Genomic DNA, 220,982 nt, shown 5'->3' with positions numbered 1-220,982 from the left:
CCGGAATCCTGCTTGCTCGGCCACTGCGACTGATGACCACCGGAATCCTGCTTCTTCGACCAGTCCCACCACGGCTTTTGGGGCTTACAGTCGCCAAATATGGGCGGCTGCCCACCACTTGGGTCCCACCACGGGCATGGCGTCGGCAGGTGTCGGCAAAGGCCCCAATAGGGGGCACCATTTGGATGGTCGGTCGGACAGTCCGGAAGGATGTGGTAGCACGTCCCCGCCGGCTCGCCCTTGCACGGATACACAAAACCGGGTGCACCTGTTGGCGTTGATGCATCAACACGGGTAGTGCTTGCCGAGGCAGTGCCGCTCGCTACTACACATCCGCCCATTGTGAGTGGGACAGAAGCGACTACCGTCACGAGCAGTCGCGTGCTTCTTCTCTGCTGCATGATGCTTCCTCAGGTCGTCAGATACGCGGCCGCCCGAACTGCTAAGCCGCTGAGAACCTAACCGGTGCCGTACCGCTCTGAGGACGCCCACCTATCGCGAGGTAAGGGTGTCAAACTCCCGCATTCAATGCTCCGCCAACTGAGAACTCAGGTCAATCGCAGAGCACCCGTGTAAACCCATTTCGCGCGGCACCATCACCGTGGTGGTCATCGTGTTCGTCCCGGCGGCCCTGCTCGCCGAGGAGTCCTATCCCCGCACACCGACTTACGGGCTAACCCGAACCAGCTGGCCGGGCTTGCCCCGGTACGGCGGCCTCCACGCTGCTGGCTATGGGCCAGGCTGGAGGCCTTCCCCTTGTCGGGAGACACCCATGGAACACCTGCACTCGGACCTTGACGTCCAGCCGGGAACCGTCACGCTGTGTGTGGTCGACGGTGACATGTGGCACCACCTGCCCGTGGACCGCCTCTTGTGGGACGGTGCCGGAGACGACCAGCGGGAGCAGTTCCGCAGCATCGCCCGGCGGAAGTGCCGCACCGCTGGCCTCCCGGTGGAGGTCGTCCGGAGCAGCGGCCAGGACCAGCTCACCGGCCCATAGTGCGCGCGCGCCCTCCTCCGCCGATGCTGCGCCCGTAGCGGGACGCTGCCGCGCTGCTCCGCCCCGTGGCATTGGTCGGCGACCGGACGGTCGAGGAGGCAAGCGACTCCGCCCAGAACGACATGGCCACGGCGTCGCCCCTGTCCGGAGACCGGCCGAGGCGGGCCACCAGGTCCTCCTTCTTCTCCAGCTGGATCCGCGGCGGGACACCGGTGGTGATGGACCACGTGGGCGCGGTGAGGTCGGAGATCAGAAGGTCGTCCGGCGGCAGCATCAACTCCGGGTCAAACGCCGGGTCGAGGAGCTCTCGCACCCGCCAGTACGCGGCGGTCCGTACGTTCGTGAAGCCGAACTCCTTCTCCCGGGACCGGGCCTTCGTCTTCGCTGCGCCCGTGTACGCCAGCACCGGCACACGGAGCTCACGGAGCCGGTCGACGACTCCACTGCCGACGCCGATGGAGTCGACCACCGGGACTAGGCCGTCAGCACCATCCACGCCGAGGGCAGCCTGGACACGGGCGGTCGTCTGCATCGTGTCCTCAAGGTCGTGTGTCTCCAGTTCACTGATGAGCGGCCCGTGGCGGTGAGCGAGGACAGTGGAGTCGCTGCCGGTACGGGCGACGTCGACACCGATGATCCGCCGGCCTTCGACCGGTGGGCGGCCCGCATCATTCCAGCCGTGCCAGCGGTCGACGGCGGCCTCCACCCAGGACAGCGGAATAGCGCTGTCCTCGTCGGACGCGTGGAATTCGCCGAGCACACGGTTATGGAATAGGGCGGAGTCGGCGCCCCACTGGCGGCGTCGCTGCTCCGCCCAGTCCGGCGAGATCCGTCCCGCGGTCATCGCTTCGGTGAGGGTGACGTGGCGGGTGTGCCAGTCCTCCAGGCCGGGGGAACGGCGGTGGATGTCGTAGAACCGGCCGGCGGGTGGGCCGGGGGTGGATACGGCGAGCGCGAACGCTTCGGGGAGCCCTTCGGGCCGGCCGCCGGAGAACGCTCCTTCGATCGCGTCCCACGTCGCGTTGGGCACGACCTTCGCTTCGTCGATGAGGTAGAGCAGGCTGTCGGCGTGGGCGCCCTCGATGAGTTCGGAGCGGTTCGACGCAACGGCGGACGCGGCACCGTGGTACAGCTTCAAGTTCAAGGTGAGGAGCTCGGTCAGCTCGCTGAATGGCTCACGGCCCAGCACCTCCCACTGGATCCGCCGCGCCCACTTATGGATCTCTGGCCAGAGGTACGTCACCAGGGCGCGCCACGCCGACGCCGTCGTTACGACTTTCCAGTCGACTCCTGCAGCCTCCCGGGTCGTTGCGAACCACAACACAGTGATCGCGGACATACAGGACTTACCCAACCCATGTGGACCACGGACCGCGACCCGTCGCTTCGTCGGCAACGCCCCCACCGCGTCCCGCTGGTACGCAGTCAGACCCTCTCCCTCCGGCCACGCGATCACATCCCGCGCCCACGCCACCGGATCACGGTAGAACCGGTCAGCCTTCGCCTGCTGCTCCGTCAGCGCATCCAGCCGATCCGCGGCCCGACCGAACACGCTCACCCCGCGTGCTCCCGCAGATGCTGAGCTGCCGCCCGCTGCGCCACCACCAGCTGCTCGCCGGTGACACCGGCCGCGGTGAGTCCGGCAACGACCGCCCCGGTCACCACCTCGGCCTGCCGTTCGGTGACCCGGGCGACTCGCTCCTCGATGTTCAGGCGGGCGATCGAGGACAGCACACTGGAGGCCCGGTCCATCGCGCGCTCGTACAGGGCGATCTCTGCACGGAGCTGCTCGGCTCCGTTCGACCCGGCATAGCGGATGTTCTCAAGACGGTTGACGAGCTCCGCGGTTGCGGACTGCCAGGCGAGGGTTTGGCCGGCGAGTTCAAGGAGTGCATGGAGCGGGTCGGTGACAGGGGCCACGTCAAGCTCGGCGAGCACGGCCCGGGTATTGGCCTCAAGACGGTCACGATCAGCTCGGGCGGCCTGGGCGGTAGTACTCCCGCCGTGGAGCTTGCAATGTCCGATTCCAACGTGGTCGGTGCCCCAGCCAGCAGGGCGAGTGCAGGTGCCGTCGCCCTGCCGCTTGCGTGCATCGCAGTAGCGACTGTCATGACCCTCTTCAGAAAGGGTGACTGTCATGACCCTCCTCCCTTGCGGCCGTTGGTTCGTGCGGGCTGTACCTGAGAGTACGGGCATCTTCGGATGGCTGGCGTGGGCGCCGGATTGTGTCTGGGCGGTGCCGGTCTGTGTGTCCGGCCGTACTGTCGCGCGGCATGGACAACGCTGGCGCGGACGGTGACGGGGAAGCGGCGGGACATCACCTTAGGGTCGAGGGCGAACACGAGCCCGCGCGGGCTGATCGCTCACCCGGCGGTTGGCAGCGCGCTTTGGCCGCACTTCCTCACTGGCTGCGGTATCGCTCTGCCAGCCGAAGCTGCACCTCGGAGTGCCGGAAATGGTACGCCCCGCCCGTGTTCCGCAGGATGCCAATCCGGTGCATGTCCCGCAGAAAGCGGTCCAACCGCAACGGCAGTCTTGTGCGGAGAACGGCTTCCGCGTGTGCAGAGCGGAAGGCGAACCATTCTGCTCCGACCCCCGCTACCGCCAGCGCGTACGTACATGCCAGGCCGGTCAAGAGCGGCCCGACCCGCCACTCCGTCACGTGATCGAGCGGTTGCGGCCCGTACAACCACACGGCGATGGCCCCGGCAGCCAGCAGAGTGCAGATGCTCAGTAGTACTCCTCGTTCCAGCCACAACCAGTTCCGGATGCCGCGGGGCACGAAAATGACAGGACGCGGAAGCATGTACGCGATCCCGCATACCAGCAGAGTCACAAAGGCGCCAATTCCGACGACTTCTCCAAGGTGCTCACTCGAGACAGGTATTCGCGCTGCGTCAGCACCCAGCAGCCACTCCATGTCTAGACCGGAGCTTTTGAGGAGCGGAGAGAGGGAGATCAAAAGGAAGGGCGCCAGAGCCACAAACGCCCAGGCTGGGTGGGGCGATGGCATGTTCCTCCAATGCGCACGTGCGTGGTACCCGAGGCCAGCAAGGACCTCGGACAAAATCACTGCCCCTACGAGGCAGAGCGTGATGCAGAGGGGGTAGTTGATCGACAGCATGGCCTGCACCTGCTGCTGGGCTGCGTGGTTCTGGCTTTCCGGAGAAGGAGGCATCGCGGGGGAGCCATCGGGATAGATTGCCACTGCCCCAAGCCCCCGTGGGATCACCTCCAGCCAGGGTGTCATCCCCAGAAAGGCCGCCAGTATTGGCAGATACACGCAAATGCGCAGCACCAGGGGCGATGCGGCATTGGCTACGAGAGCGCCGCTGAGAGAGTATGCGCGGCGTGGCTGGGTGTGAATGTGTGCCAGCCACTGCAGATAGCGCTCAGCGGAAGCGTGGTTGGCGCTGATGCGGTCACCGACGCTGTCTCGGGCTTCATGTTGCGCCCTACTGTCTGTGGACCGTTGACCCATGAGGGCTGGCACATAGGCGTCGATGAGGTGGTTACGAATCGCGATTGTGTCAGGGAGGTGGAGGAGCTCATCTGGTTGGCCTCCGTTGCGATACGCCGCCCTGGCCAGGTGGAGCATCAGCGGGGTGTTCAGGGCGCGGCTAACGGGGTGATCTCGATTCGTGAGCACGAGTTGAATCGGTCGCCACATGCGAACCCATTCGGGCGAGTCTCGGGTCTCGTCGGCGAGCCAGGCTGCAGCATTAGTGAAGGGCACCGACGCGGCCTCGACCACTTCGGCGTTACGGATGACGCCGGTGGAAACGCGCTCGCTACGGGCCAGGGCACGGGTTGCTCGCACGTACTCTTTTCTGCGGCAACAGATGATGAGCGGTAAACGGTCGTCGAACTTGTCCTTGAGTGCGGAGAGCGCGGCACGACGCTCGGGGGCCCGGACCTCGTCGAGCCCATCGAACACTGGAAGGATGCGGCCGGTTTTGATCAACTGTTCGGCCGCGTTGGCACCGTACGAAGTGATCCCTCGTATCTCAGGGCATCGCTGATGGATGAACCAAACCATCCATCGCTCCAGGGAGTTACTACCACGGCCCTTCCGTTGACGTTGCAGTGGGCCGTTCCATGCGGCTGGTGACCATTCAGCAAGCGGGAAGATCACGGGCAGCGGGAGATCCGTTTCGCTTGATGCACTTCGGCGGCGTTCGATAACGGATTCTGCGATCTTCAAGGCGAGGGCGCTCTTGCCTGCTCCGGCGATGCCGAGAATCACCAGCCGGCGCGTCGACCCCAGCAAGGCATCGACGAGCGGCTCCGGATCCTCGCTGCTTCCCCTGAGCCCGCTTGTCGACCTCAGGGGTAGATGAATCAGACTTGGATCGGAGGGGCGTGACCAAGGCACGTCAGCCATCTCCTTTTCGTGAAGCCCTAGTTGTTGCAACCACATGCTCGGCGCACTGGAGACAGCTTGAGTCAGCGCGTGCAGTGCGGCGGCCGTCTGTTCGGCGTTCGAACTCTTCTGACGGATGAATAGCTGGGCCAGTGTCGGACCTGCCACAACTGCGAAGAGCGCCAGCGGCGCCGCGAGCCATCCCGTCTGTTCCAGGCCTCGCTGCATCCAGAAGACGACGACGAACAACGCAGCGATGATCGCTACAAGTTGGGCCCAGAGCTTCCTCGGCACCGTGTCCCTCCCCCGTACGCTCCGCAAACCGTCACCACATTATTCGGATGCATGCCGATGTCAGTCCAGAGTGGCGCGCTGTGGGCATGGGTGAGGCCCTGTCGCGCGGGGTTGCGTGGCGGGGCCTCACCGTAGTCGCCCTCACGATGTCCCCGGGCGGTCTCGGCTACGCGGCCTTGGCTCCGGTCAGGCGCTGGCGTGCTACCTCTGCGTATTGCGCGGACTGTTCGATGCCGATGAAGTGCCGACCTTCTGCGAGGGCGGCGACTCCGGTGGTCCCGGAGCCTGTGAATGGGTCGAGCACGGTGCCGCCTGCGGGTGCGATACGAACGAGTTGCTGCATGACCGTGGTGGGCTTTTGTGTGATGTGGTGCCTCTGCTTGCCGCGCGACTGTGAGCCTTCAAGCATGCCGGGGAGGTAGATCGTCGGTGCGTGCCGGAGCGGTTCTCCGCGGGTTCCCCAGAGGACGTATTCGCACTCTCGGCGGAACCCGTTCTTCACCGGTCTGGAGATCGGCTTGCGCCACGGGATGATGCCGCGCCAGGTCCACCCGGCGGCTTGGAGGGCGTCGGTGGTGGCGGGGAGTTGTGCCCAGTCGGTGAAGGTGAGGAGGCTGCCGCCGGGGCGGGTGAGGCGGTAGGCGCCGGCAAGGATCAGGCCGAGCCAGTGGGTGTATCCGCGCTGGTCTCTTGTGTCGCCGTCGAAGTCGGCGAGGACGTGCTGCGCGTCGCCGGAGACGTATTTGTCGCGGGCGCCCTGGCTTTTGCGTTCGGCGTTTGTGCGGCCGCCGGAGTTGTATGGCGGGTCGCATATGACGGCGTCGACGAGGGCGTTGAGGGTGGGGAGGGTGAGGGCGTCGCCGTGGTGGACGGTCCAGGTTGGCATGGGTCTGCTTTCGTGCGGTCGCATGCGCGGGTGCGAGCGAGTCGGTACACGGCCTACAGGCAGAGGCTCGCCCCCGGTATACCCATTTGTACGAGTTTCAATTGGCATGCCCGGAACCTGGTATCGGATTAGTGGGGCGGCCACGGCGAGACAGCGGCCGACGGGCTACACGTGGAAGCCGGCTTCGAGGAGGTCCGCGTTCGTCAGGTTTCTCCCACACACCCGCCCGGCGTTCGGCACACTGTGGGTATGTCGGTGTCGTACATGATTCGAGGCCGGACCGAGGCCGAATGCGAGGCCGCCCTGGAGCGGCTGTGCCAGCTGCTGGGTGCGGTGCCGACGATCCGTCCGACCGACAGGCTCAGCTCTTCGGGGTGGATTGCCCGAGCCGCGTCACCTCACAGGGCGGAAGAGGCTCTGCCCTCCAGTCAGTCGGGCAGAGCCTCGGTCCAGCGCGCAGCAGCCAGAAGCGCGGATAGATGACGTCCACGGTACGGGCCGGGACTGACAACTGGGTTACGGCCGCCACGCGTCGCGGTAGTCGGGGTGGTCGGCATAGGGCAGGGCGAGCAGGCGCACCGTGAGGCAGGGGCCTTCCGGTACGTCTTCGCGACGTTGGTAGTGCGAGTGCTTGGGGACACAGAGGCCGCAGACCGGGGTCTCGCTGTACTCCTCGCCGCCGCTCTCCAACCACCCGATCTCGCGGTGCACGATGCCGTGCAGCTCGACAGCGCGCCGCTTGGCTTCCACCTCGCGCAGGACGCGGGCCGGATCATGGCGAACCACGTGATCGACGAGTCCGGGCTTGAGCGGCCCGGTATGGCCGTAGAACAGCATGTGTCCGTTGAACGTCCGCGCTGTGTCGTGGCCGTCGGCGACCCACTGTCCATTCCACGGGGCGCTCCGGTCCTCTACCGATCGCGCCGTCTGCTCGTCTTCGTTGAGGCGGTCGCGGAGGAACTGTAGGAGGTCGTCCATGGGCTCATTCTCTCGTGGTTGAGGCCCCTGCCCGAGCGCAAGCGGGCAGGGGCCCCGGTCTCCGAGTAGCGCAGCAGCCAGCAGCGCGTATGGGATGCCGTCCACGGTACGGGCCGGGACCGACAATCAGTGTCAGCGCTTCTCCTTACCTTCGGCTTCCTGGAGCCACTTGGGTCGCTGGTCGGGGACGCTCGCGCCGACCGGGGGCGGGGTCTGGTCGGGGATGTGGCTGCCGGGTGTGGGCGCCGGGTAGGGAAGCGGGGCGGTCTCGGACTTGTTCTTGTTCCTGCCGAACATGGTTGTCTCCTCGTATGTCTCAGGCGGTCAGTCGTTGTCGGGGGTTTCGGTGACGGTCAGGTCCGGGTGGTACTTCCGGATCCGGCCGATGCGCTCCTCAGCGAAATCCGGTGCGTTGGTGCTGAACTCGTCGAGGAACGTGCCGTCGGCCTCCTCGACGCGGTAGCGGGTGAGGTTCATGCAGGGTGCCTTTCTGTCAGGGCTTCGGTGATGCGGATTGCGCGCCGAGCCGGACCCAGCGGGCCACACCCTCGTAGGCGTCCAAGGCCCGCGAGTCGTACGGGCCAAACTCTGTTTGCAGGGATTTCCCGAGGGCCTGGTAGAGGCGGGCGGCGCGGCGGGCGTCTCCGTCCCGGCCGGCCTGCTCGGCGAGGTCCATCTGCTGCCGAACTGTGTGCTCGTCCATGGATGTCTCCTCAGGCGCCGGTCTTGACATGCACGTGGGTGCGGACGGGGTTGGTCTTGTCGTCGGTGTAGGCGATGACGAGCCCCTCCCGGTGGACCACGTCGGGGGCGTTGTTGTTGTCGTTGTTGGCGCCCTGACCTGCAACAACAACACCGTCAGAAGGGGGTCCAGGGGTAGGAGGAGGGGCGGGGAATTTGTCGGCGCGGACGCCGGTTGAGGAGCCCCGGCCCCGCATCCTCACTGCAGCGACCGGCACGGCAAGCTGGTCGAGGGCCGCGCGGACCGCGTCTGCGGTGGTTCCCAAGTCCTCGGCGAGTACAGCGATGTGGGCGTGCGGTGTACCGACTCGGGAGAGGGCCTCGTGGAGGTCCTGGTGGGACGGGAGCGGCGGCTCATCGACCGAGGGCACTGCTGCTCCTGCGGGCTCGGGCGCATCGGACCTGGTCCCACCCTCGGCCGCTGCTTCTTCCTTCTCCTCGTCGTCTTCGCCCTCTGGTTCTGCTGGGGCCTCGGCGTAGAGGGACGCGAGGAGCCACAGGCCAGCGGCCGGGGCCAGCACCCACGGGGCCGCGACGACGCCCCGCCAGGCACCGTACGCACCTCCCAGGATGACGGCTCCCCTGAGCCACACCCCGTACTGCGCAGGCGCCCCCTCCAGGTCGTCGCGGTGGCCGGCGCTGCACCAGGCGGCTACTCCCCTGCCGCAGCGCTGGCAGAGCCAGACGCTCCCCTGCCCGATCTGCGAGCCCAGTTCCCGCACCGATTCCCGCAGTTCGCGCAGTGCTTCCCGCAGTTCCGTCTCCTCGACGGCGGGTTGCGTCTTCTCCCCCGTCTCTTGGTCCTGCTCCGGCTCGGTCACCGGGGCTTCGTCGATGGCTGACTTGCCGCGCTTCTTGAACAAGTTGATGGTCACAGGGCACCGCCCAAGGCGTTCTTTCCGCTCAAGCCGAGCGAGTTGACCAGGTCCGGCAATCCGTCGAGGGCTCCGGCGACTCCGGCCGTGGCGCACAGGATGAACCCGGCGATCATGGTGCCGATCAGGCGCCCCTTATCCTCCTTGCTCGCGGCCTTGTACGAGGCGACCAAGGCGAGGAAGACGAGGAACACGACGACGGCGCCTTCCTCCGTGAGTTGGCCCATCGATCCGGACGCGATCGCGCTTCCTGCTCCTGTGCCGGTGGTGCCGCTGATGACCTTGTCGCCGCCGGTGTTGGCGGCCTGACGGGTGCATCCGGCGAGCCACCCGGCGAGGCCGCCAGCACAAATGGTGCCGAGCGCTCCAGTGATGAAGCCCTGGATAGTCGGGATGAGGTCCTTCAGCGCCCGGCCGCCGGTCCACCATTTCCGCAGGTTGAGGAACAGGATCGCGAACGCGACGGTGCATCCGGCGAGCGTGGCGCCGGTAGTAGCGGTGTTCATGATGCGTGGACTCCGGTGATCCAGGTGACAGGGTCGTAGAGGTGGATGGCGCCGGCCATTCCGACGACAGAAACGGCGAGGACGAGGAGACGTCGGATGGTGCCGCCGTGGTAGTAGATGCGCAGCAGGGCCCAGGAAAGTGGGGTGAGCGCGAGCGCGTACCCGGCTTGCTGCCCCCACTCGGCGCGCATCCCAGATACGGCAGATGCCCAGGTGGTGGCGATGCTGTACCCGACGCCGGGGATCGGTAGCAGGGCGAGGGTGAGCGCGCCGGCCGCCTGCCATGGCCGCCCGAACTGGCCCAGCCACGCGGTCAGGCGCTGCCACCGGGTGGGCTCGTGCTCGGGAGGCTGCAGGGTGACGAGCACCTCGATCGGGCCCTGCGGCACGGGCACCACGATCGCTGGCATGGGTGGCGGAGGCGGTGGGGGTGGCGGAACTGCGGGCGCTGGCGTGGGGGCGGCTGTGCGCCATGGCGGGAGATCCGTCGTCCCAGGGGGTGCCTGGGGCATGGGTCGGGCGGTGGGGATGCCGTGGTCGGCCGGGATGATGCGGGTCGGGGTGACGACGCGGCGCTCCTCGGCGGGGACCTGGTCGGCGCTCATGCGGATACTCCCCACCGGCGGATCGCGTGGATCATGCGGTCGCGGGCCTGGATTTCGTCGGGGCCGGGCGTGGTCGGGTCTCCGCCGTGGATGACGGTGAGGGTGGGGCGGTGCGCCCATGTGTACCCGTCGGGCAGCGCGTTGCCGAGCGTCTGCCGGATGCTGCCGACGGGCGCCGGGCGGGGTGCGCGCGGGTCGGCCGGCCGGGGCCGGGGTGAGTGGTACGTCGTGGTCATCGGACGGTCCTTCGGGTGTGGTGGCTTGCTGTTACGGGGTGTTACCGGTGACCTTGGCGTGGACTTCTTTGTAGAGGGCGCGGATGTCATCGGTCTTCAGGCCGTAGCCCTTGTCCCGCCATGCCTTCTCGAAGGCGTTCTGCGAGGGGGCCGGCCCTGTTCCGCGAAGGTCGAAGTAGAGGTCGAACGCGAGGGTGCGTCGCCCCTCGTCGCCCCCGTCGGGCCCCTTGTTCGCCTGCGCCTCGCTCGGGTTCGCCTCGGGCGCGCCTTCACCGCGTCCCGAGGTGCGCCCCGGTGCGCCCTCGCTGGTCAGAGTGCTGGCGCCGTCGGGTGCTGTCTCCGGTGCGCCCTGGGGTGCGGTGGAGGGGCGCAGGGAGCGGAGGTTGTATTGCTCGGCCCGGTCGGGGAGGTTCTTGAAGGCCCGCATGCGGTCGATGCGGGTCGTCATGCGGAGCTCGACTCCGAACTCGTCGAGGGTGTCGTTCAGGCCGTGGAAGGAGGCGTCACCCGCACGCATCAGGGCCTTTTCATAGGCGCGCTTACCCATGAACCGGGGCCTACCGAGGGTGACGAGGCTGACGAGCCGGTCCTGTGCATTCCGCCGGCTGATGGACTCGGCGTCCGCGCCGCGGGAGCCGATCCCGAGCTTGGATTCCAGGCGCTTGAGGCGGTCGCGCCAGGCACGGGCGAGTAGCCCGTCAGGCCTGATCTCGACCGTGCCCAACTTCGCTTCGAGGCCGAGGAGCTTGTGGAGGCCGTAGGCGAGCATGACCGGGCCGACGATGCGGACAGCCGCCGTGCCGATGTCCTCGCCTTCAGACCGGACGACCTCGACGGCGCCGATCGCCTGCGCGAAGACGAGCAGGTACGCCGCGCGGGCCGTTCCCTTGTCCTCGAATGCCCACGAGTACACGGTCAAGCCGAGGACGATCGCCTCAAGCGCGAGGCCGATCGTCAGGGTCCACGGGTGCACCATGTGAAGGCGCGTCTCGGCGAACCGCATTGACGTATTCGCCGACAGGCCGAAGCCGAAGACGACGACGAGCGCCATCCCGGCGAATCCGATGGTGCTACGACGCTTCTTGGTGTCGCGGGGCTTCCGGTGGCCGGTTCGGGCTCGGAGGGTTGGGGCGATGCGGTAGCCGAAGACGAGGGTGGCGAGGGAGAGCAGGGCGGCCCATGCCTGCACGGGCACTTGTTCGGCCACGGTCTGCACGTGGGAAAGCATGGGCGGGCCCTTCATCGGTGGGTGTTCCAGGCGTAGGTGGCGAGGGCGCCGGTGATGAGGGCCGGGGTGTACTGGCCGGTGGCGGCGCCGAGGATGGTGAGGGTGGTGAAGCCCCAGCGGGCGAGCGGGGTGTGGAAGTGGCGGCGCATGCGGGGCTCCGGAGCCGGGCCCACTGTGTGCGGGCCCGGCGGTAGAAGGTGGTCAGGCGACGGTCTTCGGCATGGCCCGGCAGGTCTCGGCGTGGGCCTGCGCCCATACGCGGGCCGCGGGGAGCACCTTGTCGATGCGCTGCTGCTTCTCTTCGGGGCTGTCGGAGTACCGGGTTTCGGGATCGGTCCGGTCGCTCTCGCCGCATCCGGTGCAGGTGGCGACGAGCCACCCGTCGGCGTATGTGAAGTCGACGGTTGCGCCGCCGACGGTGAGGTAGCGGGCGATGGTGCTCTCGGGCCAGGGCTCGGTGACGGCATGGGTGTTCTGCATGAGGGTCTCCTGGAGAGTGAGATGAGGGGCCGGGCCGTAGGGGTCCCGGCCGGTCAGGTGGTCAGCTGCTGGCGGCTTCGTTGCCATGGCTTCGGACTTCGGCGAGCTGGTTGCGGGCCTCGGCCTCACGTGCCGGTGCAGCTGCGTAGTCGGCGGCGGCCTGGCGCTGGAGTTCGGCGACCCGGGCGGCTTCGTCCTTGTCCATCAGCACGCCTCCATCAGGCCGCCGTTGGCGGTGTCGAGGAGGAGCTGCGCGTACGCGCGGCAGGTGCTGTACGGCGGCACGGCCGGGGCTTCGCCGAGAACTGCGTCAACTTCGTCCTGCCGGTGCCCGGTGATCTCTCCGGCGAGCCGGATGCGGGCGGCTTCGGTCATCTGGTTGCAGCTGAGGGTCAGCGCCTGGGCCATGGCGGTCAGGTGCTGGCGGGTGGTGGCTTCCATCAGGCGGCCACCCCCGACGCCGGGCGCAGGCGCGGACCCGGGACCGGCCGGCGCGGGATCACCGGCTCGTTGTCGGCGTCGGTCCATTCGTAGTCGCCGCCGTTGGCCCAGGCGGTCTTTCGGATGCGGAGCGCGTACGCGCCGCGGGTGATTCCGCCGGACGGGAAGGGCAGGGCGCGGAGGACCGGGCGGACGGCGGCGGCGTTGCTGCCGACGGCGGTCAGGGCGACGGTCATGCGGGCGGCCTCCGTCATCCGGTCGGTCGGCCTGTGGCGGGAGAGGTGCTCGGCAACCGCGGTGATCTGCCGGGCAACCGCCGGACGTACGGCAAGGGCGTAGGAGGCGTTCATCGGGCACCCCCGGCAGGGCTGATCCGGCCGGAGATACCGGCAGGCGTGGCGGTCGTCGTGATGGTCCGGGCGCCGTCACGGGTGGGCCGGATGGTCCCGGCCGCGACGAGCTGCTTCTCGGACTGCGTCTTGGGTGTGGTCGACATCAGGCGGCCACTCCCATCGAGAACTGGGTGAGCTGCGCGGCGGCGGCCTTGTACTCCGCTTTGCGCGGCCGGTACATGCTGACCAGTACGGCGACTTGCGCCCGGGTGTAGCGGAACACCGGGTGCGTGCGACGGGCCCGGCCACCGGCCGCGGTACGGCGGGTCGTCGTGACCTTCGCGGGCTGAACACCGATCCGCTTCGCAACGGAATGGAGCGAGGAGGAGCACCCGGCGGCGGTGGCCGGAGCAACCCCGGCAGCGATCAGGTGCGTGGTGATGGAGCGGGGCCGGCGGCGGCACGAAGCGGCGAGCCGGTTCGCCGTGGCCCTGGCACGGATCACAGCGCGACGGGCACGCCCCGCTGCGCGGCGGGTACGGCGGGTGGGAAGATGCTGCACGGTCAGTCTCCTGTCAGTAGCAGGTGCCTGGCTGGCCCCGGCCATATGGAGGTGCGAACTCCGGCCGGGGCCTTCTTGCTGTGACGGAAGGAGGCGGATCCTCCGAGCCGTTGTGTAGGACCCTACACACGTGTAGGGTCCTACACAAGACGGCATGGATGATCCGCCTCCCGAACCCCGGAGAGGAACGGACATGAAAGACCGGGCAAAGGAGGTGCAGCGCGTGCTCGATGCCATCGATGTGCTCGCGGAGGGCGAGCCCCCTGCGGTGCGAGCGAAGCAACTAACTGAGTTGCTTAGGTCAGTCGGCGAGAAGGTCCGGCGTGAGCGTCGACAGGCGGTGCTGGAAATGCAGGCCGGCGGAATGACCTACCGGCAGATCGCTCAGGCGTCAGGAATCAGCTTCGCCCGTGTTCGGCAAATCATCGCGGATGACCCCGACGCACCCGGGCGCGCCGACGAATCGCCGAAGGAATGAGTACGGCCGAGCGGTGTAGGAGCCGCCCGGCCGCGAGAACCAGCGGGATCGCAGCCCGCTGATCAAGAACCCCATCCGTTTCAAAGAGGAGAGTTCGTCATGAACCGTACCGCTGACCTGCCCTTGGTCACCACTCGCGAGCCGGTCACTGAGGCGCGTGTCACGTTCCGTTCGCGCACCGATCCCCTGGCGGGTATGGATCAGCTGATCCGTGAGAGGACTGCTGATCTGGTCAGTCTGATTGCCGATCGGCGGAGTTTGGCGGATGTGCTCTTCCCGGGGAGGACGCCGTTGGATGAGCCGGAGGAGGAGCAGTTGTCGCATGCTGCGTTCTCCCTGGCCGCGGCGGCGATGGAGATCGCGATCGGTAATTCTCCGGACCCGGCGTCGACGCTGCGCGGGTTTCGGTCGGCTGTGGCTCTGCATGCCGCTGAGGTGGGTGTCCGTTGATGCGTGCGGTCAAGTGGGAGTCCTGCGTGCTGGATGAGGCTGGCGTCGTCCAGCTGGTTGCCGCGCTCCCGGTTTTCGATGAGCGGTTGCGCTCTCTGCGGGCGCAGCTGACTGGGGCTTCCCAGTCCTGATCGTCCTTATGTAGCCGTCGGCGGGCTCCGGCGGGATGTTCCGGGGCCTGCCCTTTCTTCACGGACTCTCGATGCGTCGTACTACCGGCGCGGCTTCGCGCTGCGCTGATTCGCCATGCCCGAAACCGGCATGGGCCCCTCATCCTCGTCTCCTGCAGGAGGCTTCTACCACGACGTCTCGGCGGGCTGAGCCGCGGGCGTGGCTGCGTGCTGTGGCGTGGCTGGTCGGTACCGGGCTGCACCCGCGCGCGGGTAAGACGACGTTGACCGTGGCCCAGGACCTGGCCGGCCGCATGGACTTCACGGAGGGGACTGTTCTGTACGACCTGGTGGGGACCGCTGGCCGGTGCGGGGTCTCGGCTGCGACGGTGAAGCGGCATGTGCGGTATCTCCGCGAGCTCGGGGCGCTGGCGTGGGTTCGGCACGGGTCCCGGCGGAACCTGTGCCTGCCCGGACGTCTGTACGCGGGTACGGCGACGATCTATGCCGCGACGATTCCCGCGGTGTTCGACGAGGCGATGGGGCACCGGATCGCTGGGGCTGGGTATGCGGCCCGGGTCGTCGGCGTGACGGACGAGGGACGGGCGCGTGCGGTGGAGGCCGCCCGGTCGAAGGTTCGCCCTGTGGATAACCGCCTTGTGGATAACCGCAGTTCAGGGGGTCGTGCACCCCATTCTCTTGGTCGTTACCACCGATCACCTGAAGCTGAGGTTGAGAGTGGTAGTAAAGACACCTCGCGCGAGCGCGCGACGTCCTCGAAGGCGTCAACTCCCAAGATCGAGAGCAGCGGTGGCGGCCGGACCAGCCGGAGCACTAGAAGCAAGAGCGGCTCGTCGGCCCGGAGTCCCCTGCAGGTGGCCCGGGATATCGCGATCGCCCGGCAGGTCCGGCCGCTCGTCGGGTGGACCCAGCGCGAGGGGCTGCGCCGACTGGCGTACGCGCTCCGCCCGCTGATCGACCGCGGCCTCGAGGCGCACGACATCGCCGCCGAGCTCCAGGGCATGGCTCTGGGATGGCGGCCTGCCCGGCCGGCCGCTTTCATCACCGCTGCCCTCGAGGCGGAGACTCGCGCGGACACGGCCCGCGCCGCGGCCCAGCACGAGGCCGTCGCCTCCGTGCCGAATGTGGCGTGGCAGCAGTGGCTCCAGACCCGGGAGACCCCGGGAGAGGCCGTGCGGACCGATGACGACCGCAGGCATGCCCGGTTGTACGGCTGGGACCGGTGGCAGGAGATCGCCGCGCACTACGATGAGGACCCGGACGACGCGCTGGATCTGTACGGCACGAGGCTGTGCTCGTACGCCGTCGGTCGCGCCGCTCGTGAGTCGGCCTTTACATGATCGGCACGGACGGTCCGGCTACGGCCGGGCGGGGGGCGTCTCCGTCACGCTGCTTCGTACCGATGGGCCTGGCCACCGCGCCACTCGACCCAGTAAGGGTCGTCGAGGCAATGCTCGGCGTCGTAGATCCCGGCCCGTCGGAGGAATTCGATCAGGTCGCGGTCGTCGTGGGCGAGACCGGCGATCTCACCGTTGATAGTGACCGCCCGGCCGCCGGTGGCCGGTGCCGGGCGGTGCACGACTATCGGAGCGCTCATGCCTCCAACCTGCACCAGGCTGCTACTCGCAGCATCCCGAGTTTGGTACCCGGCCGACAGTAGGCGCAGGTCCGAATGCCCTCGGTGTGTTCATGCGTCGAGGGTGGCAACCAGTCCGTTGCCATACGCCCATATGGTCCATGGGGCGTTTTGGGTAGAACCTCGCAACCTGGTTAGCTGCTGCTGCCGTCCGACTTGCACCTCGGTGACCACCTAGTCGCAGCTGGACGGCACTCTGCCCCCTTCTCGGGGAAGGGGGCGGATCACCTGTGCCGGATCATCGCCGCTCATGAACTACGCCACTGTTCCGGCTGCGGCTTGGGCAGGGTGCGCTTTCGTGCGTCCGTGATCAGTCGAGCGGAGTGGACTGGTGTGCCGCAGCGATGGCGTCGATCCGGGCCGCGAGATCGAAGTCTGCCTCGGTCAGCTTGTAGTCAGCGTCGTGCGTCGTGACGGCGATGCGCAGGTGGTCGATTCTGAGGTCGATGTCTGCGTGGTGGCCGATGCGGCGTTCCCGGTCAGCGATGTGCACGATCAACGCGACACCTGCGTGGTACCGGACGTCTACTCGGCGCGTGATCTCGTTGCCTTCGCGGGTCCATTCCGGCAGTGCGGCCAGCCGCTCCGCGATCTCCTCGTCCGTCAGCGGTACCAGTCCCTCAGCCACGCTCAGTTCCCCTCGGTCACGGGCTCCAGGATCTCAGCGAGATCCCGGCCGACCGGGGCATCTTGCCACGGCCGCATTGCCCGCTCCAGGGTGACCAACTCCCGCCGCATTCTGGCCGAGCGGGTCTCTACCGCGATCGTGGCCACGGTCCGGGCGATCTCCACCGCCTGATCCGGTTCCCGCGCTGCGGCGGCTGCTGTCGCCTGGCGTGCCATGTACACCCCGCGGTCGCGGCGGGCGGTCTCCGGGACGATGGCGAGGACTTGCGACCAGAGGGCGCCAGCCTCTGCTCCGAGGCCGAGCCGCCCGTAGCAGGTGGCTCGCTGTACTTCGAGGTAGCCAGGGGTTCGTCGGCAGGCGTTGCCCCATGGCAGGTCGTCGTCGACACGAGGCAACAGCCGGTCGGCCTGGTCGATGAGCTGGTCGACCAGGTCGCGGTCGCCGGTGAGGCTGGCGCCGTGGGCCTGCTGCTGCATGGCCATGATGCGCACCTTGGGGACGAGCTGGTCGGCGTCGTCGAGCGCGGCCTCGCAGAGGTCGACGACTGCGTGTCCATCGCCGAGGTCTGTGCGCACCTGGGCCTGGTTGACGAGCGAGTAGCCGATGAGGTGCGGGTCGCGGGACCGCATCGCGATTTCCTGCGTGACGCCCCTCCAGAACGCTGCACCGTCCATGTCCCCGGCGTCCTGGTACAGCCAGCCGACGAGCGCGGCGTAGGCCGCACCGACGCGAAGTAGTCCACGGCGAGTTTCGCCCTTCGCGGAGCGAACCAGCTTGTCAATCAGCTGGTACTGCGCGGACACGGTGCCGATCAGGTCGTGCGGGCCGAGGAACATGTCAGCTCGGTAGTGCCCTTCCAACTGCTGCTGGAAGTAGTCGATCAGGGCAGGGTCGACGTGCTGTGGCGCGACCGGCCCGGCAACGAGCGCGGCGGCGGTAACGGAGACGAAAGCTCGGCGCACCTGATCCTCTTCGTGGTGCTCGGGCCGGATCCAGCCCGGCGGGGTCGTGAAGCCGAGGTCTTCCGGCCATCGGCCGAGCGCGTCGTGAATGACGATCGCGGTCTCCTCGGCCGGCCATCCGGGTCGGTCGCCTTCCCAGCGCCGCCAGGTGCGGGAGGAGACGGTGAACTGGCGGTCGTCGAGGAGTTGTTGCCCGTGCTCTGTGATGGCCGTGGCAGCGGCTTCGATGGTTCGCCACCCCTTGCGTAAGCGGGCGGCCCGCAGCGCGTCGTTGCGGCCCATGTGTCCAGTCTGAGGTGTCATCGTTCGCGCTTCCGGCCATGGCCGCTACGTGGCCACGCATGGCCATCCGGCGACCTATTCGCTGCTCAACGTGCACACACATCATCAGGGTGTGAACGCGGGCGGTACAGCGATCTAGCTGGATGCCCCTCAATCGATGTAGGCCGGGAGCCGAGCCGCATGACAACCAAGGTGTTCGACCTTCCGCCCGTGGCGTCGCTGTCCGAGGCGCAGCAGCGCGGCGCGAACTGCTGCTTCTGTGCCGCGCCCCTCTCGAACGCGGCGGCTCATGACCTCAGGCCGCGCCCGGTGGACGCGCACGGCACGTCTTGCCGCTGGTTTCCCCGTTGCTGCCCCACGTGCTGGAAGGGCCAGAAGTGACCTCCCTGAGGAACCCCTCGCCGGACGCCGCGTATAAGACGCTGCTCGGCCACACCTTGACCTGTGCGGCCTGCAGGGCTGGGTCGGCCTGCCCCACGGTGGTACAGCTCGGCCGGGCTTGGCGGGAGGCCCGCCGATGAAGACGGAATCGACGGACATCAGCACTGCTACTGGGACATGGAGCCGAAGACCGCCGCGCGGTGCACCCTCCCGCAAGGGCACAAGGGCGACCACTACACGCCCTACGCCCGCCCGTCGTGGGACCGGCCGGGCACCTCGTGGCTGAACCGATGACTCCCGCTCGCAGCTGACGATCGCGCCGACCAGCTGCGGGCGGGCCCTACTCACTCGCAACGTGCAGGTCAGAGCAATTGTCAGTGGCACCGCCTACAGTCAGCTGTGACTTGGCACCAGCATGTAGTGGAGGGTGGTGGTTCTCGTGCAGTCCGAGGTGCTTCGGGCGTTCCGGTTCACGTTGGACCCGACCTCTGCTCAGGAAGAGGTGCTGCTCCGTCATGCAGGTGCGGCTCGTTGGGCGTTCAACCACGCACTTGGCATGAAGGTGGCCGCGCATCAGCAGTGGCGACACCAGGTCCAGGCTCTCGTGGACGCGGGGGTCACGGAGGCGGAGGCCCGTAAGCGGGTCCGGGTGCCGGTGCCGACGAAGCCGTCGGTCCAGAAGCATCTGAACCGGATCAAGGGTGACTCCCGTGCCCCGGACCTGCCCGAGGGGGCCCTCGGGCCCGCACGGCCATGTCCGTGGTGGCACGAGGTCAACACCTACGCGTTCCAGTCAGCGTTCATCGACGCCGACCGGGCGTGGGGGAACTGGTTGGACTCGCTGCGCGGGAAACGTGCCGGCCGCCGGGTGGGGTATCCGCGATTCAAGAAGAAAGGCCGGTCCCGGGACTCGTTCCGCCTGCACCACGACGTGAAGAGGCCCTCCATCCGGCTCGCCGGGTACCGGCGCCTGCGCCTGCCCACGGTCGGTGAAGTACGGATCCACGACTCTGGGAAACGACTCGCGCGGCTCGTGGAGCGGGACCGGGCGGTCGTGCAGTCGGTGACCGTGTCGCGGGCTGGGCATCGTTGGTACGCGTCTGTGCTCTGCAAGGTCACCGCCGACCTGCCCGACAAGCCGACCCACCGTCAGCAGGCTCGCGGCACAGTGGGCGTTGACCTCGGCGTGAAACACCTCGCTGCCCTCTCTCAGCCCCTCACCCCTGACGACCCCGCAACCCTGTTCCTCACCAACCCCCGCCACGTGCGCCGTGCTGAGAAGCGACTGGCCAAAGCCCAGCGGGCACTGTCACGGACGCAGAAGGGCTCCGCACGCCGGGCCAAGGCACGCCACCGCGTCGCCCGCCTCCACCACGAAGTCGCCGTACGCCGCGACACCACACTCCACGCCGTCACGAAACAGCTCACGACCCGGTTCGCCGTCGTCGCAATCGAAGACCTCAACGTCGCGGGCATGACCAGCACCGCCCGCGGCACCACAGCGGCACCCGGGAAGAAGGTGAGGCAGAAGGCCGGCCTCAACCGGTCCATCCTGGACGCCGCCCCCGGCGAGCTGCGCCGCCAGCTCACCTATAAGACTTCCTGGTACGGCTCCCAGCTCGCGGTCCTGGACCGCTGGTGGCCGTCCAGCAAGACCTGCTCGGCCTGCTCATGGCAAAACCCACGCCTGACGCTGGCCGACAGGACGTTCCACTGCGACGCATGCGGACTGCGGATCGACCGCGATACCAACGCCGCCCGCAACATCGCAGCCAACGCCGTCCTCAGCGGCACTCAACCAGCAGGAACGGTCGCCCCCGGTAGCGGGGAGACCCAAAACGCCCGCGGAGCATCTGTCAGCCTTCCCAGCCCTCGGGACGGGAAGCAGGACGCGAAGAAACGGGAAGACGCCAGGCCCGCCAGCCCGGCGCCACCTCGGCGGAGCAATCCACCGACGTCCCCCAACCCGCGCCAAGAACAAGTAAAGCTGTTCTGAAAGCCCAGGTCACGAAGGGTTCGCCCCGGGCGCGCGAGGGACGACCGCCCGTTGTCGTCAGTGCAGTAGTGGTTCACGCGTTCGCCCCGGGCGCGCGAGGGACGACCGTCCTGCGGTACGCACAGGCCCGCGAGGCTGCTTGGCACCACGCCGTGCCCTACGACCACGCCCAGGGGTAACTTCGGCAGACCTGGCTGCCGCTTGGTGAACGCATCGTGTCCCGCCTCTCCGAAGACACCCGCGTCATCGCCATGACCGGCACGGACCGACGGCGGAGCGCTGCGTGATCCCCCGTCGCCCGCGGTCGGCGTGCTGTTCACCGAGGTGGCGCCACTGACCTCATTGCGCGCAACGAGACAGCCTGGGCCAAGATCTGCAATCTGTCGCAATCGCCGCACGAGCGCCGGCTATCCGTCGCATCCTGGTCGTCCACCCAGCGCAGATGGAGGGCGACATGACGCTCAAGTTCATCGGCACCACATCGGAGCACGGCAACTGCCCGACCCTGTACGAGGTTGTGGAGACCGGCGACATCCTCGTCCAGGGCGAGAGGGAAACCGATCCGGAACACCTGGCCCAGCTTCGTGATGTCAAGGACAGTGAGACGTTCGTCGTCGTCCCCCGTGAGCTGCTGACCCGCTTCGCACCCAAGGAGTGACGTGCCTGCTCTCGTCCCCTTCGAGGAGATCGTGCATCTCTTCGACGAATTCGAACACACCGCGTGGCGACTGGAGACCCAGCGCGGCTACGCCACCGACCGCGTCAGCCCGAATTGGGCCCGTTTCCAGCGCGGTGAACGGCTGGGTTACGACCCTGCCAGCCCGTGGCATGTGAGCGTTCGTGAGAAGATTCAGCAGGGAAAGGTGTTCGGGCGGGTCCGCCTGGTCGACTACCCACCCACCGAGGGGCAACGGTTCCTTCTGGCGAGCGGCCTGGGCAACGTCGAGGCCGGCGAGGACATCCGCAACCTGTACCGGGTCGACGCTGAGCGTCTCGGGCTGCCGGACTTTGACTTCTGGCTGTTCGACTCGCGGATCCTCGCGAGGTTCCACATCGACGACCAGGGTGTGACGGTGGGCGTCGAGGTCATCGACGACGCGCCTACGGTGCTCCTGGCGTGCCAGGCCCGGGATGCTGCCTGGCATCACGCGATCCCTACAGGGGAGTTCCAGGCGCAGGTACCGTCGACTGCGTGAGTACGGACTTCCAGGCCGGACGTGTCGCTCTCGGTGCGCGGCTGCGTGAGCTGCGCACCGAGGCTGGTCTGAATGGCAAGGGGATTGCCGAGCGGCTTGGTTGGCAACGCTCGAAGGTGTCCCGGCTGGAGACGGGTAAGCAGACCGCCACGGTCGATGACCTCGAAGCTTGGGCGGCCGCGACTGGAGCCGGCACGGAGGCCGCAGACCTGAAAAGTCGCCTCAGGGGGCTGGAGTCGCAGCAACGTTCCTGGCGCAGGCAACTGTCCACCGGGCACCGGGGTGTCCAGGAGAAGTACGTTGCCGAGTACCGCGCGACATCCACCGTCAGAGGCTACGAAGCCACCGTCATCCCAGGACTCTTCCAAACACCGGACTACGCGCGCCACCTGCTGCTCCACAACGCCGATCTGATGGGCAGCCCACGCGATACCGACGCTGCGGTGAGCGCCCGGATGAAGCGGCAGGAGGTCCTGTACGAGTCCGGGCGCAGCTTCAATGTGCTCGTCTGGGAGGGGGCCCTCCATGCCGTGGTCTGTCCCAAGGATGTGATGGCGGCGCAGCTCGATCGTCTGGCCGGGCTGATCGGTCTGAGCACGGTGTCGCTCGGAATCCTCCCGCTCGGTGCGTCGCTCAGCCTCACGCCCAAGCATGGATTCTGGATCTTCGATGACCGCCGGGTCGTCGTCGAGATCATCAGTACCGAACTCCAGCTGGAGTCAGACGACGACGTGGCCCTGTACCGAAAGGTCTGGGACCGGCTCAACGGGGCAGCCGTCTACGGTCCCCGTGCGCATCGCCTGATCGGCCGGGCGAGGGCGTCCCTGGACCTCATGTAAGCAACCGGATCCAATCCGCCGACCAGCGTGCGCAATCCGGCGCAATCGACGGGCGCGGTTGCTGTCACTGTCTCTACGGTGCTGGTCATGGCTCCACGGACACGCAATCCGGGCTCGGAGTGGCTGGCTCTCTCCGCTCCGGATCCGGTGCAGATTCATCGGGAATGGGCGCAGGACCAGCTTGCCCAGCTTCCGTCAGGACGGCTGTGGCTGGCCGTCGAGGCCGACCTCATGCGGTCTGTCGCTGCGATGCAGCGGATAGGGCCGGACCGGCTCGGCCCTGTGCTTGTCTACCCGTCAGCCGACCTGGCATGGTGGCTCGTCCCCTGCGGGGCCGAGGAACTGCTGGCTGACCTCGGACGGCTCACTGTCCAGCCCGAGGGGTGGATGCTGAAGAGCCCGCCGGCCGAGCGGTACATCGACGGCCGGGGGTGGCTGGAGAAACCCGATGGCTCCGGTGACCTCACGGACCCGGCTGCGCTGGGGGCCGCGTTCGGTCCTGGTGGCGGTCTCCGGCTGCCGGCAGGGGCGTTCTGTTGACCGCGCCCATGGCGGAGTTGCCGCCCGTCGAATCACTGTCCGACGCGCAGCAACGTGGCGCGAACTGCGTCTGGTGTGCCGCGCCTCTGTCCAACGCGGCGGCGCACGACCTCAGGCCGCGCCCCGTCGATGCCCACGGCACCTCTTGCCGCTGGTTTCCCCGTTGCTGCCCCACGTGCTGGAAAGGCCGCCAGTGACCTCCCTGAAGAACCCTCCGCCGGACGCCGCGTATAAGACGCTCCTCGGCCACACCCTGATCTGCGCGGCCTGCCGAACCGGGAGACACTGCCCCACGGTGGTACAGCTCGGCCGGGCCTGGCGGGAGGCCCGCCGGTGAGAGACGAGTCGACGGACTCCATCCCCTGCTACTGCTGGGACGTAGACCCGCAGACGCATGCCCGGTGTACGCGGGAGCCAGGGCACCAGGGTGACCACTACACCCCGTACACCCGCCCGTCGTGGGACCGGCCTGGGACTACGTGGCGCAACTGACTCCCGCCCGCGGCTGCCATCACGCCGATCGGCCGCGGGCGGGACCCGGCTCCAGGTCCCCGAACGGGTGGCCTCAGCGGGTCAGCACAGCACGTCCCCAGTGACCGAACCACCCTGACCAGGACCCCATACAGGAGGACCACGTGGTGTATCGGCCGCCGTCATGCCCCCACTGCCCGACCACCCTGCGCTCTGGCGAGAAAAGCCAGGCCGGGGTATCACACGCGCATCGCGTAGACGTTGCGGTATCCCACGTACTCGCCGAGGCCCCACATCCATCTATTCCGGCCGTCGTAGCTGAGGTCTTCTGGTCCGCGGGGTACCCGCCACTTCTCTACGGCCTTCCCCTCGCCGTTCTGCCGGAGTGGTGCGGCGCCGAAGGCCCCCGGCTTCTTACCTCTACTGACGGAGAGGTACATGGTGTTGTCGACGGTGACCGCTCCCTGGATGCCGAAACCGTTGGGCAGGCCGCTTCCCCGGTGAATCTTGTAGACGTCTGCCGATCTGGCGGTCGTGCCGGTGTCCAGCAGGAGGGATCCGCTGTTGTAGGCGAAGCTCCACCGGCCGATGATCTGCGGCTTGTCGTCCTTCTTCCACCCGCTCACGATGAGGGTGGTCCGCCGGAACGGTGATGCGAGGGAGGTGCGGTCCACAGACACCTGGGAGAATCTGAGCTGGGTCCGGGTGTATTTGTTCGCACGGTAGGTGCGGCTCAGGGGCATCGAGTACGGGGCTTGCGGGTCGCCAGTCCGGAAGATGTCGTCGGTGTTGAACACCAGGAGCGCCTTTTGCTCGCTGTCCGTGACGTAGAGCCGGTTCCCGTACCACGCCAGGCCGCCCGCGTGCAGACCCTCGATCGGTTCCGCGGTGTAGGCACCACCGCCGACCCGCTTGGCTTTCACCAACTTGATGTAGTGGTATCGCGGGTTGCTTTCGTTGCGGTCGATTAGGGCTACGCGCGCGCCCTTGTCATTGTCTTTGTTGTACCAGGAGACCATCATGCGCGTACCGTCCAGGCCGGTCGCGTCGTAGTAGGTCGTGACGCCCTGGGGCCACCAGCCTCTGGACTTGATGTTGGCGTCGGGGTCGTTCGGGGACCAGCCATAGGCGCGGACGGGGTGGGGCGTTTTGGACGGCCAGCCGGGAACCTCGTCCACCGGCACCTGTTGAAACGCCCAACTGCCGGTCACTGGCAGGGGGATGAACCTCGCGTCGTACCGCCTGTTGCCGTGCTGGCGGATGAGCCAGCGGATGCCCGCTACGTAGGCGGCGGTCTCTTCCGGCTTGTATGTCAGGTAGAGCGGGGGCTGTGCCGAAGCGGCCGTTGCCGTCTCCGGCAGAAGTAACCCGCCTGCCGTGGCGATGGCCGGCGCCGCCGCCATGCCCCGCAGGATCGTTCTGCGTGTGGTGTCCATGGCGCCGTACCCTAAGCCGGAATGTGGGGTTTCCCTCTGCGTGGTGCGGTGGAATTTCCGGACATTCTCCGGGCCGTGTCGCATCCGGCTGTGGTCGTGGGGCCGGGAGCCTGGTCGCCGGGAGCGCGGTGCGGCCCCGGCGGTGAAGTGCCCGCGAAGGGCTGGGCCGGGTGTTGTGCGAGTGGCGGTCCGTTCCCGGCGGGGTCGCTCGGTGCGCCCTCCGGGCCCGCGCTGCGGAGCTGGCTGTGAGAGCGCCCCACTTCGGACGAGGTGGGGCGCTTTACTGTCCGCGCTCAGTGTGCCGACGGGTCCACGGCGGCCGGGGTCAGTGGATGATCCAGTTGATCACCATCAGGATCAGGACCCCGGTGCCGAGGAGCATCCCGGCCTGACGGAACCACTCGGATTCCATCGCCTCCCGGAATCCCTTGGAGCGAAGCCCGCGGATGATCGCCCGGGCCGTGACGTCCAGGCCAGCCCAGGCCGCTTCGCTCAGGTGGTTGAGGGGGCCGGGGTTTTCGATGATCTGGTCATCTGGCGTCGCACCCTTGTGGGTTCGGCGGTGTCGCTTCTGGTCGGCCTTGGCTGCCCAGGCGTCGTCGTGGGTGTCCCAGGTGAGGCGGCAGGCGTCGCAGCGGTAGGTGTATCGCACGGGCCGGACCGTAGCGCCCGCGGTGGGGCGCCCGTCGGCGAATATGGCAGGTTGTCCAGGAAGTGACCACGGTGCGTATGTCGCGGAGCCAGATCTCTCAGTTCCGGCCCGCTTTTGCGTGGGCGTCGATACCGTGCGGGATTCACGCCATACACACCAGTACGCGAGGTTCACCATGAAGCGCACACAGATCCGTCATGTCCTGGTCGCGGTCGCCGCCGGCGCGGTCGTCCTGACCGGCTGCTCCGGAGGTGAGGAACCTGGTGCCGGGAAGGGTTCGGCGTCGCAGGCCGCCGAGAAGCCGGCGGACAAGCCGACGACAGCGGAGGCGGGGACGGCGGCGAAGGACGTCCGGATCGTGAAGGCGGGCGTCGAGGACCACCAGACGTGGGGGCCCAAGGCCTACGTCGTCCACTACTCGGCCACGAACAGCGGCGCCGAGGCCGCCGACCTCTACGCCGAGCTGGAGTTCCTGGACAAGGACGGGGATCACCTGGGGCAGACGGGCATCACCGTGGACAAGCTGGGGCCGGGCAAGACGGCCACGGGGAACACCGCTCCACTGGACGCGGAGATCCGCAACGGAAAGATCAAGGACATTCGGTCCGTACGGGTATCCCAGGTGGACCGGACCGCAAGCGCGCAGCAGCAGTAGCAGCCCGGGGTTATCCACAGGTCGAGTGGAGTGAGGGCGGCAGTGCGTACGGTTAAGGCCCGTCGAACCCAGGGAGTGCTGATGCACGTTGCGCTGGAGTGGCTGGCCGTCGAGGCCCTGGCCGAACTGCCCGACGACCAGGCTCGGGGCGAGGTCCAGGGTGTGATCGACGAAGTCGCGCGGGACCGGTCATCGTGGCCGGCCGCGGGTGGCGAGGAGGCGGTCGACGTATTCGGTTCCCGTTGCTGGGTGACGGTGGCCGCGTTCGCGGACGGGCTTGAGGTGCGGGATGTCGGATGGTGCGGGCCAGGAGCCGGGGCAACCGCCGTAGCCTGAGCATCGCCGCTGGTTCTGGGCCGGGCCACCGAAGAGTGGAAGGACCGAACCATGAGCGGAACTGCCGGGCTGGTCATCGCGATCGGAAGCGTGTGTGTCGTCGCGCTCGCTGCGGTGATCGCGAAGGCGCGGGTGGAGATCGCACGGATCGATGCCCGGTCCGGGCAGCGCGGCGGGGACGTTCGCCGCTGACCATCCCGGGGCACTGTCTCCTGGCCCCCTGCCGTTGCGACGGCGGGGGGCCTCCTGCTGTCCAGCAGCGTCCAAAAACGTCCAAAAGCATCCGGACACGTCCAGCCGTGCTCAGCGGGGCGCTGAACGGACCGTGTCCGGGTGCGTCCGAACAAGGGGCGATGGAGGGTGGTGGCATGGCTGCCCTGCGCGTGATCGTGTCCCCGCCGAGCCCGACGGGCGGGCGCCGGGTACGGGTGGACGGACAGATCCTGGGGCTGGCGTACGGCCTGGGGGACCTGGTCGAGTTCCTGCGCCGGGCCGGCCTGGAGGGGCTGGACGAGGAGGACGTCGCACGGTCCGAGCTGGTCGAGTGGCGCGGCGGTGGGCCGGACGTGTGGAGCGCGCCGGCGCCGTGAGGCTGCGGGCATGGGGACGCCCCGCCCCATGGGCTCAAAGGGGCGGGCGGTAGGGGCGCTGTCCCACGGGCGTGGAGCGCCGCGGCTACCCGTGATCAGGTGGGGCGGGGCAGGTCGAAGGCGCGGCCGATCGCGGCCCCGACGGCGTCCGCCCTGGTAGGCGACGTGTCCGCCGCTTCTCCTGTCCGTGTGTCCGGGGTGTCCGGGCAGGTCCGCGCCCCGAGTCCGCCAGGCGTTCGGGGTGGCAGGGCGCAGCCGGTGCTGGTCTCGCCGGTGCTGTCCGGCTGGTCGGTCGCCTCGGCCGAGATTGGCCACTGGACACCATCCCCGCCCCGGTGGATCCGGCCCCGATGACGCTGGCGCAGAACGCACAGACTGGTCCGCCGACCGTCCTCCTGCGTGCCGCGCGCAGCGCAGATCCTTACCGGCCCCTCTCGCTCCTTGGCGGTGTAGACAAGGCCGTCGGCCCAGCAGGCCCAGTGAGTCAGGGAGTCGGCCAGGCGCCGGGCCTGATCAGGATTGATGAGTACCGCAGGCGTTTCGGCGGGGAGGTCCTCGAGGGCGAGGCGGAGCCACGGCCACGGTAGGCCGTCCTCGTCCTGGTCGTCGTGTCCGTCGCGGGTGATGTGTGAGGGGATCTCGGCGAGCGTGACGCTCCCGCCGCGCGGGTCAGTGTTGGCCGGCGGGATGTGCGAGCCGCGGTAGATCCACGGCGCGCCTTCGGGGTCCTGGCCGGAGATGCCGGGCAGGGTGCTGTAGATGCTCACTGGGGCCTCGGGAAGGTGGGGCCCGGCCGGTGTGGCCGGGCCCGGGTGGGTGGGTGGGGGTCGCCGGGCTCGCAGACGATGGGTGTCAGCGGACGATGCCGACTCGCCTGAGCGTGTCCTCGGACCAGGGCCCGGCTGCGGCCGGGTGCGAAAGCGTCAGCAGCTACGCGCGGGCTGGGTGCGGCGTTTGAGGGTGCGCCGGTAGTCCTGGAACCGGGCCTTGGCGATCACCGAGCGGTCGGCGCTGCGGAGCACGATGCCCTCAGGATGGCCGCCCGCGCCCTCGTCCAGGGCCACGCGGGTCGTCGGCAGGTGATCGACGAGGAACGTCTGCATCTCAGCAATACCAGTCGGCACGTCACCCGCGTCCACAGTGGCCAGCCGCGGGACCAAGTCGATGTCTTCGGCCTTGGCGAACTGGGTCAGTTCGTACTCGGAGAGGAACCGTTGCCCGCCGTCCTCGCGCCAGCCGGAGATCTGGGCGCGCGGCCACTCCAGGACATCGAGTGGGACGTCGGCCGTGTCGAACAGGCGGTACCCGACGGTGCGGTTACTGGTGTATTCGCGGCTGGCCGCGGTGACCTTGCCGCCGTACACCTCCAGGTACAGGACCCGGATACCGCTGGTAGGCGGGGTAACGCGGTCGGCGAGGGGACGCAGGGCGTCGGCAATACCGAGGGCAGGGTTCCCGATCAAATCGCCGCGGGCGTAGAGGAGTTCCTCGCGGCTGCCGAGGATGTAGTCACCGCCTGGGAAGCTGACGATCCGGCCGTTGGTACCGTCGACCTTTTCGGTGAGGTACACGTCGCCGTTGAAGGCGGCGGCAGCTTCCTCGATGAGGCCACCGTTCTTCGGGTCGAGTGCGTGGTAGGTGGGGATTGACGGGTACTTTGTCGCCGTGTTGAGGGCGGCGAGGTCGATGGTGCGGATCACGTTGTGCTGTCCTTCCTGATTCAGGTGGGTGTCCCGGCGTCCGGCGCAGCCTGCGGCGAGCAGCAGTGACACGTTTACCTCACTGGCTGTCATCGGGTGTCCCCCGGGGCTTCGCTGAACAGGCCCTGCGCCGCGTTACAGCCGTCCAGGTGCTTATCGAAGCTCGCCCGGGCGCTCACCTCGTCCTCCATGAAGAACGGCGTCTGGTAGTCGCAGGCGGGGCAGTGCCATGTCCAGTGCGTGTGGGATTCGCTGTACACGCCCTGGCGGTGAAGGGCACCGCTCTCGTTGGCGTGCTCGACCAGGGCGCGACCCAAGGAGTGCGCCGCGTCCCAGTCGTCCTTGTAGTAGGCGTAGGGCTCCCATTCGCCGCCGAAGAACCGCCACCCGAGCGCAGCGGGCCCCTCGCCTCCCGGGTCCGCATTTACGACATCGCAGCGGAACCTCCACTCGGCCTGGGGGAAATCGCGGTCGGTGTAGATGTGGCCAGGCCTGTAGAAATCTGTGGCGCTCACGCGGCACCACGGTCCGTGGTGTAGCGCTGCGCGTCGCGGTTGTAGGTCAGGAGCTCGTAACGTAGGCCGACGCCGTCTTCGCGGTCGAGAGGCTGGAGGGCCGGGCTCCCGCAGCAGCCGCATCCCAAGATGGAGAGCCGGTACTTAGTCGTGAGCGTGGCGAGTTCGGCGAGAAACGCGTCCACGTTCTCCTGGGCGTTGGGGTCGGTCTGGTCGGTCATCAGGTACTCGTTGTGGTCCATCTGGAAGGTCCTCCGTGAAGGCGGTGGGGCGGGCCGCCCCTACTTGGTGCGGCCCGGGGCGAGGCCGTGTCCGCCCTGGTCGGCCGGGTGCGGGCTGGCGATGTGGTCGTGCAGTTCGCGGCGGCGTACAGGTCCGGTTACCTCGGCTCCTAGCGCTGCTTCGGCATCGTCGTCGGGTTCTTCGTGCCATGTGCCGAAGGGGCCAGGGAGTCCGGGACGCACGCCGAGCTGTGCGGCGCCCCCTTTCATTCGGTGCAGGTCAGGAATCATTGGCTCTCCTCGGGCTCATCGGTGGCGTAATGGAACACATCGGGGTGGCCGCGGGGCCGGGTGTCGGGTTCATCGCCGGCCTCGACGTGGCCAAGGCGGCACTGGTGGTCGCCGTCATGCCCGGTGGGGAGGTCGCATGCGTGCGAAGTCCAGCACCAGGGGCACGTGCCGTTCATGGGTGCTCCTGACGCTCCTCGAGGGCAACGAGGATGTCGTTGAGTACGCGCATGGTCTGGGGCATGAGGGTGTGCTGGCGCCATCGGTGGAGCGCGTCTCGCACGCGGGTGGCGGTGGCTTCTGCCTGGTCGGTGCGGCCCTGGTGGTGAATGAGCCATTCCCCGAGGCGGGGCGCGAGGTCCGGGCCGATCTCGTCGGCCGTGAAGTACCCGTCCTCGAGGAGCACTTCGCGAACGTGCTGCAGTCGCATCTCGGCGTTCTCGGTGCGCTGGCGCAGCTCGGCAATCTCCTGCTCGCCGCAGCCGATCGCCCGGATCGCTGCGTGCAGCCGGGCGCGCAGCTCGTCATCGGAATCGGAGCCTGCGGCGGACTCGTCGGTGATGTACCGCCAGCGGCCGCCATGGTTGTCGGCGTGGCTGCCGGAATGGCCGGGGCGAAGAACGCACTCGGCGGGCGCCGTGTCGAAGATCGGCGAAGAGAGGGCGCCGCAGTACTCCGCTGGCGCACCGGGGACGCAGCATCCTCCTGCTCCGCAGTGGTCACAGGTGCGGCTCTCGGGCCTGCCGTCGCCCTCGTCGTAGCGGTGCTCTCCGGTAGGGCTGTTCGGGCAGGCGCCCGGCCGGCCGGACCATTGCATGCCGCGGACGTCCTGGTGGATGTGGCCGCGGTGGCCAGGCCGGAGGACGCACGGGCCGACGGGTGGGTGGTCGGTGTGGGTGGAGTACTCGGCGCAGATGGTGGTGCTGGTCACGGGGTTCTCCGTTCGCGGCGGTTGGGGTTCGCCGTGGCCGCCCCGTACGGTGCGGGGCGGCCGGGCGGGTCAGGTGGTGGGCTGCTCGTCCATGTGGCATGGGCTGTCGGCGCGGTGAACGACGCGCGGGTCGGTGGACTCTCCGCAGCGGCAGGTGGGCTGCTGCTCGTCGAGGGCGGGTTCGTCCGCCCCTGCCGAGTGGCTGGCCTGCGGCTTCGTGCTCTGGTGGACGAGGGGTGTCGTCTCGGCCGGTTTCTCGTCCAGTGCCTTGCGGAGTTCGTAGGCGGCGCCTCCGTAGGTGCGGAGGATGGCCCAGCGGGTGGCGAGCTTCCGCACGCGGGCGACGGCGGCCTCTGCCTGCTCGGCGCGGGCGGAGAGGGCGTCGATCTCGCGGCGGTGCGCCTGCTTCGATTCCTCTCCGTAGAGCCACGTGGCAAGCACACTGGCGTACGCGCGGCGTACTTCCTGTGCTGGCTGGTCGACGATCTCGACCTCGTCCTCGTACTCGGTACCGTTGGCGAGCATCTCGAACAGCCCCTCCGCCGGCCGGTCCGGGATCACCATGGGCTTCCTCCTCGTCAGTTGATGGCGGGCTGCTGCTTGTCGAGGGCAGCCACCGCGCGGACGGCGGCCCGGAAGCGGCGGGCTTTGGCCACGGCCTCGTCGCTCCAGCCGTGCCGCTGCTGCTGCTCGGCCATGGCTGCTCCGTCGTCGCACGTCTCGTCGTGGTCGTGCTGCTCTTCGCAGTCCCAGCCGACGAAGACGGCCCACAGCCAGGCATCTACGCGGTACTCGCCCCAATCGCGGCTACTGGTGGCAATGAGGTGGTCAAGGCCGTCGAGCATCGGTGCAAGGGCCTGCACGCGGGCGAGGGCGGCCTCGGCAGTGCGGCGCCGGTCTGCCTGGTCTTGGGCGTTGTGCTCGGCGGTGGCGCGGAGGATTTCGGCGCGGCCGTGATCCCGCTCGGCCTGCTCGGCGCGGCGCTTCCATCCGTTGCGGCTGATTCGGCATACGCGGGAGTGGCTGGCTTCGCGCTGGGCGCGTAGGCGGGCGCTGTGCCATGCGGCGTGGAACCGGGCGGCGTCATGCTCGGCCTGCTCGGCGCGGGCCTCGGCGCGTTCCAGCTCGGGCACGATGGCGGCGACGTGCCGTTTGTTGCCCGCGGCGACGTGCTCCAGCGTGGTGATGCGGGCGATGAGTTGCTTGATGTGTTCGCGCTGGTGCTCGGCCACGGTGTCGAGCGAGAGCAGGCTCGGGGTGGCCTCGGTGAGATCGCGCATCCGCTGGTACTTCTCGTCGGTGGTGTGGCCGTCCCAGCCGCGGCAGATCCGGTTTGTGGGCTGGACGTGGGTGAAGAGGTCGATGTCGCGCTCGGCGATGTGCCAGGTCATTTGGCCGGCGGGCGTCTCGATGGTGACGACTGCCCACTTCGGGGCGGCCGGGTCGGTGTGGCCGATATGGGAGGGGTGGAGGGCTGCGAGGAGTGCGACGAGGTGGGCGCGCTCGCGGGAGGTGGCGTCGAGCTGGTCGTACAGAGCGTCGAGGTCGGTGTCGGTGAGGTCGTCGAGGCGGATGCGGTCGCTCATCGGGTCGACTCCTCGCACTCGTGCTCGGTGTCCAGGACGAGGCCGTTGTCCTCGTCCCACCAGCCGTCTCCGGACGCTCCGCAGGCGCCGCACTCCCACCGTCCAGCCAGGCTGATGCCGGCGTATCCGTTCGCGCTCATCGGCCCGGCTCCTCGGCGAGGCTGTGGCCGGGGCACCAGATGTGCGGGAGGTCGGCCCACTCGTGGGCGTCGTGGTAGTCGTCGTGGCCGCACTGGCGCGGTCCAGCGAACTCGGGCTCCTCGGTCACGGCGGGGGCGGGCTCGACGGTGTACGTGGTCGTCGCCCTGACGAGACGGGTCTCCGTGTCCCTGTTTGCAAGGTCGCGGACCATGAAGTCGGCACCCTCCCGGCTGTAGGTGCCGAGGTAGTACCAGGTGGTGTCGTCGTCGATCTTGTACTCGACGGTCCATGCGGTGGTCGCCGGGTGCGCCACGGTCTCGGGCTGCATATCGGCCACGGTCGCCCTGGTCTCCGTCGTGGTGCCGAGGATCTGCCGGGCCACCGCGAGGGCGTGCACCACATGTGTGGGGTGCGTCGGACCCGGGGCGTAGTAGCCGGCTGTGGTCTCCAGCCAGTCGGCGAGGGCGAGGCCAATCCCGGGGTGCAGGACGGCGATGTAGTCCGCGAGTTCAACGGTTTCCGTTTTGGCGACGTCGTACATGCCAGGGCTGCGGCCCTGCGTGACGTCGGTTCCGTCTGCGTGAAAGGGCTGGTACCGGGCTTCGGGTGCGCTGACAGCAGCGGCAAGGACGCGCAGCTTCTCGGCAGCGGCGCGAAGGACGTCGGCGGGTGTGGTGGTCATCGGGTGGGCTCCTCGGGCGTGGCAGGGGCAGCTGGGGTCTCGGTGACGTCTCGCCAACCGGTGACGTTGGTGTGGCCCGTCGGCACCCACCCTGTGGTCGGCTGCTCAGTGCATGCCCATCCGTAGGCGACGGGGCCGTCTCCGGTGAGGCTGTTGGGGCGGTTGGGGTTTTCGGTGGAGACGAGCGAGACGCGGAAGTAGAGGTCCCGGTCCCCGACGAAGCGCAGGTAGGTGTGGCCCGGCTGGAAGAAGCTCGCGGGACCAGCGGTGTCGTGCGCCTTGGGGGCGGCCTCATCGGACGGGTTGGCGGGTGCGGTGGTCACGGGGTCCTCCTGGTGGTGGGTACGGTGGGCGCGCGGCGCGTCATGGGGTGCGGCGGTCGATGTCCGACACCCACGCGGCACAGACGGCGGCGACCTGGAGCAGCTCGGCGCGGAGCTGGGCCGGGTCGGACTCGGCGAGTGCTTCGTAGACCTCCTCCAGGAGAATCCCGGTCCAGTCCAGGCGGCGATCGGTGTCACGTGGGTCGAGCTCGCCGTCGTTGATGGCTTTGTAGTTGTCCGCCCACTCAGCGAACATCTCGCGGGCCTCGCACTGGGCGGACGCGTCACCGGACATGTCGGGGTGGTGCTGGTCGCCGAACTTCTTGAGCTGCGCCTGGCGCTCCTGGTCGATCTCCTCGGCGAACCGCTTGACACCGGGGGTGGCGAAGAGGGCGGGGTACATGTCGTGCTCCTGCGTGTGGGTAGCGGTGTGTGGTGTGCTAGTGGCGGACGGCCCTGGTATCAGCGGGGCCGTCCAGCTGTGCGTCACGGGGCCGTGTTGGCGGTGGTAGGCCATGCTTGGCGGCATCCGTTGCTGCGGCACCGGATGTGGTTGGGCACCTGCTCGGGAATCCAGGTCAGGCCGTCGTCGAGGACGGACCGGCCGCAACGGGACGCCGTGCCCTCGCGGATGGGGCGTCCGGCCATGTGGACGACCTTGTGGCTATGAACGTCGGGGCGGTTGTACCAAGACGCGTCACGGCCTGCTGCCCACGGGACGTCGTCGGCGGGTGTGGTCATGTCGTGCTCCTGTGGGTGGCGGGAGGCGCATCAGGCGGCAGGGTGAGTAAGGCGGTAGACCTCGGTGGCGGTGCGGCCGTTGACGACGATGTGCGGGGCTGCTTCGCGGGCGAGCCGGAGTGCGGTGTCCAGGTCGAAGCGGTGGGCGGTCACCCAGTCGTCGCCGCGGTCATAGGGCTTGACCCCCTGGTCCCAGGTGCCGTCGGCTCCGAGGCAGGACCCGTGCCGGGTAACAGCCCACTGGCCGACGCCGCGGTATTCGACTGTGATGGCGAAGACGTGCCGGTTGATGTCGTCCTCGGGAAGGATCGACACCGCGTATTCGGTGGCCTCGCAGGTGGCAACGGGGACGCTGGCTGGACGTGGCCGAGGGCTTCGCGGATCTCCCGCATCGTCATCGCCGGGCGGTCGGACTCGGTCATCGGGTTCTCCAGGTGAGTTCGAGTTCGTGTTGCATGGGCGGGAGGGGGATTTCGGTCTGGCCGGGGTGGATGTCGGGTGTGGCGTGCGCGACGACCGCCCGAGGTGCTGTGTGCCCGCGTGTGCGGCGTTCACAGACGGGTCCGATGCGGAGGGCCGCCCACCGCTCCGAACGCAGTGGGCGCCCGCATACCCGGCACGACGGGGTCATGTGGCCTCGTCGAGGTCGGGGCGGATCTCGTAGCCGGAGCTGAGGAGGTACTCGCCGATCCGGTCGACGAGACCCTCGGGTGTTTGCTGCTCGGTGGGGGTGGTGGTGCGGTAGTCGTCGGTGGCGGCGGTCATCACGGCGACCGCGGCCGGCGGGATCGGCATCATGCGGTGGTCCTGGCGGCGTCGGGGATGCTCTCCTCGTCAGCGAGACGCTCAAGTGCGCGCCGGGACGCTTCGCGGATCCGCTCTTCCTCGGCGGCCCGCTGCGCAATGGTCAGCTGCGGTTCACCGGATACGGCGCGGGTGCGGGCGGTGTGCGGCTTGGCAAGCGGCTTGCCGAGCGGGTGCTTGTTGGTGGCTTTGCCAGTGCTGCAGGGGAAGCCGATCTCGGCGCCGCACATCGGGCACTCGACCCCGAGCGGGCCAGCTCGGCGCACGGTGTCCGCTAGGGGCTCCTCGTCGGAGTCCAGGACAGTTCGGTTGCCTTCCCAGCCGCGGTCCTCCAACTCCCGCATGAAGCCGGCAGATGGTCCGCCTTCGAGGGCCAGCCGCCCAGTGGGGGCAGCGACTCGGCCGGACGCAATGGCCTGCACCTGACCGCGGTACCGGGCCAAGTACTCGCCGACGGTCTCGTCGCCGATCGGCTGGTACTGGAAGTTCTCCAACCGCTGGCTACGGATCTTCGACCGGAGGGTGCGGACGTGATGCGGCAGGATCCACAGACGCTGGTCGGGGTCCTTGGGCGGGGTGCTGTAGTACGCGGCGACCGCGGCCTTGGCGTCCTGGTCGAGCGGCACGTCGTGGAGGGCGGCAGCCCAGGCTGTGGCAGCGGCAGCGGACGGCTTGCGGTTATCGAAGGCGGCGCAGTGACCGAGCAGCATGGACGCTTCCTTCTCGTTCATGCGGGCTCCTTCGAGTCGAATTGGGCGGCAAGGGCCATCCATCCGTCGACGGTCGCGTCGGTGCCGGAGAGGGCCTGTCCGGAGGGCAGTTGGACGACGTTGCTCGCGTACCGCTGCTGGCGGTCGGCGGCCTTCTTCGCGTCGTCCCTGATCCACTTCTGCCAAGCGTCGGGCCACGACTTGCGGCGGGCGCCCGTGGATCGGTAGTGGCTGACGAACTGGGCGGTGGCGTGCTCGATGTCGAAGCCGGGGAAGGTCGCGGCCACCCAGCGACGCATCGTGTCGGTGACCGAGAAGCCATCGACGTCGATCGGGGCGAGGCCGACAGGCCGTTCGGCCGGAGCAACGGCACCGCGGGTACTTCGCGGATCGCCTTCGCCCCCACACCCCCTCGCTCCCTTGCTCCCTAGCTCCCTAGCTCCCTTGCTCCCTAGCTCAGGGACGAAATGCTCCGGAGCGTCTCCGGAATCGCTCCGGAATGCTTCAGAAGAGTCAGGCCCATTGCCCTGACCAGCACCTTCGCCAACCGTGAGGGCGTGCTGACCGTCAGCCGCCTCGTCTGCCTCGACATCCCAGATGGAGGAGTCGGCGAGGTCGTCGGAAGACTCTCCGGAAGGGGCCTGGGGAGTCTCTGGGGGCGTTGCGGGGATCTTCTGGAGAGCTTCGCGAGACTTTCGCGAGCGGCTCCGGAGGCGCTGCGGGTTCACCTCGCGCCAACGCTTGAAGTCGTCGGGCTCGTCGTCCGGGCACGGCGGGATCTTCGACCGGGTCGGGTGCGAGGGCTTCTGGTGCTCACGCCAGTTTGGAGCGTGCAGGTAGCGGCGACCGTCGACCTCGTAGCGGCACAGCGGGCCGGCCTCGGCGATGGTCTCCAGCCAGCCGTCTACGACCTCGGGAGTGACGTCACGGTCGCGGGGGAAGCAGTCGGAGGCGATGAGGAGTTCGTCGTCGACGCCGCGGCCGTAGTCATCGAAGTAGCCCCAAAGAAGGATGAAGAAGTACCGGACCTCGCGCGGCCACAGGGACACCGTGATGGAGGTACGGAGTTCGGGCTTGATCGAACGGATGCGGGCCATCAGTTCTTACCGCCCACGGGAAGGGCTGCAGCTTCGAACACGGAGAGGTGCCGCGTGAGGCAGGTGGTCACGTCCGGGTCCTGGTAACTGCCGGCCGCGGATGCCGCCTCGTAGACGTCGGCCAGATAGAACTCGCCGTCCATACCGATGCGCTTGAGGCTTGCGAAGAACCTGGAGGCTTCACCCTCAGTCGGCTCAGCCATGCCAGAGGCCGTATAGGCAACGCGCCACAGTTCGGAAGCTCGCGAATGCCAGCCACTGATCCCTGTCAGTTCGAGTTCTTCGTCGCTCAGGCCGTGGTAGATCCGAGCCGACTTGTGCGAACCGGCGTAACTAGCCGCTTGCACGATACGAGTCACGTAGACATCGGCGTCGAGAAGCTTCTCGATCTGCTCCTTGACCCACTCTTGCTGCTCGTCGGTAGGGCCACCGACGAACTTGCCGCCCCAGGGCTCGTTGCCGGGGACCCAGGTAGTAGGCCATGCGGAGCGCCATGCGCGGGAAGCCGCGTCGTGGTCCATGTCGCGCAGCGCGACAGCAATGTTGCTGGTCCCGAAGTAGGTGGCGTACTGGGCAGCCTGGATGATTCGCTCGGGGTCCAAATCGGAAAGTTCGCCAAGGCTTCGGCGGAACTCGTCTTCCTGTTCCGTGGTTGGCGGCTTCTCGTTCTCGACCAGGCCGCAGCGCCAGACGGTAAGCGCGGCCTCGATCACCGACTTGCGGCTGTCGAGAGGCACCGGCATTGGGCTTGCGCCAACGATTCGCCGGGCTTCCTCCTGCATGGCGGTGACCTTGTTCCAGGCGATGCCGCAGCAGTACTTGAACTTGTTGCTGTTGAGGACTTTGTCGTAGCCCATGGCTGTGTCGACGATGTCGCCCCATACCCAGGAGGGCAGTCCCGCGACTCGGAAGCGTTCGACGCTGGGCTTCCAGTCGCTGGGAAGCTCGATGGGCTTTCCTTCGCTGGCCTCCCACCGGTCCCATTCCGCGCGGAAAGCTGCGCGGTATTCGAGCTTGGGCTTCTCCTGCTCGAGCATGTTGGCCGCGGCCTGCTTCATGGCGTCGGCCCATCGCAGTGCGTCGTCGCTGACGCCGGCCACAACCGCGGCATCGACGGTCGCCGAGCTCTTGCCGCTGTTGCAGGGTTCGCAGCTCGTGACGAGGTTGTTGGGGGTGTCGGTGCCGCCAAGCGCGACCGGGGTGACGTGGTCGACGCAGAGCGGCGCGTCGGGGGCGGTCGCTCCGCAGTACCTGCAGGTGTGGTTGTCCCTGCGGAGGATCTCGTAGCGGAGGCGCTTGGAGACGGCCATTCGGGAATCCTTCGGGTTGTGAGCGTGCAAGATGCCCGTAAACCGGGGTGGCTCGTGTAGCTACACGATATAGGCTTGTGTAGCTACACGGCAAGCTGATTCGATCAGAGGCTTGTAGCTACATCCACTCGCCGTAGATGTGGCGCGTGTAGCTACCCTCCGCTACGGTGGTTGCATGTCCGCGAACCTTGAGAAGTCGGCGCACACGCCCCCACGCCAGATGCGCATCCCCGACGACGAGTGGTTGCCGTTCGAAGCGGCCGTCAAGAGCCAGGGGAAGACGCGCGCTGCCATCGTTCGCGAGTTCATGCGCTGGTACATGCGCCGGCCGGGCGCGCCCGCGGTGAAGCGGCCGGACGCTGGCCCGTGGTCTGAGGTGAGTGAGTAGCTCACGTCCCCTCCCTTCCTACGCCCCGCCATGTGCGGGGCTTTGTGCTGTGCGGGTGGTGGTGGCCCGGGGCGCGGCGGCCCCGGACCGGGGTGGGCTACTTGGGCTCGGGGTACGGCTCCGGACGGGCGCCGCCGGCCTTGTAGGTCAGGAGCTGGAGCTCACGCCCCTCGCGGTACGCGTTCCACGCTTTGATGACGAGGGCGGTCATGTGCTCCTCGCGGAAGCGCGCCTTGTCCGTCATCGCGTTCTCCGCGGCGCGGCGCAGGGCGTAGATCGGGTCTCCGATCATCAGGCCGGCGCCGTCGGTGAGGCGTGCGAAGAAGAACGCGCAGTCGCCCTGGTCGATCTGCACGAACAGCCAGTGGCAGAGACCTGCGGTGCTGGCGGACAGGCGGTTGGCGTTCCTGGCACGTGACCCGATTTCCGCGGACCGCCGAATCTCGGGGTGCTCTTCGAGCAGGCTGAGGAGTTGCCGGTGGGTGGGCCGAGCGCCTCGCATGCTCTTGCGTGCCCCCTCCTGCCACATGTGGACGCGCACGAGCACGGCGGCGAGGGGGACGTAGTGGGATTCGCCGCGCAGCTTGAGGACGTCACCCAGGGACCGCTTGGCGCCGGTGTCCATGGTTTCCTGCGTGGTGTCTGGCAGGTTGGAAACAACGAGCATGCGGATGGTCATCCCCGACTCGGCGATGGCGCTGAGGCGGTGCTGCCCATCGAGGAGTGCTTTGCCGGTGATGAGCGGGTTGTCGAGGAGGACGATGTCCCCCTTGGAGAACTTGATGCTCTGCCCGTCCTCGACCCAGTTCCCGTCTCGCATGTCGGTGGCGTAGCTGGTGACGACGCGCTCGCGGAGGTTGCGGTTGCGGGTGTTCTGCGCCAGCCACTCCTTGGCTAGGGCCGGGGTGATGTCGACGACGTTGTACAGCGGGCCGTCGAGGGGCGTGCTGGGTACGATGGGGTTCGTCATTACTGCTCCTGGTTGAGGGAGTTGGCGATGTCGCGCAGGGCGTCGCTGATCTTGTGGAGGCTCGCCGCCCACCAGCGGCGGGCCTCTTCGGTTGTCTGGGCTGCGGGCAGGTTCATGGCCTGCACGAGCTGAGTGGCGTGGTCCAGGGCGCCGAGGAGTTCGGGGACCTGGTGGTGGGTGGTGTCCCGGTTTTTGGGGAACCGGTCGTCTTCGGTGAGCCGGGCGAGCTTTTCGGCGGCGCGGGTGAGGTCGCGGCCTGCGTCCGCGAACGCTTCGGGGAGTGGCCGGCGCTTCGGCTTCGCGGGTGGGGTGACCATGCGCTCGAAGTCGGGCTCGGCGGGCTGGACCCAGATGTTCGGCTCGGGCTCCGGGCGGGCCACGGCGTATGTCTTGCCGTCCGTGCCCTGGATCTCAGGTGATCCAGATGGATCGCCTGAGCTGGCGACCTCCCGCTGGACCGTTCCGTACCCAATGCCTGTGGCTGCGGCGATGGCCCTGACGCTCAGCCCGGACTCGCGCAGGGACGCGACGACTTCCTGCCGCTCCTCACGGGGGAGACGGAGGCGGGTGGTACCGAACTCCTCGGTGCAGTAGACGTCCCATGTGCTGTAGCCGAGGACGGCCCAGGTGCGGGAGGTGTACGCCTCCTGGATCAGGAGCCACGTGCCTTCGACGGCGATCTTGATGCGGTCGGTGAGGGCGCGGGCCTGATCGTGGCTCGGTAGTTCGATGTCCTGCATCAGCGTTGTCCGTTCTGGGAGGCGGTGGCCGACGAGGTATTGGCGACGCGCCGTTTCTGCCGGTCGGTGTTGTTCGCCAGGCGGCAGGCGTCATCGACGGGCTCGCCGAGGCGGAGGTGCCGGTCGTACGCGCCGCGGGTGCCGCACGGGGCGAGACGCCGGCCGCCGCGCTTGGCCTTCGGCTTGGCGCGGGCCTTCTGGTCGGCAGACCAGCGCTGTCCCGGGGTCAGCGCGGCGCGGATGCCGTGGCGGCTGTCCTTGCCCTTCCCGGCTTCTTCGCTTGCGGCCGCCGTCCGGCAGGCGTCGAGGACGGGGCAGGTGCGGCAGAGGCTGATCGCGGTGCGGCGGTCGTCTTTCTGCCACTCGTCGGCGTACCAGAGGTCGCTGCCTACGTAAGGCGGTTGGGCGCACGTGCCCTTGGCGGCCCATTCCGCTGGCCGGTGAAGAGTGTCGGGTGCGTAGCTCATGCCGCACCCCCGAAGATCCCGGCCATCTGCTTCTTCAGCTGGTCGCGCATGGGCTGGTCTTCGACGTGGGCGGGGGCCACGCAGCCGGAGTAGCCGCAGCCGGGCTGGACGCGCCCGACAGGGGTGCGGCCGTGCTGCATGACGAATGCGACTCGGCCGGCGGTGTAGCCCCGCTTCAGCCAGCGGAAGAACGGGGTGCCGTCGTTGGTCCGGTAGCCGGTCCATTCGAGGTGGCCGCCGTCGACGGGGCGGGTGCGTTGGCGGAACAGGTCCTGCGGGCTGCTGGCCGCCTTGATGCCGGTCTTGTGTCGGGCGAGGCCGAGCCCCTTGCGCGAGGCTGCGACGGCCTTGTTGTCGACGTGGAGGCGTCGGGCGATCTCGCGGTCGGAGTGCCCGGCTCGGAGCATGTCGGCGACGTCGGTACGGATCTCCATCACACCGTCTCCTTCTGCTTCCGGTGGGCTTTGCGGACGCGGAAGACGGTGCGGTCGGAGATTCCGAGCTGCGCGGCGATCTCTCCGGGCGCCAGGCCGCGATCGGTCATGCGGATGATCTGTTCGTCGCGGTCGGCTGCTGGCGGTTCACCGCCTTCGCGGGCGCGCTGCCGCACGGACTTGCCTCCCCAGGCGCCATAGCGGTACTTGGCCGTCAGGTCCCCTTCGAACGCGGACACGTAGTCGGCGCACTCGGGCTGTACGGGGCAGGTGCTGCAGATACGGAGGGCTTTTCGGCTGGTGTGCCGGGGCCCCTCGGAGAAGAAGAGGCTGGGGTCGACCTGGGCGCAGAGCGCCTGATCCATCCACTCGTACTTCACTGGTCCCCCTTCGTGGTGCCGCACCAGGTGCAGGCCCAGGACCGCGGGGCGGCGGCCGGGAGGTGGCGGGTGGTCATGTGGCCGCAGGCCGGGTCGTCGCAGACCAGCCACCGGGTGCCCGGGGCGAGTTCGGCGCGGCTGACTTCGGCGGTGCAGCGCCCGCAGTTCTGGCAGGTCATCACCCCGTTGTCGACGGTGTGGGTGGTGAGCCGGTCCCAGTCGCGGCACGGGCATGCCGCGGCACGGGTGACGAGCGGTGAGGCGGGGGCCGAGCGGTGCCGGCCGACGGGCGCGACGAGGCGTCGCGCAGCGCTCAGCAGGCTCATACCGACCCCCTGCGCTGGTACGGGATGAGCGGCCAGTCGGTCCGAACCGCGGTCGCCTCGTGCTCACGGCCCGGAGTGCGGGCGAGGTACGCCACGTACGAGGTGGCCTGCTGCTGGGCCCATTGCTGCTGGACGGCGTGCAGCTGGTCGAGGGCGGTGCCCCGCAGCTGCGGCCACTTCTCGGCGAGCGCCGTGGCGACGCGGCAGGCGGCGAGCGCGTCCGCGTCGGAGGTGTGCGCGGCGTCGAGGCGGAGCCCGTAGTGTGCGCAAAGGTCGGTGAGGGTGCGGCGGCCACGTCGGTACGGGTCGACGGCCTTGTCCATCAGGCGGGGGTCGATGACGCGGAGCTCGTCGCCGACGAGGTCGGTGAGGGGCGTGACGCCGTACCGGCGGGCCTCGCGGTCCAGCACAGTCAGGTCGAACGGCGCGTTCATGATTACGACCGGAAGCCCGGCGTCGACGGCATCGACGAGGGCGTGCACGATGTCCTCGACCACCTCGGCGGCAGGGCGCCCATCGGCGCGGGCTCTTTCGGTCGTGATGCCGTGTACCGCGGCGGCCTCGGTGGGGATGTCAACGCCCGGGTTGGCGATCCAAGTCCTGGGCCAGACTGGAATGCCTCCGCCACACCCGACGACGCAGGCTTCCACGATGCGGTCGGTCTCGACGTCGACGCCAGTCGTCTCCAGGTCGAAGCCAGCGAGGCGTCCGGTGTGCCAGCTCATGCTCGGACCGCCGATCCGGGCTGAGCGGTAGCCGGCCACGTACCCGACTGCTCGATGTCCGGTGCCGCGGCCGGGGCAGTGATCTCCTCGACCGTCACGCGCGGCGCGGGGAACTCTTCGTCGGCAGTGACCTCGCCACGCTGGATCGACTGGTAGATGACCTGGAGTTGGCCGAGGTCGATGTCGGTCCACTTCGAGGACGGCCGGCCGAGCTTGGTCTCGATCTGGTCGGCGGTGATGCCGATGCCGTCGAACGCGGCGACGCAGTCGGCGATGCGCTGCGCACGGGGAACGTCACCGTTGCCGTTGGTGAGGGTCTTGGTGCAGGCGGACTTGGCCTGCTCGATGTACCAGACAGGCAGGACCGTAAAGATCATCTCGCGCAGGCGGCGAGCCCCGTTGTTCGCGTTGTTCTCGTAGACGTCACGGAAATCGGCGAGCTTCTCGGCTTTCCCCTTCGACCACCGAGCGTGAGGCACGATGAACGTGGTTGACGACCGCTCGTTGGACTCCATGTCCCACGCCCACGCCTGCATCTCTGACTCGCCGTACTCCTCGTCACGGCGCAGCTCGGCGACACCGAACTGGATGTTGCCCCAGCAGCGGGCCAACTCCTTGGCGAGCTGGATCGTCTCGCCTGAAACGTTCGAGGTGCCGCGAGGGAAGCGGAAGAACGCCCGCTGCGCCAACTCCTGCTGGGAGCACGCCGTTCGCATCTTCGCGATGGCCAGTGCCTCGTCGCGGGGGAACTGGCGGGCCACCAACACGGCCGCCTGGACCTCGGCCACCGCGCGGGACTGCTCCACGGCGGTGCCCTGCCCGACCCGGGACGGGGCCGCGGCCGGGGTCATACGCTCGATCTGCTGGTAGCTCACAGGTATTCCTCTTCGTCGCGTCGCTCGGCCCAGACGGGGAGCGAGAGGTAGGTGATGTCGTCGGAGTAGCCGGGCCAGTAGCCGGTCTCTGTGCAGCGGGCGAACACGTCGATTGCGCGGCGGTTCTTCGCGGCGCCGATGCGGCGGGCGGCGGCGTCCAGCTCGATGACGGTGACGAGGTACGGGGCGGTCTTCTCCTGGCAGACGAAGACCATGGCCGGGTCCTCGGCCAGGCCGGCCGCGCGGGCGGCGGCCCGGTACCAGTCGTCTTGGCAGTGGTAGCCGTACTCGTCGACCGCCCGCGCCAGCGCCGACGGCTCAGCACTTCGGCAGGTCTTGTAGTCGGGGATGATCAGCCGCCCGGACCGGGGGTGCGGCAACCAGTCGAAGCGGGCGCGGCGGGTGATGCCGGTCGGGCCGTCCGTCCAGAACATCGACACTTCCGGCCGGCCGGACTCCGGCGCGAACAGGACGCTTGCGACCGGGTGTCGGCGGATCGCGTCGGCCATTGCCTGCACCTGGTCGTACTCGGCTGGCTTCAGCGGTACACCGCCAGCGGCGCGGACATCGGCGACCACAGCTTTGACCGCAGCGGTCCGCCACTCGGAGGCGTCGATCCGCACAAGGTTGGGGCCCTCGCCGAGGACTAGCTTGTGCGCGGCATTGCCCACGTCGAACGCCTTCTTCGGCAGCTGTGGGTGGTCCTGCTCATACCGGAACAGGGCCGGGCATGACGGCGGCAGCAACTTCCGAGCGCCGCTGGAGGACAGCGACCCGCGGTCGCCGTGGTAAGCCTCCATCGGCAGGTTGGGGTAGATGCCGGGCTCGATCCCGAGGCCGGCGGCCGGGGCCGAAGCCCCGGCCAGCACGGTGGTGGTCATCAGGCGTCCGCCTCCGGGTCGTACTCGGCGGCGACTTCGATGCGGGTGACGGTGTAGTCGGTCGGCTGCTCGTCGTCCTCCGGCCCGATGACGAGCTCGTACGGGTCGTTCGGCTCGGACTCGTCACCGAGCCAGTCGAAGACCTTGCCGTCGAACTCAGGGGAGTTGTTCAGGGCGTCGGTTTCGCAGTGGATCCGGGCGGCGTCCTGGTTGGTGTACGTGCCGAGCGGCGTCATGCCCCACGCGGCCCGGTAGACGTACGCAACCGCGGGCTCGGTCTCCAGCTGCGGGGCGCACACGGCCGGGGCGGTCTGTGCGGCCACGAGAGCGAGCGTGGCGTGCACCTGCGCCTCGGCGAGGATGCGGTCAGCCTCGCAGTGTCCTTCGTCGTTCGGGCGCAGGACGGTGCTGGCCTCGGCGATGAGCTGTTCGGCTGCGGTGTAGTGCTCGGGTCCGGTCATGCGGTCACTCCGGTGGTGTGGAGGAGGGCGGCCAGCAGCAGCCCGGCGGTGGGGAAGGCGAGGATGAGGAGGCAGGACGCTCCGGCGGCGGGGCCGTGGTCGTACGACGCACGGTCCTGTACCTCCCGCGCGGACCGGCCAACGTCGGAGCGCCGCGACCGGACCATTCCGGACCGGTCATAGCGGGTCCAGGTCCCGCCGAACGTGGACGGGCGGTCGCTCATGACGCCACCGCCTGCATGCCCGGGGTGGCCTGGAACTCGCGGCGGTAGCGCCACTGGAGCGTCCTCGCATGTGCGTTCTCACGCCACTCGATCGGGCCGTGGCACTTCCGGAACGGGTCGTGGAACCACTCGCGCCGCATTGCCAGCTCGCCGCATCCGGGGCACTGAATCTGAGGCCCGAACGGAGAGCAGCGGATCACGTCGCTGCGCTGCCACCGGTCGACGCGGCGGATCTCGAAGCCGCCGTCGATCGCCTGCTCGCCGTCCAGGTCGGGGTAGTCGCCGTTGTCCCAGACCTGAAGTGCCTCGTCCTCGGTCGCGCCCGGCGCCTTGATGACGTAGACGCTGGTGACCTCGACGACGATCGGCCACTGCATCTCGTCCAGGTCCCACGCACCATGCTTGCGGGCGGCCCGCTCGATCAGATCGGCGACGTCGGTGTCCGGCTCGGCCGGCACGGGGCGGGGGTACTTCTGCCCGAAGTACTCGTGGTGTCCCGCGTGTCCCAGCTGAAGCTGGCAGTCACGGGAGGAGTACGTCTCGCCGTCGTTGTACAGCTGCTCTTCGCACTTCATCGGGCGCCTCCGTGGGCGTGGTTGAGGCGGAACACCCTGCGGCCGGGGTCGGTGTCGTCGAGGACGAGGAGGCCCTGACGCGCGAGGACTGCGAGGTCCTGCCGTGCGGTCCGCCGGAATGGGGCGTCATAGGACCGGTCCCGGTACAGGTCCTGCACTCGGTGCGTCGTCCACTCGCCCTGGTGGTCCCGAACTGCGCGGCGCAGCAGGGCGCGACGGTCAGCGGCGCTCACAGGGCACCTCCCTGCCGGTTCTGCTGGAGGGTGTGCCGGGCGTCCTCAAGCCGGGCCAACTGGGCGGCGCCGACGGCCTTGTCGGCCATGCGACGGAGGAGGTCGGCGGCCCAGTGCGTGCCGGGAGTGGTGGCCCAGAACACGCGGTCGTTCTCGGCAACGATGACGGCGGCGGCCTCGGTCAGCACCTCGGCGTCGCGGGCGGCGATCAGCCGCTCAGCCTCCGCCCGGTCCTCGCCAGCTGCCCGCAGCACGGCGTACAACTCATTGCGGGCGTTCATGAGGCACCACCCCATGGGGTGTTCGGGTGCGAGCACGGGTTGCCGTCGTGCCCGCCGTGACAGCCCTGGCGGCAGGCCGCGCAGTCCGGGCACCACTTCTCAGGCACGTCACCGCACGCGTCGCAGGCGCCGGGAAGCAGCGGGGAGTCGTGCGCATCCTCGGCCGGAGTGGTATCGACGGTGTAGGGGGTCGACAAGTAGTCGGCCACCACCCGCTCGTACGAGTCCTCCTCGCGCGGGCACCCAGTCCGGTGCTCCGGGATACGGGCTCCGGCCTCGTCAGCCGGGGCTGCGCAGCTCGGGCACTCCAAGGTGGGGCAGCCTTCGGCGTGCCGGTTGAACCGCTTCGGGCAACCACACGGACGGCACGGGTCCTCGTCGTCGTGGGTGAGCACCCAGCGGCGGGCCTTCAGGTCCCACTCGATGTGCTCGTCGCTGAACGGGGCGCTGATGTGCCCGTCCGGTTCGACGTGGAAGATCACGTCCGCGTCCACCAGGGCATTCAGCCCGGCCACAGCCCGCTCCCACGGAGACAGGGCCTCCGGCGGTGCCTGCCCGGTCACCAGCTCCTCGACCCGGGCCCGCAGCACGTCACGCTCCCGAGCCACCGTCCGCGTCTCGTGCTCAGCCAGAAGCCGAGCCCGACCGGACCGCTCGACCCGGGCCTCGGCGTTCAGCAGCCGCCGCAGGACCGGAGCCATCCGCTCGCCCATGTAGGACGAGAGGTTCATGCAGTACAGGTCTTCCCACTTGGGGTGGTCGTGGTCGCGGACGTTCGCAACCGACTCAGCAACCGACACGAGCAGTCCGTCCATCGCGGGCTTTACGTCGCCGAGTTGCTTGGCAATCGCCTCACGCTGCTCCGGCGTCATCGGGGCGCTCATGCCGCACCCGCCTCACGCTGCGACGGGACCGGGCGCGGAGCCACAGCCCGGCGCAGAGCCTCGGCAAGCCGCAGCACCTGCCCGCCGTACACCGGCACGCTGCCGCCGTCGACCAGCTCGTCGAGCAGGTCTTGCACAGCCTCGTCACGCTCGTGCGTGGCGTGCGAGTTGGCGCCCTGGTGCCGGGCGGACCGGCCCAAATCGGCGATGTTCTGGAGGTCGTCGAGGAGGGACGGGCCATCCTCGACGGCGGCCTCCGCCACGGCGAGCACGAAGGTGCTCAGGTAGTGCGTCATGTCGAGGGCGACGCCGGACGGGGTGGCGTCGACGGAGATCCGGAACGGCCCGGTGACGGGCGTACGGTCGTCAGGCGTCGCGCTCATGCCGCCACCGCCATCGTGCACGCCGAAACCGAGCAGATCGCCTTCACCTGGATCCGCACATCCCGCCACGTCACATACAGCGACGCGCTGTACATAAGGCCGGCAGACCCGATGAACTCCAGCTCGCGGATCGTGCCGCCCAACACCTCGGCGTACGCGGCAACGACCGGCCGCATGTCCACGCCAGCGTCCACGATGGCGCCCATCAGCGGGGCACCGCCCTCCGGCAACGTCCAGTCGAGCATCGGCAGATGCGGGTTCTCCGACAGCAGCTGGACCAGTGCCGTCGCGGCACCCAACTGCGGACTAGGCTTGTTGTTCACGGTGTTCCACTCCTTCAAGCGGTGGGTGGGATATCGAGGGGTCGCCAGACCGGGCATGGTCTGAGCGGCCCCGCTTTCATGAGCAGGTCAGGCGGCGGCAGGGACGGGCGCCGACGCGGTGCTGATGCCGAGGTACTCCTCGACGGCCCGGACGTTGAAGCGGATCGTGCGACGCGAACTCCCGGACTGCGCAAGGTCGATCACGCACAGCCGGACGAAATCCGGGTCGGTTTCCATCCGGTCGCGAACCCAGAAGTCGCTGACCTGCAGCCAGCCCTTGAGGTCTGCCTTGGTCATCAGCGGTGTGGGGATACCGGACTGCTCCACAGCCCCTCCCTTCAGTTGATGTGGATAGTTTTACGACGAATGTGGAAACTGTCGGCACGAGAGAGTCAGACGGGGGCGTTCATGAACAGTTCCTCAACAGGTTTGCCCAGCGCCTTCGCCGCCAGGTCGCACGAGCGGCGAGTAAAGCTCGCCCGCCCGCTCGTCCCAGTGGAAACCATGTGGCCGATCGCCGACTGACTGATGCCGTAGCCAGCAGGGTCGACCTCCTTGGTCTTCTCGGCGAGGCGCTCGATGGACAGGCCGGCCACTTGCATCGCATCTCGGATGCGTTGGCCGTTGTCCAAGCGGTGCATGCGGGTGCCCCTTCGTGGCCGATAGTTGCTGCGAGGCGACAGGGCGCGAAAGGCGACCCCCGGCCCCGTTTCCACATTCAACGCCGAATGTGGAAGGATGTCAATGGATACAGAGAGCGCCACATCGGTTTTGTCCGAGATTCTGCATATGCCAAACGTCCGCATGTGGAAATCATTGCTGGTCAAGTGCCGCGACACGGCTTGTAGTGAATGTGGATGATGCCCGATGCTTCTACATGTGGATGACCTTGCGGAACTCATCAAGCGCGTCATGACAGAGAAGGACTGGACCCTGTCCACCCTCGCGCGCCGCTCCGGCCTGTCCACATCCACACTCCACTCCTGGAAGAGCGGCCACCGAGCAACCGGCAGCCGCGGGCCGACCCCCGACAAACTCCGCCAGCTCGCCGAAGGCGCAGGCCTTCCCGTCAACCAGGTCTTCGAAGCTGCCGGTCGGCATGTGCCGGCCCCCATGGACGACGAAGACGAGCGCCGTTTCCTCCACCTGTTCCGCTCCCTCGACAGCGCGGACCGCGGAGTGATCGAGGCGACCATGCGAGCCATGAGTGAGCGTCAGCGGGCAGACCAGTAGAGACCTTCACCACCGAGCACAACATCTGCGAAAGTCCCCCTCACACACAGCAGTTGACGGGTATTGTCAGTGTTTCCGCCGTAACCTCCACCTGCGGCCGGGCTTCGCCTTGTCTCGATGGAGGTTTCTTGTGTGCGCGACTGTGCTCGTGGAGGACGTGGACCCGACCGCGCCGCGGTGGGACCGCGACCGTGTCGCCGTGGTCATAGGACAGGGCCTGAACTACTCCCAGGCACTCAGACAAATCCGGGCGCTCCTCATCTGGCTTGGCGCCCCCCAGACGAGCGTCGGCGCGACATGCTGGTGCGGAGACTACGTCGCAATTCCCGGCCCGGAGGCCTGCGTCTTCCAGCAGAGAACCGCCCCCAGCCGCGAGGAGGTCCGCAATGCCCGCTAGGGCTCGGAACAACCCCAGGCAGATTCGCCTCAAGTCATGCGGCTGCAAGGCCTGCACGGAAAAGTTCAGACCCGGCGACAAGCCCACCCGGAAAGACTGCACGGGATCGTGGCAGGCCCGCTACCGAGACCCGTCCGGCAAGCAGCGCGCGAAGACCTTCACCGGGCAGCACGCCAAGAGGAAGGCCGAAGCGTTCCTCGACAAGACCCGCGACCAGGTCCGCAGCGGAAGCTTCGTCGACCTTGACCGCGGCCAGATCACCGTTGAAGAGTGGTATGCCAAGTGGCAGGCAGCCCAGCGCATGGGCGACAACACACGCGAGACGGCTACGAGCGTGTGGAGCAATCACGTGAAGCCGCACTTCGGGTCATGGCGACTCACGTCCATCGGAAATCTGGACGTCGAGGAGTGGCTCGCCGGCCGCGTGGCTGTGGTGGGCGTGGCGACGATCGACAAGGCGTTCCAGATTCTTGACCGGCTAATGACGGCCGCGATGCGGGACCGTCGCATCAGCCATAACCCTTGTGATGGCGTCAAGCTTCCCAGGGCCCAGGCGAAGCACCCTGATGACCTGATGCCGCCGACCTACGATCAGCTGGCGCAGATTCGGACTCACATGCCGGACCACTTCCACCCGATGCTGGTCTTCGCCGAGGAGACGGGGCTCCGGTGGGGTGAACTCGTCGGTCTGCGCCGGTGCTTCGTGGACTTCGAGGCAGGCAGCATTCAGATCCGCGAGACGATCATCCAGGTTCACGGCAAGCCGAAGCGGAAGGCATACCCGAAGTCCGCAGCCAGCAGCCGGACGGTTCCGATGTCGGCCCGTGCGGCTCACGCCCTGAAGGGACATTTAGAGAAGCATCCCGCCGACCCGTCCCGCACGACCCCGTCCAGCGGAATGCACGCCAAGGAACTGGTGTTCCGCGGGCGCCGTAAAGGGGTGCTCGGCAGAAGCAACTTCTGGCGGCTGTGGACATCTGCGAGCGAGGCCGCGGGCGTTGCCCGGCAGGTGGAGAACCCAGTGACGGGTCGCATTGAGCGGTGGCCACATGTGCACGACATCCGTCACGCTTTTGCGTCGCGCCTGCATGCGGCGGGTGTGCCGGAGGCTGACGCTCAGAAGATCTTGGGTCACGAGCGCGGCGCGAAGATCACGTGGCTGTACACCCACGCCAGCGCGGGGTCGGTCGATGCGGTGCGTACCGCCCTGGATCGGGGCGGATTGAGGGTCGTCTCGTAGCGGAGTCCCCTCAAAGTCCACAACGGGTCCACGCGTCCACATCCAATGAGATCACCCCACATCCGAACCCTGAGGCGTTCAGATGTGGGGTGATCTGCGGTTTTACGGAATGCAAGCCTTTCACCTGTGTGGATATCGCTTCCACATTAGGCATCCTTTTCCCTGTTCAGGTAGTTGTAGACGGTGAAGCGGCTGACCCCCAGCGCGCCCGCCACCGTCTCCACGCCGTGCCGTACCGAGAAGGCACCACGTGCCTCCAGGGTCCGCACCACCGACTGCTTGGTCCTGCGGTCCAGCTCGGCGAGCGGCATGCCGTGCCGGCGCTCCATGGCGGCCAGGATGTGATCGAGCGACTCCGAGAGCTGGGGCAGCCGGACGGCTATGACGTCCTCACCCTCCCAGGCCAGCACGACATCGTCGGGCTGGGCCTGCTCGGGCCCGAGCAGCTCGGCGCCCATGGCGTCGACGAGCGGCTTGACCGCGGTGACGAGCGGGTGGTCCGCCGGTTCGGTCACTTGGAGTCCTCCCCGATCACATTCACCTGGAGGGACACCCGGGTGGCACCCGATGCCAGAGCCTGGCGCAGCAGTGAGTCCACCGCGGTGAGCACCTCGTCCGCGCCGCCCTCCGCCGTATTGCCGAAGGGGCCGACGTCCACGGCGTCCAGGTCGGCCGACTGGATGACCTCGCGGGCCACGACCGCGTGGGCGGGCGCCTCGTCGAGATCGAAGGGCTCGGTGGTGAACTCCACTCTCAAGCGCACTGTGCCTCCCTCATGCGTTCGCCACGTCGCTGTGAAGCCCGCGGCTCGGGCCCGACCCTAACGGACGCGAGCCGGGGCCGTGGGGCGATGGATCCGCCCTCAGTGCCCGGCCGGGCGCGCGCCCGGGTACGGCAGTACGCAGACGGCGACCGGGGCGGTGAACGCCTCACCGGTACGGGTCAGACCGCCGTCACGGGCGTCGACCCGGAAGACCGTCACCGTGCTCGACCTCTGGTTGGCCGCGAAGAGCAGCTTCCCGTCGGGCGAGAAGGCGATCTGCCGGGGGAAGTCGCCGCCTACGGGCACGGTGCCGAGCAGTCGCAGCACGGCCCCGTCGTCCTCGACGGCGTAGCGCGTCAGGCTGTTGTGCCCCCGGTTGGCGAGGTAGGCGAACCGGCCGTCGCCGGTGACCAGGAACTGCGCCGGATAGCTGGTGCCCGTACCGGTCCCGGTGGACTGCGGGGCGCCCGGGGACAGGGTTCCGGTGGCCAGGTCATAGCCGCAGACGACCGCGGTGTTGTCGACCTCGCAGGCCAGGTAGGCGAAGCGGCCGCCGGGGTGAAAGGTGATGTGCCGGGGTCCGGCGCCGGGGCGCAGCGCCGCGTAGGAGACCCGGCCGAGCGTGCCGCGCTTCTCGTCCAGCCGGTACGTGTACACGGTGTCGTTGCCGAGGTCCACGGCGAGGACGTGGTTGCCGTCGGGGGTGGTGATGATCTGGTGGGCGTGCGGCCCATCCTGGCCGGGGCCGGGCGGCGGCGTGGTGTGGGCGACCAGGTCCGTACGCTCCCCCAGCGATCCGTCGCCCCTGATGGGGTGCACCGCGACGCTGCCCGAGGTGTAGTTCGCGGTGAGCAGCCACCTTCCCGTGGGATGGACGGACAGGTGGGTGGGCCCGGCCCCGCCCGTGCCGCGCGTTCCGAGCACCCGATGGGTGCCGTCCGGTGCCAGGGCCACGGCCGTCACGCCGCCGGCATCCTGCTCGTCGACCGCGTAGACGGTGGTGCCCGAAGGGTGCATGGCCAGGTACGAGGGGTTGGCCACGCCCGTGATCACGGGCCCGGCGACGATCGCCCCGGTGGCGGAGTCGTAGCTCGCCGTCCCGATTCCCGTGCCGCCGCCCTCGGCCGAGGTGTACGTACCGAGCAGCAGCCGCCGGGGGGTGCGCGGGCGCGGACCGACCGCGGATTGGGGGTCCGGCGTGGCCCCCGGGAAACCGGGCGGCATGGGAGCCATCGACAGGGCCGCACCGGCGAACAGCGCTCCGAGGACGGTTCGCCGGCTGGTGGCGTGGTTCATGCGGGGCACCTCGTACGGGGTCGGCGGCATCGGACGCACCAGCAACCCTGGCGCGCCCCGGGCCCCATCGGCAACCGGCGCAATTGGGGGCTCACCTTGCGCAACCCGCACGAAGGCACCTGGGGCCTCTCGTTTGGATCACGCCGGGCTCGCGTGCCCCGGTGCCTGATCCGGCCTGATCCAGACGAAGACCCGAGGGCCTCCCGCCCGAATTCCGGGCACCCCCTTGACAGCTTCCACCGCTCCGGGCAATCTTCCGTTGAGTAGAAACCAACTTCCGCAATACGGAAGGAGTGCCGAAATCCTCATGGGCTACCCGGACCAGCGCTTCGATGTGAACCTTTCGATCCTCTTCACAGAACTCCCGCTCCTGGAGCGTCCCGCGGCCGCCGCCGCGGCCGGCTTCACGGCGGTCGAGCTGTGGTGGCCCTGGATCGAGACCCCCACTCCGCCGCAGGCCGAGCTCGACGCCCTCAAAAAGGCGCTCGACGACGCGGGCACGCAGTTGGTGGGACTGAACTTCTACGCCGGACAGCTGCCCGGCCCCGACCGCGGCGCGCTCTCCGTGCCCGGCACGGAGTCGGACCGCTTCCGCGCCAATATCGACGTGGCGGCCGGCTTCGCCGCCTCGGTCGGCTGCAAGGCGCTCAACGCGCTGTACGGCAACCGCGTCGACGGCGTGGACCCGGCCGTACAGGACGAACTCGCCCTGGAGAGTCTGGTGGTCGCCGCCCGTGCGGCCGACCGGATCGGGGCGGTACTCCTGATCGAGACGCTCAACAAGCCGGAATCGCCGCGCTACCCCCTGGCGAGCGCACCGGCCGGGATCGAGATCGTCGACAAGGTCAACGCGGCGACCGGACTCGGGAACGCGAAGTTCCTGCTGGACCTGTACCACCTGTCGATGAACGGCGAGGACCTCGGTCAGGTCATCACGGCGTACGCCGCGAAGACCGGCCACGTCCAGATCGCCGACAACCCGGGGCGCGGCGCGCCCGGCACCGGCTCGCTCCCGCTGGAGCATCTCCTCGACGAGCTGACGAAGGCCGGTTACGACGGCTGGGTCGGCCTGGAGTACAAGCCGGGCGAGCGGCCGAGCGCCGAGGCCTTCGAGTGGCTCCCGGCCACCGCGCGGGCCGCCCGCCGAGGGCGGCGAACTCCCCCTCGTACACACGCTTATCGGAAGGCACCCTCATGAGCAACAACCTCCCCAAGGTTGCGTGGATCGGACTCGGCATCATGGGCTCCCCCATGTCCGAGAACCTGGTCAAGGCCGGGTACGACGTCACCGGTCACACCCTGGAGCAGGCGAAGATCGACCGGCTGGTCGCGGCCGGCGGCACCGGCGCGGGCTCGATCGCCGAGGCGGTCCGGGACGCCGATGTCGTCATCACGATGGTGCCCGCCTCCCCGCAGGTCGAGGCCATCGCCTACGGCCCCGACGGCATCCTGGAGAACGCGAAGCGCGGCGCGCTGCTGATCGACATGTCGTCGATCACCCCTCAGACCTCCCTGGACCTCGCGAAGAACGCGAAGGACAAGGGCATCCGGGTGCTCGACGCCCCTGTCTCCGGCGGCGAGGCCGGCGCCATCGAGGCGGTGCTGTCGATCATGGTCGGCGGCGAGCAGTCCGACTTCGACGGGGCCCGGCCGATCCTCCGGGCGCTCGGCAAGACCATCGTGCTGTGCGGTCCGCACGGCTCCGGCCAGACGGTGAAGGCCGCGAACCAGCTGATCGTCGCGGTCAACATTCAGGCGTGTGCCGAGGCCGTCGTCTTCCTGGAGAAGTCCGGCGTCGACCTCGCCGCCGCACTGGACGTGCTCAACGGCGGACTGGCCGGCTCGACCGTCCTGACCCGCAAGAAGGACAACTTCCTCAAGCGGGACTTCGCGCCGGGCTTCCGGATCGACCTGCACCACAAGGACATGGGCATCGTCACGGACGCCGCCCGCAATGTCGGTGCCGCGCTGCCCGTCGGCGCCGTGGTCGCCCAGCTCGTCGCGTCGCTGCGCGCACAGGGCGACGGCGGCCTGGACCACTCGGCACTGCTGCGCTCGGTGGAGCGCCTGTCGGGTCAGCCCGTCCAGGCCTGACCGGCCCGGCACCCCAGAGACTTCCGGACGGCGTCGGCGCTGACACCTGTCCTGTCGCGCCCAGGCGTCGACGCCGTCCGGAACACCAGCCACCACATTCAACAAACTGTTGACGTCGGGTTCGGGGCGTACCTACGCTCCTGGAGCCCCGAGCCGTCGCAGTTCAGCAGCTCCCGTACGGAAGGTCGCCCCGACACCATGACGCAGCGTGTGCTTACGACCGAGTCAGGCGCCCCGGTCGCCGACAACCAGAACTCCGACACCGCCGGTGCCGGTGGCCCGATCCTCCTCCAGGACCAGCACCTGCTGGAGAAGCTGGCCCGCTTCAACCGGGAGCGCATTCCGGAGCGCGTGGTCCACGCCCGTGGCTCCGGCGCGTACGGCTACTTCGAAGTGACCGACGACATCACCGCCTTCACCCGGGCCGACTTCCTCTCCGGGGTCGGAAAGCGCACCGAAACGTTCATCCGCTTCTCGACCGTCGCCGACTCGCTGGGCGGCGCGGACGCGGTGCGCGACCCGCGCGGCTTCGCCCTCAAGTTCTATACGGACGAGGGCAATTACGACCTGGTCGGCAACAACACCCCGGTGTTCTTCATCAAGGACCCGATCAAGTTCCCCGACTTCATCCACTCGCAGAAGCGCGACCCGTTCACGGGCCGTCAGGAGCCGGACAACGTCTGGGACTTCTGGGCCCACGCCCCCGAGGCGACGCACCAGGTCACCTGGCTGATGGGTGACCGCGGCATCCCCGCCTCGTACCGTCACATGAACGGCTACGGCTCGCACACGTACCAGTGGACGAACGCCGAGGGCGAGGCCTTCTTCGTCAAGTACCACTTCAAGACGAACCAGGGCGTGCGGTCCCTCTCCAGCGAGCAGGCCGCCGAACTCGCGGGCAAGGACGGCAGCTCGCACCAGACGGACCTGCTGCAGGCCATCGAGCGCGGGGTGAACCCGTCCTGGACGCTGTACGTGCAGGTCATGCCGGCCGCCGAGGCCGCGGACTACCGCTTCAACCCGTTCGACCTGACCAAGGTGTGGCCGCACAGCGACTACCCGCTTCAGCGGGTGGGCCGGCTGGTCCTGGACCGCAACCCGGACAATGTCTTCGCCGAGGTCGAGCAGGCCGCGTTCTCCCCGAACAACTTCGTGCCCGGCATCGGTCCTTCGCCGGACAAGATGCTCCAGGGCCGGCTGTTCGCCTACGCGGACGCGCACCGCTACCGGCTGGGCGTCAACCACACCCAGATCCCGGTGAACGCGCCGCGCACCGCGGTCGTCGACAACTACGGCCGTGACGGGCTGCACGCCACCCGCAACGGTGCGCGCCACGACAAGAACTACGAGCCCAACTCGTACGCGGGCCCCGCCCAGACCGGCGCGGCGCTCTCCGCCCCGCTCGCGATCCACGGCTGGACCGGCACCCACGCGGCGCCCGCCCACACCAAGGACGACGACTTCTTCCAGGCGGGTGAGCTGTACCGGCTCATGTCCGAGGACGAGAAGGGGCGTCTGGTCGCCAACATCGCCGGGGGTCTTTCCCAGGTGAGCCGCGACGACGTGATCGAGCAGAACCTCGCCCACTTCCACGCCGCCGACGCCGACTACGGCAGGCGCGTGGAGGAGGCGGTCCGCGCCCTGCGCGAGGACTGAGCCTCCCACCGAGCCCTGCTCGCGCCGCGAATCCGGATGAGGATGTCATGCGGCGCGGGCAGGACGAGGCCGCGGCGGTCGTGCGACGCCAGTGCGGTGGTGAGGACCGGGTCTGCCTCCTCGTCCTCCGACCTGAAGAGGACGAGCTCTCCCGGCCCGATCGCCGCCGCCGCGGCCCCTGTTGTGTTGTGTTTCCCGTGCCAGGGCGCGGAGTACGGATACGGCCCCGTGCTCCGCGCCCTTCTTCGTGTGTACGCCGGGAGCCCGCCCCGGAACGACCGTGGCCCCCGCCCCCGGGAGTCGGGGACGGGGGCCATGGGCCGTCGGCGGATCGTCAGGACGTCGCGAGCGGGCGGATCGCGGTCGGCGCGTGGGCCGGCTCCGTCGCGATGTCCTCGAACTCGTTGACGGACGCGATGTCCGTACCGCTCATCGCGATGTTCGTCACGCGCTCCAGGATCGCCTCGACCACCACCGGCACCCGGAAATCCGCGGCCAGCTTCTTGGCCTCCTCGAAGGCCGGCAGCAGCTGGTCCGGCTCGGTGACGCGGATCGCCTTGCAGCCCAGACCCTCGACGACCTTCACGTGGTCGACGCCGTACACGCCGAGATCCGGCGAGTTGAGGTTCTCGAACTCCAGGTTGACCTGGAAGTCGATGTCGAAGTTGCGCTGTGCCTGGCGGATCAGCCCCAGGTAGGAGTTGTTCACCAGGACGTGGACGTAAGGGATGCGGTGCTGCGCGCCGACGGCCAGCTCCTCCAGCATGAACTGGAAGTCGTAGTCGCCGGAGAGCGCGACGACGGAGCCGTCCGGGTCGGCCGTGGCGACGCCCAGCGCGGCCGGGATGGTCCAGCCGAGCGGGCCCGCCTGGCCGCAGTTGATCCAGTGGCGCGGCCGGTAGACGTGCAGCATCTGCGCGCCGGCGATCTGCGAGAGGCCGATCGTGGTGACGTACCGGGTCTCGGGGCCGAACGCCCGGTTCATCTCCTCGTACACCCGCTGCGGCTTCAGCGGCACGTTGTCGAAGTGCGTACGGCGCTGCAGCGCGGCCCGGCGCTCCTGGGTGGACGCGGCCCACTGCGAGCGGTCCTTGAGCTTGCCGGCCGCCTTCAGTCCGCGCGCCACCTCGACGAACAGTTCCAGCGCGGCCTTGGCGTCGGAGGCGATGCCGAGGTCGGGGGCGAAGATCTTGCCGAGCTGGGTGGGCTCGATGTCCACGTGGACGAACGTGCGGCCCTGTGTGTAGACGTCCAGCTTGCCGGTGTGGCGGTTGGCCCAGCGGTTGCCGATGCCGAGGACGAAGTCGGACTCCAGGAAGTTCGCGTTGCCGTAGCGGTGCGAGGTCTGCAGGCCGACCATGCCCGCGTTCAGCTCGTGGTCGTCGGCGATGATGCCCCAGCCCATCAGGGTCGGAACGACCGGCACCCCCGTCAACTCAGCGAATTCGACGAGGAGTTCGGATGCGTCGGCGTTGATGATGCCGCCGCCCGCGACGAGCAGCGGACGCTCGGAGGCGTTCAGCATCTCCACGGCCCGCTCGATCTGCCTGCGGGTCGCGGCGGGCTTGTGCACCGGCAGCGGCTCGTACAGATCGGGGTCGAACTCGATCTCGGTGAGCTGGACGTCGATGGGCAGATCGATGAGGACCGGGCCGGGACGGCCGCTGCGCATCAGATGGAAGGCCCGCTGGAAGACGCCGGGAACCTGGCCGGCTTCGAGAACGGTCGTCGCGGCCTTGGTGACGGGCGCCGCGATCGAGGCGATGTCGACCGCCTGGAAGTCCTCCTTGTGGAGCACGGCGGTCGGGGCCTGGCCGGTGATGCAGAGGATCGGGATGGAGTCGGCGATGGCGGAGTAGAGACCGGTGATCATGTCGGTGCCGGCCGGCCCCGACGTACCGATGCAGACGCCGATGTTGCCCGGGCGCGCCCGGGTGCAGCCCTCCGCCATGTGGGAGGCGCCCTCGACGTGACGGGCGAGCGTGTGATGAACCCCGCCGGAGGCCTTGAGGGCCGCGTAGAAGGGGTTGATCGCCGCGCCCGGCACACCGAACGCGTTGCTGACGCCTTCGCGCTTGAGGATCTCAACTGCCGCTCGGGCAGCGGTCATTCGAGGCATTGAGTGCTCCTGCTCGGACCTGGTGGATTCGGGCTCTGTCGCGCCACCTGAGAGCGCCAATTCCGCATTACGGAAACTTGATTCTGTTATACGGAATTCAATCTAGAGCGAGCCCCGGCGACCGTCAAGAGACGGCGCACCGAGCCATCACTTACGCGCGCCGGTTCACGAAGTACGCCAAGTCCCTCCCCCAGGACCTCTCGCTTGGTGGACCATGGGGGTTTGGAGCGGAGCCGGAGGGCGGTCATGGTGGAGTCGGTGCCGGTACGCTGCCCGGCCTGCCGCCGCGACCACGCGTACAGCCCGCCGGCCTACCCCTGCCCGTGCGGCGCGCCGACGACCCCGCCCGTGCTGTCCGGCGCCCCGGTCGTGCCGGTCACCCGCCGCACCTGGAACGACGACTGGGTGACGGTGCGCTGCCCCGCCTGCGGGCGCCAGGACCAGTGGCCGCAGCCGGAGCTGTGCTGCCCGTGCGGGACGGTGCTGCGCGTCCCGGTCCGGCCGGTGGCGGCGCCCGGCGGCGATCCCGGGTCCGAGGACGGGTCCCGGCCCGTCGGGCCCTCGCACATCCCGTTGCCGCGCACGGCCCCGGCGCCCCGGCCCGCGTTCCGGGCCGTCGCCATCCACAGCGCGGGCGACGCGCTCGCGACCGCGGCCCGGTATCTGAGGTGGCTGGGCTACCGCGATGTCGTGCAGCCGTCGGAGCCCTCCCCCGCACGGATCGACCTGCGGGCCACCGGGCTGATGGCCCAGGCCGACACGGCGACCCGCCCGACCACCCTGCGCGACGTCGAGTGCCTCTGGCTGAACGCGCTGAGCGCATCGGTCACCAGCGTCTTCTTCTCGCTCTCGGGGTACGCGCCGGACGCCGCGGCACGCGCGGAGGGCCTGGGCATGCCGCTCTTCGTGATGGACCCGGCGGGAATGCCGCAACCGGTCAACAGCCCGGCCGACGAGCTGCTCAGCACCGGGGCCTGAGCCGCGTCCGGGGCGACATACTGGCCGTATGCACATCCGTACCGCCCGCCGCGTCGACCTTCCGCTGCTTCAGGACATCGAGCGCGCCGCCGGCGAACCGTTCCGCACGCTCGGTATGTCCGCCGTCGCGGACGACGATCCGCCGCCGCTCGGCCTGCTGGACGACTACCGCCGGGCCGGCCGCGCCTGGGTGGCCGCGGACTCCGACGACCGCCCGGTCGGCTATCTGATCGCCGACCCGGTCGACGGGGCGGCCCACATCGAGCAGGTCTCCGTGCACCCGTCAGCCGCACACCGCGGACTGGGCAGCACGCTCATCGACCACCTCGCCGGATGGGCGGGCGAGCGCGGCCTGGACGCGCTCACGCTCACGACCTTCTCCCACGTCCCCTGGAACGCGCCGTACTACGCCCGCCTGGGCTTCCGCGCCCTGGCCGACGCCGAACTCACCGACGGGCTGCGGAAGATCAGGGCGCAGGAGGCCGAACACGGCCTGGACCACTGGCCGAGGGTCTGCATGCGGCGCGAAATCCCGCACACCGGACACCTCCGGGAGCTCACCGGAGCCGACCGGCAACAGTGAGTGCGATCGGTCACGTTCAGGCCAGGGGGCCACAAATGTTCGGCTCGCTGTCAGTGGTGGGCCTTAAGGTAGTGCGCATGGCTTTAACTCCACGAAACACACCTGACGACCGGCCGCGCACGACCCGGCCGACGCCCCCGTCCGCCGCCCAGGCGAACGAGGCGATACGGGCGTTCGTGGACGCGCGAGCCGGCCAGGACTGGTCCTCCGTGGAGTCCGCCGCCTACGAGGTACTGCTGATCGAATGGGCTGCCGCGACCCGGGGCGTCACCGGCGACATCATCGAGGCCGCCTGACGACGCCCGGAGCGATCCGGTCCTACCGTCCGTAGCCCTCCCGCAGTTCGATCTTCCGGACCTTCCCGCTGACCGTCATCGGGAAGGCCTCCAGGATCTGCAGCTGCCGCGGGATCTTGTAGTGCGCCAACTGCTCGCGGCAGTAGTCCGTCACCTCGTCCAGGCTCGGCGGATCCACCGGGTCCCTCGGGATGACACAGGCCAGGATCTCCTCGCCGTAGGTGTCGTCCGGTACGCCCACCACCTGCACGTCCGCGATCTTCGGGTGGCCGTAGAGGAATTCCTCTATCTCCCGCGGATACACGTTCTCGCCGCCGCGGATGATCATGTCCTTGATCCGGCCGACGATCTCCACGTAGCCGTCCTCCCGCATCACCGCGAGGTCGCCGGTGTGCATCCAGCGGCCGGCGTCGATGGCTTCCGCGGTCCGCTCGGGCTGCTCCCAGTAGCCGAGCATCACGCTGTAGCCCCGGGTGCGGAGTTCGCCCGCCGCACCGCGCTCCAGCGTCACCCCGGTCACCGGGTCGACGACCTTGACCTCGATGTGCGGCATCACGCGGCCGACGGTGCCGGTGCGGCGCTCCAGGTCGTCGTCGCGGCGGGTCTGGGTGGAGACCGGCGAGGTCTCCGTCATGCCGTAGCAGATGGACACCTCGTCCATGTGCATCTCGGCGACGACCCGCTTCATCACCTCGACCGGGCAGGGTGATCCGGCCATGATGCCGGTGCGCAGCGAGGAGAGGTCGTACGAGGCGAAGTCCGGGAGGTTCAGCTCCGCGATGAACATGGTGGGGACGCCGTAGAGCGAGGTGCAGCGCTCCTGCTGCACCGCGGCGAGCACGGCGGCGGCCTCGAAGGCGGGAGCCGGGATCACGATGCAGGCGCCGTGCGAGGTGATGCCCAGGTTCCCCATGACCATGCCGAAGCAGTGGTAGAAGGGGACGGGCAGGCAGACCCGGTCCTGTTCCGTGTAGGCAATCAACTCCCCCACGAAGTAACCGTTGTTGAGGATGTTGTGGTGGGAGAGAGTAGCGCCCTTGGGGAAGCCGGTGGTGCCGGAGGTGTACTGGATGTTGATCGGGTCGTCGCAGGACAACTCGGCTTCCCGGGCGGCGAGTTGTTCCACCGTCGCGGATCCGGCAGCGGCCAGCAGTTCATCCCAGGACGGGTCGCCGATGTAGTGCACGGCGCGCAGCGCGGGGCAGTTGGCGCGGACCTGGCCGACCAGGGCGCGGTAGTCGCTGGTGCGGTGCGAGAGCGAGGAGACCAGGAGCGAGATCCCGGCCTGCTTCAGCACGTACTCCAGCTCGTGCGCGCGGTACGCCGGGTTGATGTTGACCATGATGGCGCCGATGCGGGCGGTGGCGTACTGCACGAGCACCCACTCCGGGCAGTTGACCGCCCAGATCCCGACCCGGTCCCCCTTGGCCACCCCCGACGCCATCAGGGCACGGGCCAACTCGTCGACCGCCGCACCGAATTCGGTGTAGGTCCAGCGTCGCCCCGACGCGACGTCCACGAGTGCCTCGCGGTCGCCGAACGCCTCGATCGCGCGGTCGAGATTGCGTCCGACGGTGTCGCCGAGCAGCGCCGTGGTGCCGGTGCCGTGCGCGTAGGAGAGCTCGCTCATCGCAGATCACCCTCGTCGTACTCGGTGCCGCCGCCCTGGGCGGTGCGCTCGCGCAGTTCGATGCGGCGGATCTTGCCCGAGACGGTCTTGGGCAGCTCGGCGAACTCCAGCTTGCGGACACGCTTGTACGGGGCGAGGACCGACCGGGAGTGCTCGAACAGCACCTTTGCCGTGTCCGGGCCGGGCTCCCAGCCCTCCGCGAGCACTATGTACGCCTTGGGGACGGAGAGCCGGACCGGGTCGGGGGCGGGGACGACGGCGGCCTCGGCGACCGCCTCGTGCTCCAGCAGGGCACTCTCCAGCTCGAACGGCGAGATCTTGTAGTCGGACGCCTTGAAGACGTCGTCGGCGCGGCCGACATAGGTGATGTAGCCGTCCGCGTCGCGCGAACCGATGTCGCCGGTGCGGTAGTAGCCGCCGGCCATGGCCTCGGCCGTGCGGTCCGGGTCGCCGTGATACCCGGTCATCAGGCCCACCGGGCGGCCGGACAGGTCGAGGGAGATCTCGCCCTCGACCGCGCCGGGCTCGCCGGTGACCGGGTCCAGGAGCTCGACCTTGAAGCCGGGGCTGGGCCGTCCCATCGAGCCGGCCTTCAGCAGCTGGCCCGGGGTGTTGGCGACCTGGACAGCGGTCTCGGTCTGGCCGAAGCCGTCCCGGATCGTGACGCCCCAGGTGCGCCGCACCGTCTCGATGACCTCCGGGTTCAGCGGCTCACCGGCCGCGACGACCTCGCGCGGCGGGGTCTTCAGCTGGGAGAGGTCGGCCTGGATCAGCATCCGCCAGACGGTGGGTGGGGCGCAGAAGCTGGTGACGCCCGAGCGGTCCATCTCGGCCATCAGCCGGCCTGCGTCGAAGCGGGTGTAGTTGAAGATGAAGACGGTCGCCTCGGCGCTCCAGGGCGCGAAGAGATTCGACCAGGCGTGCTTGGCCCAGCCGGGCGAGGAGATGTTGAGGTGCACGTCCCCGGGCTTGAGGCCGATCCAGTACATCGTCGACAAGTGGCCCACGGGGTAGGAGACATGGGTGTGCTCGACGAGCTTGGGGCTGGCGGTCGTACCGGAGGTGAAGTAGAGCATCAGCGGCTCGTCGGCGTCGGTCTCCCGGTCCGCCTCGAAGGTCTCCGGCTGCTCGTCGGCTCCGGCGTACGACAGCCAGCCGGGCACGTCCGCGCCGACGGCGAGCCGGGTGTAGTCGCCGGGCACCTCGTCGAACTTCGCGGTGTCGGTGTCCCGGACCAGGACGTGCCGGACCCGGCCGCGCTCCACCCGGTCGCACAGGTCGACCGGGCCGAGGAGCGGGGTGGCGGGGATGATCACGGCGCGCAGCTTCATCGCGGCGAGGGCCGTCTCCCACAGCTCGACCTGGTTGCCGAGCATGACGAGGATCCGGTCCCCGGCGCGCACGCCCTGGGCTCGCAGCCAGTTCGCGGCCTGGTTGGAGCGGGCGGACATCCGGGCGAAGGACACCTCGGTGCGTCCGCCGTCCTCCTCCACGATGTGCAGGGCGGTGCGGTCGTTGTTCTCGGCGATGGCGTCGAACCAGTCGATTGCCCAGTTGAAATGGTCGGTCCTGGGCCAGCTGAAGCCCTCGTAGGCCGCTCGGTAGTCCTCGCGGTGCTTCAGCAGAAAGTCCCGGGCGGCCCGGAACGTTTCCGTCGCGCTGGTTGCCGACATGTGCCCTCCTCATTGCGGACCGGACCGGTCACTTAACATCATGTAAACAGTGACCCAGGTCTCACCACCCCCGAACGGGGGTGCAGCGAGGGGGTGGCCGAGCCCCCTGGAGCCGGGCAGGGAGGCGTCAGCGTGCCGGAATCCGTCGATGCGGTCGAGATGCAGGCGGCGCTGCTGCGGCTGCGCCGGACCAGTGGGCTGCCCGTGGCCTTCGGTGGGCTGCTCGCCGATGCCCGTCATGCCCGGATCGCCGAGCTGAACGGGGCGCAGACCAGCGTGCTGCGCGGGCTCGTCATCTCGGCGGGCAGCGGGCTCGGCGGCAAGGCGATCGCCCTGTCCCGGCCGTGCGCGGTGACCGACTACCACTCCTCGCGCCACATCAGCCACGAGTACGACCTGGCGGTCGCGGCGGAGGGCCTGCGCTCGGTGGTCGCGGTGCCCGTCGTGGTGCGGCGCAAGGTGCGCGGTGTGCTGTACGGGGCGCTGCGTGAACCGATCACGCTCGGGGACCGCACGTTCGACGCGGCGGTGGCCGCCGCCCGCGATGTGGAGCAGGCCCTGGTCGTACGGGACGAGGTGCAGCAGCTGCTGACGGTGACCCGGGAGCAGGTCACGGACCCGAGGGCTGCCCCGGAGGCGTGGGAGGACGTCCGCGAGGCCCACCGCGAGCTGCGGGCCCTGGTCCCGAAGGTCGTCGACCCGGCGCTGCGCGACGAGCTGCTCGCGGTGTGCGGGCTCCTCGCCTCGGCGGCCGGGGCCCGCACGCCGCGGCGCTGCGGGGTGCAGCTGGCGCCGCGCGAGCTGGACGTGCTGGCCTGCGTGGCGGCGGGGGCGACGAACGCGGTGGCGGCGGAGCGGCTGGGGCTGCGCCCGGAGACGGTGAAGGGCTATCTGCGTTCGGCGATGCGCAAGCTGGGGGCGCACACCCGGCTGGAGGCGGTGGTGGCGGCCCGGCGCGCGGGGCTGCTGCCGTAGGGGCTTTGCTGGTAGTAGGGCGGCTTGGCGTTCTGCGCCTGGAGGCCGACCAGACGCTCCACGGCGTCCTTCGCGGACATCGCGGTGCGACGCAGCAGCAACTGGCGCTCCAGCGTGGCGCGGTTCAGCGCGCGGGGGGAGAGCACGGCGGGTGCGGCGGGGTTCCTCTTGGCGGCCATGGGGTGCACGCTACGCGTCCTTGCGGACAGCTTCGGTCCTCATCGGGGATCGCGCTGCCGATCCGTACGCCCGCCATGCCGCCGCGCCGCAGGACCCTGGATCACGGGACGACCGCCCGCATCATGGGTCGGTGTTCAGTGTCCTGTTCGCCGTCCTCACCGCGCTCAGCAACGGCGCCGCCTCCGTACTGCAGCGCCGTGCCGCCCGCACCGTCCCCGACAGCAAGGCGATGCGCCTGTCGCTGATCGGGTATCTGGTGCGCCAGCGGCTGTGGCTCGCCGGGATCGGCCTGGTGATCGTCGCGGCCGTCTGCCAGGCAGTGGCGCTGGCCACCGGACCGATCGCCGTGGTCCAGCCGATCTTTGTGATCGAGCTGCCCGCCACGCTGCTGATGGCCGCGTTCGTCATGCGTGTCCGGCTGCCCCGGCGGGTCTGGTACGGGGTGGCTGCCGTGACCCTCGGGCTGGCCCTGGGCATGGCTTCCGCGGCCCCCGAGGGCGGCAGTGCGACCGTGCACGGAGCCGCCTGGATCCCCGCCCTGATCCTGACCGGACTCTTCGAGGCCGCACTGATCGGCGCGGCCATGGGCAGCCGCGGCAACACCCGGGGCGCGCTGCTCGGCCTCGCCGCCGCGTGCGGGTACGCCCTGACGGCCGCACTCATGAAGGACGCCATGGCGCAGCTCGAAGGGGGCGGCGGAGCGGTGGCACTGCTGACGTCCTGGCAGCTGTACGCCACCGCGGCGGCCGGGGTGGGCGCCCTGTTCCTCCTCCAGAACGCCCTCCAGGCGGGCACGCTGGTCACCGTCCAGCCGATGCTGACCCTCGGGGACGCGCTGATCAGCGTGGTGTACGGGGTGACGCTGTTCGGCGAGGAACTGCGCACCGGATGGTGGGTGCTGCCCGAACTGCTCGCGCTCGCCCTGATCGCGGCGGGCTGCGTCGAACTGGCCCGCTCCCCGCTGGCGGCCGGAAACCCGGCCCCGCCCGCGCGCAGGCTCAGGTGAGCCGGCCGTGTCCCGCCCCGGAAGGGCGTGATTGGTCTCGATCGGGTCGCGCCGCCCGACCGCTCGGGGCTATTCTCCGGTCGAGCCATGTGTGGCGTACGGGCAAGGGGCCCGGTTCTTTTCTGGGGGTCGGTGTGGTTTCTGGTCGCGTTGTGCGGTTCGACGGAGCTCGGGGATACGGCTTCATCGCACCCGATCACGGGGGTGAGGATGTCTTTCTCCATGTGAACGACATGCTGATCCCCGAGTCGTACGTACACACGGGTACGGCGGTCGAGTTCGAGATCGAGGACGGTGACCGCGGGCTGAAGGCGTCGTCCGTCCGGCTCGCCGAGGGGCCCGACGGGAAGCCGCTGACTCCGCCGAGGCCCGTGACCGTCACCGTTTCCGGAGCGGCCGACGACGACACCCTGTGCGACGTACTGAGCGCGGCCGAGTACACCAGGGACGTGACCGACGTACTGCTGGAGTCCGCGCCGTCGCTGACGGGTGCTCAGATCCTGCAGATCCGGCGCGGCTTGCTGCAGTTCGCCAAGAACCACGGCTGGACCGAGGGCTGACGGCCGTCGCCCTGGAACCGGGCCCTGCGCCCGCGCGGGGCGATCACCGGAACGGTCAGCCGCTCGGCTCCCGCACCACCAGCGGGGTGCCGAGCATCTGATGCCCGCCGGTGGCCAGCATGCGCACCTCACCCTGGTCGCTGATCTCCGCACGCACGATTCCGGTCTCGTCCTCGTAGATCGGGAAACCGCCCGCGCCCGACTGCTCCGTACGCCGGACGGTCACCGTGTCGTCCTCCACCGCGGACGCCTGAAATACCAACTCGTAGATCTCCGGGTAATCCATGACCGCTCTCCGATGCGGACGGGGCAGGGCATGTTCCGCCCGCATCTTCCATCGTCCCTCCGACCGGCCCGCGGCGCCCGAGCAGCGGCCCACGGCTGCGGGCTCATGCCCGGGCCACTTATCCTGAAGCCATACGGGCGGTTCGACGGCACTCGGGCGTATACCGCATGAATGACCCTTTTCCCCGAGTCGTGTGCACGGCATGCACGCCCGGGATCCCCGAAGCCGGGAAGGGACACGCGATGATGGATGCCGACAGGGGAGACGATGTCTACCAGCCCCAGCAGCCGGAGGCCTCGGACCTCACCGAGCAGCTCGATGTCGAGGACACCCTGGACAACCGGGAGCTGACCGACGCCCTCGACGAGGGCTACTCCCCGCCCGAGCGGCCTTGGGCGGTGGAGGACCGGGGCACCACCGCCGCCGAACAGCATGACGGCGAGTCGCTGGACGGCCGCCTGGCCCGCGAACTCCCCGAGTCCCCCGACACCGTCGGCGACGGACTGGGGGATCTGCCCGACGGCGACGGCGAGCTCTGGGACGCGGAGGTCGGTACGCTACGCGCCGGCCGGCTCACCCGCCAGCTGGACATCAACGAGCCGGACACCATGGCGGGCGAGGACGTTGGGATCGACGGGGCCGCGGCATCGGCCGAGGAGGCCGCCATGCATGTGGTGTCGGACAACCAAGGATGAGACGGCGTCCCTTCGCCCCGGCCGGCCACCCTCCGCACGGCCCCGGAACATGACCTCGCCCCCGCCCGGACCATGACCTCGGAGGTAATCGACGCATTCCCCGCCATCGGACATCGTGTTCCTCACCAGCACACGGGAGCCCGGCCCGGACAGGCCCTGGAGCCGGGACGCGAGGAGAGGACAGCACGATGACCGCATACGACGACGCCGTTCAGCGCTACTTCGCAGCCTGGAACGCGACCACCGCCGAGGAGCTGGTGAAGGCCGTCGCGGCCGCCTTCACCGAGAGCGCCACCTACACCGACCCGCTGGCCCATGTGCGCGGCCACGAAGGGCTCGCGACTGCGATCAGCGGCGCCCACCAGCAGTTCCCCGGCTCCGTGTTCCAGCTCACCGGCACGCCGGACGGACACCACGACATCGTGCGCTTCAGCTGGGACCTGGTCTCCACCGCCGACGGCTCGGCGCCCGCCGCCGGGTCGGACGTGATCACCCTCGCCGACGACGGACGCATCGCCTCGGTCAGCGGATTCCTCGACCGGGTGCCCGGCGCCTGAGCGTCCGCCGGGAGGCGGGCCCGGCACCGCACCGCACCGCCGTCAGGCCGGTTCGTCGAGGAACTTCCCGCCCTCCAGGAGGGTCTTGAGCGTCGAGAGGATCGCGACCCAGCCGTCGCTCACGCCCTCCAGCATCCTGCTGTCGGGACTGTCGAACCCGTCATGGGTGATCGTCAGCTTGATGCCCATCTCGGGTTCCTCGGCCGGTTCGATGTCGAAGGCGACCTTGGAGCGCTCCCGGACGGCCCTGTCCCACTCCTCGTCCGAGGCGAAGTCGAACATCTGGCGGTGCATGGGCTGCAGGGTGTGCCAGGTGTACGAGAGCCGCTTGCCGGGTTCCGCCTCCAGGACCCGCTGGCCGACCTCCTCGAACTCGCCGTCCGGATCCATCTTCCAGCGGACCGGCGCACCGGCCTCCCAGGTCGATTCGGGGCCGTAACCGCCCATGTAGATCTTGATGGATTCGGGGTCGGTCAGCGCCTGATAGAGCTTCTCGGCGGTGGTCTGGATGTAGATGGGGTAGACGAACTCGGGCTTGTCCATGCCCGTTCCTTCCAGGGTCTGGTCGGGTGCCCGGCCCGGTCGGGTGCCCGCGAGGCGCCCCTCCACCATAGGCAACCACATGGTTGCCTGCCGTGCCGAACGGCGCCGGTCCGGCCCCCGGGCCCGGACCGGCCCTACGGGGTGTCGGCGAGGTCCCGGCCGGCCGGTGACCGTGACGCCCGCGACTGCGCCGGGAGTGCCGCGAGTCCGGGGGCCGGCTCCAGCGGACGATCGGTGAAGAAGCGGGCCGCGAGGTCCGCGACGTCGTCCGGACGCTCCAGCACGACCCAGTGGTCGGACTCCCCGATCGTGACGAACCTGCTGCCCTCGATCGAGGCGGCGAACGCGCGCTGACGCTCGGGCGAGGTCACCGTGTCGTGCTGGCCCGCGAAGACCAGGGCCGGTACGCCGGCCAGTCCGCCGGAGAAGTCCGGCCGGTGGCCCAGTGCCCGGTGCAGCGACTGCGCGGCGTGCGGGGAGCGGGTGAGGGCGTGCAGGAACGAACGCCTCACATAGCGCCGCGCCAACTCACCGCGGTGGACCCTGCGTTCGGGGTCCTGACACATCAGCACCCCGGCGGCCAGGCCGGCCAGCCCCTCCAGGTCACCGGTCTCCAGCCGGTCGACGGCGCGACTCCACCGGGCCCGCTGGCCGTCGGTGATGTGGGCGGGCACTCCGCCGAGCATCAGCCGGGCGATCCGGCCGGGGTGCTGTCGCGCGCAGCCGAAGGCGATCGATGTGCCGTAGGAGAACCCGAAGAGATTGGCCCTCGGCACGTTCAGATCGTCGATGATCGCGGCGACGGCGGCACACAGGACGTCGTCGCCCGCACCGGGCGGGAGCGGGTCCGCGTCACCCATGCCGGGCAGGTCGGCGGTGACCACGGAGGCGAGCGGGCCCAGGTGGTCGTCCATCTGCGGCCAGCCGTACATCCCCTGGAGGGCGCCGCCGAGAACGATGACCGGCTCGGTGCGCGGCGAGGGCTGTCTCAGGACCCGGTAGCCGTAGCGCAGCCCGTTCACCGACAGGGTCCGGATGATCTCGTCGGCCATGGTGGTTGCGTGCCTCTTGGTTTCCGGGTCAGGCCCTGGTGAGAACGAGTGCGGCGTTGTGTCCGCCGAAACCGAGCGAGGTCTTGACGGCCGCGTCGAACGTTCCCGGCCGGGCCTCCTTGCTCACCACTTCGATGGGGATCGCCGGGTCGGGGGCGTCGAGATTCACGGTGGGCGGTACGAGCCGGTGCTGCAGCGCCAGCACGGTCAGTGCGGTCTCGATGCCGCCGGCGGCACCCAGGGTGTGTCCGGTCATCGCCTTCGTCGAGGTGACCAGGGGGTGCTCGCCGAGGACCCGGCGCAGCATCGTCGCCTCGATGAGGTCATTGGAGACGGTCGAGGTGCCGTGGGCGTTGACATGGCCGATGTCCCGGGCCCCGACTCCGGCGTCCGCGAGCGCGAAGCGCAGCGCCCGCTCGATGCCCAGGCCCTCGGGGTCCGGGGCGACGGCGGAGTAGGCATCGCTGGAGGCGCCGTATCCCGCGATGTGCGCGCGGACGGCAGCGCCGCGGGCCCGGGCGTGCTCCGGCCGTTCCAGTACGAGAAGTCCGGCGCCCTCGCCGACGACGAAGCCGTCGCGGTGGGTGTCGAACGGGCGGCAGGCCGCCTCGGGGTCGTCGCGCCGGGTGGAGACGGCCTTGAGCCGGCAGGCGCTGGCGATCAGCAGTCGGGAGCAGACCGATTCGGCGCCGCCCGCGATGACGATGTCGCAGGCCCCGGTGCGGAGCATCTGGTGGGCGGTGCCGATGGCGACGGTGCCGGAGGAGCAGGCGGTGGAGACAGCCTGGCTCGGGCCGAGCGCACCGAGGTCGGTGGCGACGCTGCTGGCCGCGCCGTTGACGACGGTGAGCGGGGCGAGTTTCGGGGAGACGCGGCGTGCGCCGCGTTCGGTGAGCAGGGTGTGCTGCTCGTCGTAGAACGGCAGTCCGCCGTGCGCGGAGCCGATGACGACGGCGACCCGTCCGGCGTCCCAGACCGAGGGGTCGAGACCGGCGTCGGCGACGGCCTCGCGGGCCGCGATGACGGCCAGCTGCGAGAAGCGGTCCATCAGCCGCGCGGTCGCCACCCCGAGCAGCGCCCGCGGGTCGAGGCCGGTGATGGTGTACATGAAGTCGCAGGGCAGGCCGTGGAGTTCGGGCCGGTGCGGGACGGACGGCGCGGTCGACGCCTCGGAGACCGTGCGCCAGGTCGCTTCGGCCCCGGTTCCCGCGGCGGTCACCATGCCGATCCCGGTGACGGCGGCGGCGAACGGCTCGGGGTGGTACGGGCGGCCCGTCACGCGGCGGCCTTGCGGTGCACCACGTCGACGAGTCGACCGACGGTGTCCCGCGAGGTCAGCTGGACATCGTCCAGATCGACGCCCATCCGGTCCTCGATGAGCAGCCGCAGTTCCTCCAACGCCAGTGAGTCGAGGCGGAGGTGACGGAGCGACACCTCGGGCCGGATGGCGAGGGGATCGGTGCCGAAGTTCGCCACCAGCAAGGTGTTGATCTCTTCTGCCGTGCTCATGCGGCGCTCCTGCGCTCTCGTACGCGGTGACGCCGTGCCGCGTGAGGTGTGAGTGCCATCGGGAGACGCCGGCTGGTCCGGAGGAACCATTTATACGCCTTCGCGAAGGTAGATCCGATCCGCGTTCCCCCGTGCGGTGGGGGGCCGTCCAGGTGTACGAATTCAATGGTTCATGGCGAACAACGGGCCTCCCGCCGCCCGAACCCGGCCCGTACACTCCGCGATCATGACGATCGATACGACTCATGCCGACGGGCCCGCACTCTTCCCGACGATGTCCACCATGCGCGCGATGCGCCGCCTGAAGCCGGAACCGGTGCCGGACGAGACGCTGGAGCAGCTCATACAGGCGGCCGTCTGGGGTCCCAGCGGCGGCAACATGCAGTGTTACGAGTACGTCGTGGTGACCGACCGCGAGGTGATGGCGCGCCTGGCGCCGCTGTGGAAGCGGTGCGTGGACGCCTATCTGGCGACGACCGGGAAGTACGCACCGAAAGGCATGGACGACGCGGCGTACGGCCGGATGGTCGCCGCGATCGAGTACCAGCGCGATCACTTCGCCGACACACCGGCGCTGATCGTGCCCTGCTACCGGTTTCCGGAGCCGCGCCTGGACGAGGAAGGGCTGCTGGCCTCCGCACAGGCGCTGGGCCCGGCCGCGACCGAGCACATGATGAACACCCAGACGCGTTTCCAGGCGCTCGCCGAGGGCTCCTGCGTCTACCCGGGTGTGCAGAACGTCCTGCTCGCCGCGCGGGCCCTGGGACTCGCGGCGAACATCACCATCTGGCATCTGATGCTGGAACAGGAGTGGAAGGAAGCCCTCGGCATCCCCGAGGACATGCACACCTACGCCGCCATTCCGGTCGGATGGCCGCAGGGCAACTTCGGCCCGGTACGGCGCCGCCCGGTGACGGACGTCATCCACCGCGACCGCTGGCAGGGCGGCCCCACCCCCGGCCCTGCCCGGTGACAGCCCCGTCCGTTCACCGGGCAGACCTCCGGATTCCACATCAACTCCATTGGAGTGAAAGGGAGTTCGACACACCGGCAAATGATTGTCATGCCCTGGACAGATGGATACTCTGAGCGGGCTTCACGGCCCCTCGGCCCACCCCACTCGGGCCCGGGGGCCGTCTCTTCTCCCCCCACCGAGCAGGAGCAGGTATGCCCAGCCGCGCCGCAGCCCACACAAAGGGCCGCGCATCCGTCCTGGCGGCCCTCACCGCCACCGTCCTGACCGTCACCGGCACACCGGCCTTCGCCGCGCCGGACGGCGGCGACCCGATGAACCGGGCGTTCGCGCGGGCCGCCGCGGAGTTCGACGTACCGCGCGATCTGCTCGCCGCCGTCGGCTACGGCGAGACCCGGCTCGACGGCCACTCCGGACGCCCCAGCCAGGCCAACGGCTACGGCGTGATGCATCTGGTGAGCAACCCCACGAACCGGACGCTGGAACGGGCGGCGGCCCTCACCGGCAAGCCGCTCGCCGAGCTCCGCACCGACACCGGGGCCAACATCCTGGGCGGCGCGGCGGTGCTGCGCAGTTACGCGGACAAGCTCGGCCTCGACGCCCGGGACCGCGACGACATCGACGCCTGGTACCCGGCCGTCGCCCAGTACGGCGGCGCGCAGGGCCCCGCCGCCGCCCTCTACGCCGACACCGTCTACACCTTCCTGGCCACCGGGCTCAAGGCGGTCGTCCCGGGCGGCGAGCGGATCTCGGTGACGAGCCGACCGGTCGCCCCGGAGAAGGGTTCGCTCTCCACCACCGACGTACGCACCCAGAGCCCGGACTACCCGTCGGCGCTGTGGGTGCCGGCCCACCCGAACAACTACGCGGCCGGCCGCTCGGCGAAGATCGACAAGGTGGTCGTCCATGTCACGCAGGGCTCGTACGCGGGCTCGATCAGCTGGTTCCAGAACCCGACCGCGGAGGTGAGCGCGCACTACGTGGTGCGCTCCTCCGACGGCGAGATCACCCAGACGGTGCGCGACAGCGACACCGCGTACCACGCCAGGAGCGCCAACGCCTCGGCGCTCGGCATCGAGCACGAGGGGTTCATCGACGACCCGTCCTGGTTCACGGACGCGATGTACCGGACGTCGGCGGCCCTGACCAAGTCCCTGTGCGACCGCTACGGGATCCCGAAGGACCGGGCGCACATCATCGGGCACAGCGAGGCGCCGGGCAACGACCACACCGACCCGGGGCCCTACTGGGACTGGACCCGCTACATGGAGCTGGTCGGCGGGGACTCCGGCGGCGGCGACAGCACCGACGGGCTGAGCTTCCCCTCGTACGCGACCCAGCAGAGCGGCTCGACGGGCGCTCAGGTCAAGGCGGTCCAGCAACTGCTGAACGAGCAGGGCTATTCCGTCGGCGCGGTGGACGGCAGCTTCGGCCCGGCCACGAAGACCGCGGTGACGGCGTATCAGGCGGCGCGCGGGCTGGGCGCCGACGGCGTGGTGGGAGCCAGGACCTGGACCGCGCTGCTGTCGGCCGGTGCGACGCCGAGCCTCCAGCAGGGCGTCTCGGGCGACGGGGTGAAGCGGCTCCAGCGCTCGCTGACGGCGGCGCTCGGCTCGACGGTCGGCATCGACGGCAGCTTCGGTCCGGCGACGGTGACGGCGGTGCGCAACTATCAGACGAGCCGGGGGCTGAACGCCGACGGCGTCGTGGGGCCGGGCACCTGGGCGGCGCTGCAGACGGGGCGCTGACTTCCGTCTCCACGGGCGGAGCGCGTGCGGGTCGCGCGCTCCGCCCCGCGGCTCTCCCGTGACACCGCTCCTGCCTTCAAGACCCATGTCACGTTCAAGTAACCTGCCGGAAACCCTTGACGTTTCTCCTGACTCGTTCTTAACCTCACTGCGTAGTTCGCATTCTTTGCAGTTCACGTGCTGCGGCGCTTTCCGCAGTGTTTTGACAGGCACAGACATAGACCACCTGTCGGTGGTTTCGTCATGCCTGTTTTTTGTGCTCCCCGTGCCGCCGATGGGTCTTCCTCGAAGGCGGATTCATGGCACAACGTCCGAGCGTCAAAGGCGTCGCCGACGTCGTTGCGCTCATCGATGGGCTGGGAAAGATCACCGGCCGGGCGCAGGTCATCTGGTTTCTCGTGTTCGGCGGGCTGTTTCTCGACGCCTATTCGAATGCCGCGCTGAGCGCCGGTCTGGGGCCGATGACGTCCCAGATGGAGCTCACCAGCACCCAGGTCTCGATCCTCACGGCCACCGCTCCGGCCCTGGCGATCATCTTCAACCCGGTCGGCGGGTGGCTCGCCACCCGGATCGGCCGTGTTCCCCCGCTGCTCATCGCCAAGGTGTTCGCGATCGCGGGCGCCCTGCTTGCCGCCTTCGCCGGTGACTTCACCGTTGTCTGGCTCGGCCGGGTCCTGGTGGGTGTCGCGTACGGCATCGACTTCGCCGTCGCCATGGCACTGCTCGCCGAGTACACGCCCGCGAAGCTGGGCGGCCGGCTGAACCTGTGGCAGGCCGTCTGGTACGTCGCCACCACCAGCAACCTCGCGCTCGCCCTGGTCTTCTTCAACCTGGACGTCGGCGCGGACATCTGGCGCTGGTCGGTCGGCTCGGCCGCGGTCGTCGCCATCATGCTGCTGATCGGCCAGTGGCTGATGCTGCGGGAGAGCCCCACCTGGCTGGCGAGCAAGGGCCGGCTGGACGAGGCCGTCGTCAACCTGGACAGGATCTACGCGATCAAGGCCGTCGCCGGGAAGCCCGACGAGGCGACCCGCGCCGCCACCGAGGCGCCCGCCATCGGTTTCCGTCAGGCCGGACTGCTCTTCAAGGGCGAGTACCTGCCGCGCACGGTCCTCTCCTCGGTCATCTCGCTCGGGCAGTCGATGCAGTACTTCGCGGTCGGCTGGTACCTCCCGCTGATCAGCCTGACGATCTTCGGCGAGAGCTTCGAGAAGGCGACGATCGGCTCGATGGTCTTCAACGCCTTCGGTATCGCGGGCGGGCTCCTCTCCGCCTACTTCGGCCGCCGGCTGGGACTGCGGCTCAGCTCCGCGGCAGGCTTCGCCGGGGTCTTCGTGGCGCTGCTCGCGATGGGACTGACCTTCGAGAAGGTGCCCACGGCCGTGGCGTTCCTGCTGCCGGTGCTGTTCATCCTCTGCCACTCCGCGGGCCCGGGTGCCAACGGCAAGTCCATCGCCGCGCTCTCGTACAGCAGCGATGTCCGCGCGCTCGGCACCGGTGTCACCGGGATGGTCGGCAGCTTCGGCAGTGTCGTCGGGCTGTATGTGTTCCCGCAGATCAAGGACTCGCTGGGGCTCGCCGACACCTTCCTGGTGCTCTCCGTCGTGCCGCTGCTCGGCTTGATCACCTGCCTGGCGATCAAGTGGGACCCGACGAAGGCCGCGTCCCCCGACGAGGCCGCCGGACAGGACCGGACCGCCGTCGGCACCCAGCCGGGTTCGCCGGAATCCGCGGAGTCCGTGACCGCGCGCTGACCGGCCGCCGGGCCCGTCGCACCACACGATGGTTCCCTCCCCTCCCCATCCCTCCGCACGGCTCGCTCGCGATGCTCGCAATGAAAGGGCTGCCATGACGCAGACGTTCCCCGGCGCCGCCCCACGGCGCGGTGTGCTGTCCATCGACGAGGGCACCACGGGCACCCGGGCCGGAGTCGTCCTCGACTCCGGCGCCGCCCACGAGGTGTTCTACCGGTCGATCAAGGTCAGCCATCCGGACGACCTCTCGGTCGAGCAGGACCCGATGGAGATCTGGACCGCCACCGTCGAGGTGGCGCGCCGGGCCGTCGGCCGGGCCCGCGAGGAGGGCATCGGGATCACCGCGGTGGCGCTCTCCACCCAGCGGGCGACCGCGATGCTGTGGGACCGGGTGACCGGGCGGCCACTGCTGCCCGCGGTGGTGTGGCAGGACCGGCGGCACGCGGCCGAGCTCACCGCGTACGAGGCGGAGTGGGACGCCGCCCTGCTGGCCCGCCAGGGCCGGCCGGTCGGCGCCCGCGCCCCCTTCCTCTGGGCCGCCCGGCAGATCGCCGCGCACCCGGAGGTGGCCGCCGCGCACCGCGAGGGCCGACTGCTCTTCGGCACCGTCGACACCTGGCTGATCTGGCGGCTCACCGGCGGCGCCGTGCACGCCACGACGCCGACGAACGCCGCCTCCACCGGTGGCTATCTGCTGGAGCGGCATGCCTGGGACGAGGAGTGGATCAGCCACCTCGGCTTCCCCCTCGACCTGCTCCCGGAGCTCCGCTCCGACGACGCCGGATTCGGTACGACCGACCCGGCCGCCCTCGGCATCGCCGTCCCGCTGGCCGCCTCCATGGGCGACCAGCACGCCGCACTCGTCGCGCTCGGCGGCCTCGCCGCCGGGCAGGGCATGTGCGTGTACGGGACCGGCGCCTTCGTCGACGCGGCGACCGGCACCACGCCCGCCCTGCCCCGGCCGGACATCTCCGGGGTGCTCGCCCAGCCCGGCCGGCGGCAGGGCGACATCAGCCACTACAGCCTGGAGGCGTACACCTCCACGGCGGGTTCGGCGCTGCGCTGGCTCTGCGACGACCTGGGCCTGTTCGCATCGCCGAAGGAGCTCGGTGAGGAGGCGGGCCGGGTCCCCACCCGGCCGGGCCGCACCCCGCGTTTCGTCCCGGCACTCGCCGGGGTCCGTACGCCGGTCTGGCACCCGGAGGCCACCGCATCCCTCACCGGGCTCACCCTCGCCACCACCCGCGCCGATCTCGCCCGCGCCGTGCTCGACGGGATCGCGCACTCGGTGTGCGACCTGATCGACGGGGTCGCCGACACCATGGGCACACCGTTCACCCGGCTCCGGGTCGGCGGCGGGGTCTCCGGCAGCGACCCGCTGATGCGGATCCAGGCCGACCTGACCGGCCTGCCGCTGGAGCGGGTCTCCGACTCCGCCACCGCCAGCCTGCGGGGCACCGCGTATCTCGCCGGTGTCGCCCAGGGCCTGTGGTCCTCGCTCGAAGAGGTCGTCGAGGCACAGCCGCTCGGCCGGATCTTCGAGCCCTCGATCACGGCGGCCGAGCGCACCGCGCAGCGGTCCGCCTGGCGCGACGTGCTCATCGCCCACCTGAACGACCCCGCTCTGCTCCCCCTGAAGGACCCCGAACCTCACACCCCCCACTGACGGCCCCCCGACCGTCACCCGGCGGCCGGTACCGACCACGCGGCCGCCGCACCGAAACACCAGGAGTTGATGTTGTGATCACCATGCCCGCCCGGAAGCCGCGGCGCAGCGCCGCGGCGACCCGCCGAACGCCCCTGCTGCTCGACCGGGCGGCCCTCAAGCGCCGACTGGCCGACGACACGTACGACGTGCTCGTCATAGGCGGCGGCATCACCGGGGCGTACGCCGTGCTCGACGCGGCCTCGCGCGGGCTGCGCGCGGCGCTGGTCGAGAAGGACGACTTCGCCTCCGGTACGTCGTCGAAGTCCTCGAAGATGGTGCACGGCGGCCTGCGCTACATCGAGCAGGGCAACGTCAACCTGGTCCGCCACTCGCTCCTGGAGCGGCACCGCTTCCGGAAGAACGCCCCGCACCTGGTGCACCGGCTGCCGTTCCTCTTCCCGATCCTGGACAAGGAAGGCATCTTCGACGCCCGCCTCGCCAAGGGGTTCGAGGGCTTGCTGTGGACGTACGACCTGGTCGGCGGCTGGCGGATCGGCAAGCTGCACCAGCGGCTCACCGTTCCCGAGGTCCTCGCGCAGGCGCCGACGCTGCGCGCGGAGAACCTCAAGGGCGGGCTGATGTACTTCGACGCCCGCACCGATGACGCCCGCCTCGTCCTCACCATCGTCCGGACCGCGGCCGCGCTCGGTGCGACGATCCTCAACGGGGCCAGGGCCGAGGGTCTGCTGATGCAGATGGGCAAAGTGTCCGGCGCCCGGGTCTCGGCGGACGGCGACACCTTCGACATCCGGGCGCGGGCCGTCGTCAACGCCACGGGCGTATGGACCGACGAGCTCGACGCGAAGGCGGACGACGGCCACAAGCCGCAGGTCAGGCCCGCCAAGGGCGTCCACATCGTGGTGCCGTGGGACAAGGTGCGGATCAACTGCACGGTCACCGTGCCGATCCCCGGCCGGGCCCGCCGCGCGACCTGCACCCGCTGGGGCAACAGCGTCGTGCTCGGCACCACCGACGAGGACTACCAGGGCTCCCCCGACGATGTGCACTGCACCCGGGAGGAGATGGACTTCCTGCTGGAGGGCGCCAACACCGCCTTCGAGGGGAAGCTCACCCCGGACGACGTGGTCGGCTCCATCGGCGGTCTGCGCCCGCTGGTCGGCGGCAAGGAGGGCGCGACCCTCGACATGCGCCGCGACCACCACATCACCATCGGCCGCACCGGCATGGTGACGGTGACCGGCGGCAAGCTCACCACCAGCCGGCACATGGGCGAACTCGTCATCGACAAGGTGATGACGGTCCTCGGCCGCAAGGGCAGGAGCCGCACCACCGATCTCCCGCTGCTCGGCGGCGCCGGTTACGACGCCGAGGCCGTCGCGGCCTCCGGCGGCATCGCCGCACACCTCGGCGAGCGCTTCGGCACCGAGGCCCGCTTCGTCGGCGACCTGATCCAGGACGACCCGGCGCTGGCCGAGCCGATCGTCGCGGGACTGCCGTACACCAAGGCCGAGGTCGTGTACGCGGCCCGCGCCGAACTCGCCCGCTCGGTCGACGACGTGCTCTCCCGCCGGATGCGCGCCCGGCTGTTCGCCCGGGACGCGTCCGCCGACGCCGCCGAGGCCGTCGGCGCGATCCTCGGCCGGGAACTGAACCTCACGGAGGCCGAGGTGGAGCGTTCGGTCTCCGAGTACCTCGCAGCCGTCCGTCACGAAAAGTCCGTACTCCTCGAAGGGGCAGCAGCATGATCAGCCGTCAGACCATCACCCACCCGTTCAACCGGGGCAACTACACGATCGGCGCCCCCAGCTTCGCCAAGTGGGCGCAGAACACCCCGATCGGGGACGGCGAGGCCGCCCTCCAGGTGAACCCGGTCGAGGTCCCCGAGACCGTGATCGAGGCACTGCGTGAGGCCGCGCACGCCGTGCACACCGCCCGCGAGGAGGTCGTCACCCGGACCCGTGACTGGTGGGCCGGCTCGATGATCGGCGAGACCGAGGGCCGCCCCGCGACGCCGGACGCGGTGATCGTCGAGGCGGCCGACGCCGACCAGGTCGCGGCCGTGCTGCGGATCTGCCACGAGGCGGGCATCCCGGTCACCCCGTCCGCCGGCCGCTCCAACGTCACGGGCGCGGCGCTCCCCGTCTTCGGCGGCGTCGTCCTGGACGTCTGCGGACTGAACGAGATCACCGGCTTCGACGCCGAGTCCAACATCGTGGACGTCCAGGCCGGCATGTTCGGCGACCTCTTCGAGAAGCAGCTCCAGGAGGAGTACGGCGTCACCACCGGCCACTGGCCGTCCGCGTTCGCCGTCTCCACGGTCGGCGGCTGGATCGCCTGCCGCGGCGCCGGTCAGCTCTCCACGCGTTACGGCAAGATCGAGGACATGGTCGTCGGAGTGGACGTCGTGCACGCGGACGGTACGCGGGCCACGTACGGCGACTATGCCCGCGCCGCGGTCGGCCCGGACCTGCGCCAGCTGTTCGTCGGCTCCGAGGGCACCCTCGGCGTCATCGTCTCGGCGCGGCTGCGGGTCCACCCGCTGCCGGAGTACGCCAATGCCGTCGCGTACGGCTTCAAGACCTTCGCCGAGGGCCTGGACGCCTGCCGCAAGATCATGCAGCGCGGTGCGACCCCGGCCGTCCTGCGGCTGTACGACACCCTGGAGTCGGGCACCCACTTCGGCCACCCGGAGACCAACCTCCTGCTCATCGCCGACGAGGGCAACCCGGCCATCGTCGACGCCTCGATCAAGGTGGCGTCCGAAGTCTGCGAGGCGTACGGCCCCGAGCTGGACAGCAAGGCGGTCTTCGAGCGCTGGCTGGACGAGCGGATGCTGGTCGGCAAGTCCGCCGACGGCTTCAAGCCCGGTCCCGGCTTCGTGGCCGACACCCTGGAGATGGCCGCGTCCTGGACCGACCTCCCGGTGATCTACGACGAGGTGGTCGCCGCGATCCAGTCGGTGCCCGGCACCCTGGCCGCCTCGGCCCACCAGTCCCACGCGTACACCGACGGCGCCTGCGTCTACTTCTCGCTGCGCGGCGACGTGGCTCCCGAGTCGCGCCGCGACTGGTACCGCTCGGTGTGGGACGCGGCCAACGCCGTACTGATCAAGCACGCGGCGGCGCTCAGCCACCACCACGGCTGCGGCCTGCTGCGCGGCCCCTACCTGGAGGAATCCCTCGGGGCGGGCTTCGCGACCTTCGTCGCGGTGAAGAAGGCCCTGGACCCGGCCGGCATTCTCAACCCTGGCAAACTGGGCCTTCCCAGCCGATTCGGTACGTCTCCGCTGAACTGACGTCAGGCCTCAGCAGCCACGAACCCCTCCCTCCCCAGGCAGGCCCTTGCCATGACCCCTTCCCCCTCCCGGTCCGGTGCCGCACTCGACCCCCGGCTCACCGCGGCGTTCGCCGAGGTGCCGGTCGTCGCGTCGGTCGTCGGCACCCAGCCGCTGCGGCAGTTCCTGACCGCACCGGCCAAGGTGTGCATCCTCGCGTCGTTCGCGGTGGGGCAGCTGCCACAGGTCGTGCCTGCGCTGGGCCGGGCGGGGAAGACCGTGTTCGTGAACGTGGACAGCAGCCCCGGTCTGGCTCAGGACCGGGGCGCGCTGGAGTTCATCAAGAACATGGGCGCGCACGGCGTGGTCAGCACCCGGCTCTCCCTCATAGAGAAGGGCCGCCCGCTCGGCCTGCTGACGATGATGAAGGTGTTCGTCACCGACCGGTCCAATCTGCGCCGCTCCACGGACGCGATCTCGCGCGGGGCGCCGGACCTGGTCGAGATCATGCCCGCCCCGATCGTCGCCCGGATGAGCGCGCAGGCACAGCGCGCGATGTCCCCGTCGGTGGCCGCGGGCTTCGTGGAGTCCCCCGCGGACGTCGCGCTCGCGCTGGCCCTCGGGTCGGCCGCCGCCGCCACGTCCGACCCCCGCCTCTGGCATCTGCGCCGGGACCAGCTGCCGCCGGTCCCGCCCGCCGCCCTGAAGAGGCCCGCCGCACCCCAGGAGTAACCCCCATGACTTACGTGGTCGTAGCCCGCTACCGCACCGGGGCCGGTGAGGAGAACACCGTCCTGCCCCTGCTCGACACGGTGGCCGCCGCCTCCCGCAAGGAGCCCGGCAACCTCGCCTACCGGGTCCACCAGGGCATTGAGGACCCGCGGGCGATCGTGCTGTACGAGGAGTACACCTCCGAGGCCGACTTCACCGCCCACTGCGCCACCCCGCACTTCCAGGAGATCGTGCTCGGCAAGGTCGTCCCGCTGCTGGAGAGCCGCGACGTGCTGCGCTGCGCCCCGCGTCCGGAGGTGGGCGCGTGAAGACCCGTGCGGTGGTGCTGCGCGGGATATCGACGGCCCGACCGTACTCCGACACCCGCCCGGTCGAGGTGGAGGAGCTGGAGCTGGGCGCCCCGCGCGAGGGCGAGGTGCTGGTACGGATCGCGGCCGCCTCGCTCTGCCACTCGGACCTCTCGGTGGTCAACGGCGACCGGGTCCGCCCGCTGCCGATGGCGCTGGGTCACGAGGCGGTGGGCGTCGTCCAGGACACCGGACCGGGCGTCGGCCGGGTCTCCCCCGGCGACCATGTGGCGCTGGTCTTCGTGCCGAGCTGCGGCTTCTGCGGTGACTGCGCGGCGGGCCGGCCGGCCCTGTGCGCGCAGGCCGCGGCGGCGAACGGTTCGGGTGCACTGCTGCACGGCCCGTCACTGCTGACCGACGCCGCCGGCAACCCGGTCCACCACCAGCTGGGCGTCTCCGCCTTCTCCGAACACGCGGTGCTGGCCCAGGAGTCGGTGGTCCCGATCCCCAAGGACATCCCGTTCACCGTGGCGTCGATGTTCGGCTGCGCAGTACTGACGGGCGCGGGCGCGGTGATCAACACGGCGGCCCTGCGTCCGGGGCAGTCGACGGTGGTCTACGGCCTGGGCGGGGTGGGCCTCTCCGCGGTGCTGGGCGCCCGCGCGGCGGGCGCGTACCCGATCGTCGCGGTCGACCCGGTCCAGGAGAAGCGCGAGCTGGCTCTACGGCTGGGTGCGACACATGCGTACGCCCCCGACGACGCGGAGCGCCAGATCCGCGAACTCACCTCCGGTGGAGCCGAGTTGGCGGTCGAGGCGGTGGGCAGTCCGAAGGTGATGGCCCAGTGCCTGTCGGCCGTGGCCCGGGGCGGCAAGGTCGTCTCGGTGGGCCTGCCGGCGCCCGACCGGGTGCTGGAGGTGCCGGCCCTGGCGTTCGCGGGCGAGGGCAAGTCCCTGCTGGGCTCGTACATGGGCGACGCGGTGCCGCGCCGCGACATCCCGAGGTTCCTGAACCTGTGGCGGGCGGGCCTGATGCCGGTGGAGCAGATGCACACGGGCACCCTGCCGCTGACCGACATCAACGCGGCGATGGAGGAGCTGGCTTCGGGCCGGGCGATCCGTCAGGTCATCGACACCTCGGGCATGCTGAGCGCCTGACGCCCGAGCCGTGGCCCGGCCGACGGCGCCCCTGCTCGTCCGAGGGGCGTCGCCGGCCGTGCCCGTCACTTGTCGGCCCCCTCCGTGTCCGGTGCGCCGGCGGGTGTGAAGTGCAGGGTGATCCTGCGCCGGCAGATGCGCCATCCTTGCTCGCCGCGCACGATCACATCCTCGTAGGTCACGCTTCCGCACTCGCCGTCCGCGCCGACACCGATCCCCTTGGACCGCGCGTGGACCCGGCCGTCCCCGGCCTCGGTGAGGACGATGTTGCTGACATGGTGGCCGATGGGCGCGCCCGGTTTGCCCGCCCGTGCCCGCGCCATGTCCCGGAAGGCGGCCAGCCCGCGCAGCTCTCCGTGTCCGAGGTTCGAGGTTTCGTAGACGATGTCATCGGTGAACAGCTCGTCCAGCCTGTTCAGTTCGTCGTTGTCGACCAAGTGCCCATGCAGTGCGAGCAGTTCGGAGATGTCCAGACGGTCCTCGACACTGAGCGTCATCGCCGGTCCTTTCGTGAGATCTCGCGACGGTGCGGCAGTTATACGGGGAGGACTCCCCGTACGACCCGGCACAGCACCGGTCACACACCGTCGCGGCCCGGGGAGTTCATTCCGCTGGAGCAACCGCGCGGCGGTCGTAACGAAGCAGCACGACCCCGTTGCCGAATTCCCTGGTCCCGGCCAGACGAAGGCCGGTCCGGCCGGACGAGGCCGGAAACAGGGGCTTGCCCCGGCCGATGAGGACGGGATGGACGTAGACGCGGTACTCGTCGACCAGGTCGAGCCGCATGAAAGTCGCGGCGAGATCGGCACCCCCGAGGCACAGGTCCCCGCCGGGCTGCGCCTTCAGCGCCCTGATCTCCTCCGCGTCGACCTCCCGCCTGATCGTGGTGTTCGAGTCGGCACGTTCCAGGGTCCGGGAGAACACGATCTTGGGCATGTCCCGCCAGATGCCGGCGAACTCCGCCACGGTTTCGGTGGCGGAGGGATCGGAGTCGGCGGTCGGCCAGAAATCCGCCATGAGCTGATAGGTCACCCGGCCTTCCAGGAAACCGCCCATGGTCCGGAGCTGCTCGTTGAAGTGACGGTGCAGTTCGTCGTCGACCAGGTGCCAGTCGATCTCACGGTCCGGCCCCTCCATGAAGCCGTCGAGGGACACCGAGGCCATCAGGACGATCTTCCTCATCGCAATCCTCTTCCGCCGGAGACGTCGCGCCGCGCGGTTGCCCGGCGCCAGAACAGTTGACGCCTCGGCCGCGCGCCTGGCAACGAGTGACACGCTTCGCGGGCGCGGTCCGCGCCAGGATCGGCATACGGTGACGCCCCGGAGGAAAGAGGTTCCGAGGGAGAGTCGGTACGGCCCGATCGGCCGCGGTCCAGTGGGTCATCGAGCACGCCCGGCCCGATCCCGGTTTCCGTGGCGCCTTCTTCAGCGGCTCCACGGTGGGCCTGCCGGACGACGCCGAACTGTCCCCGTACTCGGACGTGGACATCGTGGACATCGTGGTCGTCACCGCCGACCCCGCCCCGCCCGCCAAGCCCGGCAAGCTCCGCTTCCGGGACGCGCTGCTGGAGGTCAGCCTTCTGCCGTGGGAGGAGCTCGCCTCGGCGGACGAGGTGCTCTCATCGAGCGGGGCGACCATCGCGAAGCGGTGTTCTGGATCATCGCGACCTTCGCGCGATGTCACACCGTACTGGCCGCGGATGCCCCCGAACTGCACCAGGCACGCCTCCCGGCCTTCCTGGAGGCGGTCGCCGACCTCGGCATCACATCGACCGGCGACCTCCTCCGCCGGGGCGAGAAGGCCATCGGTTTCCTCCCCGAGCTCCGGCGGACCGCCGGACAGATCCTGGCGGCCGACACCGACATCACCGGCTGACGCGGGCGGCAGGCCGCGAGACCGGCGCGGGCGCGGCAGGACGGCGGACCAGATCAGTAGTGGCCGGTCCGGCCGTCCAGGAGTTCCCTGATGGCGTCCAGGTGGCCCGCGTGCCGGGCGGTCTCCTCGATCATGTGGAACATGATCCAGCGCAGGCTCGCGCCCGACGCCTCGAATTCCGGGTGCCGGCCCACGTCGTCGAGCGACCGTCCCGCGAAGATCTCGTTCGACACCGCGACCTGCCGGTCGTAGTCGTCGAGGAGCTTCGCGAGCAAAACGCCCTCGACCCTCATGTCGGCGTCCTCCGGCTCGTCGAACACCGGCCCCACGGCCGGACGGCCCAGCAGGACGACCTCGAACCAGAGGTGCTCGGCCCACCGAAGGTGCGACATGACACCCGCCATCGTCATGAGCGGCGACGACGGCAGAACGGCGCGGTGCGCGTCCGCCTCCGACAGCTCCTCGCACTTCCAGCGGGCGGTCGCCCGCTGCGTGTCGAGCCAGCCGACGAGCTGAGTCCGCTCGTCCGCTTCGAAGTCCGGGCGCATACGGGAGGGGTACGAGGAGAGCGACATGGGCATCGACGCTACCCGAGGCGATGTCACACCTCACACCACGTGTCGGCGGATGCGGCCGCCGAACTCCCCCTCCACCCGGGCCTGTCGCCCTGATACCTTGGCCGACATGTTCCTCTCCCGTGCGTAGGACCCCGTACTGACCGCACCCCCCCGCTTCCGCCGGGTGCGGCACTTCGGTGTCCCCGCATGCCCGCAGCGCCCTCTGCCGCGCTGCCCTCACGAGGAACGTATCGATGCTCTCGCCATCACCCGTGCCTTCGCGCACGCCTTCGTATGCCACCGTCCTGCGTACCCGTCACGCCGCCCGCACCTTCGGTGCCGCTCTGCTGGGGCGGCTCTCGTACGGGATGGTCTCGCTCTCGCTGCTGCTGGCGGTGAACGCGAGCACCGGCTCATACTCCGTCGCCGGTGCCGTCATGGCGCTCTTCGGGGCGACCAGTGTCTTCCTCTCCCCCGCCCGTGCCGCAATGATCGACCGGTACGGGCCGCGCCGGGTCCTGCCGCCGATGGCCGGGGTCTACGCGGTACTGCTCGCCGCCCTCGCGTACGCCACCTGGCGGCCGGGGACCTCGGCGTTCCTGCTGGGGACGTTGGTCGCCGCGGCGGGGGCCTGTTCACCACCGCTGGGGCCGGTGATGCGGACCCTGTGGAGCAGTCTCGTCGCCGACCGGGAACTGCTGCGGCGCGCCTACAGCCTGGACGGTGTCGCCGAGGAACTCCTCTTCGTCAGCGGTCCGTTGCTGGTGGGGGTGGTGGTGAAGTTCGCCTCGCCCGCGGCCGGGGTCGCGGTCAGCGCCGCGCTGATCCTCGTGGGCACGCTGGCGCTGGTGTCCTCACCGGCGGTACGCGATACGGGCGCGGCGCCGTCCGACGACACGGCGGCCGGTCCGGACGTCCCGCCGGACGGGCGGCGGCTGCTCGGCGTCATCGGGCTGCGGCACGCGGTGCTGGTGACGGCGGCCGTGGGGTTGTGCCTGGGGGGCCTGGACCTGCTGGTGGTGGCATTCACCGAGCAGCGTCACCAGGGCGCGGGGGCTGTCTCGTGGGTGCTCGCCGCGCTCTCGGCCGGAAGCGCGGTCGGGGGGCTCGCCTACGGCGCCGTCTCCTGGCGGGCGTCGAACCGGGCGCGGCTCCCGCTGCTGGCCGCCGGACTGGGCGCCGCCGTGGTCGGGGCCGGGCTGTCGCCCAGTGTGTACGTGCTGGCCGCGCTCGCCGCGGTGGCCGGGCTGTTCGTCGCGCCCGCGCTGACCACCGCGTACCTCATCGCGGACGAGTCCGTGGGCTCGGGCAGCCGCACACAGGCGGGTGCCTGGGTGAACACCGCGGTCAACGCCGGGTCGTCGGTGGGCGCCGCGACGGTGGGCCTGCTGGTGGACCGGCTCCCGCCGGCCGTCTGCTTCGCGGTCGCGGCGGTGCCCGCGCTGCTGTGTGCGGCCGTGGTGGCTCGCGGTTCGGCGGCCCGTGGTGCGGTGGCTCGCGGCGCGGTCAGCCGTTCGTGACCTGGAGGTCCGGCACTCCGGGTCCGCCCGGTGCGAGCCAGTCCTCCCAGACGGCGGCCAGGTCCGCCTCGATCGCCGGTGCCACCGTGTCCAGCAGCCGTACCTGTGCCCCCCGGCCCCGCCAGGTCCGTGCGGTAGGGGTGGGGCCGGCCGGCCGGGGCTGCGCCGAGGGCGGTGACCGAGCCGATGATGCGGTTGGGGCCCAGGATGCCGGGGAGTTCGCGCACTGGCGGCCCAAGGCGTCGCGCTCCACGGCGACGACGGCGGGCTCGGCGGACCCGCCCGCAACGGTCGGGGACCGAGGGCCGGTTCAGGCCACGGATGTGATCACTCCGGTCGGCGGCGGGCCGGCCTCGTGATGGATCGGGGTGTGCGCGCCCTTGAGCGGTACGCCGCTGCCGCCGCGCCGGTCTGCGACGATTTCCGCGGCGATCGACAGCGCGGTCTCCTCGGGGGTACGCGCTCCGAGGTCGAGGCCGATCGGCGAGTGCAGCCTGGCCAGTTCCAGCTCCGTGACGCCGACGTCGCGCAGCCGTTCGTTGCGCTCCAGATGGGTGCGGCGCGACCCCATCGCCCCGACGTACGCGACCGGCAGCTTCAACGCCAGTTCCAGCAGCGGGACATCGAACTTGGCGTCGTGGGTGAGGACGCACAGGACGGTGCGCGCGTCGACCTCGGTCGCCGCGAGATAGCGGTGCGGCCAGTCGACGACCAGCTCGTCGGCCTGGGGGAAGCGGGCCTTCGTGGCGAAGACCGGTCGGGCATCGCACAATGTGACGTGGTACCCGAGGAACTTGCCCGCCCGGACCAGTGCCGAGGCGAAGTCGATGGCCCCGAAGACGATCATCCGGGGTGGTGGGACGCTCGATTCGACGAGCAGGGTGAGCGGTTGTCCGCAGCGCGAGCCGTCGGCGCCGATGACGACGGGGCCGGTGCGGCCGGCGTCCAGCATGGCGCGGGCGTCGGCTGCCGCGGTGCGGTCCAGTTCCGGATGTCCGCCGAGCCCGCCCTCGTGCGAGCCGTCGGGGTGGACGAGCAGGGGGCGCCCGAGGAGTTCCGCCGGTCCGTCGGTGATCCTGGCGAGGGCCGCCGCCGACCCCCTTGCGGCGGCGGCGAACGCGGTGGCGAACACCGCCCGTGCGGGGTCGTCCGCACGGACCGGTGTCACCAGGATGTCGATGACGCCGCCGCAGGTCAGTCCCACCGCGAAGGCGTCCTCGTCGCTGTAGCCGAACCGTTCGCGCACCGCGGTACCGTCGTCCAGCGCCTGCTCGCACAGTTCGTACACCGCGCCCTCCACACACCCGCCGGAGACCGATCCGATCGCCGTGCCGTCGCGGTCGACGGCGAGGGCGGCTCCGGGCTGCCGGGGCGCGCTGCCGCCGACCGCCACGACGGTGGCCACGGCGAAGTCGCGTCCCTGCTCGACCCACCGGTTGAGCTCTTCGGCGATGTCCAGCATGGCGATTCTCCTTCTACGGGTGTGCGGAGGGGCGGCGGGAGGGGTCCGGTGCGGACCGGTTCCGGTTCTACTTGGCGCCGATCCAGCTCTCGATCGGGCTGAGCGCGAAGTACACGACGAACACGCCGGTCAGCACCCACATGAAGACGCCCACCTCGCGGAACCTGCCCTGCGCCGCCTTGATCGCGGCGAAGGAGATCACCCCTGCGCCGACACCGGCGGTGATGGAGTAAGTGAACGGCATCAGCGCCACGGTCAGGAAGACCGGCACGGCCACGGAGCGGTCGCTCCAGTCGACGTGGCGGGCGTTCTGCATCATCATCGCGCCGATGACGACCAGTGCGGCGGCGGCGATCGGCCCCGGCACAATCTGGGCGAGCGGGGTGAAGAACAGTCCGGCGGCGAAGAGCACACCGGTGACGGCGGAGGACAGACGGTGCGCGCCCCCTCGCCGACGCCGGTCGCCGACTCGATGAAAACGGTCTGCCCGGACGCCCCGGAGACGCCACCGATCGCGCCGCCCGCACCGTCGATGAACAGTGCCTTGGAGAGGCCCGGCATCCGGCCCTTGCTGTCGGCGAGTCCGGCCTCGGTACCGACTCCGATGATGGTCGCCATCGCGTCGAAGAAGCCGTCAGGTGCCGGTGAGGTGCTCGGGGCGTACCGGCGTCCGGTTGAGCTCCAGGCCCGTCGCGTTCCGGATCGCCGCGAGGACGGCCGGGGTCGACGACAGGGTGGGGGCCTCACCGATGCCACGGAGCCCGTACGGGGCGTGGTCGTCGGCGAGTTCGAGCACGTCGACCGGGATGGTCGGGGTGTCGAGGATGGTGGGGATCAGGTAGTCCGTGAAGGACGGGTTGCGCACCTTCGCGGTTTTCGGGTCGACGATGATCTCCTCCATGACGGCGACACCCAGCCCCTGGGTGGTGCCGCCCTGGATCTGGCCCACGACCGAGAGCGGGTTGAGCGCCTTGCCGACGTCCTGGGCGCAGGCCAGTTCGACGACCTTGACCAGGCCGAGTTCGGTGTCGACCTCGACGACCGCGCGGTGGGCGGCGAAGGAGTACTGGACGTGGCCGTTGCCCTGTCCGGTACGGAGGTCGAACGCCTCGGTGGGCCGGTGGCGCCACTCCAGCTCGATGTCGACCGCCTCGTCCTCCAGTACGTCGACCAGGTCGGCCAGCACCTCGCCGCCGTCGGTGACGACCTTGCCGCCCTCCAGGAGCAGTTCGGCGGTGGCCCACGCGGGGTGGTACGTACCGAACTTGCGACGGCCGATCTCCAGGACCTTCTCGCGGACGGCCTCGCAGGAGTGCTTCACGGCACCGCCGGTGACGTAGGTCTGCCGGGACGCGGAGGTGGAGCCGGCCGAGCCGACCTGGGTGTTGGCCGGGTGGATGGTGACCTGGGCGACACCGAGTTCGGTGCGGGCGATCTGGGCGTGGACGGTGACGCCGCCCTGCCCGACCTCCGCCATGGCCGTGTGCACGGTCGCGACCGGCTCACCGGCGATGACCTCCATGCGCACCCGGGCGGTGGAGTAGTCGTCGAAGCCCTCGGAGAAGCCGACGTTCTTGAGGCCGACCGCGTAGCCGATGCCGCGTACGACGCCTTCGCCGTGGGTGGTGTTGGAGAGCCCGCCGGGCAGGGCCCGTACATCGGCCTGTTCGCCGGCCACCTCCCACTGGCGCTCGGGCGGCAGCGGCCTGGCCTTGACCCGGCGCAGCAGTTCGGCGACCGGTGCGGGCGAGTCGACGACCTGTCCGGTCGGCAGGAGCGTGCCCTGTTCCATGGCGTTGAGCTGCCTGAACTCGACCGGGTCCATGCCCAGTTCGGCGGCCAGCTTGTCCATCTGGGCCTCGTAGGCGAAGCAGGCCTGCACCGCGCCGAAGCCGCGCATGGCGCCGCACGGCGGGTTGTTGGTGTAGAGCGCGATGGCCTCGATGTCGACGTCGTCGATGACGTACGGGCCGACGGAGAGCGAGGAGGCGTTGCCGACGACGGCCGGGGAGGCGGATGCGTAGGCGCCGCCGTCCAGCACGATGCGGCACTTCATATGGGTCAGCTTGCCGTCGCGGGTGGCACCGTGCTCGTACCAGAGCTTCGCCGGGTGACGGTGGACGTGCCCGAAGAAGGACTCGAACCGGTTGTAGACGATCTTGACCGGCTTGCCGGTGCGCAGGGCGAGCAGGCAGGCGTGGATCTGCATCGACAGGTCCTCGCGGCCGCCGAAGGCCCCGCCGACGCCGGAGAGCGTCATGCGGACCTTGTCCTCGGGCAGGCCCAGGACCGGTGCGATCTGGCGCAGGTCGGAGTGGAGCCACTGGGTGGCGACGTACAGGTCGACGCCGCCGTCCTCGGCGGGCACGGCCAGACCGGACTCGGGGCCGAGGAAGGCCTGGTCCTGCATGCCGAAGACGTACTCGCCGCTGACGACGACATCGGCGCGGGCCGCCGCCGCGTCCGCGTCGCCGCGGACGATGGGCTGGCGGTGGACGATGTTGGGGTGCGGTACGTGCCCGGCGTGGTGGTCGTCGCGGCCCTCGTGGACGAGGATCGCGTCGGGCGCGGTAGCGGACGCCTCGTCGGTGACGACGGGCAGTTCGCGGTAGTCGATCCTGATCTTCGCGGCGGCGCGGCGGGCCGTCTCCGGGTGGTCGGCGGCGACGAGTGCCACCGGTTCGCCGTGGTGGCGGACCTTGCCGTGGGCGAGGACGGGGGTGTCCTGGATCTCCAGGCCGTAGTTCTTCACCGTGCTCGGCAGGTCGTCGTAGGTGAGTACGGCGTAGACGCCGGACGTGGCGAGTGCCTCCGAGGTGTCGATGGAGACGATCTCGGCGTGCGCGACGGTGGAGCGCAGGGTATGGCCCCAGAGCATGTCCTCGTGCCACATGTCGGAGGAGTACGCGAACTCGCCGGTGACCTTGAGGATGCCGTCGGGGCGGAGCGTGGACTCGCCGATGCCGCCCTTGGTGCGGGTGCCCTGGTTGATGCTGGTGGGGTTGCCGGTTACGCCCATCGTCAGACCGTTTCTTCCGCGCGGGCGGCCGCGAGGCGGACCGCGTCGAGGATCTTCTCGTAGCCGGTGCAGCGGCAGAGGTTGCCGGAGAGCGCCTCGCGGATGTCCGCGTCGGACGGTTCCGGGTTGCGTTCCAGCAGCTCGTCGGCGGCGACCAGCAGGCCGGGGGTGCAGAAGCCGCACTGGACGGCTCCGGCGTCGATGAACGCCTGCTGGGTCGGGGAGAGTTCACCGGTTTCCCGGCTCTCCTCACCGGTCGGCCTGGCCTCCCACTGCCGGGCCCTGTCGAGCGCCGTGCCGCACACGCCGGAGGCGCAGCCGCTGCCCGGGTGCTGCTCGGAGCGGTGGGCGGCGAAGTCGGCGAGGCCCTCGACCGTGACGACCTCGCGGCCCTCCACCTGGCCGGCCGCGACCAGACAGGAGCAGACCGGCACACCGTCCAGGCGGACGGTGCAGGAGCCGCACTCGCCCTGCTCGCAGGCGTTCTTCGAGCCGGGCAGGCCCATCCGCTCGCGCAGCACGTAGAGGAGGGACTCGCCCTCCCAGACGTCGTCCGCCTCGTGCCTGCGGCCGTTGACCGTGAAATTGACGCGCATGATCAGGCAGCTCCTTCGGTGCTGCGGCCGTTGCCGCGGTACGACTCCCAGGTCCAGCCGAGGGTGCGGCGGGCCATGATCCCGACCGCGTGCCGGCGATAGCTCGCGGTGCCGCGCACATCGTCGATCGGGTTGCAGGCACCGGCTGCGAGCGCGGCAAACTGCTTGGCGATGGACGGGGTGATGATCGTGCGGCTGTCCCAGAAGCCGCCCTCTTCGAGCGCGGCGTTCAGGAATTCCTCGGCCTCCTTCGCCCGTACGGGCGTGGGGGCGGCCGAGCCGATGCCGGTGCGCACCGTGCGGGTCTCGGGGTGCAGGGCCAGGCCGAAGGCGCAGACGGCGATGACCATCGCGTTGCGGGTGCCGACCTTGGAGTACTGCTGCGGCCCGTCGGCCTTCTTGATGTGCACGGCCCGGATCAGCTCGTCCGGTTCGAGAGCGTTGCGCTTGACGCCGGTGTAGAAGGCGTCGATCGGGATCATCCTGGTCCCGCGGACGGATTCGGCCTCGACCTCGGCGCCCGCGGCGAGCAGGGCCGGATGGGCGTCCCCGGCGGGCGAGGCGGTGCCCAGGTTGCCGCCGACGCCGCCGCGGTTGCGGATCTGGGGCGAGGCGACGGTGTGCGAGGCGAGCGCCAGCCCGGGCAGCTCGGCCCGCAGGTGCTCCATGATGTGGCTGTACGGGACGGAGGCGCCGAGCCGTACGTTCTCCTGGCCCACCTCCCACTCGGTCAGCTCTCCGATGCGGTTCAGGTCCAGGAGGTACTCGGGCCGCCGGTGGTCGAAGTTGATCTCGACCATCACATCGGTGCCACCCGCGATGGGCACAGCCGTCGGGTGCTCGGCCTTGGCGGCGAGCGCCTCCTCCCAGCTGGCGGGGCGAAGGAAGTCCATGAGTGGCTCTCTTCTTCTCAATCGGGTCGTTCACTGGGGGCGGTGCGGCCGGCCCTCGACTTGGCGTTCATGTGTTGTAACGCGGTGTGGGGCCTAGTACACAAGCCGTGCTCCACCCGGTGCAGTCACCGAAACCATGAAGGAGTTGGCTGGTCGATCTCCTCGTCTTGTAGATTCGAACGAATGGCGGGGATCAGTGACCTCACCGCAATACCCAGTTTTCACCCGCACCAACGAAAGAGATCGGCGGCGACGAGATGCGGCTGCGCGCACTGCTGGAGACCGACGCGCTGGGCCTGCGGCTGCTCGGCGGCGAGGACGAGCTGGACCGCTCCGTCCGCGGCGTGATGACCACCGACCTGCGGGATCCCAGCCGCTACCTGTCGGGCGGCGAGCTGGTCCTGACGGGCCTGGCCTGGCGCCGGGACGCGGCGGACTCGGAGCCGTTCGTACGGATCCTGGCGGGTGCCGGTGTCGCCGGGCTCGCGGCGGGCGAGGCGGAGCTGGGCGATGTCCCCGGCGATCTCGTGGAGGCCTGTGCGCGGCACCGGCTGCCGCTCTTCGCCGTCCATGAGACCGTCGCTTTCGCAACGATCACCGAGCATGTGGTGCGCCAGGTGTCCGGCGAGCGGGCGGGCGATCTGGCGGCGGTCGTGGACCGGCACCGCAGGCTCATGACCTCGGGCCCGGCGGGCGGCGGGCCCGAGGTGGTCCTGGATCTGCTCGGATCCGACCTCGACCTGCACGCCTGGGTGCTCTCCCCCACCGGGCGGCAGATCGCGGGCGCCGGTGAAACGTCACTGCCCGGACCGGTCGGCGCCGAGCTGGCCGGCCACCATCTGGCCGCCACCCGCACCGGCCGCCGCGCCCCGCACCGGGTCACGATCGACGGCACCGCTTATTCGCTCTTCCCGATCCGGAACACCGGCCGGGGCGCCGTCCCGGCCTCCCGCGACGTCCGTGAGTCGGTGCTCTCGGACTGGCTGCTCGCGGTCGAGGCGGATGCGAGCGACTGGCCGCCGGCCCGGCTGGACCTGCTCCAGGGCGTCACCCAGCTGATCGCCGTCGAGCGGGACCGGCGCGACGCGGCCCGTACGGTACGCCGCAGGCTCGCCCAGGAAGTCCTGGAACTGGTCCAGACGGGTGCCGCGCCGGCCGAGATCGCCGCCAGGCTGCGGGTCGCCGCCCCGGTCCTGCTGCCGGGTCTCGGGACCGCGCCGCACTGGCAGGTCGTGGTGGCCCGGGTCGAGTGGGGCGGCGCGGAGGGCCAGTCCGCCACCGGCACCCCGGCGGCCTCCGGCCCCGACATCGCGGGCGGCCCGGTCGCCCAGGCGCTGCTGGAGGAGCTCCTGGTCGACCCCGCGGTCACCGGCCCCGACTCGGCGGACCGGATCGCGGTCGCCCATACGGGCGAGGAGGCCGTCGCCCTCGTACCGCTGCCCGCCGTCACGGCGTCCGCGCCGGACCGGGACGCCGGTGCGGACACCGCGCACACCGACACGCACGAGGACCCCGCGCTCCATGCCGATGTGCTGCTCGCCGCCGTCCGCGAGCCGCTCTCCGCGGGCCTCGCCGACGACGGGCGGCTGACACTGGGTGTCAGCGCGGCCGTGCACTCCCCCGAAGGACTGCGCGGCGCGCTGGAGGAGGCCCGGCATGCCCGCCGGGTGGCGGCGGCCCGCCCCGGCCGGGTCTGTGCGGCCGGGCACCACGAGCTGGCCTCGCACGTACTGCTGCTGCCCTTCGTGCCCGACGACGTGCGCCGCGCGTTCACCGCACGTCTGCTCGACCCGCTGCGCGACTACGACCGGCGCCACCGCGCGGAACTGATCCCGACGCTGGAGGCGTTCCTGGACTGCGACGGTTCGTGGACCCGCTGCGCGGCCCGGCTCCACCTGCACGTCAACACGTTGCGCTACCGGGTCGGGCGAATCGAGCAGTTGACGGGACGGGATCTTTCACGTCTGGAGGACAAGCTCGATTTCTTCCTCGCCCTGCGTATGAGCTGATTTCCGGGCCCTGTCACGGCTGTTGGCGGCTCCGTTCGTTTGTGAAATCTTTCACCTGAGATGGAACGACCCCTTGGCCCGGCGTGCCGATCCGTGCTGAGATGCGGCCAGACTCAACAGCTCGATGGCGCGCTCGGGGAGGGCAATGTGGCGCATACCGCCATGTCTGGTTCCGGAACGACAGCAGATGACGATCCGCCGCTCCAGACAGCGGTATGGCGGCTGCGGTCACGCGCCTGCTGGACGGACGCCGCCGCGCTGCTCGAACCCGGCGCCGCCACTGATCCGGCCGCGGCGCTCCAGCGGACCGCCCTGCTGACCGAACGGTGCCTGTACACCGGAAAGGGCTGGACGGACGCCGAGGACGCCCTGCGTACCGCGGAGGCGCTGGCCCACGACGACGACGAACGGGGTGCGGCCGCCTGTGAACGCGGCCATCTGGCGTACGCGTCGACACTCCTGGGGGTACACGACCGGGCCGACGAGGCCAGTGTCGCCCTGAGCCGGGCCGCCGCGCTGCTCGCCCCGTCCGCGCCGGGCCGCCCGCTGCTGGACTTCCGGCGGGGCCTGATCGCGCAGAACATCGCCGACTCGCCGCAGGCCGCGCGCGCCGCGTACCGCAGGGCCCACGCCGGAGCCACCGCCCAGGGCGACGCGCTGCTGCTCTCCTCGACCTGGCGCCATCTCGCCCTGCTGGCCCTGCGCGAGGGCGAACTGGCGGAGGCCCGGCACGGCTTCGCGGAGTGCCTGCGGATAAGGGAGGAGCTGGGCTACCTGATCGGTACGGCTCCGGCCCTCATCGCCCTCGCGGACTCCGAGCCGGAGCCCGAGCTGGCGACCCGGCTGCGCGCCGAGGCGGGCCGGCTGTTCCGGCTGCTCGGGGGCGTACCGACGTGGCTGGCACCGCATCTGGACCCGCCTCCCGCGGAGACGGTCCGGGCGAACTGAGACCGGGGGGCCGGTCAGCGGACGTCCGGCCCTCGATCGGTCACCCCTCGGCGCCGGTGAAGTGTTCCCGTACGAGCGACTGCACGACGGGCAGGTCCTGGGCGATCAGCGCGTCGAGCAGAGCGGTGTGCTCGGCCGCGTCGGCGAGGAGGTCGGCGCGACGGGTGGCGGGGTTGCTCTCCAGCGGCCACTGGGAGCGGCGGTGCAGGTCGTCGGCGACCATCACCAACTGCTCGTTGCCGCAGAGCGCGAGGACCGCGCCGTGGAAGGCCCGGTCGGACTCGGCGTAGCTCGCCCGGTCGCCCACGGCCGCGGCGGCCACCGTGGCGTCGGCCAGCGGGCGCAGGGCGCACCAGGTGCCGGGCGGGACGGTACGGGCCAGCCGCAGCATCACGGGGACCTCGATCAGGGCCCGCACCTCGGCCAGCTCGGCGAGCTCGCGCGGGCCGCGCTCGGAGACCCGGAACCCCCGGTTCGGTACGACCTCGACGGCGCCCTCGATGGCCAGCTGCTGCATCGCCTCGCGCACCGGCGTGGCGGAGACCCCGAAGCGGGCGCCGAGGGCCGGGGCCGAATAGACCTGTCCCGGGACCAGCCATCCGTCGACGAGGGCGGCGCGCAGCGCCTCCAGGATCTGGCCGCGTACGGAGTGCCGCTGCACCGCCGCCCGCGGGGCGGGCGGCTCGCTGTGGGTGTGTTCGCCACGTGCCTGTTCCGGCACCCGGACGACCGCCTGGGCGGTCGCGGGCGCGGCGGTCCCGTACGCCTCACGCGCTCTGCCCTGCTCCACTCGGACCTCCTCGGCCTGCCGTGGGCGCGGCTCGCGCGCACCATGCCCCTTGTGCACGATAGGCGCAGGACGCCACAGTTCAAACATCGATCCGGTCGGGTAAGGTAAGGCTAACCTGCAAACGGTCGCGATTCGGTGGTCCCTGCATGACACTCCCCGCTCTGCTCCCCGGCACCACGGCGTCCGCCGTGACGGATGCCTACGCGCGCCTCGCCGAGGTCTTTCCCGGGCTGCGCGCGCAGGTGCTGACGGACGGCGAGACCGCCCCTCGCGGTGCCGGCTGGGTGGGTGCCGGCGAGCTCGCGGCGGGGGGCCCGGCACTCGACGCCTTCCTCGCCTGGGACCACGCCCAGGTGTTGCGGGACTACGGACAGCAGCCCCGCCCCGATGTGGTCGCCAGTTTCGGGCTGCACCGTTACGCCTGGCCCGCCTGCCTGCTGGTGACGGTGCCCTGGTTCCTCCACCGGCGGGTGCCCCGGATTCCGGTCGGGGATGTGGCGTTCCATCGGGCGCTGGGTCATCTGACTCTCCGGGTGGAGGAGTTCGCCTGCCTGCCGGACGATCCGGCCGCCGCGCTGCCGGGCGCCCGTGTGGTACCCGACGAGGCGGCGCTGCGGGCCGAGGTGCTCGCGGCGGTCGCCGACCACATCGGCCCGGTGCTCGACGGCTTCGGACCGCGGATGCGGCGCGGCAGGCGCGCGCTGTGGGGCATGGCGACGGACGAGATCGTCGAGGGCCTCTGGTACATCGCCCATCTGCTCGGTGAGGAGCGACGGGCGATGGCCGAGCTGGAGGCGTTGCTGCCGGGCACCACGAAGCCGTACGTAGGTTCCGCGGGCTTCCGTGCACTGACCGGGCCGAACGGCGAGTCGCTGCCCACCCGCGACCGGGCGAGCTGCTGCCTCTTCTACACGCTGCGCCCCGAGGACACCTGCGTCACCTGTCCGCGCACCTGTGATGCCGACCGGGTACGGAAGCTGACGCCCGCTCACTGATCAACACCCACCCGCGCGAGTAGTACAATTCGAACGCAACTCGTCGGCCGCGTACGGTCATTCGACCGGATCCCCGTCATCCGTACGCCGTGCCGACCCGATGGCGTTCTCTTGCCCCGAAACCCCCGTGTGCATGATGGGGTTTCGGCAATCATGGCGCCCGAAATGCCCTACGCAATGCAAGGGACCGCGCATGAGACTGACCGACATATCGCTGAATTGGCTGCTTCCGGGCGCCGTGCTGCTCGTGGGAGTCCTGGCGGCGGTGGCGGTGGTCGCACGCGGCAAGCGCGCCGCTGACACATCCGCGGCCGACGACAGCTGGGAACGCAGCGAGGAGCGTCGTAGACGCAAGGAAGCCCTGTACGCCACCGCCTCGTACGTCCTGCTGTTCTGCTGTGCGGCGGTCGCCGCCGCACTCTCCTTCCATGGGCTCGTCGGCTTCGGCAAGCAGAACCTCGGCCTCTCCGGGGGCTGGGAGTACCTCGTCCCCTTCGGCCTCGACGGGGCCGCCATGTTCTGTTCCGTACTCGCGGTGCGCGAGGCCAGCCACGGCGACGCGGCGCTCGGCTCGCGCCTGCTCGTGTGGACGTTCGCCGGCGCCGCCGCCTGGTTCAACTGGGTGCACGCACCGCGCGGGATCGACCACGCGGGCGCCCCGCACTTCTTCGCGGGGATGTCGCTCTCGGCGGCCGTGCTCTTCGACCGGGCGCTGAAGCAGACCCGCCGGGCCGCGCTGCGCGAGCAGGGCCTGGTGCCCCGTCCGCTGCCGCAGATCCGGATCGTACGGTGGCTGCGCGCCCCCCGGGAGACCTTCGGCGCCTGGTCGCTGATGCTGCTGGAAGGCGTACGCACCCTGGACGAGGCGGTCGACGAGGTACGTGAGGACAGGCGGGAGAAGGAGCAGAACCGTCTCCGCCGGAAGGACCAGGAGAAGCTGGACCGGGCCCACATCAAGGCGCTGAACCGGCAGAACCGGGCCTGGCACCGGGTCGGCCGCGGCGGCACCCAGGTGGACGTCCAGTCCATCGCCGCCACGACGGGCTCCGCACAGTCCGTCGTGGAGCCCGCCATATCCGAGCAGGGACAACTGCCTCTGCGCCCCCGGCCATCCCTGCAAGCCGTGACGGGTCCGAGCGCCGGCATCTCGGACCGGAGCCCGGATGACCCGATCACCGTCGACCTCACCGCCGAGGACGACACCCAGGCACTGCCCCGGCTCGATTCACTGGAGCAGAAACTGAAGGATCTGGAGCAGCAGTTCGGCTGAAGCCGGCGGCCCTGACGGCCCGGTCCCTTCCGGTCCGTCAGGGCCTTTCGCTGTCCGGTCATGGGTTCGGCGGCCTTCGGTCAGGGCCTTCCGCCGTCCAGTTCGAACCAGACGACCTTGCCCAGCGCATGGGCGGCGACTCCCCAGGCGTCCGCGAGACTCTGCACCAGGAACAGTCCCCGGCCATGCGTACCGTCGTCGGCGTTCGGTACGTACGACAGGGGCAGTCCGGACACGAAGTCCCGTACTTCCACCCGCAACTTGGCGCGCGCCACACTCACCGTGACGGCCGCGCCGTGCCGGGTGTGGATCAGCGCGTTGGTCACCAGTTCGCTGAGCAGGAGCTCCGCCACCTGGGCCGGCTCCTCCTTCCACCGGTAGCGCAGGAACTCCCGTAACGCACATCTGACTTCACTCACGGCCGCCAGATCGGTGTGGGCCAGTCTGCGATGCAGCCGGACCGGCTGCCGGTCCTGCGCCCCCGGCTCGTGCGAGGCCTCGCCGTTCATGGAATCGGCATCTCCCTGACGCTCCATCGTCTCCACCGCCCGCACAGTGCATCGCCCCCTGCTCGTGGTCCCGTTGTCCTGCGGAATCTGCTGCTCGTCGAACTCCTTCGCGGAACACGTTCACGGGATGCATGCCCCGCTGACGGGCCGCCACGCTTGTCGACTCATCAATAAGTGAACAGAGGACCGGCGCCGGCCCGTGAGCCCCCGGACATCGGCCCGTCACATTTCCTCCCCCGGGTTAACTTCCAAAAAATTCACATCGGTTGGCGTTGACGGGACCGTATCTACGCGCGTCATCATGGGGACTATGCGAATCCCCCCACGGATCACCACGCTCGGTGGCGCAGCCGCCCTCCTGTCCGTCCTCCTCGTCGGCGGCCCGGCCACCACGGCCACCGCCTCCACCCCGTCCACCGACTCGGTCGGCAGCATCTGCTACTCGGCGCTGCCCTCCCAGGCGCACGACACCCTCGACCTGATCGACGCGGGCGGCCCGTTCCCGTACTCGCAGGACGGCACCGTCTTCCAGAACCGTGAAGGCGTCCTGCCCGACCAGAACACCGGCTACTACCACGAGTACACGGTCATCACTCCTGGCTCCCCGACCCGCGGTGCGCGTCGGATCGTCACCGGCGAGGAGGCGCAGGAGGACTACTACACCAGCGACCACTACGCCACCTTCGACCTGATCGACCAGGGCTGCTGAAGCCCGGCCTCTCCGGACCGATCCGCGCCGTAGCCCCCCACCTGCGGCGCGGATCACGGACCGGAGGAGGCGGACGGACTTGTACGCTCCCCCCATGACCGTGACCTATGTAGTCGAAGGCTCCCGGGTCACCGGCCTGGAGCAGTTCTGGGAAGTGATCGGCGAGGCCGTGAACGGCCCCGGCGGGTACTTCGGCCGCAACCTCGACGCTCTCGCGGACTGTCTCGGCGGCGGCATGGGCACGCCCGACGACGGCGACTTCGTCTTCGAGTGGCGGGACCACACCTCCTCCGCGCAGGCCCTGGGCCATGAGGAGACGGCGCGCTGGCTGCGGCAGAGCCTGAGCCGGGTGCATCCCACAAACCGCGCGGCGGTCCAGCAGCGGCTGGACGAGGCGCTGGTGGGGCGGGGACCGACCCTGTTCGACCTGCTCGTGGAGGTGCTGACGAACGGAACGGCGCCCGGCGGGCTGCGGCTGTCGTGAGCCCCGGGCCGTGTCCGGCGGACGCGGCCCGGGGGGCGGCACCGGCCGGCCGAGCGGGATCATCACTCGGCCGGCCGATGCCATGGGGGTCGTGGGGATCAGAACTCGGTGGTGACCTTGGCGCCGTCGAACTTCTCGTTGCCGTAGAGGCTGATGAAGTGGTAGCCGGGCGTCGGGTTGTTGATGGTCAGGGTGTGCTCATTGCCCGCCCCGACGGACTTGTCGGTGTTGACCTCGGTGGTCGCCCATTCCTTGTCGCTGTAGTAGAGGTCGGCGTCACCCGTGCCGCCGGACGAGGTGATCTTCAGCTGGGTGGTGCCGGCCGGGATGACGACGGCCAGGTAGGCGTAGTCGCCCTTGACGGCCTTCAGCTCGCTGCGCATGCAGTTCTTGCCCAGCATCCGGGTGTCGGCATCCTTGCACTCGGTGATCTCACCGGGCGGGTTGGTGGACCCGCTGCCGCAGGCACCGGCCGCACAGGCCTCCAGCCAGGTGTTCCAGTCGGCGTCGTAACGGTTGCCGATGGTCGAGGTGAGCAGGGTGCGGGCGCCGTCCCAGTCGCCCTTGCGGTAGAGGCCGAGCAGGGTGTCGACGTCGGCGCGGTGGGATTCGAGCATGTAACGGACGGCCAGGTAGCCCCAGTTGTACACGCGGGTCTGGTCGGCGTTCTCGTAGGTGGTGTCGAACAGGGTGCTCAGGGGGTAGGTGCGGTTCGCGGCCTGGGCAATGGCGGCGTCGTAGTCGAGCTTGCGGTACGAGTAGGAGACGAACTCCGCGAAGCCCTCGACCCACCAGACAGTCGGCGTGGTCATGCCGGCGGCGAAGTCGCCGTACATGTTGTAGCGGCCGTCGAGGTAGTGCGTGTACTCGTGGTTGAGGTTCCAGATCTGGAAGTCGGGACGGGCCCACTCGGCCTCGTAGGCGATGAACCGGGGCTGGTTGCCCTCGACCTTGGGGTCGCCCTCCAGGTACATGCCGCCGTTGTTGGTGTCGATGCCGAAGATCACTCCGGCGTAGGTCTGGTAGTCGGCGCTGGAGTCGAAGGCCACGACCTCGATGGTCTTGTTGTTGTCGTCGGCGACCGCACCGTTGTCCCGGGCCACCTCGTGGAAGTAGGCGTCCTGGTTGCGCAGGCTGGTGCAGCTGGCCTCGAGCTCCTCCGCGACCATGTCCTGCGCCCGGATGGTGATGCTGTCGCTACAGGTGTGCTTCACCGGCAGGACGGCCTTCTCGAGACGCTCCGCGAGGTTGCAGGCGTCGTACTTCGCGCAGTTGTCCTTGTCGTAGGAGTCGACCATCTTGGCCAGGTTGACCCAGAGCGGGGCGGTGGGGCCGTCGATGGAGCTCTTGCCCATCAGGTCGATCGCCAGCGGGCTCGCCTTGTCGCGCAGCGAGTCCTCCTTGAGGAAGCGGCCGAGCTCGAGTCCCGCGTTGGCGGCCAGGAACGAATTCTTGGTGCCCAGCAGGTCGAGGTGGTTCGCGGCGAAGTCGCGCAGCGAGGTCAGCACACTGGAATCGGCCTCGATGGCGCTGATGAACTCCGGCACCTGGTGACCGCGGAACATGACCGTGTACACGCTGTTCACGGCGTTGACCATGTACCACGAGTCGTTGTACGACTCGTCGTAGTCGGCCAGCATCTTCTTGACGATGTTCAGGTAGCGGGCGTTCTCCACGGCGCTGTCGATCAGGATGATCGCCTCGGACAGGCTCTCGCCGTTGGCGTCGGTGACGTCGAAGGCGTGCGAGGAGCCGAAGAAGCCGTCGAGCGCGCCCTGGATGGCGGTGCGCAGGCGCGGCCCGTACTCCCCGACGGTGTCGGGGTCGTAGTACTGCACGTAGTAGCCGGCCCGGAGGAAGAGGACCAGCTGGGGCATGCCGGTGCTGCCGTCGCCCGGATAGGAGGCCGACGCGTCGCGCATCGCATCGGCGATGGTGACCATCTGGTCCTCACGGAAGGCGTTGTAGCCGTCCTGGCCCTGGATACGGAACAGTGTGTTGACACAGTCGGTGGTCGCCGCCTTGACCTTCTCGACCAGGGCGCTTCCGGTGTTGTTGGTGAAATCGGTGACGTTGCACTCGGCAGCGGCCGTACCGAGCTTCTTGGCGCGGCGCTTCTCGGCCTTCATCGAAGGTGCCTGGTGGCTCGGAAGCGCGGTGGACGGGTCGTCGTAGTCCCGCTTGAGCGCGTCCTTGGACGCGGACAGCGGCGGCAGGTCGGCGGCCTTGAGCGACTTTCGTTCGACGTGAGCGGCATCGTCGGCGGGTGCCGTCAGCGACTCGGCGGTGGGGCCGCCGGGGTCCTCGGTCCGGGTTTCCGCCCGCTTCTGGGCGGCGTCCGAGAAGTGGGGGGTCACGGTCGATACGGCGGGGCGTTGCTCGACGGCCTGACTCGGTGCCGTGAACAGGCCCACGCCCAGGCATGCTGCCAGGACCGCAGTGGACAATCCGGTTATCTTTTGCCGAACCCTCAGGTTCTTCACGTGCCGCCTCCAGCGGAGTGGTGACCGCGCAACAGGGCGCGGTTGTGGGGGAATGCAAGAGGTCGGTGCCGGACCGGATCTGAAGTGCACTCACGTCGTGACATGAGCACGGCTCCTTTCCCCTTGCGCGCTGTACAATGGCACATGTCACATGTTCTTTGGAACCCCTCTCACGCACATTCATCTGCGCGACAACTTCTCGTCGCAGCACGGGATATGACACGCGGCCCCGAACGCACCGGCCGCCACCACCGGTTTCCCGACCACCGCACCACCGTGTCCCCGGAGAGCCGGAATTCCGGCCCCGACCCCGGTCCCACAGAGCCCCCGAGGAGCAATGCCCGTGCCCCGTTCCTTCTCCGCGCCCCGCACCAGCAGCCACGACCTGCCGGTGTCGCCGGCACTGGACGCCTTCATGAGTACGGCGTGGGCGGACACCCCCCTGCCGGCGGACGCCCGCGTCCCCTCCTACGACGTCACCCCGGCCCGCCGGGCCCGGCTGGCCGCCCGTTTCCCCGGCGAGCGCCTGATCATTCCGGCGGGCGCGCTCGCGGTCCGCTCCAACGACACCGACCACCGCTTCCGGCCGCACACCGGCTACGCCTGGCTCACCGGCCTCACCGGCGAGGACCAGGCCGGCCACGTCCTCGTACTCGAACCGGACGGCGACGAGCGGCACGAAGCGGTGCTGTACCTGCGGCCCCGGTCACCGCGCACCCGCCAGGAGTTCTACCGCGACCGCAGATACGGGGAGTTCTGGGTCGGGCGCAGGCCCGACCTGGCGGAGGCCGCCCGGCTGACCGGCGTCCGCTGCGCGCATCTGGACGCCTGGGAAAAGCTGCTCACCGGACCGCAGCCGCCGGTCCGGGTACTGGCCGGCGTGGACCCGTCCGTCGACGAACTCCTGGGTTCCTGCCGCGGGTTCCCGCCCGGGCGCTCGGCACCGGCCGGGCTCGAAGCGGTGCTCAGCGAGCTCCGGCTCGTGAAGGACCCCTGGGAGACCGGGCAGTTGCAGCAGGCCGTCGATGCCACGGCGCTCGGGTTCGAGGATGTGGTGCGCAGCCTGCCGCAGGCGCTGCTCCACCCGCGCGGCGAGCGCTGGATCGAGGGCGTCTTCGATCTCCGGGCCCGGTCGGAGGGGAACGGTCCGGGCTACTCCACGATCGCCGCAGCCGGGGCGCACGCCTGCGTACTGCACTGGATCCGCAATGACGGCCCGCTGGAACGCGATCAGTTGCTGCTCCTGGACGCCGGGGTGGAGACCGACTCGCTCTACACGGCCGACATCACCCGCACCCTGCCGTTGTCCGGCCGCTTCTCCCCCGTGCAGCGCACGGTCTACGAGCTGGTGCTGGCCGCACAGAACGCGGGCATCGCGGCGCTGCGTCCGGGGGCACGATTCCGTGACTTCCATCTGGCTGCCATGCGGGTCATCGCCGAAGGGCTGCACGAGTGGGGTGTGCTGCCGATGTCCGCGGACGAGGCGCTCGACGCGGACAACGGCTTCTACCGCCGGTACACGCTCTGCAGCAGCGGCCACATGCTCGGCATGGACGTGCACGACTGCGCGCAGGCGCGTGCCGACACCTATCTGGACGGGCGCCTGGAGCCCGGTCAGGTGCTGACGGTGGAACCCGGGCTCTACCTCCAGCCCGACGACGAGACGCTGCCTCGGTCACTACGCGGGATCGGGGTGCGGATCGAGGACGACCTCGTGATCACGGCCGACGGCGCCCGCCTCATGTCGTCCGCGCTGCCGCGCACCGCCGACGGAATCGAGGAGTGGATGGGCTCGCTGCTGGAGACCCGGGTCTGAGAGCCGGGCCTGAGAGCCGCTTCAACGGCCGCCCGGTGGGCGGCCGTTGAGGGGATGGGCAGCTGGCGGTCGAGGGCGTCCATGGAAGAGCGGCGAGCGCGAGCGGCGGATCAGGCCTCTGCGGCGGGCATCCTCACGCTTCTGATCCGCTTGCCTCCCGCGCCCGTGTCATTGGGTTCGTCCTCGGCCCAGAGGTTCCTGACATGTGACATATGACCCAGCATGCACCGCTCCGCGCGCTCCGCGTTCCCCGCGATCAGGAGGTCGAGCAGCTGGGCGTGCTCCTCCGCCGACTGGACCAACAGCCCGGTTTCGTCGAGTCGGTTCAGCCCGAAGAGGCGCGACCGCTTGCGCAGATTGCCGACCTCCTCCACCAAGCGGCGGTTTCCCGCCAGGCCGAGCAGTTCGAGATGGAAACGGCGGTCGGCCTCCAGATAACCGAGGATGTCGTGCTCGGCGGCGGCTGCGACAATCGCCTGGGCGAGTGGCCGCAGCGCCTCCAGCTCCTTGGTCCTGCCCATCCGGGCGATGCGGCCGATGGTGGGAACCTCGATCATGACCCGCAGCTCCGTGAAGTCGTCGAGGTCCTGTTCGGTCAACTCCGTTATCCGGAAGCCTTTGTTGCGCACCGCTTCGACCAGGCCCTCACGCGCCAGGTCGAGCATGGCCTCACGGACCGGGGTGGCGGACACCCCGAAGTCGGCGGCGAGCGCGGGAGCGGAGTAGATCAGGCCCGGACGGAGCTCCCCTGCGATCAGGGCCGCCCTGAGGGCGTTGGCCACCTGGTCACGCAAGTGCTCCTGCGCGGAGATGGCGTTGAGTGTCGTCAGGCGGGCCATATCTGTTCCTCCAGCACCGTGCGGGGCCTCAGAATACAATGTCACGTTTCCGTCAGGGCCCGTCGCTCCGGAGCTGTGGACAACTCGCTCAGAGCGCCGAATTCCGGTGTACCGCGGCAGCGACGGCGAGGTCCTCCCAGCCCATTCCGACGCTCTTGAAGAACCGGGGGCCCTCGAAGCGGGCCGGCTCGCCGCCGGGGGCGCAACCGGTCACCAGCTCGGCGAGGTTGCCGTGGATGTCCTCGGCCCGGAAGGCTCCCTCCGCCATCGGGATCAGCAGATCGCCCGCCTCCGACAGCGCCGCCGACCGCGATTCGACGAAGACGGCGGAGCGTGCCACCAGCGCGGTGTCGACCTCCCGGGCATCGGGGGTGTGCGAGCCGACCGCGACGACCGTCGCCCCGTCCGGTACGAGGGCGCCGTCGAACAGCGGAGTGGCGGAGGTCGTGCAGCAGAGCACCAGGTCGGCCGTGGCGACCTCCTTGGCGCCGGGCACCTCCGCCGTACGGGCGTCCACCCCGAGTCGACTGGCATGCGCTGCCAGCGCGTCTGCCCGGTGCGGATTGCGGCCGACCACGGTGATCCGTTCGACGTGGCGTTCCGCGAGCACCGCGGCCAGGTGCCCGTACGCCTGGGGGCCCGTTCCGAAGAGCACGAGGTGGCGCACGACGGGCCCAGTGAGGTGGCGGATCGCGAGCGCGGACACGGCCGGGGTGCGCAGGGTGGTGAGCGCGGCCCCGTCCAGCAGGGCGAGCGGCAGCAGAGTGGGGGCGTCGAGCAGCAGATAACTTCCGGTGATCCGGGGCAGGTCGCGCGCCGGGTTGGCCGGGGCCACCCCGGCGATCTTCACGCCGGTCACCTGCTGGGTGGTGGCGGGCATGATCAACAGCTCCCCGCCGGGCACCGTGACATGGTGCCGGGCGGGGGCCGTCTCCGGATCCAGACCCCCGCGCAGCGCCGCCTCCAGTGCGTCCACGGCTCCGGTCGGTCCCAGGGCCTCGATGTCGTCGGCGCCGAGCAGGGGCAGATTCACAGCAGGAATCCTTCGGGGAAGGGGTCGGACGGGTTCAGGAAGAATTGTGCGGTACCGGTGATCCAGGCGCGGCCGGTGACGGTGGGGACCACGGCCGGCAGTCCGCCCACGGTGGTCTCCTGGACGAGACGTCCGGTGAACGAGGTGCCGATGAAGGACTCGTTCACGAAGTCGGTGTCCAGGGGGAGTTCACCGCGTGCGTGCAGCTGCGCCATACGGGCTGAGGTGCCGGTCCCGCAGGGCGAGCGGTCGAACCAGCCGGGGTGGATGGCCATCGCGTGCCGGGAGTGGCGGGCGTCGGACCCGGGTGCGATGCACTGCACATGCTTGAGGCCGTGGATGTCGGGGTCCTCCGGGTGGACGGGCCGGTCGGTGGCGTTGACCGCGTCCATCAGGGCGAGCCCGGCGGCCAGGATGTCGTCCTTGCGCGCCCGGTCGAAGGGCAGTCCGAGGTCGGACAGGTGAACCATCGCGTAGAAGTTCCCGCCGTAGGCGAGGTCGTAGCGCAACTTCCCGTAGCCGGGTACGTCCACCGCCCGGTCGAGCGCGACACTGAACGCCGGAACGTTGGTGAGGGTCACGGCGGTGGCGGCGCCGTCCGTCACCTGTACGTCGACGCTGACGAGCCCGGCCGGGGTGTCCAGCCGCACGGTGGTGACGGGTTCGGTGACCTCCACCATGCCGGTCTCCACCAGAACGGTCGCCACCCCGATGGTGCCGTGCCCGCACATCGGCAGATAGCCGGAGACCTCTATGAACAGGACGCCGTAGTCCGCGTCCGGCCGGGTGGGCGGCTGGAGGATCGCGCCGCTCATGGAGGCGTGGCCGCGCGGTTCGTACATGAGCAGGGTGCGTACGGCGTCCCGGTGCTCCTGGAAGTAGCTGCGCCGTTCGGCCATCGTCGCACCGGGGATGGTGCCGACGCCTCCGGTGATGACGCGGGTGGGCATGCCCTCGGTGTGTGAGTCGACGGCATGGAAAATGTGACGTGTCTGCAAGGCTCCCCCTGATGGGTCACGGCGTACACGAAGAACGCGGGAACGGGACGGAACAGGCCGGCCCGGGCAGGGCCTGGCGCGGCTCCGCCCGGACGTACGGACCGGGCGCCGGTCTCAGTGCAGGCCCCCGGCGAGTGCCTTCTCCGTCGCGGCACGTACGGCGGCCGCGTCGTCGGCGGGGAGGGGGAACCGCGGCGGCCGGGTGCGGCCGCCGTGGCGTCCGGCGACGTCCATGGATGCCTTGATGGCCTGGACGAACTCCGGCTTCGAGTCCCACCTCAGCAGCTCGTGCAGCTCCCGGTACAGCGGCAGGGCAGTTGCCATGTCACCGGTGACAGCGGCCCGGTACAGATCGACGCAGCAGGACGGCAGCATGTTCGGGCAACCCGCGATCCACCCGACGGCACCGGCGAGTGCCAGCTCCAGCAGTACGTCGTCGGCGCCCACGAGCAGGTCGAGGCCGGGCGCTCGTTCGGCGATCTCGTACGCCCTGCGGACATCGCCGGTGAACTCCTTGACGGCCACGATGCTGCCGTCCTGGTGGAGGCGGGCAAGCAGGTCCGGAGTCAGATCCACCTTGGTGTCGTACGGGTTGTTGTACGCGACGACCGGCACCCCGACCTCGGCCACATCGGCGTAGTGGGCGCGCACCGCCGCCTCGTCGCAGCGGTAGCCGTTGGGCGGCAGGAGGAGTACGGAACCGGCTCCCGCCTCGGCGGCCCGTTCCGCCCAGCGCCTTGACTCCGCGCTGCCGTACGCGGCGACGCCCGGCATGACGCGGCTGCCGTCACCCGCGGCTTCGACGGCGACCCGGACGACCTCGTCGCGTTCGCTGTCGGTCAGGGTCTGGTACTCCCCCAGTGAGCCGTTGGGCACCACTCCGTCGCAGCCCGCCTCGATGAGCTGCCGCACATGGGTGGCGTAGGCGTCGTAGTCGATGGTGCAGTCATCGCGCAGGGTGATCGGGGTGGCGACCATGACCCCGTGCCAGGGGCGGGTGCGCGAGTCGGTGTTCGTCTGCATTGTGGCTCCTTGAGAGGTGTGACATGTCATGGTGTGGCGGAAAGGCGGAGGACAGTCGGTGGACGCGACGTTCCGGTGTGCGGGAACCTGTCGCGGCGTGCCGTCGGGCTCCGAGTGGAGAACCGGCCGCGGACTACCCGGGGCCGGAGAGGTCGGCGAGCGTGGAGAGCTTCACGGGGCAGGCCAGCGGGCGCCGGTCGGGTCCGCCCGGCTCCTGTCCGGCGCCGTGCGCGGCGGCCAGTTCACGGACGGCGAATCCGCACGTCCGGCCCTGGCACCACCCCATTCCGGCCCGGGTGAGCAGTTTGACGGTCCTGGTGTCACCGGCTCCCAGCTCCTCGCACGCCGTACGGATCCGGCCCGCCGTGACCTCTTCGCAGCGGCAGACCTCCGTGTCGCCGGTCAGCCACTCGCTCCAGCCGGGCCCCGGCCGGTGCACGGTCCCCATCAGCGCGGCGAAGGCCCGCAGGCGACGGCGGGAGCGGCGCAGCGCGACGGCTCTGCGCGCTTCCTGCCTCCGTACCCCGCCCCGTACCTCACAGATGATGGACAGTGCCGCCAACTCACCCTCGTGCAGAGCGAGTTCCACACCACCGATGCCGCCGGACTCGCCGGCCGCCCAGATCCCGGGGACGGTGGTCCTGAGCTCTTCGTCGAGGGTGACCGCGTGAGTGCCGTCGGGGCCCGTACGCGTACCGCAGCCGGCTGCCACGGCGAGTTCCAGCTGCGGCACGAGCCCATGTCCCACGGCGAGCGCGTCGCAGGCGATCCGGCGGCCGGTCCCCGCGACGGGCCGCCATCGACGGTCCACCCTGCTGACGGTCACCGCCTCCACCCGCTCGTCGCCGTGCACCTCGGTGACCGCCCGGTGGCTCAGCACCCGGACCCGGGCCCGGGCCAGCTCCGCCCCGAAGCGGGCCCCTTCCGCCAGCTTGCCGGGGTTGGCGGCCAGCACCCGGGGAGCACGGGCGTACGCCCCGTACCCGGCGGCTTCGACCACCGCCGGGACGCTCGCCCCCGCACGCGCCAGCGAGAGGGCGACCGCCTGCAGCAGCGGCCCGCTCCCCGCGACCACGATGCGGCGCCCCGGCAGCGCCAGCCCGGACTTGAGCATGGCCTGGGCCCCCGCCGCACCGACCACTCCCGGAAGTGTCCAGCCCGGAAAGGGCAGTTGACGCTCGTGAGCGCCCGTCGCCAGGATCATCCGTTGGGCCCGGACGGCGGTACGAGCCTCGTCGTCGGCTTCCCCGGTGACCGCGTGCAGGATCCAGTCCCCGTCACCGGTTCGTTCGACCGTCCACACCTGGTGGCCGGTGAGATGGCGGATCGCGCCGGTGTCGCGGTGCGCGGCAAGTCGCGCGGAGAGTTCCACGAAGGCGCGCCAGTTGTGGTGCAGGGCCCCGGGCCGGGTGGCGCCAAGTCCGTCGGCCGGGCTGCGGTAGTACTGCCCACCGGGTGCGTCGGCCGCGTCCAGCAGGATCACGTCGAGCCCATGGTCGGCAGCGGTGACGGCTGCGGCCAGGCCCGCCGGTCCCGCGCCCACCACGGCGAGCGCGGCGCGGTCGGCCTCCCGCCCCCGGGGCTCATCCGTCGAGTGCGGCATGCCCGTCGCCCTCCTGCGTGGTGATGGCGTCGCCCGGTCCCGCGGGCAGCAGGCAGGCACGCTGGTTGGGCCGGCCGTTGACGGTGGCCAGGCAGTCGTAGCAGGCGCCGATACCGCAGAAGGCGCCCCGCGGGCGGCCGTGGACCCGGGTGGTGCGCCAGGTCAGGATGCCCGCCGACCAGAGTGCGGCGGCGATGGTCTGGCCCGGCAGTGCGCGGATCGGGCGGCCGTCGAAGGTCAGCTGGAACTCCGGTTCGGGCGCGGCCCCGACGAGTTCGGCGGGGGTGCATGCACGGGTGTGTCTCACTGGGTCCTCTCCTGGGGCACGGGCGCCCCGCTCTCCACCGTCATGTGACATCGCGTGTGGCAGCGAACCGGTCGGGTGCGAACGGTCCGAGATCGAGTGCGGGCCGCTCTCCCCGGATCGCGTCGGCGATCAGCAGTCCGGTCACGGGCGCCAGCCCGATCCCGGCCCCCTCATGGCCGCAGGCGTGGAAGAGCCCCGGCACCCGGGGGTCCGGTCCGATCGCGGGGAGGTGATCGGGCAGGTAGGGGCGGAATCCGTGGTAGGCGCGCATCACCCGCACATCGGCGAGTACGGGGAAGAGCGCGGCGGCCCCGGCCGCCAGCCGGGCGACCACCGGAACGGACAACGTCCGGTCGAAGCCGACCCGTTCGCGGCTCGCGCCGATGAGCACCGGACCGGAGGGCGTGCCCTCCACCACGGGCGAGATCTGGAGCGCCGCGGACCCGCTCGACACGTCGGCCACGTACTCCGCCGCGTAGACCTTGTGCCGGATCAGCCGGGGCAGTGGTTCGGTGACCAGTACGAACCCTCTGCGCGGCAGGACCGGCAGGTTCACCCCGGCCAGTGCGGCCAGGTCGCCGCCCCAGGTACCTGCCGCGTTGACCACGACGGGGGCGCGCAGTTCGCCCCTTGTCGTACGTACCCCGCGTACGGCGCCCTCGCGGTCCCTGAGTATCCCGACCACCTCCTCCCCCGGGCACACGAGCGCGCCGGCACGAGCAGCCGAACGCAACAACTCGGATGCCGCCAGGGCTGGTTGGACCTGGGCGTCCTGCGGGTAGTGGCAGCCGCCGGCCAGGTCCGGTGCGAGGTGGGGCTCGATGTCGCGGAGCCGGTCGGATGCGATGTGGTGCGCCTCGACACCCGCCGCCCGCTGACCGGCGGCGGTCGCGGACAGGGTGGCCAGGGAGTCCTCGGAGGCGGCGACGACCACGCCGCCCTTGAGCTCGTACTCGATTTCCGGGGGCAGCTCCTCGGCCAGTTGCCGCCACAAGGAGGCGGAGAGCAGGGCCAGTTCCAACTCCGGTCCCGGCACTTTGTCGGAGACCAGGAGGTTGCCCTCGCCGGCTCCGGTGGTGCCGCCGGAGACCGGCCCGCGGTCGACGACGGCTACGGACAGTCCGGACCGGGAGGTGTAGTAGGCGCAGGCGGCACCGACCATTCCGGCCCCGACGATGACGACATCCAGGGGGTGTCTCGTGAGCACGGCAGTAATATGTCACATTGCTCAAGGGTCGCCAAGGGTGCGCACAGGGCCAGTTGATCAATCGTCACCCCGCCGCGCCGCTCACAGGGGTGCCGGATCGGCCGCCGGGGAAGTGGAGCCATGGACACCCGCAGGCGCCCGACCCCTTGGAGCCGTGATGCACGACGACCGCACCCTGGTGGAGGACCGCCTCGAACGGGCCCTTCACCAGTTCATCCGCCCCGCCCAGTACCCGGCCCGCACCCCGCTCGCGCTCTCCGCCCGGCACATCCCCGGCGAACCCGTTCCGGTGGCCCAGGTCCTCCAGGAATCGTTCGAGCCGTTCAGCACGGGCACCGAGTGGGGTAAGCCGTGGTCCACCAGCTGGTTCCGGCTGGAGGGGACCGTGCCCGGGGAGTGGGCGGGGCGGCGGGTCGAGGTGGTCGTGGACCCCGGATTCTCCGGTCAGGGGCCGGGCTTCCAGGCCGAGGGCATGCTGTACGACACCGCGGGCGTCCCCATCAAGGGCATCCATCCGCGCAATCGCCATCTGACGGTGGCCTCCCCGGCAGCGGGCGGCGAGCCGGTCTCGCTGCTGCTGGAGGCGGCGGCCAACCCCGCCGTACTGGAACACGGCTTCGCGCCGACACCGCTCGGGGACGTGCGGACGGCGGGTGACCGGCCGCTCTACCGGTTCACCTCCGCGGAGCTGGCGGTGCTGGACGAGGAGGTCTGGCATCTGATCCTGGACATCGAGGTGCTCTCCGAGCTGATGCGGGAGCTGCCCGTCGAGCGCTCCCGGCGCCACGAGATCCTGCGCTCGCTGGAGCGCATGCTCGACGTGCTGGATCTGCACGATGTGGCGGGCACGGCGCGGGCCGGCCGGGACGAACTGGCCGAAGCGCTGTCCCGCCCCGCTGCGGCGAGTGCGCACCGGATCTCGGCCGCCGGTCATGCGCACATCGACTCGGCGTGGCTGTGGCCGCTGCGCGAGACGGTGCGCAAGGCCTCGCGCACCTTCGCCAATGTCACCGCGCTGGCCCAGGACTACCCGGAGCTGGTCTTCGTGGCCTCGCAGGCCCAGCAGTACACCTGGGTGAAGGAGCACCAGCCGCACATCTGGGAGCGGATCAAGCGGGCCGTGGCGGACGGGCAGTGGGCGCCCGTGGGGTCGATGTGGGTGGAGGCCGATGCCAATATGCCCGGTGGCGAGGCGCTGGCCCGGCAGCTCGTGCACGGCAAGAGGTTCTTCGAGCAGGAGCTGGGGGTGGAGACCGAGGAGATCTGGCTGCCGGACTCCTTCGGCTACACGGCCGCCTTCCCGCAGCTGGCCCGACTGGCGGGGGTGAAATGGTTCCTGACCCAGAAGCTGTCCTGGAACCAGAGCAATAAAATGCCACATCACACCTTCTGGTGGGAGGGCATCGACGGGACCAGGGTCTTCACCCACTTCCCGCCCGTGGACACCTACAACGCCCAGTTCCACGGCAGCGAACTCGCCCACGCCGAGCGGAACTTCTCCGACAAGGGCCTGGCGACCCGCTCCCTCGTCCCGTTCGGCTGGGGCGACGGCGGGGGCGGCCCCACCCGCGAGATGCTGGAGAAGGCGCGCAGGCTCAGGGACCTGGAGGGTTCACCGAGGGTCGGCATCGAGCGGCCGGCGGCGTTCTTCGCGGCGGCCGAGGAGGAGTACGGGGCACAGGCTCCGGTCTGGTCCGGTGAGCTGTATCTGGAGCTGCACCGGGCCACGTACACCACCCAGGCCAAGACCAAACAGGGCAACCGCCGCAGCGAACACCTGCTCCGCGAGGCGGAGTTGTGGGCCACGGCGGCGGCCCTGCGCAACCGCGCCGACCGCTACGGCTATCCGTACGAGGCACTGGACCGGCTGTGGAAGACGGTCCTGCTGCATCAGTTCCATGACATCCTGCCCGGCTCGTCGATCGCCTGGGTGCACCGTGAGGCCCGCGAGACATACGAGCGGGTGCGGGCGGAACTGGCGGATCTGGTGGCGGACGCGGTGGCCGCACTGGGGGCGGCCGAGGGCCTGGTGACGCTCAACTCGTCCCCGTACCACCGCCGTCAGGTGGTCGAGCTGGACGCGGAGGCGAGCGCGGTGCTGCCCTCCGGCGCGCAGGTGCAGCGCCTGGGCGACGGTCGCACGCTGGTGCTGGCCGACACCCCCGGGCTCGGCGCGGGCCCGCTGAACGGCTCGGCGGTGCCGGAGCACCCTGTCTCCGCGACCGGTTCGGCGGACGAGGGCCTCGTGCTCGACAACGGGCTGCTGCGGGTGGTGGTCGACGGCGACGGGCTGATCGCCGCCGTCCGCGATCTCGGCGCCGGGCGGGACGTCCTCGCTCCCGGCCACCGGGCCAACCTCCTCCAGCTGCACCCCGATCACCCCAATCACTGGGACGCCTGGGACATCGACCGGCACTACCGCCGCACCCGGACCGATCTCACCGACACCGACTCCGTCGAGCTGGTGGAGGAGGGGCCGTTGCGGGCCACGGTCCGCGTGCGGCGGTCCTTCGGGCACTCACATGTCACACAGGACATCCGGCTGACCGCGGACAGCCGGCGGATCGACATCGACACCGAGGTCGACTGGCGGGAGTCGGAGAAGGTCCTCAAAGCGGCGTTCCCGCTCGATGTGCATGCCGAACGGTCCACTTCCGAGATCCAGTTCGGGCACATCCACCGCCCCACGCACGACAACACCGGCTGGGACGCGGCCCGATTCGAGATCTGTGCCCACCGCTGGCTGCGCGTCGCCGAGCCGGGGTACGGCGTGACATTGCTCAACGACTCGACGTACGGGCACGAGGTGACCCGGACCCCGCACGATTCGGGCCTCGGCACGACCGTACGGCTGACGCTGCTGCGCGCCCCGCACAGCCCCGACCCGGAGACCGACCTCGGCCGGCACCGGTTCAGCTACGCGCTGGCGCCGGGCGGCGAGCTCACGGACTCGGTACGGGAGGGGCTCGCGCTCAACCTGCCGCTGCGGGCAGCGTTGGCGCCCGTGCTGCCACCACTGGTCGACACGGGGCATCCGGCGGTCACGGTGGAGTCGGTGAAACTCGCCGAGGACCGGGGCGGCGATGTGATCGTGCGGCTGTACGAGTCGGCGGGCGGACGCGCCGGAACCACGCTGCGGGTCGGGTTCCCCGTCGTACGGGCCCAGGTCACCGATCTGCTGGAACGCCCGCTGCACGAGGCGGACACCGACGAGCACGGTCTCGTACTGTCGCTGCGGCCGTTCCAGATCCTGACACTGCGGCTGACCCCGGCGTGACGGCCCGGTGCCCGGCGCGAACCGTCCCTGCTCGGGGCCTCGCTCAGGGGCGGGGCACGTTCCGCAGGTTGGAGCGGGCCATCTGGACCATCCGGCCCACTCCGCCGTCCAGCACGATCTTGCTCGCGGAGAGCGCGAAGCCGGTCACCATCTCGGCGCTGATCTTCGGCGGGATGGAGAGTGCGTTGGGGTCGGTGACGACATCGACCAGCGCCGGGCCCTTGTGCTTGAAGGCGTCCTTGAGAGCGCCTTCGAGCTGCTTGGGCTTCTCCACCCGCACGCCGTACGCCCCGCAGGCGCGGGCGACCGCGGCGAAGTCCGGGTTCTTGTTGGACGTACCGAACGACGGCAGACCCGCGACCAGCATCTCCAACTCGACCATGCTGAGCGAGGAGTTGTTGAACAGTACGACCTTCACCGGCAGGTCGTACTGCACCAGGGTCAGGAAGTCGCCCATCAGCATGGTGAATCCGCCGTCGCCGGACATCGAGACCACCTGCCGGCTCCGGTCGGTGAACTGGGCGCCGATGGCCTGCGGGAGCGCGTTGGCCATCGAGCCGTGGCTGAACGATCCGATGACACGGCGCTTGCCGTTGGGGGAGAGATAGCGTGCGGCCCACACATTGCACATGCCGGTGTCGACGGTGAACACGGCGTCGTCGTCGGCCAGTTCGTCCAGCACCGAGGCGACGTACTCCGGATGGATCGGGACGTGCTTCTCGACCTTGCGGGTGTACGCCTTGACCACGCCCTCCAGCGCGTCGGCGTGTTTCTTCAGCATCCGGTCGAGGAACTTGCGGTCGGTCTTGACCTTCACCTGCGGGGTCAGACAGCGCAGGGTCTCGCGGACGTCGCCCCAGACCGCCAGATCCAGCTTGGAGCGACGGCCGAGATGCTCGGGGCGCACATCGACCTGGACGATCTTCACATCGGACGGGAGGAAGGCGTTGTACGGGAAGTCGGTGCCGAGCAGGATGAGGAGATCGCACTCGTTGGTCGCCTCGTAGGCGGCGCCGTAGCCGAGCAGGCCGCTCATGCCGACGTCGTACGGGTTGTCGTACTGGATCCATTCCTTGCCGCGCAGTGCGTGCCCGACCGGGGACTTCACCCGTTCGGCGAACTCCATCACCTCGGCGTGGGCACCCGCTGTGCCGCTGCCGCAGAACAATGTCACACGTTTCGCCTCGTCGACCATCCGGCAGAGCTTGTCGATCTCCTCGTCACCGGGCCGGACCGTCGGCCGCGAGGTGACCAGCGCGTGCTCGATGGACTTCTCCGGGGCGGGCTGCGATGCAATGTCACCCGGCATCGTGACGACGCTGACCCCGCCTCGGCCGATCGCGTGCTGAATGGCCGTCTGGAGCAGCCGCGGCATCTGCTGCGGGTTGGAGATCATCTCGTTGTAGTGGCTGCAATCCTGGAAGATCAGCTCCGGGTGGGTCTCCTGGAAGTAGCCGAGGCCGATCTCGCTCGACGGGATGTGCGAGGCGAGGGCGAGCACCGGGGCCATGGAGCGGTGGGCGTCGTAGAGGCCGTTGATGAGGTGCAGATTGCCGGGGCCGCACGATCCGGCGCAGGCCGCCAGCGAGCCCGTGATCTGGGCCTCCGCGCCGGCGGCGAAAGCGGCGGTCTCCTCATGCCTGACCTGGATCCAGTCGATGGCCCGATTGCGGCGGATGGCGTCGACTACCGGGTTGAGGCTGTCGCCGACGACACCGTACATACGCTTGACGCCCGCCCGGACGAGGATGTCGACGAACTGCTCCGACACGTTCTGCTTGGCCATGGGTGCGTACCCTTTCCGCGCTTCGGCTTCCGGACTCCGCATCCATCAACCCATGGCGCGCGCGGTTACGCCTCCCAGACGCCGACGCCCGTACGGTCGTCGGCGTATCCCTTCACCCGGAGCTGGGTGTCCGCGAGGAAGGCCACGAGCCCGGGTGCCTCGTCGGGGGCCCAGCGTCCGGCGAGCTCCCGGGCCAGGTCGGGCTCGCCACGCAGCGGTTCGGCCAGTCCGGGGCTGCACAGCAGCAGGGTGTCTCCCGGCCGGGCCACCGAGCCCCGGAACCGGAACGGTTCTGCAGGCGGGACGAGCAGGGCCTCCACATACGGGGCCACGGGTGTGGCGATGTCCAGGTCCATGGTGAGGCGGTCACCGCCGGGGCCGCTCTCGGGGGACACGGCCCCGGAACCGGAGCCGGAGCCGGAACCGGCCATGGGGTCCGTGCCGATGTCGCCGGCTGCCGGAGCCTCCGGTTCGAGGTCCTGCCAGATGCCGTCGCGCAGCCGGAAGAGCCCACCGGCGCCGATGCCGAAGAAGACCCGCGTACGGCAGTCGGGGTCCGCCGACAGCAGGAGGCAGCGCAGGCCCGCCGTGTACTGCTGCGGCTCCAGCCCCAGCTCGGCGGCGCGGGCGCGCAGCTTGCCGTACGTGCGGTCGGTGAGGCGGTTCAGACCGGATTTGAGGTCTCCGCGGCGGCCCGCCCTTATGTCCTCGGAGAGCCGGACGTGGCTGCGGCCGACCGCTGCGCCGATCCAGCGGCAGGCGTCGGCCGCCGCCAGATGTGCCGACTCGGTGGCGCGGGCCCCGGTGGCGACGGCGACCAGGACCAGTGCGCGCTCGTCGGTGCCGAAGCGCGCGGTGAGCAGCGCGTCACGGCGGGGCTCGCCGCGGAACCGTGCGGAGTCCCCGCGCACGGAGGCGGCGCGCAGGGTGTACGTGCCGTAGCGGGCGCCGTCGAGCACGGTGTCGGAGACGAGACCGTCCAGCTCCGACGGGACGGTGGCGGGCAGCGCGGTGGGCTCGGCGTCGTAGGTGGGCGGCCGGTCACCCACATGGCCGATCACGGGGCGGGGGACAAGGACGGTTTCGCGCTCGGCCTCCGGTGCCGGGGCGGTGGGGGCGGTGACCGTGGTGAGGGGTGCCTGCGGGGCGACGGGTCTCTCGGAGACCGGCCGCCTGGGCAGAGGTGGCACAGTCGGCACCGGCGGCGTGGACACCGCGTCACGGGACGACGCCTCGGCCGGCAGCTCCGGGGCGCTTCGCTCCCCAGGGGCCGACGGCTGGTCAGGGACGGGCGCAGGATCGACCGGAACGGGCGGCGCGGCGAAGGTACGCGGCTGCGACGGGCCTGCCGGGGATGCCGGGGATTTCCCCGACGCCCGCACGGTCGTGACGGGCGGCTCCCACGGAGCGCGCTCCCGCACCGGCCGGGACACCTCCACCGGCACCGCCCCCACCTCAGGCGTCGCCCCCGCCTCCCCGTCGGATCCCCCGCGTCCGCCCGGACTCACCGCGTCCGACGCCGAGTCGAAGCGGTCGTCGAGACTGTCGGCCGCATTGCTCGTCCCGGTGTCCCGGGCGTTCTCGTCGTACAGCCTGCGCCACCAGTCGTCCTCGTGGGCGGCGGGCCTCTCCCCCTGCTGACTCATGCCCTTATTGTCGACCGCGGGGGCCGTACGAAAACGGGTCATCCGGAAATAGTGGCCCCGGACATGGGTCCGCCGGGCGCCCCCACCCCCCACGGGAAGGACGCCCGGCGGACCGGTCAGGTCGTGATCAGCGCACGGCGTACGCGTCGTTCACGGTCTGTATGACGGAGTTGCCGTTGGCGTCCGTCAGTTCGGTCTTCAGGGTGACCGGCTTACCGGCCGCGCCCGCGTGGTTCACGGTCGCGGTCCACCGGCCGTCCTGCTGTGCGGTGGTCGCGTCGGTCCAGGTCTTCCCACCGTCGTAGGAGTACGAGACCTTGGCCGCGGTCAGCTTGCCGGGTGTGTAGCCGGCGTGACCGGTGACGCTCAGGCCGATCTTCTGGCCGTCCTCCGCCGCGAGGGTCTTGAGCCCGTCGGCCGCCAGGTCGTAGCCCGGGAAGAGCAGCGGAAGGCCCTGGGAGTAGACGTTCTCGTCCCGCTTCGAACGGAACTTCCAGGTGGTCTCGGTGCTGGTGGACCGCTTCCATACGGCGGCGGGCTGACCGAACTTGGTGGTCTGCATGGTGAGTTCGTACGCGGCGTCCTCCGCCGGGACGGTGAACGCCCCGGACGGCCAGCCGTTCTCGCCGATCACCTTGCCGCCGCTGCTCAGGCGCATGCTGCCCATGTCACCGAAGGAGCCCTGGAGACCGGCGTGCTCGCTGTCGCTCCAGAAGCCCGGGGCGACGCCGATCAGGTTGTCCTGGCGCTCGGCGGCGAGCTGGAGCTTGCCGGCGGCGTCCCGCGGGGCGGCCGGGACCGGGATGCCCCGGTACCAGTTCTCCGTACGCTTCGAACCGGCCGTGTAGGTGCGCGGCTGGTCGACCATCATCTCGCCCCAGGGGAAGCTGGAGGAGAGGTACCGCTCCCATGCGGTGTCGCCCGCCGAGTAGTACTCGGTGCGCTTGCTGGGGGCGGCGACGGAGTCGGTGTTGGCGGAGAACCTCGCGCCGTACGGCCGGTTGATGATCATCATGTCGACGTAGTCCGCCGCGAGGCCCATCGCCTCGTAGTTGGCGGTGACCTTGCCGAGCTTGGTGTCACGGACCTTGTAGGTGCGATCCGAGGTGACCGGGCCGGTCTCGGGGAACGCGAGGTTGTAGACGAACGGGCTGACCGCGGTGGCCTTCCAGCTCAGCTCGACCGGGCCCTCGGCCAGGGCGGCCTTCAGCGCGTCGGCCTCGCCCGTCTCGATGCCGAGCGCGGGCACCGGCGCCTGGGCGTAGCCGACGGACGGCTTCCAGGGACCCGCGGAGGGGCGGTGGCCGATGACGGCCTTGGCGCCGGCGGCCTTGGCGTCGCTGGCCTGGGTGTACATGTAGCCGTCGTCGCCGATCTCGACCAGGGCGATCTTTCCGGCGACGCCCGCGGCCTTCAGTTCCTCGGGGGTACCCGTACCGGCGTCGACGAGTGCGGCCTCGCCCGTGCCGTCGAGGTTGGTGGAGCCGGTGCTCGCCACCCTCGGGTGCAGTTCGACGCCGCCGACGACCGACAGCTTCTCGATCTGCGGGGCGTACGCGCGCCAGAAGCTGGCGAACTCGAAGTCGCCGTCACTCGCCCTGCCCTGCACATCGGCCAGGTAGTTCTTGACCGCGGAGCCCCCGGTGATGGAGCCCGAGTGCAGCCAGACATCGTCCCAGCTGCGGCCGAACGCGAGCGTCGTGGAGCGGTTCTCGGAGGCGCGGTCCACCGTCTTCACCTGGATCCGGTGCGCCTTGCGGGCGTCCAGGACCAGGGTCGTGTCCTTCGTGACGTTCACCTGGGGCCGCGCCAGGTAGGCGACGGAGTCGTCCAGGTTGCCGGTGGCGTCCTTCGGGTCGGCCGTGGTGACGAAGCCGGACACGAAGTACGCGCCGGGTCGCACCTGGTAGACCTGGTCGGTGGCACCCTCGTTGAAGCGGCGTTCGCCGCCGGCGTCGTCGGTGCCGATGACGTCCAGCGACGAGGAGCCCGCGGCGGGCTTCCCGGCGCGGTCGACGAGCTTGACCCGCAGCGTGACGGTCTCGGCCCCGACGTACAGCGAGAACGGGGTGGAGACCTTGGCGCCGCCGGGGCCGGTGGCCAGCACGCGTCCGGTGACGTCACCGTACTGCGCGGCCTTCAGCTTCGCCGTCGGGTCGATCTCCAGCGGGACCTTGACGGTGGCTCCGGCCGGGACGGTGACGGTGCTCGTGTCGAGCTTCGCGACGGAGGAGCGGACGGCGGAGCCGTCGTTTCCGGTGACGCCCTGGACCTTCAGCGACAGCTTCACCGGCTTGGTGCCGGAGTTGGTGTACGGGACATCGACCGTGGTTCGGTCGCTCTTGTCCTGCGGCCAGTTGAAGGTGCCGCCCTGGACGGCGGGGGCGCCGACGAGGGTGGTGTCGATGGCGGCCTTGACGTCGAGGCGGCCACCGCCGGTCTCGCGTACGTCGCCGGGGATGCCGCTCTTCGCGGACGAGACGAGCGCCGCCTTGATCTGCTGGGCGGTCCAGTCCGGGTGCCGCTGCTTCACGATGGCCGCCGCACCCGCGACATGCGGGGTGGCCATCGACGTACCGGACATCGACCGGTACGCGTAGAGGCCGCGGCCACCTGCCGCGGCGGCCGAGATGTCGACGCCGGGGGCGGTGATCTCGGGCTTGAGGGTGTGCGATCCGATCACGGGTCCGCGGCTGGAGAACTGGGCCGTGGTGTCGTCGCGGTCGACGGCGCCGACGGTCAGCACGCTCGGGGCGCAGCCGGGCGAGGAGACGGTGTTCAGCGTCGGGCCCGAGTTGCCGGCCGCGATCACGAACAAGGTGCCCTTGTTCTGTGCGAGTTCCTCGGCGGCGACGCTCATCGGGTCGGTGCAGTCGGTCGGTTCCGGGCTGCCGAGGCTCATGGAGACGACGTCGGCCTTCTGGTCGACGGCCCACTGCATGCCGGCGATGATCCAGGACTCGGCGCCGAAGCCGCTGTCGTTGAGGACCTTGCCCGCGAGCAGGTCGGCGCCGGGGGCGACGCCCTTCTTCTTGCCGCCGCTGGCCGCTCCGGAGCCGCCGACGGTGGAGATGGTGTGGGTGCCGTGGCCCTGGCGGTCGTCGGTGCTGTCGGAGTCGGTGAAGTTCTTCGAGGCAGCCACCCGGCCCTTGAGGTCGGGGTGTTCGGCGTCGACGCCGGTGTCGAGGACGGCGACCTTGGTGCCCTTGCCGTCGAAGCCGGCGGCCCAGGCGAGGTCGGCCCCGACCTGCTTGGTCGACTTGTCGAGAGTGGCCTGAACCTTGCGGTCGAGCCAGAGCTTCTTCACGCCGGAGGCCGAGCGGGAACGGGTGTTGGTGACGTCCGCCCAGAAGTCGGCGGCCTTCTCCTTGTCCGCCTTGAGCGCGACACCGTCGATGGCGTCGAGCGCGAGTCCGCGCTTGGCGCCGCGCGGGGTGGCGAAGGTGGAGCGGGCCTGGTCCTTGCCGTAGACCGCGATCAGCGGCAGCGACTTGGTGTGCGCGTCGTCGTAGCCCTGCCGGATGAGACCGGTGACGTTGAAGAGTTCCTCGTCGACCTTGCCCGAGGCGAGCGCGGCGGTGGCGGTTTCGGGGTAGACGTAGAGGTCCTTGCCGGACTGCCTGGTCTGCACCAGAGGGACGGTGCCGTCCTCGCGGGGCAGCGCGGTGACCGACGCGGCCCCCGAACTGTCCGTGCTCACCAGGACCTTGTCGCCGGTGACCAGCGTAACGCTGACCGGCTTGCCCCTCTTGGCATCGGCGGCCGGACTGCCGGTCAGTGCCCTCTTCCCTGTCGCGTCGTCCTGCGGCGCTGCCGCGGACGGTGCGATCGCGGTGACGGCCAGGACGGCGGCGGTGGCCGCTCCCAGCGCCGTGCGCGATATCGGACGCATCGCTCTCCCCAAGTGAATTCGGAACCAACTGCGCAAACCGCAGCTTTCCGGAGGTTGTTGGTACTGCGGTGGCGCCACATTGTCAGAGCGATGAGCGATAAAGGGATGATGTACACGGCGGGTTTACGCCGTGGCCGCTTTCCGCCATGGACGGACACCCGACGACAGCGACATCGTGCGGAATCAGTGCGTCCAGGAAAGGGCCGGGGATGCTGGGAGCCATAGGTCTCGACGAGATACAGGAGTCGACGTACCGCGCGCTCGTGGCGGTGGGAGCCGCGGAGGTCTCCGATCTCGCGCACCGGCTGAGCCTTCCCGAGCGGGACACCGAACGGGCCCTGCGCAGGCTGGAGCAGCACGGCCTTGCCGCGCAGGCGTCGGCCCGCACGGGGCGTTGGGTGGCGGCGCCGCCGGGGGTGGCGCTCGGCGCGCTGCTGACGCAGCAGCGCCATGAGCTGGAGCAGGCGGAGCTGGCGGCGGCGTTGCTCGCCGAGGAGTACCGCGCGGAGGCCGCCGAACCGGCCGTGCACGATCTGGTCGAGGTGGTCACGGGGGCCAGCGCGGTCTCGCACCGCTTCAACCAGTTGCAGCTCGGTGCGACGAGCGAGGTGTGCGCCCTGGTCACCGGGAAGCCGATCGCGGTCAGCGGAATGGAGAACGAGGCCGAGGAGCAGGCCGCGACGCGCGGGGTGTCGTACCGGGTGGTGGTCGAGCGGGAGATTCTCTCGCTGCCGTTCGGGATTCTGGAGCTGTCGACGGCGCTGAGCCGGGACGAGCAGTGCCGGGTCATCGACCGGGTGCCGACCAAGCTGGTCGTCGCCGACCGCACCCTGGCGATGGTGCCGCTGACCGGACGCGGCGCCGAGCCGGCCGCCCTGGTGGTCCATGCCTCCGGGCTGCTGGAGTCGCTGATGGGGCTCTTCGAGGCGGTGTGGCGCGAGGCCATGCCGCTCAGGCTGGGCGAAAGCGGCCGGCCGCAGGAGGAGGACACGGGTCCCGATCCGACGGACCTGGAGATTCTGTCGCTGCTGCTGGCCGGGCTGACGGACGCGAGCGTGGCGAAACAGCTGGAGCTGGGGTTGCGGACCGTGCAGCGACGGGTGAAGGGCCTGATGGAGCTGACGGGCGTCTCCACCCGGCTGCAGCTGGGCTGGCACGCGTACGAACGGGGCTGGGTGGCCCGCACACCACGGGCCTGAGCAGGACCCGTCGGCGCTGACGGGCGGGACCGGCCGGACTCCGGCAGGCTGGTCAGATGAGTGTGTGGCAACTCGTCGCCGTCGGCCTCGTCATGCTCATCGGCCTGCTGGGCGTGCTGGTGCCGGGGGCGCCGGGGCAGGCGATCGTCTGGGCCGCCGTGCTGTGGTGGGCGCTGACCGACATGACACCGGTCGCCTGGGGCGTACTCATGGGCGCGACGGCGCTACTGCTGCTGAACCAGGCGCTGAAGCCGCTGCTGCCGCCGCGCCGCCCGCGCGAGACGGGGGCGCCGCGCAAGACGCTGATGCTCGGCGGGATCGCCGCGATCGTGGGCTTCTTCGTGGTACCGGTGGTCGGTGCGGTCGCCGGGTACGTGGGGGCCATCTACGGGGCGGAGCGGCTGCGGCTCGGCAGCCGCGCGGCGGGCTGGACGTCGGTGCGCTCGGTGATGCGGGCGACCGGCTATTCGGTACTCGTCGAGCTCTTCGCGTGCCTCCTGGTGGCGGGAGCCTGGCTGGGCGCGGTGATCTGGGGCTGATCACGCCCCTGCCCTCCCGTACATCTGGTTGGACTCCGTCCAGATACACGGAAATACATCGGATCTCTCTTGCTCCATTGACGCAGCAATACTGATCGAGAAGTCCCTGGCCCACTGGGTGGGCTTCGAAGGCGCTCTGCAGGGCTATACGTTCACCGGCGCCGCGTCGATGTCCGCGCTGCTCGGCAAGGGCGAGGACGCGCTGAAGTACCTGGGTCAGCTGATGAGCCGCTTCATCCAGGCGAACACCATGTACAAGGAGTCCGGCCCGGTCATCGAGACCCCGCTCTCGGCTGCCCAGTCCCTGCACGACATGGTCTGTCAGTCGTGGGGCGGCACGATCAGGGTCTTCCCGGCGCTGCCCGCCGACTGGCGGGAGCTGACCGTGCACGACTTCCGGACGCAGGGCGCGTTCCTGCTCAGTGCGGTGCGCGAGGAGGGCCGGACCCGCTGGGTACGGCTCACCAGCGAGGCCGGCGCACCCTGCGTCGTACGCCATGGCATCGACGGCCCGGTGGAGATCCGCGACCGGCACGGACGGCCGCTGGTTCACGAGGAGTCGGCCGACGGCACGGTACGCATCCGCCTCCGCAAGGGCGATTCGGCGCTGATCACGGCGAGGGGCGACCGACCGGACCTGACCATCCGCCCGGTGACGGCGAACGCGTCCGCGCCGCGCTGGGGCCTGCCTGCGTAGGCCCGCTCACAACAGCCCAGGTGACGCACCCCGTACGAACGCCAGGGCCGCCACCGCTCCGCCTCGGGCCGCCCGTCCGGATCCACATCCGGGTCACCGAGCGCACGCATCCTGATGAGCGCCGCGGCTGCCGGTCCGATCCCCGGCAACCGCAGCAGGGCCTGCTCGGCCTCGTCGCGGTCGGCCCCGGCGTCGAGCCGTACGTCCCCGTCGGCGAGCGCGCTCGCCAGCGCCCGCAGCTCCGGATCGCCCGCCCCACCGGCCAGCGCTCCCGGCTCCGGGAACACATGCGTCAGCCCGCCGCAGGGCACGTCCAGGACCTTCCCGTACGTCTCCACGAGCCGCTCCGCCGCGTCCCGGCCCACCAGCGTCCGTACGGCGAACTCCTCCGGGTCCGCGGCACCCGGCGAACGCAGCCCGGGGCGGGCGGCGACGCCCGGCGCGAGTCGCGGGTCGGCGCCGAGCCGCTCGTCGACGGCGTACGGATCGGCGTCCAGGTCGAAGAGCCGCCGCAGCCGCTGGACGGCCGTCGTCAGATCCCGCAGGTCCGTGAGGTGGATCCGGGCGTCCAGCCAGGACCCGGCGGACCGCTCGTCGACGGCCACGATGCCCGTTCCGTACGGAAGCCGCAGGGTGCGCCGGTAGGTACGGGCACCGTCCGCACCGCTGACCTCCTCGATCCGGGCGACCGCCTCACCGGCCAGGAGATCGAAGATCTCGCGGGCCGCGTACGGCCCCCGGTGGGCGAGCCGCAGCGGGATCCCGGTGGTCCGTGCCTCCCGGACCGCCGCTCCCAGCCCCGTCCCGGCCTCCGCCCGCAGCGCGCTCGGTGTACGGGCGTAGATCTGCCGGACGGTGTCGTTGAACTGGCGCACACTGGCGAAGCCCGAGGCGAAGGCGATCTCCGTCACGGGCAGCCCGGTCGTCTGGAGCAGCACGCGTGCGGTGTGGGCCCGCTGGGCACGGGCCAGCGCGACGGGCCCGGCGCCCAGCTCGGCATTGAGCTGCCGCTGCACCTGGCGTGAGCTGTAGCCGAGCCGGTGGGCGAGACCGGGCACGCCCTCCCGGTCGACCACACCGTCGCCGATCATCCGCATGGCACGGCCCACGACATCGGCCCGGACATTCCAGTCCGCCGAGCCCGGCACGGCGTCCGGGCGACAGCGTCGGCAGGCCCGGAAGCCGTGTCCCTGCGCGGCGGCCGCAGTCGGGTAGAAGCGGACGTTCTTCCGCTTGGGCGTGACGGCGGGGCAGCTCGGCCGGCAGTAGATGCCGGTCGTTTCGACGGCGAAGAAGAACTCCCCGTCGAAACGGGCGTCGCGGCTGCTCACCGCCTCGTACCTGGTCCGTTCGTCCATCACACCGTCCAGTGTGCGGCACCCGCCGGTACCGCACTGGCGGTTTTCGGACGTGGACCAGCGGTCGGCGGCCATGGGCGGCCGCGGACCGGGGACCACCGCCTACCGCACCCGGCCCCGCTTCGCCTCCATGGCGAACCGGCCCTCGGCACCCTTGCGTTTCCAGTCGCGCAGGATCTCCGACCGCATCCGGGCGTCGGTCTTGGCGGCGATGCGCTGGTTCTCGCGGATCAGCTTGCGGAAGCTGTCGAGGCGCCGTTCGTGCAGCGAACCGTCCTCGATCGCGGCGAGCACCGCGCAGCCGGGCTCCGACTCATGGGCGCAGTCGTGGAACCGGCACTGCTCGGCCAGCTCCTCGATCTCGGAGAAGACCCTGCCGACGCCGGCCTCCGCGTCCCAGAGTCCGACCCCGCGCAGCCCGGGGGTGTCGATCAGCACGCCCCCGGACGGCAAAACCAGCAGATTGCGGGTGGTGGTGGTGTGCCGGCCCTTGCCATCGACATCACGTGCGGCCTGCACCTCCATCACGTCACGGCCGAGGAGGGTGTTGGCGAGGGTCGACTTGCCCGCACCCGACGCCCCGAGCAGCACACTCGTACCGCCCGAGACGACGGCGGAGAAGACATCGACACCCTCCCCCGTGGCGGAGCTGACGGTCAGCACCTGCACACCGGGCGCGACGCCCTCGATGTCCTGGACGAGGTACGACAGCGTGGTGGCGTCCGGTACGAGGTCGGCCTTGGTCAGCACCACGATCGGCTCGGCCGCACCCTCCCCGGCCGGCCCGCCGTCCCGCAGCAGCGCGTCACCGCTGGAACTGGACATGGCGAGCGCGAGGAAGCGCTCCACCCGCCCCAGGTCGAACTCCACCGCGAGCGAGAGGCAGATGACGATGTGGTCCACGTTGGTGGCGAGCACCTGCCCCTCGGAGCGCTGCGACGACGTCGAGCGGACGAAGGCGGTACGTCGCGGCAGCAGCGTCCGTACGAATTGCGGATCGCCGTCGGGGTCGACCGCGACCCAGTCGCCCGTGCAGACGATCCGCATCGGATCACGCGGGACGACGAAGGCGGTGTCGGCCCGGAGCGTGCCGTGCGGGGTGACGACATCGCACTGCCCACGGTCCACCCGCACCACGCGTCCGGGCAGCAGACCCTGCTCGGCGTGCGGTTCGAATTCGGCCTCCCACGCGTCGTCCCAGCCGTACGGGGACAGCGGATGCGACGCGGGCGAGCCCTGAAGAGAAGAAGCAGAGGACGGAAAAGACGGGAAAGACAAGGGAAACCCTTCAAAGGGGTGGCCCCGGCAACGCGCACACGGGCGCGGAGAGTTACGGAGTAGGTCAGCCGGCGACCACGGGGGTGGGAACGATGCTCTTCGAGTTGTGGGCAGCGCCCATCGCAGCGACAGTCATCACGGTCCTCACCTCCTGGTTCAAGCACGGGACCGACAGCGGTAGTTGATCTCCGCCCGTCCGGAACAATGGACACCATAGTCCGTCCGCGGCGGGCGGCTCAACACATTTGATCGAGGCCGTGTGCAGCCGTCGGGCGGAGACGATTCGGGCCACATCCACCGGAGATATCCGGTTATCTCCCTCGATCAGGTGATATTCATGCACAACGACCGGTCCGGGGCCGTTATGGTGCCGAGCATGACCTCACCCCAGACCGGCACGTTCACACAAGCCCAGTTGGGCACGATCACGCTGATCGGATGGAGCGGCGAACACCCCGCCGACGGCCACGATGTCGCCTTCCTGCTCGTCTACTCGCTGGGCGACGGTACGGGCGGCCCCGCCGCCGGCGAGGCCGCCATGCGCGTGGCCCTGGAACGCAGTGGACTGCCGGTCGGCAGCGGTCCGGTGTACGCCGCCGAGAACCCGGGTCTCCCGGCGAAGCTGCTCGTCCAGGCCGGCCAGGCGGTCCTCACGCTGCCCCACTTCACGGCGCAGTACCCCGCACCGCCCGAGTGGCTGGCCGCGGCCGGCGAACGGGGCGAGGTGCACACGATGTTCGCCACCCGCCCGTGGCCCCAGGGCACACCGGGCCGGCCGGTGAGCGAGGAGCTGCTGCGGTCCTTCGCGGCCGACCCGGAGGTCATCACGACCTCCGCCCACTGCGTCCTTCCGGTACGCAGCCTGGCCTGACCCGCCCCCGGTACGCCGAATGCCCACCGCCCCCCGTGGCGCGGTGGGCATCCTCATGCGCGGAGCCCTGGGGCAGTGCCCCTGATCCTGCTGTGCACCGCGGTGCGGGCGTCCGCGGGGCGGATCCCCGGGCAGCCCGCACGTCAGGTGCGTCAGTTGTTGGCGATCCCGTTGCCCGAGAGCACCGGGATGTCGTCGACGAGGTGCGACAGCGGCTCGTCGCCCTTGGCCTGGGTGGAGTTCTCGGCGCACTGCTGGTTCTGCGGCGAGGACAGGGCGTTGATGTCCTGGACCGCGACGGGCACCAGCACGCCGACGAGCGAACCGGCGTTGGCCTTGAGCGGCAGACCGACGCAGGCCTTGTTCAGCGTGCCCTGGACGAGCTGGAACTGCGGGCTGCCGTCGCCCTGAGTCACACTGTTGCCGAACTCGTCCACGGCGCCGTTGCCGTTGACCGACGTGGTGCCCCCGTCATTGCCGATCGCCATGGCCGCGGGGGCCGCGGCGGCGGACAGACCGACCAGGGACACAGCCACTGCCGCGCCGGCCATCATCTTCTTCACACGCTTCACCTTTCGGAGCGTCCCGTTGTGGAACGTACTGATCAACCCGCTACGGAAGCGTCGGTTCCGCTGTACCACTCAAACGGGTTCGATCCGGCATGAGTTCGACGGCCCGCGGCTACCCGTCGACGGCCTCGCCGGAGGTGCGGGCCGCGGGAACCCGGCTTCCCGCGCACGGCCGTTCGGCCCCTGCCGGCGGCGCGGGCTCCGGACTGCCGTGGGCCGCCTGCCATTCGGCGAGCAGCCGGTCGTAGATGGGTGTGCCGTCCTGTGCGTGCCACTCTCGGCCGCGGGGGTGTTGACTGTCGTACTGGTCCATGTCTGGCCCCTACCCGGTACGGCGGGTGACGTCTGCCGGCACTACGGCAACCGGCCCAGTCCGCCCGCCCCTTCGAGGGGCCGTTGCACCCCGGACACACGAGTGGGGCCGACACATCCGGGCGGCCGAAGAACGACTGCCGCGTGGATGTGCCGGCCCCACGGGTGTTTCACGTACTGCGTACAGGCGGGCTCGAAGCTGCCCGCGGCACGCTCCCCTGCCGGTTCGACGAATCGGCGAGGAGCGCCCGGAGCGGTACGGCCTTAGTTGTTGCCGGCGCCGTTGCCGGACAGGATCGGGATGTCGTCCAGGATGTGCGAGAGGGCCTCGTCGCCCTTGGCCTGGGTGGAGTTCTCCGTGCACTGCTGGTTCTGCGGCGAGGCCAGGACGTTGATGTCCTGGACCGAGACCGGGACGGCCCCGAGGACCGAACCGACGTTGGCCTTGGCCGGCAGTGCGACGCAGGGCTTGTTGAGCGAGCCCTGGATGAGCGCGAACTGCGGGCTCATGTCGCCGTGGGTGGCGGAGTTGCCGTACGACTGGATGGCGTCGTTGCCGTTGACCGACGTCGTGCCACCGTCGTTGCCAATGGCCATGGCCTGCGGGGCGATCGCGGCGGAGACGCCGACGATCGAAGCAGCGACTGCTGCCGAGGCCATAATCTTCTTGATCATCAAATAGCCCTTCTGGGGTTTTCTGTTGCCCGCCTGTCCGGAGCGCCCTGATCAACTCACGACGACGGGGATGGTTGTGCCAATTCACTCGAACGGTGCTTTTACGTTCGGTTGTTCGCCGAATTCGCAGCGCCGGAGTAATTCGAAAGGCCGGGGATCAGCGGGAACTTCCGTGGCGCGACCGATCAGCCGCCGAGCGGCAGGCCGCCCATGAGCGGGGCCGCGCCCTTGGCCGCACCGGTCGCCTGGTCGGCCAGCTTGGTGACGGCGCCGCTCTTCTGTACGGACTCCGCGGCGCCGCCGACCGTGTCGACGATCGGGTCGACGGCCTGCGGGGCGCCCTCCACCACCTGGTTGACGCCGCCGTTGAGGCTGAAGTTGGGGGCCGTGGCGTTGGTGACGGCGAAGGCGGGAGCAGCCGTTCCGAGAGCAACCACGGAACCGGCAACGAACGCAGCAGTCTTCGCGTACTTCACTTTCGGGTTCCCTTCTGCAGCGGCATCCGTTCGGTCGCGCACCCGCGCCGCACGAGCCTTCTTTAGCCGTGCCTTCTGCCGCTTTCCCTCTGGGTAACGATGCGGTTGCGACACGGCAACTGGATGAGTTCGTATTTCTGCGGGACCACCCGATCGAATGCCGGAAAAGGGGGAAGACCCCGGATCGCATCGAATGCGTTCCGGGGCCTTCCGGTCACGAGCGTTCGGCCCGTCCGACCAGAGGTCAGACGTTGGAGCAGGTGTTGCCGAAGGCGGGGTTGAGCAGACCGATCACGTTCACGGAGTTGCCGCACAGGTTGAGCGGGACGTGAACCGGGACCTGGACGTTGTTGCCGGACAGCACGCCCGGGGAGTAGGCAGCGCCGCCCTCGGCACCGGAGTCGGCGAACGCGGGAGCGGCGGCACCCATCGCCATCAGGGTTCCGGCGGCGATGGCGGCAACCTTGGTGTACTTCACTTTGTTCCCTTTCTTTGACGGAGTCCGAAGCGGCCACGTCTTTCGTGCCGCACGAGCGCGGTCCTGATCACTCGTAACTCCGCCACTGTAATTCGTAACGATTTAAGACCGTATGCGAAACTCTTCAAGCAGAAAATTCTCGAAAAATCGCCCGGATGACGCAATATCGATCACTCGATGTCACCGGAGGGATCTTCCGACAATCCGGTGCACCCATGCCGGGAACGGCAGCAACAGGCCCGGGCTGCGCGGAGGAGGAACGCCGGCGGCCCGGGCCTGTCGTTACGGCTGGATCGGCTGCGGATCAGCTGTTGCCGGCACCGTTGCCGGAGAGCACGGGGATGCCGTCCAGGATGTGCGACAGCGGCTCGTCGCCCTTGGCCTGGGTGGAGTTCTCGGTGCACTGCTGGTTCTGCGGCGAGGACAGCACGTTGACGTCCTGGACCGCGACCGGGACCAGGCCGACGAGCGAGCCGACGTTGGCCTTGGCCGGCAGGCCGATGCAGGGCTTGTTCAGGCTGCCCTGGACCAGACCGAACTGCGGGCTGCCGTCACCGTGGGTCTCGGCGTTGCCGAACGACTGCGAGGCTCCGTTGCCGTTGACCGAGGTCGTACCGCCGTCGTCGCCGATAGCCATGGCCTGCGTCGCGCCCAGACCGAGGATGGAGGCGGCAACGGCACCCGTAGCCAGAACCTTCTTGATCACGATTAACCCTTCTCGTACTGGTTGCCCCGTACAGGAGCGACCTGCCCAACTCGCGACCGGGCGTTTGGTTCTCTCCATTCACCCGAATGCCAGGGGAGCACGCACAGCAGTACGAAAAGCCACCTCAGGACCTCATGGGCGGAATCGTTCCGCGCGGCCACTTGCCGCCTCCCAGCAGCCATTCCCGCGCGGTGAATCGACCTGCTCCACACGCCGGACGACGTCGATACCGGCCCGCACGTGTACTCCATTCGTGTGAACACACAATTTCCACGACTATTCGAGTTTCCTCGACAACTCCTCCTCGTTATGAGTGACACAAGCGTGCAGGTTCGGGCGCTTGACCGGCAGAAGCACGGACTCCTCTCATGAAGCACACGTCTTCCGTGGTCTCTGCGCCTTCCGTAACCGCCGCTTGCCGAGTCATGCACGGGCACCGCCGGGGTGGCCTCCCCGACGGATTCCGCACCGGCCTGATGAATGAACAGCGAGCGTTCTGCTCGCACGGAATGTCCGAAGAAGGGGCAACCAATGCGAAAAGCCTTGAGTAAGAGCGTGCTGGTGATGGCGGCGGCGTCAGGAATCCTGACCGCTGCCGGCGGATACGCGTTCGCGGATGCCTCCGCCGACGGTGCGGCCGTCGGTTCGCCCGGCGTCGGCTCGGGCAACAACGTGCAGGTGCCGGTGCATGTGCCGGTCAACGTGTGCGGCAACACGGTGAATGTGATCGGCCTGCTGAACCCCGCGTTCGGCAACGAGTGCGAGAACAGGGACAGTTCCGGCAACGGGGGCCAGGGGGCGAGCGCCGAGGGCGTCGCTGCCCACTCCCCCGGGGTGCTGTCCGGCAACAACGTCCAGGCTCCCGTGGACGTTCCGGTCAACGTGTGCGGCAACACCGTTGACGTCGTCGGTGCGCTGAACCCGGCTGCTGGGAACACGTGCGAGAACGAGGGCGGGCCGGGCATCGAGCCGCCGGTGGTCGAGCCTCCCGTGGAACCCCCCGTGGTCACACCGCCGGTGGTCACGCCCCCGGTCACTCCGCCGGTCACTCCGCCGGTCACACCCCCGGTCACACCCCCGGTCACACCCCCAGTCACGCCCCCAGTCACGCCCCCAGTCACACCCCCGGTCACACCCCCGGTGGTCACTCCGCCGGTTACGCCCCCAGTCACGCCGCCGGTTACGCCCCCGGTAGTCACTCCCCCCGTGACACCCCCGGTGGTCACGCCTCCCGTCACGCCCCCCGTGGTCACGCCCCCGCTCACGCCCCCCACCGGTGAACCGCGGACCGAAGTCGAGCCCAAGGTCACCACCGAGCAGCTGGCGCACACCGGTGCCGACGCCAATCTGGGGATGGCCGGCGGGGCCGCCGCAGCCCTGGTGCTCGGTGGAACAATGCTGGTCCGCCGTACCCGTGCCTCGAAGAGCTGACCGGCACGGTCGATAGATAGCGGACCGGAGAAGCGGTCCGTCGTCACAGCCGGGGCTGTGACGACGGACCGCTGTCCTTCTGTCCGGGCCGGCTCACACCCGGGCGAGCCCCGCGCGGTCCAGGCAGGCCGCGACCTCGGCGGTCTCGGCCGCGTCCAGGCGGCGCATCGGCGCGCTCATCGCGTTCGTCGCGGTGATCCCTCGCAGCATGAGTGCCGTCTTGAAGGCGCCGAGGCCCGCGGCGGTGGCGGACGCCGTGCCGGGACGGGCCGCGCGGACGATGTCGAAGAGCGCGACCAGGCGGTCCTGTTCGGCCCTGGCGGCGGCCCAATCGCCCCGTATCGCGGCCTCGTAGCGACGTACGTACCCGTGCGGGTCCACATATTGCCCAGCCGGCCCACCAGCCGCCGGCGAGGAGGATCTGCCGGCCGTGGGCGAGGACGCTGCCCCAGCTGGGGTCGGGGTCCTGCACCCCGGCGCCGATGAAGGAGAGGCTGGCCTCGAAGATGATCGCCTCGGCGACCATGACGGTGGCGAACACCATGACCGGGGCCATGCAGTTGACGGCGACGTAGCGCAGCACGATGTAGCCGCGCCGGGCGCCGATGACCTTGCCGGCGCCCGGCGTAGTCCTCACCGTACTGGGACAGCACATTGGCGCGGACCACGCGGGCCAGTGACGGTGTGCAGACGAAGGCGATGGTGAAGATGATCACCGGGACGCCGGTGCCGAAGACCGCGACGAGGACGGCGGCCAGCGCGATCGGCGGGAACGACATCACGACGTCGAGGGTCCGCATCACGGACTCGTCGCCGAGCTTGCGCGAGGTGGCGGCGATCGAGCCGAGCAGCGCGCCGGCGACCAGTGCGAGCGCGGTCGCGCCGAGGCCGATGACCAGCGAGTAGCGCGAGCCGCGCACGACCCGGGCGAAGACGTCGCGGCCGGCCTGGTCGGTGCCGAACCAGCGGGCGCCGCTGGGTGCCTGCACCGGGGTGCCGGTGGTCAGCGGGTCCTGGGTGAACAGTGGGGCGTGTACGGCGCCGAGGACGACGACGATCAGTACGCCGAGGGCGATGCGGGAGGTGACCGGGAGGGAGCGGAAGGCGATGCCCGGTCGGGACAGTTTGTTGGCCAGACGGCCGGTGGCGAACATGTCACACCGTCCTGATGCGCGGGTTGACCAGCAGATAGAGCAGGTCGACGATGACGTTGACCACCAGGAACGCTATGGCGATGGTCAGTACGGTGCCCTGGACCAGGGTGACATCGCCGCCGGTGACACCTTCGAGGACGAGTTTGCCCATGCCGGGCAGGTCGAAGATCGCTTCGATGACGACCGCGCCGCTGAGCATGTAGCCGACCTTGATGCCGAGCACGGTGAGCGGGGTGACGAGCGCGTTGCGCAGCACCGAGCGGATCACCAGGAGCGGTGGGAGGCCGTTGCCGCGGGCGGAGCATCAGACGTCAGATGTCTGATGCCTTGATAGCGTGGGAGCGTAGCTGGACAATCGAGAGGGGTCAAGAGGTGGGGAGTTCACATATGTCCGGTGCGAGGCCCGGCCGGCAGCTGCTCCGGCAGGAAGTCGTCGAGGGCATCAAGCGCTACATCCTCGAGAAGCGACTCCGCCCCGGGGACCCGCTGCCCACCGAACCGGCCCTGTGCGAGGCGCTCGGCGCCAGCCGCTCCAGCGTCCGCGAGGCGGTCAAGATCCTCAACGCGCTGGACATCGTGGAGGTGCGGCACGGGCACGGCACGTACGTGGGCCGGCTGAGCCTGTCGGCACTGGTGGAGAGCCTGACCTTCCGCGGGCTGCTCTCCCCCGACGACGACTTCCAGGTCATGGCCGACCTCGTCGACGTACGCGAGCTCTTCGAGCGCGGGATGGCCGACCGGATCGTCTCCACGCTCAGCACGGACCAGCTCGACGCGCTGGACGGCCTGGTCACCACCATGCGCGAGACCGGCGCCCAGGACGGGCACGGCTTCGTGGAGGCCGACCGGGCATTCCACGCGCTGCTGGTGGCGCCGCTCGGCAATGAACTGATCGGCCAGCTCTCGATGGCCTTCTGGGACGTGTACTCGATCGTCGCGCCGCACCTCGACGGATTCACGCACGCCGACGAGATGGCCACGATCGCCGCCCACCAGAACATCGTGGACGCCGCGCGGGCCGGGGACATCACCGGATTCATGAAGGCGCTGGGCGAGCACTACGCCCCGGTCAGGCGCCGGATCTCCGAGGCCCGCGCCCGCGACAATCCCCGGGACTGACCCCGCCGCCCGCCCTTCCAGGAGGGACGGGACCGGGCCCCGCCGGAACAGGTCCGCGGCCGGTCCGCGGCTGGCTCCATCTGCCCGCCGGGGCCACCGAACCCCTGGGCTGCGTGGTCGAGTTCCTCGACTACGGGCGGGGGCGCGGCCTCGCCCACGAGAGTCTGCTCTGGGCCTCCGCCGGTCACGCCCACGGATGGACGACGAGCCAGGTCGTCGTCCCGGCGCTCAACCCGGGCCAGGGGGCCGATGTGAAGGTCCCGGTTGCGGTCGCCGCGGGCGCCTCGGGCAGTGTCGCGCTCACCGCCACGTACCGGGCGAGCGGCAAGCAGGCGTCCGGCAGTACGACAGTGACCGTGACCCCGTAGCGGCCGGGGCCTCCGGGAGGCGCCGCGCGTTCGCGTCCCGCACCTGCCTCGCACGGGTGCGACGATGAGGGCGTTCAGCACCTCCCGGAGCGTCGGAACAGGCGGTGGCACGGTGGCAGTGACAGGTTTACGCATCGGGGTGGTCGGCGGCAGCATCGCCGGCTGCGCCATGGCGATCGCGGGGGCGCGGGCCGGGGCGGACGTCACCGTCCACGAGCGCAGCGACGGCGAGTTGCAGGACCGGGGCTTCGGCATCGTCATCCCGCCGCCGCTGCACCGGGAGCTGGTCGCGGGCGGGTATCTGGGCGCGGACATGCCGACGACCCCGGTCGCCACCCGGGTCTGGCTCGCACGGGCGCCTGGGCGGCGGTCGTCGCGCGAGCTGGCACGGCAGCAGGCCCCGGTGGCGCCGTGCAACTGGGGTCTGCTGTGGCGGGCGTTGCGCTCGAACATCGGGGGCAGCGCCTATCACCGCGGGCGGCCCGTCGGCTCCGTCGGCCGTACGGTCTCCGGCGGCGCCCTGATCCGTACCGCGGACGGCGAGCGGGAGTACGACATCGTCGTCGGGGCGGACGGGCACCGTTCCGTCACCCGCGAACTGATCGCACCCGAGGTGCGGCCGGCTCCCGCCGGGTATCTGGTCTGGCGGGGCACGATCCCGCCGAGCGCGCTCCGCGACCATCCGAAGCAGCTGGCGCTGCTGGAGACCGCCTGGGTCACCCTGGGCTTCCCCGGCGGACACGGTGTCTTCTACCTGATCCCGGGGGCGGAGCCGGGATCGCGGCTGTTGGCGTACGCCATCTACGCGCCTCCCCCGGCGTCGGCGACGGCACCGGGTCCGGATGCCCCGGTGTCCGCCGCACACGTGCGGCACATCGCCGAGGAGCACTTCCCCGCGGAGTGGGCCGACATCGTCGCCGGGGGTGAACACACCTCCCAGGCGCTCCACCCGGTCGCCGACTTCGCCGTGCCCCGGGCGGCGGACCCTCCCTTCCTGCTGGCCGGCGACGCGGCGAGCGTGACCCGGCCGCACACCGCGAGCGGGGCGGTCAAGGCGCTTCAGGACGCGCTCTGTCTGGAACGGTCACTGCGCGCGTCCTCCTCGGCGGCCGAGGCGTTGCACCGGTACGCGGACGAGCGTTCCGCCGAGGGGACCCGCCTGGTCGGCCTCGGCCGCAGGCTGGGGCGTGAGCTCGTCGAGCACACGCCCCACTGGCCGGCGATGGGGCCCGCCGAGGTGGACGCGCTGAGCCGCGCCGCGTTGAACGGCACCAGCAGCTATCTGTACGGCAGCGTCCAGCGGCAGTAGCGCCGGGGCAGGTTCAACGGCCGGGGCGGGTTCAGCGGCCGGGCCGTGCGGGCGGGGCAGCGTCAGCGGTCAGTGCGGCCATGTCCACGACCCGGTCGGCGGCCTCCGCCACGGCCGGGTCGTGCGTGGCCACGACCGTGACGCAGTCGTCCTGGCGGGTGCGTTCGGCGAGGAGCCCGGCCAGTTCGCCGGCCTGCGAACGGTCGACGGCCGCCGTCGGTTCGTCGATCAGCAGCAGCTTCGGGGAGAGGAAGAGCGCACGGGCCAGGGCGACGCGCTGGCGTTCGCCGCCGGAGAGCTGTTCGGGGCGGTGGCGCAGGCGATGGCCGAGACCCACCCGGGTCAGGGCCTCCTCGGCGCGGGACCGGTGTGCGCGGGGGCGTTCGCCGCTGATGTACACGGTGGCGAGCAGCTGGTCGACGGCGGCCAGTCCGGAGAGCAGGTTGCCGCTCTGGAACATGTAGCCGATCCGTTCCCGGCGGGCCTTGGCGCGCTGGGCGTCGGAGAGCCCGGCGAGGTCCTCGCCGTCCAGCAGGACCTGCCCGGCGGTGGGTCGCAGCAACGCGCCCGCGACGGCGAGCAGCGTCGACTTGCCGGAGCCCGACGGGCCGACGAGGGCCGTCATACGGCCAGGCGCGATGGTGACGTCGAGTCCGTCGAGGACGGTGGTACGGGCGTCGGCGCGGCCGAAGGCGACGGTGACGCCCGCCAGTTCGAGGCTCATCGGTCGGCTCCCAGCATGGTCAGCGGGTCGGCGTGGGTGACCCGGCGCAGGGTCAGGGCGGTGCCCGCGAGGCCGACGCCCGCGACGGTGCACATGGTGACGGCGAGGGTGGTGGCGGGCAGGCTGAACGGCACCTGTTCACCGACCAGCAGCCCGACCGCTCCGGCGAGCACGGCGCCCGCCGCGGTGCCGAGGACGACGACCAGGGACGGCTGGAGCACGGTGTGGGCGAGCAGCCGCCGGCGGGAGGCTCCCAGTGCGCGCAGCAGGGCGAGTTCGGGCTGCCGTTGCACGGTCCACACGACGAAGAAGGCGCCGACCACGAGCGGGGCGATCAGGTAGAGGAAGACCTGGATCGAGCTCATGGTGACGCGCTCGCCGGTGTAGCCGGGGGCCGCCTCGTACGCCTTCTCCCTGGTGAGGGTGGTGGTGGAGTGCCGCGCGTCGAGGGTGGTGGCCGAGGCCCCGGCCGGTGGGGTGCGCAGGGCCAGGGCGCTGAACTGATCGGGGATCGCGGCGGCCGCGGACGCCGGGGCGCCGGGAGTGCTGAAGCGGATGCGCTGCCAGGTCTTCAGCGGGACGTAGGCGACGGGCACATGGCCGTAACTGGAGGGCGGCGACGCCGAGGCCGTGACCTTCACCGCGGTCGCCAGGGCCACGGGCCTCGCCCGCAACAGCCTGTACAAGTACTTCCCCGGCCGCCCCGAACTGCTCGCCGCGGTCGTCGAGGACGCGATGCCCCGCTGGACGGACGCCATCCGGGCGGGCATGTCGGCGGCCGGTACGCCCGAGGAGAAGATCGCCGCCTATGTGTCGTCCCAGCTGGAGCTGGTGCGCGGCGGGGAACACCGGATCGCCCAGGCGCTGGCCGGCGTCCGGGACGCGGCGGTGGTACGGGAGAGCGCGGTGCGGGCGCACCGGGAGCGGCTCACCCCGCTGATCGGCGCGCTGACAGAGCTGGGCGAGGAGGACCCGCGGCGCACGGCGCTGCTCCTCCAGGGAATCGTCAACGCGGCGACGACGGCGATCGAGAACGGTGACGACCCCGCGGCGGTGACGGACCGGGCGGTGCGGATGGCCGTCACCGCGATCACCGGGGCGACTCCGGGGCGGTGAGGAACCGGGCCGGCGCGCCCGGCTACGGGACCGGTGACGGTTCCAGGCGGGTGCGGATGCCGTCGAAGTGGGTGCGCATGGCGCGCACCGCGCGTTCGCCGTCGGCCGCCGCGACCGCCTCGACCGCCTCGACGATCTCGCGGTGCTGGGCGCAGGTGGCGACCGGATCCTGATGGCCGTCGTCGAGGTCTTCACGCACCCGGTCCATGGCCGCCCAGAAGGCGTCGAGCACCTCGCTGAGCAGGTGGTTGTCGAGCGAGGCGTAGAGCGCGAGATGGAAGGCGCGGTCGGTGCGGCGTGCCACCCGGCCGCCGTCGCGGGCCTCGGCCTCCATCTTCGCGACGAGACCGCGGTCCTGAGCCATGGTGGGGCGCGCCACAACATCCTCCAGAGGTGCGATTGCCCCTTGACCGTTCGCAGGAGCATCTGTTTAAGGTGAGCCAGACATAGGACATCTTACGTCTCATGTCTTGATCCGTGCAGCTTTCTCGGGCCACGGATCGGTGCATCGACCGAGCTGGATGGAGCCCTCACCATGTCCCTGACCTCACCGCTGCACGGCGTCGTCCCGCCGGTCTGCACACCGCTCGACCCTCGGGGAGAGGTCGACACCGCGTCCCTCGCCCGGCTCGTCGAGCACCTCATCGACGGTGGCGTGCACGGGCTGTTCGCGCTCGGGTCCACCAGCGAGGTCGCGTACCTCACCGACGAGCAGCGCGCCACGACGCTGGAGACCGTGGTCAACGCGACCGACGGCAGGGTTCCGGTGCTGGCCGGTGTCATCGACACCACCACCGCCCGGGTAGTCGAGCACGCCAGGTCCGCCGCCGAGCTGGGCGCGGACGCCCTGGTCGCGACCGCGCCGTTCTACACCCGCACCCACGGCAAGGAGATCGCCCAGCACTTCCGGCGGCTGCGCGCCGCGGTCGACCTGCCGCTGTTCGCGTACGACATCCCGGTCGCCGTGCACAGCAAGCTCTCCCCCGCGCTGGTGCGCGAGCTCGCCGAGGACGGCACCCTGGCCGGTCTCAAGGACAGCAGCGGCGACGAGGGCGGGCTGCGCCGCCTGATCGTCGAGCTGGGTGGCCGCGACGGCCGCACGGACGGTCCGACGCCGCGGTTCAGCATCCTCACCGGCTCCGAACTCACCGTGGACGCTGCCCTGTTGGCCGGGGTCGACGGTGTCGTGCCGGGCATCGGCAATGTCGACCCGGCCGGATATGTGCGGCTCTACGACGCCGCACGGGCCGGGAACTGGGAGCTGGCCGCGAAGGAGCAGGAGCGGCTCGTCGAGCTGTTCGCCATGGTCGACGTCGGCCCGGAGGCGGACATGGGCCGCAGTTCCTCGGCGCTCGGCTCGTTCAAGGCGGCGCTCCAGCTGCTCGGCGTCATCGCCTGCGGTGACACGGCCTTCCCGCAGATCCAGCTGAGTGCCGAGTCCGTCGCCCTGGTCGCCCAGCGCCTGCGTGCCGCCGGTCTGCCGCCGGTCCGGTGAACGACCACTCCCGGCCACCCGCCGACGGAACCGGTGCCACGGTGATCGGGCTCGATCTCGGTGGTACGAAGATCGCCGCCGCGCTCTTCGGCCCCGACGGCACGGTCCTGGCCCTGCACACCTAGCCCACCGGGACGGCGCGGCGGCCGTGCTGGACGCGCTCGCCGGGGCGGCCGCGGCCGTCGACCCGGGGCGGCTGGCCACGGCGCTCGGCATCGCGGCGGCCGGGGTCGTCGATCCCCGTACCGGCATGGTCACCAGCGCCACCGACTCCATCAGCGGCTGGGCCGGCACCGCCCTGGGCGCCGGCCTCGCGGACCGCACCGGATACCCGGTGGCCTGCGACAACGACGTACGCGCCACGGCGGGGCCGGAACTCGCGGCGCTGACGGCGGACGCCGGACCGGGCAGGCGCTGGCCGTGCTGACCTTCGCGGGCACGGTGATCGTGGTGCTGCTGGTCGGCTTCGACGTACCGGCCCGGCTGAACCGGCTGACCGACCCGGACGCCGAGCGGGACCATCTCGCGGTGCCGCCGGCGGCGGAGCCGAGCGGGGCCCCGCACACGACGGCGGTCGGCTGACCCGACAGCGGTCGCGTGAGCGCGGGGCGGGCCTGAGCAGTGGACAACACTGCTCCGGCCCGCCCCGCGCTCACGGCTGTCCTACGGGTAGAAGTGCGTCAGCGACTCGGCCACGCAGGCCGGCTTCTCGGACCCCTCGAGTTCGAAGGTGAACGTCCGGGCCATCTCCACGCCGCCACGTGCGACCTTCTTCACCCCGGCGACGGTGGCATGCAGCCGGACCCTGCTGCCGACCGGCACGGGCGCCGGGTAGCGGACCCGGTTGACCCCGTAGTTGAGGGCGCGGCCCACACCCTCGATCCGGAGCAGCTCGGCGAACATCGGGATGCCCCAGCTGAGCACCATGTACCCGTGGGCGATGGTCCGTCCGTACGGGCCGGACGCGGCGCGCTCGACGTCGGTGTGGATCCACTGGTGGTCCCCGGAGACATGCGCGTACGCGTCGATGAGTTCCTGGGTGATCTCCTTCCAGTCGGAGTGCCCGAGGTCGCGCCCGCTCAGCGCGAGGATCTCCGGGATGCCGTTCACGGTCAGCGGCACGGCGGCCGTCCTCTCGTCTCTCTTCTCGTGGGCGGGGGTCAGACGGCGGCGGCCGCGGTGCGTGATGTGGCGACCGGCTCCACGGCCTGCTCGTCGTGGTTGGGGCGCTTGAGCAGCAGGAGCATGCATCCCAGGGTCAGCGCCACCTGGAAGACGGCGTACGCGATGACGGCGGTGATCGAGCCGGTGCGGTTCAGCAGGAACTGGCCGATGATCGGGGTCGTGCCGCCGAGCAGCGTCCCGCACAGCTGGTAGCAGAGGGAGATGCCGGTGTAGCGCAGGTGGGCCGGGAAGCGGCTGGCCAGCATGCCGGCCAGGGCCGCGTAGTAGAGGCAGTGCGGGATGGTGGCGACGGCGACGCCGAACATCGCGAGACCGTAGTTCTCGGTGCGGATCAGCAGGAACATCACCGGCATCAGGATCAGCTCGGGCACCAGCATCACGGTCACCGCGCGGGACCAGCTCTTCATGCGGGTGGCGATCAGGGCGCCGAAGGGCTGGACGATGATCTGGGTGATGTTGGCGACGAGGATGATCGTCAGGAACGAGCTGCGGTCGAAGCTGAGCGCCGAGGTGGCCCAGGACAGGGCGAACGTCGACTTGAAGTACGTGGCCGACAGACCGATCGTGCAGGCGCCGATGCCGAGGACGATCAGCATGGGCTGGGTGCGCAGGACCTCGGTCAGCGGGAGCTTGACGACTTCCTTCTTCTCGATGAGCTTGGCCATCGCCGGGGACTCGGCGACCTTCAGCCGGACGAAGAGTCCGACGATGACGAGGGCGGCCGAGAAGAGGAACGGCACCCGCCAGCCCCAGGAGACGAACGCGGAGTCGGGCAGCTGGCTGATCGCGAGGAAGCTCAGGGTGGAGAGGGTGTTGCCCACCGGCGAGCCCTGCTGGGCGAACGCCCCGTACAGCACCGACTTGCCCTTCGGGGCGTGCTCGGAGGCGATCAGTACGGAACCGCCCCACTCACCGCCCAGGCCGATGCCCTGCACCATGCGGATGCAGACCAGCAGGATCGGGGCGGCTATGCCGATGGAGGCGTAGCTCGGCAGCAGACCGATCGCGGTGGTCGAGATGCCCATCATCAGCAACGTGATGACCAGGGTCTTCTTGCGGCCCAGGCGGTCGCCGTAGTGGCCGAAGATGATCCCGCCGATGGGGCGGGCGAGGAAGCCGACCCAGAAGGTCGCGAAGGCGACCAGGGTTCCTACCGGCCCCTCCAGCTCGGGGAAGAACACCTTGTCGAAGACGAGCGCTGCCGCCGTCCCGTAGATGTAGAAGTCGAACCATTCGATGGTCGAACCGACGAAGGCACCGAATCCGGCACGGTTGGCGGCTCTTGTGCGCTCTCGCGCGCTGGCGGTGGACGCACTCATGGTGGCTCCCGTGAACGTCATTGATCGAACGGATGGCAGGGGGGACGAGAAGGGGCGTCGCCCGAGACGCCCTTCGCCGCGTGGGGATGCGTGGATGCGTGGGGACGCATCGGTGGTCCGGGGAGGGGGACTGCGGCGTGGGGGGTGATGGCGGTTACGGTGCCAGCCGGGACCTAGAACGGTCCAATACCGAATTACTGGTGCAGTGAGACGTCATGCGTCTCACTGCACCCGCGGGGCGGAAGCTCAGGCCGCGATCCGCTCGAAGACGGCGGCGAGGCCCTGTCCGCCGCCGATGCACATGGTCTCCAGCCCGTACCGGGCCTCGCGGCGGTGCAGCTCACGGGTGAGCGTGGCGAGGATGCGGGCGCCGGTGGCGCCGACCGGGTGGCCGAGGGAGACGCCGGAGCCGTTGACGTTGATGCGCTGCTCGTGGTCCTTCTCGCCGAGGCCCAACTCGCGGGTGCAGGCGAGCACCTGGGCGGCGAAGGCCTCGTTGAGCTCGATCAGGTCGAGGTCGGCGAGGGTGAGTCCGGCACGGTCGAGGGCGGCCCGGGTCGCCGGGACGGGGCCGATGCCCATCGTCGCGGCGGGCACCCCGGCGCGGGCGAAGGAGACCAGCCGGACCAGCGGGGTGAGGCCGAGGCGTTCGGCGGTGGCCGCGCTCGTGACCAGGCAGGCGGCGGCCGCGTCGTTCTGGCCGCTGGCGTTGCCCGCGGTGACGGTCGCCTCCGGGTCGGACTTCGCCATGATCGGGCGCAGCGCGGCGAGCTGCTCGGCGGTGGTGTCGGGGCGGGGGTGCTCGTCGGCCGTGACGACGGTCTCGCCCTTGCGGGTGCGTACGGTGACGGGGACGGTCTCCGCGTCGTAGCGCCCCTCCGCCGCCGCCCGGCCGGCGCGCTGCTGCGAGCGCAGGGCGAGGGCGTCCTGGTCGGCGCGGCTGATGCCGTAGGCGCGCCGGAGGTTCTCGGCGGTCTCGATCATGCCGCCCGGCACGGGGTGGTTGACGCCGCCCGCGGTGACCCTGCCCCGGGCCAGCGAGTCGTGGAGCTGGAGGCCGGGGCCCTTGATGCCCCAGCGGCCGTCGTGCGTGTAGTACGGGGCGGCGCTCATCACGTCGACGCCACCCGCGATCACGACCTCGCTGAAGCCGGCCCGGATCTGCATCGCGGCGTCGAGCACGGCCTGGAGGCCCGAGCCGCAGCGGCGGTCGACCTGGGAGCCGGTGACGGTCTCGGGCAGCCCGGCGTCGAGAGCGGCGACCCGGCCGATGGCGGGGGCCTCGGCGGACGGGTAGGAGTGCCCGAGGATCACCTCGTCGACGGCGGCGGGATCGATTCCGGTACGGGCCACGAGCTCGGCGATGACGCGTGCGGCGAGTGCGGCCGGGGTCTGCTGTGCGAACACTCCGCCGAAACGGCCGATGGGGGTACGCAGTGGTTCACAGATGACGACATCGAGCTGCTGATCGGGCACGGCGTGACCTTTCGGAGGCGGGTGGCGTGTGCCGCCGACCCTTGCACCCGGCGACTGAGTCGGTCCAATATCCAGTTCGCCCTGGTTCAAGACGTCGCGCGTCTCAATGTCGGCTTGCGGTGGTTCGGCTCCCGCCCGGTCCCGGCGGCGTGGGCAGGGCCTCCTCCGCCACGGCGAGGACCGCCCGCAACGCGGCGGAGGGGTTGTCGGCCCGCCAGGCCAGTGCCGCCTGGAGCCGGATCGGCGGGCCGGACAGGGGCCGGTAGACGAGGCCGTTCTGCTGGATGTGCTGGACGGAGGTGACGGTGAGCGTGACTCCGACACCCGCGGCGACCAGCGCCAGGATGGTGTACGAGTCGGGCGCCTCCTGGACGACGCGGGGGTTGAACCCGGCGGCCTCGCAGGCCCCGACCATCGCGTCGCGCACGGTGGAGCCGGTGTTGGCGGGGAAGGAGACGAAGGGCTCCTCGGCCAGGACGTCGATGGGGACGCTCTCCAGCCGGGCGAGCCGGTGGTCGGAGGGCAGCGCGCACACCAGCTCCTCCTCGTCGATCACCCGGTACGCCACCCCCGGCTGGGTCACCGGCAGCCGGACGAACCCCAGGTCGAGCGAGCCGTCGGCGACCCGGTCAAGGGCGACGTTGGCGTAGGTCTGCCCCTTCATGACCAGTTCGAGGGCGGGGTGGGCGGCGCGCACCGCCCTGGTGAGGAGCGGCAGCGTGTCGTGGCTGGAGGCGCCCGCGAAACCGATGGTGACCCGCCCGTACTCGCCGCGGCCCGCCGCCTTCGCGGCGCGCACCGCGGTGTCGAGGTCGTCGAGGACGGTACGTACCGGCTGGAGGAAGGACTCCCCCGCGCTGGTGAGCCGCACCGACCGGGTGTTGCGTTCGAAGAGCTGGACGCCCAGTTCCTTCTCCAGCTGGCGGATCTGCTGGCTGAGCGGCGGCTGGGCCATCTGCAGCCGTTTCGCGGCCCGCCCGAAGTGCAGCTCCTCGGCCACGGCGACGAACGCGGACAGATGACGCAGCTCCATGCGCGCTCCTTCGGCCGCCGGTCGTCGCCGACCGGACCCACTGATCCGATTCATTAATCAGACGTCTTGATGCGACCTTAATTTGGTATTGGACAGCAATCAATAGCCGCTGACACGGTGGGGCGACGCGCATACCAGGACGCGCCAGCAGAGCCGGAGGAGCACCGTGGCCACGACGGACCGGAAAGACAAGACGATGTCGATGAAGGCGGCGATCGCCGCCTTCGTCCACGACGGCGGCACCGTCTGTCTCGAAGGGTTCACCCATCTCGTCCCGACCGCCGCGGGTCACGAGATCATCCGCCAGGGCCGCCGGGACCTCACCGTGGTCCGGATGACCGCGGACATCGTGGTGGACCAGATGATCGCCGCGGGCTGTGTCTCGCGGCTGGTCTCCTCCTTCGTCGGCAACTCCTCCGCCGGTTCGCTCGGCGAGCTGCGCCGCCGCATCGAGACCGGCGAACCGGCGCCGCTCGCCTTCGAGGAGTACAGCCACTACGGAATGATCTGCCGCTACCTGGCCGGTGCGCAGCGACTGCCGTTCCACCCGCTGCGCAGCTACGGCGGCAGCGATCTGCCGTCCGTCAACAGCGGTCTGCGCAAGGTCACTTCGCCCTACCCCGGCCCGGACGGCGGACCCGAGCAGATCTACGTCGTACCGCCGGTCAACCCGGATGTGACGATCATCCACGCCCAGCGCGCCGACCGCAGCGGCAACACCCAGATGTGGGGCCTGACCGGCATCCAGGCCGAGGCGGTGTACGCGGCGGACAAGGCGATCGTCGTCGTGGAGGAGATCGTCGACGACGAGGTGGTCCGCTCGGACCCGAACCGTACGCTCGTCCCCGCCCACGCGGTCGACGCGGTCGTCGTCTGTCCGCGCGGCGCCCACCCGTCCTTCGCACAGGGGTACTACGACCGGGACAACGCCTTCTACCGCGCCTGGTCGCACATCAGCAAGGACCCGCAGCGACTCCAGGAGTGGCTGGCCGAATGGGTGCTCGGGACGGCCGACCACGCAGAGTACGTCGACAAGCTCGGCGAGGAGTTCTGGGCGGGCCTGGCGGTCGGCGAGGCGCTGAGCCTGCCCGTGAACTACGGGCGGCGGCTGTGAGCCTGCGGACCGGACGGGCGACGGAAACGGACCACGAGAAGGAACGCGCCATGACCATCACCACCACCGCACCGGACACCACCAACTCCTCGGAGCCGGCGGACGCCGTCACCTCCTCGGAGCTGCTCTCCGTCGTCGCCTCCCGTGAACTGGCCGCGCGCCGCACCGTGTTCGCCGGCATCGGCCTGCCGACGCTTGCCACCGAGCTGGCGCATCTGACGGTCGCCCCGGAGATCGAGGTCGTGTACGAGTCCGGGGTCTGCGGCGCGCACCCCTCGCACCTGCCGGAGACCATCGCCGACGCGGTCCTGATCACCGGCGCCGAGGCGGTGCTGTCGATGCCCACGCTCTTCGGCTGTGTCCTCCAGGGCGGCCACATCGACGTGGGCTTCCTGGGCGCCGCGCAGATCGACCGGTGGGGCAATCTCAACACGTCCGTGATCGGCGACTGGGACAGCCCCTCGGTCCGGCTGCCCGGTTCCGGCGGCGGCATCGAGGTGATGGCCAACTCCCGTGAGGTCTTCGTCGTGATGCGCCGCCACAATCCGCGTTCTTTCACCGAGACCCTCGACTTCTGCACCACGCCCGGCCCCGACCGGGCGCTGACCGAGGGCATCCGGCCGCTGGGCGCCGGTGTCACCCGGGTCATCACCGAGCTGGGCATCCTGGCCCGCACGGGCGTCGGCGAGGAGCTGAGGCTGGTCGCCGTCCACCCCGGCGTCACCGTCGAGCAGGTACGGGCGGCCACCGGCTGGGACCTGAAGGTGGCCGACGAGGTCGGGACCGTACCGCCGCCGACCGCGGCCGAACTCCGGCTGCTGTGTGAGGACGTGGACCCGGAACGCGTCTATCTTCGCTGAGACGGTTCACATGTCACAGCCGTTCGGTTGGACGGATCACATGTCACAGCCGTTCACCGAGACAGGTCACATGTCACAGCCGCTCTCGACCGGACGGATCACATGTCACACCCCGAGAGGACCGCAACCACCATGCGTATCAGGATCGTCGGCGCCGGGGCCATGGGCCGCGGCATCGCCCAGTGGGCGGCGACCGCCGGACACACCGTCGAGCTGTGCGACGTGCGCACGGAGGCCTTGACGGCCGCCGTGGACTTCGTACGGTCCATGCTCGAACGGGCCGTCCAGAAGGGCCGGATGTCCGCCGAGGACCGCGCCGCCGCCCTGGAGCGGCTGATCCCGCTCGACGACCCGTGGGCGCAGGGCCCGGAAGTCGAGCTGGTCATCGAGGCCGTGCGGGAGGACCTCGGCACCAAGACGGAGGTCTTCGGCAGGCTGGAGCAGTCGCTGCCCGCGACGGCCGTCTTCGCGACCAACACCTCGTCCCTGTCGGTCACCCGGATCGCCGCCGAGCTGAAGGACCCGACGCGCCTGGCCGGGCTGCACTTCTTCAATCCGGTACCGCTGATGAAGATCGTCGAGATCGTGCCCGGCGCGGCCACCCGCCCGGAGATCCCGCCGGCCCTCACCTCGCTCGTCGAGAGCTGCGGCCACCGCGCGGTCACCGTCGCCGACACCCCCGGCTTCCTGGTCAATCACGCCGGGCGCGGGCTGGTGACCGAGGCGCTCGCGCTGCTGGAGGAGACGGCCGGCGACCCGGCCGACATCGACCGGATCGCCCGCGACGTACTGGGCCTGCGCATGGGCCCGTTCGAGCTGATGGACCTCACCGGGCTCGATGTGACGGCCGCGGTGATCGACTCGATCTGGCAGGGCTTCCGGTACGCGGACCGGCTCCGCCCCTCCTACCTCACCCCCAACCGGGTGGCGGCCGGGCTGCACGGCCGCAAGACCGGGCACGGCTGGTACGCGTACGGTCCCGAGGCGCCCTCCCCCGCTCCGGAGCCGCCGGTCACCGGCGACCCGGGCCGTCCGGTGTTCGTCCACGGCCCCGAGGGGCAGGACCGGGACGCGGCCGCGCTGCGGGCGGCGCTGACCGCCGCGGGTGCCGTCGTCGGGACCGGCGACGAACCGTCCGCCGACGCCCTGGTGCTGGTTCCGGTCTGGGGCACCACGGTGGCCGAGGCGGTCGCCGGACACGGGCTGCCCGCGGGGCGCACCTTCGGCGTGGACCCGTTGCCGGCGGCCGGCCGGCGCCGGGTGCTGGCCGTGACCCCGGCGGCGGACCCGGCCGCCGCGCGCGACGCCCGCGCAGTGCTGGCCCGCGCGGCGGAGGGCGAGGAGCCGTGGGCGGTCTCGGTGGTGCGGGACACCGCGGGCTCGGTGGCCCAGCGGCTGCTCGCCTCGATCGTGTCGGTCGCGGCGGGGATCGCGGAGCGCTCCATCGCCGCCCCCGCCGATATCGACCTGGCCGTCACCGCCGGACTCGGCTACCCCGTCGGCCCGCTGGCCTGGGGCGACCGGATCGGCGCGGACCGGATGCTGGAGCTGCACCGGGCGCTGCACCGCACGACGGGCGATCCGCGCCATCGCCCGAGCCGCTGGGTCACCGAACGCGCCCAGCTCGGTCTCGCACTGACGGACCCGGGCACGTCACCCGCCGACTGCACGGCCGACGGCACGTCCGCGTAGGAGCGGGTGGGGGGTGCTGCCGGCCACCTGCGGCACCCCACCTGCGGCCCCGTTCTCACCCGTCCTCGCGGATGTCCGTTTCGTACAAGACCCGCGCCGGGGACCGGCATACGGTCGGAGCATGACTCCACGCATGGACGCGATCGGCATCGTCACGGCGGATCTGGCCGCATCGCTCACCTTCTACCGTCGGCTCGGTCTCGGCATCCCCGCCGGAGCGGAATCCGCACCCCATGTCGAAGTGACGCTCCCTGGGGGGCAGCGACTGATGTGGGACACCGAGGACGTCATCCGCTCGTTCGAACCCGAATGGACCGCGCCGACCGGCGGGGACCGCCTCTCGCTGGCCTTCCTGTGCGACAGCCCGGCAGAGGTCGACGCGGTGTACGACGACCTGACCGGAGCGGGGTACCGGGGACATCTGAAGCCATGGGACGCGGTGTGGGGGCAGCGTTACGCGACGGTCCTCGACCCGGACGGCTGCTCGGTGTCGTTGTTCGCCGCCAACGGCTGAGGCCCCGGGCCGGGCGACTACCGGCCGAGGTAGGCGGTCAGGGTGGTCCCGGTCAGGTCGCGCATCTCCCGGGCGAGATGGGCCTGGTCGGTGCAGCCCGCCTCGACCGCCGCCTCGGCGTACGGCGTCCCGGACCGCGCGAGGGCCAGCGCGCGTTGCAGCCGCAGTACCCGGGCCAGCGTCTTGGGCCCGTAACCGAAGGCCGCGAGCGAACGGCGGTGCAGCTGGCGGGCGCCGAGACCGGCCCGGTGCGCGGTGTCCGCGACGGACCGCCCGGCGCCGAGCCGGTCCGCGACGTACCGCATCAGCGGGTCCGGCGGTGCGGTGTCGGCCGCCCGGCGCAGCGCGATGGCCTCCAGCGCGGCAGCCGGGTCGGGGGCTTCGACGAGCTGCTCGGTGAGCTCGCGGACCCGGCCTCCGGGCCACAGGTCCGCCAGCTCGACGCGACGGTCACGCAGTTCGTGCGCCGGCACACCGAGCAGCGCGGGGGCGGTGCCGGGTGCGAAGCGGATGCCGGTGCACTGCCCGCCGGTCGGGGCGGACGGCGTTGCGGCACGGGTGTCGGGGCCTGCCACGAGCAGCCGTCCGCCGATCCAGAGCAGGTCCATGCATCCGTCGGGCAGCACCGGATGGACCGCCCCCGTCGGCACACTCAGCGTCCACACGATCGCACCGTCGAACCGCGACGTCCGCTCTTCGTACCTGTCGCCCATACCCCACACGCTAGTCTCGTCGGCGTACGGAATCGGCTTCCCGGGGGCGGTCATGACGGCACTGATGGAGTTCACCACCGAGAGCGGTGCGACGGTGACGGTCGAGGTCGACCGTCACACGCAGGGCGCGCAGCTGGTCGCGCTGGGCGATGACAACACCCTGGCCAGGGCCGGGCGTACGTTCGACAGCGCACTCACGGGGATCCGCTCGGCGGCCGAGTCCGCGCTCGCGGTGTTCCGGGACGGCGCCCTGAAGCCGGACGGTGTGGAGCTCGAATTCGGGGTGAAGATCACGGCGGAGGCCGGGGCGGTGATCGCCAAGAGCGCGGTCGAGGGCCATCTGACGGTCAAGCTGTCCTGGTCCCCCGGTGCGACCCCGGCGGTTCCGGCCGCGCCGACGGCGCCGGCCGTTCCGGCACCCGCGCCCGCCCCTTAGGGCCTGTCCGGCGGGCAGGCCCTGGCGGGCACGCTCAGCCGTCGGACGCGTTGTCCGACTTCTCCGGGTCCGGCTTGTCCGGGTCCGGCTTGTCCTGCTCCTTGTCGCGGCTCGGCTGCAGCCTGGACTTCACGTCGTCCGGCGGCAGGAACTTCGACCAGCGCTCCGGGAATTCGGAGGGCATGTAGGGGCTTTCACCGCCGTCGTCATCGTCCTCGTCGTCGTCCCAGTCCTCGTCCTCCTGGTGCTCCGCCTGCGTCCGGGCGACGAACTCCGCCGCCTGGGCCGCGCGTACCCGGTCGTTCGCCGCGCGGGCGGCGGCCGTCGCCAGCGAGGGCCACACCCGGTCGATGGCCGCGTTCACCGCCGCTCCCACCAGCACCGCGAACGCGGAGATTCCGATCCACAGCAGGACGGCGATCGGGGCCGCCAACGAGCCGTAGATCGTGGGCCCCTCGACCGTACTGGTGAGGTAGATCCGCAGCAGGAAGCTGCCGAGCACCCACATCGCGAGCGCCACCAGCGCACCCGGCATGTCCTCGATCCACGGCGAACGGACCGGTACGGACACGTGGTAGAGCGTCGTCAGGAACGCGATCGACAGCAGGATCACCAGCGGCCAGTACAGGATGCTTATGAGCTCGGTGCCCCACGGGACGAACTCCACGACCCGGTCGGGGCCGACGACGAGCAGCGGCAGCACGACGGCACCGAGCAGCAGCGCGACGACGTACAGCAGGAAGGCGAGCAGTCGCGTCTTGACGATGCCGCGCTGGCCGTCGAGGCCGTACATCACGGTGATCGTGTCGATGAAGACATTGACCGCGCGGGAGCCGGACCAGAGCGCGATCGCGAAGCCGATCGAGATGACATCGGGCCGGGCGCCGGTGGTGACGTCCTCCAGCAGTGGCTTGGCGAAGTCGTTGACGCCCCGCTCGCTGAGCACGGTCTGCGCGGCGTTGAGGATGTTGCGCTCGATGGAGGCGACCGTGGTGGTGCTGGTCCACTCGTCGACGTATCCGAGGAGCCCGATCAGGCCGAGGAGCAGGGGTGGCAGGGACAGCAGGGTGAAGAACGCCGCCTCGGCGGCGAGCCCGAGAATGCGGTACTCCATGCACGAGTTGACGGTGTCCTTGAGCAACTGCCAGGCCATCTGCCGCTTGGATACGTTGCGATAGAGGACTCGGGCCCGGTGGAGCCGACCCGATGGCCGCTCGGGTGTTTCATTTGCTGCCTGCACGTCCTTACCGTATCGGCATGGCAGCCACCACCCACACCGTGTCCAACCAGGTACCGCCGCTGACCGGCTACGACGTCTTCGCCGCCGACCGGGCGCTCACCGAGGCGGTGAGACGTCACATGTCGCCCGAGCTCCTGCCCGAAGTCCGGGGCGAGCTCGGTGAGCTGGGCCGCTCCGCGGGCTCCGCGCAGGTGCAGGAGTGGGGTGCGCAGGCGAACGCGAATCCGCCGGCGTTGCGTACCCACGACCGATACGGGCATCGCATCGACGAGGTCGATTTCCATCCGGCCTGGCACCGGCTGCTCGGCCACGCGGTCGCCGCGGGCCTGACCGACGCCTGGGGCAGGCCCGGCGGCCATGTACGGCGGGCGGCCGGCTTCCTCGTGTGGACGCAGGCCGAGGCGGGGCACGGCTGCCCGCTGTCGATGACGCACGCGGCGGTGCCCGCGCTGCGCACCGACCCCGCGCTGGCCGCGGAGTGGGAACCGCTGCTCACCTCGGCGGTGTACGAGCGGGAGCTGCGGCCCGCCGCGCAGAAGGCCGGTGTGCTCCTGGGAATGGGAATGACGGAGAAGCAGGGCGGCACGGACGTACGGTCGAACACGACCCGTGCCGAGCCGCTGGCCGCGGAGGGCGAGTATCTGCTCACCGGGCACAAGTGGTTCTGTTCGGCGCCGATGTCGGACGGCTTCCTGGTGCTGGCGCAGGCGCCCGGCGGCCTGACGTGTTTTCTTCTGCCCCGCGTGCTGCCCGACGGCACCCGCAACACCTTCGCGATCCAGCGGCTCAAGGACAAGCTGGGAAACCGGTCGAACGCGTCGGCCGAGGTCGAATTCGACGGTACGTGGGCGCGCCGGGTCGGCGAGGAGGGGCGCGGGGTGCGCACCATCATCGGGATGGTGGCGGCGACCCGGCTGGACTGTGTGGTCGGTTCGGCGGCGCTGATGCGGCAGGCGGTGGCGCAGGCGATCCACCACTGCACGTACCGCAGCGCGTTCGGCGGGGTGCTGGTCGAGAAGCCGCTGATGCGCAATGTGCTGGCCGATCTGGCGTTGGAGTCGGAGGCCGCGACGGTGCTGGCAATGCGGCTGGCGGCGGCGTACGACGACGGGTCCCAGAGCGAGCGGGCCTTCCTGCGGATCGCGGTACCGGCGGCGAAGTACTGGGTGACCAAGCGGTGCACGCCGGTGGTGGCCGAGGCGCTGGAGTGTCTCGGCGGCAACGGGTACGTCGAGGAGTCCGGGATGCCCAGGCTGCTTCGCGAGGCGCCGCTCAACTCCATCTGGGAGGGCGCGGGAAATGTGCAGGCGCTGGACGTGCTGCGGGCGCTGCAGCGTGAGCCGATGGCGCTGAACGCGTTTCTTCAGGAGGTCGGCAGGGCGCGCGGAGCCGATCACCGGCTGGACGGGGCGATCAAGCACATGCTGACGGAGCTCGCCGATCTGGAAGGGATCGAGGCGCGGGCCCGCCGGCTGGCCGAGCGGATGGCGCTGGTGCTGCAGGGTTCGTTGCTGGTGCGGTGGGCGCCGCCGGAGGTGGCCGACGCGTTCTGCGCCGCACGGCTGGGCGGGGACCGGGGTGCGGCCTTCGGCACACTGCCGCACAGCCTCGATCTGGCATCGATCGTGGAACGGGCGCGGCCCGTCACGCACTAGGGTCTTCCGTTTGGATCAGACCGGAGCTGTCCGCGGGTGAACAGCAACGGAGGGTGGTGCTGCGCCGACACGGCACCACCCTCCATGCTGTGCACACCGAACAGTGGAACACGGGCTCCGCCGCGCGGTGTTCCACCACTCTCATACGGGCCTGCACCCTCTCGCCAGAGTTGCAAAGGGTTGCAACCATTGTGCGGAGTGCGCGGTGCCGGGGCCCGCGCAGCGGCAGGATGAGCCCGTGGATCGTCGAGCCGGCCCTGGCATGTGGGGGGAAACGAGAGTGGAGACAAGCGCCTCCGGGGTGACGCGACCGGCTGTCCCGCAGTCCGCCCGGGCCACCCGCGCGGTCCACCGGGCCAGGGAGGCCACGCTCGTCGGCGACCGCCCGGCGGTCGCCCCGCGGGCCGAGATCGGTGCCTCGTGGAACCGGGTGCTGAGCAGCGGCATGGATCCGGACCAGTCCACCGAGAGCGTGCTGCTGGATGTGGACGAGATCGAGCACCGGCGCCGGAGCTCGACGCTGGGCGAGGTGATGCCGCTGCTCGACGACGGCCTGGTCTCCCTGGCGGACGCCGCCCAGCAGATCATGGTGATCACCGATGTGGAGTGCCGGGTGCTGTGGCGCCGGGGCAACGCGGGGGTGCTGCGCCGGGCGGACGACGTGTGCCTGGCGGAGGGCGCGGCCTGGGCGGAGGAGAGCACGGGGACGAACGCGATCGGTACGGCGCTGGTCTCCCGCGTCCCGGTGCAGGTCCATTCCGCGGAGCACTTCGTCCGCATGCTGCACAACTGGACGTGTGCGGCGGCCCCGGTCCGTGACCCGCGCGACGGCAAGGTGATGGGCATCGTCGACATGAGCGGCCCCGCGTCCACGTTCCATCCGACGACGCTCGCCCTGGTCAGTTCGGTCGCCAGGCTGGCGGAGAGCGAGATCAGGAACCGGCATCTGCAGGCGATCGACCGGCTGCGTTCGGTGGCGGCACCGCTGGTGTGCCGGCTGGGCGGCCGGACCCTGGCGGTGGACACCCACGGCTGGCTCGCCGCGGTGACCGGGATGCCGCCGGTCGACCGGCTGCCGCTGCCCAAGTCGATACGGCCGGGCCGGGTGTGGCTGCCGTCGCTCGGCATGTGCCGGGTCGAGCCGTTGCCCGGCGGCTGGCTGCTGCAGGTCGCGGACGGGCCTTCGGACGGGGCGCCGCAACGGGTCGTGCTGGATCTGAGCCGGCCGCGCGGTTACACGGTCAATATGGTGGGCGCGGTGGGCACCTGGACGCAGCGGCTCTCGCCGCGCCATGCGGAGCTGCTGTACGCCCTGGCGCTGCACCGCGAGGGGCGTACCGCCTCCGAGCTCGCCCAGGACATCTTCGGCGACGCGACCCGGACGGTGACGGTACGGGCGGAGATCTCACGGATGCGCCGCCATCTCGCCCAGGTGCTCGCACACCGCCCGTACCGCTTCGGCGACGACGTCGAGGTGGAGGTGATCCACCCGGACCACCCGGCCGATCTGCTGCCGCACTCGACGGCTCCGGTGGTGGTCAGGGCGCGTACGGCCGACTAGGACGTTCCGGATCCGGGCCGTTCCGGATGTGGGCCCGCACCGTCGGCGGGCGCGCTCCGTCGGGCATCCCGCGGTCCGCGCTTCGGGACCGGCTTTGGCGCGGGCGGCGGGGCGTGGTTCCCTGGCAGTCATGAGCAACCCCGCACGTAGCGCCGCCGCCGCCACCGAAGTGACCATCTGGTCCCTGGAACAGACCTCCCCCGACGATCTGCGGCCCGCCGCGGTCCCGGAGGGCGATGTGCGGATCGTGCGGTCACAGATTCCGCTTCCCGAGTTCAGCCGGTTCCTCTACACGGCGGTCGGCGGCGACATCCAGTGGACGGACCGCCTCGCCATGACGTACGCGCAGTGGCAGGAGGCCCTGGACCGGCCGGGGGCCGAGACCTGGGTGGCGTACGAGAACGGCACCCCCGCGGGCTACATAGAGCTGGACCCGCAGGACGAGGGTGCGGTCGAGATCATGTACTTCGGGCTGATTCCGGCATTCCGGGGGCGGCGGATCGGCGGACATCTGCTCTCGTACGGGGTCGCTCGCGCCTGGGACCTGGCGGAGCGCTGGCCGGAGCGGACACCGACGAAGCGGGTGTGGCTGCACACCTGCTCCAAGGACGGACCTCACGCCATGGACAATTATGAGCGGCGCGGCTTCCGGCTCTTCGACACGAAGGTGGAGCTGGAGCCGGAGGTGGCGACGCCGGGGCCGTGGCCGGGGGCCGGGCGGTAGCACGGCGGGCGGGGCCGCCCTCCGCTTCGGGTGACATGTAGGGGGATTGCGGCCATTACGGGCGGGCCGGTCCGGATCGCTCCAATGACGAGCACCAGGCCATCTCGCGATGCGGGACACTCTCGTCCACATCCTGGATAGTGGTGGACTGGCCCGAGATACGCGTGCCACGCTTCCGTCATGCCTGGAACTGGAATTGCCTTGGTGAGTCGACGCCACGTCGACCTCGGCCGCGTGTCCAGCGCCATCTGTCCGGCGAGCTGAGAGTCCCAGCACCGCCGCGATCCCCTTTTCTCTGCAAACCCTGCGCACCGCCGCGCCTTGACGCGAGTGTGCAGTTCAGAGCCGCCCTCCTGCAGTCCCGAAGGACGTACTGTCATGGCCGCTACCCCGGAACAGTCTGCGACCACCACGCCCCGCCGCAAGGCCGGACGCCACCGTGGCGAAGGCCAGTGGGCCGTGGGGCACCACACTCCGCTCAACGGCAATGAGCAGTTCAAGAAGGACGACGACGGTCTCAATGTGCGGACACGCATTGAGACGATCTACGCCAAGCGCGGTTTCGACTCGATCGACCCCAACGATCTTCGTGGACGCATGCGCTGGTGGGGCCTCTACACCCAGCGCAAGCCCGGGATCGACGGCGGCAAGACCGCGATCCTGGAGCCGGAGGAGCTGGACGACAAGCACTTCATGCTGCGGGTCCGGATCGACGGCGGCCGGCTGACCACCGCACAGCTGCGGGTGATCGGCGAGATCTCGCAGGAGTACGCGCGCGGCACCGCGGACATCACCGACCGGCAGAACATCCAGCTCCACTGGATCCGCATCGAGGACGTCCCGGCGATCTGGGAGAAGCTGGAGGCCGTCGGGCTCTCCACCACCGAGGCGTGCGGTGACTGCCCCCGCGTGATCATCGGCTCCCCGGTGGCCGGCATCGCCGCCGACGAGATCATCGACGGCTCGCCCGCCGTCGACGAGATCCACGACCGGTACATCGGCAACAAGGAATTCTCCAACCTGCCGCGCAAGTTCAAGACCGCGATCTCCGGTTCGCCGGTGCAGGACGTGGTGCACGAGATCAACGACATCGCGTTCGTCGGCGTGGTCCACCCCGAGCACGGTCCGGGCTTCGACGTCTGGGTCGGTGGCGGGCTCTCCACCAACCCGCGGCTCGCCGAGCGGCTGGGCGCGTGGGTGCCGCTCGACGAGGTTCCGGACGTCTGGGCCGGAGTCGTCGGCATCTTCCGCGACTACGGATACCGGCGGCTGCGCAACCGCGCCCGGCTGAAGTTCCTGATGGCCGACTGGGGCCCGGCGAAGTTCCGCCGGGTGCTGGAGGACGAGTACCTGAAGCGTCCGCTGACCGACGGTCCCGCCCCCGAGCAGCCCAGCAGCCGCTGGCGCGACCACGTGGGTGTGCACCAGCAGCAGGACGGCCGCTTCTACGTCGGTTTCGCCCCCCGGGTCGGCCGGGTGGACGGCTCCACGCTCGCCAAGATCGCCGACCTCGCGGCGTCGCACGGCTCGGACCGGCTGCGCACCACCGTCGAGCAGAAGATGATCATTCTCGACGTGGCACAGGACCAGGTGGACTCCCTGGTCGCCGGACTTGAGGCGCTCGACTTCCAGGTGCGGCCCTCGCCGTTCCGGCGCGGCACGATGGCCTGCACCGGCATCGAGTTCTGCAAGCTGGCGATCGTCGAGACGAAGGCGCGCGGCGCCGCGCTGATCGACGAACTGGAGCGCCGCCTGCCGGACTTCGACGAGCCGCTCACCATCAACATCAACGGCTGCCCCAACGCGTGCGCCCGCATCCAGACCGCCGACATCGGTCTCAAGGGCCAGCTCGTGCTGGACGCCGACGGCAACCAGGTCGAGGGCTATCAGGTGCACCTGGGCGGCGCCCTGGGCCTGGAAGCCGGGTTCGGCCGCAAGGTCCGTGGCCTGAAGGTCACTTCGGCCGAGCTGCCCGACTACGTCGAGCGGGTCCTGGGCCGCTTCCAGGAGGAGCGCGAGGGCGACGAGCGGTTCGCGACCTGGGCGGCGCGGGCCAGTGCGGAGTCCCTGTCATGAGCGAACGCGCCGCACCGTTCTACTGCCCGTACTGCGGGGACGAGGACCTGCGCCCGCACGAGACCGGCCACGGTGCCTGGGAATGTGCCTCCTGCAACCGCGCGTTCCAGCTCAAGTTCCTGGGTCTGCTGACCCGGGGGCTGCAGCGCAATGACGTTGAAGGGGACGGGATATGACTCAGACTCTGCAGAGCGAAGACCTCGAGATCCTGGCCGAGCGGGCCGGGCGGGAGCTGGAGGACGCCTCCGCGCCGGAGATCCTCAAGTGGGCCGCCGACACCTTCGGCGGGAAGTTCTGCGTCACGTCCTCGATGGAGGACGCGGTCGTCGCCCATCTCGCCTCGCGCGTCTTCCCCGGTGTCGACGTGGTCTTCCTCGACACCGGCTACCACTTCCCGGAGACGATCGGCACCCGGGACGCCGTCGAGGTGGTGATGGACGTCAATGTCATCACCCTCACCCCCCGGCAGACCGTGGCCGAGCAGGACGCCGAGTACGGGCCGAAGCTGCACGACCGCGACCCCGACCTGTGCTGCAGGCTGCGCAAGGTCAAGCCGCTCGAAGAGGGCCTGACCGGGTACACGGCCTGGGCGACCGGGCTGCGCCGCGACGAGTCCCCCACCCGGGCGAACACCCCGGTCGTCGGCTGGGACCAGAAGCGGCAGAAGGTGAAGGTCTCGCCGATCGCCCGCTGGACGCAGGACGACGTGGACGCGTACGTCACGGAGCACGGCGTACTCACCAACCCACTGCTGATGGACGGCTACGCCTCCGTGGGCTGCGAGCCCTGCACCCGCCGGGTGCTGGAGGGCGAGGACGCACGCGCCGGACGCTGGGCCGGCCGGGGCAAGACCGAGTGCGGGCTGCACGACTGATGACGACTGATCAGGAGACTTCGATGAGCGTGACGGAGACGGGAGCCACCATCTGGCTGACCGGTCTGCCGAGCGCGGGCAAGACCACCATCGCGTACGAACTCGCCGGGCGGCTGCGCGGTGAGGGGCATCGCGTGGAGGTGCTCGACGGCGACGAGATCCGGGAGTTCCTCTCCGCGGGTCTCGGCTTCTCCCGCGAGGACCGGCACACCAACGTCCAGCGGATCGGCTTCGTCGCCGAGCTGCTGGCGGCCAACGGCGTGAAGGTGCTGGTCCCGGTCATCGCCCCGTACGCGGACAGCCGGGACGCGGTGCGAAAGCGGCACCAGACCGAGGGCACCGCTTATCTGGAGGTGCATGTCGCGACTCCGGTCGAGGTGTGCTCCGAACGCGATGTGAAGGGGCTCTACGCCAAGCAGGCGGCGGGCGAGATCAGCGGGCTCACCGGGGTCGACGACCCGTACGAGGCGCCCGAGTCGCCGGACCTGCGGATCGAGTCGCACCGGCAGACCGTGCAGGAGTCCGCGGCGGAGCTGTACGCGCTGCTGAGCGAGAGGGGTGCGGCATGACGACCGCCGCGACCGTGTCGGAAGGCATCGGCAATCCGTACGCACTCAGCCACCTGGACTCCCTGGAGTCCGAGGCCGTGCACATCTTCCGCGAGGTGGCGGGCGAGTTCGAGCGGCCGGTGATCCTGTTCTCCGGCGGCAAGGACTCCATCGTGATGCTGCATCTGGCGCTCAAGGCGTTCGCGCCCGCGCCGGTGCCGTTCACGCTGCTGCACGTCGACACCGGGCACAACTTCCCCGAGGTGCTGGAGTACCGCGACCGCGCGGTGGCCCGGCACGGGCTGCGGCTCCATGTCGCCTCCGTGCAGGAGTACATCGACGCCGGAAAGCTCCGCGAGCGCCCGGACGGCACCCGCAACCCGCTGCAGACCGTGCCGCTGACCGAGGCGATCCAGCAGCACCGCTTCGACGCCGTGTTCGGCGGCGGGCGCCGGGACGAGGAGAAGGCACGCGCCAAGGAGCGGGTCTTCTCGCTGCGCGACGAGTTCTCCCAGTGGGACCCGCGCCGCCAGCGCCCCGAGCTGTGGCAGCTCTACAACGGCCGGCATGCCCCCGGCGAGCACGTCCGGGTCTTCCCGATCTCCAACTGGACCGAGCTGGACGTCTGGCAGTACATCGCCCGCGAGGGCATCGAGCTCCCGGAGATCTACTTCGCCCATGAGCGCGAGGTCTTCAGCCGCTCCGGCATGTGGCTGACCGCGGGCGACTGGGGCGGCCCCAAGGAGGGCGAGCGGATCGAGACCCGGCAGGTGCGCTACCGCACGGTCGGCGACATGTCGTGCACCGGCGCCGTCGACTCGGACGCGACGACGCTGGACGACGTGATCACCGAGATCGCCGCCTCCCGGCTCACCGAGCGGGGCGCGACGCGTGCCGACGACAAGATGTCCGAGGCCGCGATGGAAGACCGTAAGCGCGAGGGGTACTTCTAAGATGACCACACTCACCCAGCACGCGGAGCAGTTGTCGACCACCACCCTGCTGCGGTTCGCCACCGCGGGGTCGGTCGACGACGGCAAGTCCACCCTCGTGGGACGTCTGCTGCACGACTCCAAGTCGGTCCTCACCGACCAGCTGGAGGCCGTCGAGCACGCCTCGCGCAGCCGGGGCCAGGAGGCGCCCGACCTGGCGCTGCTGACCGACGGGCTGCGGGCCGAGCGCGAGCAGGGCATCACCATCGATGTCGCCTACCGCTACTTCGCGACGCCGCGCCGCCGGTTCATCCTGGCCGACACCCCGGGGCATGTGCAGTACACCCGGAACATGGTGACGGGCGCCTCGACGGCCGAGCTGGCCGTCGTCCTGGTCGACGCCCGCAACGGTGTCGTCGAGCAGACCCGCCGGCACGCCGCCGTCGCGGCGCTGCTGCGGGTGCCGCACGTGGTGCTGGCCGTCAACAAGATGGACCTGGTCGACTACGCGGAGCCGGTGTTCGCCGCCATCGCCGAGGAGTTCACGGCGTACGCGGCCTCGCTCGGCGTTCCGGAGATCACCGCGATCCCGATCTCCGCGCTGGCCGGTGACAACGTCGTGGAGCCGTCCGCGCACATGGACTGGTACGGCGGGCCGACGGTCCTGGAACACCTGGAGACGGTGCCGGTCAGCCATGACCTCACCGCCTGCCACGCCCGCTTCCCGGTCCAGTACGTCATCCGGCCGCAGACCGCCGAGCACCCCGACTACCGGGGCTACGCGGGCCAGATCGCCGCCGGCGCGTTCCGGGTGGGCGAGGCCGTCACCGTCCTGCCGTCCGGCCGTACGTCGACGATCGCCGGGATCGACGCGCTCGGCGAGAGCGTGGACATCGCCTGGGCGCCCCAGTCGGTGACGATCCGGCTGGCCGACGACATCGACATCTCGCGCGGCGACCTGATCGCACCGGCCGACGACGCGCCGGCGGTCACCCAGGACGTCGAGGCGACCGTGTGCCACGTCGCCGACCAGCCGCTCGCCGTCGGCCAGCGGGTGCTGCTCAAGCACACCACCCGCACGGTCAAGGCGATCGTCAAGGACATCCCCTCGCGCCTGACGCTCGACGACCTCTCCCAGCACCCGGCGCCCGGACAGCTCGCCGCCAACGACATCGGCCGGGTCGTCGTCCGTACCGCGGAGCCGCTCGCACTCGACGCGTACGCGGACTCCCGGCGCACCGGCTCGTTCCTCCTGATCGACCCGGCGGACGGCACCACGCTGACGGCCGGCATGGCGGGCGCCTCGTTCGCCGCCGCGGCCGGACCCGAGGCCGCCGCGGACGACGCCGAATGGGACTTCTGATGACCATCGACATCTACTCCACGTTCGCGAAGGAGGGCGGCCGCATCGGCAGCGGCGCCCTCGGCAGCGGCCAGGGCGGGGTCGCGCGATGTGCGCGATGACGTACGCGCACCGCCTGCGCGCCCACTCGCACCAACCGCACCGCCCGCACCGCCAGTTCAGACGAAGACCTGCCGACCTCCCGGCCGCGTCCCCGTAGCACCCAGGGACGCGCGCACCGGGCCAACGAGAGGAAAGCCTCCCGTGTCTGCCCCCCGTACCGCGCCGCGCCGCGCCCTCGCCGCCGTCGCCGCCCTGCCGCTGCTCGCTCTCGCGCTCACCGCCTGCGGCTACGGCTCCGAGGCGAAGCAGGACGACGTCAAGGAGGCCGGTGTCTCCACCGGCGGCAAGAAGCTCTCCGCGGACACCGTGAAGATCGGCTACTTCCCGAACCTCACCCACGCCACGGCCCTGGTCGGCATCCAGGAAGGCATCATCGCCAAGGAGCTCGGCTCCACGGCGGTCAAGCCGTCGACGTTCAACGCCGGTCCGTCCGAGATCGAGGCGCTCAACGCGGGCTCGATCGACATCGGCTTCATCGGCCCCTCGCCCGCCATCAACGGCTTCGCCAAGTCCAAGGGCAAGAGCCTGCGGATCATCGGCGGTTCGGCGTCCGGCGGCGTGAAGCTGGTCGTCAACCCGAAGAAGATCAAGACCCTGGACGACCTCAAGGGCAAGAAGATCGCCACCCCGCAGCTCGGCAACACCCAGGACGTGGCCTTCCTCAACTGGATCTCCGAGAAGGGCTGGAAGGTCGACGCCAACAGCGGCAAGGGCGACGTCTCCGTGGTCCGTACGGACAACAAGGTGACGCCGGACGCCTACCGGTCGGGTTCCATCGACGGCGCCTGGGTGCCCGAGCCGACCGCCTCCAAGCTGGTCGCCCAGGGCGCGAAGGAACTCCTGGACGAGTCGTCGCTGTGGCCGGACAAGAAGTTCGTGATCACGAACATCATCGTGTCGCAGAAGTTCCTCACCGAGCACCCGGACGTCGTCGAGGCGGTGCTGCGCGGCACGGTCGACACCAACGCGTGGATCAACGCCAACCCGGACAAGGCGAAGGCCTCCGCCAACACCGCGCTCAAGGAGCTGAGCGGCAAGGCGCTGCCGGCCGAGGTCCTCGACCCGGCGTGGAAGTCGATCCAGTTCATCGACGACCCGCTGGCCGCCACGCTCGACACCGAGGCCAAGCACGCGGTGAAGGCAGGTCTGCTGGAGCAGACGGACCTGACGGGCATTTACGACCTGAAGCCGCTGAACAAGATCCTCGAGGCCGCCGGCAGGCCCGAGGTCGCCGACGCCGGTCTCGGCGTCAAGTAAGCGCTGCCTACTGCCGGACGCTCTCGGAGCGTCCGGCACCCGAACAGGATTCCCAGGAGGTGACGACCATGGCGACCACCACGCTCACCAAGGCCGAGGACCGTACGGCGTTCGGGCACGCCGCCCGTATCGACCACGTATCGAAGTCCTTCGGCGGACCGGAGGGGCAGCAGCTCGTCCTGGACGACATCACACTCGATGTCGCTCCCGGCGAGTTCGTCACCCTCCTGGGCGCCTCCGGGTGCGGCAAGTCGACCCTGCTCAACCTGGTGGCCGGACTCGACCGCCCGACCGCGGGGTCCATCGAGACCCCCGGCGGGCGGCCGGCCCTGATGTTCCAGGAGCACGCCCTCTTCCCGTGGCTGACCGCGGGCAAGAACATCGAACTCGCGCTGCGGCTGCGCGGCGTACCGAGGTCCGAGCGCCGCGCCGAGGCGGAGCGGCTGCTCGAACTCGTACGGCTCGGCGGGGCGTACGGGAAGCGGGTGCATGAGCTTTCGGGCGGTATGCGGCAGCGGGTGGCGATGGCCCGCGCGCTCGCCCAGGACAGTCAACTGCTGCTGATGGACGAGCCGTTCGCCGCACTCGACGCCATCACCCGGGACGTGCTGCACGACGAGCTGACCCGGATCTGGCGCGAGACGAACGTCTCGGTCCTCTTCGTCACGCACAACGTGCGGGAGGCGGTCCGGCTCGCCGAGCGGGTCGTCCTGCTCTCGTCGCGGCCGGGCCGGATCGCCCGGGAGTGGACGGTCGACATCGACCAGCCGCGCCGCATCGAGGACACCGCGGTGGCCGAGCTGTCCGTAGAGATCACCGAACAACTGCGTGGGGAGATCCGCCGACATGGCCAGCACTGAGACCGCCGCAAAGGACACCGCCCAGGACCTGGCGGGCCTGGAGGCGGGGCTGGACGCACTCGACGCCGTACGGGTGAGCCGGACCCCGGTCCGCGAGGTGCTGGTGCGCAAGGTGCTGCCGCCGGTCGTGGCCGTGGTCCTGGTGCTCGTCGTCTGGCAGATCCTGATCTGGGCACAGGTCACCGACGACTACAAGCTGCCGTCGCCGTCCCAGGTGTGGGACGAGGTCACCCATGCCTGGGCGCAGGGCACCCTGCTCGGCTACATCTGGACCAGCGTCTCGCGCGGTCTGCTCGGCTTCCTGCTGGCGCTGGCCATCGGCACTCCGCTCGGACTGCTGGTGTCGCGCGTCAAGCTGGTCCGCGCGGCGATCGGGCCGGTGCTCTCCGGGCTCCAGTCGCTGCCGTCGGTCGCCTGGGTGCCGCCAGCGGTGATCTGGCTGGGGCTCGACGACCGGATGATGTACGCGGTGATCCTGCTGGGCGCCGTCCCGTCGATCGCCAACGGACTGGTCGCGGGCGTCGACCAGATCCCGCCGCTGCATCTGCGGGCCGGGAAGACGCTGGGCGCCACCGGTCTTCGCGGCACCTGGCACATCGTGCTGCCGGCCGCGCTGCCCGGCTATCTGGCGGGCCTGAAGCAGGGCTGGGCGTTCTCCTGGCGTTCGCTGATGGCCGCCGAGATCATCGCCTCCTCGCCCGATCTGGGGGTGGGCCTGGGCCAGTTGCTGGAACAGGGCCGGGAGACCAGCAGCATGTCGATGGTGTTCCTCGCCATCATCCTGATCCTCACCGTCGGCATCGCGATCGACCTGCTGATCTTCAGTCCGCTGGAGCGGTGGGTGCTGCGCGGCCGCGGCCTCCTCGTCAAGAGCTGAGTACGACCATGACCGCTCCGGTACTTCTCGTCATCGCCCACGGCAGCCGTGACCCGCGGCACGCGGCGACCGTGCACGCGCTCACCGCGCGGGTGCGGTCGCTGCGGCCGGGGCTGCGCGTGGAGACGGGTTTCCTGGACTTCAACGCGCCGTCGGTGCCGCGGGTCCTGGAGCGGCTGGCCGCACAGGGGGCGCAGGACGTCATCGCGCTCCCCCTGCTCCTCACCCGGGCCTTCCACGCCAAGTCCGACATTCCGACGGTGCTGCACGAGGCCCGGAGCAGACTGCCCCGGCTGCGCATCCGGCAGGCCGAGGTGCTCGGCCCGTCACCGCTGCTGAACTCGGCGCTGGAACGGCGGCTGCACGAGGCCGGGGTCCGTCCCGGTGACCGGAGCTCGACCGGGCTCGTCCTGGCCTCGGCGGGCTCCACAGACCCGGAGGCGATCGCAGTGATCGCTGAAATCGCGCGGGAGCTGCGGCACACCGGTTGGTGTTCCGTGCGGCCTGCGTTCGCCTCCGCTGCATCTCCCACGGGGTTCCCCCGTACCGAGGACGCGGTACGGGCCCTGTGGGACGAGGGTGTGCGCCGGGTGGCGGTGGCTCCGTACGTCATCGCTCCCGGCCGGCTTCCGGACCGGATCGCCGAAGGGGCGGCCGGCGCGGACGTACTGGCCGATGTGCTGGGCGCCTCACCGGAGTTGGCCCGGCTGCTGCTGACCCGGTACGACGAGGCCCGCAGGCCGGCGGCCCGGCCCGCCGCGCTCACCGCGTAGCGCGGCGCCCGGTCACCCCACGTCCAGGCTGCCCGTGCGGGTCCGCTTGAGTTCGAAGAGGTCCGGGTTCCCGGCGAGCACCCGGAAGCTGTCGAAGACGCGTCCGGCCTCCTCGCCGAGCGGTGCGGAGCGCAGGACGGGCCCGAACCAGACCGCGCCGTCGACATGGATCGTGGGCGTGCCGACGTACGCGTCCGCCTCCGGGTCCTTGCCGGCGTCATGGCTGCGCCGCAGCGCCTCGTCGTACGCCTCCGAGTGCGCGGCGGCGGCGAGCGCGGCGGGCAGGCCGAGCTCCGCGAGGGACTCGGCGATCACCTCGTCGAAGTCCTCGTTCTTCTGCCGGTGGATCCGGACGCCCATCGCGGTGTAGAGGTCGCGGAGCACGCCGTCGCCGTGGGCGTCCGCCGCGGCGACCGCGACCCGCACCGGGCCGATCGACCTGTCGACCAGTTCCCGGTACCAGTCGGGGAGTTCATTGCCGATGTTGTGCAGGTAGAGGCTCATGACGCGGAAGCGGAGATCGATGTCGCGCCGCTGCTCCACCTCCAGCATCCAGCGGGAGGTGATCCAGGCGAACGGGCATGCCGGGTCGAAGTAGAAGTCGACGACGGTCCGGCCCGGTTCCGGGGTGCGTGGTGTGGTCACGGGTCGAGCCTAGACAGAAAATGGCATGTGGTCCCGGACCATTCACCGTCGAGCTGACTGGGCCACTTCGACCGGGGCGAGGCGGGCGGTAGCATCCACGGATGCGAACGATCGAGACACTGGTCCCGCGGGCCGGGCAGGTCGATGCCGCGGGCCTGCGCGAGTTCGACGCGGACCGACTCGCGGGGTACGTCGCCGATTCGGCGCATCCGTGGTGGCGCCGCAGGGCCTGCGTGGTCGCACTGGCCGGGCGGGTGCCGGAGCACTGCGTCGCCGGACTGATCGCGTGCGTCCACGACCCCGGTGACATGGACGAGGTCCGCATCGCACTGCTGGATCTCCTCGCGGACCGGGCGGAACTGCTGCCCTGGCTCAGGCACGAGGACCGGCGGCAGAAGAGTTCGTACGGAATGCCCGAGGCGATCCTCAAAGCACGCGGCCTGCTCGGTGACCGTTCGGCGGTCGGCGAGCTGGCGACGCTCGCGGCCGAACCGTGGCCGCGCCTGCGGGCGATCGGCGAGGCCGGACTGGACGCGCTGGTCGCCCGGCACGGAACCGCGGCGGTGCTGGCCGACGTCGGTGACGCACGCCCCGAGGACCGCGCCTTCCGCGTCCGGATGCGGCACCGCGCCGGCCAGGACGTCACCGACGCGCTCGCGGACCCCGACCGGGCGGTCGCGTACCTCGCCCAGTCACTGCTGACCGACCCGGACCGGATCCGCGGCTGCCTTGACGAGGCGCCGACGGCCGAGGCGAAGCTGTGGGCGGCGTACGCGCTGCACCGCCTCACCGGCGACACCGCCGAGACCCGGGCCATCCACGACTCGCTGGGCCGTCCCCGGGTCGAGGTCGACGGTCTGGACGAAGAGCTGCGCGGGGTGATCCTCCAGGAGTACGGGCACGACTGCGAGGAGCGGAGCGACCCGCGGTGGCGGGTCGAGGCCATCTGCGCCGAGCCGCCCGCCGAGCCGGACGAGGACGAGCAGCTCCGCCGGGCCATGGCCGCGCTCACCGCGGCGGGCCTGGCGCCGGAGCCCCCGGTCTCCTGCGGGGAGCACCACCGGCAGGGTGGTGGCACCTACCACGTCATCAGGTTCGGCGAGAGCGAGATCTCCGTCAGCACCCTCGGGCGGTTCGCCACCTCGTACGAGGACGAACCCGCCGCCCGCGCGGCCCTGGAATCGGCCGGCTTCCGCTGGATCGACCGGGCGACCGACGCGATCCGGGTCACCGGCCTCTGTGTCTACTACTTCGGCAGCCGCGAGCCCCCGGACGTCGCCACCCTGCTCTTCTACTGGCAGGACTAGGGACGCTCGTCCGGCTCAGGCACCGGTCCAGTGCGGGTCGCGTCCGCTGTGGGCCAGCGCCTGTTCGAACACCGACGCCGACGCGGGCACCGGCACCTCGTCGGCGAAGCCGTCGTACTGCCGGTAGAGCGCGGCCATGCTGTCGACGACGCCGAGGACGTAGGCCGCCGCCGCGTCGGAGAGCCGGAACTCCTCGCCGACGGCACGGGCCACGTCCCAGCCGTGCAGTGCCGTCTCCGCGATGAGCATCGCGGCGATGTCGGCTGCCGGGGTGGCCGAACCCCCGAGGTCGACCTCGCCGTCCCAGACCACGGGGTCCGACCATGCGGCGACCGCGCGGTCCAGTTGCGCCGCGTACTGCTGCGCCCAGTCGGCGTCGGCGGTGAAGTCGCGGGCGGTGAGCTCCTCCGGGAGGTCCTTGCGCAGGGCGCGGTGCTCCAGGCCGTGTGAGGTGTACAGCACCCAGTGGTTGACGAGCCCGCGCACATCCCAGTCACCGCAGGGCGTGTTCGGTACGTCGAGCTGCTCGACGTCGATGGAGCGGGCGATGCGGGCCGCCTCGACGGCGACCTCGGTCAGGTGGGCGTGCTCGTTCTTCATGCGTCCCAGTCTGGAGCCGGTCCCGGTGGCCGGTATTGAAGAAATGCGACGCCGTCCCGACCGGGCGGTTCGGACGGCGGCGTGGACAACGTCGGAAATCCGGCCCCTCGAAGGGGCGGGCGGCACCTCGGAACAGGATCCGTGGTCACGACACCGATTGCGACTAGGGCCTGTCCGACGGATCAGGGCGCGACCCCGGCCATGATCCGCCGGACAGGCCCTAGTGTTCCCGTCATGACCTTCCTCCCGCCCCTTCCCGATGATGTGTTCCTGCTCGGCGGCGAGCTGCCCGTACGCCGGCTCGGCTACGGCACCGCCCAGCTGACCGGCCCCGGGTACTGGGGCCCGCGCGGCGAGCGGCGGGATGCCGTGGCCGTGCTGCGGGCGGCCGTCGAGCAGGGCGTCACGCTCGTCGACACCGCCGACAACTACGGCCCGGGGCTGGCCGAGGAACTCGTCGCCGAGGCGCTCCACCCGTACCGCGAGGATCTGGTGATCGCGACCAAGGGCGGTGTGGTGCGCACCGGCGACAGCGCCTGGCACATCGCGGGCCGGCCGGAGCAGCTGCGGGCGATGTGCGAGGCCAGTCTGCGACGGCTGCGGACGGACCGGATCGACCTCTACCAACTGCACAGGCTGGACCCGGAGGTGCCGATGGCCGACCAGCTGGGCACCCTGGATGCGCTGAGGCAGGAAGGCAAGATCCGGTACATCGGTCTTGACACCCTCACCGCCGACCAGCTGGAGCAGGCTCTCTCCCTGACCGGGATCGCCTCGGTGCAGAACCGTTTCAATCTCCTCGACCGTTCGTCGGACGCGGTACTGAAGGTGTGCGAGGCCCACGGCCTGGCCTTTCTGCCCTGGTTCCCGCTGGCCAACGGCGCTCTGACCGGCGACGCCGCCGCGGTGCTCACCGGCATCGCCGATCGGCACGGTGCCACTCGCGGGCAGATCGCCCTCGCCTGGCTGCTGCACCGTTCCCCCGTGCTGTGCCCGACCCCGGGCACCGGTTCGCCCGTCCATCTCGCGGAGAACCTGGGGGCCCGGGAGATCCGGCTGTCCACCGAGGACCTGAGCGGCCTGGAGGCGCTCGCACCCGCATGAAGGAGTACCCGCACGTGACCACCGCCCGTATCACCCCCGCCGTCCCCGCTCCGGCCGCCGCTCCCGGCCCGGCGGCCGATGCCACCGCCGTCCCGGTGATCCGGGCGGACGGTGTCTCGCTCGTACGGGACGGCAATGTGCTGCTCGACTCGGTCTCCCTGACCGTACGGAGCGGTGAGCACTGGGCGCTGCTCGGTGCCAACGGCGCCGGGAAGAGCACGCTGCTGGGGCTGCTCGGCGCGGTCAACCATCCCACCCGGGGCTCGGTGGAGGTGCTGGGACGCACCCTCGGCCGGGTCGATCTGCGGGAGCTGCGGTCACTGCTCGGGCATGTCGATCCGCGTCATCCGCTGCGTTCCCCGCTGTCGGTGCACGAGGTGGTGCTGACCGGCCTGACGAACTCGGTCGAGCCGGTGCCGCGCCGGACGGTGAGCGAGGAGCAGCGGGAGCGGGCGGAGCGGCTGCTGAAGATGCTGGGCATGGGCGGCAAGTCGGGGTCGCGCTGGCCGGCGCTGTCGCAGGGTGAGCGGGGCCGTACGCTCATCGCCCGCGCCCTGATGCCGCAACCGCGGCTGCTGCTGCTCGACGAGCCGGCCACCGGGCTCGATCTCGCCGCGCGTGAGCAGTTGCTCGACAGTCTGGACATGCTGCGCGAGGAACATCCGGAGCTGGCGACGGTTTTGGTCACCCACCACCTGGAGGAGCTGCCCGCCTCCACCACGCATGCGCTGCTGCTGCGGGGCGGCCGGTGCGTGGCCTCGGGTCGGGCGGACGAGGTACTGACCACGGATCAGGTCAGCGACTGCTTCGGGCATCCGGTGCGGATCTCCCGTACGGATGGCCGGTGGGCTGCGCGGGCGCAGCGCGTCGCCCGTCGCTGACCGGTGCTCAGCCCTCGGCGCCGGTACCGGTGTCCGCGGCGGCGCCGAACGGTGTGGCCTGGTTGAAGTAGAGCACCCAGCCCACGTCGGTCAGCCGCCACACCGAACTGCGGTGGGCGAGGCGTCCCTTCGTCTCGGTGTCGTAGGTGAGGTGGACGAGGTCGTCGGCGAGCTGGACCCCGCTCATCCGGGACGCGGTCAGCGGGCCGGGGCGGGGGGCGTCCGCCGCGGTGAGCGAGGCGATCATGGTGTCGCGGTCCCAGACCCGGCCGGTGTAGTCGATCTCGCGGTAGTCGGGGTGCAGCAACTGGGCGAGGAGTTCGGCGGAGGCGCGCACGGCCGGGTCCAGAAGGCGCAGCTCGCCCTCGACCGCCGCGGCCACGCCGGGGGACGGTTCGGTCATGCGGGGGCTCCGTCGTGTGTGGTGACCGTGGGCGCCGTCATCTCCACCAGCTTGACCACGGTGTTCCAGTTGCGCGAGGTGGCGATGATGCCCTTGGTGACGGAGGGCCGGGACAGTGCCGCGGCGAGTTTCGAGCGGCCCAGTCCGTCGGGGGCGTAGAGATAGAGCGCACGGTCGCCGAGGCCGAATGCCTCGGGGAGGAAGGCCTCCGGTTCGATCCCGGCGAAGCGATCGGCGTCGACCGGCTGGTCGTAGTAGGTGATGTGCAGCTGTTTTCCTTCGAGTTCGGCGGCCGGGAACGGGCAGGCCGCCGCAACTTCCGCCAGGTAGGCTCCGTCCCGGACCAGGCAGGGGACGGGGAAGCCGAACCGCTTCTCGATGGCCTGCTCCAGTTCGGCGGCGAGGGCGTTCTCGTCGTCGGACGCGCTGCTGAAGACCGCGTTGCCGCTCTGCAGGTGGGTGCGGACGTCTCCGTGTCCCAGTCCGGTGAGCAGTGTGCGGAGTTCGGCCATCGGGACCTTCTTGTGGCCGCTCACATTGATCCCGCGCAACAGCGCCGCGTACATCGTCATGGGCACACCATAGGACGATCTCTTCGCACGGCGCGGCCGCCGCGCCCCGTGGGGGAGGGCGCGGCGGCCGCCGATTCCGTTGTGCCGGGCATCCGTCACCCGGTCACGGCTGCGGGGTCGACTACTCGACGACCTTCAGCAGCTTGTTGGGAGTGCCCTCGGTCGCGTTGGAGATCGCGTCGGGGGTGGCTCCGTCGGTCAGTGCCGTGGCGACCTCTTCCGGGGTGGCGTCCGGGTGGCCGGCGAGGTAGACGGCGGCGGCACCGACGACGTGCGGGGTCGCCATGGACGTACCGGAGATGGTGTTGGACGCGTCGTCGCTGTCGTTCCAGGACGAGGTGATGTCCGAGCCCGGGGCGTAGATGTCCACGATCGAGCCGTAGTTGGAGAACGAGGACTGCTCGTCGTCCACCGTGGACGAGGCGACCGTGATGGCCTCCGGGACGCGGGCCGGGGAGCTGTCGCTCGCGTCGGCGGAGTCGTTTCCGGCGGCCACCGCGAAGGTGACTCCGGAGGCGATGGCCTTCTGGACCGCGGCGTCGAGCGCCTCGTCCGCGCCGCCGCCGAGGCTCATGTTGGCGACGGAGGGGCCCTCGTGGTTCTCGGTGACCCAGTCGATACCGGCGACGACCTGCTCGGTGGTGCCCGAGCCGGAGTCGTCGAGCACCCGGACGGCGACGATGTCGGCCTTCTTGGCGACCCCGTAGGTCGCACCGGCGATGGTGCCCGCCACATGGGTGCCGTGGCCGTTGCCGTCGTCGGCGCTGTCGTCGTTGTCCACGGCGTCGTAGCCCGAGGTGGCCCGGCCCTCGAACTCCTCGTGCGTGGTACGGACGCCGGTGTCGATGACGTACGCGGTGACACCCTCGCCCGCGCTGTCCGGGTAGGTGTACGCGTTGTCGCCGGCCGTCTCGGTCTGGTCGATCCGGTCCAGACCCCACGACGGCGGGTTGTCCTGGGTCTCGTCGATGTGGAACTTCTTGTTCTGGACGACCTTGGAGACGGCCGGGTCGGCCGCCAGGCGCTTGGCCTCGGTGAGCGAAAGGCCGCTGGCGGAGAAGCCGTTGATGGCGGAGCTGTAGTTGCGCTTCAGCTTGCCGCCGTACTCCTTGGCGAGCTCCGCCTTGTCGGCCTTCTCGTCCAGCATCACGATGTAGCTGCCGGAGACGGCGTTCGCCGCGTCCGCGCCGTAGACGGTGCCCATCGCGGGAGCGGGTGCGGCGCCGGCGAGGGAGGTGTTGAGCAGGGTGACCCCGGCCGCTGCGGCCACCGCGGTTATCGCAGCGGTCAGCTTGATCCGGCGTGCGCGCTTGTGAATTGCCATGAAGAGGGATCTCCTCGTCATTCTTTGTGGGGGGATTGGCCCCCGGCCGGAAGATCTCCGGGGGCTGGCTCGAAACCCTCGCCGATTGACGCGCCCAGATCAAGACCTTCATGCGGCTGTGACTTACTCAACAAAGTTACGTAATAAGAAACCGGCCAGCCGTGCCCAAGTCGGGCACCGCCGCCGCAACATCCGCCGCACACACCGGGCTTACGGCTCCGACCGGCACACTTCACACACGGGAAGACGAACCCCGCCCGACCGTACGGACGGGCGGGGAGGCGGCTTGATTCCACCCCCGTGTTCACAGAGCCCTCACGAGGTCACCAAATTGGGTTCAGGTCCGGACGACCCGGACGTCGCCGACCCCCATCAGTCCGGCGAGGGGCACCTTCGCGGCGGCCTGCTCCGGACTCACCGTCAGATTGTCGCCGCGCAGCATGTCGAGCAGCATCTCGGCGAGCGGCATCACCATGTGCCGGCCCCAGCAGCGTTCCGAGGCGTGCCCGAAGGGGAGGTACCCGGGCTGGTCGTCGGGGTCCAGGCTGTCCCAGCGCTCGGGGCGGAACTCGTCGGGGTCGTCCCAGAGCGCGGGGTCGCGGTGGCTCAGCAGCGGCAGGAGGAGGATGTCGTCGGCCGCGCCGATCCGGGAGTCGAGAGCGGGGTACTCCGGCGACGCCTTCCGCAGGATGTTCCAGGAGGGCGGCAGCAGTCGCATGGCCTCGTACAGGATGTTCCGGTTCGAGGTGTCGTCACCGAAGGGCGATCCGAGCCAGAGCGCGTTGGCGACGAGCGTCGAGACGGTGAAACATACCGGGGCCGCCGCCCGCCGGTACAGGCCCATCGCGTAACGCCGGTCGCTGTAGCTCCCGGCATTGGCGGTCAGGCCCGCGATGGCGGAGACGGGCGCGCCGGGGCGGAGCCGGCCGGGCAGCGCCGCCCCCGTGGCGATGACCGTCCAGGTGAGTTTGGGCGTCAGCTCCAGCGCGCGGTCCATGAGGATGCGGAGCCGGTAGGGGTCGGCTCCGAGAACCAGATCGCGCAGGAACACATGGCCGACGTGCGGCCATTCGCCGGAGAGGTCGACCTTCCCGACGGGCTTCTTCAGTGCCGTCCGGACGTCCCGGCCGATGGCCTGCATGACCGTCGACGCCTCGGTGCGCGGAATGGACCGTCCGTGCAGGGGTTTGAAGGTGGGGCGCTCGTCCTCGGCGGCCGGTCTGGCGGCGAGGATCCGGTCCGTCAGGTCGGCCCCGGCGACGCCGACGGTGCCGGGGTCCAGACGGAAGACCTCCTCGCCCCGGTGGTCTCGCAGGAGCGCCTGGAGTCTCGGCGCGAAGACGACGTCCCGGGCGCGGCTGCCGGTACCGGACATGTGCATCGGTGGTCTCCAAGAAGCGGGAAGGGCCCGCGCCCGGCGGGCCGATGAGGCCTGGCCGGACACGGGCCCGAATCGACTGACCGTGTCCCTCGAAACGACGGACCGTTCTGTCGGCTTAGTACCAGTGGTACCAGGCGTACGCCTTCAGGCTCTTCTCCGGCGTCATCTTGTCCTTGAGCAAGAAAAGGAACTTCATAACAGCACCTCCATCTTTTACTCTGAATTTGCATTCAAGCGGGCATGACTTGGACCGATCGCGACGCCAATCCCCCGCCTCTGACCGGGAATTTTGTGCCGCTCACCGCCGAAAGGAGTGAAGCTCAGCGTGAAAGGAGTTGTCAATGACTTCTTTTTTCGCCGTACCCGAATCACGGCGAATCGGGCACAGGTGGAACCAAGTCCGTCGGATTTCCGTCCGGGCGGGCCGAAAGAGGCCGCGCGTTCAGTTTTCGGCGGCGCCCGGCGGGTGTGGACGCACCAGGCTGACCACCACGACAACAGGCACGACGCGGCACCCATACCCGCACGGGGCGCGTGGGCACAAGGGCCTGAAGAGTCGAATTCACGCCATTGAATGTCTGAATCACCGACGCCCAGGAATACTCCGGACCGGGGCCCTCGATTCCTGTGCATCCCCCGGAGGGTTCCGGCGACGAACCCGAAGAAACGTACCGGTCGGTAATTCATGGCCCGGCCGCAGGAAAAACTGAGTGGCCCATGAAACCGACCCTCTCGACGTGGCGGCGGAATCGCCGAAGAACCGTCCGCCGCCGCACCGGCCGTGAGGGTGCCTCAGCGCTGATAGCGGGCCAGGACCCGGTTCCCGTCGTCGACCAGACGCTTCCTCAGCTCGTCCGCCCCGATGGCCCCGCTGTAGTACTCCTGGAGGGCGGGTGTGGCGACCTTGTCCTTCCACTCCGGGTAGCCGCGCACCGACTGGGCGGGCGCCGGCCGGAGCGCCTTCGCGACGGCGACACCGGTCGCCCAGCCGTTCTCGGCGGTGTGCAGGGACGGGTCGGCGAGGGCCGCGGTGCCGGTCGGGAGCATCCAGTCGCCCTTGGCCAGGCGCACCATGTTCGGCGGCCGCAGCAGGAAGTCGATGAACTGCGCGGCCTCCTTCTTGTGCGGGCTGGCCTCCGAGACGGACAGGGTCTGCGGACTCACCCCCTGGGCTGGGCCCGCACTGCCCGCGGGAGCCGGCAGGACCGTCCACTCGAAGCCCTCGGGGGCCTGTTCGACGACCTGCTGGCGGTACGAGAAGCCCAGCGGCACCATCGCGTACTTGCCGCCGAAGAATCCGGGAAGGGTGTCGGAGCCACCCATGCCGAGTGCGGTGCGCGAAGCGCTGTGGTCGATATTGACCTGGTCGTGGATGGTGCCGGGGACGATCCGGTCGCCCTCGCCCGCTCGGATGGTCACCTTGCCGTCGGCGCCGCGGTGGAAGAGCTTGCCTCCGCCGGAGAGTCCGAGGTTCAGCGTGACGGAGACCGGTTCCTTCAGCGGCCAGGCGACGCCGTACCGCCCCTCGCCCGTCAGCTCCTCGGTGACCTGCCGGAACTCGGCCCAGCTCCAGGGACGGTCGGGCGTCGGGACGCGGACCCCCGACTCCGCGAGAATCCTGGTGTTGGCGATCAGGACCCGGGGCTCCTGAAGGAACGGCACTCCGTAGACGCCGTCGCCGAAGGTGGTGGTGGACCAGCTCTGCCGCGGGATGTCGGCGGTCAGTCGGCCGGGGAGGAGCGTCCGCAGATCGGCCAGGTAGCCGCCGTACGCGAAGTCGGCCAGGTCGTCGGAGGCGTCATGGATGATGTCCGGCGCCTCGCCGCCCTCGAAGGAGGTGAGCAACTGGTCGTGGACGGTGTCCCAGCTGCCCTGGACGTAGCTGACATGGATGTCCGGATGGGCTTCGTTCCACTCCTTCACCAGTTGCTTGTTGGCGTCGACGGACTCCTTCTGCCAGGCCAGCGACTGGAAGCTGAGCTCGATCCGCCCGTTGTCGCCCCTGCCGTCGTCCGTCCCCGCGCAGCCGGTGAGCAGCAGGGCCAGTGCGGTGGCCGCCGCGGCGGCCGTCGTCCGTAGAGATGCCCGCATCAGCTCTTCACCGCCCCGGCCAGCATGCCGCCCGTGATCCGCCGCTGGATGATCGCGAAGACGACCAGCGAGGGCAGGGTGGCGAGGAACGCGGCGGCGGCGAGCGGACCGAGATCGGCCGCGCCCTCCGCACCGATGAAGTGGGTCAGTACGACCGGCAAGGTCTGCTTCTCCGGTGTCTTGAGCAGGACGAGCGCGAAGAAGAGCTCGTTCCACGCGGTGATGAAGGCGAAGAGCGCGGTGGCGACGATGCCGGGGGCCAGCAGCGGGGCGGTGACCGAGACGAGCGTCCGCAGCCGGCCCGCGCCGTCGACCGAGGCGGCCTCCTCCAGCTCGGCGGGCACGGCCCGTACGTATCCGACCAGCATCCAGAGGGCGAAGGGCAGCGCCCAGACGGTGTACACCATGATCAACCCCCACAGGGTGTTGATCAGATGGAGATTCTTCAGGATCAGGAAGAGCGGAATGATCAGCAGGACGAGCGGGAACGCCTGGCTGATCACGACCCATCCGGTGGCCGCCGTCGAGAGCCTGGAGCGGCGGCGGGCCATCACGTACGCCGTGGGCGTGGCGACGAGGACCGCGATGAAGGCGGCGCAGAGGGCGGCGATCAGCGAGTTGGCGGCGGCCTGGAGCAGCGGCTGTTCGTCGAACGCCTTGCGGAAGTTGTCGAGCGTCGGGTTCTCGGGGATCCAGGTGGGGTGCAGGGAGCCCAGTTCGCGCGCCGGTTTGAAGGCGGTGGAGATCAGCCACAGGAACGGGAACGCCAGGAAGACGAGATAGCCGAGGAGCGCGGCGTACTGTCCGGCGCGTGCGGTTCTGCTGGTACGCAGGCTCATCGGTCCTCGCCTCCCCTGAGCCGGCCGGCGAGATACACCGCGAGGATCACGGAGATCACCGTGACCATCACACAGCCCATCGCCGCGGCGTATCCGAACTGTCCGTAGTGGAAGGCCTCTTCGTACGCGAAGAGCATCGGCAGCCGGGTGCGGCCGCCGGGTCCGCCGTTGGTCAGTACGTAGACCAGGGCGAAGGAGTTGAAGTTCCAGATGAAGTTGAGCGCGGTGATGGACAGTGCGACCGGCCTGAGCACCGGCCAGGTGACGGTACGGAAGCGGCGCCAGGCACCGGCTCCGTCCAGGGCGGCCGCCTCGTGGAGTTCGTGCGGGGTGTTCTGCAGCCCGGCGAGCAGGGCGACGGTGGTCTGGGGCATGCCCGCCCAGATGCCCACGACGATCACGGCGGGCAGGGCGGTGGCGAGTCCGGTGAGCCAGTCCCGGCCGTCGCCGAGGCCGAGATCGCGGATGGTCTCGTTGAGGACGCCCGCGTCCGGGTTGTAGACGAGCCGCCACATGAGGCCCACGACCACCTCGGGCATCGCCCACGGAATGATCGCCAGCGCCCGCGCCAGCCAGCGCATCCGCAGCTTCTGGTTGAGCAGCAGGGCGAGGCCGAGGGCCAGTACGAACTGCGGGACGGTGACGCCGAACGCCCACACCAGGCCGATCCGGAACGAGTCCCAGAAGAGGGTGTCGTGGAGCAGGTCCTGGAAGTTCAGTCCGCCCACCCACTGGGTGGAGCGGGTGCGGCCGGACTGGGCATCGGTGAAGGCCAGCGCGATGCCGTAGAGCAGGGGGCCGACGCTCAGGATCAGGATCGGGATCAGCGCGGGCAGCACCAGGAACCAGGTGCCGGCATTCCGGTTGACCGGCCGGGACCGCTTGTCCTGCGGGCTGCCGGGCGGGCCATGCCTCTCGGAACGTACGGTTGCACTCGCCAATGTCACGAATTCGCCCCCTTGCGTCATTCGATCGGTTTCATACCGTTCTGGCCGCTCAGGTGGCCTCCGTCATCGTGCTGACGGGCCATCGGTTCGTCAAGCCAGCCTGCACAGATGCGAAAATCGGAGTCATGAACGAGATGCGTGCGCGCGAGGTGCTGGCCACTGCCGGACTGTCCGGCGGTGCGGAGCTGCTCGCGATAGGTGAGAACGCGGTGTTCGCCGTCGGCGACCTGGTGGTCAAGGTCGGCCGGGACGCCGTGCGGAACCCGGAACTGCGGGACCGGGCCGAACGCGAGGTGGCCGTCGCCCGGTGGCTGGCCGCCTCGGACGTCCCCGCCGTACGGGCCGCCGAGCCCGCGGCGCGCCTGGTCGAGGGCCACCCCGTGACCCTCTGGCACCGGCTGCCCGACGCCGTACGCCCCGCCGAGCCGCGGGACCTGGCACAGCTGCTCATCCTGGTGCACGCGCTGCCCGCCCCGGACGGTTTCGGCCTCCCGCGCCGCGAACTGCTGGGCGGGGTCGAACGCTGGCTGCGGCTCGCGGGCGACGCGATCGACCCGGCCGACGCCGACTATCTGCGGGAGCGCCGCGACGGCTTCGCGGCGGCGGCCGCCGCACTGGTCCCGCATCTGCCGCCGGGGCCCATCCACGGCGACGCGCTGCCCCGTAACGTCCATGTCGGTCCGGACGGGCCGGTGCTGGTCGATCTGGAGACCTTCTCCACGGATCTGCGCGAGCACGACCTGGTGGTGCTCGCGCTGTCCCGGGACCGGTACGGCCTGGCACCCGAGGCGTACGACGCGTTCACCGCCACGTACGGCTGGGACGTCCGTGAGTGGGAGGGCTGCGCGGTGCTGCGCGGGGCCCGGGAGACGGCCAGCTGTGCGTGGGTGTCCCAGCACGCACCGGCCAACCCGAAGGCGCTCGCAGAATTCCGCCGCCGGGTGGCCTCGCTGCGTGACGGCGACACGGCGGTGCGGTGGTACCCGTTCTGAGGGCTGCCCCCTGAACCCCGGCCACGGGTCCGGGCCGTCAGCCGGCGACCGCGACCGGCTCCCGCAGCGGCCAGTGGCCGTCGATCACCGCGTCCGCCGTGCCCTTGCGGCGCAGGAACTGCTGGAAGTCCGCCGCCCATTGCGCATACCACTCCACCTGGCGCTCGTGCAGCTCGGCGGCGGTCAGCTCGGCCACCGAGCCGTGCCGCTCGGCTATGGCGTACGCCACCCGGACCGCGGCCAGCGCGTCCGCCCCCGCATCATGGGCTCCGCCGTGCACCACGCCGTACTCGACGCAGACCGCCTCCAGGTTGCGCTTGCCCTTGCGGTAGCGGTCGACGGCCCGGTCGATGGTGTACGGGTCGATGACCGGACCGATCCCGGCCCCGTCGAGCCGGTCACTCAGCGACGGCAGCCCGTGCCGCTGCAACTCCGCCGTGAGCAGCGTCAGATCGAAGGCCGCGTTGTACGCGACGACCGGCACGCCTCGGCGCCAGTACTCCGTGAGCGTCCCGGCGATCTCGTCGGCCACCTCGCGCACCGGCCGGCCCTCCGCCGCCGCCCGCTCGCTGCTGATGCCGTGGATCGCCGAGGCCTGCTCGGGGATCCGGATGCCCGGATCCGCCAGCCAGGTGTGCTGCCGCACCGGCTCCCCGTCCCTGCCGCCGACGCCGACGATCGCGGCTGTCACGATCCGCGCCTCCAGCGGTTCCGTGCCCGTCGTCTCCAGGTCGAAGCCGACCAGCGCCTCCCGGTGCCAGCTCATCCCGTACCTCCTTCGTGGTGCTCTCCCCCAGGTGATGCCCACCCTCGCATGCACCACTGACAACGCGGTGGCGGCCCCTCAGGAGACGGGCCGGGAGTCCGCCCACACGGACTCGAATTCCTCGCGGTACGTCTCGAACAGCCCGTGCTCGTTGTCCTGCCCCGCCCGGACCACGGCACGCCCGCCGCCGCGCAGCACCAGCACGGGCGCCTCCATGCCGCGTGCGCGCCGCAGATAGGTCTGGACGACCCCGACCGCGTCCGTCCCGTCGCCGTCCACCAGATAGGCCGTGAAGCGCGGCGTCTCGTCGAACACATGGATCTCGAAGGCGCCCGGATCGCGGAGCTTGGAGCGGACCCGGCGCATGTGGAGGATGTTCATCTCCACCGACCGGCTCAGCTCGCCCTTCTTCAGACCCAGCTCCCGCTCCCGGCGCTTGACCGCGCTGCTCGCCGGGTTGATGAAGAGCAGCCGGACCCGGCAGCCCGACTCGGCCAGCCGGATGAGCCTGCGGCCGGAGAAGTTCTGCACCAGCAGGTTGAGCCCTATGCCGATCGCGTCGAGCCGGCGCGAACCGCCGAAGAGATCCTCGGCGGGCAGCTGGCGCTGGAGCCGCACCCGGTCGGAGTGGACGGAGACCACATCCGCGTACCGGTCGCCGACCAGCTCCTCCACGGCGTCGACCGGGAGCCGGTCGGCCGACGGGACCCCGGCGCCGCTGCCCAGGATCTCCAGGAGCCGGGCGGAGGCGCGCTCGGCCTGGGCGAGGACGGCCTCGTTCAGGGCGCGGTTGCGGGAGACCACGTTGCGGGCGACCTCCAGCTCGTCGAGCGCCAGCTCCACCTCGCGCCGGTCGTCGAAGTACGCCTCGAAGCACGGCCAGTGCTGGACCATCAGCTCACGCAGCTGAGGCAGCGTGAGGAAGCTGAGGACGTTGTCGTCGGCGGGGTCCAGCAGATAGCCCTTGCGGCGCGAGACCTCGCGCACGGCGACGGCGCGCTGCACCCACTCCTGTCCGGCGGGCCCGGCGGCGGCCACCACCCAGTCCTCGCCGTGGACCGGCTCGTAAATGGGCCGGAGCACCGCGGCGACCACGGCACGCAGCCGCTGCTCCACGAGATTCAGCCAGATGTAGGCCCGTCCGGCCCGCTGGGCGCGCGTACGCACCTCGCTCCAGGCGTCCGCTCCCCAGTCCAGCTCCGCGCCGATCTCCATGGGCTGCGCAAGCGATACCGCCCCTGGCGGGACATCGGTGGCGTCCCCCTCGTGACCCGGGTCACCTGGGGGCAGCTCGAATCCTCCCGAGCTCACCCGCGCACCGCCTTCCACTCCCCCACCAACGATCAAGGAAGGGTACTCCGCGAGCGGGAGCCGGTGCAGCCGGATGCGCATGCTGCTTCGTCAACTCCCGTATGGCACAGGCACGTTCCCGACGGCGAGATCGGCCGTAGTGAGGGGATTCATAGTGATTAACCACCCCGTCCCCGGGCCTGCACCGGGCGAGAGCCGCCTTCCCGGGCCCGGATCCCGGTTCCGGGCGACACGGAGAGGCCCGATGTTGACCGGACCGCGTGATGTGCCGGTCGGTCCTAGGTAGCCGCACCTGTTTCGGGGAAGATCTGGCTCCAGGGCCTGTCCGGCGGATCAGGGGTCGGACGGGTTCTGGCAGCCCGCAAGCTCCAGGCACCCGGATCAGAAGTGGAAGAGTCGAACCTATGCAGGTCTGGCCGGGACAGGCGTATCCCCTCGGTGCCACGTACGACGGCGCCGGGACCAACTTCGCGGTCTTCTCGGAGGCCGCCAGACGAATCGAGTTGTGCCTGCTGCACGACGACGGTTCCGAGACGGCGGTGGAGCTCAGGGAGACCGACGCCTTCGTCCGCCATGCCTATCTGCCCGGGGTGATGCCCGGTCAGCGGTACGGATTCAGAGTCCACGGGCCGTACGAACCGGAGCGCGGCGCCCGCTGCAATTCGGCCAAACTGCTGCTCGACCCGTACGCCCGTGCAGTCGCCGGGCAGATCCGGTGGGGCGAGGCGGTGTACGGCTATCCGTTCGGCCGTCCCGACGCACGCAACGACCTCGACTCGGCGCCGCACACCATGACCTCGGTCGTGGTCAACCCGTACTTCGACTGGGGCGACGACCGGCGGCCCCGTACGGACTACCACCGCACGGTGATCTACGAGGCCCATGTGAAGGGTCTGACGATGCTCCACCCGGGGCTGCCGAAGGAGCTGCGCGGCACCTACGCGGGGCTGGCCCATCCGGAGGTGATCGCCCATCTGACGGAACTGGGCGTCACGGCTATCGAACTGATGCCGGTGCACCAGTTCGTCCAGGACCACCGGCTGGCCGACGCGGGGCTGGCCAACTACTGGGGCTACAACACCATCGGTTTCTTCGCCCCGCACAACGCCTACGCCTCCTGGGGCGACCGCGGCGAGCAGGTGCTGGAGTTCAAGCAGGCCGTACGGGCCCTGCACCAGGCCGGCATCGAGGTGATCCTCGACGTGGTCTACAACCACACCGCGGAGGGCAACCATCTGGGTCCGACGCTCTCCTTCCGGGGCCTGGACAACGCCTCGTACTACCGGCTCGCGGACGACCAGCGGTACTACATGGACACCACGGGAACCGGGAACTCCCTGCTGATGCGGTCGCCGCACGTGCTCCAGCTGATCATGGACTCGCTGCGGTACTGGGTCACGGAGATGCACGTGGACGGCTTCCGCTTCGATCTGGCGGCCACCCTGGCCCGGCAGTTCCACGAGGTGGACCGGCTGTCGTCGTTCTTCGACCTGGTGCAGCAGGACCCGGTGGTCAGTCAGGTGAAGCTGATCGCCGAGCCGTGGGACGTGGGCGAGGGCGGCTACCAGGTGGGGAACTTCCCGCCGCTGTGGACCGAGTGGAACGGCAAGTACCGGGACACCGTGCGGGACCTGTGGCGCGGCGAGCCACGGACCCTCGCCGAGTTCGCGGGGCGCCTGACCGGATCGTCGGACCTGTACCAGGACGACGGACGGCGGCCGCTCGCCTCGATCAACTTCACCACCTGCCACGACGGATTCACGCTGCACGACCTGGTCTCGTACAACGACAAGCACAACGAGGCCAACGGCGAGGGCAACCGGGACGGCGAGAGCCACAACCGGTCCTGGAACTGCGGCGCGGAGGGGGACACCGACCAGCCGGAGATCCTCGATCTGCGGACGCGGCAGATGCGGAACTTCATCGCCACGCTGATGCTGTCGCAGGGCGTGCCGATGCTGAGCCACGGCGACGAGTTCGCGCGTACGCAGCGGGGCAACAACAACGCGTACTGCCAGGACAGCGAGCTGTCGTGGGTGCACTGGCCCGACCCGGCCGCGGAGGACAGGACGGACGAGGCCGACCGGGGCGAGGGGAGCACCGAGGGCAGCAGTCTGCTGGAGTTCACCCGGGCGATGGTGTGGCTGCGCCGCGACCATCCGGTCTTCCGGCGCCGCCGGTTCTTCCACGGCCGTCCGGTCGAGGGCACGCACGACGAGCTCTCGGACATCGCGTGGTTCACGCCGGAGGGCGGCGAGATGACGCAGCGGGACTGGCAGGCCGCGCATGCCAAGGCGTTGACGGTCTTCCTCAACGGTCACGCGATCTCGGAGCCGGGGCCGCGCGGCGAGCGGATCTCCGACGACTCGTTCCTGCTGATGTTCAACGCGAGCGCCGAGACACTGGAGTTCTCCGTTCCGGTGAATCACGGCCGGCAGTGGCTGGTGGTGGTCGACACGGCACGCCCGGTCGGAGTCATGCCCGGCTCGGGGCCGAAGGTGGCGGCGGGCGATCGGGTGACGCTGGTCGGGCGCAGCATGGCGGTGCTGCAACGGCCCGCGTAGGCCCGAGGACCGTCCCGCCCAGCGGCCGGGTACACCGCCGGTCGAGCCCTTTGCGGCGTTCCGTGACACAGAAGGCGCCAGGCTGGGTACGAACGTCCGCATGACGCCCACCGCCACCTACCGGCTCCAGCTCCAGCCGGACTTCCCGTTCTCGGCCGCCGGACACGCCGTCCCGTATCTCGCCGCGCTCGGCGTCTCCCATCTGCATCTGTCCCCGGTCCTCGAAGCCGTGCCCGGCTCCCGGCACGGCTACGACGTCGTCGACCACGGCCGGGTCCGTGCCGAGCTCGGCGGTGAGGAGGGGCTGCGGGAGCTGGCCCGCACGGCGCGTGAGCACGGTCTCGGGCTGATCGTGGACATCGTGCCGAACCACATGGCCGCCGTCCCCCGCCACAACCACGCGCTGTGGGAGGTGCTGCGCGAGGGCCCCGGATCCCCGTACGCCCGCTGGTTCGACATCGACTGGGCGGCGGGCGGCGGCAAGGTGCTGCTGCCGGTGCTCGGCGGACCGATCGGCGACGAGATCGGCGGGCTCCGGGCGGACGGGGACGTGCTGCGCTACGGCGAGCAGGAGTTCCCGCTGCGGGCCGGCACCGCCGATCTGCCGCTGCCCGAGCTGCTGGATGCCCAGCACTACCGGCTCGGCTGGTGGCGGCTGGCCCGTACCGAGCTGAACTACCGGCGGTTCTTCACGATCTCGGAGCTCATCGGGGTGCGGGTGGAGGACCCCGAGGTGTTCGCCGCCACCCACGGCAAGATCCTCGAACTGATCCGGGACGGTGTCGTCGACGGGCTGCGCATCGACCACCCCGACGGGCTGGCCGAACCCGCGGCCTACCTGGAGCGGCTCTCGGCGGCGACCGGCGGGCGGTGGACGGTGGTGGAGAAGATCCTCACCGGCGGCGAGCCGCTGCCCGCGGGCTGGGCCGTCGCGGGGACGACCGGGTACGACGCGCTGCACCGCGTCGACGGCCTGTTCGTCGACCCGATGGGCGCCGCGGAGCTGGTCGGCCGCTACCGGGAGTACGCGGGGCCCGCCGGCGACCGCGGCGGTTACTGGACGGCGACCGTGCGCCGCGCCGCGTACCGGGTGGTGACGCATGAACTGGCCGCCGAGACCGAGCTGCTGACCCGGCTCGCCGTACGGATCTGCGCCGCCGAGCCCGCGCTGCGCGATCACGCCCCGTGGACGCTGCACGCCGCCGTGCGCGAACTGCTCGTGCGGGTGCCCGTCTACCGCCCGTACGTGACGGCCGGCGGGCCCTGCACGCGGACGGCCGAGGAGACGCTGCCGGACGGGGCCGTACGGGACGCGAAGGCGACGTTCGCCGTCGCGGAGGAGGCGTCGGCCGTCGATGTGGTCCGGGAGCTGGCGCTGGGGCGGCTGGGCGAGGGGCCCGAGCGGGCCGCGTTCTGCGCCCGGTTCGCCCAGACCGCTTCCGCGTTGCGCGCCAAGTCGGTCGAGGACACGGCGTTCTACCGGTACGTGCCGCTGATCTCGGCGAACGAGGTGGGCGGCGACCCCGGGCAGCCCGCGGTGACGCCGGCGGAGTTCCATGCGTACTGCGCCCGGCTGGCCCGCGACTGGCCGGCCACCGGCACGGCGCTGACCACCCATGACACCAAGCGGAGCGCCGATGTACGGGCCCGGGTCGCGGTGCTGACGGAGTGCCCGGAATCGTGGTCCGGGCTGCTGACGGAGCTGGAACGGGCGACCCCGGCCACCGCTCCGGACGCGCAGCTCGCCTGGCAGGCCTGGCAGACGGCCGTGGGCTGCGCGAAGCTGCCTGGCGGCGAGATGGCGGGCCGACTGGAGCCGGCGCTGCTGAAGGCGGTGCGCGAGGCGGGGCTCTTCACCGGCTGGACCGAGCCCGATCCGGCGTACGAGCGGGCGGTGACGGACTTCGTGGCGGCCGGGCCTGCCGCCGGCGGCGGTCCGGTGCGCGAGACACTGGAGCGGTTCGCGCACACGCTCGACCCGTACGTGCGGGCCAATGTGCTGGGGGCGGCGCTGGTGCATCTGACGATGCCGGGTGTACCGGATCTGTACCAGGGCACGGAGCGGGAGTACGTGGCGCTGGTCGACCCGGACAACCGGCGGCCGTTCCGCGAGCCGTCCGGCGACGTGGGCCTCGGCGAGAAGGGCGAACTGACGGCGGCCGCCCTGCGGCTGCGACGCGAACGGCCGGAGGTGTTCGGCGAGTCCGGTACGTACGCGCCGCTGAGCGCCCATGGCCCGGCGGCCGCGCACTGTCTGGCGTTCTGCCGCTCCGGCGAGGTGGTCACCGCGGTGACCAGGCTGTCGTTGCGGCTGGCGGAGTCGGGCGGCTGGCACGACACGGAGCTGGCGCTGCCGGACGACGGACCGTGGACCGATCTGCTGACCCCCGGCCGGAAGTTCACCGGTGGCTCGGTGGCGCTGGCGGAACTCTTCGGCGGACTGCCGGTGGCGCTGCTCAGCCGGGCCGGACGAGGAGGGCCCGCGGACCACGGGTGAGCAGCCCGGTGCCGGCCGGGCGGAATCCGTCCGCCCAGCGGAGCCGGGGCATCGCGTCGAGCAGCGCGCGCAGGCCGTGGCGGGCTTCCAGCCGGCCGAGCAGGACGGCCGGGCAGGACACGGGGCCGGAGAGGGACCGGCCCTGGTCGCGGCGGAAGGGGTCGAAGAGGTCGGGTGCGGCGAACCGTTCCGGATCGCGGCCGGCCGAGCCGATCAGACAGGCGACGTCCGCCCCGGCGGGCAGGGTGCCGCCGCTGAGGGCGACCTCGGTGACGGTGCGGCGCAGCACCACCTGGACCGGTGGGTCGCGGCGCAGCGACTCCGTCCAGGCCCGGTCGGCCAGGGCGGGTTCGATGCGCAGGGCGGCGAGGAGGTCGGGGGCGTCCAGCACATTGGCGAGGAGGGAGGCGAGCGCTCTCTCGCGGAGGCCGGTGTGCCGGGTGCAGGGTGTGGCGGTGGTGCCTGTCCCGGTGCCGGGATGCCGGTGCGGCCGGGCGCTCGCGTCAGGGGCGGCGCCGACGGGCAGCCAGCGGCAGAACTCCTCGACGAGGTCGGCCTGTTGACGGCTCGCGATCCGGCGTGCCAGGACGTACGCGGTCCGCTCGATCCGCGCTGCCATGTGACGTGGTACCGATGCGAGGTCCGGCATGTGACGGGTCACCGGCCCGGGATCCGACATGTGACGTGGCACTGCCCCGGGCCCGGCGGCCGGGTGCTGCGTGCGGGGTGCGCATCGGGGGCTGCCGTGGCAGAGCCCGAGCGGGGCGGGGCCGCCACGGGGTGCGGTGTCGTGCGGGAGGCCGGTGAACCGGGGGTCGGTGAGGGCCGTGGTCACATCCGCGTACCGGCTGACCAGCCAGGCGCCCAGGGGCGCGTCGTAGCTGAGCGGGTACTCCTCGCGCAGGACGCGGTAGATCCGGTACGGGTCGTGCGCCGCGCCGGGTGCGAGCAGGCTGGGGCCGGTGCTCGTGCGGGGGCCGCGCGTCGGCCTGCCGGTCCGGCGGCCGCGTTCCGGTACGGGTATGCCTTCCGGCGCGTCCGCCTGCATCGGTGACCCCCGGGGCGTCAGGGCGCCGGTGTGCGGCGCGGTTTCCCCCAGCGCACCACCGACGGCGGCGTCACGCAGCCGACGTACGGCCGTCCGGGTGACGGTGGTACGCCCGTTCGGACGCGGGCTGCACCAGCGGTCCTGAACCGGTCGGCTCCCCGGCGGCCCGCTCCCGGGCGAGGCGCTCTCGGACGGGGCACTCAGTCCGGGGGCCCGAGGACGGGCGCCGAGAGCCGGAAGCTCATCCGTCCGAAGCTCACTTGGTCCCCGTCGCGGACCGGGACCGTGCCGGTGACCCGCTGGCCGTTGACACAGGTGCCGTTGGTCGAGCCGAGGTCGCGCAGCAGCCAGCAGCCGCCGCGCGCGGTGAGCTCCGCGTGGAGCCGGGAGACGGTCTCGTGGTTGAGCCGCAGCCCGTTTCCCGGATCGCGGCCGATCAGCAGGGGGTGCGGGCTCGGGGCGGGGAGCAGGAGTTTGGGGAGCCGTTCGGTCTGCCAGACCCGGCGCACCCGGCCGGGAAATCCGGACACCCCGCTCACGACCCGGAGTATCCGCTGTGACCAGCGGCCCTCGCCCTCCAGGTCGGCGGTGAGTGCCTCCAGTTCCTCGGAGCGCCGGGCGGTGAGGGCCAGTTCCATGCGCCGCATGAAGGTGTCGTGGGACAGTTTGCCCTGTGCCGCGCCGTCTCTGAGTACGCCGAGCACACGGTCGCGCTGGGCGTCGGACAGCCGCACGGGATACGTGTGGGACTCGAAGGAGGACGTCACACTGCCAATTGTCGGTCCGACCGCCCCGGAGTGTCCAGAACAGGCCCGTGTCCCACCCTGCGGCCCGCGCGGGGTGCCCTGCCGCGAATATCCCCGCGCACGGCTGTGGAGACGTTGCTACTGTCTCCCGCCGCAGGCCGCCCGGCATTCGCCGGAAGGCCCTTCCGCGCGCCCAGAGGAGCTTGTGTGACCCTTGCACCACAGGAACTGACCATCCGTCCGCTCGCCGGTCCGCAGGAGCTCGGGCTCTTCCGCCGGCTGTCGTACACCCTCGATCACGAACTCGCCGACGACCTGGAGAGCGGGCGTCGCCGCCCCGAGTGGATGTGGGTGGCGCTGCGCGGCGAGCACGTGGTGGCAAGGATCGCGTGGTGGAGCCGGGACGGAGCGGCGCCGCTGCTCCTCGACTTCTTCGACCTGGACGACACGCTGCCCGAGCCCGACCGCGGTGAGGTCGGCCTGAAGCTGCTGGAGACGGCGACGGCCGCGGTCGTGCCGGCCGGCGCCCCGCGGCCCGAGTACGGACGCTTCGTACCGGCCGACTGGCGCGAGGACCCGGCCGTCCGCGATGCCGTCGAGGCCCGGATCCGGGTCATGGAGCGTTCCGGTGCGCGGATGCTGGTCGAGCGGCTCCGCCTGGAGTGGCGCGCCGGTACGGCGGTCCCCGCCGACAGCGGCCGGCTCCGGTTCCGCCCGGTCGGCGGTAGCGAGGATCTCCTCGCGCTGATGACACCGGTGATGGAGGGCACCCTCGACGCCCACGGGCAGTCCGACCTGGCGTCCGGGCTCAGCGCCCGCGAGGCCGCCGAGAAGCACTACGACGAGGAGCTGGCGACGTACCGGACACCGCGCGAGTGGTGGCGCATCGCCGAACTCCCGGACGGTGAACCGGTCGGGTTCGTGGTCCCGGCACGCAACGACTACAACCCGATCGTCGCGTACATCGGTGTGCTGCCCGCCCACCGCGGCCACGGCTACATCGACGACATCCTCGCCGAGGGCACCCGGGTACTGGCCGCGCAGGACGGCGTGGAACGGATCCGGGCCTCCACCGACCTCGGCAACGTACCGATGGCCAGGGCCTTCGCGCGCCTCGGGTATGTGAACTTCGAGCGCTCTTTCGACATGGTGTGGGACTGATCCGCCCCCACCGGCCCACCGGTCACGCCGACCGCTCCCCCGCGGCTCCGGAGGTGAGTTCCGCCAGCCATTCCAGGCGGAGCTGCTGCTCGGCGGGGACCGTCGCGTCCTCGCCGCGCGGCCCCACGTTGAGCAGCAGGTTGCCACCCGCGGCCGCCGTCTCCCGTACCAGCGATTCCAGTGCCTCGCGGCCGAGGTACGCCTCGGGCGGGGAGTTGCGGTTGTAGCCGAAGCCGTGGTCGATGCCTCGGGTGATCTCGTACGGGTCGGGGCCGGTGCAGCGGGCGAACTCCGGGGTGCGGAAGTCGTAGTACGGGGGCCGGCGCGGTACGAAGCCCTCGCCCTGGGCGATGGTGCGGCGTTCCCAGCTGTCGTACAGGGCCTTGGCGCCGGGGAGCCGCAGTGCGCGCCACATCGGTGCGTACGGGAACAGCCGGTCGTTGACGACGCCGTGCGGGACGGTGAAGCGGTAGTACTCGATGAGCCGCTGGACGTCGGTGCGTGAGCCGGGCCAGGCGATGTCGTTCCAGAGGATGTCGGGGCGGTACCGGCGGATCAGTTCACGCATCTGGGCGCCCGCGTACGCGGGGTACCCGCCGCGCGGGACGGCCGAGACGGTGTCCGCGCCGGTTCCTATGGGGCGGTCGTCGAAGCTCCAGTCGAGTCCGCCGGAGTAGTAGACCCCGAAACGCAGCCCCTCGGCCCGTACGGCTTCGGCGAATTCACCGACGACGTCGCGTGTGGTGTGCCAGCCGGTCCGGTGCGGGTTGGCAGCCTCGGAGGGCCAGAGGCAGAAGCCGTCGTGGTGCTTGGTGACGAGGACGGCGTAACGGGCGCCCGCGGCGCGGAAGCTGCGGGCCCACGCGGTGGGGTCCCAGGTCGCCAGGGCGTCGTTGAAGTCGCCCCCGAATGCGGTGTACGGGCGGCTGCCGTAGGTCGTGCGGTGGTGGGCGGAGACGGGGCTTTCCGGGAAGCGGAGCGCGTTCTCGTACCACTCGGCGTACGACGTCCAGCCGAGCGGCGAGCGGCGGCCGGCCAGGGGGAGTTCGTCCGCGGGGACGTACGGCGGGGCCCAGCCCGGTACGGAGGCGGGCGTCCAGTGCACAAAGATCCCCAGTCCGGCCCGGGACCACCATGAAGCAACCATGCCGCGAAGTATGGATCACACCGGGGGCGGTCCGTCAGGGGCGGTGTGCCGCACCGCCCGCCTTCTGCGTGCGGATCAGATCGCGGTACCAGGCGTACGAGTCCTTGGGCGTCCGGCGCAGCGTCTCGTAGTCGATGTGGACCAGGCCGAAGCGCTTGCTGGCGCCCTCCGTCCATTCGACGTTGTCGGTGAGCGACCAGGTGAAGTAGCCGCGCACGTCGACGCCCGCGTCGATGGCCGTGCGCAGCGCCCGCAGGTGCCCTTCGAGGTACGCGATCCGGCGGGTGTCCTCGGCGGGCTCGTCGACGGCGCAGCCGTTCTCAGTGATGTAGAGCGGCGGGAGGCGGTCGCCGTAGCGGCTGTGGAGCTGGACGAGGGTCTCGCGCAGGCCGTCGGGGACGACGGGCCAGCCGAAGTCGGTCTTCTCGTAACCCTCTATCTCGCGGATGCCGAAGGGGAGTTCGGCGGGCATCCGGTAGCCGGAGAAGGTCTCCGGGGCGCTGGTGCCGGGGGCGCCGACGAGGGTGGGGTTGTAGTAGTTGACGCCGTACCAGTCGAGCGGGGTGGAGATGGTCGACAGGTCGTCCTCGACCGGGCCCGGCATCAGCGCGGCGAAGTTCTCGTCGGGGTAGCGGCCGGTGAGCACCGGGTCGGCGAACAGCCAGTTGGTGATCGTGTCGTACAGCTCCGCGCCCAGCCGGTCCTCGTCACGGTCCCCGGCGGTCCAGACGGGGGTGTGCGAGACGGCGATGCCGATGTTGTCCGCGCCCGCGCCGCGCAGTGCGCGCACGGCCAGTCCGTGGGCGAGGAGCTGGTGGTGGGCGGCGGGCAGGGCATCGAGGAGGAGGGTGCGGCCCGGTGCGTGCTCGCCGAGCGCGTAGCCGAGCAGCGTCACCTCGGCCGGTTCGTTGATGGTGATCCACATCGGTACGCGGTCGGCGAGGCGCTCGGCGACGATTCCCGCGTACTCGGCGAAGCGGTAGGCGGTGTCCCGGTTGAGCCAGCCGCCCTCCTCGTCCAGCGGCAGCGGGGTGTCCCAGTGGTAGAGGGTGGGGGCCGGGGTGATGCCGTGGGCGCACAGTTCGTCGACGAGGCGGTCGTAGAAGTCGAGCCCCTGCGGGTTGACCGGTCCGCTGCCGCCGGGCACCACGCGCGGCCAGCTGACGGAGAACCGGAAGGCGTCGGCGCCGAGGCCGGCCAGCAGAGCGACGTCCTCGCGGTAGTGCTGGTGGAAGCCGGTTCCGCGGGTGGTGTCGGTGCCGTCCTTGATCCGTCCGGGTTGCGCGGCGAAGGCGTCCCAGCCGGATGGGCCCTTGCCGTCGGTGTCTGCGGCCCCCTCGGTCTGGAAGGCGGACGCGGAGGCTCCCCAGAGGAAACCGGGCGGGAACGACGGCACAGTCATCTCGGCCTCCACAGCCGTAAGAGGGAGTGCGTATTGAGCGGAACCTTGCGGGGCAATGATCAGAACCAGACCTTAATCGCCAGTAACGGGCTCGATCCAGTGTCGTGGGCCGGTGATCGCGGCTGCTGCCGACGATGGGGCGCGGGGCGAGGAGACGAGGAGCGTTGCATGCTGTTCGAGGTATGGGTACCGGATGCGGACGAGGTGGGACTGCGACTGGCGGGCGAGCCGCGGGCGATGGAGCGTGATCCCGTGCGGTCCGGCTGGTGGACGGCCGAGGCGGAGGCGTCGGACGGGGACCGCTACGGCTTCGTCCTGGACGGGGGCGACGGCGACGGGAGGGTGCTTCCCGATCCGCGTTCGCGGCGTCAGCCGGACGGGCCGGACGGCGAGAGCGCCGTCGTCGACCACTCGTTGTTCGAATGGCGCAGCAACTGGGCGGGAAGGGGACTTCCGGGCGCCGTCCTGTACGAGCTGCACATCGGTACGTACACCGACGAGGGCACCTTCGACGCCGCGGCCGCCCGGCTGGGGCACTTGGCCGAGCTCGGCGTCACCCATGTGTCGCTGATGCCGGTCTGCCCGTTCCCCGGCACCCACGGGTGGGGGTACGAGGGGGTGTCGCTCTGGGCCGTGCACGAGCCGTACGGCGGACCGGAGGGGCTCAAGCGCTTTGTCGACACGGCGCACGGTCTCGGGCTCGCGGTGCTCCTGGACGTGGTCCACAACCACCTCGGCCCGTCCGGCAATCACCTCCCGGCGTTCGGCCCGTACTTCACCGAGGCCCATCACACGCCGTGGGGTGCGGCGGTCAACCTCGACGCCCCCGGTTCGGACGAGGTGCGGGCGTTCCTGCTGGGCAGCGCGCTGGCCTGGCTGCGGGACTACCGGCTCGACGGGCTGCGGCTCGACGCGGTCCACGCCCTGGCCGACGGGCGGGCGCTGACCTTCCTGGAGGAGCTGTCCACGGCGGCCGACGCGCTCGCGGCGGAACTGGGCCGTCCGCTCCCGCTGATCGCCGAGTCCGACCTCTGCGACCCGCGGACGACGACCCCGCGCGAATCGGGCGGCCTCGGCCTGCACGCCCAGTGGAACGACGACTTCCACCACGCCCTGCACACCGCGCTCACCGGTGAGTCCCAGGGCTACTACGCGGACTTCGCCGCGGCTCCGCTGGCCGCCGTCGCCAAGACCGTGACGAGCGCGTTCTTCCACAACGGCACGTACTCCAGCTTCCGGGGCCGTACCCACGGCCGCCCCGTCGACATCGTCCGCACGCCGGCCCACCGCTTCGTCGGCTACGCCCAGACCCACGACCAGATCGGCAACCGGGCCCTGGGCGACCGGCTCTCCGCCACGCTCTCCCCGGCCCTGCTGGCCTGCGGCGCGGCCCTCGTGCTGACCGGGCCCTTCACGCCGATGCTGTTCATGGGCGAGGAGTGGGGCGCGCGCACCCCGTGGCAGTTCTTCACCGACCACACCGATCCGGGGCTCGCCGAGGCGGTACGCAGCGGCCGGCGGCGGGAGTTCGCGGCACACGGCTGGGCGGCGGACGACATTCCGGACCCGCAGGACCCGGCCACCCGGAACCGTTCCTGTCTGGACTGGAACGAACCTGCGCAGGAGCCGCATGCCCGCCTGCACGCCTGGTACCGCGAGCTGATCGCCCTGCGCCGCGCCCTGCCCGACCTCCGCGACCCGGACCTGGCGTCGGTGCGCACCGCCCACGACGAGCAGGCGCGCTGGCTGGCGTACCGCAGGGGCGATCTGCGGATCGCGGTCAACCTGGGCGAGAAGCCGGCCACGATCCCGCTGGGCGGCGGTCGGCGCCGGGGCGGCGGGGACAGGGTGGTGGCGGCGTGGGAGCCGGTGGAGGCCCCGGGCGTCGACGGGTTGCTGCATCTGCCGCCGGAGTCGTGCGTGGTGCTGGCCGACGGCTGAGGGACCGGGACGGAGCGAGCCGGACACACCTCGCGCCCGCCCCGTGTCCGGCTACTCGACGATCGCCAGCTCCCGCGCGGTGGTGTTGAGGCGCCGGCCGCCGTCCTCGGTGACGGTCACGATGTCCTCGATCCGTACACCGAACCGGCCCGGCAGATAGATGCCCGGCTCCACGGAGAAGCACATCCCGGGCACCAGAGGCTGCTCCTCGCCCTCGATCATGTACGGCGGTTCGTGGGTGGTGACGCCGATGCCGTGGCCGGTGCGGTGGATGAAGCGCTCGCCGTAGCCGAACTCGGTGATGACCGCGCGGGCCGCCCGGTCGATCTCCTGGCAGGCGACGCCCGGCCGGACCGCGTTGCAGCCCGCCTCCTGCGCCTCGCGCACGATGTCGTGGACCCGCTGCTCCTCGGCGGTGGGTTCGCCGACGTGGACCGTACGGGAGGTGTCCGAGCCGTAGCCGTGCTTGAGGCCGCCGAAGTCGAGCACGACCATGTCACCCCGCTCGATGGTGCGGTCGCCGGCCTCGTGGTGCGGGTTGGCGCCGTTGGGGCCGGATCCGACGACCGTGAAATCGACCTGGGAGTGCCCGAACCGCTTGAGCAGGTCCGCGAGTTCGGCCGCGATGTCGGTCTCCTTGCGGCCGGAGAAACGCACCTTGAGGATCTCGCCGTACGTGGCGTCGGCGGCCGCCCCGGCGGCCGCGAGCCGCTCCAGCTCGTGGGTGTCCTTCACCGCGCGCAGCATCGGCAGGGCCTCGGTGAGGGAGACGTACGAGGTCCCCGGCAGCGTCCGCTGCAGCCCGAGCAGGTGCATCGCCCAGGCGTTGTCGCTGATCCCGAACCGGCCCGCGCCGTCGAGCAGCGGGGCGGTGACGGCGTAGGGGTCCTTGCCGTCGGTCCAGTCCCGGAGGGTGAGGGCCGGGGCGCCGACGGCCTTCTCGGCGTCCGGGGCCTCCAGCGTCGGAACGACGAGGACCGGGTCCTGACCGGCCGTGAGGACGAGGACGGTGAGGCGTTCGGTGTTCACGGGCTGGTAGCCGGTGAGGTAGACGAGGTCGGGGCCGGGCGCGACCAGTACGCCCGCGAGCCCGGCCTCGGCGGCGGTGTCGGCCGCGCGCGTCATACGGGCCCGGTAGTCGTCGGCGGTGAACGGTACGGGCTGGCTCTGGCTGGACATGCGGGACCTCCTGGCGACGCGACACGGCACACAGCATCCTGCCCGTCCGTGCCGGTCGACGCGAGCGGGACTCAGATCTGCGGATCCAGCCGTACGACGAGGTCGGCGCTCGTCCGGCCCCGCTCGACCAGGCGCGCGTTGGCTTCGTCGGACTCCGCCACCCAGCGCTCGGCGTACGGTCGCGGCTTCCCGAACCGCACATGCCGCTCGACGAGCCGTCGTACCCGCAGGGCCGGGTCGGTCTCCAGGAACCACACCTCGTCGAGCAGCCCGCGGACGGGTGCCCAGGGACCCTCGTCGTGCAGCAGGTAGTTGCCCTCGGTGACGACCAGCGGAATGTCCGGGGGTACGGGGACGGCTCCGGCGATCGGCTCCTCCAGGGTGCGGTCGAACGCGGGGGCGTACACGGTGGTTCCCGCTTCCGGTGCGCGCAGACGTCCGAGCAGGGCGGCGAACCCGGCGGCGTCGAAGGTGTCGGGGGCGCCCTTGCGCGTGGCGCGGCCGAGCCGTTCCAGTTCGGCCTGGGCAAGGTGGAAGCCGTCCATGGGGACGAGGACGGCGAGCCCGTCGAGTGCGTCGACGAGCCGTGCCGCCAGGGTGGACTTCCCGGCCCCGGGCGGCCCCGCGATCCCGAGAATGCGGCGGTGGCCGGGGACGGCGAGGCGGCGGGCGCGGGCCGTCGTCCCGGTGGGATCGCTGGTGTCCATGCGGGGCATTGTTGCGAACCGAGGGCGTCAGCGCGCCCCCTTGCCCTCCAGGTACGCCAGCACCGCCAGCACCCGTCGGTGCACCGTGCCGTCGTCGGGTTCCAGGCCGAGCTTGGCGAAGATCGAGCCGATGTGCTTGCTCACCGCCCGTTCCGACACGACCAGTTCGGCGGCGATGGTGCCGTTCGCCTTGCCCTGAGCCATCAGTTCCAGCACCTCGCGCTCGCGCGGGGTGAGACTCTGCAGCGGCCCGGCCGACGACTTGCGGGTCAGCAGCTGGGTCACCACCTCGGGGTCGAGTGCCGTGCCGCCGCCCGCCACCCGGTCCAGTGCCTGGAGGAACTGGTCGACCCGGCCGATCCGGTCCTTCAGGAGGTAGCCGATGCCCTGCGCGCCCTGGGCGAGCAGCTCGGCGGCGTACGTCTCCTCCACGTACTGCGAGAGCACCAGGATCGGCAGCTCGGGCAGCTCCGCACGGGCGGCGAGCGCGGCGCGCAGCCCCTCGTCGCGGAAGGTGGGCGGGAGCCGCACGTCGAGCACGGCGGCGTCCGGACGGTGTTCCAGCAGGGCCGGCAACACCTCGGGCCCGGTCGCCGCGTCGGCCACCACCTCGTGGCCCGAGCTGGTGAGCAGCAGGATCAGGCCCTCCCGCAACAGCGCGTTGTCCTCGGCGATCACGATCCGCACGGCAGCTCCACTTCGATGTCCGTCGGCCCCCCGATGGGGCTGCTGATGCAGGTGGTGCCGTCCAGGGCGGCGATCCGCCGCCTGATGCCGACCAGCCCGCTGCCGGACCCGCCCCGGTCCGTGACCGGCGTGGGCCCGGGGCGTGGGCGATCGCCGCCGGTGGAGGGCTTCTCCGTGGTGCCGTACCGTTCGCCCGCGCCGCCGCGCCCATTGTCGCTGATGGTCACCCGCAGGGTGCCGGGGGTACGGGCGATGCGCACGGTCGCGGCCGTCGCACCGCTGTGTTTGCTGATGTTGGTGAGCGCCTCGGCGATGACGAAGTAGGCGGCGGCCTCGATCGCGGCCGGAAGCCGTCGGCCGTCCTCGACACCGTCCAGCTCCGCCGTGACGGGTACACCCGCGTCGGCGGCCAACGCCCGTACCGCACCGGTCAGTCCACGGTCCGTCAGCACCGGCGGATGGATGCCGCGCACCACGTGCCGCAGTTCCGCGAGGGCCGCCTCCGCGCCGTCCTGCGCCTCGTCCAGACGGATGCGCGCGGCGGCCGGGTCGCTGTCGAGGAGTTGTCTGGCGAGGCCGATGCGCAGGGACAGGGCGACGATCCTGGCCTGGGCGCCGTCATGCAGATCGCGTTCGATGCGGCGCAGTTCGGCGCCGTGCGCCTCGACCGCACCGGCCCGGCTCTCGGTCAGCTGGTCGATCCGTGCGGCAAGCGCGGCCGACGGCGACGAGGTGAGCAGGGACCGGGTCCATCCGGCCGACACGTCCGCGAGTACGCAGTGCCAGCGCAGCACCCACCCCTGCCGCTCGGGCAGCGGCGTGCCGTACTCGTCGGCGGCTCGCCGGTCCAGCAGGTGTGCGACCGACAGCGCGGCGCCGTCCACGAGGAGCCCGACCGGCCACAGCACCATCGCGAGGTAGCCGAGGGCATTGCCCATGAGCGCCTGGAGGGGCAGCCAGAGCGCGTCGCGCCAGACCGTCGGATCGGCGAGCACGCCCCGGACCCGCTCGGAGAGTTCGCCGCTGTCCAGCGGCGGGTACCGCGTCGGCGTGAACGGAACGCCCAGCCGCGCCGCCGCCCTGCGCCGCTCGGACTCCGCGAACCGGCGCAGCACCTTTGCAGCCTCCGGCAGCGCGGGCAGCCCGATGAGCACGGCGGCGAACAGCAGGACTGCCACCACCAGGAACGCGCTCACATACGCGAGCAGAGCGACCGCGATACCGATGCCCAGATAGCGCGACGCATCCCACGAACGCCGGATGGCGGCCGTCAGCGGGGCGGGAGTGGTGCTCATGACGCATCACGTTACGGGGGTCCGCGCGCCGCCGGAGTGGTGCCCTCCCCCTGGCCGCGGTGGAGCTGGCTGCACCCCCGTTCCGGGACCGCGCACCCTCGCCCGGCCACTCCCCGGTTCGTAGCGTTTACCCAGGTCAGACGGCACACGGCGGGGCACAGAAGGAATGGTGGGATCAACGGTGGACACGATCACAGCGGTGCGGGCGTCCGCGCTGAGCCTGGAGTCGGTGAGCCGGCGCCACGGCCGGCGCGGCCGGGAGACGACCGCGCTCGACGCGGTCAGCTGCTCGGTCCCGGCGGGGAGCTTCACCGCGGTGGTGGGTCCTTCGGGCTCGGGGAAGAGCACGTTCCTGCAGTGTGCGGCGGGTCTGGACCGTCCGACGGCGGGCACGGTACGGATCGGGGGTACCGATCTCGGTGCGCTCTCCGAGGCGGCGCTGACCCGGTTGCGCCGGGACCGGATCGGCTTCGTCTTCCAGTCGCACGCCCTCAATCTGGTGCCTTCACTGAGCATCGAGGAGAACGTCGTGCTGCCGCTGGTGCTGGCGGGCGCCGACCCGGCGGACGAGCGGGTGCTGACCCGCGGACGGGATCTGCTGGCCCGGGTCGGCCTGACGGGCCGCGGCGCGCTGGGCCCCGGGACACTCTCCGGCGGACAACAGCAACGGGTCGCGGTGGCAAGGGCGTTGGTGACCGAACCCGAGGTGATCTTCGCGGACGAGCCGACGGCCTCCCTGGATCCGGAGTCGGCGACGCTGGTGCTCGCTCTGCTGCGCGACGCGGTGCGGATCGACGGCCGTACGGTCGTCATGGTCACCCATGATCCGGTGGCGGCGAGCTGGGCGGACACCGTGCTGACGATGGACGGCGGCCGGCTGCGATGAACAGGACCAGGAACAAGGGGGCGGCGCGGCCCCGGTCGGATGTGCGCCTCGGTGTCCGACGGGCGTCGGCGTTTCTCGCCCGGCGTTCACTGAAGGCCCATCGCCGGGCCTGGGGCGCGGTGTTCACGGCGACCACGGCGGCGGCCGCGCTGATCGGCGCCTTCGCCCTCGTGGTCGGTTCGCTGCTGCTGGCGCAGCCGCCGGTGGAGCGTTACGCGGGGGCCGACGCGGTGGTGGCGGCCGACCAGCGGGTGACGTACACGGCGAAGCCGTGGGGCAGTGAGCCGAAGACCGCGACGGCCTATCTGCCCGAACGGGTGCGGCTGGACCGCTCCGTGGTGGCGGAGGCGGCTGCCGCGCACGGCGTCGCGCAGGCGATCGCGGACGATTCGGTACCGGTGACCGTGGCCGGTGGGGGCGGTGCGGCCTCGGGCTCCGGCCGTTCCTGGGCGGCCGCCGCGCTCACTCCGTACCGGCTGACGGACGGGCGCGCGCCGCGGACCGCCGGCGAGGTGGTCATCGACGGCGCGCTGGCGGCCGCCACCGGCAGCAGGACCGGTGACCATGTGACATTGCAGGTCGACGGGGCTCCCCGGCGGTACACCGTCACCGGTGTCGCCGACACCGGTCAGCGGGGCGGGTCCCCCGCCGTCTTCCTCATCGAGCGGCATCTCACCGCCCTGGCCGGACACCCCGGCACGGTCGATGCGATCGGCATCGTCGCCGAGCCGGGTGTCTCCGCCGACACGCTGCGGGCATCGCTGGAGAAGGCGTTGCCCGACCGCGCCCGTGGCGACCGTGCGGTCAGGGTGCTCACCGGCCCGGAGCGCGGGCAGGCCGAGCACCCGGATGCGCTCGGCGCCCGTGGTGAGCTGCTGCCGCTGCTCGCCTCCATCACAGGAACGGTCTTCATGGTGGCGCTCATGGTGATCGCCACCACCCTCTCCCAGGCGGTCCACCAGCGCTCCGGTGAACTGGCGCTGCTGCGTGCCGTCGGCGCGACGCCCCATCAGCTCAGATCGGCCGTCGGCCGTGAGGTGAGCCGGGTGGCCGGTGCCGCGGCGGTGCTGGGCGGGGTCGGTGCCGTGCCGCTGGGTCTGCTGATGCGGTCGCTGCTGACGACGGACCCGCTGCCGCTGCCGGTCCCGGTGTGGCTGCCGTTCGCTGCGGCGGCCGCGGCCGCGTCGCTCGTCGCGCTCGCCGCCCGTCCGGTGGCGGTCCTCGCGGCCAGGTCCATCACCGGGATGCGGCCCGCCGCCGCGCTGGGCGCGGCCCGTGCGCCCGAGCCGGGCGAGCCGGGCCGGTTCCGTACGGTCGCGGGGGCGGTGCTGGCGGTGGCCGGGGTCGGTTCGGCCGGTGCGGCGACGGCGCAGGGCGGGCAGGCCGCCGCGGTGGCCGCGTCGGGTGCGGCGACCTCGCTGATCATCGCCGTGGCGCTGCTCGGTCCGTGGATCGCCCGGGTGGCGATGCGGGTCCTCGGCACAACGGTGCGGCGTGCCGGCGGGGTCTCCGGCTTCCTCGCCGCCAAGTCCGCCGCCGCGCACAATCGGCGCCTCGGTGCGGCGATCACCCCGATCGTGCTGGTCGTGGCGTTCGTCTGCGTACAGCTGGCGGCGGGTTCGACGCTGGAGCGGGCCGCCGACCGGGAGGCCGCTGCCGCGCTCCGGGCCGACCTGGTGGTGACGGGCCCGGCCGCCGAACTGCCGGCCGGTGCGGCTGCGGCCGTGCGCGAGGCCCCGGGGGTGGCGGCGGCGACCGGTGTGCTGCGCTCCGGTGTCGTGCTCGCCCACCGCGAGATGGGCGAGCCGAAGCTGGACCGGTTCCCCGTGCTGGGTGTGACGGCGGACCAGCTGGCCGGCACGCTCGATCCGCACGTCACCGCGGGCGATCCGGCGGAGCTCACCGGCAGGGGCACAGTGGCGGTCGGCGAGGACCGGGCGTCCGACCTCGGGGTCGGCATCGGTGACTCGGTGGAGCTCCGTCTCGGCGACGGCACCGAAGTACGGCTGCGGGTGGTGGCGCTCTACGAACGGGCCCTGGGGCTCGGCGAGTTCATGATGCCGCGCGAGGCGCTGGCCGGGCACGTCTCTGCTCTTCGCGACCAGCGGATCCTGATCCGCTCGACGGACGGTCCGGCGGCCTCGGCCTCCGCCACCGCCACTTCGGTACGGCGTGCGCTCGCCCCGTACACGGGTGTGCGGGTCCGTCCCGCGACGGCCGACGACGTACGGATCGCGCCCTCGTCTTCGGAGCAGGACAACGCCATGATCATCATCGGTGTCGGGGTGATCGGTGGCTTCGCGCTGCTCGCGGTGGTCAGCACCCTGTCCCTGATCGCGGTGGGCCGCCGCCCCGAGTTCCGCCTGCTGCGGATGGTCGGTGCGGGTCGCCGTCAGGTGCGGCGGATGCTGGTGCTGGAGACGGGACTGGTGGCGGTGGCCGGGCTGGCGATCGGCACGCTGGTCGCTGCGATCCCGCTGGTGGCGTTCGCGGTGCCGACGACCGGGTCGATGCCGTATCTGCCGCCGGTGCAGTACGGGGTGCTCGCGCTGGCCGTGACGGTCGCGGCGGGTGCGGGGGCGTTGTGGCCGGGGTGGTCCGGCGGCCGGTTCGTCCTCGGACGCCGGACGTGAGGACACCGGACGTGACACCCCGGACGCGCCCGGACACTCTCCGGACGCCCCGTGGCATCGTCCCGCAGCCGAGGGGACGCGTGCGTGTCAGGGTGACGCGGGCAGGGGCAGCGCCCCTTCCCGTACCGCCGCCGCGGCCAGCGCGTCGAGCACCGGGGCGATCAGCGGATGCCCCTCCGCCCCGTGCCGCACCGCGGCGAAGACCCGGCGGGTCGGCGCGCTGCCCTCCACCGGCCGCACCACCACCCCCGTCAGCTCCATCCCCCGCAGCGCCGACCGCGGCACCAGCGCCACCCCGGCACCCGCCCCGGCCAGCGCGACCACCGCGCGGAAGTCGTCCGAGGAGTGCTCCATCCTGGGCTGGAAGCCGGCGAACTCACAGGACAGGACCACCACGTCGTGGCAGGGGTTGCCGGGGTACGGGCCGATCCACGCGTCCTTCTCCAGGTCGGCGATCGCCACCTGTTCCCGGCCGGCCAGCGCATGCCCGACCGGCAGAACCGCGTCGAACGGCTCGGAGTACAGCGGCACCCGGGTCAGCCGCCGGTCGTCCTCGTCCGGGGCGCCCCGGTACTCGACGGCGACCGCCACATCGACCTGCCGGTCGAGCACCATCGGCACGCTCGCGTCGCCCTCGGCGTCCTGGACCCGGACCCGGATACCGGGCGCGGTGCGTGTCAGTTCGGCGATCGCGGGGGCGAGGACGAGGCCGATGCCGGTGGCGAACGCGGCGACGGTGACCGTACCCGCGTCCCCCGAGCTGTAGGCGGCGAGCTCCGCCTCGGCCCTTTCCAGCTGGGCCAGCACCGCGTTGGTGTGGGTCAGCAGGATCTCCCCGGCGGGGGTGAGCCGGGCGCCGCGCGCGCCCCGTTCGACGAGCCGGTGCCCGGTCTCCTGCTCCAGCGCGGCGAGCTGCTGGGAGACGGCGGAGGGGGTGAGGTACAGCGCGGCGGCTGCGGCGGTCACCGTGCGGTGGTCGGCCACCGCACGGAGGATGCGCAGCCGCCGTGAATCGATCATGTGACCCATTGTCCCAGGTCACGGAGGGAACCCCGCCGCCCGGCCGGGCCCCGAGTGCTACTCCCCCAGTGCGGCCCGCGCGTCGACGAACGCGTCCACGGCCCGGTTCACGTCCTGAGTCGAGTGCGCGGCGGAGAGCTGGACGCGGATACGGGCCGCGCCCTGCGGAACGACCGGGTAGGAGAACCCGATCACGTACACACCGCGCTCCAGGAGGAGCTCCGCCATCCGGCCTGCCTTCGCCGCGTCCCCGATCATGACGGGGGCGATGGCGTGGTCGCCGGGCAGGATGTCGAAGCCCTCCTCGGTCATCCGTGTACGGAAGAGCGCGGTGTTGGCGTTGAGCTGCTCGCGCAGGTCGCCGGCGGCCTCCAGCAGGTCGAGGACCTTGAGCGAGGCCGCTGCGATGACCGGGGCGAGGGAGTTGGAGAAGAGGTACGGGCGGGAGCGCTGGCGCAGCAGCGCGACGATCTCGGCACGGGCCGCGACATAGCCGCCGGACGCGCCGCCGAGCGCCTTGCCGAGGGTGCCGGTGATGATGTCGACCCGGTCCATCACGTCGTGCAGCTCCGGCGTGCCGCGGCCGCCGGGGCCGACGAAGCCGACGGCGTGCGAGTCGTCGACCATGACCATGGCGTCGTAGCGCTCGGCCAGGTCGCAGATCTCGCGCAGCGGCGCGACGTACCCGTCCATGGAGAAGACGCCATCGGTGACGACGAGCCTGCGCCGGGCGCCGGACGCCTCCTTGAGCTGCTTCTCCAGGTCGTCCATGTCACGGTTGGCGTAGCGGAACCGCTTGGCCTTGGAGAGGCGGATGCCGTCGATGATGGAGGCGTGGTTGAGGGCGTCGGAGATGACCGCGTCCTCCGGGCCGAGGACGGTCTCGAAGACACCGCCGTTGGCGTCGAAGCAGGAGGAGTAGAGGATCGTGTCCTCCTGGCCGAGGAACGTGGAGAGCCGCTGCTCCAGTTCCTTGTGGACCTCCTGGGTGCCGCAGATGAAGCGGACCGAGGCCATGCCGTAGCCCCAGCGGTCCAGCGCCTGGTGGGCGGCGGCGATCACATCGGGGTGGTCGGCGAGGCCCAGGTAGTTGTTGGCGCAGAAGTTGAGCACCTCACCGGGGCGGCCGCCCGCGGTGACGGCGACCGACGCGGACTGCGGGGTGCCGATCACGCGCTCGGGCTTGTGCAGTCCGGCGGCCTCGATCTCTTCGAGGGTGGTGCGCATGTCGTCGCGTACGGAGTCGAACATGAGGGGTGTCTCCCAGCTGTCTACGGTGGCGTCGTCTACGGAGGCGTCGTCTGCGAGGGCGTCGGGTCAGGAGGTCCAGTCGAGGATGACCTTGCCGCCGCGGCCGCTCGCCGCGTCGTCGAAGGCCGCTTCGAAGTCGCGGTAGCCGTACCGGCCGGTGATCACGGGGGCGAGGTCGAGGCCGCCCTCCAGCAGTACGGACATGGCGTACCAGGTCTCGTACATCTCTCGGCCGTAGATGCCCTTGACGGTGATCATCGAGGTGACGATGCGGGCCCAGTCGACGGCGAACTCCTCGGACGGCAGTCCGAGCATGGCGATCCGGCCGCCGTGCGTCATGTTCGCGATCATGTCGCGCATCGCCTCGGGCCGGCCGGACATCTCCAGGCCGACGTCGAAGCCCTCGCGCAGTCCGAGGTGCTTCTGGCCGTCGGCGATGGTCTCCTCGGCGACGTTCAGGGCGAGGCTGACGCCGACCTTCCGGGCCAGTTCCAGCCGGGCCTCGCTGACGTCGGTGATGACGACGTTGCGGGCGCCCGCGTGCTTGGCGACGGCGGCGGCCATGATGCCGATCGGTCCGGCGCCGGTGATCAGTACGTCCTCACCGACCAGCGGGAACGACAGCGCGGTGTGCACGGCGTTGCCGAACGGGTCGAAGATCGCGGCGACGTCGAGGTCGACGGGGACGCGGTGCACCCAGACGTTGGACGCGGGCAGGGCGACGTACTCGGCGAACGCCCCGTCCCGGCCGACACCGAGCCCGAGCGTGGAGCGGCACAGGTGGCGGCGGCCGGCCAGACAGTTGCGGCACTTGCCGCACACCAGGTGGCCCTCGCCGCTGGCCAGGTCGCCGACGTTGATGTCGACGACGTCGGCGCCGGTCTCCGCGACCTCGCCGACGAACTCGTGGCCGAGGACGAGCGGGGTGCGCACGGCCTGCTGCGCCCAGCCGTCGTAGTTGCGGATGTGCAGATCGGTGCCGCAGATGCCGGTACGGAGCACCTTGATCAGTACGTCCGTGGGGCCGATCTCCGGCTCCGGCACGTCCATCAGCCAGAGTCCCGGCTCGGCCTTCTGCTTCACGAGTGCCTTCACGGCTGCGGCTCCCTGCGCTGGTGCGGCGTTGAGTACCCCGGGCCGGGGACATGCCTGAAGAAGCCTGCGGCCCGGGGAAGATCGAGAGGGACGGGGCGAATGACAGCGCGCGTCGATCGGCTGCCGCGCACCATCCTCTGCCGTCACGGAGAAATCTGCCGCACCCCGCGCCACAGGTCCATCGAGGTTTTCTTAACCGCGCCCGCAGCTCCGCTTCAGGCCCCCTCGGACCTCGCGTTCAGACCTTCGTGTACGGCCCCAGGAAACGCGCCCGCCCGCCCTGGACCCGGTAGAGGAACATCCCCGTCTCGATCCGCACCTGACGGGTGGAGGAGTGGAAGGACAGCGTCCGGGTGATGCCCGGGTGGCTGGTCCGGAACAGCCGCTGTGCGACGCCGCCGCGTTCCGCTTCGGCCGCGCTGGTGGTCCGGGCGGCCCGGACGGTCAGACCGACCGCGTCGTACGCCTCGGCGGACCAACGGCCCGGCGGGGCCCCGAACCGCTCGCGGTGCGCGGCGGTGAACGCCTTCGCGGCCGGGAGTGCCGTCGGGTCGGTGTACGCCTGCGCGAAGACCCACCCTTCGGCGGCCTTGCCCGCACCGCGGAGGAAGGCGGGTGCCAGGACCGGCCCGACGGACATTCCGGTTCCGGTGAATCCGGCGTCGGCCAGGGCGGTGGCGCAGCGGGCGCCCCTGCCGGGTGACGATCCGGCGTACACGACCGCGTCCGCCCGGGCGGCGACCGCCGCGTGGGCGGCCGGGGCGAAGGTGGTGGTGTCCGCGTCGACCGTGTGCACCGTCACCTCGATCCCCTCGATCGGATGGTCCCGGAAGCGGTCGGTGATCGACCAGCTGCTCCGGAGGTCGGCACGGTCCTCGACGACGACCACCCGTTCGGCCGGGCGGACCTGGACCACGTAGCGGATCAGGGCGATGGACAGCGAGTCGTCGAAGGGCCGGGTCACGCAGAGGGTCTTGGTGCCTGCCGAGTCGGCGGTGGTGGATCCTGCCGCGACGACGACCTGGGCGAGGCGTGCCGTCTCGTAGCGGCTGACGACGGCCGCGGCGGCGACGTCCCCGGTGGGGCCGACCACGGCGAGCACGTCCGGATCGGCGACCAGCCGGTTGGCGACGTGCAGGGCGCGGGCCGCGTCCCCGGCGTCGTCCTCGGTGCGCAGGGCGAGCCGGAAGCCTGCGTCGGTACGGGAGTTGTGGTCATCGACGGCGAGCCGGATGCCGCGTTCATGCGCCAGGCCGACCGCCCTGCCCGGCCCGCTCAGGTCCGCGTGCAGCCCGATCGTGTACGTGGGAAGGGTGCGGGGCGACGTCGCCCTGTCGCGTTGCCGCCCGGCCACCAGGGCAGCGGCCGCGCCGCCCGTCAGGAGGACCGCACCGGTGGCCGTGGCGGTGAGGACACGCCGTCGTGACGGACCGGGCGGACCGGGGTCTGCGACGACCGTGGGCGGTTCGGGGACGGGGAGCGCGAGGGCGGTGGCCGAGCGTTCGGCGATCAGGGCGGACAGACCCGGCGGCGCCCAGGAACGCGCGTCCGGGGGCGCGGCATCGGTGAGCAGTTCTTCGACCTGACGCGCGGTGGGCCGGTCCGCCGGGTCCTTGGCCAGGCAGGCCTCGACGAGGGGCAGCAGCCCGGACGGCAGTCCGTCCAGATCGGGTTCCTCGTGCACGGTCCGGAAGAGCACCCCGGCGGCGGTGCCCTGGCCGAACGGACGCCGCCCGGTCGCCGCGTACACGAGGACGCAGCCCAGCGAGAAGATGTCGCAGGCCGGTCCGAGCGGCCGCGCCGAAGCCTGCTCGGGGGCGAGGTAGCCAGGTGTGCCGATCACGACGTCGGTCGCGGTGAGGGCCGTGGCGCCCTCGTGGCGTGCGATGCCGAAATCGATGAGCCGGGGCCCGTCGAGCGCGAGGAGCACGTTGCCGGGCTTGACGTCGCGGTGGACGAGACCGGCCTCGTGCACCGCGACGAGTGCGCCGGCGAGGCGGGCGCCGAGCACCCGGACGGTGGTGGCCGGCAGCGGCCCCTCGGCGGCGACGGCCTCGGCCAGCGAGGGGCCCGGCACGAACGCGGTGGCCAGCCAGGGTTCACGGGCCTCGGTGTCGGCCCCCGTCACCGGGACCGCCCACGGTCCGGTGACCCTCCCGGCGGCCTCGGACTCGCGCCGGAAGCGGGCCCGGAAGCCGGGGTCGGCGGCGTGCTCGGCCCGGATCACCTTCACCGCGGCGAGCGCCCCGCCGGACGAACGGGCCAGGTACACCACACCCATGCCGCCCGCGCCGAGCCGCACCAGGGTGCGGTACTCGCCGATGGTGCGGGGGTCGTCCGAGGTGAGCGGCCGCATGCCGGATCAGGCTCCGGCCTTCGGCGCCGGGCCGAGGTAGTGGTAGCCGCCGTCGCGCACCCCGTAGAGGTACGCGTCCGTGCCCTTGAGGCGGTGGGTCTCGTCGAAGGCGTAGGTCCGGGACACTCCTTCGTACGTGGACGCGGCGATCTTCGCCACGAGTGCGGCCCGCGCGGGCCGTTGGGCCCCCTTGGTGAGAGCGGTGAGGGCGGTGATGACGAGCCCGGCCGCGTCGTACGCCTCGGCGGCCCAGTGGCCGGGAGCGCCCCCGAATCTCCTGCGGTGCGCCGCGGCGAACTCCTTGGCCCGGGGGGCCGTCGCGTCGATGTAGGGGGCGGTGAACTCCCAGTCCTCGGCGGCTTCCCCGGCGTCCTTCAGGAAGTGTGCGTCCATGACCGTGTGCATGGCCATGCGGGGCCCCTTGAAGGGTGTGGCGGCGAGAGCACGTGCGGTACGGGCGGCTCCGGCCGCGTCGCCCGCGTAGAAGAAGGCATCGCTGGCGTGCGTGAGCATGTCCGCGATGACCGGCGCGAAGTTCCGCGTGCCGGTCGGTACCACTCGCGGGTAGGCGGTCCCGGTGGTGAGCACCCCGGCGTCCATGTTGGTGAGGTAGCCCACCTGGTAGGCGGACTGGCCGCCGGACCGGTCGAGCAGCACCCCGAGCCGTTCGACGTCGGGCCGCAGCAGCAGCCGGCTGATGATCGGCGTGGACAGTGCGGCGTCGGACGGGGCGGCCTGGAAGAAGGACTTCTTGGACCGGGCGGGGTAGGCGAGCTGGAGCGAGGACACGGTGATGACCGTCAGCATCGCCTCGTCGTACGCGCCGAGGACGGAACCGGTGGCGGGGTCGCCGGTCGGGCCGATCACGGCGAGCACATCGCGGTCACGGGTGAACTGTTCGGCGACCCGCATGGCCCGGGTGGCGTCCCCGCGGTCGTCCAGGACCTTCACCCGAAGCGTGAAGGGCTTGTCCTTACGGGAGTTGAACCGTTCGACGGCGAGGCGTACGCCACGCTCCTGTGCCCGTCCGGCCGCACTTCGGGGACCGGTCAGATCCGCCTGTACGCCGATGGTCCAGGCCCGCTCGCCGGACCCGGCCGCACCGGTCGCGTCCGGGTCGTCGCGCAGCCACTCCCGTACCGCGAACGTGCCACCGCCGGCCGCGACCACCGCTGCGGCGCCCGCCAGCAGAAGGATCCTCCGCCGCCCCGGCCGGGGCGTGCCGGTCGCGGGTTCCCCGGCGGTCGTGGCGTCGATGCCGGGCAGCGCGAGCATCGCGGCGGACCGGTCGGCGATCAGCCGTACGACGTCCTCGGGCAGCCAGTCGACGGAGCCGTCGGGTGCGTCCTCGACGATCCGCTCGTCGAGCTGCGCGGCGGTGGGCCGCGCCGCGGGGTCCTTGGCCAGCAAGGCGCCCAGCAGCACCCGCAGTTCCGGGTCGTCGACCCCGTCGAGGTCGGGTTCGTCGTGAACGGTGCGGTAGAGCAGGGCCTCGACGGCGCCGCTGCCGAACGGGGGGCGTCCGGTCGTGGCGTACGCCAGGAGGCATCCCAGCGAGAACACGTCGCTCGCGGGTCCGGCGACCGTTCCGCCGCCGGTGGCCTGCTCCGGCGAGAGGAAGCCGGGGGTCCCCACCACCAGGTCCGTCGCGGTCAGTGCGGTGGCGTCGACGGCTCGCGCGATACCGAAGTCGATCAGGCGCGGTCCGTCGGCGGTGAGCAGCACATTGCCCGGCTTGACGTCGCGGTGGACGAGTCCGGCGGCGTGCACGGAAGCCAGCGCACGGGACAGCAGCCGTCCGAGCACCCGGACGCTCCGCACCGGCAGCGGTCCGCACCGGGCCACCGCCTCCGACAGCGCCGGTCCCGGCACGAACGCCGTGGCCAGCCAGGGGTGTTCGCCCTCGGTCTCGGCACCCGTGACCGGAACCGCCCAGGGACTGTCCACCCGGCGGGCGGCCTCGACCTCGCGGCGGAAACGGACCCGGAAGTCGTCGTCCTCGGCGTACTCGGGCAGGATCACCTTGACCGCGGCGAGCGCCCCGGTGTCCGTGCGGCCGAGATAGACCACCCCCATCCCGCCTGCGCCGAGCCGTCCCAGCAGCCGGTGTCCGCCGATCCGCGACGGGTCCTGGGCTCGCAGCTCATCCATCGACCGCCCCTCCCTCAACTCTGCTTCTCGACAGCGGACTTGAGCCGCAGCAGCATGGTGGCCTGAGCCTGGTTGGTGAGGGCGTCCATCTCCTTGTCGGTCCGCCCCTTGGCTCCCTTGCCCGTCACGGCCACGGTGAACTGCAGAGTCTGCGCCTGCTGCCAGAGGTACGGATGGGGGCCGCCGAGCGCACTGCTCCGGTACTTGCCGGCCTCGACCAACGCGTCCTCGGAGTTGTTCTCCGCGCTCTCCCCCTGCATCAGCGAGGCGGAGACCATCGAGCCGATCAGTTCGCCCTCGCGCAACTGCTGCGTGGGGCAGCGCATCGTCTCCTCGATCGACTCGGCCATCTCCCACCGCGCGTCCTCACGGGTGCGGTGGACGGTCATGACGGCGGAGAGCCGGATGGGCCCCTTCCCCTGGGCCGCGGGCACTTCGAACGAGCGGGTGACGGTGGCGAGGACGCTGCTCACCGGCTTCTCCTGACGCCAGATGCAGTCGCTCCCCAGAACGGGCCAGGTGGCCGGGCCGCTCTCGTACGGGCTGCGCTCGACCACCCCGGGCCCGAAGCTCTCGGGGTCGGCGATCACCCGCCCGATGAGGTCGAGTGCGGCGCTCCGGGAGGCGGGAAGCCGGGCCGGGTCCGCGTCGATGACGGGCTTGCCCGTGGCGTCGGGCGTCTCCTTTCCGGCGGCGGTGGTACCGGTGGCGGACGGGGAGGCGCTCGGCCGCTTCTTCGCCGCGTCCCCGCCTCCCTCGCCGCCCCCGCCGCACGCGGTCGCCAGCAGCAGCGGTACCGCCGCCAGGATCCCGTACCCGCGCCACCCGCGTATCGGCCCGCCGCGCGCCACGATCGACCACCTCCGTATCCCCGAAGTCACGTCGATCCTATGAGTACGGAAGGGGCGCGGCCGGTTCCCGGAAGATCTGCTGTTTCGTCAAACCCCTTCGGATCGCGGGTCGTTGGCCAACCGTGCATGCAGGTGCTCGTCGTGGTACTCGCCGTCGCCGAAGCGGTGGGAGTCGCGCAGGGTGCCCTCGGGGAGGTAGCCGCAGCGGTCGGCGACGCGGCAGGACGCCGGGTTGCCGACGGCGTGGGCGATCTCGATGCGGCGGGCGTCGGCGGTGTCGAAGCCCCAGTCCGTGATCGCCGCGACCGCCCTGGTCACGAGGCCTCGCCCGCGGGCGGCGGGCAGCAGCCAGTAGGCGGCCATCGCCAGCCCGTCCTCGCGGTCGACCCAGCGCAGGGAAACGCCGCCGAGCACCGCGTCGTCGGCGGTGTCCCGTACGGCGAAGGCAGCGACCGTACCGCGTTCCCACCCGCCGTCACGCGCCTCCACCCAGGCACGGGCGGCGTCCCGGTCGGCCGTCGCTATGGGATTCCAGAGGGCGATCGCCGGATCCGCCGCGGCGGCCACCAACGCATCCAGCAGGGTCTCCGAATCGGCGTCCGCCCGGCTCCAGGGGCGCAGCACCGCGTCCACCAGATCGAACTCGGTGCGGATGAAGGTCTTGCGGTCGGCGGGGGCGGGGCCCGGGGCAGGGGCGGAGAGAGTGCTCATGGCCCCCTTTCTACCTAAGCGCCGAACCCCTGACCAGTGATTTTCACGGCCCGGCGGTGCACACGTCCCCGGGCGGCACCGCGCCGCACACCGAAATCTGCACCGGTGTGCGGCGCGGCGGATCGCACGGGTCATGCGGGGACGGTGGGTCAGGAGAGCGCCAACTCCGTGACGTTGTCGGCCTCCAGGACCCACGTCGCACTCAGGCCGCCCTCCTTGACCCGTGCGTCGCCGTCGCCCTTGAGCACGCCGATGCGGTCGCCGGACAGGGCGATCTGGATTGCCTGGTTGTACTCGTGGACCCAGGTCGCGCTGAGGCCGCCCTCCTTCACGTGTGCCTCACCGTTGTCCTTCAGGATGCCGATGCGGTTGCCCGACAGTTCGAGCTGGATGACGTCGTCGGCCTCCCTCACCCAGGAGGCGCTGAGGCCGCCCTCCTTCACCCAGGCGACACCGTTGCCGACGAGGACACCGATGCGGTTCCCAGCCAGGTCGATGCCGATGACGTTGTCGGACTCCCTGATCCAGGAGGCGCTGAGGCCGCCCTCCTTCACCCAGGCGACACCGTCCCCGGTGACGACACCGATGCGGTCGCCGGACAGTTCGAGTTCCTTGACCTTGCCGGACTCCTTGACCCACGTCGCGCTGAGGCCGCCCTCCTTCACGTACGCGTCGCCGTTGTCCTTGAGGACACCGATGCGGTCGCCGGACAGGGCGATCTGCTTGACGTCCGTGGCCTCCTTGACCCACGTGGCGCTGAGGCCACCCTCCTTGACCCACGCGACGCCGTCACCGGTGAGGACGCCGATGCGGTCGCCCGAGAGGGCGATCTGCTTGACGTCCCCCGACTCCTTGACCCAGGTCGCGCTGAGGCCGCCCTCCTTCACATACGCATCACCGTTGACACGCAGGGTGCCGATGCGGTTGCCGCCGTCGCCGGAGACCGTGCCGGGAACCGCGCCGGCCTGGGTCGTTCCGGCGAGACCGGCCAGGGCCAGGGCGGCGACCGCCGCGGCGAGTGTCTTGCGCTTCAATGGAGTATCTCCTCTGCTCGGATGGCCCCCTGGGCCCGTTGAGCGGCACCCTCGGGGAATCGATCGATCCGAAGACGACCAACGACCGGCGGGGCGGCCGGTACCTCAGCCATTGAGGTGAGCCGGGCGCACCGGGCACGCCCGCCACGCCCCCGAAATGCGCCGTCAGGCAGCCATGTTGAGGAGGCTGTGGCCTTTCATCCGGAACTCGCGCATCGGACCCCGTGCGGCGTCAGTACGACACGTCCAGCTCGGCCCGGACCGTCTTGCCCGGGGGCTTCCGGTCCAGCACCGCCCATCGGTCGGCCAGCGCGTCGACCAGGACGAGCCCGCGACCGCCGTCCGAGCCGGGCGGCGGCGCCACCAGCTCCCCCGGTCCCGGGGGCCGCCGCTCGCCCAGGGTGTCGCTGACCTCGATCCGCAGTACGCCCCGTCCGCCCCCGATGCCCGGCGAGTGACTGAGCCGCAGCTCGAAATCCCGCCCCGGCACCAGACCGTGCGTCGCCGCGTTGGTGACCAGCTCGGCGACGATCAGCTCCGCCGTCTCCGAAGCGTCACTGCGGTACGGAATGCCCCAGTCGTGCAGCACGTGCAGGGCGAGATGGCGGGCGAGCCTGGCGCCGCGCGGTGTGGAGCTGAAGCGCTGCACGAACACACGTACGGTGACCGGTGGTTGGGGGGTGGCGAGTGCTTCCATGCCTTCACCGTGGCGACCGGAACCCCACTGGACCAGCAGCAGAACTCGTACGCTCAGTCAGCGTACGGGTACGGACGGTGGACAGTAAGAGTAACGGTCCGTGACGATGGGCGAGTTGTCTGCCGGTAGAGGCACGGAGCGCGGCGAGTACGGAGGTGGCCGGACATGACGGACGGCGTAGGCACGACGAGTGGAGCGGCGAGGCAGGGCGGGGAGCCCGAGCCCACGGAGAGCCTGAGGACGTTCGGGGAGATCGTCAAGGTCTTTCGCAAACGGGCGCTGTTGACCCAGGAGCAGTTCGCGCCGCTGGTGCAGTACTCGGTACCGACCGTCGCCTCGATCGAACAGGGCCGCAGGTTCCCGCCGTTGCCCTTCGTCGAGCGCTCCGAGGTCGCGCTGGACGCGTTCGGGGCCATCAGGGCGGCGGCGAAGCACCTGTCCCGGCGGCCGGGCATCGCGAGTTGGTTCCAGCAGTGGGCGAAGCTGGAGACCGAGGCGATCAGCCTGTACACGTACGAATGCCGGTTGATCCCGGGGCTGTTGCAGTCGGAGGAGTACGCGCGGACGCTGTTCCTCAACCAGCTCCCGATGCTCGATGACGAGCAGATCGAGCGGCAGCTGGCGGCCCGGATGGACCGCCAGCAACTGCTGCGGGAGCGGACCCACACCAACTACAGCTTCATCCTCGAAGAGCATCTCTTCCTGCGGCGCACGGGCGGCACGCAGGTCACCCGGGAGGCCATCGACCGCGTTCTCGGACTCGCCGAGCTCCGCAATGTCGAGCTTCAGATCATGCCGCAGGTCCGCGAGAGCCACGCCGGGCTGGACGGCCCGATCCAGTTGCTGGAGACGCCGGATCACAAGTGGCTCGGCTACAGCGAGGGGCAGAAGTCCGGCCAGCTCCAAGCCGACCCGGCTGTGGTCAGTGTGCTCCAGATGCGGTATGCCAGGATGCGTTCGCAGGCTCACACCCCCGAGGACTCCGTGGGTCTGTTGCAGCGGATGCGAGGAGCACTATGAGCACCACAACAGACCTGGCCTGGTTCAAGAGCAGCTACAGCGGCGGCGACGGCGACTCCTGCGTCGAAGTCGCCCTCTCCTGGCACAAGTCCAGCTACAGCAGCGGGTCCGGCGACTCCTGCGTGGAGGTCGCCACCTGCCCCACCACTGTCCACGTCCGGGACTCCAAGGTCGAGCAGGGCCCGCAGCTCGCCCTCTCCCCCACCGCCTGGACCGGCTTCGTCACGTACGCGGTGGGCACCGCGCGCGTCTGACACACCGTGTCGCGTACCGGAGCGATTCCGGTACGCGGTACGGCCGTTCGGCGGGGCGCGCGGGGGAGGCACGCGCCTTGATAGCGTCGCTCCCGCGATCGCGGTTTCCGCCTCCCGCCGGGGTCGTCGCCGTGCGTCGTACGGTCCGCCCCGAGGGGCACGGGGAGTTCTGCGGCAAGGACGAAGAGGGCCCGACGCATGAGTCTCGCGCAGTTGCACTACACCTCTGCCTCTGCTGCCTCTGCGGACGACGACGGGGGCGGGAGCGGCGCGCACTTCACCGCGGTCAGCGCAGGACTGCCCACGCAGGTGCTGGCCGAGGCCGAACAGCTCCTTCGCTATGAGCCGCCCGCCGACGCCCCGCACCGGCCGACGCCCGACCAACTCCGTTCCCTCCCCGAGGCGTTCAGCTTCAGCGCTCTGCCGGACGGCGGACACCTGCTGTCCCGTGCGGTGGCGTTCGCCGGTCGCGGCACTCTCGGGTTCCACGCGCACGCGGTACATCTGACGGCCGGTACGCGGCTGCCGGGCGACGCCCTGCCGATCACCGCCTGGCGGTCGCCCAGCTGGGCCTCGACCCCGCCGGACGGCGGCACCCCCGACCGGATATCCACGCTGCCCGCCTCCGCCGCCTTCGGTCCGGAGGCGCTGAACGACTTCGCGGTCTCCCGGAGCCCCTGGCTGGCGGCGGTCTTCGCCGACCTGCGCCGGGTGTGCGAGGACCCGTCGGCGGGGCGCCTGGTGCTGGTGGAGCGGCACAGTGCCGATGTGGCCAGGTGGATCGCCCTCGCCTCGGCCGTGCTCCCGCCGGACGACGCGCACCGGCTGACGTTCACGACGTACACCCGCCGCCCGGCGCACTCCCCGCACCAGGTCGTCGGCGTACTCCCACAAGATGCCCCGCAAGATGCCCCGCAGGACGGCGGCTCCGGGGCGCAGGCGCTGCGGGTGCGCGACTGCGCGGGCGCTCGGCCCGGCGAGCCGGTGGACGACGCCTGGGCCGAGACCTGCGCCCGGATCTGGCGGAACCGGTCCCCTGAGTTGTTCCGGGCGGCGGCCGAACTGCCCGGCGGGCCGTTCGTCGCCGGTCCGCTCGCCGTGACGGCGCTCTGCGCGGGCGTTCCGCTCGGGGCGGCCGAGCGGGCCGCGGCGGCCGAGTGGGCCGCCGAGCGGCCGTACGCGCTGGACGAGGAGCGCACCCACCGGCTCACCGACGCACTGACCGACCCGGACATCGATCGCACGCCTCGTGAACTCGCCGCCGTGGCCCGGCTGTTGATGGCGCTCGACGGAAGGGCCCCGGCCTCCGTGACGGGATCCCTCGGCGCCCTGCTGGTGACGGAGGCGGTCTACGGGGGCGATGTCTCCGTGGCTCCACCGGGGCGCTCGGTCTTCGCCGGGCCGGACGGGGAACGCGTCGCCGCGGCGCTCGTCGAGGCCGTCGGCGACGATCTGCGCGCCGAACTGGCCACCGGCGGGCCGGTCGCCCCGGACGCCGTGCCCGGCCAAGGCGTGGGACGTGCGGTGCAGTTGCTGCGGATCGCGCGGCTGCTCGACGTGGACTGTGCGGAACTGCTCCCCGCCGTCGTGGGCCGGATGGCCCGGTCCCTGCTGGACGAAGGGGCCGCCGACTGCGGCGCGGTGCTGCTCGACCTGCTGGACGAGCAGTTCGACGTCCGTACGTCGCTGCTCGGCGAGCTGGACCGGATCGCCCCGCAGGACCCGTCGGCGACGGAGCGGCTGCTGACGGAGGTCGCGCTGCCGTTCACCGGGACCCAGGCACTGCCGCATCTGCGGATGTGCGCGGCGGCGCCGGACGCCAGGGCGAGCGGCGGCGACGACCGGGTGAAGGTGCTGAACACGGTGTTGCGGGCCGGTGGAATGTCACCGTTCACCGAGCCGCTGGTGCTGCGTACGGCAGTGGGTCTCGTCTGGGGCGACGGCGCCCCCACGTCGGGCGAGGCCCGGCTGCTGCTCGGCGGGAGCACGTCCGACGCGCACCGCACGGCCGGTACGTGGTCCGTGCTCGTCGCGGCGGCACTCGGTGCCCCCGCCGACGACCCGGAGGCCCCCGAGCTCGCCCATGACCTGTTGCGCGGCTTCCCGCAGGAGATCGACGCGCGGGCGCGCGGCGCGCTGCTCCTCCTGGAGTTCGCGCGGGACGTCCGGTCGGGGGCGGCGGAGCCCGGCTGGGCGGAACGGGCCCGGAAGCTGTGCGCCGGGGCCGAACCGGTGGAACCGGGCGTACGCGAGCAGGCGTTCGGCGCCCTGGCCGGGCGGCTGCTCGCCCCGGACCGGCCGGAGGCGGAGCTGTACGCGTTCGTCCACAGCGACGACCCGGACCTCCTCGCGGCCTACGGCAGGGCCGCCCGCCAGGACGCGGTGCTCACCCGGCTGCGCTCCGACCCGGCCTATGTCGCCGACTGCTTCACCGTCTGGAGCTCCCACCCGCACGCGGGCCATGCCTGGAGCGAGACCCGGGCGGCGCTGCTGGAGGAGGTGCTGCGTCCGGTGGTGCGCGGCCTGTCCGCCGGCGAGGTGACGGCGGTGGAGGAGGCCGCCGAGCGGGCGGGCAGCAGCCGCACGGCGGAGGCGTTCCGGACGTGGAACCGGCCGGGCGGCCTCCGCAGGCGGATCGGCAACAGACTGGCCGCACGGGTCCGGCGGTCGTGAGCTGAACCCCGACTGCTGTGGCAACACCCTCGGCGATCGTGGGGCGAACCCCTCGGCCGTCGTGGGCGAACCCCTCGGCTGTCGCGGGCGGGCCACGGAAGTCGTGACCCGCCCGGGGTGACCGGTACCGTGTGACATATCGATCTCGTGCGCTCCCGGCGGGCTGCGTCACACCCCCAGGAGGAACAGATGACGACGAACCGCGGACGCAAGGACGTCATCCGGGACCGGATGGCCGCGACCGGCGAGTCGTACAACGTCGCCGCCCGCAATCTGAAGGCCATGAAGGACATGGGCGCCACGCGTGAGGCCGTCCTCACCCAGCGCTGGCGTCCCGCCGACACGCTCGACGTCCCGTGTCCCTGCGGCGGCACGTGCGAGCCCGGCGAGCGGTGCGAGCGCTGCCACGCGCTCCACCGGCACGTGGCGCGCTACCCCGGCAGTGTCACGGACGTGGAGACCTGGGCCGACCGCTACGACTGCATGGGCTGCGCGTCCTCGTACAACCTGACCGTGGTGCTGGCGGGGCGGCCGTGGGGTGTCGCCGAGACGGTGGTCACCGGCGGATCCGCCGAGTCGGCCGTGCGGGCCCGGGTGTTCCCGGGCGTCGCCCATCCGCTGCTGAAGCCGGACAGCGCCGAGGACGAGGGCTGACGATCTCCGTCGCCCCCGGCGCGGAGCACGGAGTCACCACACGGCCTGCACGACGGCCGCTCCCACCGCGACGGCGAGGAGCGAGGCCGTGGCGACGAGGACTCGCGGGTTGCCGAGGTTGACCGTCCAGCCGATGCCGACCCGCTTGGGCACCAGGACCGCCGGGTCGTCGGCATTGACGTAGATCGTGCCGGCACCGCGCCAGAAGCGGTCGTCGTCGCGCGGGACCAGTCCGGTGTCCTCCTCGTCGGCGGGCGCTCGCAGCCGGCTGCCGGCCGGCCCGACGCGCAGGGCGAGGCAGGCGGCCACGGCGAGGACCGCGACGAGCGGCACGCCGGTGACGGCCAGGGTCGCGGGCATGGAGCGGATGTCGCTCCACATCAGCGCGGACAGCCCGAGCAGCATGAGGTTCAGCAGGACGGTGATGCCCATCATGGAGCGGGCCGTGACGGTGAGGTAGCGGCGGTACCGTGCGGCGCCGGCCACGGGGCGTGCCACATCGAGGTCTGCGCGTGCGCGGAGCAGTCCGGCGACCACGGCGGCCACTGCGAGGGTGAGGAGCACCTGGCACAGGACGAGGCCGAAGGCGGTCCACACACTGGTCGGGTACGTACGGTAGACGGTGCCGCCGAGCGAGCGTTCGGGCATTGCGATGCGGTCGGGCAGCCCGGGGTAGACGATCACGCCCGCGGCGGTGCTGACGGCGATCACGACGAGTGCGGGGACCGTCCAGATCCAGGGGAAGCGGACCGGGTCGGTGCGCAGCGAGGTGTCCATGACGGCGCCCTGCCGGGCCTGTCCGTACCAGCCGCCGTCCGCCTTCGCGCGGGCGATGGAGCGGTGGGCCCGTACCCACAGCGCGGCGGCGAGGGCGCAGAGCAGCAGGGAGCCGGCGGCCCCGGCGGTGAGGGTGCCGAGGGCGGCGCCGAGCGCCGAGGCGAGCACGGTGACGACGGCCGCGGCGACGAGGACCGCGCCGCGGTAGCGGTGGCGCTGTTCCTCGACGGCGGCGGCACGCGCCTTGTCCGGCGGCACGCGGACGCCGAAGGGGACGGCGGCGGGGTTGAGGCGCGGGCTGGGGGCGGCGTACAGGACGGCGCTCAGCACCGTGAGTATGCCGAAGTTGAGAGCTGCGTAGACCAGCAAGGTGTTCACCTGTCCGTTCATGTCACTTCACTGATCCCGGCGGGGCGGGACGTCGCACCGGCACCCGGCACGACCTTTCGGGTCCGTGTCCCGCGAGTCGTTCCTCGCGGCGGCCCCGAGGGTCAGGGCGTCTCGTCCTGCCTCCCGGGGAAGCCGTCCAGAACCGCCGCGACATGGCTCATCACCTCCTCCTTCGCGATCCCGCGCACGTCCAGCTCGGCAAGGAGGGTGCGCATGCGCGCCTCCCAGTCGACGCCGGCCCGCAGTTCGTCCGACGGCTGCTTGACGTCCGACCGGACCGCCGCACCGCTCTTGCGGTTGATGCGGATGATCCCTTCGCGTCGTAGCAGGTCATAGGCCTTGTTGACGGTGTGGAAGTTGATCGCCAGGTCGACGGCCATCTGCCTGGTGGACGGAAGTCCGGCACCGGGCGCCAACGCCCCTTCCGCGATGGCTTCCACCACCCGGTCCCGGATCTGCTGATAGATCGGCACCTCGCTGTCGAGGTCGAGCACTAGATACACGCCCCGAAGTCTATCTGCTATACATCTACTAGAACAGACGCTCACGGCAATGCGGCATACGCGACACACGCGGCGACGCAGCAAGCACGGCAAACGCGGCAAGCGCGGCGACAGCGCGCAACTGCCCAGGGGCCCCACCCGGGCCCCCGAAGGAGGGGGAATCCCCATGGCACTGATGAACATCTCCGACACCGGCCTCACCATCGAGTTCAGTGGTCGCGAGCGCACCTGGACCCGGCGCGGCTCCCTGACCGTCCCGCTCGCCGCGGTCCGCCGGGTGACCCTCGTCGACAACCCCCTGCGCGCCGCCCACGGCGCCCGCAAGGGGCTGCACGCCGCCGGGATCGCCAAGATCGGCGTATGGGGACTGGTCGTCGGCCCTCGTCAGCTCGTGGCCGCCTACCGGGGCAGGCCGGGACTGCGCGTGGAGCTGGACCGCGCCGCCGCCGGTGGCGACTTCGACGAGCTGGTCCTCTCGCTCGACGAGGCGCAACGGGCCGCACGGCTGATCGAGCAGCGGGTGGCGAGCAACCGATGAGCGGACGGCCGCAGGGCCCGCACATAGAGGTCAGCGGGCTGACCAAGCGATACGGAGCGGTCCGGGCCGTCGATGACCTGAGCTTCACCGTGCGGCCGGGCGTCGTGACGGGCTTCCTCGGCCCCAACGGCGCGGGCAAGACCACGACGATGCGGATGATCCTCGGTCTGGTGACTCCCACCGCGGGCACCGCCACCATCGGCGGCAAGAGGTACGCGGAGCTGTCCAGGCCCTCCGCCACCGTGGGCGCCGTGCTCGACGCCTCCGCGGTCCACCCCGGCCACACGGCGCGTGACCATCTGCACATCTACCGCACCATGGGCGGCCACCCGGCCGGCCGTGTCGACGAGTTGCTGACCCGGTTGGGGCTCGCCCAGGCGGCGGACCGCCGGACCCGCACCTTCTCCACGGGCATGCGGCAACGGCTCGGTCTGGCCACCGCCCTACTGGGCGACCCGCGGGTACTGCTGCTGGACGAGCCGAGCAACGGACTCGACCCGGAGGGCATCGCCTGGCTGCGCGGCCTGCTGCGCGAACTGGCGGCCGAGGGGCGCACCGTGCTGGTCTCCAGCCATGTGCTGAGCGAGGTGCAGCAGGTCGTCGAGGACGTCGTCGTGATCCGCGCGGGCCGGCTGGTGGCGGCGGGACCACTGGCGGAGATCGAGCGGTCGTCGCCCGGCACGGTGCTGGTCCGCTCCCCGGACGCGGCGGCCCTGCGCGCCGCACTGCTGCGCGGCACCGCGCGGGGCGGGGCGGCCGACCGGGTGGACCTCATGCCGGACGGAACGCTGTGCGTGTACGGGATGGCGGACTCCGCCGTCGCCGATCTGGCCGCCGCCGAACGGCTGCGCATCCACGGGCTGACCGCCGGGGCCGGCCTGGAGCAGCTCTTCCTCCGGCTGGCGGGGGACGACGGACCGGCCGGTGGCGACGGGCCGCCGGTACGGGCGAACGAGAAGGCGGACCGGTGATGAACGCACTGATCAAGGCGGAGTTCCGGCGGCTGGCCGCCACCCGCCTCTGGCTGTGGGCGCTCCTCGCGGCCGTGGTCCTGGGCGGCGGCATGGTGGGGGTGATGACGCTGGTCGGCCCGGAGAACTTCGATCCGCCCGCGCCCGGCCTGGACACCGAGGACGGTGTCCGCTCGGTCCTCGGCATGCTGAGCTTCACGGTGTTCCTGCCGGCCGCGCTCGGCACCCTGGCGATGACGGGGGAATACCGGCACCGCACCGCCACGTACACCTTTCTCCACGCCCCGCGGCGCCGGCAGGTGCTCACCGCCAAGCTCGTCGTGTACGGAGTCGCCGGCCTGCTGTACGGGCTGGTGCTCACCGGCACGGCGGCGGCCGCCTTCTTCGGGGGTGTGGCGGTGCGCGGGGTGACCCCGGGCATGGCCACCGGCGAGGTGCTGGGGCTGCTCGTCCGGCCGGCGGTGGCGATGGCGGTGTACACCCTGCTGGGCGTGGCCGCCGGGGCGCTGATCCGCCATCAGGTCGCGGCGCTGGCCGTCGTCGTCGGATATCTGTACGCGGGCGAGTACCTGCTGATGATGATCCCGGGCGTCAAGCTCCTCTACCCGCTGCTGCCCGGTGGCGCCACGGCGTCCCTGACCGGCTTCAGCTACGTGGCGGACACGATGGCCGCGGAGCTGGCGACCGGCCCGGTGCCGTTGCTCTCCCCCGTCGGCGGCGGGCTGCTGCTCGTCGGCTACGCCCTGGTCGCGGCGTTCGTCGCGGTCCTGGTGCCGATGCGCAGGGACGTGCACTGAGTCCGCACGACGGAACGGGTGCCCCGGAACGCGTTCCGGGGCACCCGTCTCGGTTCTCGTCCCTCAGCTCTCGTCCGGGGCCAGCCGCAGCGAGATCGAGTTGATGCAGTACCGCTGGTCCGTCGGGGTCGGGTAGCCCTCGCCCTCGAAGACATGGCCGAGGTGCGATCCGCAGCGTGCGCAGCGGACCTCGGTGCGGACCATGCCGTGGCTGCGGTCCTGGATCAGTTCGACCGCGTCCGTGTCCTTCGGGTCGTAGAAGGACGGCCAGCCGCAGTGCGACTCGAACTTGGTGTCCGAGCGGAACAGGTCGGCGCCGCAGGCGCGGCAGGAGTAGACGCCCGTGGTCTTGGTGTCGGTGTACTCACCGACGAAGGCGGGTTCGGTGCCGGCCTGGCGCAGGACCGCGTACTCGGCCGGCGTCAGCTCCGCCCGCCACTGCTCGTCCGGCTTCTCGATGTCGTACGACACGTCGCTCCCTCAGCTCGACAGGTGGTCCAGGATCTGCGGGCCGAGGTCCGTGACGTCGCCCGCCCCCATGGTGAGAACGAGGTCGCCGGGCTTCGTCATTCCCGCGATGGTCTCGGGGACCGCGGCCTTGTCGTGGACGGCGGTGACGTCGGCTCCCGCGGTCCTCGCGGCGTCGATGATCAGGTCGCTGGTGATGCCGGGGATCGGGTCCTCGCGGGCCGGGTAGATGTCCAGCACCACGGAGGCGTCGGCCAGCGCGAGGGCCTGGCCCATCTCGGTGCCGAGCTCCTGGGTGCGGGAGAAGAGGTGGGGCTGGAACACGACCAGGAGGCGGGCCTCGGACACGGCGCCGCGCATCGCTTCGAGGTCCGCGGTCATCTCGGTGGGGTGGTGTGCGTACGAGTCGA

Annotated in this window: 232 protein-coding genes and 11 pseudogenes (1 of these 243 running past the window's edge); 94 read left to right on the top strand and 149 right to left on the bottom strand. The window is 70.7% G+C overall.

The genetic code is table 11. From position 1 onward, the window contains the following. Positions 1–772: 772 nt before the first annotated feature. Entirely contained in the window at positions 773–1,000 is a 228-nt protein-coding gene (locus tag OG978_RS32700; RefSeq protein ID WP_326768659.1) for a hypothetical protein, read from the top strand. On the opposite strand, the gene OG978_RS32695 is transcribed toward OG978_RS32700, so the two are convergent. From OG978_RS32695 to OG978_RS32600, 20 genes are all read right to left on the bottom strand, one after another. Beyond that, positions 987–2,339: a hypothetical protein gene (locus OG978_RS32695; protein WP_326768658.1), complete on the bottom strand. Its 1,353-nt coding sequence runs from the start codon at positions 2,337–2,339 to the stop codon at positions 987–989. The genes OG978_RS32700 and OG978_RS32695 overlap by 14 nt on opposite strands. A gap of 215 nt (positions 2,340–2,554) precedes the next feature. Continuing rightward, complete coding sequence (locus OG978_RS32690) at positions 2,555–2,938, bottom strand: hypothetical protein (protein WP_326768657.1); 384 nt, start codon at positions 2,936–2,938, stop codon at positions 2,555–2,557. 463 nt (positions 2,939–3,401) lie between these two features. After that, positions 3,402–5,657, bottom strand: a complete 2,256-nt coding sequence (locus tag OG978_RS32685) for an NACHT domain-containing protein (RefSeq protein ID WP_326768656.1) — start codon at positions 5,655–5,657, stop codon at positions 3,402–3,404. Between the two features lie 166 nt (positions 5,658–5,823). After that, on the bottom strand, positions 5,824–6,543 hold the full coding sequence (locus tag OG978_RS32680; protein ID WP_326768655.1) for a DNA-methyltransferase: 720 nt from the start codon (positions 6,541–6,543) through the stop codon (positions 5,824–5,826). A gap of 516 nt (positions 6,544–7,059) precedes the next feature. Beyond that, entirely contained in the window at positions 7,060–7,521 is a 462-nt protein-coding gene (locus tag OG978_RS32675) for a DUF6221 family protein (protein WP_326768654.1), read from the bottom strand. A gap of 132 nt (positions 7,522–7,653) precedes the next feature. Beyond that, positions 7,654–7,818, bottom strand: a complete 165-nt coding sequence (locus OG978_RS32670) for a hypothetical protein (RefSeq protein WP_326768653.1) — start codon at positions 7,816–7,818, stop codon at positions 7,654–7,656. Between the two features lie 27 nt (positions 7,819–7,845). Continuing rightward, positions 7,846–7,998: a hypothetical protein gene (locus OG978_RS32665; protein WP_326768652.1), complete on the bottom strand. Its 153-nt coding sequence runs from the start codon at positions 7,996–7,998 to the stop codon at positions 7,846–7,848. A 16-nt stretch (positions 7,999–8,014) separates the two neighbouring features. Further along, entirely contained in the window at positions 8,015–8,224 is a 210-nt protein-coding gene (locus OG978_RS32660; protein ID WP_326768651.1) for a hypothetical protein, read from the bottom strand. A 10-nt stretch (positions 8,225–8,234) separates the two neighbouring features. Then, complete coding sequence (locus OG978_RS32655; protein WP_326768650.1) at positions 8,235–9,137, bottom strand: hypothetical protein; 903 nt, start codon at positions 9,135–9,137, stop codon at positions 8,235–8,237. Beyond that, positions 9,134–9,643 (bottom strand): hypothetical protein, encoded by a 510-nt coding sequence (locus OG978_RS32650; RefSeq protein ID WP_326768649.1) that lies wholly within the window; start codon positions 9,641–9,643, stop codon positions 9,134–9,136. Before OG978_RS32650 ends, OG978_RS32655 begins: the two co-directional genes overlap by 4 nt. Then, positions 9,640–10,248: a hypothetical protein gene (locus tag OG978_RS32645; RefSeq protein ID WP_326768648.1), complete on the bottom strand. Its 609-nt coding sequence runs from the start codon at positions 10,246–10,248 to the stop codon at positions 9,640–9,642. Before OG978_RS32645 ends, OG978_RS32650 begins: the two co-directional genes overlap by 4 nt. After that, the gene (locus tag OG978_RS32640) at positions 10,245–10,484 is read right to left on the bottom strand and encodes a hypothetical protein (RefSeq protein ID WP_326768647.1); all 240 of its coding nucleotides are present in this window, start codon (positions 10,482–10,484) and stop codon (positions 10,245–10,247) included. The genes OG978_RS32645 and OG978_RS32640 overlap by 4 nt, the downstream gene beginning before the upstream one ends. Positions 10,485–10,515: 31 nt before the next feature. Beyond that, entirely contained in the window at positions 10,516–11,712 is a 1,197-nt protein-coding gene (locus OG978_RS32635) for a hypothetical protein (RefSeq protein ID WP_326768646.1), read from the bottom strand. Positions 11,713–11,723: 11 nt separating this feature from the next. Further along, entirely contained in the window at positions 11,724–11,861 is a 138-nt protein-coding gene (locus tag OG978_RS32630) for a hypothetical protein (protein ID WP_326768645.1), read from the bottom strand. Positions 11,862–11,913: 52 nt separating this feature from the next. Further along, a complete protein-coding gene (locus OG978_RS32625) occupies positions 11,914–12,192 on the bottom strand; it encodes a hypothetical protein (RefSeq protein ID WP_326768644.1) in 279 nt (92 codons plus the stop codon). Positions 12,193–12,253: 61 nt separating this feature from the next. Further along, positions 12,254–12,397, bottom strand: a complete 144-nt coding sequence (locus OG978_RS32620) for a hypothetical protein (RefSeq protein ID WP_326768643.1) — start codon at positions 12,395–12,397, stop codon at positions 12,254–12,256. Further along, positions 12,397–12,633: a hypothetical protein gene (locus OG978_RS32615; protein ID WP_326768642.1), complete on the bottom strand. Its 237-nt coding sequence runs from the start codon at positions 12,631–12,633 to the stop codon at positions 12,397–12,399. Before OG978_RS32615 ends, OG978_RS32620 begins: the two co-directional genes overlap by 1 nt. Further along, positions 12,633–12,983: a hypothetical protein gene (locus OG978_RS32610; protein WP_326768641.1), complete on the bottom strand. Its 351-nt coding sequence runs from the start codon at positions 12,981–12,983 to the stop codon at positions 12,633–12,635. Before OG978_RS32610 ends, OG978_RS32615 begins: the two co-directional genes overlap by 1 nt. After that, positions 12,980–13,129: a hypothetical protein gene (locus tag OG978_RS32605; protein ID WP_326768640.1), complete on the bottom strand. Its 150-nt coding sequence runs from the start codon at positions 13,127–13,129 to the stop codon at positions 12,980–12,982. The genes OG978_RS32610 and OG978_RS32605 overlap by 4 nt, the downstream gene beginning before the upstream one ends. Then, entirely contained in the window at positions 13,129–13,527 is a 399-nt protein-coding gene (locus OG978_RS32600) for a hypothetical protein (protein WP_326768639.1), read from the bottom strand. Before OG978_RS32600 ends, OG978_RS32605 begins: the two co-directional genes overlap by 1 nt. 193 nt (positions 13,528–13,720) lie before the next feature. Between OG978_RS32600 and OG978_RS32595 the strand changes: the two genes are divergently transcribed. From OG978_RS32595 to OG978_RS32585, 3 genes are all read left to right on the top strand, one after another. After that, on the top strand, positions 13,721–14,005 hold the full coding sequence (locus tag OG978_RS32595) for a helix-turn-helix domain-containing protein (RefSeq protein ID WP_326768638.1): 285 nt from the start codon (positions 13,721–13,723) through the stop codon (positions 14,003–14,005). Positions 14,006–14,104: 99 nt separating this feature from the next. Next, the gene (locus tag OG978_RS32590) at positions 14,105–14,455 is read left to right on the top strand and encodes a hypothetical protein (protein ID WP_326768637.1); all 351 of its coding nucleotides are present in this window, start codon (positions 14,105–14,107) and stop codon (positions 14,453–14,455) included. Positions 14,456–15,440: 985 nt separating this feature from the next. Next, positions 15,441–15,926, top strand: coding sequence for a hypothetical protein (locus OG978_RS32585; RefSeq protein ID WP_326768636.1), 486 nt, complete (start codon positions 15,441–15,443; stop codon positions 15,924–15,926). A gap of 44 nt (positions 15,927–15,970) precedes the next feature. Here the strand turns inward: OG978_RS32585 and OG978_RS32580 are convergent, their stop codons facing one another. The 3 genes from OG978_RS32580 to OG978_RS32570 form a co-directional block, all read right to left on the bottom strand. Further along, complete coding sequence (locus OG978_RS32580) at positions 15,971–16,183, bottom strand: hypothetical protein (RefSeq protein ID WP_326768635.1); 213 nt, start codon at positions 16,181–16,183, stop codon at positions 15,971–15,973. 349 nt (positions 16,184–16,532) lie between these two features. Further along, positions 16,533–16,850 carry a 4a-hydroxytetrahydrobiopterin dehydratase gene (locus tag OG978_RS32575; RefSeq protein WP_442817778.1) on the bottom strand — a complete coding sequence of 106 codons (318 nt, stop codon included), beginning with the start codon at positions 16,848–16,850 and terminating at the stop codon, positions 16,533–16,535. Between the two features lie 2 nt (positions 16,851–16,852). Further along, positions 16,853–18,094 carry a Twin-arginine translocation pathway signal gene (locus OG978_RS32570; RefSeq protein WP_326768634.1) on the bottom strand — a complete coding sequence of 414 codons (1,242 nt, stop codon included), beginning with the start codon at positions 18,092–18,094 and terminating at the stop codon, positions 16,853–16,855. A gap of 808 nt (positions 18,095–18,902) precedes the next feature. Between OG978_RS32570 and OG978_RS32565 the strand changes: the two genes are divergently transcribed. The 5 genes from OG978_RS32565 (at position 18,903) to OG978_RS32545 (ending at position 23,046) form a co-directional block, all read left to right on the top strand. Beyond that, positions 18,903–20,471 carry an RNA-guided endonuclease InsQ/TnpB family protein gene (locus OG978_RS32565; RefSeq protein WP_326768633.1) on the top strand — a complete coding sequence of 523 codons (1,569 nt, stop codon included), beginning with the start codon at positions 18,903–18,905 and terminating at the stop codon, positions 20,469–20,471. Positions 20,472–20,925: 454 nt separating this feature from the next. Beyond that, positions 20,926–21,129: a hypothetical protein gene (locus tag OG978_RS32560; protein ID WP_326768632.1), complete on the top strand. Its 204-nt coding sequence runs from the start codon at positions 20,926–20,928 to the stop codon at positions 21,127–21,129. A 1-nt stretch (position 21,130) separates the two neighbouring features. After that, positions 21,131–21,667, top strand: coding sequence for a DUF6879 family protein (locus OG978_RS32555; RefSeq protein ID WP_326768631.1), 537 nt, complete (start codon positions 21,131–21,133; stop codon positions 21,665–21,667). Continuing rightward, positions 21,664–22,506 (top strand): helix-turn-helix domain-containing protein, encoded by an 843-nt coding sequence (locus tag OG978_RS32550; RefSeq protein ID WP_326768630.1) that lies wholly within the window; start codon positions 21,664–21,666, stop codon positions 22,504–22,506. Before OG978_RS32555 ends, OG978_RS32550 begins: the two co-directional genes overlap by 4 nt. Positions 22,507–22,593: 87 nt before the next feature. After that, a complete protein-coding gene (locus OG978_RS32545) occupies positions 22,594–23,046 on the top strand; it encodes a hypothetical protein (RefSeq protein WP_326768629.1) in 453 nt (150 codons plus the stop codon). A 710-nt stretch (positions 23,047–23,756) separates the two neighbouring features. Here the strand turns inward: OG978_RS32545 and OG978_RS32540 are convergent. After that, positions 23,757–25,037, bottom strand: a complete 1,281-nt coding sequence (locus OG978_RS32540; RefSeq protein WP_326768628.1) for a hypothetical protein — start codon at positions 25,035–25,037, stop codon at positions 23,757–23,759. Positions 25,038–25,278: 241 nt separating this feature from the next. Next, the gene (locus OG978_RS32535) at positions 25,279–25,605 is read right to left on the bottom strand and encodes a hypothetical protein (protein WP_326768627.1); all 327 of its coding nucleotides are present in this window, start codon (positions 25,603–25,605) and stop codon (positions 25,279–25,281) included. A 175-nt stretch (positions 25,606–25,780) separates the two neighbouring features. On the opposite strand from OG978_RS32535, the gene OG978_RS32530 reads away from it, so the two are divergent. The 4 genes from OG978_RS32530 (at position 25,781) to OG978_RS32515 (ending at position 27,186) form a co-directional block, all read left to right on the top strand. Then, positions 25,781–26,260, top strand: coding sequence for a hypothetical protein (locus OG978_RS32530; protein WP_326768626.1), 480 nt, complete (start codon positions 25,781–25,783; stop codon positions 26,258–26,260). 81 nt (positions 26,261–26,341) lie between these two features. Then, positions 26,342–26,596 (top strand): hypothetical protein, encoded by a 255-nt coding sequence (locus tag OG978_RS32525; RefSeq protein WP_326768625.1) that lies wholly within the window; start codon positions 26,342–26,344, stop codon positions 26,594–26,596. 51 nt (positions 26,597–26,647) lie between these two features. Then, entirely contained in the window at positions 26,648–26,788 is a 141-nt protein-coding gene (locus OG978_RS32520) for a hypothetical protein (protein ID WP_326768624.1), read from the top strand. Positions 26,789–26,964: 176 nt separating this feature from the next. Next, a complete protein-coding gene (locus tag OG978_RS32515) occupies positions 26,965–27,186 on the top strand; it encodes a hypothetical protein (RefSeq protein ID WP_326768623.1) in 222 nt (73 codons plus the stop codon). Between the two features lie 95 nt (positions 27,187–27,281). Here the strand turns inward: OG978_RS32515 and OG978_RS32510 are convergent, their stop codons facing one another. The 19 genes from OG978_RS32510 to OG978_RS32420 form a co-directional block, all read right to left on the bottom strand. After that, a complete protein-coding gene (locus OG978_RS32510) occupies positions 27,282–27,953 on the bottom strand; it encodes a hypothetical protein (protein ID WP_326768622.1) in 672 nt (223 codons plus the stop codon). Positions 27,954–28,109: 156 nt separating this feature from the next. After that, positions 28,110–28,979, bottom strand: coding sequence for an RNA ligase family protein (locus OG978_RS32505; RefSeq protein ID WP_326768621.1), 870 nt, complete (start codon positions 28,977–28,979; stop codon positions 28,110–28,112). Continuing rightward, a complete protein-coding gene (locus tag OG978_RS32500; protein ID WP_326768620.1) occupies positions 28,976–29,401 on the bottom strand; it encodes a hypothetical protein in 426 nt (141 codons plus the stop codon). The genes OG978_RS32505 and OG978_RS32500 overlap by 4 nt, the downstream gene beginning before the upstream one ends. Continuing rightward, complete coding sequence (locus OG978_RS32495) at positions 29,398–29,643, bottom strand: hypothetical protein (RefSeq protein WP_326768619.1); 246 nt, start codon at positions 29,641–29,643, stop codon at positions 29,398–29,400. Before OG978_RS32495 ends, OG978_RS32500 begins: the two co-directional genes overlap by 4 nt. Before the next feature lie 39 nt (positions 29,644–29,682). Continuing rightward, positions 29,683–29,913, bottom strand: coding sequence for a hypothetical protein (locus OG978_RS32490; RefSeq protein ID WP_326768618.1), 231 nt, complete (start codon positions 29,911–29,913; stop codon positions 29,683–29,685). Beyond that, positions 29,910–30,089, bottom strand: coding sequence for a hypothetical protein (locus tag OG978_RS32485; RefSeq protein WP_326768617.1), 180 nt, complete (start codon positions 30,087–30,089; stop codon positions 29,910–29,912). The genes OG978_RS32490 and OG978_RS32485 overlap by 4 nt, the downstream gene beginning before the upstream one ends. Continuing rightward, complete coding sequence (locus OG978_RS32480; RefSeq protein WP_326768616.1) at positions 30,086–30,841, bottom strand: hypothetical protein; 756 nt, start codon at positions 30,839–30,841, stop codon at positions 30,086–30,088. Before OG978_RS32480 ends, OG978_RS32485 begins: the two co-directional genes overlap by 4 nt. Positions 30,842–30,910: 69 nt before the next feature. Next, positions 30,911–31,405: a hypothetical protein gene (locus OG978_RS32475; protein WP_326768615.1), complete on the bottom strand. Its 495-nt coding sequence runs from the start codon at positions 31,403–31,405 to the stop codon at positions 30,911–30,913. A gap of 14 nt (positions 31,406–31,419) precedes the next feature. Then, complete coding sequence (locus OG978_RS32470) at positions 31,420–32,427, bottom strand: WDGH domain-containing protein (RefSeq protein WP_326768614.1); 1,008 nt, start codon at positions 32,425–32,427, stop codon at positions 31,420–31,422. Next, on the bottom strand, positions 32,424–32,567 hold the full coding sequence (locus tag OG978_RS32465; protein ID WP_326768613.1) for a hypothetical protein: 144 nt from the start codon (positions 32,565–32,567) through the stop codon (positions 32,424–32,426). Before OG978_RS32465 ends, OG978_RS32470 begins: the two co-directional genes overlap by 4 nt. Next, positions 32,564–33,250: a hypothetical protein gene (locus OG978_RS32460; RefSeq protein ID WP_326768612.1), complete on the bottom strand. Its 687-nt coding sequence runs from the start codon at positions 33,248–33,250 to the stop codon at positions 32,564–32,566. The genes OG978_RS32465 and OG978_RS32460 overlap by 4 nt, the downstream gene beginning before the upstream one ends. Beyond that, positions 33,247–33,573, bottom strand: a complete 327-nt coding sequence (locus OG978_RS32455) for a hypothetical protein (protein ID WP_326768611.1) — start codon at positions 33,571–33,573, stop codon at positions 33,247–33,249. The genes OG978_RS32460 and OG978_RS32455 overlap by 4 nt, the downstream gene beginning before the upstream one ends. A 40-nt stretch (positions 33,574–33,613) precedes the next feature. Continuing rightward, the gene (locus OG978_RS32450) at positions 33,614–33,976 is read right to left on the bottom strand and encodes a hypothetical protein (protein WP_326768610.1); all 363 of its coding nucleotides are present in this window, start codon (positions 33,974–33,976) and stop codon (positions 33,614–33,616) included. 83 nt (positions 33,977–34,059) lie between these two features. Then, complete coding sequence (locus OG978_RS32445) at positions 34,060–34,314, bottom strand: hypothetical protein (protein ID WP_326768609.1); 255 nt, start codon at positions 34,312–34,314, stop codon at positions 34,060–34,062. A gap of 30 nt (positions 34,315–34,344) precedes the next feature. Beyond that, complete coding sequence (locus tag OG978_RS32440) at positions 34,345–34,629, bottom strand: hypothetical protein (RefSeq protein WP_326768608.1); 285 nt, start codon at positions 34,627–34,629, stop codon at positions 34,345–34,347. A 312-nt stretch (positions 34,630–34,941) separates the two neighbouring features. Then, complete coding sequence (locus OG978_RS32435; protein WP_326768607.1) at positions 34,942–35,112, bottom strand: hypothetical protein; 171 nt, start codon at positions 35,110–35,112, stop codon at positions 34,942–34,944. Beyond that, positions 35,109–35,849 carry a zinc finger domain-containing protein gene (locus OG978_RS32430; RefSeq protein WP_326768606.1) on the bottom strand — a complete coding sequence of 247 codons (741 nt, stop codon included), beginning with the start codon at positions 35,847–35,849 and terminating at the stop codon, positions 35,109–35,111. Before OG978_RS32430 ends, OG978_RS32435 begins: the two co-directional genes overlap by 4 nt. Beyond that, positions 35,846–36,925, bottom strand: coding sequence for a hypothetical protein (locus OG978_RS32425; RefSeq protein WP_326768605.1), 1,080 nt, complete (start codon positions 36,923–36,925; stop codon positions 35,846–35,848). The genes OG978_RS32430 and OG978_RS32425 overlap by 4 nt, the downstream gene beginning before the upstream one ends. Next, on the bottom strand, positions 36,925–38,235 hold the full coding sequence (locus tag OG978_RS32420) for an HNH endonuclease (protein ID WP_326768604.1): 1,311 nt from the start codon (positions 38,233–38,235) through the stop codon (positions 36,925–36,927). Before OG978_RS32420 ends, OG978_RS32425 begins: the two co-directional genes overlap by 1 nt. A 175-nt stretch (positions 38,236–38,410) precedes the next feature. On the opposite strand from OG978_RS32420, the gene OG978_RS32415 reads away from it, so the two are divergent. Then, positions 38,411–38,623: a hypothetical protein gene (locus OG978_RS32415; protein ID WP_326768603.1), complete on the top strand. Its 213-nt coding sequence runs from the start codon at positions 38,411–38,413 to the stop codon at positions 38,621–38,623. A 97-nt stretch (positions 38,624–38,720) separates the two neighbouring features. Here OG978_RS32415 and OG978_RS32410 read toward each other — a convergent pair whose 3' ends face one another. The 19 genes from OG978_RS32410 to OG978_RS32320 form a co-directional block, all read right to left on the bottom strand. Continuing rightward, positions 38,721–39,593, bottom strand: coding sequence for a hypothetical protein (locus OG978_RS32410; RefSeq protein WP_326768602.1), 873 nt, complete (start codon positions 39,591–39,593; stop codon positions 38,721–38,723). Continuing rightward, a complete protein-coding gene (locus OG978_RS32405; protein ID WP_326768601.1) occupies positions 39,593–40,333 on the bottom strand; it encodes a hypothetical protein in 741 nt (246 codons plus the stop codon). Before OG978_RS32405 ends, OG978_RS32410 begins: the two co-directional genes overlap by 1 nt. Continuing rightward, on the bottom strand, positions 40,333–40,800 hold the full coding sequence (locus tag OG978_RS32400) for a WhiB family transcriptional regulator (protein ID WP_326768600.1): 468 nt from the start codon (positions 40,798–40,800) through the stop codon (positions 40,333–40,335). The genes OG978_RS32405 and OG978_RS32400 overlap by 1 nt, the downstream gene beginning before the upstream one ends. Continuing rightward, on the bottom strand, positions 40,797–41,234 hold the full coding sequence (locus tag OG978_RS32395) for a hypothetical protein (protein ID WP_326768599.1): 438 nt from the start codon (positions 41,232–41,234) through the stop codon (positions 40,797–40,799). Before OG978_RS32395 ends, OG978_RS32400 begins: the two co-directional genes overlap by 4 nt. After that, positions 41,234–41,614, bottom strand: a complete 381-nt coding sequence (locus tag OG978_RS32390) for a WhiB family transcriptional regulator (RefSeq protein ID WP_326768598.1) — start codon at positions 41,612–41,614, stop codon at positions 41,234–41,236. The genes OG978_RS32395 and OG978_RS32390 overlap by 1 nt, the downstream gene beginning before the upstream one ends. Further along, on the bottom strand, positions 41,611–41,940 hold the full coding sequence (locus tag OG978_RS32385) for a hypothetical protein (RefSeq protein ID WP_326768597.1): 330 nt from the start codon (positions 41,938–41,940) through the stop codon (positions 41,611–41,613). Before OG978_RS32385 ends, OG978_RS32390 begins: the two co-directional genes overlap by 4 nt. Next, positions 41,937–42,665 carry an exonuclease domain-containing protein gene (locus OG978_RS32380; protein WP_326768596.1) on the bottom strand — a complete coding sequence of 243 codons (729 nt, stop codon included), beginning with the start codon at positions 42,663–42,665 and terminating at the stop codon, positions 41,937–41,939. Before OG978_RS32380 ends, OG978_RS32385 begins: the two co-directional genes overlap by 4 nt. Continuing rightward, on the bottom strand, positions 42,662–43,540 hold the full coding sequence (locus tag OG978_RS32375; RefSeq protein WP_326768595.1) for a hypothetical protein: 879 nt from the start codon (positions 43,538–43,540) through the stop codon (positions 42,662–42,664). Before OG978_RS32375 ends, OG978_RS32380 begins: the two co-directional genes overlap by 4 nt. After that, positions 43,537–44,421, bottom strand: a complete 885-nt coding sequence (locus OG978_RS32370) for a PD-(D/E)XK nuclease-like domain-containing protein (protein WP_326768594.1) — start codon at positions 44,419–44,421, stop codon at positions 43,537–43,539. Before OG978_RS32370 ends, OG978_RS32375 begins: the two co-directional genes overlap by 4 nt. Next, on the bottom strand, positions 44,421–44,882 hold the full coding sequence (locus OG978_RS32365; RefSeq protein WP_326768593.1) for a hypothetical protein: 462 nt from the start codon (positions 44,880–44,882) through the stop codon (positions 44,421–44,423). The genes OG978_RS32370 and OG978_RS32365 overlap by 1 nt, the downstream gene beginning before the upstream one ends. Further along, positions 44,879–45,106, bottom strand: coding sequence for a hypothetical protein (locus tag OG978_RS32360; RefSeq protein ID WP_326768592.1), 228 nt, complete (start codon positions 45,104–45,106; stop codon positions 44,879–44,881). Before OG978_RS32360 ends, OG978_RS32365 begins: the two co-directional genes overlap by 4 nt. Beyond that, entirely contained in the window at positions 45,103–45,681 is a 579-nt protein-coding gene (locus OG978_RS32355; RefSeq protein ID WP_326768591.1) for a hypothetical protein, read from the bottom strand. The genes OG978_RS32360 and OG978_RS32355 overlap by 4 nt, the downstream gene beginning before the upstream one ends. Then, on the bottom strand, positions 45,678–45,914 hold the full coding sequence (locus OG978_RS32350; protein WP_326768590.1) for a hypothetical protein: 237 nt from the start codon (positions 45,912–45,914) through the stop codon (positions 45,678–45,680). The genes OG978_RS32355 and OG978_RS32350 overlap by 4 nt, the downstream gene beginning before the upstream one ends. Beyond that, complete coding sequence (locus OG978_RS32345; protein WP_326768589.1) at positions 45,911–46,195, bottom strand: hypothetical protein; 285 nt, start codon at positions 46,193–46,195, stop codon at positions 45,911–45,913. The genes OG978_RS32350 and OG978_RS32345 overlap by 4 nt, the downstream gene beginning before the upstream one ends. Beyond that, complete coding sequence (locus OG978_RS32340; RefSeq protein ID WP_326768588.1) at positions 46,192–47,079, bottom strand: hypothetical protein; 888 nt, start codon at positions 47,077–47,079, stop codon at positions 46,192–46,194. Before OG978_RS32340 ends, OG978_RS32345 begins: the two co-directional genes overlap by 4 nt. After that, on the bottom strand, positions 47,076–47,462 hold the full coding sequence (locus OG978_RS32335; protein ID WP_326768587.1) for a hypothetical protein: 387 nt from the start codon (positions 47,460–47,462) through the stop codon (positions 47,076–47,078). Before OG978_RS32335 ends, OG978_RS32340 begins: the two co-directional genes overlap by 4 nt. Beyond that, positions 47,459–47,785, bottom strand: a complete 327-nt coding sequence (locus tag OG978_RS32330; protein ID WP_326768586.1) for a hypothetical protein — start codon at positions 47,783–47,785, stop codon at positions 47,459–47,461. The genes OG978_RS32335 and OG978_RS32330 overlap by 4 nt, the downstream gene beginning before the upstream one ends. Positions 47,786–47,872: 87 nt before the next feature. Then, entirely contained in the window at positions 47,873–48,112 is a 240-nt protein-coding gene (locus tag OG978_RS32325; RefSeq protein ID WP_326768585.1) for a hypothetical protein, read from the bottom strand. 65 nt (positions 48,113–48,177) lie between these two features. Next, positions 48,178–48,426 carry a helix-turn-helix domain-containing protein gene (locus OG978_RS32320; protein ID WP_326768584.1) on the bottom strand — a complete coding sequence of 83 codons (249 nt, stop codon included), beginning with the start codon at positions 48,424–48,426 and terminating at the stop codon, positions 48,178–48,180. A 238-nt stretch (positions 48,427–48,664) separates the two neighbouring features. Between OG978_RS32320 and OG978_RS32315 the strand changes: the two genes are divergently transcribed. Both OG978_RS32315 and OG978_RS32310 read left to right on the top strand, forming a co-directional pair. Further along, positions 48,665–49,018, top strand: coding sequence for a helix-turn-helix domain-containing protein (locus tag OG978_RS32315; RefSeq protein WP_326768583.1), 354 nt, complete (start codon positions 48,665–48,667; stop codon positions 49,016–49,018). A 386-nt stretch (positions 49,019–49,404) separates the two neighbouring features. Next, positions 49,405–50,655 carry a tyrosine-type recombinase/integrase gene (locus OG978_RS32310; RefSeq protein WP_326768582.1) on the top strand — a complete coding sequence of 417 codons (1,251 nt, stop codon included), beginning with the start codon at positions 49,405–49,407 and terminating at the stop codon, positions 50,653–50,655. A 146-nt stretch (positions 50,656–50,801) separates the two neighbouring features. On the opposite strand, the gene OG978_RS32305 is transcribed toward OG978_RS32310, so the two are convergent. From OG978_RS32305 to OG978_RS32295, 3 genes are all read right to left on the bottom strand, one after another. Continuing rightward, positions 50,802–51,170 (bottom strand): helix-turn-helix domain-containing protein, encoded by a 369-nt coding sequence (locus tag OG978_RS32305; RefSeq protein WP_326768581.1) that lies wholly within the window; start codon positions 51,168–51,170, stop codon positions 50,802–50,804. Further along, positions 51,167–51,418 (bottom strand): hypothetical protein, encoded by a 252-nt coding sequence (locus tag OG978_RS32300; RefSeq protein ID WP_326768580.1) that lies wholly within the window; start codon positions 51,416–51,418, stop codon positions 51,167–51,169. Before OG978_RS32300 ends, OG978_RS32305 begins: the two co-directional genes overlap by 4 nt. A 99-nt stretch (positions 51,419–51,517) precedes the next feature. Further along, positions 51,518–52,714, bottom strand: coding sequence for a lactonase family protein (locus tag OG978_RS32295; protein ID WP_326768579.1), 1,197 nt, complete (start codon positions 52,712–52,714; stop codon positions 51,518–51,520). Between the two features lie 307 nt (positions 52,715–53,021). On the opposite strand from OG978_RS32295, the gene OG978_RS32290 reads away from it, so the two are divergent. The 3 genes from OG978_RS32290 to OG978_RS32280 all read left to right on the top strand — a co-directional run bounded on the left by OG978_RS32290 (position 53,022) and on the right by OG978_RS32280 (position 56,464). Then, positions 53,022–53,912, top strand: coding sequence for a TIM barrel protein (locus tag OG978_RS32290; RefSeq protein WP_326768578.1), 891 nt, complete (start codon positions 53,022–53,024; stop codon positions 53,910–53,912). Next, positions 53,909–54,808 carry a 2-hydroxy-3-oxopropionate reductase gene (locus tag OG978_RS32285; protein ID WP_326768577.1) on the top strand — a complete coding sequence of 300 codons (900 nt, stop codon included), beginning with the start codon at positions 53,909–53,911 and terminating at the stop codon, positions 54,806–54,808. The genes OG978_RS32290 and OG978_RS32285 overlap by 4 nt, the downstream gene beginning before the upstream one ends. Positions 54,809–55,006: 198 nt before the next feature. After that, complete coding sequence (locus tag OG978_RS32280; protein ID WP_326768576.1) at positions 55,007–56,464, top strand: catalase; 1,458 nt, start codon at positions 55,007–55,009, stop codon at positions 56,462–56,464. A gap of 334 nt (positions 56,465–56,798) precedes the next feature. On the opposite strand, the gene gcl is transcribed toward OG978_RS32280, so the two are convergent. After that, on the bottom strand, positions 56,799–58,574 hold the full coding sequence (gcl, locus tag OG978_RS32275; protein WP_326768575.1) for a glyoxylate carboligase: 1,776 nt from the start codon (positions 58,572–58,574) through the stop codon (positions 56,799–56,801). Positions 58,575–58,832: 258 nt separating this feature from the next. On the opposite strand from gcl, the gene OG978_RS32270 reads away from it, so the two are divergent. The 3 genes from OG978_RS32270 (at position 58,833) to OG978_RS32260 (ending at position 60,440) form a co-directional block, all read left to right on the top strand. After that, positions 58,833–59,561 (top strand): hypothetical protein, encoded by a 729-nt coding sequence (locus tag OG978_RS32270; RefSeq protein WP_326770234.1) that lies wholly within the window; start codon positions 58,833–58,835, stop codon positions 59,559–59,561. A 28-nt stretch (positions 59,562–59,589) separates the two neighbouring features. Further along, positions 59,590–60,144 carry a GNAT family N-acetyltransferase gene (locus OG978_RS32265; RefSeq protein WP_326768574.1) on the top strand — a complete coding sequence of 185 codons (555 nt, stop codon included), beginning with the start codon at positions 59,590–59,592 and terminating at the stop codon, positions 60,142–60,144. A gap of 77 nt (positions 60,145–60,221) precedes the next feature. Continuing rightward, positions 60,222–60,440: a hypothetical protein gene (locus tag OG978_RS32260; protein ID WP_326768573.1), complete on the top strand. Its 219-nt coding sequence runs from the start codon at positions 60,222–60,224 to the stop codon at positions 60,438–60,440. Between the two features lie 22 nt (positions 60,441–60,462). On the opposite strand, the gene OG978_RS32255 is transcribed toward OG978_RS32260, so the two are convergent. Next, positions 60,463–62,070, bottom strand: coding sequence for an AMP-binding protein (locus OG978_RS32255; RefSeq protein ID WP_326768572.1), 1,608 nt, complete (start codon positions 62,068–62,070; stop codon positions 60,463–60,465). Beyond that, positions 62,067–63,743 (bottom strand): AMP-binding protein, encoded by a 1,677-nt coding sequence (locus OG978_RS32250; protein WP_326768571.1) that lies wholly within the window; start codon positions 63,741–63,743, stop codon positions 62,067–62,069. Before OG978_RS32250 ends, OG978_RS32255 begins: the two co-directional genes overlap by 4 nt. 132 nt (positions 63,744–63,875) lie before the next feature. On the opposite strand from OG978_RS32250, the gene OG978_RS32245 reads away from it, so the two are divergent. Next, the gene (locus OG978_RS32245) at positions 63,876–64,718 is read left to right on the top strand and encodes a helix-turn-helix transcriptional regulator (RefSeq protein WP_326768570.1); all 843 of its coding nucleotides are present in this window, start codon (positions 63,876–63,878) and stop codon (positions 64,716–64,718) included. An 8-nt stretch (positions 64,719–64,726) separates the two neighbouring features. Here the strand turns inward: OG978_RS32245 and OG978_RS32240 are convergent. Beyond that, positions 64,727–64,897 (bottom strand): annotated as a pseudogene (locus tag OG978_RS32240) (winged helix DNA-binding domain-containing protein); the annotation flags it as partial. Positions 64,898–65,028: 131 nt separating this feature from the next. Here OG978_RS32240 and OG978_RS32235 point away from each other — a divergent pair. Next, positions 65,029–65,904, top strand: coding sequence for a DMT family transporter (locus OG978_RS32235; protein ID WP_326768569.1), 876 nt, complete (start codon positions 65,029–65,031; stop codon positions 65,902–65,904). Between the two features lie 134 nt (positions 65,905–66,038). Further along, a complete protein-coding gene (locus OG978_RS32230; RefSeq protein WP_326768568.1) occupies positions 66,039–66,464 on the top strand; it encodes a cold-shock protein in 426 nt (141 codons plus the stop codon). A gap of 55 nt (positions 66,465–66,519) precedes the next feature. Here the strand turns inward: OG978_RS32230 and OG978_RS32225 are convergent, their stop codons facing one another. Continuing rightward, positions 66,520–66,750, bottom strand: a complete 231-nt coding sequence (locus tag OG978_RS32225; RefSeq protein ID WP_326768567.1) for a DUF6296 family protein — start codon at positions 66,748–66,750, stop codon at positions 66,520–66,522. A 242-nt stretch (positions 66,751–66,992) separates the two neighbouring features. Between OG978_RS32225 and OG978_RS32220 the strand changes: the two genes are divergently transcribed. Both OG978_RS32220 and OG978_RS32215 read left to right on the top strand, forming a co-directional pair. Next, positions 66,993–67,445, top strand: a complete 453-nt coding sequence (locus OG978_RS32220) for a DUF5709 domain-containing protein (RefSeq protein ID WP_326768566.1) — start codon at positions 66,993–66,995, stop codon at positions 67,443–67,445. Between the two features lie 188 nt (positions 67,446–67,633). Further along, positions 67,634–68,002: a nuclear transport factor 2 family protein gene (locus OG978_RS32215; protein WP_326768565.1), complete on the top strand. Its 369-nt coding sequence runs from the start codon at positions 67,634–67,636 to the stop codon at positions 68,000–68,002. Between the two features lie 42 nt (positions 68,003–68,044). On the opposite strand, the gene OG978_RS32210 is transcribed toward OG978_RS32215, so the two are convergent. From OG978_RS32210 to OG978_RS32195, 4 genes are all read right to left on the bottom strand, one after another. Beyond that, complete coding sequence (locus tag OG978_RS32210) at positions 68,045–68,545, bottom strand: SRPBCC domain-containing protein (RefSeq protein ID WP_326768564.1); 501 nt, start codon at positions 68,543–68,545, stop codon at positions 68,045–68,047. A 134-nt stretch (positions 68,546–68,679) separates the two neighbouring features. Then, entirely contained in the window at positions 68,680–69,597 is a 918-nt protein-coding gene (locus OG978_RS32205; RefSeq protein ID WP_326768563.1) for an alpha/beta fold hydrolase, read from the bottom strand. A 28-nt stretch (positions 69,598–69,625) separates the two neighbouring features. Then, positions 69,626–70,876, bottom strand: coding sequence for a beta-ketoacyl-[acyl-carrier-protein] synthase family protein (locus tag OG978_RS32200; RefSeq protein ID WP_326768562.1), 1,251 nt, complete (start codon positions 70,874–70,876; stop codon positions 69,626–69,628). Then, positions 70,873–71,106, bottom strand: coding sequence for an acyl carrier protein (locus OG978_RS32195; RefSeq protein ID WP_326768561.1), 234 nt, complete (start codon positions 71,104–71,106; stop codon positions 70,873–70,875). The genes OG978_RS32200 and OG978_RS32195 overlap by 4 nt, the downstream gene beginning before the upstream one ends. A 226-nt stretch (positions 71,107–71,332) precedes the next feature. On the opposite strand from OG978_RS32195, the gene OG978_RS32190 reads away from it, so the two are divergent. The 9 genes from OG978_RS32190 (at position 71,333) to OG978_RS32150 (ending at position 82,700) form a co-directional block, all read left to right on the top strand. Continuing rightward, on the top strand, positions 71,333–72,079 hold the full coding sequence (locus tag OG978_RS32190) for a nitroreductase family protein (RefSeq protein ID WP_326768560.1): 747 nt from the start codon (positions 71,333–71,335) through the stop codon (positions 72,077–72,079). 194 nt (positions 72,080–72,273) lie between these two features. Continuing rightward, positions 72,274–73,827, top strand: coding sequence for a peptidoglycan recognition protein family protein (locus OG978_RS32185; RefSeq protein WP_326768559.1), 1,554 nt, complete (start codon positions 72,274–72,276; stop codon positions 73,825–73,827). Between the two features lie 299 nt (positions 73,828–74,126). Then, a complete protein-coding gene (locus OG978_RS32180) occupies positions 74,127–75,581 on the top strand; it encodes an MFS transporter (RefSeq protein ID WP_326768558.1) in 1,455 nt (484 codons plus the stop codon). A gap of 94 nt (positions 75,582–75,675) precedes the next feature. Next, positions 75,676–77,247, top strand: a complete 1,572-nt coding sequence (locus OG978_RS32175) for an FGGY family carbohydrate kinase (protein ID WP_326768557.1) — start codon at positions 75,676–75,678, stop codon at positions 77,245–77,247. A gap of 74 nt (positions 77,248–77,321) precedes the next feature. Then, positions 77,322–78,995 carry a glycerol-3-phosphate dehydrogenase/oxidase gene (locus OG978_RS32170; RefSeq protein WP_326768556.1) on the top strand — a complete coding sequence of 558 codons (1,674 nt, stop codon included), beginning with the start codon at positions 77,322–77,324 and terminating at the stop codon, positions 78,993–78,995. Next, entirely contained in the window at positions 78,992–80,545 is a 1,554-nt protein-coding gene (locus OG978_RS32165; RefSeq protein WP_326768555.1) for an FAD-binding oxidoreductase, read from the top strand. Before OG978_RS32170 ends, OG978_RS32165 begins: the two co-directional genes overlap by 4 nt. Before the next feature lie 51 nt (positions 80,546–80,596). Then, on the top strand, positions 80,597–81,256 hold the full coding sequence (locus OG978_RS32160) for a glycerol-3-phosphate responsive antiterminator (protein ID WP_326768554.1): 660 nt from the start codon (positions 80,597–80,599) through the stop codon (positions 81,254–81,256). Positions 81,257–81,261: 5 nt separating this feature from the next. After that, positions 81,262–81,564 (top strand): putative quinol monooxygenase, encoded by a 303-nt coding sequence (locus OG978_RS32155; protein ID WP_326768553.1) that lies wholly within the window; start codon positions 81,262–81,264, stop codon positions 81,562–81,564. Then, on the top strand, positions 81,561–82,700 hold the full coding sequence (locus OG978_RS32150) for a zinc-binding dehydrogenase (protein ID WP_326768552.1): 1,140 nt from the start codon (positions 81,561–81,563) through the stop codon (positions 82,698–82,700). Before OG978_RS32155 ends, OG978_RS32150 begins: the two co-directional genes overlap by 4 nt. Positions 82,701–82,765: 65 nt before the next feature. On the opposite strand, the gene OG978_RS32145 is transcribed toward OG978_RS32150, so the two are convergent. Both OG978_RS32145 and OG978_RS32140 read right to left on the bottom strand, forming a co-directional pair. Then, positions 82,766–83,197 (bottom strand): nuclear transport factor 2 family protein, encoded by a 432-nt coding sequence (locus OG978_RS32145; RefSeq protein ID WP_326768551.1) that lies wholly within the window; start codon positions 83,195–83,197, stop codon positions 82,766–82,768. A 106-nt stretch (positions 83,198–83,303) separates the two neighbouring features. Beyond that, positions 83,304–83,882 carry a dihydrofolate reductase family protein gene (locus tag OG978_RS32140; protein WP_326768550.1) on the bottom strand — a complete coding sequence of 193 codons (579 nt, stop codon included), beginning with the start codon at positions 83,880–83,882 and terminating at the stop codon, positions 83,304–83,306. Positions 83,883–84,285: 403 nt separating this feature from the next. On the opposite strand from OG978_RS32140, the gene OG978_RS32135 reads away from it, so the two are divergent. Further along, complete coding sequence (locus OG978_RS32135) at positions 84,286–84,576, top strand: hypothetical protein (RefSeq protein WP_326768549.1); 291 nt, start codon at positions 84,286–84,288, stop codon at positions 84,574–84,576. A 53-nt stretch (positions 84,577–84,629) separates the two neighbouring features. Here the strand turns inward: OG978_RS32135 and OG978_RS32130 are convergent, their stop codons facing one another. Beyond that, positions 84,630–85,151, bottom strand: a complete 522-nt coding sequence (locus OG978_RS32130) for a DinB family protein (protein ID WP_326768548.1) — start codon at positions 85,149–85,151, stop codon at positions 84,630–84,632. Between the two features lie 236 nt (positions 85,152–85,387). Here OG978_RS32130 and OG978_RS32125 point away from each other — a divergent pair, with 236 nt between their 5' ends. Next, on the top strand, positions 85,388–86,653 hold the full coding sequence (locus OG978_RS32125) for an MFS transporter (RefSeq protein WP_326768547.1): 1,266 nt from the start codon (positions 85,388–85,390) through the stop codon (positions 86,651–86,653). A gap of 310 nt (positions 86,654–86,963) precedes the next feature. Here the strand turns inward: OG978_RS32125 and OG978_RS32115 are convergent, their stop codons facing one another. From OG978_RS32115 to OG978_RS32095, 5 genes and pseudogenes are all read right to left on the bottom strand, one after another. Beyond that, positions 86,964–88,115 (bottom strand): XdhC family protein, encoded by a 1,152-nt coding sequence (locus OG978_RS32115; RefSeq protein ID WP_326768546.1) that lies wholly within the window; start codon positions 88,113–88,115, stop codon positions 86,964–86,966. Positions 88,116–88,182: 67 nt separating this feature from the next. After that, a pseudogene (locus tag OG978_RS32110) lies at positions 88,183–88,748 on the bottom strand (solute carrier family 23 protein); the annotation flags it as partial. Between the two features lies 1 nt (position 88,749). Further along, positions 88,750–91,134, bottom strand: coding sequence for a xanthine dehydrogenase family protein molybdopterin-binding subunit (locus tag OG978_RS32105; RefSeq protein WP_326768545.1), 2,385 nt, complete (start codon positions 91,132–91,134; stop codon positions 88,750–88,752). A 2-nt stretch (positions 91,135–91,136) separates the two neighbouring features. Further along, positions 91,137–91,730 (bottom strand): (2Fe-2S)-binding protein, encoded by a 594-nt coding sequence (locus tag OG978_RS32100; protein ID WP_326768544.1) that lies wholly within the window; start codon positions 91,728–91,730, stop codon positions 91,137–91,139. A 2-nt stretch (positions 91,731–91,732) separates the two neighbouring features. After that, a complete protein-coding gene (locus OG978_RS32095) occupies positions 91,733–92,623 on the bottom strand; it encodes an FAD binding domain-containing protein (RefSeq protein ID WP_326768543.1) in 891 nt (296 codons plus the stop codon). A gap of 257 nt (positions 92,624–92,880) precedes the next feature. On the opposite strand from OG978_RS32095, the gene OG978_RS32090 reads away from it, so the two are divergent. Together OG978_RS32090 and OG978_RS32085 are read left to right on the top strand one after the other, a co-directional pair. Beyond that, positions 92,881–94,632, top strand: a complete 1,752-nt coding sequence (locus OG978_RS32090; protein ID WP_326768542.1) for a PucR family transcriptional regulator — start codon at positions 92,881–92,883, stop codon at positions 94,630–94,632. Positions 94,633–94,794: 162 nt separating this feature from the next. Continuing rightward, positions 94,795–95,580 carry a hypothetical protein gene (locus OG978_RS32085; protein WP_326768541.1) on the top strand — a complete coding sequence of 262 codons (786 nt, stop codon included), beginning with the start codon at positions 94,795–94,797 and terminating at the stop codon, positions 95,578–95,580. 40 nt (positions 95,581–95,620) lie between these two features. On the opposite strand, the gene OG978_RS32080 is transcribed toward OG978_RS32085, so the two are convergent. Next, on the bottom strand, positions 95,621–96,370 hold the full coding sequence (locus OG978_RS32080) for a GntR family transcriptional regulator (RefSeq protein WP_326768540.1): 750 nt from the start codon (positions 96,368–96,370) through the stop codon (positions 95,621–95,623). Between the two features lie 146 nt (positions 96,371–96,516). Here OG978_RS32080 and OG978_RS32075 point away from each other — a divergent pair, with 146 nt between their 5' ends. Both OG978_RS32075 and OG978_RS32070 read left to right on the top strand, forming a co-directional pair. After that, positions 96,517–97,365 carry a (2Fe-2S)-binding protein gene (locus OG978_RS32075; RefSeq protein WP_326768539.1) on the top strand — a complete coding sequence of 283 codons (849 nt, stop codon included), beginning with the start codon at positions 96,517–96,519 and terminating at the stop codon, positions 97,363–97,365. Between the two features lie 193 nt (positions 97,366–97,558). Beyond that, on the top strand, positions 97,559–98,635 hold the full coding sequence (locus OG978_RS32070; protein ID WP_326768538.1) for a DUF2637 domain-containing protein: 1,077 nt from the start codon (positions 97,559–97,561) through the stop codon (positions 98,633–98,635). 80 nt (positions 98,636–98,715) lie between these two features. On the opposite strand, the gene OG978_RS32065 is transcribed toward OG978_RS32070, so the two are convergent. Continuing rightward, positions 98,716–99,078 (bottom strand): ATP-binding protein, encoded by a 363-nt coding sequence (locus OG978_RS32065; protein ID WP_326770233.1) that lies wholly within the window; start codon positions 99,076–99,078, stop codon positions 98,716–98,718. Between the two features lie 376 nt (positions 99,079–99,454). On the opposite strand from OG978_RS32065, the gene OG978_RS32060 reads away from it, so the two are divergent. Both OG978_RS32060 and OG978_RS32055 read left to right on the top strand, forming a co-directional pair. Then, positions 99,455–99,853, top strand: coding sequence for a ribonuclease domain-containing protein (locus tag OG978_RS32060; RefSeq protein WP_326768537.1), 399 nt, complete (start codon positions 99,455–99,457; stop codon positions 99,851–99,853). A gap of 94 nt (positions 99,854–99,947) precedes the next feature. Beyond that, positions 99,948–100,337: a barstar family protein gene (locus OG978_RS32055; RefSeq protein WP_326768536.1), complete on the top strand. Its 390-nt coding sequence runs from the start codon at positions 99,948–99,950 to the stop codon at positions 100,335–100,337. A gap of 98 nt (positions 100,338–100,435) precedes the next feature. Here OG978_RS32055 and OG978_RS32050 read toward each other — a convergent pair whose 3' ends face one another. Beyond that, complete coding sequence (locus tag OG978_RS32050) at positions 100,436–102,820, bottom strand: M9 family metallopeptidase (RefSeq protein WP_442817777.1); 2,385 nt, start codon at positions 102,818–102,820, stop codon at positions 100,436–100,438. A gap of 337 nt (positions 102,821–103,157) precedes the next feature. On the opposite strand from OG978_RS32050, the gene OG978_RS32045 reads away from it, so the two are divergent. Next, positions 103,158–104,636, top strand: coding sequence for an aminopeptidase P family protein (locus OG978_RS32045; RefSeq protein ID WP_326768534.1), 1,479 nt, complete (start codon positions 103,158–103,160; stop codon positions 104,634–104,636). A gap of 110 nt (positions 104,637–104,746) precedes the next feature. On the opposite strand, the gene OG978_RS32040 is transcribed toward OG978_RS32045, so the two are convergent. The 7 genes from OG978_RS32040 to OG978_RS32010 all read right to left on the bottom strand — a co-directional run bounded on the left by OG978_RS32040 (position 104,747) and on the right by OG978_RS32010 (position 111,646). Then, a complete protein-coding gene (locus OG978_RS32040) occupies positions 104,747–105,475 on the bottom strand; it encodes a GntR family transcriptional regulator (protein ID WP_326768533.1) in 729 nt (242 codons plus the stop codon). A gap of 88 nt (positions 105,476–105,563) precedes the next feature. Further along, positions 105,564–106,508 carry an ornithine cyclodeaminase family protein gene (locus OG978_RS32035; RefSeq protein WP_326768532.1) on the bottom strand — a complete coding sequence of 315 codons (945 nt, stop codon included), beginning with the start codon at positions 106,506–106,508 and terminating at the stop codon, positions 105,564–105,566. Beyond that, a complete protein-coding gene (locus OG978_RS32030) occupies positions 106,505–107,506 on the bottom strand; it encodes a proline racemase family protein (protein ID WP_326768531.1) in 1,002 nt (333 codons plus the stop codon). The genes OG978_RS32035 and OG978_RS32030 overlap by 4 nt, the downstream gene beginning before the upstream one ends. A gap of 114 nt (positions 107,507–107,620) precedes the next feature. After that, on the bottom strand, positions 107,621–108,529 hold the full coding sequence (locus OG978_RS32025; RefSeq protein WP_326768530.1) for a dihydrodipicolinate synthase family protein: 909 nt from the start codon (positions 108,527–108,529) through the stop codon (positions 107,621–107,623). A 133-nt stretch (positions 108,530–108,662) separates the two neighbouring features. Then, complete coding sequence (locus OG978_RS32020; protein ID WP_326768529.1) at positions 108,663–110,132, bottom strand: FAD/NAD(P)-dependent oxidoreductase; 1,470 nt, start codon at positions 110,130–110,132, stop codon at positions 108,663–108,665. Next, on the bottom strand, positions 110,113–110,490 hold the full coding sequence (locus tag OG978_RS32015) for a (2Fe-2S)-binding protein (protein WP_442817776.1): 378 nt from the start codon (positions 110,488–110,490) through the stop codon (positions 110,113–110,115). Before OG978_RS32015 ends, OG978_RS32020 begins: the two co-directional genes overlap by 20 nt. Further along, positions 110,480–111,646, bottom strand: coding sequence for an NAD(P)/FAD-dependent oxidoreductase (locus OG978_RS32010; protein ID WP_326768527.1), 1,167 nt, complete (start codon positions 111,644–111,646; stop codon positions 110,480–110,482). Before OG978_RS32010 ends, OG978_RS32015 begins: the two co-directional genes overlap by 11 nt. 157 nt (positions 111,647–111,803) lie before the next feature. Here OG978_RS32010 and OG978_RS32005 point away from each other — a divergent pair, with 157 nt between their 5' ends. Beyond that, positions 111,804–114,923, top strand: a complete 3,120-nt coding sequence (locus tag OG978_RS32005; RefSeq protein WP_326768526.1) for an alpha-mannosidase — start codon at positions 111,804–111,806, stop codon at positions 114,921–114,923. 43 nt (positions 114,924–114,966) lie between these two features. Here the strand turns inward: OG978_RS32005 and OG978_RS32000 are convergent, their stop codons facing one another. The 3 genes from OG978_RS32000 to OG978_RS31990 all read right to left on the bottom strand — a co-directional run bounded on the left by OG978_RS32000 (position 114,967) and on the right by OG978_RS31990 (position 122,247). Next, positions 114,967–116,709 (bottom strand): pyruvate dehydrogenase, encoded by a 1,743-nt coding sequence (locus OG978_RS32000; protein WP_326768525.1) that lies wholly within the window; start codon positions 116,707–116,709, stop codon positions 114,967–114,969. A 65-nt stretch (positions 116,710–116,774) separates the two neighbouring features. Further along, positions 116,775–118,355: a protein phosphatase 2C domain-containing protein gene (locus OG978_RS31995; protein ID WP_326768524.1), complete on the bottom strand. Its 1,581-nt coding sequence runs from the start codon at positions 118,353–118,355 to the stop codon at positions 116,775–116,777. Between the two features lie 127 nt (positions 118,356–118,482). Then, complete coding sequence (locus OG978_RS31990; protein WP_326768523.1) at positions 118,483–122,247, bottom strand: S8 family peptidase; 3,765 nt, start codon at positions 122,245–122,247, stop codon at positions 118,483–118,485. A 209-nt stretch (positions 122,248–122,456) separates the two neighbouring features. On the opposite strand from OG978_RS31990, the gene OG978_RS31985 reads away from it, so the two are divergent. From OG978_RS31985 to OG978_RS31975, 3 genes and pseudogenes are all read left to right on the top strand, one after another. After that, entirely contained in the window at positions 122,457–123,446 is a 990-nt protein-coding gene (locus OG978_RS31985; RefSeq protein ID WP_326768522.1) for a helix-turn-helix domain-containing protein, read from the top strand. A 56-nt stretch (positions 123,447–123,502) separates the two neighbouring features. After that, positions 123,503–123,985, top strand: a complete 483-nt coding sequence (locus OG978_RS31980; RefSeq protein WP_326768521.1) for a DUF456 domain-containing protein — start codon at positions 123,503–123,505, stop codon at positions 123,983–123,985. Positions 123,986–124,154: 169 nt separating this feature from the next. Then, positions 124,155–124,526: pseudogene (locus tag OG978_RS31975) on the top strand (glycoside hydrolase family 95-like protein); the annotation flags it as partial. A gap of 8 nt (positions 124,527–124,534) precedes the next feature. Here the strand turns inward: OG978_RS31975 and OG978_RS31970 are convergent. Together OG978_RS31970 and rsgA are read right to left on the bottom strand one after the other, a co-directional pair. Further along, positions 124,535–126,040, bottom strand: a complete 1,506-nt coding sequence (locus tag OG978_RS31970; protein ID WP_326770232.1) for a DNA-3-methyladenine glycosylase 2 family protein — start codon at positions 126,038–126,040, stop codon at positions 124,535–124,537. A gap of 102 nt (positions 126,041–126,142) precedes the next feature. After that, positions 126,143–127,318 (bottom strand): ribosome small subunit-dependent GTPase A, encoded by a 1,176-nt coding sequence (rsgA, locus tag OG978_RS31965; protein WP_326768520.1) that lies wholly within the window; start codon positions 127,316–127,318, stop codon positions 126,143–126,145. Between the two features lie 376 nt (positions 127,319–127,694). On the opposite strand from rsgA, the gene OG978_RS31960 reads away from it, so the two are divergent. Continuing rightward, entirely contained in the window at positions 127,695–128,189 is a 495-nt protein-coding gene (locus OG978_RS31960) for a DUF5949 family protein (RefSeq protein WP_326768519.1), read from the top strand. Positions 128,190–128,341: 152 nt separating this feature from the next. Here OG978_RS31960 and OG978_RS31955 read toward each other — a convergent pair whose 3' ends face one another. The 6 genes from OG978_RS31955 to OG978_RS31930 all read right to left on the bottom strand — a co-directional run bounded on the left by OG978_RS31955 (position 128,342) and on the right by OG978_RS31930 (position 131,405). Further along, positions 128,342–128,752: a rodlin gene (locus OG978_RS31955; protein WP_326768518.1), complete on the bottom strand. Its 411-nt coding sequence runs from the start codon at positions 128,750–128,752 to the stop codon at positions 128,342–128,344. 118 nt (positions 128,753–128,870) lie between these two features. Continuing rightward, on the bottom strand, positions 128,871–129,071 hold the full coding sequence (locus tag OG978_RS31950) for a hypothetical protein (protein WP_326768517.1): 201 nt from the start codon (positions 129,069–129,071) through the stop codon (positions 128,871–128,873). 263 nt (positions 129,072–129,334) lie between these two features. Next, on the bottom strand, positions 129,335–129,745 hold the full coding sequence (locus OG978_RS31945; protein ID WP_326768516.1) for a rodlin: 411 nt from the start codon (positions 129,743–129,745) through the stop codon (positions 129,335–129,337). A gap of 185 nt (positions 129,746–129,930) precedes the next feature. After that, positions 129,931–130,221: a hypothetical protein gene (locus tag OG978_RS31940; protein WP_326768515.1), complete on the bottom strand. Its 291-nt coding sequence runs from the start codon at positions 130,219–130,221 to the stop codon at positions 129,931–129,933. Positions 130,222–130,465: 244 nt separating this feature from the next. Next, positions 130,466–130,699 (bottom strand): chaplin, encoded by a 234-nt coding sequence (locus OG978_RS31935; RefSeq protein WP_326768514.1) that lies wholly within the window; start codon positions 130,697–130,699, stop codon positions 130,466–130,468. A 304-nt stretch (positions 130,700–131,003) separates the two neighbouring features. Further along, positions 131,004–131,405 carry a rodlin gene (locus OG978_RS31930; protein ID WP_326768513.1) on the bottom strand — a complete coding sequence of 134 codons (402 nt, stop codon included), beginning with the start codon at positions 131,403–131,405 and terminating at the stop codon, positions 131,004–131,006. Between the two features lie 531 nt (positions 131,406–131,936). Between OG978_RS31930 and OG978_RS31925 the strand changes: the two genes are divergently transcribed. Continuing rightward, positions 131,937–132,836 (top strand): chaplin, encoded by a 900-nt coding sequence (locus tag OG978_RS31925; protein WP_326768512.1) that lies wholly within the window; start codon positions 131,937–131,939, stop codon positions 132,834–132,836. Between the two features lie 93 nt (positions 132,837–132,929). Here OG978_RS31925 and OG978_RS31920 read toward each other — a convergent pair. The 3 pseudogenes from OG978_RS31920 to OG978_RS31910 all read right to left on the bottom strand — a co-directional run. Further along, a pseudogene (locus OG978_RS31920) lies at positions 132,930–133,217 on the bottom strand (dihydrodipicolinate synthase family protein); the annotation flags it as partial. Between the two features lie 13 nt (positions 133,218–133,230). Next, positions 133,231–133,990, bottom strand: a pseudogene (locus OG978_RS31915) (ABC transporter permease); the annotation flags it as partial. A 1-nt stretch (position 133,991) separates the two neighbouring features. Beyond that, positions 133,992–134,291: pseudogene (locus OG978_RS31910) on the bottom strand (ABC transporter permease subunit); the annotation flags it as partial. A gap of 86 nt (positions 134,292–134,377) precedes the next feature. Here OG978_RS31910 and OG978_RS31905 point away from each other — a divergent pair. The 3 genes and pseudogenes from OG978_RS31905 to OG978_RS31895 all read left to right on the top strand — a co-directional run bounded on the left by OG978_RS31905 (position 134,378) and on the right by OG978_RS31895 (position 136,786). After that, positions 134,378–135,109 carry a FadR/GntR family transcriptional regulator gene (locus OG978_RS31905; protein ID WP_326768511.1) on the top strand — a complete coding sequence of 244 codons (732 nt, stop codon included), beginning with the start codon at positions 134,378–134,380 and terminating at the stop codon, positions 135,107–135,109. 32 nt (positions 135,110–135,141) lie between these two features. Continuing rightward, positions 135,142–135,303: pseudogene (locus OG978_RS31900) on the top strand (acetylxylan esterase); the annotation flags it as partial. A 292-nt stretch (positions 135,304–135,595) separates the two neighbouring features. Beyond that, positions 135,596–136,786: an FAD-dependent monooxygenase gene (locus OG978_RS31895; protein ID WP_326768510.1), complete on the top strand. Its 1,191-nt coding sequence runs from the start codon at positions 135,596–135,598 to the stop codon at positions 136,784–136,786. Between the two features lie 31 nt (positions 136,787–136,817). On the opposite strand, the gene OG978_RS31890 is transcribed toward OG978_RS31895, so the two are convergent. Further along, a complete protein-coding gene (locus OG978_RS31890; RefSeq protein WP_326768509.1) occupies positions 136,818–137,510 on the bottom strand; it encodes an ABC transporter ATP-binding protein in 693 nt (230 codons plus the stop codon). Then, positions 137,507–138,169 carry an FtsX-like permease family protein gene (locus OG978_RS31885; RefSeq protein WP_442817775.1) on the bottom strand — a complete coding sequence of 221 codons (663 nt, stop codon included), beginning with the start codon at positions 138,167–138,169 and terminating at the stop codon, positions 137,507–137,509. The genes OG978_RS31890 and OG978_RS31885 overlap by 4 nt, the downstream gene beginning before the upstream one ends. On the opposite strand from OG978_RS31885, the gene OG978_RS31880 reads away from it, so the two are divergent. Beyond that, positions 138,141–138,626: a TetR/AcrR family transcriptional regulator gene (locus tag OG978_RS31880; RefSeq protein WP_326768508.1), complete on the top strand. Its 486-nt coding sequence runs from the start codon at positions 138,141–138,143 to the stop codon at positions 138,624–138,626. The genes OG978_RS31885 and OG978_RS31880 overlap by 29 nt on opposite strands. 22 nt (positions 138,627–138,648) lie before the next feature. On the opposite strand, the pseudogene OG978_RS31875 reads toward OG978_RS31880, so the two are convergent. Beyond that, positions 138,649–138,981 (bottom strand): annotated as a pseudogene (locus tag OG978_RS31875) (FCD domain-containing protein); the annotation flags it as partial. Positions 138,982–139,161: 180 nt separating this feature from the next. Between OG978_RS31875 and OG978_RS31870 the strand changes: the two are divergent. The 3 genes and pseudogenes from OG978_RS31870 to OG978_RS31860 all read left to right on the top strand — a co-directional run. Next, complete coding sequence (locus OG978_RS31870) at positions 139,162–140,121, top strand: dihydrodipicolinate synthase family protein (RefSeq protein WP_326768507.1); 960 nt, start codon at positions 139,162–139,164, stop codon at positions 140,119–140,121. Then, positions 140,118–140,524: pseudogene (locus OG978_RS31865) on the top strand (ROK family protein); the annotation flags it as partial. The gene OG978_RS31870 and the pseudogene OG978_RS31865, both read left to right, overlap by 4 nt. Beyond that, positions 140,515–140,703: pseudogene (locus OG978_RS31860) on the top strand (MFS transporter); the annotation flags it as partial. The pseudogenes OG978_RS31865 and OG978_RS31860, both read left to right, overlap by 10 nt. Before the next feature lie 81 nt (positions 140,704–140,784). Here the strand turns inward: OG978_RS31860 and OG978_RS31855 are convergent. The 4 genes from OG978_RS31855 to OG978_RS31840 all read right to left on the bottom strand — a co-directional run bounded on the left by OG978_RS31855 (position 140,785) and on the right by OG978_RS31840 (position 145,134). Further along, positions 140,785–141,243, bottom strand: coding sequence for a MaoC family dehydratase (locus OG978_RS31855; RefSeq protein ID WP_326768506.1), 459 nt, complete (start codon positions 141,241–141,243; stop codon positions 140,785–140,787). 38 nt (positions 141,244–141,281) lie between these two features. After that, positions 141,282–142,625, bottom strand: coding sequence for an MFS transporter (locus tag OG978_RS31850; protein ID WP_326768505.1), 1,344 nt, complete (start codon positions 142,623–142,625; stop codon positions 141,282–141,284). 246 nt (positions 142,626–142,871) lie between these two features. Then, positions 142,872–144,101 carry an acetyl-CoA C-acetyltransferase gene (locus OG978_RS31845; protein WP_326768504.1) on the bottom strand — a complete coding sequence of 410 codons (1,230 nt, stop codon included), beginning with the start codon at positions 144,099–144,101 and terminating at the stop codon, positions 142,872–142,874. 103 nt (positions 144,102–144,204) lie between these two features. Continuing rightward, on the bottom strand, positions 144,205–145,134 hold the full coding sequence (locus tag OG978_RS31840) for a LysR family transcriptional regulator (RefSeq protein WP_326768503.1): 930 nt from the start codon (positions 145,132–145,134) through the stop codon (positions 144,205–144,207). Between the two features lie 196 nt (positions 145,135–145,330). Between OG978_RS31840 and OG978_RS31835 the strand changes: the two genes are divergently transcribed. The 4 genes from OG978_RS31835 to OG978_RS31820 all read left to right on the top strand — a co-directional run bounded on the left by OG978_RS31835 (position 145,331) and on the right by OG978_RS31820 (position 149,314). Then, positions 145,331–146,248, top strand: coding sequence for a CoA transferase subunit A (locus tag OG978_RS31835; RefSeq protein WP_326770231.1), 918 nt, complete (start codon positions 145,331–145,333; stop codon positions 146,246–146,248). Positions 146,249–146,298: 50 nt separating this feature from the next. Continuing rightward, positions 146,299–147,108: a CoA-transferase subunit beta gene (locus OG978_RS31830; protein ID WP_326768502.1), complete on the top strand. Its 810-nt coding sequence runs from the start codon at positions 146,299–146,301 to the stop codon at positions 147,106–147,108. Between the two features lie 132 nt (positions 147,109–147,240). Continuing rightward, positions 147,241–148,800: a 3-hydroxyacyl-CoA dehydrogenase gene (locus tag OG978_RS31825; RefSeq protein WP_326768501.1), complete on the top strand. Its 1,560-nt coding sequence runs from the start codon at positions 147,241–147,243 to the stop codon at positions 148,798–148,800. 121 nt (positions 148,801–148,921) lie between these two features. Then, complete coding sequence (locus OG978_RS31820) at positions 148,922–149,314, top strand: VOC family protein (RefSeq protein WP_326768500.1); 393 nt, start codon at positions 148,922–148,924, stop codon at positions 149,312–149,314. A 20-nt stretch (positions 149,315–149,334) separates the two neighbouring features. On the opposite strand, the pseudogene OG978_RS31815 reads toward OG978_RS31820, so the two are convergent. Further along, positions 149,335–150,027: pseudogene (locus OG978_RS31815) on the bottom strand (DUF6597 domain-containing transcriptional factor); the annotation flags it as partial. A gap of 52 nt (positions 150,028–150,079) precedes the next feature. Between OG978_RS31815 and OG978_RS31810 the strand changes: the two are divergent. Beyond that, on the top strand, positions 150,080–150,463 hold the full coding sequence (locus tag OG978_RS31810) for a CU044_2847 family protein (RefSeq protein ID WP_326768499.1): 384 nt from the start codon (positions 150,080–150,082) through the stop codon (positions 150,461–150,463). Between the two features lie 34 nt (positions 150,464–150,497). Here OG978_RS31810 and OG978_RS31805 read toward each other — a convergent pair whose 3' ends face one another. Beyond that, positions 150,498–151,616: a YihY/virulence factor BrkB family protein gene (locus OG978_RS31805; protein WP_442817856.1), complete on the bottom strand. Its 1,119-nt coding sequence runs from the start codon at positions 151,614–151,616 to the stop codon at positions 150,498–150,500. A 104-nt stretch (positions 151,617–151,720) separates the two neighbouring features. Here OG978_RS31805 and OG978_RS31800 point away from each other — a divergent pair, with 104 nt between their 5' ends. From OG978_RS31800 to OG978_RS31735, 14 genes are all read left to right on the top strand, one after another. Further along, positions 151,721–153,358 carry an acyl-CoA dehydrogenase family protein gene (locus OG978_RS31800; protein ID WP_326768497.1) on the top strand — a complete coding sequence of 546 codons (1,638 nt, stop codon included), beginning with the start codon at positions 151,721–151,723 and terminating at the stop codon, positions 153,356–153,358. A 262-nt stretch (positions 153,359–153,620) separates the two neighbouring features. Beyond that, entirely contained in the window at positions 153,621–154,919 is a 1,299-nt protein-coding gene (locus OG978_RS31795) for a helix-turn-helix domain-containing protein (protein WP_326770230.1), read from the top strand. A 130-nt stretch (positions 154,920–155,049) separates the two neighbouring features. After that, entirely contained in the window at positions 155,050–155,643 is a 594-nt protein-coding gene (locus OG978_RS31790) for a GNAT family N-acetyltransferase (RefSeq protein ID WP_326768496.1), read from the top strand. A gap of 180 nt (positions 155,644–155,823) precedes the next feature. Further along, entirely contained in the window at positions 155,824–155,907 is an 84-nt protein-coding gene (locus OG978_RS31785) for a putative leader peptide (protein WP_317864749.1), read from the top strand. Positions 155,908–156,021: 114 nt separating this feature from the next. Continuing rightward, complete coding sequence (locus OG978_RS31780; RefSeq protein ID WP_326768495.1) at positions 156,022–157,719, top strand: nitrite/sulfite reductase; 1,698 nt, start codon at positions 156,022–156,024, stop codon at positions 157,717–157,719. Then, positions 157,716–157,895: a hypothetical protein gene (locus OG978_RS31775; protein ID WP_250966951.1), complete on the top strand. Its 180-nt coding sequence runs from the start codon at positions 157,716–157,718 to the stop codon at positions 157,893–157,895. Before OG978_RS31780 ends, OG978_RS31775 begins: the two co-directional genes overlap by 4 nt. Next, entirely contained in the window at positions 157,892–158,593 is a 702-nt protein-coding gene (locus tag OG978_RS31770) for a phosphoadenylyl-sulfate reductase (RefSeq protein WP_326768494.1), read from the top strand. The genes OG978_RS31775 and OG978_RS31770 overlap by 4 nt, the downstream gene beginning before the upstream one ends. A 23-nt stretch (positions 158,594–158,616) precedes the next feature. Next, positions 158,617–159,162, top strand: a complete 546-nt coding sequence (gene cysC / locus OG978_RS31765; protein WP_266428495.1) for an adenylyl-sulfate kinase — start codon at positions 158,617–158,619, stop codon at positions 159,160–159,162. Beyond that, positions 159,159–160,094, top strand: a complete 936-nt coding sequence (gene cysD, locus OG978_RS31760) for a sulfate adenylyltransferase subunit CysD (protein ID WP_326768493.1) — start codon at positions 159,159–159,161, stop codon at positions 160,092–160,094. Before cysC ends, cysD begins: the two co-directional genes overlap by 4 nt. Position 160,095: 1 nt before the next feature. After that, complete coding sequence (locus OG978_RS31755) at positions 160,096–161,436, top strand: sulfate adenylyltransferase subunit 1 (RefSeq protein ID WP_326768492.1); 1,341 nt, start codon at positions 160,096–160,098, stop codon at positions 161,434–161,436. Between the two features lie 243 nt (positions 161,437–161,679). After that, positions 161,680–162,795, top strand: coding sequence for an aliphatic sulfonate ABC transporter substrate-binding protein (locus OG978_RS31750; RefSeq protein WP_326768491.1), 1,116 nt, complete (start codon positions 161,680–161,682; stop codon positions 162,793–162,795). A gap of 68 nt (positions 162,796–162,863) precedes the next feature. Continuing rightward, on the top strand, positions 162,864–163,655 hold the full coding sequence (locus OG978_RS31745; RefSeq protein ID WP_326768490.1) for an ABC transporter ATP-binding protein: 792 nt from the start codon (positions 162,864–162,866) through the stop codon (positions 163,653–163,655). Then, positions 163,642–164,532, top strand: a complete 891-nt coding sequence (locus OG978_RS31740; RefSeq protein ID WP_326768489.1) for an ABC transporter permease — start codon at positions 163,642–163,644, stop codon at positions 164,530–164,532. Before OG978_RS31745 ends, OG978_RS31740 begins: the two co-directional genes overlap by 14 nt. Before the next feature lie 8 nt (positions 164,533–164,540). Then, positions 164,541–165,305: a sirohydrochlorin chelatase gene (locus OG978_RS31735; protein ID WP_326768488.1), complete on the top strand. Its 765-nt coding sequence runs from the start codon at positions 164,541–164,543 to the stop codon at positions 165,303–165,305. A 12-nt stretch (positions 165,306–165,317) separates the two neighbouring features. Here the strand turns inward: OG978_RS31735 and OG978_RS31730 are convergent, their stop codons facing one another. Further along, positions 165,318–165,950 carry a DsbA family protein gene (locus OG978_RS31730; protein WP_326768487.1) on the bottom strand — a complete coding sequence of 211 codons (633 nt, stop codon included), beginning with the start codon at positions 165,948–165,950 and terminating at the stop codon, positions 165,318–165,320. A gap of 101 nt (positions 165,951–166,051) precedes the next feature. Here OG978_RS31730 and OG978_RS31725 point away from each other — a divergent pair, with 101 nt between their 5' ends. Further along, the gene (locus OG978_RS31725) at positions 166,052–167,257 is read left to right on the top strand and encodes a hypothetical protein (RefSeq protein WP_326768486.1); all 1,206 of its coding nucleotides are present in this window, start codon (positions 166,052–166,054) and stop codon (positions 167,255–167,257) included. Between the two features lie 15 nt (positions 167,258–167,272). Here OG978_RS31725 and OG978_RS31720 read toward each other — a convergent pair whose 3' ends face one another. Then, positions 167,273–167,857 (bottom strand): TIGR03086 family metal-binding protein, encoded by a 585-nt coding sequence (locus OG978_RS31720; protein WP_326768485.1) that lies wholly within the window; start codon positions 167,855–167,857, stop codon positions 167,273–167,275. Positions 167,858–168,091: 234 nt separating this feature from the next. On the opposite strand from OG978_RS31720, the gene OG978_RS31715 reads away from it, so the two are divergent. Then, complete coding sequence (locus OG978_RS31715; RefSeq protein WP_326768484.1) at positions 168,092–168,961, top strand: aldo/keto reductase; 870 nt, start codon at positions 168,092–168,094, stop codon at positions 168,959–168,961. Between the two features lie 95 nt (positions 168,962–169,056). Continuing rightward, on the top strand, positions 169,057–169,842 hold the full coding sequence (locus OG978_RS31710) for an ABC transporter ATP-binding protein (protein WP_326770229.1): 786 nt from the start codon (positions 169,057–169,059) through the stop codon (positions 169,840–169,842). Between the two features lie 7 nt (positions 169,843–169,849). On the opposite strand, the gene OG978_RS31705 is transcribed toward OG978_RS31710, so the two are convergent. From OG978_RS31705 to OG978_RS31675, 8 genes are all read right to left on the bottom strand, one after another. Beyond that, positions 169,850–170,245 carry a nuclear transport factor 2 family protein gene (locus OG978_RS31705; protein ID WP_326768483.1) on the bottom strand — a complete coding sequence of 132 codons (396 nt, stop codon included), beginning with the start codon at positions 170,243–170,245 and terminating at the stop codon, positions 169,850–169,852. Continuing rightward, positions 170,242–170,817, bottom strand: a complete 576-nt coding sequence (locus OG978_RS31700; protein WP_326768482.1) for a DUF1697 domain-containing protein — start codon at positions 170,815–170,817, stop codon at positions 170,242–170,244. Before OG978_RS31700 ends, OG978_RS31705 begins: the two co-directional genes overlap by 4 nt. Before the next feature lie 121 nt (positions 170,818–170,938). After that, the gene (locus tag OG978_RS31695) at positions 170,939–172,141 is read right to left on the bottom strand and encodes a S8 family peptidase (protein ID WP_326768481.1); all 1,203 of its coding nucleotides are present in this window, start codon (positions 172,139–172,141) and stop codon (positions 170,939–170,941) included. Positions 172,142–172,478: 337 nt separating this feature from the next. Then, positions 172,479–173,522, bottom strand: a complete 1,044-nt coding sequence (locus OG978_RS31690; protein ID WP_326768480.1) for a cytochrome P450 — start codon at positions 173,520–173,522, stop codon at positions 172,479–172,481. Between the two features lie 115 nt (positions 173,523–173,637). Then, positions 173,638–173,718, bottom strand: a complete 81-nt coding sequence (locus tag OG978_RS48395) for a tryptorubin family RiPP precursor (RefSeq protein WP_350985409.1) — start codon at positions 173,716–173,718, stop codon at positions 173,638–173,640. 596 nt (positions 173,719–174,314) lie between these two features. Further along, the gene (locus OG978_RS31685) at positions 174,315–175,613 is read right to left on the bottom strand and encodes an ABC transporter substrate-binding protein (RefSeq protein ID WP_326768479.1); all 1,299 of its coding nucleotides are present in this window, start codon (positions 175,611–175,613) and stop codon (positions 174,315–174,317) included. Continuing rightward, positions 175,613–176,452 carry a carbohydrate ABC transporter permease gene (locus OG978_RS31680; protein ID WP_326768478.1) on the bottom strand — a complete coding sequence of 280 codons (840 nt, stop codon included), beginning with the start codon at positions 176,450–176,452 and terminating at the stop codon, positions 175,613–175,615. The genes OG978_RS31685 and OG978_RS31680 overlap by 1 nt, the downstream gene beginning before the upstream one ends. Beyond that, positions 176,449–177,420, bottom strand: coding sequence for a carbohydrate ABC transporter permease (locus tag OG978_RS31675; protein WP_442817774.1), 972 nt, complete (start codon positions 177,418–177,420; stop codon positions 176,449–176,451). The genes OG978_RS31680 and OG978_RS31675 overlap by 4 nt, the downstream gene beginning before the upstream one ends. A 104-nt stretch (positions 177,421–177,524) precedes the next feature. Here OG978_RS31675 and OG978_RS31670 point away from each other — a divergent pair, with 104 nt between their 5' ends. Continuing rightward, positions 177,525–178,391 (top strand): phosphotransferase enzyme family protein, encoded by an 867-nt coding sequence (locus OG978_RS31670; protein ID WP_326768477.1) that lies wholly within the window; start codon positions 177,525–177,527, stop codon positions 178,389–178,391. 37 nt (positions 178,392–178,428) lie between these two features. On the opposite strand, the gene OG978_RS31665 is transcribed toward OG978_RS31670, so the two are convergent. Continuing rightward, positions 178,429–179,157 carry a 3'-5' exonuclease gene (locus OG978_RS31665; RefSeq protein WP_326768476.1) on the bottom strand — a complete coding sequence of 243 codons (729 nt, stop codon included), beginning with the start codon at positions 179,155–179,157 and terminating at the stop codon, positions 178,429–178,431. Between the two features lie 78 nt (positions 179,158–179,235). Continuing rightward, a complete protein-coding gene (locus OG978_RS31660; protein ID WP_326768475.1) occupies positions 179,236–180,468 on the bottom strand; it encodes an SAV2148 family HEPN domain-containing protein in 1,233 nt (410 codons plus the stop codon). A 404-nt stretch (positions 180,469–180,872) separates the two neighbouring features. Between OG978_RS31660 and glgX the strand changes: the two genes are divergently transcribed. Further along, entirely contained in the window at positions 180,873–183,032 is a 2,160-nt protein-coding gene (gene glgX, locus OG978_RS31655) for a glycogen debranching protein GlgX (protein ID WP_326768474.1), read from the top strand. Positions 183,033–183,132: 100 nt separating this feature from the next. Then, positions 183,133–185,529, top strand: coding sequence for a malto-oligosyltrehalose synthase (gene treY, locus OG978_RS31650; RefSeq protein WP_326768473.1), 2,397 nt, complete (start codon positions 183,133–183,135; stop codon positions 185,527–185,529). Here the strand turns inward: treY and OG978_RS31645 are convergent. Both OG978_RS31645 and OG978_RS31640 read right to left on the bottom strand, forming a co-directional pair. Further along, the gene (locus OG978_RS31645) at positions 185,489–186,577 is read right to left on the bottom strand and encodes a cytochrome P450 (RefSeq protein ID WP_326768472.1); all 1,089 of its coding nucleotides are present in this window, start codon (positions 186,575–186,577) and stop codon (positions 185,489–185,491) included. The genes treY and OG978_RS31645 overlap by 41 nt on opposite strands. A gap of 200 nt (positions 186,578–186,777) precedes the next feature. After that, positions 186,778–187,344: a DUF1707 and FHA domain-containing protein gene (locus OG978_RS31640; RefSeq protein ID WP_326768471.1), complete on the bottom strand. Its 567-nt coding sequence runs from the start codon at positions 187,342–187,344 to the stop codon at positions 186,778–186,780. A gap of 186 nt (positions 187,345–187,530) precedes the next feature. Here OG978_RS31640 and OG978_RS31635 point away from each other — a divergent pair, with 186 nt between their 5' ends. Beyond that, positions 187,531–188,484 carry a GNAT family N-acetyltransferase gene (locus OG978_RS31635; protein WP_326768470.1) on the top strand — a complete coding sequence of 318 codons (954 nt, stop codon included), beginning with the start codon at positions 187,531–187,533 and terminating at the stop codon, positions 188,482–188,484. A gap of 22 nt (positions 188,485–188,506) precedes the next feature. Here the strand turns inward: OG978_RS31635 and OG978_RS31630 are convergent, their stop codons facing one another. Then, entirely contained in the window at positions 188,507–189,631 is a 1,125-nt protein-coding gene (locus OG978_RS31630) for an alpha-L-fucosidase (protein ID WP_326768469.1), read from the bottom strand. A 34-nt stretch (positions 189,632–189,665) separates the two neighbouring features. Then, on the bottom strand, positions 189,666–191,033 hold the full coding sequence (locus OG978_RS31625; protein WP_326768468.1) for a GH1 family beta-glucosidase: 1,368 nt from the start codon (positions 191,031–191,033) through the stop codon (positions 189,666–189,668). 168 nt (positions 191,034–191,201) lie between these two features. Between OG978_RS31625 and treZ the strand changes: the two genes are divergently transcribed. After that, positions 191,202–192,974, top strand: a complete 1,773-nt coding sequence (gene treZ / locus OG978_RS31620) for a malto-oligosyltrehalose trehalohydrolase (RefSeq protein ID WP_326768467.1) — start codon at positions 191,202–191,204, stop codon at positions 192,972–192,974. Positions 192,975–193,025: 51 nt separating this feature from the next. On the opposite strand, the gene OG978_RS31615 is transcribed toward treZ, so the two are convergent. The 4 genes from OG978_RS31615 to OG978_RS31600 all read right to left on the bottom strand — a co-directional run bounded on the left by OG978_RS31615 (position 193,026) and on the right by OG978_RS31600 (position 196,842). Further along, the gene (locus OG978_RS31615; RefSeq protein ID WP_326768466.1) at positions 193,026–194,153 is read right to left on the bottom strand and encodes a M24 family metallopeptidase; all 1,128 of its coding nucleotides are present in this window, start codon (positions 194,151–194,153) and stop codon (positions 193,026–193,028) included. A gap of 71 nt (positions 194,154–194,224) precedes the next feature. Further along, entirely contained in the window at positions 194,225–194,860 is a 636-nt protein-coding gene (locus OG978_RS31610; protein ID WP_326768465.1) for a nucleoside/nucleotide kinase family protein, read from the bottom strand. 27 nt (positions 194,861–194,887) lie between these two features. Beyond that, positions 194,888–195,547: a response regulator transcription factor gene (locus OG978_RS31605; RefSeq protein ID WP_326768464.1), complete on the bottom strand. Its 660-nt coding sequence runs from the start codon at positions 195,545–195,547 to the stop codon at positions 194,888–194,890. After that, positions 195,535–196,842, bottom strand: a complete 1,308-nt coding sequence (locus OG978_RS31600; protein ID WP_326768463.1) for a sensor histidine kinase — start codon at positions 196,840–196,842, stop codon at positions 195,535–195,537. The genes OG978_RS31605 and OG978_RS31600 overlap by 13 nt, the downstream gene beginning before the upstream one ends. Positions 196,843–197,008: 166 nt before the next feature. Between OG978_RS31600 and OG978_RS31595 the strand changes: the two genes are divergently transcribed. Together OG978_RS31595 and OG978_RS31590 are read left to right on the top strand one after the other, a co-directional pair. Further along, positions 197,009–197,728, top strand: coding sequence for an ABC transporter ATP-binding protein (locus OG978_RS31595; RefSeq protein ID WP_326768462.1), 720 nt, complete (start codon positions 197,009–197,011; stop codon positions 197,726–197,728). Continuing rightward, entirely contained in the window at positions 197,725–200,361 is a 2,637-nt protein-coding gene (locus tag OG978_RS31590) for an ABC transporter permease (protein ID WP_326768461.1), read from the top strand. Before OG978_RS31595 ends, OG978_RS31590 begins: the two co-directional genes overlap by 4 nt. 87 nt (positions 200,362–200,448) lie before the next feature. Here the strand turns inward: OG978_RS31590 and OG978_RS31585 are convergent, their stop codons facing one another. The 9 genes from OG978_RS31585 to OG978_RS31545 form a co-directional block, all read right to left on the bottom strand. Next, entirely contained in the window at positions 200,449–201,381 is a 933-nt protein-coding gene (locus OG978_RS31585; RefSeq protein WP_326768460.1) for a LysR family transcriptional regulator, read from the bottom strand. 57 nt (positions 201,382–201,438) lie between these two features. Continuing rightward, positions 201,439–202,632 carry a glycine C-acetyltransferase gene (locus OG978_RS31580; RefSeq protein ID WP_326768459.1) on the bottom strand — a complete coding sequence of 398 codons (1,194 nt, stop codon included), beginning with the start codon at positions 202,630–202,632 and terminating at the stop codon, positions 201,439–201,441. 66 nt (positions 202,633–202,698) lie between these two features. After that, a complete protein-coding gene (gene tdh / locus OG978_RS31575; RefSeq protein WP_326768458.1) occupies positions 202,699–203,727 on the bottom strand; it encodes an L-threonine 3-dehydrogenase in 1,029 nt (342 codons plus the stop codon). A gap of 238 nt (positions 203,728–203,965) precedes the next feature. Beyond that, positions 203,966–206,083 carry a bifunctional serine/threonine-protein kinase/ABC transporter substrate-binding protein gene (locus tag OG978_RS31570; RefSeq protein ID WP_326768457.1) on the bottom strand — a complete coding sequence of 706 codons (2,118 nt, stop codon included), beginning with the start codon at positions 206,081–206,083 and terminating at the stop codon, positions 203,966–203,968. Between the two features lie 6 nt (positions 206,084–206,089). Then, a complete protein-coding gene (locus tag OG978_RS31565; RefSeq protein WP_326768456.1) occupies positions 206,090–208,234 on the bottom strand; it encodes a bifunctional serine/threonine-protein kinase/ABC transporter substrate-binding protein in 2,145 nt (714 codons plus the stop codon). A 14-nt stretch (positions 208,235–208,248) separates the two neighbouring features. Then, complete coding sequence (locus OG978_RS31560) at positions 208,249–209,085, bottom strand: hypothetical protein (RefSeq protein ID WP_442817773.1); 837 nt, start codon at positions 209,083–209,085, stop codon at positions 208,249–208,251. Positions 209,086–209,172: 87 nt separating this feature from the next. Next, positions 209,173–209,796 carry a GNAT family N-acetyltransferase gene (locus OG978_RS31555; RefSeq protein ID WP_326768455.1) on the bottom strand — a complete coding sequence of 208 codons (624 nt, stop codon included), beginning with the start codon at positions 209,794–209,796 and terminating at the stop codon, positions 209,173–209,175. A 149-nt stretch (positions 209,797–209,945) separates the two neighbouring features. Next, positions 209,946–210,830, bottom strand: a complete 885-nt coding sequence (locus OG978_RS31550) for a peptidase S1 (protein ID WP_326768454.1) — start codon at positions 210,828–210,830, stop codon at positions 209,946–209,948. 232 nt (positions 210,831–211,062) lie between these two features. Then, complete coding sequence (locus OG978_RS31545) at positions 211,063–211,527, bottom strand: ATP-binding protein (protein ID WP_326768453.1); 465 nt, start codon at positions 211,525–211,527, stop codon at positions 211,063–211,065. 165 nt (positions 211,528–211,692) lie between these two features. Here OG978_RS31545 and OG978_RS31540 point away from each other — a divergent pair, with 165 nt between their 5' ends. The 4 genes from OG978_RS31540 to OG978_RS31525 all read left to right on the top strand — a co-directional run bounded on the left by OG978_RS31540 (position 211,693) and on the right by OG978_RS31525 (position 216,128). Beyond that, positions 211,693–212,547, top strand: coding sequence for a helix-turn-helix domain-containing protein (locus OG978_RS31540; RefSeq protein WP_326768452.1), 855 nt, complete (start codon positions 211,693–211,695; stop codon positions 212,545–212,547). Further along, positions 212,544–212,801: a DUF397 domain-containing protein gene (locus OG978_RS31535; RefSeq protein WP_326768451.1), complete on the top strand. Its 258-nt coding sequence runs from the start codon at positions 212,544–212,546 to the stop codon at positions 212,799–212,801. Before OG978_RS31540 ends, OG978_RS31535 begins: the two co-directional genes overlap by 4 nt. A 198-nt stretch (positions 212,802–212,999) precedes the next feature. Beyond that, complete coding sequence (locus OG978_RS31530) at positions 213,000–215,474, top strand: GTPase-associated protein 1-related protein (RefSeq protein ID WP_326768450.1); 2,475 nt, start codon at positions 213,000–213,002, stop codon at positions 215,472–215,474. A gap of 189 nt (positions 215,475–215,663) precedes the next feature. Beyond that, positions 215,664–216,128 (top strand): hypothetical protein, encoded by a 465-nt coding sequence (locus OG978_RS31525; RefSeq protein ID WP_326768449.1) that lies wholly within the window; start codon positions 215,664–215,666, stop codon positions 216,126–216,128. 33 nt (positions 216,129–216,161) lie between these two features. Here the strand turns inward: OG978_RS31525 and OG978_RS31520 are convergent, their stop codons facing one another. Next, entirely contained in the window at positions 216,162–217,295 is a 1,134-nt protein-coding gene (locus OG978_RS31520) for a DUF1648 domain-containing protein (RefSeq protein ID WP_326768448.1), read from the bottom strand. 101 nt (positions 217,296–217,396) lie between these two features. Then, positions 217,397–217,798: a GntR family transcriptional regulator gene (locus OG978_RS31515; RefSeq protein WP_326768447.1), complete on the bottom strand. Its 402-nt coding sequence runs from the start codon at positions 217,796–217,798 to the stop codon at positions 217,397–217,399. A 166-nt stretch (positions 217,799–217,964) separates the two neighbouring features. On the opposite strand from OG978_RS31515, the gene OG978_RS31510 reads away from it, so the two are divergent. The 3 genes from OG978_RS31510 to OG978_RS31500 are packed head-to-tail and all read left to right on the top strand — an operon-like array spanning position 217,965 to position 220,104. Next, positions 217,965–218,336, top strand: coding sequence for a hypothetical protein (locus tag OG978_RS31510; protein ID WP_326768446.1), 372 nt, complete (start codon positions 217,965–217,967; stop codon positions 218,334–218,336). Then, a complete protein-coding gene (locus tag OG978_RS31505; protein WP_326768444.1) occupies positions 218,333–219,307 on the top strand; it encodes an ABC transporter ATP-binding protein in 975 nt (324 codons plus the stop codon). The genes OG978_RS31510 and OG978_RS31505 overlap by 4 nt, the downstream gene beginning before the upstream one ends. Further along, positions 219,307–220,104, top strand: coding sequence for an ABC transporter permease (locus OG978_RS31500; RefSeq protein ID WP_326768443.1), 798 nt, complete (start codon positions 219,307–219,309; stop codon positions 220,102–220,104). Before OG978_RS31505 ends, OG978_RS31500 begins: the two co-directional genes overlap by 1 nt. A 63-nt stretch (positions 220,105–220,167) precedes the next feature. Here the strand turns inward: OG978_RS31500 and msrB are convergent, their stop codons facing one another. Together msrB and murC are read right to left on the bottom strand one after the other, a co-directional pair. Further along, a complete protein-coding gene (gene msrB, locus OG978_RS31495; protein ID WP_326768442.1) occupies positions 220,168–220,575 on the bottom strand; it encodes a peptide-methionine (R)-S-oxide reductase MsrB in 408 nt (135 codons plus the stop codon). A 9-nt stretch (positions 220,576–220,584) separates the two neighbouring features. Next, a protein-coding gene (gene murC, locus OG978_RS31490; protein ID WP_326768441.1) for a UDP-N-acetylmuramate--L-alanine ligase crosses the window boundary here: on the bottom strand, positions 220,585–220,982 show its 3' end. Its footprint extends 997 nt past the window's final position; only the last 398 of its 1,395 coding nucleotides appear in the window; its start codon lies beyond the right edge, outside the window; its stop codon occupies positions 220,585–220,587.

The organism is Streptomyces sp. NBC_01591, assembly GCF_035918155.1.
Classification (GTDB): domain Bacteria; phylum Actinomycetota; class Actinomycetes; order Streptomycetales; family Streptomycetaceae; genus Streptomyces.
Note: the sequence above shows the minus strand (reverse complement) of the source record. Positions and strands in the feature narration are given on the sequence as shown.

Bases quoted from the DNA above. Each gene is read 5' to 3' on its own strand.
- OG978_RS31755 (WP_326768492.1), top strand. From the start codon at position 160,096: ATGACCACACTCACCCAGCACGCGGAGCAGTTGTCGACCACCACCCTG.
- OG978_RS31615 (WP_326768466.1), bottom strand. From the start codon at position 194,153: ATGTCCAGCCAGAGCCAGCCCGTACCGTTCACCGCCGACGACTACCGG.
- OG978_RS32460 (WP_326768612.1), bottom strand. From the start codon at position 33,250: ATGACCACCACACCCGCCGACGTCCTTCGCGCCGCTGCCGAGAAGCTG.
- OG978_RS32635 (WP_326768646.1), bottom strand. From the start codon at position 11,712: ATGCTTTCCCACGTGCAGACCGTGGCCGAACAAGTGCCCGTGCAGGCA.
- OG978_RS32175 (WP_326768557.1), top strand. From the start codon at position 75,676: ATGACGCAGACGTTCCCCGGCGCCGCCCCACGGCGCGGTGTGCTGTCC.
- OG978_RS31945 (WP_326768516.1), bottom strand. From the start codon at position 129,745: ATGATCAAGAAGATTATGGCCTCGGCAGCAGTCGCTGCTTCGATCGTC.
- OG978_RS32360 (WP_326768592.1), bottom strand. From the start codon at position 45,106: ATGAGCGACCGCCCGTCCACGTTCGGCGGGACCTGGACCCGCTATGAC.
- OG978_RS32285 (WP_326768577.1), top strand. From the start codon at position 53,909: ATGAGCAACAACCTCCCCAAGGTTGCGTGGATCGGACTCGGCATCATG.
- OG978_RS32340 (WP_326768588.1), bottom strand. From the start codon at position 47,079: ATGAGCGCCCCGATGACGCCGGAGCAGCGTGAGGCGATTGCCAAGCAA.
- OG978_RS32405 (WP_326768601.1), bottom strand. From the start codon at position 40,333: ATGCAGGACATCGAACTACCGAGCCACGATCAGGCCCGCGCCCTCACC.
- OG978_RS32290 (WP_326768578.1), top strand. From the start codon at position 53,022: ATGGGCTACCCGGACCAGCGCTTCGATGTGAACCTTTCGATCCTCTTC.
- OG978_RS31830 (WP_326768502.1), top strand. From the start codon at position 146,299: ATGACCATCACCACCACCGCACCGGACACCACCAACTCCTCGGAGCCG.
- OG978_RS32545 (WP_326768629.1), top strand. From the start codon at position 22,594: ATGGCTCCACGGACACGCAATCCGGGCTCGGAGTGGCTGGCTCTCTCC.
- OG978_RS32425 (WP_326768605.1), bottom strand. From the start codon at position 36,925: ATGGCCCGCATCCGTTCGATCAAGCCCGAACTCCGTACCTCCATCACG.
- OG978_RS32000 (WP_326768525.1), bottom strand. From the start codon at position 116,709: ATGGCCAAGCAGAACGTGTCGGAGCAGTTCGTCGACATCCTCGTCCGG.
- OG978_RS32210 (WP_326768564.1), bottom strand. From the start codon at position 68,545: ATGGACAAGCCCGAGTTCGTCTACCCCATCTACATCCAGACCACCGCC.
- OG978_RS32345 (WP_326768589.1), bottom strand. From the start codon at position 46,195: ATGAACGCCCGCAATGAGTTGTACGCCGTGCTGCGGGCAGCTGGCGAG.
- OG978_RS31685 (WP_326768479.1), bottom strand. From the start codon at position 175,613: ATGCGGGCATCTCTACGGACGACGGCCGCCGCGGCGGCCACCGCACTG.
- OG978_RS32420 (WP_326768604.1), bottom strand. From the start codon at position 38,235: ATGGCCGTCTCCAAGCGCCTCCGCTACGAGATCCTCCGCAGGGACAAC.
- gcl (WP_326768575.1), bottom strand. From the start codon at position 58,574: ATGACCGCTGCCCGAGCGGCAGTTGAGATCCTCAAGCGCGAAGGCGTC.
- OG978_RS32615 (WP_326768642.1), bottom strand. From the start codon at position 12,633: ATGGAAGCCACCACCCGCCAGCACCTGACCGCCATGGCCCAGGCGCTG.
- OG978_RS32560 (WP_326768632.1), top strand. From the start codon at position 20,926: ATGACGCTCAAGTTCATCGGCACCACATCGGAGCACGGCAACTGCCCG.
- OG978_RS32160 (WP_326768554.1), top strand. From the start codon at position 80,597: ATGACCCCTTCCCCCTCCCGGTCCGGTGCCGCACTCGACCCCCGGCTC.
- OG978_RS31570 (WP_326768457.1), bottom strand. From the start codon at position 206,083: ATGCGGCCGCTCACCTCGGACGACCCCCGCACCATCGGCGAGTACCGC.
- OG978_RS32645 (WP_326768648.1), bottom strand. From the start codon at position 10,248: ATGAGCGCCGACCAGGTCCCCGCCGAGGAGCGCCGCGTCGTCACCCCG.
- OG978_RS31770 (WP_326768494.1), top strand. From the start codon at position 157,892: ATGACTCAGACTCTGCAGAGCGAAGACCTCGAGATCCTGGCCGAGCGG.
- OG978_RS32005 (WP_326768526.1), top strand. From the start codon at position 111,804: ATGCACGACGACCGCACCCTGGTGGAGGACCGCCTCGAACGGGCCCTT.
- OG978_RS32670 (WP_326768653.1), bottom strand. From the start codon at position 7,818: ATGTTCGGCAGGAACAAGAACAAGTCCGAGACCGCCCCGCTTCCCTAC.
- OG978_RS31705 (WP_326768483.1), bottom strand. From the start codon at position 170,245: ATGACCGAACCGTCCCCCGGCGTGGCCGCGGCGGTCGAGGGCGAGCTG.
- OG978_RS31715 (WP_326768484.1), top strand. From the start codon at position 168,092: ATGACCTTCCTCCCGCCCCTTCCCGATGATGTGTTCCTGCTCGGCGGC.
- OG978_RS31720 (WP_326768485.1), bottom strand. From the start codon at position 167,857: ATGAAGAACGAGCACGCCCACCTGACCGAGGTCGCCGTCGAGGCGGCC.
- OG978_RS31690 (WP_326768480.1), bottom strand. From the start codon at position 173,522: ATGCACATGTCCGGTACCGGCAGCCGCGCCCGGGACGTCGTCTTCGCG.
- OG978_RS31590 (WP_326768461.1), top strand. From the start codon at position 197,725: ATGAACAGGACCAGGAACAAGGGGGCGGCGCGGCCCCGGTCGGATGTG.
- OG978_RS32125 (WP_326768547.1), top strand. From the start codon at position 85,388: ATGCTCTCGCCATCACCCGTGCCTTCGCGCACGCCTTCGTATGCCACC.
- OG978_RS32580 (WP_326768635.1), bottom strand. From the start codon at position 16,183: ATGAGCGCTCCGATAGTCGTGCACCGCCCGGCACCGGCCACCGGCGGC.
- OG978_RS32540 (WP_326768628.1), bottom strand. From the start codon at position 25,037: ATGCGACACGGCCCGGAGAATGTCCGGAAATTCCACCGCACCACGCAG.
- OG978_RS32025 (WP_326768530.1), bottom strand. From the start codon at position 108,529: ATGCAGACGAACACCGACTCGCGCACCCGCCCCTGGCACGGGGTCATG.
- OG978_RS31700 (WP_326768482.1), bottom strand. From the start codon at position 170,817: ATGACGATGTACGCGGCGCTGTTGCGCGGGATCAATGTGAGCGGCCAC.
- OG978_RS32015 (WP_442817776.1), bottom strand. From the start codon at position 110,490: ATGTCACATGACGGTGGAGAGCGGGGCGCCCGTGCCCCAGGAGAGGAC.
- OG978_RS32700 (WP_326768659.1), top strand. From the start codon at position 773: ATGGAACACCTGCACTCGGACCTTGACGTCCAGCCGGGAACCGTCACG.
- OG978_RS31675 (WP_442817774.1), bottom strand. From the start codon at position 177,420: ATGACGCAAGGGGGCGAATTCGTGACATTGGCGAGTGCAACCGTACGT.
- OG978_RS31740 (WP_326768489.1), top strand. From the start codon at position 163,642: ATGGCCAGCACTGAGACCGCCGCAAAGGACACCGCCCAGGACCTGGCG.
- OG978_RS32055 (WP_326768536.1), top strand. From the start codon at position 99,948: ATGACCGTGACCTATGTAGTCGAAGGCTCCCGGGTCACCGGCCTGGAG.
- OG978_RS32205 (WP_326768563.1), bottom strand. From the start codon at position 69,597: ATGGCCGACGAGATCATCCGGACCCTGTCGGTGAACGGGCTGCGCTAC.
- OG978_RS32295 (WP_326768579.1), bottom strand. From the start codon at position 52,714: ATGAACCACGCCACCAGCCGGCGAACCGTCCTCGGAGCGCTGTTCGCC.
- OG978_RS32450 (WP_326768610.1), bottom strand. From the start codon at position 33,976: ATGTACCCCGCCCTCTTCGCCACCCCCGGTGTCAAGCGGTTCGCCGAG.
- OG978_RS31980 (WP_326768521.1), top strand. From the start codon at position 123,503: ATGAGTGTGTGGCAACTCGTCGCCGTCGGCCTCGTCATGCTCATCGGC.
- OG978_RS32085 (WP_326768541.1), top strand. From the start codon at position 94,795: ATGTCTGGTTCCGGAACGACAGCAGATGACGATCCGCCGCTCCAGACA.
- OG978_RS32365 (WP_326768593.1), bottom strand. From the start codon at position 44,882: ATGACCGGACCCGAGCACTACACCGCAGCCGAACAGCTCATCGCCGAG.
- OG978_RS31840 (WP_326768503.1), bottom strand. From the start codon at position 145,134: ATGGAGCTGCGTCATCTGTCCGCGTTCGTCGCCGTGGCCGAGGAGCTG.
- cysC (WP_266428495.1), top strand. From the start codon at position 158,617: ATGAGCGTGACGGAGACGGGAGCCACCATCTGGCTGACCGGTCTGCCG.
- OG978_RS32335 (WP_326768587.1), bottom strand. From the start codon at position 47,462: ATGAGCGCGACGCCTGACGACCGTACGCCCGTCACCGGGCCGTTCCGG.
- OG978_RS32320 (WP_326768584.1), bottom strand. From the start codon at position 48,426: ATGCACCGCTTGGACAACGGCCAACGCATCCGAGATGCGATGCAAGTG.
- OG978_RS31780 (WP_326768495.1), top strand. From the start codon at position 156,022: ATGGCCGCTACCCCGGAACAGTCTGCGACCACCACGCCCCGCCGCAAG.
- OG978_RS32505 (WP_326768621.1), bottom strand. From the start codon at position 28,979: ATGACAGCCAGTGAGGTAAACGTGTCACTGCTGCTCGCCGCAGGCTGC.
- OG978_RS32605 (WP_326768640.1), bottom strand. From the start codon at position 13,129: ATGTCGACCACACCCAAGACGCAGTCCGAGAAGCAGCTCGTCGCGGCC.
- OG978_RS32115 (WP_326768546.1), bottom strand. From the start codon at position 88,115: ATGCTGGACATCGCCGAAGAGCTCAACCGGTGGGTCGAGCAGGGACGC.
- OG978_RS31670 (WP_326768477.1), top strand. From the start codon at position 177,525: ATGAACGAGATGCGTGCGCGCGAGGTGCTGGCCACTGCCGGACTGTCC.
- OG978_RS32660 (WP_326768651.1), bottom strand. From the start codon at position 8,224: ATGGACGAGCACACAGTTCGGCAGCAGATGGACCTCGCCGAGCAGGCC.
- OG978_RS31555 (WP_326768455.1), bottom strand. From the start codon at position 209,796: ATGAGCACTCTCTCCGCCCCTGCCCCGGGCCCCGCCCCCGCCGACCGC.
- OG978_RS32465 (WP_326768613.1), bottom strand. From the start codon at position 32,567: ATGAGCGCGAACGGATACGCCGGCATCAGCCTGGCTGGACGGTGGGAG.
- OG978_RS32630 (WP_326768645.1), bottom strand. From the start codon at position 11,861: ATGCGCCGCCACTTCCACACCCCGCTCGCCCGCTGGGGCTTCACCACC.
- OG978_RS32675 (WP_326768654.1), bottom strand. From the start codon at position 7,521: ATGGACGACCTCCTACAGTTCCTCCGCGACCGCCTCAACGAAGACGAG.
- OG978_RS31505 (WP_326768444.1), top strand. From the start codon at position 218,333: ATGAGCGGACGGCCGCAGGGCCCGCACATAGAGGTCAGCGGGCTGACC.
- OG978_RS32140 (WP_326768550.1), bottom strand. From the start codon at position 83,882: ATGAGGAAGATCGTCCTGATGGCCTCGGTGTCCCTCGACGGCTTCATG.
- OG978_RS31785 (WP_317864749.1), top strand. From the start codon at position 155,824: ATGCCTGGAACTGGAATTGCCTTGGTGAGTCGACGCCACGTCGACCTC.
- OG978_RS31950 (WP_326768517.1), bottom strand. From the start codon at position 129,071: ATGGACCAGTACGACAGTCAACACCCCCGCGGCCGAGAGTGGCACGCA.
- OG978_RS31960 (WP_326768519.1), top strand. From the start codon at position 127,695: ATGACCTCACCCCAGACCGGCACGTTCACACAAGCCCAGTTGGGCACG.
- treZ (WP_326768467.1), top strand. From the start codon at position 191,202: ATGCTGTTCGAGGTATGGGTACCGGATGCGGACGAGGTGGGACTGCGA.
- OG978_RS32185 (WP_326768559.1), top strand. From the start codon at position 72,274: ATGCCCAGCCGCGCCGCAGCCCACACAAAGGGCCGCGCATCCGTCCTG.
- OG978_RS31625 (WP_326768468.1), bottom strand. From the start codon at position 191,033: ATGACTGTGCCGTCGTTCCCGCCCGGTTTCCTCTGGGGAGCCTCCGCG.
- OG978_RS31990 (WP_326768523.1), bottom strand. From the start codon at position 122,247: ATGCGTCCGATATCGCGCACGGCGCTGGGAGCGGCCACCGCCGCCGTC.
- OG978_RS32260 (WP_326768573.1), top strand. From the start codon at position 60,222: ATGGCTTTAACTCCACGAAACACACCTGACGACCGGCCGCGCACGACC.
- OG978_RS32060 (WP_326768537.1), top strand. From the start codon at position 99,455: ATGCGAATCCCCCCACGGATCACCACGCTCGGTGGCGCAGCCGCCCTC.
- OG978_RS32490 (WP_326768618.1), bottom strand. From the start codon at position 29,913: ATGATTCCTGACCTGCACCGAATGAAAGGGGGCGCCGCACAGCTCGGC.
- OG978_RS31610 (WP_326768465.1), bottom strand. From the start codon at position 194,860: ATGGACACCAGCGATCCCACCGGGACGACGGCCCGCGCCCGCCGCCTC.
- OG978_RS32395 (WP_326768599.1), bottom strand. From the start codon at position 41,234: ATGGAGATCCGTACCGACGTCGCCGACATGCTCCGAGCCGGGCACTCC.
- OG978_RS32530 (WP_326768626.1), top strand. From the start codon at position 25,781: ATGAAGCGCACACAGATCCGTCATGTCCTGGTCGCGGTCGCCGCCGGC.
- OG978_RS32195 (WP_326768561.1), bottom strand. From the start codon at position 71,106: ATGAGCACGGCAGAAGAGATCAACACCTTGCTGGTGGCGAACTTCGGC.
- OG978_RS31790 (WP_326768496.1), top strand. From the start codon at position 155,050: ATGAGCAACCCCGCACGTAGCGCCGCCGCCGCCACCGAAGTGACCATC.
- OG978_RS31825 (WP_326768501.1), top strand. From the start codon at position 147,241: ATGCGTATCAGGATCGTCGGCGCCGGGGCCATGGGCCGCGGCATCGCC.
- OG978_RS31905 (WP_326768511.1), top strand. From the start codon at position 134,378: ATGTCCGGTGCGAGGCCCGGCCGGCAGCTGCTCCGGCAGGAAGTCGTC.
- OG978_RS31775 (WP_250966951.1), top strand. From the start codon at position 157,716: ATGAGCGAACGCGCCGCACCGTTCTACTGCCCGTACTGCGGGGACGAG.
- OG978_RS31985 (WP_326768522.1), top strand. From the start codon at position 122,457: ATGCTGGGAGCCATAGGTCTCGACGAGATACAGGAGTCGACGTACCGC.
- OG978_RS32255 (WP_326768572.1), bottom strand. From the start codon at position 62,070: ATGAGCGAGCTCTCCTACGCGCACGGCACCGGCACCACGGCGCTGCTC.
- OG978_RS32310 (WP_326768582.1), top strand. From the start codon at position 49,405: ATGCCCGCTAGGGCTCGGAACAACCCCAGGCAGATTCGCCTCAAGTCA.
- OG978_RS32485 (WP_326768617.1), bottom strand. From the start codon at position 30,089: ATGAACGGCACGTGCCCCTGGTGCTGGACTTCGCACGCATGCGACCTC.
- OG978_RS32100 (WP_326768544.1), bottom strand. From the start codon at position 91,730: ATGCGCGTCAATTTCACGGTCAACGGCCGCAGGCACGAGGCGGACGAC.
- OG978_RS32225 (WP_326768567.1), bottom strand. From the start codon at position 66,750: ATGGATTACCCGGAGATCTACGAGTTGGTATTTCAGGCGTCCGCGGTG.
- OG978_RS31600 (WP_326768463.1), bottom strand. From the start codon at position 196,842: ATGAGCACCACTCCCGCCCCGCTGACGGCCGCCATCCGGCGTTCGTGG.
- OG978_RS31585 (WP_326768460.1), bottom strand. From the start codon at position 201,381: ATGATCGATTCACGGCGGCTGCGCATCCTCCGTGCGGTGGCCGACCAC.
- OG978_RS31870 (WP_326768507.1), top strand. From the start codon at position 139,162: ATGTCCCTGACCTCACCGCTGCACGGCGTCGTCCCGCCGGTCTGCACA.
- OG978_RS32220 (WP_326768566.1), top strand. From the start codon at position 66,993: ATGATGGATGCCGACAGGGGAGACGATGTCTACCAGCCCCAGCAGCCG.
- OG978_RS32695 (WP_326768658.1), bottom strand. From the start codon at position 2,339: ATGTCCGCGATCACTGTGTTGTGGTTCGCAACGACCCGGGAGGCTGCA.
- OG978_RS32665 (WP_326768652.1), bottom strand. From the start codon at position 7,998: ATGAACCTCACCCGCTACCGCGTCGAGGAGGCCGACGGCACGTTCCTC.
- OG978_RS32070 (WP_326768538.1), top strand. From the start codon at position 97,559: ATGAGACTGACCGACATATCGCTGAATTGGCTGCTTCCGGGCGCCGTG.
- OG978_RS31665 (WP_326768476.1), bottom strand. From the start codon at position 179,157: ATGAGCTGGCACCGGGAGGCGCTGGTCGGCTTCGACCTGGAGACGACG.
- OG978_RS32445 (WP_326768609.1), bottom strand. From the start codon at position 34,314: ATGACCACACCCGCCGACGACGTCCCGTGGGCAGCAGGCCGTGACGCG.
- OG978_RS31540 (WP_326768452.1), top strand. From the start codon at position 211,693: ATGACGGACGGCGTAGGCACGACGAGTGGAGCGGCGAGGCAGGGCGGG.
- OG978_RS31925 (WP_326768512.1), top strand. From the start codon at position 131,937: ATGCGAAAAGCCTTGAGTAAGAGCGTGCTGGTGATGGCGGCGGCGTCA.
- OG978_RS31805 (WP_442817856.1), bottom strand. From the start codon at position 151,616: ATGGCCTGGCAGTTGCTCAAGGACACCGTCAACTCGTGCATGGAGTAC.
- treY (WP_326768473.1), top strand. From the start codon at position 183,133: ATGACGCCCACCGCCACCTACCGGCTCCAGCTCCAGCCGGACTTCCCG.
- OG978_RS31530 (WP_326768450.1), top strand. From the start codon at position 213,000: ATGAGTCTCGCGCAGTTGCACTACACCTCTGCCTCTGCTGCCTCTGCG.
- OG978_RS32620 (WP_326768643.1), bottom strand. From the start codon at position 12,397: ATGGACAAGGACGAAGCCGCCCGGGTCGCCGAACTCCAGCGCCAGGCC.
- OG978_RS32435 (WP_326768607.1), bottom strand. From the start codon at position 35,112: ATGATGCCGATCCCGCCGGCCGCGGTCGCCGTGATGACCGCCGCCACC.
- OG978_RS32385 (WP_326768597.1), bottom strand. From the start codon at position 41,940: ATGAGCCTGCTGAGCGCTGCGCGACGCCTCGTCGCGCCCGTCGGCCGG.
- OG978_RS31630 (WP_326768469.1), bottom strand. From the start codon at position 189,631: ATGGTTGCTTCATGGTGGTCCCGGGCCGGACTGGGGATCTTTGTGCAC.
- OG978_RS32595 (WP_326768638.1), top strand. From the start codon at position 13,721: ATGAAAGACCGGGCAAAGGAGGTGCAGCGCGTGCTCGATGCCATCGAT.
- OG978_RS31535 (WP_326768451.1), top strand. From the start codon at position 212,544: ATGAGCACCACAACAGACCTGGCCTGGTTCAAGAGCAGCTACAGCGGC.
- OG978_RS32155 (WP_326768553.1), top strand. From the start codon at position 81,262: ATGACTTACGTGGTCGTAGCCCGCTACCGCACCGGGGCCGGTGAGGAG.
- OG978_RS32180 (WP_326768558.1), top strand. From the start codon at position 74,127: ATGGCACAACGTCCGAGCGTCAAAGGCGTCGCCGACGTCGTTGCGCTC.
- OG978_RS32370 (WP_326768594.1), bottom strand. From the start codon at position 44,421: ATGACCACCACCGTGCTGGCCGGGGCTTCGGCCCCGGCCGCCGGCCTC.
- OG978_RS31545 (WP_326768453.1), bottom strand. From the start codon at position 211,527: ATGGAAGCACTCGCCACCCCCCAACCACCGGTCACCGTACGTGTGTTC.
- OG978_RS32680 (WP_326768655.1), bottom strand. From the start codon at position 6,543: ATGCCAACCTGGACCGTCCACCACGGCGACGCCCTCACCCTCCCCACC.
- OG978_RS32650 (WP_326768649.1), bottom strand. From the start codon at position 9,643: ATGAACACCGCTACTACCGGCGCCACGCTCGCCGGATGCACCGTCGCG.
- OG978_RS48395 (WP_350985409.1), bottom strand. From the start codon at position 173,718: ATGAAGTTCCTTTTCTTGCTCAAGGACAAGATGACGCCGGAGAAGAGC.
- OG978_RS32040 (WP_326768533.1), bottom strand. From the start codon at position 105,475: ATGGCCCGCCTGACGACACTCAACGCCATCTCCGCGCAGGAGCACTTG.
- OG978_RS31850 (WP_326768505.1), bottom strand. From the start codon at position 142,625: ATGAGTGCGTCCACCGCCAGCGCGCGAGAGCGCACAAGAGCCGCCAAC.
- OG978_RS32075 (WP_326768539.1), top strand. From the start codon at position 96,517: ATGACACTCCCCGCTCTGCTCCCCGGCACCACGGCGTCCGCCGTGACG.
- OG978_RS32430 (WP_326768606.1), bottom strand. From the start codon at position 35,849: ATGAACGAGAAGGAAGCGTCCATGCTGCTCGGTCACTGCGCCGCCTTC.
- OG978_RS31510 (WP_326768446.1), top strand. From the start codon at position 217,965: ATGGCACTGATGAACATCTCCGACACCGGCCTCACCATCGAGTTCAGT.
- OG978_RS32265 (WP_326768574.1), top strand. From the start codon at position 59,590: ATGCACATCCGTACCGCCCGCCGCGTCGACCTTCCGCTGCTTCAGGAC.
- OG978_RS31795 (WP_326770230.1), top strand. From the start codon at position 153,621: ATGTGGGGGGAAACGAGAGTGGAGACAAGCGCCTCCGGGGTGACGCGA.
- OG978_RS32145 (WP_326768551.1), bottom strand. From the start codon at position 83,197: ATGACGCTCAGTGTCGAGGACCGTCTGGACATCTCCGAACTGCTCGCA.
- OG978_RS32570 (WP_326768634.1), bottom strand. From the start codon at position 18,094: ATGGGCCGCAACGACGCGCTGCGGGCCGCCCGCTTACGCAAGGGGTGG.
- OG978_RS32415 (WP_326768603.1), top strand. From the start codon at position 38,411: ATGTCCGCGAACCTTGAGAAGTCGGCGCACACGCCCCCACGCCAGATG.
- OG978_RS32190 (WP_326768560.1), top strand. From the start codon at position 71,333: ATGACGATCGATACGACTCATGCCGACGGGCCCGCACTCTTCCCGACG.
- OG978_RS32515 (WP_326768623.1), top strand. From the start codon at position 26,965: ATGGCTGCCCTGCGCGTGATCGTGTCCCCGCCGAGCCCGACGGGCGGG.
- OG978_RS32525 (WP_326768625.1), top strand. From the start codon at position 26,342: ATGCACGTTGCGCTGGAGTGGCTGGCCGTCGAGGCCCTGGCCGAACTG.
- OG978_RS32625 (WP_326768644.1), bottom strand. From the start codon at position 12,192: ATGCAGAACACCCATGCCGTCACCGAGCCCTGGCCCGAGAGCACCATC.
- OG978_RS31725 (WP_326768486.1), top strand. From the start codon at position 166,052: ATGCGAACGATCGAGACACTGGTCCCGCGGGCCGGGCAGGTCGATGCC.
- OG978_RS32355 (WP_326768591.1), bottom strand. From the start codon at position 45,681: ATGAAGTGCGAAGAGCAGCTGTACAACGACGGCGAGACGTACTCCTCC.
- OG978_RS32280 (WP_326768576.1), top strand. From the start codon at position 55,007: ATGACGCAGCGTGTGCTTACGACCGAGTCAGGCGCCCCGGTCGCCGAC.
- OG978_RS31995 (WP_326768524.1), bottom strand. From the start codon at position 118,355: ATGAGTCAGCAGGGGGAGAGGCCCGCCGCCCACGAGGACGACTGGTGG.
- OG978_RS32495 (WP_326768619.1), bottom strand. From the start codon at position 29,643: ATGGACCACAACGAGTACCTGATGACCGACCAGACCGACCCCAACGCC.
- OG978_RS31835 (WP_326770231.1), top strand. From the start codon at position 145,331: ATGTCGATGAAGGCGGCGATCGCCGCCTTCGTCCACGACGGCGGCACC.
- OG978_RS32105 (WP_326768545.1), bottom strand. From the start codon at position 91,134: ATGGGCGTAACCGGCAACCCCACCAGCATCAACCAGGGCACCCGCACC.
- OG978_RS31890 (WP_326768509.1), bottom strand. From the start codon at position 137,510: ATGAGCCTCGAACTGGCGGGCGTCACCGTCGCCTTCGGCCGCGCCGAC.
- OG978_RS32215 (WP_326768565.1), top strand. From the start codon at position 67,634: ATGACCGCATACGACGACGCCGTTCAGCGCTACTTCGCAGCCTGGAAC.
- OG978_RS32020 (WP_326768529.1), bottom strand. From the start codon at position 110,132: ATGCCGCACTCGACGGATGAGCCCCGGGGGCGGGAGGCCGACCGCGCC.
- OG978_RS31745 (WP_326768490.1), top strand. From the start codon at position 162,864: ATGGCGACCACCACGCTCACCAAGGCCGAGGACCGTACGGCGTTCGGG.
- OG978_RS32250 (WP_326768571.1), bottom strand. From the start codon at position 63,743: ATGTCGGCAACCAGCGCGACGGAAACGTTCCGGGCCGCCCGGGACTTT.
- OG978_RS32590 (WP_326768637.1), top strand. From the start codon at position 14,105: ATGAACCGTACCGCTGACCTGCCCTTGGTCACCACTCGCGAGCCGGTC.
- OG978_RS32090 (WP_326768542.1), top strand. From the start codon at position 92,881: ATGCGGCTGCGCGCACTGCTGGAGACCGACGCGCTGGGCCTGCGGCTG.
- OG978_RS31680 (WP_326768478.1), bottom strand. From the start codon at position 176,452: ATGAGCCTGCGTACCAGCAGAACCGCACGCGCCGGACAGTACGCCGCG.
- OG978_RS31820 (WP_326768500.1), top strand. From the start codon at position 148,922: ATGACTCCACGCATGGACGCGATCGGCATCGTCACGGCGGATCTGGCC.
- OG978_RS32130 (WP_326768548.1), bottom strand. From the start codon at position 85,151: ATGTCGCTCTCCTCGTACCCCTCCCGTATGCGCCCGGACTTCGAAGCG.
- OG978_RS32475 (WP_326768615.1), bottom strand. From the start codon at position 31,405: ATGGTGATCCCGGACCGGCCGGCGGAGGGGCTGTTCGAGATGCTCGCC.
- OG978_RS31735 (WP_326768488.1), top strand. From the start codon at position 164,541: ATGACCGCTCCGGTACTTCTCGTCATCGCCCACGGCAGCCGTGACCCG.
- OG978_RS31800 (WP_326768497.1), top strand. From the start codon at position 151,721: ATGGCAGCCACCACCCACACCGTGTCCAACCAGGTACCGCCGCTGACC.
- OG978_RS31810 (WP_326768499.1), top strand. From the start codon at position 150,080: ATGACGGCACTGATGGAGTTCACCACCGAGAGCGGTGCGACGGTGACG.
- OG978_RS31565 (WP_326768456.1), bottom strand. From the start codon at position 208,234: ATGGATGAGCTGCGAGCCCAGGACCCGTCGCGGATCGGCGGACACCGG.
- OG978_RS31595 (WP_326768462.1), top strand. From the start codon at position 197,009: ATGGTGGGATCAACGGTGGACACGATCACAGCGGTGCGGGCGTCCGCG.
- OG978_RS31645 (WP_326768472.1), bottom strand. From the start codon at position 186,577: ATGCAGGCGGACGCGCCGGAAGGCATACCCGTACCGGAACGCGGCCGC.
- OG978_RS32400 (WP_326768600.1), bottom strand. From the start codon at position 40,800: ATGAGCTACGCACCCGACACTCTTCACCGGCCAGCGGAATGGGCCGCC.
- OG978_RS32410 (WP_326768602.1), bottom strand. From the start codon at position 39,593: ATGACGAACCCCATCGTACCCAGCACGCCCCTCGACGGCCCGCTGTAC.
- OG978_RS32610 (WP_326768641.1), bottom strand. From the start codon at position 12,983: ATGAACGCCTCCTACGCCCTTGCCGTACGTCCGGCGGTTGCCCGGCAG.
- glgX (WP_326768474.1), top strand. From the start codon at position 180,873: ATGCAGGTCTGGCCGGGACAGGCGTATCCCCTCGGTGCCACGTACGAC.
- OG978_RS32640 (WP_326768647.1), bottom strand. From the start codon at position 10,484: ATGACCACGACGTACCACTCACCCCGGCCCCGGCCGGCCGACCCGCGC.
- OG978_RS31520 (WP_326768448.1), bottom strand. From the start codon at position 217,295: ATGAACGGACAGGTGAACACCTTGCTGGTCTACGCAGCTCTCAACTTC.
- OG978_RS31500 (WP_326768443.1), top strand. From the start codon at position 219,307: ATGAACGCACTGATCAAGGCGGAGTTCCGGCGGCTGGCCGCCACCCGC.
- OG978_RS32165 (WP_326768555.1), top strand. From the start codon at position 78,992: ATGATCAGCCGTCAGACCATCACCCACCCGTTCAACCGGGGCAACTAC.
- OG978_RS31580 (WP_326768459.1), bottom strand. From the start codon at position 202,632: ATGTTCGACTCCGTACGCGACGACATGCGCACCACCCTCGAAGAGATC.
- OG978_RS32095 (WP_326768543.1), bottom strand. From the start codon at position 92,623: ATGGACTTCCTTCGCCCCGCCAGCTGGGAGGAGGCGCTCGCCGCCAAG.
- OG978_RS31970 (WP_326770232.1), bottom strand. From the start codon at position 126,040: ATGGACGAACGGACCAGGTACGAGGCGGTGAGCAGCCGCGACGCCCGT.
- OG978_RS31525 (WP_326768449.1), top strand. From the start codon at position 215,664: ATGACGACGAACCGCGGACGCAAGGACGTCATCCGGGACCGGATGGCC.
- OG978_RS32045 (WP_326768534.1), top strand. From the start codon at position 103,158: ATGCCCGTGCCCCGTTCCTTCTCCGCGCCCCGCACCAGCAGCCACGAC.
- OG978_RS32470 (WP_326768614.1), bottom strand. From the start codon at position 32,427: ATGAGCGACCGCATCCGCCTCGACGACCTCACCGACACCGACCTCGAC.
- OG978_RS32380 (WP_326768596.1), bottom strand. From the start codon at position 42,665: ATGAGCTGGCACACCGGACGCCTCGCTGGCTTCGACCTGGAGACGACT.
- OG978_RS32520 (WP_326768624.1), top strand. From the start codon at position 26,648: ATGAGCGGAACTGCCGGGCTGGTCATCGCGATCGGAAGCGTGTGTGTC.
- OG978_RS31695 (WP_326768481.1), bottom strand. From the start codon at position 172,141: ATGGCAATTCACAAGCGCGCACGCCGGATCAAGCTGACCGCTGCGATA.
- cysD (WP_326768493.1), top strand. From the start codon at position 159,159: ATGACGACCGCCGCGACCGTGTCGGAAGGCATCGGCAATCCGTACGCA.